The following is a 180,724-nucleotide window of genomic DNA, read 5'->3' on the forward strand; positions in this document are numbered from 1 at the left end:
TCCTCAACGCCGGTGCGCTGGACCTGATCGTCGCCACGATCGACGCCGGGGCGGACGCGGCCTCCGCCCGCAAGTGGTGGATGGGCGAGCTGGCCCGCGCCGCCAACGAGTCCGCCAAGGCGCTCGACGAGCTGGCGATCACGCCGGCGCAGGTCGCCCGGGTCGCCGAGCTGGTGAACGCCGGAGACCTCAACGACAAGCTGGCCCGCCAGGTCATCGAGGGCGTGCTCGCCGGTGAGGGCACCCCGGACGAGGTCGTCGACAAGCGCGGTCTGAAGGTCGTGTCCGACGAGGGCGCGCTCACCACGGCCGTGGAGGAGGCCATCGCCGGCAACCCGGCCATCGCGGACAAGATCCGCGGCGGCAAGGTCGCCGCGGTCGGCGCGCTGGTCGGCGCGGTCATGAAGGCCACCCGCGGCCAGGCGGACGCGGCCCGTGTGAAGGAGCTGATCCTTCAGAAGCTGGGCGTCGGCGAGGGCTGAGCCGGCACAGCGGTCAGGGGGGTGCACCGGTGTCCGGTGCACCCCCTCGGCATGCGGTCGGCGGCGACCGGTCAGACGCGCCGGCCCACCACGCGGGCGAAGCCCAGTGTCCGCCCGCGGTCCGCGCGCACCATCTCCGCCGAGGTCCGTGCCATGCCCGCCATGAAGTCGCTGGAGCTCTCCTCGGCGCACACCTCGCTCCACAGCAGCCAGTCCCGCCAGCCGTCCGGCTGCCAGTCGGCCGCCTCGACCTCCACCGCCCCGCTGCGGGACCAGTGGCGGTGCCACCAGTCGGGGGAGTGGAAGGACCAGAAGGCGGGCTCCCAGAAGGGCTTCAGATGCTCCGGCGGCTCGGTGCCCTCGAGTTCCTCGCGGGTCGCCGGGACGACGACACCGATCCGCCCACCCGGCTTGAGCAGCCGGGTCAGCGTCGGCAGGTACAGATCGTCGGTGCCGAAGTAGTGGTACGCGTCGATGGAGACGATCGCGTCGAAGCCCTCCTCCCCGAAGGGCAGGTCGTGCGCCTCGGCGAGAACCGGCAGCACCCGGTCGGCGACGCCCGCCTCGGTGATGCGGCGCGCGTTCTCGTCGGGCTTGATCCACAGGTCGGCGGCGGTGACCTGAACGTCGTACTCCCTGGCCAGGAAGACGGACGTCATGGCGCGTCCGCAGCCCAGGTCGAGCACGCGCGCACCGGGGCGCAGGGTGTCGAGGCCGAGGGCCGGGGCCAGCCACTCCAGCAGCCACAGCGCGTGCGGGCCCATCTGGTTCTCGATGGTCCAGCGGGCGTCGTAGGCGCTGCTGCGGGGGTAGCGGGGGAGGGCCAGGCGGCTAGTGAGGTCGTCGTGCGGGGTGTTCGATGTGATGTCCGACATGGGTGAACGGGCTCCTCGGGTCCGTGTGGAGGGAAAGGACTGCGTCGGAAATCGGGCGGACAGTCATCAAAGCACCTGCTTCGGCCGGCGGCGGGCTGCCGCGGAACGTCGGACCGATGGACGCTAACAGGTGGCCACCGCCCCCGCATCCGGGTTTCCGAGCCCGAGGCGATACGCTCCCGCGGCATGAGTGGACGCGCAGATTCCGACACACCCTTGAAGACCCGGGTGGAGCCGGCCGACGCGCCGCAGGACGCCGACGCCGACGAGGAGGCGAGCGCCGTCGGGACCGCCGAGGATACCGAGACCGACGGGACGGCTGAGGACGAGGACGGGACCGCCGGGGAAGAGGACGTCGGAGCCGACGAGCGGGAGGCGCGCAGGGCGCGGTGGGTCGCGGTCTGCACCGGCGTGGTGCTCGCCCTCGCGGGACTGGCCGCCGCCCTGCTCCGGCTCGCCGGCTCCGCTCCGCTCCTCGTCCCGGTGGCCTACGCCGGCGGGGCCGGCGGCTGCGCCCTCGCCGCCGTACTGGGCTCACGCGGCCGGACCCGCAGGGCGCTGTGGCTGTTGGTCGCGGGGCTGATGGTGATGGCGTTGGGGGACCAATTCGATTGATGCGGCTGATGCCGCTGATGCGCCTGGTGTGGCTGAATCGCGGGTCGGAATGGACGAGTGAGGGATGAGCTGAGTCACGTCCGGTGGTGGAGGCGGTGCGTTCGTCCGGTGAGTCGCTCCTCGGCGCTGTGAAGAAGGCCACGAATGTCACAATCGATCACTTTTGCCTGTAACAGTTGCATTGCATTGCTCATGCGTTCTTTGCGGGTTTTTCCGGTCATGTCGACTGCTCCCGATCAAAGATCCACACCGTCACTTTGGGAGCACGTTTCGTGGCAGCCCTCGCACGCTGGTGTGTCCGACGCCGTCTGATCACGGTCCTGCTGTGGCTCCTCGCCCTCGGCGGGGTCGCGGCAGGAGCCTTCGCGACCGGATCCGCGTACTCGAACGACTACGACGTGCCTGGCACCGAGTCCGGACACGCCGCCGAACTGCTGCACGAAGGGTTCCCGGCCCTCGGGGGCGACAGTGACACCCTCGTCTGGCACACCCCGACCGGCAGTGTGCGGGACACCGGCGTCGAACAGACCATGACCCGCACCCTGGACCGGATCGGGGAACTGCCCGGCGTCACCGCCGTGACCGGCCCGTACGACGCCCAGGGCCCCGGCCGGATCAGTGCGGACGGCCGCACCGCCTACGCCACCGTCACCTTCGACGACCCGGCCAAGGACATCGACCCGGCCGAGGCTGCCGCCGTGCTCGAGGTGGCCCAGGCCGCGGAGAGCGACGGACTGCGGGTCGAGGTGGGCGGCAGCGCCGCCGCACTGACCGAGGCCCCCGAGGGACACCTCGCCGAGGTCGTCGGTGTGGTCGTCGCCGCCGTCGTGCTCTTCCTCGCCTTCGGCTCGCTCGCCGCCTCGCTGCTCCCCATCGCCACCGCGCTGGTCGGGGTCGGCACCGCCTACGCCGGAATCGTGCTGCTCGGGCACGTGATGACCGTCGCCGACTTCGCGCCCATGCTCGGCATGCTGATCGGACTCGGCGTCGGCATCGACTACGCGCTGTTCATCGTGACCAGGCACCGGCGCGGACTGAAGCGCGGGCTGTCCGTCACCGAGGCCGCCACCGAGGCCGTCGCCACCACCGGGCGCGCGGTCGTGTTCGCGGGTGCCACCGTGTGCATAGCCCTGCTGGGCATGCTGATCCTCCGGCTGAACTTCCTCAACGGCGTCGCCGTCGCGGCCTCACTCACCGTCGTGCTGACCGTTGCCGCCTCCATCACCCTGCTGCCCGCCCTGCTGTCGTTCATCGGCATGCGCGCGCTCAACCGCCGCGAGCGGCGCCGACTGGCGGAACACGGCCCCCAGCCCGAGCTGCCCACCGGCTTCGCCGCCCGCTGGTCGGCGTTCGTCGAGCGCCACCCCAGGCTGCTCGGCGCACTCGCGCTGGTCGTGATGGCGGTGCTGGCACTGCCCACCTTCTCCCTGCACCTCGGCACCTCCGACCAGGGCAACGCCCCCAGGACATCCACCACCCGCCAGGCCTACGACCTCCTCGCCGACGGCTTCGGGCCCGGGGTCAACGGCCCCCTCACCCTCGTCACCGAGGTCGACGGCGCCGCCGACCGACTCGCCCTGGACCGGCTCGGCCCCACGCTGAGCGAGACCGAGGGCGTCGCGTCCGTGGGACCGGTGGTCCACAGCTCCGGCGGTGACACCGCGTACCTCACCGTGGTACCCGAGTCCTCCCCGCAGTCGAAGCAGACCAGCGATCTCGTCGACCGGCTGCGCCAGGACGTGCTGCCGCGCGCCGAGGCCGGTACCGCCCTCGATGTACAGGTCGGTGGGGTGACGGCCGGCTACGACGACTTCGCCGACGTCATCGTCGGCAAGCTGCCCCTGTTCGTGGGTGTCGTCGTCGGCCTGGGCTGTCTGCTGCTCCTGCTCGCCTTCCGGTCCATCGCCATACCGCTCAAGGCCGCAGCGATGAACGTGGCCGCCGTCGCCGGCGCCTTCGGCGTGGTCGTGGCGATCTTCCAGTGGGGCTGGGGCAGCGAACTGCTCGGCCTCGGCAGCGCGGGCCCCATCGAACCCTTCCTTCCCGTGATCATGGTGTCGGTCCTCTTCGGACTCTCCATGGACTACCAGGTCTTCCTGATCAGCCGCATGTACGAGGAATGGCTGGAGACCGGTGACAACCGGCGCGCGGTACGGGTCGGCCTCGCGGAGACCAGCAGGGTGATCAACTCCGCGGCCGTCATCATGATCTCGGTCTTCCTCGCCTTCGTCCTGACCGGCGACCGCGTGATCGCCATGTTCGGCATCGCGCTCGCCGTGGCCGTCGCCCTCGACGCCTTCGTGCTGCGGACCCTGCTGGTCCCCGCGCTCATGCATCTGCTCGGCGGGGCCAACTGGTGGCTGCCGCGCTCGCTGGACCGCATCCTGCCGCGCATCAGCATCGAGCCTCCCGAGGCCCGTGCCGCCCATGAAAAGCTGGCCATGGCTACGACCACGGACGCCGGGGTGGCGACCGTGCCCGCACAGCAGGAGGGGCGGAACCGGGATGTACGCGATACGACTGGGTGACGACGGAGCCGAACTGCGCCCCCTGGAGCCCTGGCACGCGGAGGAGTTCCTCGCCCATCTGGAGCGGGGCCGGGAGTTCATCAACCAGTACGTCCCCTTCGGCTCCCGGGCCACCGACGTGCCCACCGCGCGGGAGGCGCTCCAGCGGTACGCCGACTTCCGCGCCGCCGACACGGCCTCGCTGCACGGCCTGTGGCTGGACGGCAGGCTCGTGGGCGGGGTGCTCACCCTCCACTTCGACGCCGAGAACGGCACCTGTGAGGTGGGCTGCTGGCTCGAGCCCGCCGCCACCGGGCGCGGGCTCGTCACCCGCGCGATGCGGGTGCTGATCGACTGGGCGGTGGAGCAGCGCGGCATCCACCGCGTGGAGTGGGTCGCCGCCGCCGGCAACGAGCCCAGCCTCGACACCGCCCGCCGGCTCGGCATGACCCGGGACGGGGTGCGGCGCGAGGCCCATCTCCACCACGGCGTACGGCACGACCTGGAGGTGTGGTCGGTCCTGGCCCCCGAATGGCGGCGTGCACGCGCACGTGCGGACCGATAGCGCCCGCCCTCCGAAGCCGTCGTCCGGGGCGCACAGCGATCACGGGGCCTTAGGGCCTGTCCGGCGGATCCTGCCGCAGACGCGGGGTCCGGCACGCACTCCCCCGAGCTCTTCGAGCAGGGGGACCCCACCGCGTCGACTCCCTCCTCCGCCTTGCAGCTGCACGCTCCCCCACTCTCGGCTTCTCCCCCACTCTCGGCTTCGCTCGAGCGGGAGGGACCCCCATGAGCGGGGGGACCCCCATGAGCGGAGGGACCCCCATCGCCCCCGCTCACCGGAGCTGATGAGGGCGCCGTCGCTTTCCTGCGACGTGATCCGCCGGACAGGCCTTAGGCCGTCCACGAGCCTCGTGGACGGCCTAAGGCCCCTCACCCGTGTCCTGCCGCATGTCTAAGGCCCCGACGGTCGCCGAAGATGCGGAACTCTTCCGATGTGGCCGGCCCGCCTGGGAGACGAAGGTGGAGGCATCGCGGAAAGCGATGTCCGACACCCACTCTCCGAGGGATCACACCATGTACGAGTACGAGATCCACAAGTACCGTTCCGCCGAGCTCATCCGCGAGGCCGAGCAGGAGCACCAGGCCAGCGAGGCCGTCCGCCTCGAGCGCGCCGCCCGCCGCGGAGCCGCGGCGCGGGGCGCCGGGCCCGAGAGCCATAGCCGCGACCCACGCCGACACCGGTTCGCCCGAGCCGTATGAACACCGACGAGCGCTGCCCGGTGGCGCTCCACTCGGTGAAAACCGGTGCCGCGATGTCGGACCCTCGTGCGATGCTCGGGGCCGTGGAGACCAGGACCGTCAGTCCCGTGTTCGTCGGCCGTGCCGGTGAACTCGACGCGTTGAACACCGCGCTCGTCCGCGCCACCGCAGGCGTGGGCGAGCCGCAGGCGCTGCTCATCGGGGGAGAGGCCGGCGTCGGGAAGACCCGCCTCGTCGAGGAGTTCGCCGCCGAGGCCCGCCGCCGGGGAGCGGTCGTCGCGCTCGGCGGCTGCGTCGAGATCGGCGCCGACGGGCTGCCCTTCGCCCCCTTCTCCACCGCCCTGCGCGGGCTGCGCCGCGAACTGCCCGGCCAACTCGCCGCCGCGGCCGCCGGACAGGAGGAGGAACTGGCCCGCCTGCTGCCCGAACTCGGCGCCGTCGCCCCCGAGGCCCGGCGCGACGAACAGGGCATGGCCCGCCTCTTCGAACTCACCGCCCGCCTGCTGGAGCGCGTCGCCGCCGAGCACACCGTCGTCCTCGCCCTGGAGGACCTGCACTGGGCGGACGCCTCCACCCGGCATCTGCTCTCCTACCTCTTCCGCACCCTGCGCACCGGCCGTCTCGTCGTCCTCGCCACCTACCGCTCCGACGACATCCACCGCCGCCACCCGCTGCGCCCCCTCCTCGCCGAACTCGACCGGCTCCGCACGGTCCACCGCATCGAACTCCCCCGTTTCAACCGCGAGGAGGTCGGCCGTCAGATGGCCGGCATCCTCGCCCGGGAACCCGAACCGGACCGCGTCGACGAGATCTTCGAACGCTCCGACGGCAACGCCTTCTTCGTCGAGGAACTCGCCGTCGCCTCCCGCGAGGGCTGCCGCACCGGTCTCACCGACTCCCTGCGCGATCTGCTCCTGGTCAGGGTCGAGCGCCTGCCGGAGAGCGCCCAGCAGGTGGTCCGGTTCGTCGCCGAGGGCGGCTCCACCGTCGAGTACCGGCTGCTGGCCGCCGTCGCCCGGCTCGCCGAGGACGACCTCCTCGACGCGCTGCGCTCGACGGTGAACGCCGGCATCCTCACGCCCGCGCCCGACCGCGACGGCTACCGCTTCCGCCACTCCCTGGTCCGCGAGGCCGTCAGCGACGACCTGCTGCCCGGCGAACGCTCCCGCCTCAACCGCCGCTACGCCGAGGCCCTGGAGGCCGACCCCACGCCCGTGCCCGCCGACGAGCGGGTGACGCGCCTGGCCAGCTACTGGTACCACGCCCACGACGCGGCCAAAGCGCTGCCCGCCGTCCTCGACGCCTCCGTCGAGGCCCGCCGGCGTCACGCCTACTCCGAGCAACTGGGCCTGCTGGAAAGGGCGATGGAACTCTGGGACGCCGTCCCCGACGATCTGCGGGCCACCCTGCGCCCCGCCGACTACGCCGCGATCCACCCTCCCCCGCTGCCTGAAGGGCGTGGGGGGACCTCCAGCGGCAGTGACCCCGAGAACGCCCCCCTGCGCTACCTCGACCTGATGGCCGAGGCGGCCGTCGCCGGGCGGCTCTGCGGGGAACGCGAACGTGCCATGAAGATCACCAAGCGGGCCCTGCGCGTCCTCGAGGAGGAACCGGACCCGCTGCGCGCCGCCTGGTTCTGGGTGCAGCGCTCCCGGCTGACCACGTCCCTCTCCCGGGGCGACGGCCGGACCGAACTCGGCTTCGCCCAGGACCTGGTGCGCGGCCTGCCGCCCTCCGAGGTGCATGCCGAGGTGCTCGCCTCCGCCGCCGGCTGGTCCATGCTGCACGAACCGGGCCCCGACGCCATGGCCGCCGCCGAACGGGCCGTCGAGTACGCGCGCATGGTCGGCGCCCACGACATCGAACTCAACGCCCGGCTCACCCTGGGGGGCCTCATGGTCGACGCCGGCGCCATCGACGCCGGCCTCGCAGAGATGTACGAGGTCAAGGAGCGGGCGACCGAACTGGGTGTGGACACGGTGGTGGGCCGCAGCCACATCAACCTGCCCTCCGTCCTCGAAGGCATCGGCCGCTCGGAGGAAGCGGCCGGACTCCTGCGCGAAGGCGTGCGGGTCACCCGCAGGCTCGGGCTGCTGGACGCGGAGGGCTGGGTGTGGGGCAACCTCGCCGAGTCCCTCCACTCCCTCGGTCGCTGGGACGAGGCGGCCGAGGCCGCAGCCGGAGCCCAGCACCTGGAGCAGAGCGCCAAGCCGCGGGCCGGGGCCTGGATGCGGCTGGCCCATCTCGCCCTCGACCGGGGCGAGCTGGCCACCGCGCACCGTCATCTCGGCGCGGCCCGCGCCTCCTTCGGCACCCACGACTCCATGCCGCAGTACTCCCTGCCGATGGCCTGGGTCGCCATCGGGACAGCCGCCGCCGAGGGCCGCCTCACCGACGCCCGGACCGAACTGCTCACCGCTCTCGGCGACTTCGACTTCGGGTTCCCACCCGGCACCCAGCGCTACGGCTGGCCGCTGCTGCTCGCCGCCGCGACCGCCGAGGCCGACGCCCACGGCGACCCGGCCGCCGAACCGGACCGCCCGCGGATCCTCGGACGCCTCCGCGCGGCAGCCAAGACCCTGGCGACCGGCGTACCGCTGTGGCAGGCGTACGAGGTGTGGATGCGCGCCGAACTGCTGCGCGCCGAGGGCCGGTCGGCGCCGGGGGAGTGGGCCGCCGCCGTCGCCGCGCTGGAACCGCTGGAGCGGCCCTACGACCTCGCGCGGGTCCGCTTCCGGCTCGCCGAGGCGCTGCTCGCCTCCGGGGCGGGCGAGGACGAGCGCGCCCGCGCCACGGAGCTGCTGCGGCTGTCCGGAGCCGTCGCCGAGCACCTCGGAGCCGCCCCGCTGGCCCGGTCGGTCGCCCTGCTGGCCCGGCGCGCCCGCCTCGCACCGGCCACCGCCACCCGGGAGCCCGCCCCGGCGCCCACGGATCCGGCCGACGCCCTCGGCCTCACCGGCCGGGAACGTGACGTCCTGCGCCTGGTGGCCGCCGGCCACACCAACCGCCGCATCGCCGAGCAGCTGTTCATCTCACCGAAGACGGCCAGCGTCCACGTGTCCAACATCCTCGCCAAGCTGGGCGTCTCCGGCCGGGGCGAGGCGGCGGCACTGGCCCATCGCCTGGGCCTCTTCCCCACCGAGGCCGGAGACCGGCAGGCCGCGGGATAACGGGTGCCGTATCCACGCGGCCCCGGAAAGGGGGAGCGGTGTTCAACGCCTTCGAGGAACTGTTCGCACCCGGCCGCAAACACACCCACGACGAGCAGGAGCGGCTGGAGCTGACCCGGGAGGACGTCGGCGACGCCGACCCCGGACGCGGCCCGATAGACCTCGCGTCCGGAAAGGTCGTCGTACGCCCGTCACCGACCCACCCCGAACCGGAACCGGGCGAGGGTCCCTAGCTCACGCGTACCTCCAGGATGCGGTCGTCGCCCTCCTTCGGGGTGAGGCGGCCGTCCGTGTTGCTGGTGACCAGCCACAGCTTGTCGCCGCCGGCCGACGCCACCGTGCGCAGCCGGCCGTACTCGCCCTCGAGGAAGGCCTGCGGGTCCGCCGAAACCTCCGTGCCCTTGAGCGGGATCCGCCACAGGCGCTCGCCGCGCAGGCCCGCCATCCAGATCGACCCCTCGGCGTACGCGATGCCGCTGGGGGAGGCCTCGTCCGTCCTCCACTGGTCCACCGGATCGTGGAAGTCGCCGTCGTCGGACGAGCCCTCGGCCTCGGGCCAGCCGTAGTTGTCACCGGGCTTGATCGCGTTCAGTTCGTCCCAGGTGTTCTGGCCGAACTCCGAGGCGAACAGGCGCTGTTTGCCGTCCCAGGCCAGGCCCTGCACATTGCGGTGGCCGTACGAGTACACCGGGGAGTCGGGGAACGGGTTGCCCGGTGCCGGCTCACCCTCCGGGGTCAGCCGGAGGATCTTGCCGCCCAGGGACTCCTTGTCCTGGGAGAGCCCGGTGTCCCCGCTCTCGCCCGTGCCCACGTACAGCATCTTGTCCGGGCCGAAGGCGATCCGGCCGCCGTTGTGGACCACCCCCTTGGGGATGCCGCGGAAGACGGTGTCGGGTGCGCCCAACTGCTCGCCCGCGGGCTTCTTCTCGTCGTAGATCATGCGGACGATGCGGTTGTCCGAGGCCGAGGTGAAGTAGGCGTAGACCATGTGGTCCGAGGCGAACTCCGGGGAGAGCGCGATGCCGAGCAGGCCGCCCTCGCCGCCCGGCGCCACCCCCGGCACCTCGCCCAGCTCGGACTTCTCGCCCGTCTCCGTGTCGACCCGGGTGATCGTCGCCTCGTCCCGGGAGGACACCAGCAGATCGCCGTCGGCCAGGGGGGCGAGACCCCAGGGGGTGTTCAGGTCCTCGGTGACCGTGCGGAGCACCTTCACCGAGCCCTTCGCCGGGGGTGTCTCCTCGGCGCCGCGCTCCGCGGGCGAGGACTGCCCCGTCGCACGGCTCGACGGGGTGTCGCCTCCGCCCGGCGCCCCTCCGCCGTCGGAGGAACATCCGGCCGTCAGCAGAAGCGCAGCGGCGGCCAGCACGGCCGTAACGGCTCGATGGTGCACGATCTTGTCCCTTCGACGCGGCAGGTCCTACCTGTCATACCCCGCTCGCGCCTCACAGGTTCCCGATCACGCGAGTCCGAATCGTCGATCACCGCGCGGCCCGGGCTCAGCCCCGTCTCGGTCCTGCCTCGGTCCTGCCTCACTCCCACGACCCCTGCGCCGCGGGCAGCGCCGCGATCTCCGCCAGGTCCGTCTCCGTCAGGCGCAGCTCCGCCGCCCCGGCGTTCTCGGCGACCCACCGCTCCCGCTTGGCACCCGGCACCGGGACCACCTGCCCGCCCAGGGACGACACCCAGGCCAGGGCCACCTGCGCCGGGGTGACGTCCGGGCCGTGCCGGCGGGCGACACGGCGCAGGCCGACCACGATCGGCTGGTTCGCGGCCATCATCTCGGCCGTGAAGCGCGGGTGCCGGGCGCGCAGATCGTCCGCCTCGAACCCCTCACCCGGTGTCAGCGTGCCGGTCAGGAAGCCGTTGCCGAGCGGCATCGCGGCCAGGAAGCCCACTCCGCGTGCCCCGCACCACGGCAGCAGCGCCTCCACCGCCTCCGGCGACCACACCGACAGTTCCGCCTGCACCGCGCTCACCGGGAAGACCTGCTGCACCCGCTCCAGCTGCCGGATCGTCGTGTCGTGCAGCCGCGCCCCCGGTCGCCGCGCCGACCGCGCGCCGACCGCGCAGAGCCCCAGCGCCCGTACCTTTCCGGCCTGGACGAGTTCGGCCATCGCGCCCCAGGTCTCCTCGACCGGTACCTCCGGGTCCGCGCGGTGCAGCTGGTAGAGGTCGATGACGTCCGTCTGGAGCCGCCGCAGGGACGCGTCACAGGCTCTTCTCACGTACCCGGGGCGGCCGTTGGCCACGATGTGCTGATCGCCCACCAGCAGGCCGACCTTCGTCGACACGAAGGCCTCAGCACGCCGCTCCTTCAACACCCGCCCCAACAGCAGCTCGTTGGTGAACGGGCCGTACATGTCGGCCGTGTCCAGCAGCGTCGAACCCAGGTCGAGTGCCCGGTGCACCGCCCTGAGCGAGTCCTCGCCGCGCTGTCGCGAGGTGCTGTAGGCCCAGCTCATCGGCATGCATCCGAGTCCGACGGCCCCCACCGCGAGCGCCGTCGCGCCGATCGTCCTGCGCTCCACCTGGTCGTGACCCTCCCTCTCCCGGCCACCAACCTAACCTCTGCCGCCGTACGCCCCTGACATAGCCTCCTGGCCATGACTGCTGACGTATGGCTTCCCCTTCCGCCGGACGAGATCGAAGGCCTTCCCGAGGGGCCCGCGTACCGCTTCTGGGACGGCGCCGAGGACTTCCCCGCAGACCCGGCCGACTGCGTGTTCTACGTCGTGCCGTACATGAAGCCCAGTGAGATCGGAGTGCGCCCGCTGCCACTGATGAGCTCCGTCCGGGTCGTGCAGACCCTGTCCGCCGGCATCGACCACGTGCAGCCGGGGCTGCGGCACCTGCGCCCCGGTGTGCGGCTGTGCAACGCGCGCGGTGTGCACGAGGCGAGCACGGCGGAGCTGACGCTCGCCCTGATCCTGGCCTCACTGCGCGGCCTGCCCGATTTCGTGCGGGCGCAGGACAAGGGGGAGTGGCTCGGGGGGTTCCGGCCCGCGCTCGCCGACCGGAGCGTGCTCATCGTGGGGTACGGATCGATCGGCGCGGCGATCGAGGACCGGCTCACCCCGTTCGAGCTCGCGCGGGTGGCGCGCGTGGCGCGCTCCGAGCGCACCACGGCGCGCGGCCCGGTGCATCCGTTCACCGAACTGCCCTCGCTGCTGCCGGAGGCGGACGTCGTCGTCCTCGCCACCCCGCTGACCGAGTCCACCCGGCACCTCGTGGACGCCGGCTTCCTGGCCCGGATGAAGGACGGCGCCCTGCTCGTGAACATGGCGCGGGGACCCGTCGTCGACACCTCGGCCCTGCTCACCGAGGTGGAGAGCGGCCGTATCACCGCGGCGCTCGACGTCACCGATCCCGAGCCCCTTCCCGCGGAGCATCCCCTGTGGAGGGCGCCGGGCGTCCTCATCAGCCCGCACGCCGGCGGACCCACCTCCGCCTTCCGGCCGCGTGCCGAGCGGTTGCTGGTGGACCAGTTGAACCGTTTCCTGAACCAGGAGGAGCTCCGGAACGTGATCCTGGTGACGGGGGCGGCAAGCGCGTAGTCCGCTTCGAGCACGGTCCGCGACCGTTCGGACGCTATGAGTGCTCACGCGTCAGGTGATCGTTACGGAGAGTAGATAAGCTATGTCCCTGAGTGACGAGACTGGTGTATCGTCCCGACAGGGGCTGCGCCGCTGACCGATCGGCGCGGGGGATTGACATTGCGGACTGTGAGGGGGGCGACGGGCGATGCACGGCCTATGGACGAGCGATCCGACGCGACGGAGCCGCCGTCGGCGACCCTGGCGCACGACTGCGCGCAGCCAGGGGCACCGCGGCGAGTGGCCGCCCCGCCCCGCGCCCCGGAACCCGGGGAGTGCGGGGGTGTCGCGGTATCCGAGGGGCGTGGAGGCAGCGCGGACCGGGAGGGACCGGTGAGCGCGCCGGCCTCCACGTCCACGCTCGAGGAGGCGGTGCGGACGCAGCCCGCCCCGGGAGTGACGCCGGCCCGCCCGACGGCCGTGGCCCGCCGGGCGGGCCTGGTCCCGCAGCTTGTCCTGACCTTCGTCTGCGCGGCCTATGCCATCGGGGCCGCGCTTGGTTGGGGATCGGACCGACTCGCTCTGATCATGGGTGACTTCGGGCTGAGCGCCGCCGCGGCCGCGGCGGCCGTGTCCTGCTTCCTCTACGCGCGCGGCCGCCACATCAGCTTCCGACCCGCCTGGCTGCTGTTCGGCATCTCCTCCGCCATGGCGTCCCTGGGCAACCTGGTCTGGGGGTGGTACGAGGTCGTTCTGGGGCTGCCCGTGCCCAGCCCCAGCTACGCGGACCTGTTCTTCCTGTGCTTCGCGCCCCCCGCCATCGTCGGGCTGCTGGTGCTCGCCAAACGGCCCGTGACCAAGGCCGGCTGGGTCTGTCTGGGGCTGGACGCCTGGCTGATCGGCGGCTCCCTGCTCACCCTCGCCTGGAGCCTCGCGCTCGCCCAGGCCGCGCAGGCCGGCGGTGAGGACGTGGCGCACACCGCGCTGTCGCTGGCCTATCCGCTGCTCGACATCGCCCTGGTCAGCATGGTCCTCGCCCTGCACTTCCGGCGGTCGGCGGTGAACCGCTCCGCGGTCAACACCGCGATCGGCGCGCTCGCGCTCACCGTGATGTGCGACGCCGTGTTCACCTCCCCGCTGCTGCACGACACCTACCGCTCGGGGCAGCTGCTCGACGCGGGCTGGTTCGCCGGCTCACTGCTCCTGGCGTACGCCCCCTGGACCGGACCGAGGAGCGACCGGTCCGAGGACGAGGGGCACACGCGCGTGGTGCGCGAGTACCTGCCCGGACAGCGCGGCGGACCCGGCCACCACCATCTCCCCGGGCCCGGCGGTGAGCGCGCCCGTTATCCGGTCTCCCGGCCCATCGCCGGTTCCCTCGCCGCGCTCACCCCGTACCTCGCCGCGGCGGTGTGCACCCTGGGCATCCTCTACACCGTCCTCAACGGCCGCAGCGTCGACCGCGTGGTCCTGCTCACCGGCGGCACCGTGGTGCTCGCACTCGTCGTGCGCCAGGGCATCATGCTGCTCGACAACATCACCCTCACCCAGGAGCTGGCGCACAAGGAGAACCACTTCCGCTCCCTGGTGCAGGGCTCCAGCGACGTCATCATGATCGCCGCGCCCAGCGGCATGCTCCGCTACGTCTCCCCGGCCGCCGCCGGGGTGTACGGCCGTCCCGCGGAGGAGCTGGTGGGTACGGAACTGGCCCAGCTCATCCACCCGGAGGACCTGGGCTGCGTCGTGCACGAGGTGCGCCGCTTCCTCGCCGCCAGCCCCGTCGAGGAACCCACCACGCGCATCGAGTGCCGTTTCCGCTCCGGCGGTGGGGGAGAAGCCGAGAGCGGGGGAGGCTGGCTGAACGTGGAGTCGACCGTCAACCGGCACCACGGCGGCCTCATCTTCAACAGCCGGGACGTCACCGAGAGAGTGCGCCTGCAGGCGCAGCTCCAGCACAACGCCGAACACGACCCGCTGACCGACCTGCCCAACCGCGCCCTGTTCACCCGGCGCGTCCAGCAGGCCCTGTCCGGCCGCCGCGCCTCCGACCGGGGCGCCGCCCTCAGGGGCACGGCCGTGCTCTTCATCGACCTCGACGGCTTCAAGGCGGTCAACGACACCATCGGCCACCAGGCCGGGGACGAGCTGCTCGTCCACGCCGCCCGCAGGCTCCGGGACGCGGTCCGCAAGGGCGACACCGCCTCCCGGCTGGGCGGCGACGAGTTCGCCGCCCTGATCGTGGGCGACGGTGCCCGGGACCGGGAGGCCCGCGAGCGGCACATCCTGGAGCTCGCCGACCGTCTCAGAGTGACCCTGTCCCAGCCCTACCTCATCGACGGCAACGATGTCCGGGTCAACGCCTCCATCGGTGTCGCCTTCGCCGAACCGGCCCTCGGCGCGGGTGAACTGCTGCGCAACGCGGACCTCGCCATGTACCGGGCCAAGGCCGGCGGCAAGGGCCGGGTGGAGCTGTACCGGCCGCAGATGCAGCAGGACGTCGTCCGCAGGGCGGAGCTGGCCACCCGGCTGCGCGCCGCGCTGCACGACGGGGAGTTCGCGCTGCTGCACCAGCCGGTGGTGTCCCTGGGGGACGGCAGGATCACCTCGGTCTGCGCGCAGGCGCGCTGGCGTTCCGCGCAGGGTGTGCTGTTCACCCCCGCGGAGTTCCTGCGCGTCGCCGAGGACAGCGAGAAGACCGCCGAGCTGGACCGCTGGCTGCTGGAGGAGGCGGTCGAACAGGCCGCCGAACGGCAGGGGACGGGGGTGTCGGTGCCCGTGGCCGTCCGGCTCGGTGCCCGCAGGCTGCTGGACCGCTCGCTGCCGCTCAGCTCGATCGAGGCCCTGCTCACCCGGTACGGACTGCCCTCCGGCTCGCTGGTCGTCGAGGTGGCCGAAACCGACCCGCGGGTCTGCCTGGACGAGCTGGAGCGCCGCCTGACCGCCCTCAGGCGCGTCGGCGTCCGCATCGCCCTGGACGGCTTCGGCGACGGCTACGCGGCGATCACCGCCCTCAGGCGGCTCCCCGTCGACGTGCTCAAACTCGACCGCAGCCTGGTCGAGGGCGTGGTCGAGTCCGCGCGGCTGCACAAGATCACCAGCGGACTGCTGCGCATCGCCGGCGACCTCGGGATGCAGTCCGTGGCCGACGGGGTGGACCTGCCCGAGCAGGTCGTCGCCCTCCGCGCGATGGGATGCACGCACGGGCAGGGCATGGCCTTCTCCGGACCCCTGGACGAGTACCGGCTGCGCAGGGCACTCGGCGCCGGCCGCTGTCCGATGCCGCACGGGCCGGCCGAACCCGCGTTCGCGGGCGGCGGCTCCGGCGGGTACACGTCGGGGGTGGCCACCATGCTCAGAGGTGGCACGGCTCTGCGCTCACATGATGAGACGCCTGTCCCACCCACTTGACAGTCGGTGCACGCCGGGGGGAGGGTCAATGCCATGCGCACCCGAATTCTCGTACTTGGAAAGCGCGTCGGCTGACGCTGAGCATCGATGCTCAGCGCCCCCGCCCGGCGCGCTCCCCTCGCTTGCCTTTTGGCACGAGGGGTTTTTTGTTGCACCAGCACCTGCCGCACCGCTCGCACACACCGCACAAACCTCGCAAGAACCCTCAGCATCGAGAAGAGAAGCCGATGACCGAGCAGGCCACCGGGGCCCATCCGCAGCCGCGGCCCCGATCCGGAGGACAGCAGTCCACCCCCGAGAGCGTCACGGGCGCGCAGTCCCTCATTCGCTCTCTCGAGGAGGTCGGCGCCGACACGGTATTCGGCATCCCCGGCGGTGCGATCCTTCCCGCCTACGACCCGCTGATGGACTCCACCCGGGTGCGTCACGTCCTGGTCCGGCACGAGCAGGGCGCCGGCCACGCGGCCACGGGGTACGCGCAGGCCACCGGCAAGGTGGGCGTCTGCATGGCGACCTCGGGCCCCGGCGCCACCAACCTGGTCACCCCGATCGCCGACGCGCACATGGACTCCGTGCCGCTGGTCGCGATCACCGGCCAGGTCGCCTCCAAGGCGATCGGCACGGACGCCTTCCAGGAAGCGGACATCGTCGGCATCACCATGCCGATCACCAAGCACAACTTCCTGGTCACCAAGGCCGAGGACATCCCCCGGGTGATCGCGCAGGCCTTCCACATCGCCGCCACCGGCCGTCCCGGTCCGGTGCTGGTGGACATCGCCAAGGACGCCCTCCAGGCGAAGACCACCTTCTCCTGGCCGCCCACCATGGACCTGCCCGGCTACCGGCCCGTCACCAAGCCGCACGCCAAGCAGATCCGCGAGGCGGCCAAGCTGATCACCGCCGCGAAGCGGCCGGTCCTCTACGTCGGCGGCGGTGTCATCAAGGCCCGCGCCACGGCCGAGCTGAAGGTCCTCGCGGAACTCACCGGTGCTCCCGTCACCACCACCCTGATGGGACTCGGAGCATTCCCCGACAGCCACCCGCTGCACGTGGGAATGCCGGGCATGCACGGTTCGGTCACCGCCGTCACCGCGCTGCAGAAGGCCGACCTGATCGTCGCCCTCGGAGCCCGCTTCGACGACCGCGTCACCGGCAAGCTGGACAGCTTCGCCCCGTACGCCAGGATCATCCACGCCGACATCGACCCGGCCGAGATCGGCAAGAACCGCGCCGCCGACGTGCCGATCGTCGGTGACGCCCGCGAGGTCCTCGCCGACCTCGTCCAGGCCGTCCAGAAGGAGCACGCCGAGGGTCACTGGGGCGAGGCCGCCAGGTCGAGGTATGCGGCCTGGTGGAAGGACCTGAGCCGCTGGCGCGACACCTACCCCCTGGGCTACGACCAGCCCGAGGACGGTTCGCTCTCCCCGCAGCAGGTCATCGAGCGCATCGGACAGCTGGCGCCCGAGGACACGATCTTCGCTGCGGGCGTGGGCCAGCACCAGATGTGGGCCGCGCACTTCATCCAGTACGAGAAGCCCGCCACCTGGCTGAACTCCGGCGGCGCCGGAACCATGGGCTACGCCGTCCCGGCGGCCATGGGCGCCAAGGCCGGACAGCCCGGCCGGGCCGTCTGGGCGATCGACGGCGACGGCTGCTTCCAGATGACCAACCAGGAACTCACCACCTGCGCCCTGAACAACATCCCGATCAAGGTCGCCGTCATCAACAACGGCGCTCTCGGGATGGTCCGCCAGTGGCAGACCCTGTTCTACAACCAGCGGTACTCCAACACCGTGCTGGGCTCCGGCCCCGTCGAGACGAGCAACACCCCCACCGATCTGAACGGCGGCTCCGCCGTGGGACCGGCCACGCAGCGGAGTGCCGGCACCCGCGTGCCCGACTTCGTCAAGCTGTCGGAGGCCATGGGCTGCCACGCGATCCGCTGCGAGGACCCGGCGGACCTCGACAAGGTCATCGAGGAGGCGAACTCGATCAACGACCGCCCGGTCGTCGTCGACTTCATCGTCCACCAGGACGCCATGGTGTGGCCGATGGTCGCCGCCGGCACCTCCAACGACGAGATCATGGCCGCCCGCGACGTCCGCCCCGACTTCGGCGACAACGAAGACGACTGAGCGAGAGAGACCCAAGAGATCATGTCCAAGCACACGCTCTCCGTCCTGGTGGAGAACACCCCCGGCATCCTGGCCCGGATCGCCGCGCTGTTCTCCCGCCGCGGCTTCAACATCGACTCGCTCGCCGTCGGTGTCACCGAGCACCCCGACATCTCCCGCATCACCATCGTGGTGAGCGTCGAGGAGTTCCCGCTGGAGCAGGTGACCAAGCAGCTCAACAAGCTCGTCAACGTTCTGAAGATCGTCGAACTCGAGCCGTCGCAGGCCGTCCAGCGCGAACTCGTCCTGGTGAAGGTGCGCGCCGACAACGAGACGCGTTCCCAGATCGTCGAGATCGTCCAGCTGTTCCGCGCCAAGACCGTGGACGTCTCCCCGGAGGCCGTCACCATCGAGGCCACCGGCAGCAGCGACAAGCTGTCCGCCATGCTCAAGATGCTGGAACCGTTCGGCATCAAGGAACTGGTCCAGTCCGGGACGATCGCGATCGGACGCGGTGCCCGTTCGATCACCGACCGGTCGCTGCGCGCTCTCGACCGATCGGCGTAAGGCGGAACCGGGCGGTCGGCGACACACCGGCCGCCCGTATTCCGAGACCCCAAGACTTCCCGTCCCCTCACCGTCATACGGTGGGAAGCGACACCCGCACACAAGGAGAGAACCCAAAGTGGCCGAGCTGTTCTACGACGCCGACGCCGACCTGTCCATCATCCAGGGCCGCAAGGTCGCGGTCATCGGTTACGGCAGCCAGGGCCACGCCCACGCCCTGTCGCTCCGTGACTCGGGTGTCGACGTCCGTGTCGGTCTGCACGAGGGCTCCAAGTCCAAGGCCAAGGCCGAGGAGCAGGGCCTGCGCGTGGTGACCCCGTCCGAGGCCGCCGCCGAGGCCGACGTCATCATGATCCTCGTCCCGGACCCGATCCAGGCCCAGGTCTACGAGGAGCACATCAAGGACAACCTGAAGGACGGCGACGCCCTGTTCTTCGGTCACGGCCTGAACATCCGCTACGGCTTCATCAAGCCGCCGGCCGGCGTGGACGTCTGCATGGTCGCCCCCAAGGGCCCGGGCCACCTGGTGCGCCGCCAGTACGAGGAGGGCCGCGGCGTTCCGTGCATCGCGGCCGTCGAGCAGGACGCCACGGGCAACGCCTTCGCGCTGGCCCTGTCGTACGCCAAGGGCATCGGCGGCACCCGCGCCGGCGTCATCAAGACGACCTTCACCGAGGAGACCGAGACCGACCTGTTCGGTGAGCAGGCCGTCCTCTGCGGTGGCACCGCGGCGCTGGTCAAGGCGGGCTTCGAGACGCTGACCGAGGCGGGCTACCAGCCGGAGATCGCCTACTTCGAGTGCCTGCACGAGCTGAAGCTGATCGTCGACCTCATGTACGAGGGCGGCCTGGAGAAGATGCGCTGGTCGATCTCCGAGACCGCCGAGTGGGGCGACTACGTCACCGGCCCGCGGATCATCACCGACGCCACCAAGGCCGAGATGAAGAAGGTCCTCGCTGAGATCCAGGACGGCTCCTTCGCCCAGCAGTGGATGGACGAGTACCACGGCGGTCTGAAGAAGTACAACGAGTACAAGAAGCAGGACTCCGAGCACCTCCTGGAGACCACCGGCAAGGAGCTGCGCAAGCTGATGAGCTGGGTCAACGAAGACGCGTGAGCCGAGCGCCCCGCGACGGCGCCGTGCCCGGGCCGCCCCGGCCCGCCGGCGCCGTCGCGGAGGCTTCGCCCCCCACCCCGTATCTCCCAACGCCACAGGGGCTGGATTCTTCGTTGGCAGGCCTGCCCGGCCACTTCCGGATGATCCTTCCGCAGTGACGCAGGACGGCGCCCCGGCGCCACTACACTGCTGAGACATACGCGTCAGGCCCACAGCGTCGTGCGTCTTCCACGCGGCTAAGCGACACCGAGGAATGCAGGCCACCCCGGCGCCGCCCCCCTCCACCGCATGCGGCCGTCGGGACGGCCGTCGTCCCCCGTAGCGCCACCCGCGCGCGGGTGGTGCCCCCATGGACATGTGAGGACTCACGTGAGCTCGAAACCTGTCGTACTCATCGCCGAAGAGCTGTCGCCCGCGACCGTGGACGCGCTCGGACCGGACTTCGAGATCCGCCACTGCAACGGCGCGGACCGGGCGGAACTCCTGCCTGCCATCGCCGACGTGGACGCGATCCTGATCCGTTCCGCCACCAAGGTCGACGCCGAGGCCATCGCCGCCGCGAAGAAGCTCAAGGTCGTCGCGCGGGCCGGGGTCGGCCTGGACAACGTCGACGTCTCCGCCGCCACCAAGGCGGGCGTGATGGTGGTCAACGCCCCCACCTCGAACATCGTGACCGCCGCGGAACTCGCCTGCGGTCTGATCGTCGCCACCGCGCGCAACATTCCGCAGGCCAACGCCGCGCTGAAGAACCACGAGTGGAAGCGCAGCAAGTACACGGGCGTCGAGCTCGCCGAGAAGACCCTCGGGGTCGTGGGTCTGGGGCGGATCGGCGCCCTCGTCGCGCAGCGCATGTCCGCCTTCGGCATGAAGATCGTCGCCTACGACCCCTATGTGCAGCCCGCGCGGGCCGCGCAGATGGGCGTGAAGGTGCTGTCGCTGGACGAGCTGCTCGAGGTCTCCGACTTCATCACCGTCCACCTGCCCAAGACCCCGGAGACGCTCGGCCTGATCGGCGACGAGGCGCTGCGCAAGGTCAAGCCGAGCGTGCGCGTCATCAACGCCGCGCGCGGCGGCATCGTCGACGAGGAGGCGCTGTACTCGGCGCTCAAGGAGGGCCGCGTCGCCGGCGCGGGCCTCGACGTGTACGCCAAGGAGCCGTGCACGGACTCCCCGCTGTTCGAGTTCGACCAGGTCGTCTGCACCCCGCACCTCGGTGCCTCCACCGACGAGGCCCAGGAGAAGGCCGGCATCGCCGTCGCCCGCTCGGTGCGTCTCGCGCTCGCCGGTGAGCTGGTCCCGGACGCGGTGAACGTGCAGGGCGGGGTCATCGCCGAGGACGTCAAGCCGGGCCTGCCGCTCGCCGAGCGCCTCGGCCGGATCTTCACCGCGCTCGCCGGTGAGGTCGCGGTCCGCCTCGACGTCGAGGTGTACGGCGAGATCACCCAGCACGACGTGAAGGTGCTGGAGCTCTCCGCCCTCAAGGGCGTCTTCGAGGACGTCGTCGACGAGACGGTCTCCTATGTGAACGCGCCCCTGTTCGCCCAGGAGCGGGGCGTCGAGGTGCGGCTGACCACCAGCTCCGAGTCGGCCGACCACCGCAACGTGGTCACCGTGCGCGGCACCCTCGCCGACGGCGAGGAGATCGCGGTCTCCGGCACGCTGGCCGGGCACAAGAACGTCCAGAAGATCGTCGCGGTCGGCGACTACGACGTGGACCTCGCGCTCGCCGACCACATGGTCGTCCTGCGCTACGAGGACCGTCCGGGTGTCGTCGGCACCGTGGGCCGCATCCTGGGCGAGGCGGGCATCAACATCGCCGGCATGCAGGTCGCCCGCGCGACGGTCGGCGGCGAGGCGCTCGCCGTGCTGACGGTCGACGACACGGTGTCCACCGCGGTGCTGGGTGAGCTCTCGACGGAGATCGGGGCGACGTCGGCCCGGTCGGTGAACCTGGTCTGATCCCGTCGTCCCCGGGAGCCCCGGCCCCGGGTCCCCGTCCGGACTGAAGGGCGCCGGGCGGCCGAGAACTGTCTCGGCCGCCCGGCGCCCTTTCCGTCGGCCAGGTGATCAAGGCCGCCCCTCGGCGCCGACGCGGCTCCCGGTGATCACAGGCGGTGCGCCTTCAGCACCATGTGCAGCAGGAGCCGGTCCTCGCCGTCGTCCAGGTCGAGGCCGGTGAGCTGCTCGATGCGGGACAGGCGGTAATACAGGGTCTGACGGTGGATGCCCAGCTCGGCAGCCGTGCGGCCGGCCTGGCCCGCGCAGTCGAGATAGGTCTCGGCGGTGCGGGCGAGTTCCCGGTGCGCCGGGGCGAGCAGCGGGCCGACGACGGGGTCGTGGGCGGCCCGCGCGGGGAGCGCGGTCAGGAGCCGGTAGGAGCCGATCGAGGTCCACCGGGCCGCCGGGCCGAACCGGGGCTCGGCCAGGGCGGCGCGGGCCGCCGCCGACGCCTCGCCCCAGGCGACGTCGAGTTCGGCGAGGCCGACGCGGGGCGCGGCGATCCCGGCGGCCACGACGGGACCGGAACGGCCGCTTCGGCCGTCCCGCGCGCCGACCGCCCCGTCCCGGTGTCCGGGGCCGCTCCCGTGCGCCCGTTCCAGGAGCCGCGAGGCGGCCGTCGTCGCCGGGGTCAGCACGTCGGACGCGCGTAGCCGCAGCAGCAGCGCCAGCGACACGTCCGCGGCCCCCCACGGCAGGGTGCACAGCGCCGTCGCGCCCGGCACCGTACGGACCGACGGGGCGTCGTCGGGGTCGGCGGAGGGCCACGGGGCCACACAGACCATGATGTGCGGGCCGTCGGCGCGGCCACCGAGGGCGGTACGGAGTTCGGCGACCGCCATGTCGCGCTGCCAGTCGCGTTCCGCACTGAGGACGGCCCGCAGCTCGCGGGTCAGGTCCGCGCCGTGCTGCGCCTCGTCCGCGAGCAGCGCGCCGATCCGCGCCGTCACCCGCATGGCCGCGTCCAGCTGCCGTTCCGAGGGCCCCGGGGCGTAATCCAGCAGCCAGACGTAACCGAGGACGACACCCCGATGGCGTACCGGAAGGCAGATGCGTCCGCGGTGCACACCCGCCTCCGGGGTGCGCGGGATGCGCACCGGACCGGTCGCGCGCGTGATGCCGAAACCCTCGAACCAGGTGCGGACGGCGGCCGTCGAACGGCGGGTCAGGATCGAGCGGGTGCGCACCGGGTCCAGCGCGGACGGATCGAGGTCGCCCTCACTGTCGTACGCCCCGAACGCGATCAGCTCGAAGTCGCGGTTCTCCAGGGTCGCCGGAGCGCCCAGCAGCTCCGAGATCTCGTCCACCAGCTCCTGGTAGTGGCCCCTGTGTTCCGACGTCACCCCCGCATTGTCCCGCAGAACCGCGCGGCCTTCATACAACTGTCTGAGATCGGCGGCACGGATGCGTGACAGCTGTCGATGGCCCACGCTCGAAGGAATCCCTAGGTTTCACGGTGGTTCTCCGTGCCGTACCCGAAACGTCGGGTGACGGCCGTTTCGCAGCTTGTGGAGGTGCCCCGTGCTGGGTCCCGTGATTCTCGCCGCGTCGCGCAGCGACCGGATGCGACGCCTGGTCTCGGCGGCCCCGGTGACCAAGCAGGTCGTCGACCGCTTCATCCCCGGTGAGACCGTCGACGAGGTCCTGCCGATCATCCAGGAGCTCACCGGCAGTGGCCTGGAACTGACCATGGACGTCGTCGGCGAGGACATCACCACCCCCGAGCAGGCCGCCGCCGCACGCGACGCGTACCTGGAGCTGATCGACCGGCTGGGGCCGCTGGAGCTCGGCACCCGCGCCGAGATGTCGGTGAAGCTGTCGATGTTCGGCCAGGCGCTCCCCGGCGGCCACGAACTGGCGCTCGCCAACGTCCGCCCGGTCGTCGAGGCCGCCGCCGCGATCGGCACCACCGTCACCCTCGACGCCGAGGACCACACCACCCTCGACTCGATGTTCGCCATCCACGAGGAACTGCGGAAGGACTTCCCGCAGACCGGCTGCGTCATCCAGGCCTACCTCTTCCGCACCGAGGCCGACGCGCGCCGCCTCGCCGCCGACGGCAGTCGCGTACGGTTGGTGAAGGGCGCCTACAAGGAGCCCGCCGAGGTCGCCTACCAGCAGAAGCACGAGATCGACAAGGCGTACGTGCGCATCCTGCGGACGCTGATGGAGGGCGAGGGCTACCCGATGATCGGGTCCCACGACCCGCGCCTGATCTCCATCACCCAGGAACTGGCCCGCACCGCCGGGCGCAAGCTCGACGAGTACGAGTTCCAGATGCTCTACGGCATCCGCGGCGACGAGCACCTGCGACTGGCCGCCGAGGGTCACCGCATGCGCGTCTACACGGCCTACGGCACCGACTGGTACGGCTACTTCATGCGCCGTCTGGCGGAGAAGCCGGCGAACCTGCGCTTCTTCCTGCGCTCGATGGTCAGCAAGGGCTGAGCCCGAGCACCACCGCTCACCCACTCACCGCTCAAGTCAAGGAGTACGGAACCCATGGACGCTGTGACCCAGGTCCCCACGCCCGTCAACGAGCCGGTGCACGGCTACGCCCCCGGTACGCCCGAGCGTGCCCGGCTGGAGACCAAGCTCAAGGAGCTGGCCGACAACCCGGTCGACCTGCCCTGCACCATCGGCGGCGAGAAGCGGATGGGCGGCGGCGAGCGCTTCGACGTCGTGCAGCCGCACAACCACAAGGCACGCCTGGGCACCTACGCCAACGCCACCCGGCAGGACGCCCAGGACGCGATCGACGCCGCCCTGGCCGCCGCCCCCGCCTGGCGCGCGATGTCCTTCGACGACCGCGCGGCGATCATCCTGCGCGCCGCCGAACTGCTCTCGGGCCCCTGGCGCGAGACCATCGCCGCCTCCACCATGCTGGGCCAGTCCAAGACCGCCCAGCAGGCTGAGATCGACAGCCCCTGCGAGCTGATCGACTTCTGGCGGTTCAACGTCCACTACGCGCGCGGCATCCTGGCCGAGCAGCCCCCGGCCAACTCGCCGGGCGTGTGGAACCGCATGGACCACCGCCCGCTGGAGGGCTTCGTCTACGCGATCACGCCGTTCAACTTCAGCGCGATCGCCGCCAACCTGCCCACCGCGCCCGCGCTGATGGGCAACGTCGTGGTCTGGAAGCCGTCCCCGACCCAGACCCACGCCGCCGTGCTGCTGATGCGGCTGCTGGAGGAGGCCGGACTGCCCAAGGGCGTCATCAACCTCGTCACCGGTGACGGCATCGAGGTCTCCGAGGTCGCGCTCGAGCACCGGGACCTGGCGGGCATCCACTTCACGGGCTCGACCAAGACCTTCCAGCACCTGTGGAAGACGGTCGGCAACAACATCGAGAAGTACCGCACCTACCCGCGGCTGGTCGGTGAGACCGGTGGCAAGGACTTCGTCGTCGCCCACCCGTCGGCCGACCGCGCGATCCTCAAGACGGCGCTGACCCGCGGTGCCTTCGAGTACCAGGGCCAGAAGTGCTCGGCGACCTCCCGCGCGTACATCCCGGCCTCCATCTGGAACTCCGGGTTCAAGGAGGAGTTCGCCGCCGAGATCGACGGCATCAAGATGGGTGACGTCACCGACCTGTCCAACTTCATCGGCGCCGTCATCGACGAGCGGTCCTTCGCCAAGAACAAGGCCGCGATCGACCGTGCCAAGGAGGACCCGTCCTGCACGATCGTCGCGGGCGGCAGCTACGACGACTCCGTCGGCTACTTCGTCCGTCCGACCGTCGTCGAGTGCGACGACCCGGACAACGAGGTCTTCCGCACCGAGTACTTCGGCCCCTTCCTCGCCGTGCACGTGTACGACGACAGCGCGGCCGACGCCTACGACGAGATGCTGACCCAGATGGAGGCGGTGTCCGACTACGCGCTGACCGGCTCGGTCATCGCGAACGACCGCGCGGCCGCCGCGTACACGATGGAGAAGCTGCGCTACGCGGCCGGCAACTTCTACATCAACGACAAGTCGACCGGTGCCGTCGTCGGCCAGCAGCCCTTCGGCGGCGGTCGTGCCTCCGGCACCAACGACAAGGCCGGCGCCCCGCAGAACCTGATGCGCTGGACCCTGACCCGTGCCATCAAGGAGACGCTGGTCCCGCCGACCGACTACACGTACCCGCACATGGGCTGACGCCCCCCGGCAGCGGGACCTTCGTACCCGCTGCCGCTGCCCCGTCGGACGGGCCAGGTCGTACGGACCTGGCCCGTTTGACGTTTTCGCAGGTCACGGCGGTGTGACGCGGTCCACTGTCTCAGATAGTAGGAAGTCCGAGCAATTGTGCAGACAGATGCCCTGCGCACCCTTATTTTTGTAGGAGCCGAACGTCTCGCTCGATCAAGCGAACGGCGGTCGTGAGCCGGGCCCCATGCAGGCAATCCCTGCGGCCCCCGCTCCCCGCCCCTTCCGGTGACGCGTTTTTCCCTCTGCATTCCCGTCGCACCAGGCTTGTCGAAGGAGTCGATCCCCATGCCCGAGACCGCTGTCCGCCGCCGCGTCCGCCACGCCTCCCGTACGAGCGAGTCCGACCGCAAGAACGCCGCGGCCGCCCTCCAGCGCGCCCTCGACCGCCGGGACAACGGCGGCTCGACCGGCCACTGAGCCGCTCCGGGCGGTGCCGGTCGGTGGTCCCCCCCCATGCGGGTGTCCGCATCCCGGACGGCTCATGTCAGAGCATGGGACGAGGAGTAGGGTGCCCGCATGTCTCGCAGCATCAATCTCGCAGTGATCCCCGGTGACGGCATCGGCCAGGAAGTCGTGACCGAAGGTCTCAAGGTCCTCTCCGCCGTCCTTCCGCAGGATGTGAAGCTGGAGACCAAGGAGTTCGACTTCGGCGCGCGGCGCTACCACGCCACCGGTGAGACCCTCACCGAGGCCGACCTCGACGCGCTGAAGCAGTACGACGCCATCCTGCTCGGTGCCATCGGCGATCCGAGCGTCCCCTCCGGGGTCCTGGAGCGCGGCTTCCTGCTCAAGCTCCGCTTCGCCTTCGACCACCACGTCAACCTGCGGCCGTCGAAGCTCCTGCCGGGTGTGTCCACGCCGCTCGCGGGGCAGCCGGAGATCGACTTCGTCGTGGTCCGGGAGGGCACCGAGGGCCCCTACACCGGCAACGGCGGCACCATCCGCAAGGGCACCGAGCACGAGGTCGCCACCGAGGTCTCCGTCAACACGGCCTACGGTGTCGAGCGTGTCGTGCGTGACGCCTTCGCCCGTGCCCAGGCCCGCCCGCGCAAGAAGCTCACGCTGGTCCACAAGAACAACGTGCTGACCTTCGCCGGCCATCTGTGGACGAACGTCTTCAACAAGGTGGCCGCGGAGTTCCCCGAGGTCACCACCGACTACATCCACGTCGACGCCGCGACGATCTACCTGGTCACCGACCCGGCCCGCTTCGACGTCATCGTCACCGACAACCTCTTCGGTGACATCATCACCGACCTCGCCGCGGCCGTCTCCGGCGGCATCGGCGTCGCCGCGAGCGGGAACATCAACCCGTCCGGCCGGTTCCCGTCGATGTTCGAGCCCGTGCACGGCTCGGCCCCGGACATCGCCGGCCAGGGCAAGGCGGACCCGAGCGCCACGGTTCTCTCCGTCGCCCTCCTGCTGCGCCACCTCGGCCACGACGCCGAGGCGGCCCGCATCGAGGAAGCCGTCTCCGCCGACCTCGCGGAGCGCGGCGGTCTGCCCGCGCGCAGCACCTCCGAGATCGGCGACGCGCTCGCCGTACGCGTAGCCGGCTGACCGGGCGCGCACACTCGACACCACTCGAAGCCGCCGGTCGCAACCGCCCGGCGGCTTCCCCATGTCCCCGCCGGGTGCCACCATCGACCACCGGGCCGCATTCACCCCGTGTTCCCTCCGCCGCCGCCCCCGGGCGATAATCGAACGCGGAGCCGCGGAATGAGGGAATGCTCGGACGTCCTACCACTGGCCACCGGCCGTACGGGCGTGAGCGCGGCCCGTCACTACAACCGGTGAAGGACAACCACTCATGACGACGCCCACGATCGAGCTCAAGCCCTCCGCCCACCCCCTCTCGGACGCCGAGCGGGAGGCGATCCTGGCCGCCCCGGGATTCGGCCGCCACTTCACCGACCACATGGTGACGATCAAGTGGACCGAGGGCCGGGGCTGGCACGACGGACAGCTCGTCCCCTACGCGCCGATCCCCCTCGACCCGGCGACCCACGTCCTGCACTACGCGCAGGAGATCTTCGAGGGCCTGAAGGCCTACCGCAGGCCCGACGGGTCCGTCGCCACCTTCCGCCCCGAGAAGAACGCCGAGCGTTTCCAGCGCTCCGCCCGCCGCCTCGCGATGCCCGAGCTGCCGGTCGAGACGTTCATCGAGGCGTGCGACGCGCTGGTCGGGCAGGACAAGGCGTGGGTGCCGGCGCACGGCGGTGAGGAATCCCTCTACCTGCGCCCCTTCATGATCGCCACCGAGGTCGGGCTGGGCGTCAAGCCCGCCAACGAGTACCTGTTCCTGGTGATCGCCTCCCCGGCCGGCGCCTACTTCCCCGGCGGCGTGAAGCCGGTCTCCATCTGGGTCTCCGAGGACCGCGTCCGCGCCGTCCCCGGCGGCATGGGCGACGCGAAGACGGGCGGCAACTACGCCGCCTCGCTGCTCGCCCAGGCCGAGGCCGCGGCCAAGGGCTGCGACCAGGTCTGCTACCTCGACGCCGTGGAGCACACCTGGGTCGAGGAGCTCGGCGGCATGAACCTGTACTTCGTGTACGGCAACAAGATCGTCACGCCGGCCCTCACCGGCTCCATCCTGGAGGGCGTCACCCGTGACTCCCTGCTGAGCGTCGCCCGCGACCTCGGCTACGAGGCCGTCGAGGAGCGGGTCTCGGTCGACCAGTGGCAGCGCGACTCCGAGAACGGCACCCTCACCGAGGTGTTCGCCTGCGGTACCGCGGCCGTCATCACGCCCGTCGGCACCGTCAAGCGGGCCGGCGGCGAGTGGCGGCAGAGCGACGGCGAGCCGGGCGAGGTCACCCTGCGCCTGCGGCAGGCCCTGCTCGACATCCAGCGCGGCACGGCCGAGGACAAGCAGGGCTGGATGCACCCCCTGGGCTGACTCCCGTTTGCCGTGCCAGGGCCGCCCGGACCCCACCGTCCGCGGCGGCCCGTTCGCGGGGGCGGTTCGTCCGGTCGCCGAAGGGCGGACACCCAGCGCCCGTATCCTGAGACGGACGGTGGTCGTGGAGCCGGATTGTGCCAGACTGCCGCCGTGCTCTCGTTCGCCATGATTATTGGCAGCAGGCGCGCCGGTCCGCAGTGACCGCCCGTACGACAACGTACAGGCGGACACCGTCGTCCTCGACCCGCGCGCAGACCTCTCGCACCCGCGAGAGGTTTTTCTGTTTCCTGGCCCACCAGAAGCCGGGAAGCCGGCGTGAGGGACCATGGGGGACGGTGGAACCGGTCATTCCGGTAGACCGAGATCCAACCTCAGGAGCCTTCAGACCATGACCGCAACCAGTGAGCCCGACGACTCGTTCCACGTCTTCGACACCACCCTGCGCGACGGAGCCCAGCGCGAGGGCATCAACCTCACGGTCGCCGACAAGCTGGCCATCGCACGGCACCTGGACGACTTCGGTGTGGGCTTCATCGAGGGCGGCTGGCCGGGCGCGAACCCGAGAGACACCGAGTTCTTCGCCCGTGCCCAACAGGAGATCGAGTTCCGGCACGCCCAGTTGGTCGCCTTCGGCGCCACTCGTCGCGCCGGCACCACCGCTGCCGAGGACCCGCAGGTCAGGGCGCTCCTCGCCTCCGGCGCGCAGGTGATCACGCTGGTCGCCAAGTCCCACGACCGCCATGTCGAGCTCGCCCTGCGCACCACCCTGGACGAGAACCTGGAGATGGTCCGCGACACCGTCGCCTTCCTCACGGCCGAGGGCCGCCGGGTGTTCGTCGACTGCGAGCACTTCTTCGACGGTTACCGCGCCAACCCCGAGTACGCCAAGTCGGTCGTCCGCACGGCCTCGGAGGCCGGCGCCGACGTCGTCGTCCTGTGCGACACCAACGGCGGCATGCTCCCCGCCCAGATCCAGGCCGTGGTCTCGACGGTGCTCGCCGACACCGGCGCCCGGCTCGGCATCCACGCCCAGGACGACACCGGGTGCGCGGTCGCCAACACCCTCGCCGCCGTCGACGCGGGCGCCACCCACGTCCAGTGCACGGCCAACGGCTACGGCGAGCGCGTCGGCAACTCCAACCTGTTCCCGGTGGTGGCGGCGCTGGAGCTCAAGTACGCCAAGAAGGTCCTGCCCGAGGGACGGCTCCGGGAGATGACGCGCATCTCGCACGCCATCGCCGAGGTGGTCAACCTGACCCCGTCCACCCACCAGCCCTACGTGGGTGTCTCCGCCTTCGCCCACAAGGCCGGCCTGCACGCCTCCGCCATCAAGGTCGACCCGGACCTGTACCAGCACATCGACCCCGAGCGGGTCGGCAACACCATGCGGATGCTGGTGTCCGACATGGCCGGTCGCGCCTCCATCGAGCTCAAGGGCAAGGAACTCGGCATCGACCTGGGAGACGACCGCGAACTGGTCGGCCGGGTCGTGGAGCGGGTCAAGGAACGCGAGCTCAAGGGCTACACGTACGAGGCCGCCGACGCCAGCTTCGAACTGCTGCTGCGCGCGGAGGTCGAGGGCCGGCAGCTGAAGTACTTCGAGGTCGAGTCCTGGCGCGCGATCGTCGAGGACCGCCCCGACGGCACCCACGCCAACGAGGCCACGGTGAAACTGTGGGCCAAGAGCGAGCGCATCGTCGCCACGGCGGAGGGCAACGGTCCGGTCAACGCCCTGGACCGGGCCCTGCGCGTCGCCCTGGAGCGGATCTACCCGCAGCTCGCCAAGCTGGAACTGGTCGACTACAAGGTCCGCATCCTCGAGGGCAAGCACGGCACACACTCCACCACCCGGGTCCTGATCTCCACGTCCGACGGCGCGGGGGAGTGGTCGACCCTGGGCGTCGGGGACAACGTCATCGCCGCGTCCTGGCAGGCGCTGGAGGACGCGTACACCTACGGCCTGCTGCGGGCCGGGGTCGAACCGGCGGCCTGAGGGGACCGGCCCGGCAGGGACCCCGCGCCGTCGCGGGGGCCCCTGCCGGGCCCGATGCCCGTTCCCGGCCCGGTTCGGGTAGCTTCGAACATATGAAGGACGCGCTGACGCGTACCCTCGTACGCCTGCTGATCGTGCCCGTGGCCGCCGCGCTGGCGGTCCTGACGGCCGGGGCGCCGGGTGCGCACGCGGCCACCGACCTCTCGACCGTGGCCCAGGCCCTGCGCGAGAGTCCCGTCTACGTCGATCCCGAGGCGAGGGGCATCCTGTCCGAGTCGGACGCCGAGGCCCTCGCGAACAAGATCGAGGACGCGGACAAACCCGTCCTCGTGGCGGTCCTCCCGGCCGGTTACCCCACCGAGAACCTCTTCCGGAACCTGCGCACCGAGACCGGCATCACCGGTCTGTACGGCATCCGTCTCGGCGACGAGTTCGACGCGCGCGCCGACAGCAGCGTGCTGAGCCGCCAGGGCGTGCAGAACCTGGTCACGGCCGCGCAGGACGCGGGCGACGCCAAGGCCCAGCTGAACGACTTCGTCGACGACGCGCTGCGCAACATCGGCGGTTCGGCGCCGAGTTCCTGGAGCGGCGGGGCCGACGGAGTCCCCGTCGGCGGGCTGATCACCGCCGGCACCCTGCTGGCCGCCGGCGGCGCGGGCGCGTACGCGGTGTCCCGGCGCAACCGCAGGCGCCACGAGGCGGAGCAGCGGGCCGCGCTGGAGAAGCTGCGGGTGGTGGTCGACGAGGACATCACCGCGTTCGGCGAGGAACTCGACCGGCTCGACTTCCACCCCGGTGAGCCCGGCGCCGACGACGCCATGCGCGCCGACTACGAGCGCGCGCTGGACTCCTACGAGCAGTCCAAGCGGTTGATGGACGCGGCCGGCAGGCCGGAGGACGTCCGCGCGGTCACCCAGGCCGTGGAGGACGGCCGCTTCGCGCTGGCGCGGCTCGACGCCCGCCGTGCGGGCCGGCCGCTGCCGGAGCGCAGGCCGCCCTGCTTCTTCGACCCGCGCCACGGCCCCTCGGTCGCCGACGCCGCCTGGACACCCCCCGGCGGCACCGAGCGGGAGGTCCCGGTCTGTGCGGCGGACCGGACACGCCTGGCCGACGGCCACGAGCCGGCCGTCCGCGAGGTCGACACCGACCTGGGCCGCCGCCCCTACTGGGAGGCGGGCCCGGCCTACGGCCCCTGGGCGGGCGGTTACTTCGGCGGCGGCCTGCTGCCCGGTCTGCTGGTCGGCACGATGCTCGGCGGCATGATGGCGGGTCCCTCCTACGCGGCCGACTACGGCTCCGGCTACGGAGACTTCGGTGGCTACACGGGCGGAGACGTCTCCGGCGCCGACTTCGACAGCGGGGACTTCGGCGGCGGCTTCGGCGGGGGAGACTTCGGAGGCGGCGGCTTCGGCGGTGGGGACTTCGGCGGAGGGTTCTGAACGCCGGGCACGACGAACGCCGGACACCGGGTCCGTTCCCGCGCCCGGTTCCGGGGGCCGCGTCCCGGGGCCAGGTCCGGACACACCGAGCGCCCGCCCTCCCGTACGGGGGTACCGGGGGCGGGCGCGCTCAGGGTGGCGGCGGTCAGGGCCGCGCCGTCGGCGGATCAGACGTTGCGGATCGCCGAGATGTCGAAGTTCAGCTTGATCTTGTCGGAGACCAGGACGCCGCCCGTCTCCAGCGCCGCGTTCCAGGTCAGGCCCCACTCGGAGCGCAGGATCTCGGCCTTGCCCTCGAAGCCGATGCGCTGGTTGCCGAACGGGTCGGTGGCGGAGCCGTTGAACTCCAGGTCGATGGTGAGCGGCTTGGTGGTGCCGAGGATCGTCAGGTCACCGGTGATGCGGTAGTCGTCCCCACCGAGGGCTTCGGCCTTGGTGGAGCGGAACGTCATCGTCGGGAACTCGTCGATCTTGAAGAAGTCCGAGCTCTTCAGGTGACCGTCACGGTCGGCGCTGCCCGTCTCGATGCTCTCCATCACCACGTCGAGGGTGGCGGTGGAGTTGGACGGGTCGGAGCCGTCCAGGTGCAGCGTGCCGGTGAAGTCCTGGAAGCTTCCCTTGACGTTGGTGACCATCGCGTGCCGGGCGACGAAGCCGATGGTGGTGTGCGAGGGGTCGATCGTGTAGTCGCCGGTCAGGGCGGCCAGGTCCGGGTTCACGGCGGCCGGGGCGGGCGCGGCGGCGGTCTCGTTGCTCTTGCGGCTGAAGATGCCCATGGTGTGCTCCTCCTGGGGACGGGGATCGAATGATCCCGTTGAACGTTCAATCACTTTCGACGAGACCCACTGTAGACACATTCCCTTTAAAGTTCAACATCTTTCGGGGGTCTTCTCGAAGGTGCTGAAGACGGGTCCCCTCCGGCTCCGTCTTTCATGTCCCGTGCCCGTTTGTCCTCTCGAACCGCTACCCTCTGCGGGGCGGACCGACCCGAACGGGCGAACCCCGGGAGAACATCCGGGAACGCCTTTGAGCACGGGCGAGCAGCCGCCGTGGGCCCGGTGAATCCCCGGATGCGGGGCGCCCCGGCCGGTCTCGGGCCGGATCCTCCGGGAGGCCTGTGCCGCGCGGGGGTGTGAGAGGTGCCTCGGCCCCGAATTTTATGGGAACCATACAAGTCACGGGCCCTCAGAGCAGTCGGAACGCCTGCATGTCGCCTCGGTTCTGTTCAGTGGCACCAGGAAAACGCCCCGGAGACTGTGAGGAGTCGACGGCTCGCATTCCCGGGTGAGCTTCGTAAGGTCACTACATGACCGTTTTGGATGAGGCGCCGGGTGAGCCGACCGACGCGCGCGGACGCGTGGCCGAACTGCACGAGATTCGCGCACAGGCGCTGGCCGGCCCGAGCGAGAAGGCGACCCAGGCGCAGCACGCCAAGGGCAAGCTGACCGCACGGGAGCGCATCGAACTGCTGCTCGATCCGGGCTCCTTCCGTGAGGTCGAGCAGTTGCGCCGGCACCGGGCGACCGGCTTCGGCCTGGAGACCAAGAAGCCGTACTCCGACGGCGTGATCACCGGCTGGGGCACGGTGGAGGACCGTACGGTCTTCGTCTACGCCCATGACTTCCGGATCTTCGGCGGTGCGCTGGGCGAGGCCCACGCCACCAAGATCCACAAGATCATGGACATGGCCATCGCGGCGGGTGCGCCGCTGGTCTCCCTCAACGACGGCGCGGGCGCCCGTATCCAGGAGGGCGTCTCGGCGCTCGCCGGCTACGGGGGCATCTTCCAGCGCAACACCAAGGCGTCCGGTGTCATCCCGCAGATCAGCGTGATGCTCGGCCCGTGTGCGGGCGGTGCGGCCTACAGCCCGGCCCTGACGGACTTCGTGTTCATGGTCCGCGAGACCTCACAGATGTTCATCACCGGCCCGGACGTGGTCAAGGCCGTCACCGGTGAGGAGATCACCCAGAACGGCCTGGGCGGTGCGGACGTGCACGCCGAGACCAGCGGTGTCTGCCATTTCGCCTACGACGACGAGGAGACGTGCATCGCCGAGGTGCGCTACCTCCTCTCGCTGCTCCCGCAGAACAACCGCGAGAACCCCCCGCGGGTCGAGAGCGGCGACCCCGCGGAGCGCCGCGGCGAGACCCTGCTGGACCTGGTCCCGGCCGACGGCAACCGCCCGTACGACATGGCCAAGGTCATCGAGGAGATCGTCGACGACGGCGAGTACCTCGAGGTCCACGAGCGCTGGGCGCGCAACATCATCTGCGCGCTGGCCCGGATGGACGGCCAGGTCGTCGGCATCGTCGCCAACCAGCCCCAGGCGCTGGCGGGCGTGCTCGACATCGAGGCGTCCGAGAAGGCCGCCCGTTTCGTGCAGATGTGCGACGCCTTCAACATTCCGATCCTCACCTTCCTGGACGTCCCCGGCTTCCTCCCGGGCGTCGACCAGGAGCACGGCGGCATCATCCGCCACGGCGCGAAGCTGCTGTACGCGTACTGCAACGCCACCGTGCCGCGCATCTCGCTGATCCTGCGCAAGGCGTACGGCGGCGCGTACATCGTCATGGACAGCCAGTCCATCGGCGCCGACCTCACCTACGCCTGGCCCACCAACGAGATCGCCGTGATGGGCGCGGAGGGCGCGGCCAACGTCATCTTCCGCCGCCAGATCGCCGACGCCGAGGACCCGGACGCCATGCGGGCGCGCATGGTCAAGGAGTACAAGTCCGAGCTGATGCACCCCTACTACGCGGCCGAACGCGGTCTGGTCGACGACGTCATCGACCCCGCCGAGACCCGCGAGGTGTTGATCCGGTCCCTGGCGATGCTCCAGAACAAGCACGCCGACCTGCCTTCCCGTAAGCACGGCAACCCGCCCCAGTAACCCGGCGGACCCGCCGCGGCAACCCCGCGGACCTCTCTCCCAGGGAGACTGACAGCCATGAGCACACCTGACATCCGTGTCGAGAAGGGCCACGCGGAGCCCGAGGAAGTCGCCGCCATCACGGCGATCCTCCTGGCCCGTGCGGCCACCCGCCCCACCTCCGACATCCGGGCCCACCGCGGCCGCGCCAAGGCCGGCTGGCGCCGCCTCGAACGCGAGCCGGGTTTCCGCGCCCCGCACAGCTGGCGCTGACCTCGGACGAGAAGAGGCCCCTCCTGCAGAAGGAGGGGCCTCTTCTCATGGCACCGTCGGGAGACACCCGCGCCCGGCACACAACAGCCCCCGGCGGCCCGGCGGCCGCAGGGGGCAGTGCGCAACCCGGCGTGGAGCGCTACCGCAGCCGCGCCATCAGCGCGTGCTCGACCAGGGTGATCAGCGCGCTCTTGGCGTCCGAGCGGTGCCGGGCGTCGGTGGTGATGATCGGGGCGTCGGGCCCGATCTGCAGCGCCTCCCGCACCTCGTCCGGGTTGTACGGCTGGTTGCCGTCGAAGCCGTTCAGCGCGATGACGAACGGCAGGCCGCTGTTCTCGAAGTAGTCGACCGCGGGGAAGCAGTCGGCGAGCCTCCGCGTGTCGACGAGAACGATCGCGCCGATGGCGCCGCGGACCAGGTCGTCCCACATGAACCAGAAGCGGTCCTGGCCGGGTGTACCGAAGAGGTACAGGATCAGGTCCTGGTCCAGGGTGATACGGCCGAAGTCCATGGCCACCGTGGTGGTGGTCTTGTCCCCGGTGTGGGTCAGGTCGTCGATGCCCGCCGAAGCAGACGTCATGACGGCCTCGGTGCGCAGGGGATTGATCTCCGAGACAGCGCCGACGAACGTGGTCTTGCCCACGCCGAAACCGCCCGCCACCACGATCTTCGCGGAAGTGGTGGAGCGGGAAGGACCGCCGCTAGAGCTTGCGAAGTCCACTGAGCACCCTTTCGAGCAGTGTCACGTCTGGCTGGCCGCCGGCGCTCTCGTCGCCGCCGGGCTGATGGATGGCGACCAGTCCTGCCTCCGCCAAGTCGGCGACGAGAATCCTGGCCACACCGAGAGGGATGGTCAGCAGGGCCGAGATCTCGGCCACCGACTTGATCTCCCGGCAGAGGTGGCAGATCCGCTGATGCTCGGGCAACTGGCCCTGCATCTGGTGCGGCTGCGCGGTGGTGTGCACCAGCGCCTCGATGGCGAGCTGGTACCGCGGCCTGGTGCGGCCGCCCGTCATCGCGTACGGGCGCACCAGGGGATTGTTCGACGCCCCGGCGGGCGTCGGCTCGGGGGTACGGCGCTGCGGCTGCACGGGCTGGACGCGCGGCGCGTGCGGCTGGTCGTACGGGGCAGGGCCGGGGCCCTGCGGCGCGTACGGCTGCCGGTGGTCCGGTGGGGAGGGGTAGCCGTACCGGTTCTGGGAACCGTCGTTGTGACCCTGCGCAGGGTCGTACGACCAGTTGCCCGAAGACGATCCGTCCGGTGGTGTTACCACTTTCTCCTCCTCCGACTGTGCCTGGCACCCATCATGTGGTAGCCGCGTCCCGAAACCTTACGGCCACGGGACGCCGAACCGCACCGTCCGTTCGTCAGTTGAGCAGACTCCCTTGAAGCTCCGCACGAAGGTCCGGGGTCAGGACCGTACCGGCTCGGTCGACCAGAAGGGCCATCTCGTACCCGATGAGACCGATGTCCGCATCGGGATGTGCGAGAACCGCGAGGGAAGAACCGTCGGAGATGGACATGATGAACAGGAATCCCCGTTCCATCTCCACAACCGTCTGGTTCACGCTGCCACCCTCGAAGATCCGGGAGGCGCCTGCCGTCAGCGACGTCAGCCCGGAGGCCACGGCCGCGAGCTGGTCCGCGCGGTCGCGGGGGAATCCTTCGGACATCGCCAGAAGGAGGCCGTCGGCGGAGACCACCACCGTGTGGGACACCCCCGGGGTGTTGTCCACGAAGTTGGTGATCAACCAGTTCAGGTTCTGTGCCGCCTGGCTCATCGGGCTCACACTAACGCTCCTGGTTGTAGGTGCTGTCAGGACCACTACGGTGATTCCCGGTGGCCTGGCCGTTCGTTTCACTGCCTGCGTTGCGGCCTCGTTGGACGCCGCGCCGCAGGTTGCTCAGCCTGCCCCGGACGTCTTCCGGGGCGCGGGAGACCTGGGGGCCTCCCTGAGGGGTTGTCTCGGCGGCGCCCTCGACCAGGTTGGCCTTGGGTACCCGCCGCGGCAGACCGGATGAGGTCACCCCGCCCGCCTTGGGCTTCCGCAGTGAGGACGCCTGCTGCCAGCGCTCGTCGTTCGCCGAACGCCAGTTGTCGCCGTCGCCCTGCGGAGCCGGGGCCGGTGCCGCAGCGGAAGCCGGTGCCGGGACCGTCGACTCCTGGTTCGCCCGCCGCGCTCCGCCGGTGCCGCCGGTGCCGCCGGCGGTGGACCCGCGGCGCGGGAGTCCGGCGTCAGTGAGCTCGTGGGGGGCGGAGGGGGTCGGTCCCGGACGACCGAAGCCTACGCTGTCCTGCGCGCTCGCGTCAGCGGCCGGGGCGGGCTCCGGTTCCGGGGCGATCGCGGGGTACTGCGCCGGGTAGCCGTTCTGGTAACCGTCCTGCTGCGGCCAGTCGTCCTGGGCCGGCTGGGCGTAGGAGGGGTCCGGGTAGCCGCCGTTCGACGAGAAGCCGTCGCCCTGCGGCAGCCGGTCGTTCGGCTGATAGTACGACTCGTCGTACGCCGGCTGCTGCTGTCCCTCGTACGCGGACTGCTGCCCGTCGCCGTACGCCTGCTGGTCGTATCCGGCGGGCTGCGGCTGATCCGGGTAACCGGCCGGACCGCCGTCGTACCCCTGGCCGTTGTCGTAGCCCTGCGGGGCGGCGAACTCGTCGGTGCTGGGCTGCTCCGATCCGGACAGCGCGGGCTGCGGGCTCTGCGGGTCCAGGGCCGCCCGCCGCTCCTCGCGCATCCGGGAACGGCCGATCGGGTCCAGGCCGCGGATGTCGTCCGGGACCTCGTAGCGGCTGTCGTCGAAGCCGAGTTCCGCCGCGGTGCGCATCGGCTGCTGCTGGCTGAAGTCCTCGCCCGGGTAGTTCTGCTGCGGGATGATCTGGGAGACGGTGAACTCGTCGGGTCCGGCCTGCGCCTCGCCGCCACCACCGCGGGTGATCGCGTCCGGCAGCATGACCAGCGAGGTCGTACCGGCCTGCTCGCCCGAGGGGCGCAGCTGGACGCGGATGCCGTGCCGGTCGGACAGCCGGCCGACCACGAACAGACCCATGCGCTGCGAGATCGCGGCGTCCACGGTCGGCGGGTTGGCCAGCTTGTGGTTGATGTCCGCGAAGTCCTCGGCGGTCAGGCCGATGCCCTTGTCGTGGATCTCGATCATCACGCGGCCGTCGGGGAGACGGGTCGCGGTGACACGGACCTTGGTCTGCGGGGAGGAGAACGTGGTGGCGTTCTCCAGGAGCTCGGCCAGCAGGTGCACGAGGTCGGTCACCGCACGGCCGTGGATCTCGGCCTCGGGGACGCCGGACAGCTCGACACGCTCGTACTGCTCCACCTCGGAGGAGGCGGCGCGGATCACGTCGACCAGCGGCACCGGCTGGTCCCAGCGGCGGCCGGGCTCCTCGCCGGCGAGGACGAGGAGGTTCTCGCCGTTGCGGCGCATACGGGTGGCCAGGTGGTCCAGCTTGAAGAGGTTCTCCAGCTGGTCCGGGTCGGCCTCGTTGTTCTCCAGGCCGGTGAGCAGGGACAGCTGACCCTCGATCAGCGACTGGTTGCGGCGCGAGAGGTTGGTGAAGATCGCGTTGATGTTGCCCCGCAGCAGTGCCTGCTCGGAGGCGAGCCGTACGGCCTCACGGTGGACCTGGTCGAAGGCGCGGGCGACCTCACCGATCTCGTCCGTGGAGGTGATCGGGATCGGGGCGACCCTGGTGTCGACCCGGCCGGGGTCGGTACGGGAGAGCTGGTCGACCAGCGTCGGCAGCCGCTGCTCGGCGATACCGAAGGCGGCGTGGCGCAGCTTGCGCATGGAGCGGCTCATCTGGCGGGCCACCATGCCGGCCAGGATGAACGCGGCGAGCAGGGCGACCACGACGATGCTGCCGGTGACGAAGGTGTCGCGCTGCGCGTCGCCGGCGATGGTGGCCGCCTCGTCCACCGCGGCGTCGGCGAGGTCCGACTCGATCTGGCGGTACCCGTCGAACTTGAGGGTGTTGACCGCCCACCAGTTCTCGGCGGTGATGCCGCGGCCGGCTATCTCGGCGCGGGCGGCCGGGTCGGTGGAGTCGAGGCGTGCGACCTCGGAGACCATCGTGCGCGGGTCGGAGGGCGGCGGGACGTAGTCCGGATCCTGGGCCGCCGCCTCCTTGGCCTGCTCCGCCCCGTCGGCCTTGATCTCCTGCTCGAGCTGGTCCAGCTTGGCCGCGTCGGCCGCGGTGCCACCGCCGATGTACTCCCGGACGGCGATGCCCTCGAGGTAGGCGTAGGAGGAGAGCGCGACGCGCTGGCTGGCGAGCTGGCTGTCGGTGGGACCGGGCTTCACCAGCAGGTGCGTACCGATGGACCGCTGCAGCGACACCGCCGACTTGGTCAGGGAGATCGCGTAGACCGTACGGCCGTAGCTGGTGATGTTGCCGGTGCCCAGGCCGAGTTCGTTGACGAACTGCGTCAGGGGGTGGGCGACCTCGAGATAGCCCTCCTCGGTCTCCACGCCCTTGAGCTTGGAGGTGTACGCGGCCTCGCGCAGCGGCGTCAGCTTGGGCTCGACCTCGCGCAGCAGCTCCAGCCGACGCTGCAGGCCCGGTTTGTCCGGCATGGACTGGGCCGCCACGTCGAAGTCGTCGGCCGCCTCGTCCGTGGCGGCACGGGCCTTGACGACGACCGGGTCGTCCTCGCCCTTGCCCTGCAGCAGCGGGGCCGCGGTGAGATCCCGCTCCAGAAAGAGGGCGTTGGCGTAGGTGAGGGAGGCCTGCACCAGACGCGCGGTGTTCTCCGCGTCCTCGGCCTCCTGCCAGGTGTCGATCGAGCCCTTCACCTGAAAGCCGCCCATGACCAGACCGACCAGCACCGGCACGAGCAGGATCGCGTTCAGCCTGGTCGCCACCCGCCAGTTGCGCGGGGAGAAGCGACCGCTGCTCGGAGCGGGCGGGGCCGTCGGTTCCGCGTCGTGCACGGGGGTGGGCGCCGCTGCGCGCGGCGGCGGGGTGAAGTTGCCCCGGGCCGATGGCTCGGGACTGCTCGTGCTTCGCCTCACTCGACCAACAACCTCTCGGCGGTCGGCACCAACGTTGTGCCGCAGTGTCTCAGAGCCCGGCATGCCAACGACTACTGAGTACGTCTTTGACCAATGGGCAGTTCAGGCATTCCAGCATGCCGACCAGTGCTCTTCCAAACAGCGGACGGAGAGGTTCCGGGGTGATGTGAACCGCAGATAAAACGGTCAAACGGAGCGAGCCCCGCCAAAAGGCGGGGCCTTCGTGCGCATAGGGGAACTGTCCGAACGCGTCGAGTGTCGGCATGGCTCGATTCCTCTGCCGAAACGTTATGAACGCCGGCGCCGGCTGTGTCCTTGGACACGGCCGGCGCCGGCACGTCTACAGCAACTGCCGTATGCAGCTATGGCATTGGCTATCGGAGACGCGCCATCAGCGCGTGCTCGACCAGGGTGATCAGCGCGCTCTTGGCGTCCGAGCGGTGCCGGGCGTCGGTGGTGATGATCGGAGTGTCGGGCCCGATCTGCAGCGCTTCGCGGACTTCCTCCGGCTGGTACGGCTGCTGTCCGTCGAAGCCGTTGAGGGCGACCACGAACGGCAGACCGCTGTTCTCGAAGTAGTCGACCGCGGGGAAGCAGTCGGCCAGTCGACGGGTGTCCACCAGCACGACCGCGCCGATGGCGCCGCGGACCAGGTCGTCCCACATGAACCAGAAGCGGTCCTGGCCGGGTGTACCGAAGAGGTACAGGATCAGGTCCTGGTCCAGGGTGATACGGCCGAAGTCCATGGCCACCGTGGTGGTGGTCTTGCCCCCGGTGTGGGTCAGGTCGTCGATGCCCGCCGAAGCGGACGTCATGACGGCCTCTGTACGCAGGGGGTTGATCTCCGAGACGGCGCCGACGAACGTGGTCTTGCCCACGCCGAAACCGCCCGCCACGACGATCTTGGCGGAAGTGGTGGCACGGCTTTCGGCGACCGCCTCGCCGCTAGAGGTTGCGAAGTCCACTGAGCACCCTTTCGAGCAGTGTCACGTCCGGTGCGCCGGTGTTCTCGTCGCCGCCCGGCTGGTGAACGGCGACGAGACCCGCCTCCGCGAGGTCCGCCACCAGGATCCGGGCAACGCCCAGCGGCATGTTCAGAAGCGCCGAGACCTCGGCGACCGACTTCACCTCACGGCACAGATGGCAGATGCGCTGGTGCTCCGGGAGGAGCCCCATGAGCGCTGCCGGGTCGGCCGTCGTACTGATCAGTGCCTCGATGGCCAGCTGATAGCGGGGCCTGGTCCGGCCACCGGTCATCGCATACGGACGTACCAGTGGCTGGTCGCCCTCGTCCTCGTACGGCTCCGCGTACGGATCATGAGAGGCGGTGGGCGGGGTCATGGGTCCTCCGGACGGGACAGCAAGTCGGTCAGTCAAGCCGTCTGACGAGGCCGGTGGGGGGATTGTGGCGGCCGGACGGTGATTTGGTGAGACGGGTGGTGTCGGGGCCGGTCAGTGGAGCAGACTTCCCTGTAGTTCGGCGCGCAGGTCCGGGGTGAGGACCGCCCCCGCACGGTCGACCAGGAGCGCCATCTCGTAGCCGACGAGGCCGATGTCGCACTCGGGGTGCGCGAGGACGGCCAGTGACGAGCCGTCCGAGACGGACATGAGGAAGAGGAAACCCCGCTCCATCTCGACGACCGTCTGTGCGACGCTGCCACCTTCGAAGATGCGGGAGGCGCCGGCCGTCAGGGAGGTCAGTCCCGAGGCCACGGCCGCGAGCTGGTCCGCGCGATCGCGCGGGAAGCCCTCGGAGAGCGCCAGGAGGAGGCCGTCGGCGGACACGACGACGGTGTGGGACACCCCGGGGGTGTTGTCCACGAAGTTGGTGATCAACCAGTTGAGGTTCTGTGCCGCCTGGCTCATCGGGCTCAACTAACGCTCCTGCTGGTGAGTGGGTCGAGAGAAGCTACCGGTCTGGGTGGACCCGGCCTGACGACCCTGTGCGATACCCCGACGGAGGTTGGTCAGCCGTCCACGCACGTCGTCGGGCGCGCGTGAGACCTGCGGACCACTCTGGTGGGTCTGCTCCTGAGCCGTGCCCGGGACGAGGTTCGCCTTGGGCACCCGGCGCGGAAGGCCGGAGGTGGTGACGCCGCCCGCGGCCGGCTGCCGGACGCGTTCGGCCTGCCGGACCAGCTCGTCGTTGGGCGAGCTGCGCCAGGTGGAGGTGACGGCCCGCTGCGGGCCGGTGGGCCCCTGCGGCTGCTGCTGCGACGGCTGCTGCTGTTGCGGCTGCTGGGCCGGAGCCGGGGGATTGCCCTGCTCCTGTTCCCGGGCACCGTGGAACCAGTTGGTCTCCAGGGTGTCGTAGAGGGGGGTGCGCCCGTCACCGGGGCCGGACGCCGGCGGCAGTGCCCAGGCGTCGCTCGGCGCGCGGCCGTCGCCGGGCCGCTGGGGCGCGGGCTGCTGCGGAGCCGCGGGACGCCGGTCGCCGAAGTCGGCGCCCGTCCTTCCCCGCGGTCCGTTCGGCTGGGGACGCTCGAACTGGCCGGTGGAGGCCGGGTCCGCGAGGTTCGGGCGCTCCGGGAGGGCGTGCCGCGCGGGAGCGCCGCCGTTCCGCTCCGGAGCCGGGTACCGGTCGGCGGAGCCGTTGCCGTAGCCCTGCGGAGCGGCGAACTGGCCGGTGTCGGACGGGTTCTGTCCGCCGTACTGGTCCGAGGGCGTGCCGTAGACGTCGCCGCGGGTGAACTGGGCGTTGTTCGCGTCGGGCCGGGCGTACTGGCCGGTGTTCTGCGGAGCGTCGGCACCGGGGGCGCCGTAGGAGGCGGGCGAGCCGTGGTTCTGCCGGTCGTCGAAGCGGGGCATCTCGGCCGTCGCGCCGGGACCCTGGCGGTCGTCGAACCGCGGCATGGGGCTCGTGCGGGAGACGTCCGGCTCCTCGTGGCCGCGCGGGGCGTCCAGCGGGGCCCGGGGCACCGGCGGCTGGGCGTTCTCGTCGCTCCAGCTGGGCACCCGCGGCTGCTGCTGGTCGCCGCCGGGCAGCTCGGCGCGCGGCCCACCGCGCGGCGGCAGCTGCGGACGACGGCCGCGCTCGGCGTTGACGTTGCTCCGCTGCGGCGGCACGGAACCCCGGCCGCCGAACAAGTCCTGGCCCTGCGCTCCGCCCTGACCCTGTGCTCCGCCCTGACCCGGGGACTGCAGCCCCTGCGGGGCGCCCGGAGCCTGACCGCCGTAGCCGCCACCCGCGCCCGCGGGAGCCGGACGGCCCTGGCCCTGGCCCTGGGCGGAGGGAGGACCACCCTGCTCGAACAGCGACGGCGCCGAAGACCTGCCCGGCTGACCCTGCGGGCCACGTGCCCCGCCCGGGGCACCCGGCCGGCCCTGACCGTCCCGTCCGGGCAGCGCGGCCCGCGGACCCTGGCCGGCGGCGAGCCTGCCACCACCGGGCGCACCGCCACCGAGGGAGCCTGCGCCGGACTGACCGCCACCGGCGGACCGCCGTGCCGCCGCGGCACCGGCCGCGGCCTGGGCGGCGGCGGGGCCGCCGACACCCGGCTGACCGGGATTGCCCTGGGGCTTCTTGCCGCCCTGGGCGACATCGACGGGCAGCATGACCAGCGCGGTCGTACCACCGGAGTCGGACGGGCGGAGCTGGATGCGGATGCCGTGCCGCTGCGACAGCCGACCGACCACGAACAGACCCATGCGGCGGGAGACGGAGACGTCCACGGTGGGCGGCGAGGCGAGCCGCTCGTTGATCGCCGCCAGGTCCTCCGGGGACAGACCGATACCGGTGTCGTGGATCTCGATCAGCACCCGGCCGTCGGGCAGCGCGTGACCGGTGACCTTGACCTTGGTCTGCGGGGAGGAGAACGAGGTCGCGTTCTCCAGCAGCTCGGCGAGCAGGTGCACGAGGTCGTTGACGACCCGGCCGGCCACTTCGGTGGTCGGCACGGCGGTCAGCTCGATGCGCTCGTACTGCTCCACCTCGGACGCGGCGGCACGGAGCACGTCGACCAGCGGGACCGGGCGGGTCCACCGTCGGCCGGGCTCCTCACCGGCGAGGACGAGCAGGTTCTCACCGTTACGGCGCATGCGCGTGGCCAGGTGGTCCAGCTTGAACAGCGAGGACAGCTGGTCCGGGTCGGCCTCGCGGGACTCCAGTTCGGAGATCAGCGACAGCTGGCGCTGGATCAGACCCTGGGAGCGGCGCGAGAGGTTGGTGAACATCGCGTTGACGTTGCCCCGCAGCAGGGCCTGCTCGGCGGCCAGTCGGACCGCCTCGCGGTGCACGTCGTCGAAGGCCGCGGCCACCCGGCCGATCTCGTCCCGGGAGTGCACGCCGACCGACTCCACGGACGTGTCGACGTCCTGCGGGTCGGACTCGGACAGCTGCTTGACCAGCTCGGGCAGGCGTTCCTGGGCGACCTTGGTCGCGGTGTCCTCGAGCCGGCGCAGCGAGCGGATCATGGAGCGGGCCACGACGAAGGCGCCGACCAGCGACACACCGAGCACGATCAGGATCAGCGCACCGGAGATGATCGCGTCGCGCTCGGTGGCGCTGCGCAGCTCACGGGCCTTCTGTTCCATCTCCTCGAGCAGCGTGTGCTCGACGTTCTTCATCTGCTGGATCTTGGTGGAGCTGTCGTCCAGCCAGTCCCGGTAGGACCGCTTGGCCATCGACCCCAGGCCGTCGGCCGACACCAGGGCACGGCCCGCGTACTTGTCGGTGGCCTTGATGGTGGCGTTGCCGTCCTCGATGGGCAGCAGCAGCTCGGTGGCGTTGTCCTCGCCGTAGATGCTCTTGAAGCTGCGCAGCTCGGACTTCTGGCTCTCCAGCGCCGACTCGGCGTAGAGCCGGTCGTTCTCGGAGAGGTCGCCGTAGGTGGTGTTGCCGGCGGGCAGCGCCGCCGCGAGGACCGCGCGCTGGATCGACGCGTACTCCTTGGCGGCGGAGAAGGAGGCCAGGGCGCGGGTGCGCTGGATCATGTCGGGGTTGCTGGTCGCCTCGGCCATGTCCTGGGAGAGGTCGATCAGGTTCTCGATCAGACGGTGGTACCCCTCGACGGTCTGGGTGGAGTTGCCCCCCGACACGTAGGCCGTGTTGCGGATCTTCTCGAGGTCGCCCAGGTCGCCGGCGAGCTGGACCAGGTTGTCGCGGATGCCCTTGAGGTCGCCGTCCCGGCTGGCGTTGTTGATCTCCTCGGAGCTGTCGAGGAAGTTCTTCCGGGCGCGGTCGGTCTTCTCGCGGTGGCCCTTGACCCCGAAGTCGGTGGCCTTGCCGCCGTGCGCCAGCGGACCGGCCGACTGGTCGCGCTCCTCCTGGAGCGCGTGGGCCAGTTCGGTGGCCTCCTGGGTGATGTCCGTCAGCAGCTTCATGTTGTCGAGCTGCTGGATGTCGTCCATCGACTGGCTGATACGCAGGCCGCCCAGTGAGGTGGCCGCGACCACCGGGAGCGCGAGCAGCGACACCAGACGGGTGGAGATGCGCCAGTTGCGCAGGGCCATGCGCGGCCCCGGGCCGTCGGGGCCCTCCGGGGGCTTCGGCGGAACGGGGGGCGTGCCCGCCGGTCCCGCGGGCGAGGCTCCGGGGCGGCCGGGTCGTTCGCCGCCGTCACCGTTCGCGGCCGGGCCCTGGTTCTGGGCGTGCTGGGGCGAGGAGCCGACGGCCCTGGGGCCAGTCCCGCCGTGCTGCTCCGGCTCCGCCGAAGCGCTGCCATCCCTCTTGAAACGTCCCTGCACTAGCGTCGCAACCTCTGGACCAGGCGCCCCTCCGCGCGAACGGCGGGACACGGTGTCGGCGTCATAGGGGCGCCCTGAATACGCCCCCGTGGTGGTCGTGAGTGACCGGCGTGTGTTCCCCCTTGCTCACCGCCACAATGGCGCGTTTGTGCGCCCCCTGTGCGCCGGATCGATAACTGCGGCGGTCCGGGGAATTCCAGCACAGTGCGGGATGCCCCAACAAGGCCCGCGGGTCATGCCGTGACTTGCGTGACGCCGTGTGAGGGGTGGGTGACCGGGCGTAGGAATCGATCTCACGCAAAGGGGTCGAATGGGGCTGATCCGAGGGGGTCCCGGGGGTGTCCCGAGGGTGTCCCAGTCGCGATGATCAGGAGCGGAATAATCCATTCAGGGGGTCAATGTCCGTTTCGGCGGGATGGCGCGCCGGTCCGGTTTGCCTCATTTGGCTGTCGATTCGTGAGCAAACTCACACGGTGATCGTGGCCCCTCGCGACGGTCCGCGGGGAATCAGATGTTTAGCCTGACGCTTTACAGGGATGGCGAAACAGACAACCCGCGTCCGACGGACGGTCCCCGGACCCCGTCGGACGCCCCGTGAACAGGACAGGTTCGAGTAAACAGTGAAGACGACGACGATGTTCCACAAGATCGCCAACCCGCGACGCACGACGCTGGCGCACCTCGACGGCGCCGCCGAACTGCAGACGCCGGTCCACCAGGAGCACGCCGTCGAACTCCCGGCCCAGACCGCCAACCCCAGGCGCACCGTCCTCATGGAGATCCCGGTCGCGGCCGCCACCGCGAACTAGCACCTTCCCCAGTCTTTCCCTGCACCAGTACCGACCAGTGCGCGCGCCGGCCCCGAAACGCTCAGGGCGCACGGGCCCGGCCGGTCCTGTGCCGGTCCCGCGCATCACAGGCGGCGCCCCCTCTTCCGGGGGGCGCCGCCTGTGATGCGCGGGGCGTGCGTGCCCTGCCGCGTTAGCCTGGAGCGTCAGACTCCAGCCAGCTCAGTCAAGGTCAAGGGGCCAAGAATCCCGTGCGCATCGCCAGATTCTCCATCGACGGGAACGTCGCCTTCGGCGCGGTCGAGGGCGACCAGCAGGACGAGCTCGTCCTGGACATCATCAAGGGCATCCCGTTCACGGACTTCGAACTCTCCGGCACCAAGGTCCCGGTGAGCAAGGTCAGGCTGCTGCCCCCGGTGCTCCCCAACAAGGTGGTGGCCTTCGGCCGCAACTACGCCGAACACGCGAGGGAGATGGGCAACGAGGTGCCCGACGCCCCGTTCGCCTTCTTCAAGCCCGCCACCTCGGTGATCGGCCCCGGCGACGACATCCAGTACCCCTCCTTCTCCCAGGAGGTGCACCACGAGGCCGAACTGGCCGTGGTGATCGGCAGGATGTGCCGTGAGGTCCCGCGCGACCGGGTCAAGGACGTGATCTTCGGCTACACCTGCGCCAACGACGTCACCGCCCGCGACGTCCAGCGGCGGGAGAAGCAGTGGGCGCGGGCCAAGGGCTTCGACACCTCCTGCCCGCTCGGCCCCTGGGTGGAGACGGACCTGGACCTCGCCGCCGCCGGCGACCTCACCGTCCAGCTCACGGTCAACGGCGAACAGCGCCAGCTCGGCCGTACCGGCGAGATGATCCACTCCATCGAGGACCTGATCGTCAACATCTCCGAGGCGATGACGCTGCTCCCCGGCGACGTGATCCTCACGGGCACCCCGGCCGGCGTCGGCCCCCTCAACGTCGGCGACGAGGTCGCCGTCACCATCGAAGGCATCGGCACTCTCACCAACAAGGTTGTCAAGCGTGGCTAGCGCACCCGGATCCCCTGTACGCGTCCGTTTCTGTCCCTCCCCGACCGGCAACCCCCACGTGGGCCTGGTCCGCACCGCCCTGTTCAACTGGGCGTTCGCCAAGCACCACCAGGGCACGCTGGTCTTCCGCATCGAGGACACCGACGCGGCCCGCGACTCCGAGGAGTCCTACGCCCAGCTCCTCGACTCGATGCGCTGGCTCGGCTTCGACTGGGACGAGGGCCCCGAGATCGGCGGCCCGCACGCCCCCTACCGCCAGTCGCAGCGCATGGACATCTACGCCGACGTCGCCGCCAAGCTCCTCGAGGCCGGCCACGCCTACCGCTGCTACTGCTCCCAGGAGGAGCTGGACACCCGCCGCGAGGCCGCCCGCGCCGCCGGCAAGCCCTCCGGCTACGACGGCCACTGCCGCGACCTCACCGATGCCCGGGTCGAGGAGTACAAGGCCCAGGGCCGCGAGCCGATCGTCCGCTTCCGCATGCCCGACGAGACGATCACCTTCACCGACCTCGTCCGCGGCGAGCTGACCTTCACCCCGGAGAACGTCCCGGACTACGGCATCGTCCGCGCCAACGGCGCCCCGCTGTACACGCTGGTCAACCCGGTCGACGACGCCCTGATGGAGATCACCCACGTCCTGCGCGGCGAGGACCTGCTCTCCTCCACCCCACGCCAGATCGCCCTGTACAAGGCGCTGACCGAACTCGGCATCGCGAAGCAGACCCCGGCCTTCGGCCACCTGCCCTACGTGATGGGCGAGGGCAACAAGAAGCTCTCCAAGCGCGACCCCCAGGCCTCGCTCAACCTCTACCGCGAGCGCGGCTTCCTCCCCGAGGGCCTGCTCAACTACCTCTCCCTGCTGGGCTGGTCGCTCTCCGCCGACCAGGACATCTTCACCATCGACGAGATGGTCGCCGCCTTCGACGTCGCCGACGTGCAGCCGAACCCGGCCCGCTTCGACCTGAAGAAGTGCGAGGCGATCAACGCCGACCACATCCGCCTGCTGGAGGTGAAGGACTTCACCGAGCGCTGCCGCCCCTGGCTGAAGGCGCCCGTCGCCCCCTGGGCCCCGGAGGCCTTCGACGAGGCCAAGTGGCAGGCCATCGCCCCGCACGCGCAGACCCGCCTGAAGGTGCTGTCGGAGATCACCGACAACGTCGACTTCCTGTTCCTGCCGGAGCCGGTCTTCGACGAGGCGAGCTGGAACAAGGCCATGAAGGAAGGCAGCGACGCCCTCCTCCGCACCGCCCGAGAGAAGCTGGACGCGGCCGACTGGACGTCCCCCGAGTCCCTGAAGGAGGCCGTCCTGGCCGCCGGCGAGGCCCACGGCCTCAAGCTCGGCAAGGCCCAGGCCCCGGTCCGCGTCGCTGTCACCGGCCGCACGGTCGGCCTGCCTCTCTTCGAGTCCCTCGAGGTCCTGGGCAAGGAGCAGACCCTGACCCGCATCGACGCGGCCCTGGCGAAGCTCGCCGGGTGATCCGGTCCGACGACAGGTGAGGGGCGGCGCCCGGAGCATCCGGGCGCCGCCCCTCACCGTTCTTGGGTACGGTCGGTCCCATGGCGATCCGAGCCGTCGTCTGGGACGTGGACGACACACTTTTCGACTACACCTCCGCCGACCGCGAGGGGATGCGGGCGCACCTGCTGGCCGAGGAGCTGCTGGCCGGGTACGCCTCCGTGGAGGAGGCGCTGGTGCGGTGGCGGGAGGTGACCGACCTCCAGTGGGCCCGGTTCGCCGCCGGCGAGGTCGACTTCGAGACGCAGCGGCGCGACCGCACCCGGATCTTCCTGGGGCGCGAGCTGACCGACGACGAGGCCGACGACTGGTTCCGGCGCTACCTGGTGCACTACGAGGCGGCCTGGTCGCTGTTCCCGGACGTCCTGCCGGTCCTCGACGCGCTCGCCGCCAGCCACCGGCACGCGGTGCTGTCCAACTCCAGCGTCTACGTCCAGGACCGCAAGCTGCGCGTGCTCGGCGTCCACGACCGCTTCGAGGCCATCCTGTGCGCCGCCGAGCTGGGCGTTTCCAAACCCGAGGCCCGCGCCTTCCTGGCGGCCTGCGAGGCCCTGGCACTGCCTCCCGACCAGGTGGCGTACGTGGGCGACCACCCGGAGATCGACGGCCGGGGCGCGGCGGAGGCCGGTTTGCTGTCGGTGTGGATCGACCGGGGCGGTGCGTACGCGACCCTGGAGCCGCCCGTCGGGCCGCGCAGGATCGCCTCCCTCGGTGAACTCCCCGCGATCCTCGGCGCGGATACCCGTTTTGGAGCCGGGTCCGGCATCGGGTAATGTTCTTCCTGCGCCGCGGGGGACCGGGCCGGAAGGCCACCAACCTCAAGCGCACTGCTAGAACAATGACCCTCCGGGGCTTGCGTTCCAGTGGCCTATGGTGTAATTGGCAGCACGACTGATTCTGGTTCAGTTAGTCTTGGTTCGAGTCCAGGTAGGCCAGCTCGCAGAGCTCATCTGCACTTGCGGATCTCATCCGCGAAGCCCCCGTTGTGTAGCGGCCTAGCACGCTGCCCTCTCAAGGCAGTAGCGCCGGTTCGAATCCGGTCGGGGGTACAGATCCATCCCGCGAGGGCGGCCGGGTAGCGCCCACTGTCCTCACGGTGAAACCATCCGGCTCCGGCCGGGTGAGGATCGCCAGGGCCCCCGTTGTGTAGCGGCCTAGCACGCCGCCCTCTCAAGGCGGTAGCGCCGGTTCGAATCCGGTCGGGGGTACTGAACTGGTCTAAACCATCATTGGTCTATGGTGTAATTGGCAGCACGACTGATTCTGGTTCAGTTAGTCTTGGTTCGAGTCCAGGTAGACCAGCTCGGACCTGCGGAAACGCAGAGTCCACGCCCCCGTTGTGTAGCGGCCTAGCACGCCGCCCTCTCAAGGCGGTAGCGCCGGTTCGAATCCGGTCGGGGGTACACAGGAAGACAGAAGGAAGGCCCTCCACCTCGGTGGGGGGCCTTTTGACGTCCGCGTACCGAGGTGCGCGGACACGAGCCCGGGGGAGGGCCCACCGCGGCGTTGAGGCGGGCCCTCCCCGAGGGGCGGGAATGGGGTCAGGAGCGGCGCAGCGCCTCGGAGAGGCGGGCCGCGGAGTCGATGACGGCCTGGGCGTGCATACGGCCCGGGTGACGGGTCAGGCGCTCGATGGGCCCCGACACCGAGACGGCGGCCACCACGCGGTTCGACGGGCCGCGCACCGGCGCGGAGACGGAGGCGACGCCGGGCTCGCGCTCCCCGATCGACTGCGCCCAGCCGCGGCGCCTGACACCCGACAGGGCCGTCGCCGTGAAACGGGCGCCCTGCAGACCGCGGTGCAGTCGCTCCGGCTCCTCCCAGGCCATCAGGATCTGCGCGGAGGAGCCGGCCTTCATCGTGAGCGTGGAACCCACCGGGACCGTGTCCCGCAGGCCCGACAAACGCTCCGCCGCGGCGACGCAGATGCGCATGTCGCCCTGCCGGCGATAGAGCTGGGCGCTCTCGCCGGTCACGTCGCGGAGATGGGTGAGCACCGGGCCCGCCGTGGCGAGCAGACGGTCCTCGCCCGCCGCCGCGGCCAGTTCGGCCATGCGCGGGCCGAGGATGAACCGGCCCTGCATGTCTCGCGCCACCAGACGGTGGTGTTCCAGTGCCACGGCCAGGCGGTGGGCCGTGGGTCGTGCCAGTCCGGTCGCACCGACCAACCCCGCGAGGGTGGCCGGGCCGGACTCCAGAGCGCTCAGGACGAGGGCCGCCTTGTCCAGAACGCCGACGCCGCTACTGTTGTCCATGCAACGATACTCGCGTCTCACTCTGTGAAACGCAAGTTCAATTTTCGGTGGAACGCGCCACCCTGGGTGGGACGCGGCCCGTAATCCACGGGGCCGGCACAGATGCCCGAGAACAGCGGTGAGCGAGCCGGAGGGACGCCCCGGAGGCGAGCGAACCAAAAAAGGGGAAAGCGATGGGTAGGACACTCGCGGAGAAGGTCTGGGACGACCATGTCGTCCGGCGCGCCGAGGGCGAGCCCGACCTCCTCTTCATCGATCTGCACCTGCTGCACGAGGTGACCAGCCCGCAGGCCTTCGACGGTCTGCGCAAGAGCGGCCGCGGGGTGCGGCGGCTCGATCTGACCATCGCGACCGAGGACCACAACACCCCGACCCTGGACATCGACAAGCCCATCGCCGACCCGGTCTCCCGCGTCCAGCTGGAGACGCTGCGGGCGAACTGCGCGGAGTTCGGTGTCCGGCTGCACTCGCTGGGCGACGTGGAGCAGGGCGTCGTGCACGTGGTGGGGCCGCAGCTGGGGCTGACCCAGCCCGGCATGACCGTGGTCTGCGGGGACTCGCACACCTCCACGCACGGCGCGTTCGGCGGCCTGGCCTTCGGCATCGGCACCTCCCAGGTCGAGCACGTGCTGGCCACCCAGACCCTGCCGATGACCCGCCCCAAGACCATGGCGATCACCGTCGAGGGCGAACTGCCCGACGGCGTCACGGCCAAGGACCTGATCCTGGCGGTCATCGCGAAGATCGGCACCGGCGGCGGCCAGGGCTACGTCCTGGAGTACCGCGGCGAGGCCATCGAGAAGCTCTCGATGGAAGCCCGGATGACCATCTGCAACATGTCGATCGAGGCCGGCGCCCGCGCGGGCATGATCGCCCCCGACGAGACCACGTTCGCCTACCTTGAGGGCCGCCCGCACGCTCCCCAGGGCGAGGACTGGGACGCGGCCGTGGCCTACTGGAAGACGCTGCGCACCGACCAGGACGCCGAGTTCGACGCCGAGGTCGTCATCGACGCCGCCGAACTGTCGCCGTTCGTCACCTGGGGCACCAACCCCGGCCAGGGCGCTCCGCTGTCGGCCGCCGTGCCCGACCCCGCCTCGTACGAAGACGCCTCGGAGCGCCTGGCCGCCGAAAAGGCCCTGGAATACATGGGGTTGACAGCCGGCCAGCCGCTGCGCTCCATCGGCGTGGACACCGTCTTCGTAGGCTCCTGCACCAACGGCCGGATCGAGGACCTGCGCGCCGCCGCCGACATCGTCAAGGGCCGCAAAGTCGCCGACGGCGTACGGATGCTGGTCGTCCCCGGCTCCGCCCGGGTGGGCCTGCAGGCCGTCTCCGAGGGCCTGGACGTGGTCTTCAAGGAGGCGGGTGCCGAGTGGCGGCACGCGGGCTGCTCGATGTGCCTGGGCATGAACCCCGACCAGCTCGCCCCCGGCGAGCGCTCCGCCTCCACCTCCAACCGCAACTTCGAGGGCCGGCAGGGCAAGGGCGGCCGCACCCACCTGGTCTCCCCCCAGGTCGCCGCCGCCACCGCGGTCCTCGGCCACCTGGCCTCCCCCGCCGACCTCGCCGCCGAAACCCCCGCGCCCGCTGGAGTCTGATCAGTCATGGAAGCCTTCACCACCCACACCGGCCGGGCCGTCCCGCTGCGCCGCAGCAACGTCGACACCGACCAGATCATCCCCGCCCACTGGCTCAAGAAGGTGACCCGGGACGGGTTCGAGGACGGGCTGTTCGAGGCCTGGCGCAAGGACCCCGAGTTCGTCCTCAACCGCCCCGAGCGCCAGGGCGCCACCGTGCTGGTCGCCGGCCCCGACTTCGGCACCGGCTCCTCCCGTGAGCACGCCGTCTGGGCCCTGCAGAACTACGGCTTCAAAACCGTGATCTCCTCCCGCTTCGCCGACATCTTCCGCGGCAACTCGCTGAAGAACGGCCTGCTCACCGTGGTCCTCGACCAGCAGACCGTGGACGCGCTGTGGGAGCTGACGGAAGCCGACCCCACCACCGAGATCACCGTCGACCTCCAGGCCCGCGAGGTGCGCGCCGAGGGCATCACCGCCGCCTTCGAGCTCGACGAGAACTCCCGCTGGCGGCTGCTGAACGGGCTCGACGACATCTCCATCACGCTGCAGAACGAGGCGGACATCGCCGCGTACGAGGCGAAGCGCCCGTCGTACAAGCCGCAGACGATCACGACCCCGGCCGCCTGACGCGAAGTCCTCGCGGCAGGTCGACTTTCGGCCACCCCGACCCCCCTCCGTACCCCCGATCGGGCCGATCGGGGGTACGGCCGTGTCTGCACCCGTTCGGCCCCGCGCGTCCTCTTGAGGCCTTGCAACTTCCCACGTTATGAAGGTGGTTGCCGGGGTACACGTGTCACGTGCGCGTGATCTCCGAGTGTGCTCGGACCGCCGTCTGAGGCGGCAGTTGCCCCCTGCGCAGGCGACAACTTGCCCCAGATGGCACAATCTGTGCATGGAACGCGACGGCCAACTCGAGCTCTACACGCTGGTCGCGGCCCGGCTCAAAGAAGCGCATGCAGAAGTGCGCGCACTGCAAGTACCGGAGGGCGTACGGATGGCGCTGACCCGGAAGCTGCTGGTCATTACGGCCGCGGCCAAGCACGATCTCGCCAACGCGGCAAGGCGGCTGGAACTGTTCATCGCGGACCTCGACGAGGGTCGATTCCCCGACGAGGAACGCTGAATCAGTCAAGGCAGCCGAGCTCATTGCGGCACAAGGGTGATAAGCCCGTTTCGTGTTTGATTTGCGGTATATATCTGCCTAACGTGCGAAAATGCTTGAACGGATTCGTTCGGGCGATGTCTCCGAAGGGGAAGACGTGAACAAGGCGCAGCTCGTAGAAGCGATTGCCGACAAGATGGGCGGCCGACAGCAGGCCGCCGACGCCGTCGACGCGGTCCTCGACGCCATCGTCCGCGCCGTGGTCGCGGGGGACCGGGTCTCCGTCACCGGTTTCGGTTCGTTCGAGAAGGTCGACCGTCCGGCCCGCTACGCCCGCAACCCCCAGACCGGCGAGCGGGTCCGGGTCAAGAAGACGTCGGTGCCGCGCTTCCGTGCGGGACAGGGGTTCAAGGACCTGGTGAGCGGCTCGAAGAAGCTGCCGCGCGGTGGTGAGGTCGCCGTCAAGAAGGCGCCCAAGGGCAGCCTGTCCGGCGGGGTTTCGGCGACGGTGAAGAAGGCCGCCGCCAAGAAGACCGCGAAGGCGGCCGTCGGGAAGAAGGTCGCCGCCAAGAAGACGACGGCGAAGAAGGCGGCCGCCAAGAAGGCCCCGGCGAAGAAGACCACCACCAAACAGGCCGCGCCGGCCGCCAAGACCGCCGCGGCGAAGAAGGCGGCCGCCAAGAAGGCCCCGGCGAAGAAGGTCACGGCCACCAAGGCGCCCGCCAAGAAGACCACCGCACGCAAGACCACCGCCAAGAAGACCACCGCCCGCAAGAAGTAACGGCGGCCGAGAGGTACTCACGCGCCGGGCCGGACTCCGTCACGGAGCCCGGCCCGCGGTGTGTCCGGCGCCCCGCCGTGCTCCGCGGCGGGTCAGAACGTGTGGAGCGTCACCAGCGTGATCCGCCGGGCCTCGCCCTCGCCCTGGGTCTCGACGCGCACCCGCTGCCCGGGGCGCAGCAGCCTGAGGCCCCCGGCGTCGAAAGCCCGCGCGTCGAAGGGCACCGGTGTGCCGTCGTCCAGCAGCACCTGGCCGCTGCGGCTTTCGGGGTCGTAGGTGTACGCGGTCGCCTGCATGCCGGCAGCCTACTGCCCTGCGATCAGCAACCGCGCGGTGGCGGCCGCCGTGCGGGGCCCCACGCCCAGCGCCAGCGCCGCCCGCAGATCGTCGCCCGTGTCCACGTCCTGCCGTACGGAATCCACCGCGTCGAGGCAGAGTTCGACGGCTCCGAACGCCCGGTGCCGGGCCCGGGAGCCGGGGCCGAAGGAAGGGCGCAATTCCTCGTTCGGTGCCGCGGAGAGCAACGTGGTGCCGACGGCCGCGGCGTCGGAGAGGAATGCGCGCGGGAATACGGCGGCCCCGTCGAGGACGCGGGCCAATTCGGCCGGGCGCAGCGCCGGGAGATCGGCGTTGAGGGCCGCCACGGGGCCCGCGCCCCGGAAGGCCCGCACGGCGCCGGCCGCGTGCGCGAGTGCCGCGTTCAGGCCGCCGCCCGGTTCGTCGGAGACGATGCGGGCGCCGAGCGCGGCCAGCTCGCGGCCGGCCAGGGCGTCGCCCGTGACGACCACCACGTCGCGCACGGCGCGGCAGGCCAGCGCGGCCGCGACCGTGTCCTGCGCGAAGGCCAGGGCCAGCCCCGGACGCACCGTGTCGTCCGCGGCGTCCGCGAGCCTGCTCTTGGCCTCGGCCAGTGGTTTCAGGGGTACCACCAGGGTCCACTGCACGCGTGTTACGTCCCTCTCTTGTCGTCGCCATTGTCCCCCGTGGCACCCGGTGGCCAGGGGGGCGGGGCGTACGGTGTTCTCGACAGACCGGCGGCCCGGGGCGACACTTGTGCGGCCCGCCTGGCCCCCCGGTTCCAGGACTTAGAGGAAGGTGTCCCTGTGCCGCGCCGCAGAATCGGCTTTTGGTACCGCTTCGCCGCGGTTCTCTGTAAACCACCGCTGGTGGTTCTGCTCAAGCGGGACTGGCGCGGAATGGATAACATTCCGGCCAAGGGCGGTTTTATCACCGCGGTGAACCACAATTCGCACATCGACCCCTTTGCCTATGCGCACTTCCAGTACAACACCGGGCGCGTTCCGCGATTCCTGGCGAAGAGCGGTCTTTTCAAGAAGGGATTCGTCGGGGCCGCGATGCGGGGCACCGGACAGATTCCCGTCTACCGGGAAAGCACGGACGCGCTCAGCGCCTTCCGGGCCGCGATCGACGCGGTGGAGCGCGGTGAGTGCGTCGCCTTCTACCCCGAGGGCACCCTCACCCGCGATCCGCACGGCTGGCCCATGACCGGCAAGACCGGTGCCGCGCGAGTGGCCCTGCAGACCAAGTGCCCCGTCATCCCGGTCGCGCAGTGGGGCGCCAACGAGGTGCTGCCGCCGTACGCCACCAAGCCCAGCTTCTTCCCGCGCAAGACCCACCGCGTGCTGGCCGGACCGCCCGTGGACCTGGACCGCTTCTACGACCGGGAGATGACCCCGGAACTGCTCAAGGAGGCAACCGAGGTCATCATGGCGGCGGTGACCCGTCTGCTGGAGGAGATCCGCGGGGAGAAGGCCCCCGAGGTGCCCTACGACCCGCGCCGCGAGCGCTCGGAGCAGGGCCGCAAGACCCGGGCCCAGACCCGGCCGAGGCGACGGGAGGGGTCGCCTGAGCACGGATCGCCGGAGGACCGGCGGCAGGAGGAGCACAGGCCCGGCGAACGGGCCGCCGCGCGGGAAGAGGGGCTGGGCAAGTGAGCAAACCGGTCAAGGCCGCCGTCTTCGGCACCGGATCGTGGGGCACGGCCTTCGGGATGGTGCTCGCCGACGCGGGATGCGAGGTCGTGCTGTGGGCACGGCGCCCCGAACTCGTGGAAGCGGTCAACTCCACCCGTACCAACCCCGACTACCTGCCCGGTGTGGAACTCCCGGAGAACCTGCGGGCCACCACCGACGCCGCCGAGGCCGCCCGCGACGCCGACTTCACCGTCCTCGCGGTCCCCTCGCAGACGCTGCGCGGCAACCTCGCCGGGTGGAAACCGCTGCTCGCCCCGGACACGGTCCTGGTGTCGCTGATGAAGGGCGTCGAACTCGGCTCCGCCATGCGGATGAGCGAGGTGATCGAGGACGTCGCCGGAGCCGGCGCCGACCGGATCGCCGTGGTCACCGGGCCCAACCTCGCCCGGGAGATCGCCGCCCGGATGCCGGCCGCCGCAGTCGTCGCCTGCACCGACGAGGCCGTGGCCCAGCGGCTCCAGGCCGCCTGCCACACTCCGTACTTCCGCCCGTACACCAACACCGACGTCGTCGGCTGCGAACTGGGCGGCGCGGTGAAGAACGTGATCGGGCTGGCCGTCGGCATCGCGGACGGCATGGGGCTCGGCGACAACGCCAAGGGCTCGCTCATCACCCGCGGGCTCGCCGAGACCACCCGGCTCGGCGCGGCGCTCGGCGCGGACCCGCTGACCTTCGCCGGACTCGCCGGCCTGGGCGACCTGGTGGCCACCTGCTCCTCACCGCTCTCGCGCAACCACACCTTCGGCACCAACCTCGGCAAGGGGCTGACCCTGCAGGAGACCATCGCGGTCACCAAGCAGACCGCCGAGGGCGTCAAGTCCTGCGAGTCGGTGCTGGACCTGGCCCGCCGGCACGGCGTCGACATGCCGCTCACCGAGACGGTCGTCGGCATCGTGCACGAGGGCAAGCCCCCGGTGGTCGCCGTCAAGGAGCTGATGTCGCGCAGCGCGAAACCCGAGCGACGCTGAGCGACGTCGAGCGACCACGGGCGGCGTCCTTGCGACGGAGGCGCGGGTGACCCTCCGTTTGCCGCGTCGCGGGCGCTTCATCGTGGCTGTACCACCGGGTACTCTCATCGCCATATGAGCACCGAGAACCTTCCCCAGAGCCCCGAGCAGCCGCCTCGCAAGCCGCGTGTGGCCGTTGTGTTCGGCGGGCGCAGCTCCGAGCACGGGATCTCCGTGGTCACCGCCGGCGCCGTCCTCAAGGCCATCGACCGGACCAAGTACGAGGTCCTGCCGATCGGCATCACCCAGGACGGCCGGTGGGCGCTCACTGCCGACGATCCGGACCGCATGGCCATCGTCGACCGTCGGCAGCCCAGTGTGGACCAGCTCGCCGACTCGACCGAGGGCGCGGTGGTGCTCCCCCTCGATCCCGGCAACCGTGAAGTCGTCTACAGCGAGCCCGGTTCGGTGCCCAAGGCGCTCGGCGAGGTCGACGTCGTCTTCCCGGTGCTGCACGGCCCCTACGGGGAGGACGGCACCCTGCAGGGCCTCCTGGAGCTCTCCGGCGTCCCCTACGTGGGCTCCGGCGTACTGGCCTCGGCCGTCGGCCAGGACAAGGAGTACATGAAGCGGGTGTTCACCTCCTTCGGGCTGAAGGTCGGCCCGTACGTGGTGATCCGGCCGCGCGAATGGGAGCGCGACGAGTCCGCCGCCCGCAAGAGGATCATCGATTTCGCCGGTGAGCACGGCTGGCCGCTGTTCGTGAAGCCCGCACGGGCGGGCTCCTCGATCGGCATCACCAAGGTCGACGACCTCTCCGGCCTGGACGAGGCGATCGCCGAGGCCCAGCGGCACGACCCGAAGATCCTGGTGGAGGCGGCCCTGCGCGGCCGTGAGATCGAGTGCGGTGTGCTGGAGTTCGAGGACGGTCCGCGTGCCTCGGTCCCCGCCGAGATCCCGCCCCCCGACGCGCACGCCTACTACGACTTCGAGGCCAAGTACATCGACTCCACGCCCGGCCTGGTGCCCGCACCGCTGACCGACGAGGAGACGGCCGAGGTGCGCAGGCTGGCGGTGGAGGCGTTCGAGGCGGGCGGCTGTGAGGGGCTGGTGCGCGCGGACTTCTTCCTCACCGAGGACGGCGAGTTCGTGATCAACGAGATCAACACGATGCCCGGCTTCACGCCCATCTCGATGTACCCGAAGATGTGGCAGGCCGCCGGCGTCGAGTACTCGGAGCTGGTGGACCTGCTGGTGCGGGCGGCGCTCCGCCGCCCGACCGGACTGCGCTGAGCCCCAGCCGGCCCCGGACCGGTGACGGCAGACCCTAGAAGGCGATCCCCTCGGGGATCGCCTTCTTGACGGCCGGGGCGAGATCGATCAGTACGCCCGTGCTGTCCCGTCCGTCGGTCACCCGCACCTCGACATAGGCTTCACGGCCGGCGGTCGTGAAGCGGTACGTCTCGTCGTCCTGCTGTTCCATCAGCCAGTTGACGCCGTTCACGCCCCCCGCCATCGCGTCCGGGTCGTTGCCGTTCGCCACCTTGGGATCGATCATCTTCGGCGGCTGCCCCACACCGCACCGCAGTATGATCGCCACGCCGCCCCAGCCCGCGGTCAGTTCGGACGCGGGTTCGGGATCGTCGCGATTCTCACCGTCCACCGTCGCCGGCAGGTCCTTGTCCAGGTTCCGGCACAGCTCGGTGACCTTCGCGCCCGGGCTGGGAACCGCAGTCGACGCGCTGTCGTCTGCTGAGGAACAGCCCACGACGGTGATCAGCACGGCGGCGGAGAGTGCGGGCAGGACTGCGTGACGGTGACGGAAGGAGCTCACCGGCACAGGGTAGACGGGGGCTACAGATGGACGACCGGGCAGGTCAGGGTGCGGGTGATGCCGTCCACCTGCTGGACTTTCGCGACCACCATGCGCCCCAGGTCGTCGACGGTGTCGGCTTGGGCGCGCACGATGACGTCATAGGGTCCGGTCACGTCCTCGGCCTGGATGACTCCGGGGATCTTGCCGATCAGATCGGCGACGGTCGACGCCTTGCCGACCTCCGTCTGGATCAGGATGTACGCCTGTACCACGAAACCTCCAGAGCGGCCACGAGGATCATGTGGGGAAAAGGAACGCCACGGTATCGCGTCGCCGCTCTTCGCGGGGAGACCCGCGGGACCCGGACCCCGCGCGCCGGGGCCCGGACCGGACAGAAACTGGACAGAAGGTGACGGTCACTTCGACCGTAGCGAGGACACAGACGACTCGCGACCGGGCACGGAACCGGGAACGGACAGGGAAAGAAGGGGAGCTGGGGAAATGAAGGGCACTGTTGGTGAGCTCGGGGAGTTCGGGCTCATCAGGGAGCTCACCTCCCGTCTCACCACCACGCCGGCGGTCCGGGTCGGCCCGGGCGACGACGCCGCGGTGGTCGCCGCACCCGACCGCAGGGTCGTGGCCAGCACCGACATCCTGTTGGAGGGCCGTCACTTCCGCCGCGACTGGTCCACGGCCTACGACGTCGGCCGCAAGGCCGCCGCCCAGAACCTCGCCGACATCGCCGCCATGGGCGCCGTACCGACCGCGCTGCTGCTCGGCCTGGTCGTCCCCGCGGAACTGCCGGTGACCTGGCCCTCGGAACTGATGGACGGCCTGCGCGACGAGTGCCAGGTCGCGGGTGCCGCGGTGGTCGGCGGGGACGTCGTCCGCGGTGACACGATCATGGTCTCGATCACCGCGCTCGGCGACCTGCGCAACCAGGAGGCGGTGACCCGGGGCGGCGCACAGCCCGGCGACCTCGTCGCGGTGACCGGCTGGCTCGGCTGGTCCGCGGCCGGACACGCGGTGCTCTCACGCGGCTTCCGCTCGCCGCGCGCCTTCGTCGAGGCGCACCGCCGCCCCGAACCGCCGTACCACGCGGGCCCGGCGGCCGCGGGGCTGGGCGCGACGGCGATGTGCGACGTGAGCGACGGACTGATCGCCGACCTCGGGCACATCGCCGAGGCCAGCAAGGTGCGCATCGACATCCGTTCCGGGGCGATCGACATCCCCTCCCAGATGAACGACATCGGGCAGGCCGTCGGTGTCGACCCGATGCAGTGGGTGCTGACCGGGGGAGAGGACCACGCGATCGTGGCCACCTTCCCGCCGGACGTGAAACTGCCCGCCCGCTGGAAGGTGATAGGCGAGGTGCTCAACCCCTCGGCGCTGCCCCAGGTGACGGTCGACGGGGCCCCCTGGACCGCTCAGGCCGGCTGGGACCACTTCGGGGGCATCGAGTCATGAGCTCCGGGACGGCTCCACCGAGGGTGCTGACCGTGGCCGGCTCGGACTCCGGCGGGGGCGCGGGAATCCAGGCCGACCTGAAGACGATGCTCGCGCTGGGCACGCACGGCATGAGCGTGATCACCGCGGTGACCGCGCAGAACTCCCTGGGTGTGCAGGGCGCCTGGCCGCTGCCGGTGGAGGCGGTACGGGCCCAGTACCGCAGCGTCGTCGACGACATCGGCGTCCAGGCGGTCAAGACCGGCATGCTGGCCTCCGCCGAACTCGTCGAGACGGTGGCCGATCTGATCTCCGGGACCCGGGCGCCGGTGGTCGTCGACCCGGTCGGAGTCTCCAAGCACGGGGACGCGCTGCTGGCGTCCTCCGCGCTGGACTCCGTACGGACGAAGCTGCTGCCGGTCGCGACCGTGGCCACGCCGAACCTGGACGAAGTGGCGCAACTCACCGGTGTGCGGGTGGAGTCGGAGCAGGACTTCCGCCGGGCCGCGGAGGCGCTGCTGGCGTTCGGGCCGCGGTGGGTCGTGATCAAGGGCGGTCACCTCGCCGGGGACACGGGCGAGGCCGTCGACCTGCTGACGGACGGTTCGCAGGAGCACTGGCTGCGCGCCCCGAGGTACGACAACCGGCACACCCACGGCACGGGCTGCACCCTCGCCTCGGCGATCGCCGCACACCTGGCGAAGGGCAGGCCGGTTCCGGCGGCGGTGACGGCCGCCAAGGAGTACGTCACGGGGGCGATCGCGGCCGGGTTCGCGCTGGGCGGCGGAATCGGGCCGGTGGATCACGGATGGGTGCTGACGCGGTCCGACACGGGCTGAGGGCGTCCGCCCGGCAGACGTACGTGCGGGAGGCGTCCGCCCGGGCACGGCAAAAAGCCGGTCCACTTCGGGTGGACCGGCTCAGTGCGGTGGACCAGCTGTGGCCGCGCGCTCAGTGAGAGCGTCAGCGCGAGACCTTGCCGGCCTTGATGCACGAGGTGCAAGCGTTCACGCGCTTCGGCGTCCCGCCCACCACGGTACGCACGCGCTGGATGTTCGGGTTCCAGCGACGGGGCGTACGGCGGTGCGAGTGCGAGATGTTGTTGCCGAAGCCCGGCCCCTTGCCGCAGACGTCGCAGTTGGCAGCCACGGGTCACTCCAAAGACTTCAGATGCACTTACGGTTGATCCCGGCACGGCCGGAATCAGGATGCCGGAGCTCCAGGAGCCCTTGGGAATCTGAGTGGCTTTGCCAGGGAGAGGCCCGATTCGGATCGGGCAACCGGAGCAGCATACAACGGCTGCACCAGCAGAACGAAACTACCATGGCAGCTCAGGGGCCCGTCCCGGCCCGCTTCCGCCTCCCGGCACCCCAAGGTCTACGCTGCGAGCCACGGCCGGCAGCTCAGGGAGGCGCAGGTGGCGCAGGTGCCGCAGACATTCTTCGATGCTCTCGCGGTGCGTGCCTGGTGCGGACTCGCGCTCGACGCCCTCGGCCGGGCGCGTGAGGAGATCGACGCGATCAACGTCTACCCCGTGGCGGACGGCGACACCGGTACGAATCTCTACCTGACGGTCGAGTCCGCCGCCACGGCGGTCGAGGCGGTGTTCGCAGGGCACGAGGCCGAGCGGATCGACAGGGCTCATGACCCCGACGGGACCGACGGCCCCGTCGGTCCCGGGGGACCCACGCTGGCCGACGCGGCGCGGGCGATGGCGCACGGTGCGCTGATCGGTGCCCGCGGTAACTCCGGGACGATCCTGGCGCAGTTGCTGCGGGGGATGGCACAAGTGCTGGCCGGGTACGAGACGGAGGCCCACGCCGACGGCCAAGGACTGCGGCAGGCCCTGCGCAACGCGGCCGACTCCGCGCGTCAGGCCGTGGCCCACCCCGTCGAGGGCACCGTGCTCACCGTCGCCTCGGCCGCCGCCGACGCGGCCGACGGCGCGGCGGGCGACTGCGGGGCGGTCGCGCGGGCGGCCTACGAGGGAGCCGGCGCGGCCCTCGCCGCGACACCGGGCCAGCTGGCCGTGCTCCGGCGGGCGGGAGTGGTGGACGCGGGCGGCCGGGGACTGGTGGCGGTGCTCGGGGCGCTGGTGGAGACGTTCACGGGGGAGACGCCGAGAAGCCCGGAGCCCGGTTCCGTGCGCCACGCGCGCGGGGAGCACGGCGCGTCCGCCGGGTCCGCGGAGTGCGCCGAGGGGGAGGGGGCGACGGGGCTCACCGGGCCCGCCTTCGAGGTGATCTACCTCCTGGAGGCCTCGGACGAGGCCGTGGAACGGTTGCGGCAGCGGCTCGACGGTCTCGGGGACTCGCTCGTCGTGGTCGGCGGCGACGGACTGTGGAACGTCCACGTCCACGTCCACGACGCCGGCGCCGCCGTGGAGGCGGGGGTCGAGGCGGGGCGCCCGCACCGTATCCGGATCACGCACTTCGGCGCCGGTGACGCGCACACCTCCGGTGCCGGGCGTCCGCTCCAGGAACGTGCCCAGCGGGCTGTGGTGGCCGTGGTGCCCGGAGAGGGGCTGGCCGGTCTGTACACCGAGGCCGGTGCGACCACGGTGCTCGCCCGGCCCGGTGAGCCGCCGGCGAGCGGTGAACTCGTCGAGGCCGTGCGGCGGGCGCACGCGCGTGAGGTGGTGCTGCTGCCCAACGACGAGGATCTGCGTCACACCGCCGCCGCGGCGGCCGAACAGGCCCGCGCCGAAGGGCTCCGGGTGGCGCTCATCCCGACCCGTTCCGCGGTCCAGGGCATCGCGGCGCTCGCGGTGCACGAACCGGAGCGCCGTTTCGACGAGGACGTGGTGGCGATGACCTCGGCGGCCGGCGCGACCCGGTACGCCGAGGTCACCGTCGCCGAACGGCAGTCCTGGACCATGGCCGGCATCTGCCAGGCCGGCGACGTCCTCGGCCTCATCGACGGTGATGTGGCCGTGATCGGCGACGATGTCACGGCCACCGCCGCGGCCGTCCTGGACCGGATGCTCGCCGCGGGCGGAGAGATGGTCACCCTGGTCCTCGGCGACGAGACCCCCCGCACCCTCGCCGCCCACCTGGAGGCCCGGGTCCGTGAGGGTTACCTGGCCGTCGACACGGTGCTCTACCACGGCGGCAGACAGGGCGCCCTGCTCCTCATCGGCGTGGAGTGAACGCCGGGTCCCTTCCGCCGTGAGCGCGGCCGCTCTGGACCGGCGCGTACGCCCGGCCCGTACGCCCGGTACGTGCCGGGGCGCGTCGTCCTGAAGCCCCGACGACTCGCCTGACCAGGGATTTCCCGAGACGTCCAGGAGCTTTTCGGCTCCCGCGTTCCCGCTTTGTCAGCGCCTTGGTGTGCAATGGATCTCGTGCCCGCACTGCGAGAACCACTGGAACAGCCGCTGAAGTCGGTGCTCGGCCCTCCCACCGCGAAGGTGATGGCCGAGCACCTCGGCCTGCACACGGTCGGCGACCTCCTCCATCACTATCCCCGCAGGTACGAGGAGCGCGGCCAGCTCACGCACCTCGCCGACCTCCCCATGGACGAGCACGTCACCGTGGTCGCCCAGGTCGCCGACGCCCGCCTGCACACCTTCGCCTCCTCCAGGGCCCCGCGCGGCAAGGGCCAGCGCCTGGAGGTCACCATCACGGACGGCAGCGGCCGGCTCCAACTGGTTTTCTTCGGCAACGGCGTCCACAAACCGCACAAGGAACTCCTGCCGGGCACCCGCGCGATGTTCGCCGGCAAGGTCTCCGTCTTCAACCGCCGTCTCCAACTCGCCCACCCCGCTTATGAGTTGCTGCGCGGCGATTCGGAGGAGAGCGTGGAGACCTGGGCCGGCGCGCTGATCCCGATCTACCCCGCCACGGCCAAGCTGGAGTCCTGGAAGATCGGCAAGGCGCTCCAGACCGTCCTGCCCGGCGCCCGGGACGCCGTGGACCCCCTCCCCGGCGCACTGCGCGAGGGACGCGGCATGGTCCCGCTGCCCGAGGCCCTGCTGAAGATCCACCGCCCGCAGACCAGGGCCGACATCGAGGACGCCCGCGCCCGCCTCAAATGGGACGAGGCCTTCGTCCTCCAGGTCGCCCTCGCCCGCCGCCGCCATGCCGACGCCCTGCTTCCCGCCGTCGCCCGCAGACCGAGGCCGGACGGCCTGCTCACGGCCTTCGACGACCGCCTCCCCTTCACGCTCACCGAGGGCCAGCAGAAGGTCTCGAAGGAGATCTTCGACGACCTGGCGACGGAGCACCCGATGCATCGGCTGCTCCAGGGCGAGGTGGGCAGCGGAAAGACCCTGGTCGCCCTGCGCGCCATGCTCGCCGTCGTCGACGCCGGGGGGCAGGCGGCCATGCTCGCGCCCACCGAGGTGCTCGCCCAGCAGCACCACCGGTCGGTCACCGAGATGATGGGCGAGCTGGCCGAGGGAGGAATGCTGGGCGGGGCGGAGAACGCCACCAAGGTGGTGCTGCTCACCGGCTCCATGGGCGTGGCGGCCCGCCGCCAGGCCCTGCTCGACCTGGCCACCGGCGAGGCCGGCGTCGTGATCGGCACCCACGCGCTGATCGAGGACAAGGTCCAGTTCCACGACCTGGGCCTGGTCGTCGTCGACGAGCAGCACCGGTTCGGTGTGGAACAGCGCGACGCCCTGCGCGGCAAGGGCAAGCAGCCCCCGCACCTGCTCGTCATGACCGCCACCCCCATTCCGCGCACGGTCGCGATGACCGTCTTCGGTGATCTGGAGACCTCCGTCCTCGACCAGCTCCCGGCCGGCCGCTCGCCCATCGCCAGCCATGTCGTCCCCGCCGCCGACAAGCCCCACTTCCTGTCCCGCGCCTGGGAGAGGGTGCGCGAGGAGGTCGAGGGCGGCCATCAGGCGTACGTGGTCTGCCCGCGCATCGGTGACGAGGAGGACGATCCGAAGGCCGGGAAGAAGAAGCCCCCGGCGGCCGCGGGGGAGGCCGACGCCGAGAAGCGTCCGCCGCTCGCCGTCCTCGACGTCGCCGACCACCTGGCGAAGGGCCCGCTGCAGGGCCTCCGCGTGGAGGTCCTGCACGGCAGGATGCAGCCCGACGACAAGGACGCCGTCATGCGCCGCTTCGCCGCGGGCGAGACCGACGTCCTGGTCGCCACCACGGTCATCGAGGTCGGGGTCAACGTCCCCAACGCGACCGCGATGGTGATCATGGACGCGGACCGCTTCGGCGTCTCCCAGCTCCACCAGCTGCGCGGCCGGGTCGGACGCGGCTCGGCCCCCGGCCTGTGCCTGCTGGTCACCGAGATGCCCGAGGCGAGCCCGGCCCGGCAGCGGCTGGGCGCGGTCGCCGCCACCCTCGACGGCTTCGAGCTCTCCCGCATCGATCTCGAACAGCGCCGCGAGGGCGACGTCCTGGGCCAGGCCCAGTCCGGCACCCGCTCCAGCCTGCGCATGCTCACCGTCATCGACGACGAGGAGATCATCGCCGAGGCCCGCGAGGAGGCGGCCGCGGTCGTCGCCGCCGACCCCGAGCTGGAGCGCCTGCCCGGGCTGCGCACGGCCCTGGCCGCCCTGCTGGACGACGAGCGGGAGCAGTACCTGGAGAAGGGCTGACAGACTGGAGCCACCCTTCGGGTACGCGGCACCCGGCCGCGTACGGGAACGCCTGCCGGAACGCCCCGACACACATCCCGAGCGCACCGACAAGGCCGACAAGGCCAACAAGACTGACAAGGCCGACAAGGCCGACAAGGACAAGGACACAGGACATGACCCGCGTGATCGCCGGCCGGGCCGGCGGGCGCCGCCTGGGCGTACCGCCGGGCAGCGGCACCCGACCCACCTCCGACCGTGCGCGCGAAGGCCTGTTCTCCACCTGGCAGGCCCTCCTCGGTGGCCCGCTGGACGGCGAGCGCGTCCTCGACCTGTACGCCGGTTCCGGCGCCGTGGGCCTGGAGGCCCTGTCCCGGGGAGCGGGGCACACCCTCCTCGTCGAGGCCGACGCCAGGGCCGTCCGCACGGTCCGGGACAACATCAGGGCGCTGGGACTGCCCGGCGCCGACGTCAGACCGGGCAAAGCGGAGCAGATCGTCCGCACACCCCCGCCGGCGGCCGGGCCGTACGACATCGTCTTCCTGGACCCCCCGTACAGCGTCTCCGACGACGATCTTCGCGAGATCCTGCTCACACTCCGCTCCGGGGGGTGGCTCGCCGAGGAAGCCGTCGTCACCGTGGAGCGCAGCACCAGAGGCGGAGAGTTCGGGTGGCCGCCCGGTTTCGACGCGATCCGGGCCCGTCGCTACGGCGAGGGAACGTTTTGGTACGGTCGCGCCGCCTCTACGTGCGAAGACGCACGATGACCGGACCGGAGAGCGAGGGATCACAAGTGCGCCGCGCCGTATGCCCCGGGTCGTTCGACCCGATCACCAATGGACATCTCGACATCATCGGCCGCGCCTCCAGCCTCTACGACGAGGTCTACGTCGCGGTGATGATCAACCAGTCGAAGAAGGGCCTGTTCGAGGTCGAGGAACGGATCGACCTGATCGGCCGGGTCACCGCCGAGTACGGAAACGTACGGGTCGAAGCCTTCCACGGCCTCCTCGTCGACTTCTGCAAGCAGCGCGACATCCCCGCGATCGTCAAGGGCCTGCGCGCGGTCAGCGACTTCGACTACGAGCTGCAGATGGCCCAGATGAACAACGGCCTCTCGGGTGTGGAGACCCTCTTCATCCCCACCAATCCCACCTACAGCTTCCTGTCGTCCTCCCTGGTCAAAGAGGTCGCCACCTGGGGCGGCGACGTCTCGCACCTGGTGCCTCCGGAAGTCCTCTCCGCTCTCTCCGAGCGGCTGCGCAGGGACTGAGCGCCGCCCCGGGGCGGCGGGGGCCCCGGCAGTCCGACGGCCGGTGTTCCCCGCCCGGCCCGGGGCCGTACAGTCGTTGCGTCCGTCTCCAACACAGCTGTAGAGAGTGGCGAGCACACGGTGGACGTGCAGAAGAAGCTGGACGAGATCGTCGCCGCGGTCTCCGGTGCCCGGTCGATGCCCATGTCGGCCTCGTGCGTGGTCAACCGCGCAGAGCTGCTCTCGATGCTCGAAGAGGTACGCGCGGCGCTGCCCGACTCCCTGGCCCAGGCCCAGGAACTCATCGGCGACCGAGAGCAGATGGTCGAGCAGGCCCGCCAGGAGGCCGAGCGGATCATCGAGGGCGCGCACGCCGAGCGCGGCTCTCTGATCTCCGGCACGGAGGTCGCCCGCCGCTCCCAGTCCGAGGCCGACCGGATCCTCGCCGAGGCCCGCAAGGAGGCCGAGGAGGTCCGCGCGGAGGCCGACGACTACGTCGACTCCAAGCTCGCCAACTTCGAGGTCGTCCTCACCAAGACACTCGGCTCCGTCGGCCGCGGCCGCGAGAAGCTGCTCGGCACCGGACCCGGCCTCGACGAGCAGGGCTACGAGGATGACGACGCCCCCGAGCGCAGCCACGATCCGGAGACCCTGCGCCGCAGCGCCGACGAGTACGTCGACGTCAAGCTCGGTGCCTTCGAGGCGGTTCTCGCCAAGACCCTGGAGGCGGTGGGCCGGGGCCGTCAGACCCTGCACGGCCGGATCGCCAGCGACGACCTCGGTGCCCTCGCCGAGGATCCCACCACGATCCAGCACTCCAGCGACGCCGACTACCTCGCCGACCTCGCGGCCATGTCGGACACCCCGGCCCCCCAGCGGATCCCGCAGCAGCCCCAGCAGCAGCAGGACCCGTACGGTTACCAGCAGCAGGCCGCCCAGCAGCAGGACCCGTACGGCGGCTACCAGCAGCAGGACTACGCCCAGCAGCAGGACCCGTACGGCTACCAGCAGCAGGCCGCCCAGCAGGACCCGTACGCCGCCTACCAGGGCTACGAGACCCCGCAGCAGCCGGCGTACGACCCCGGCCAGGCCCAGCAGGGCTACGTCCCGCAGCAGCAACAGCCCCCGGCCGTCCTCGACGAGACCAGCCTCTTCGACACCAGCATGATCAGTGCCGAACAGCTGCGGGCCTACGAACAGGGCCGCGGCAACGGCTGACCGGCCCGTCGCCGGTCACCACGGGACCGGATTGGGCGGAGAGCCGAAGGTCCAGTATCCTGGCTCCTCGGTCGTGTGCACATCCGCGATCCACGCTGCCCGGGAACTCCACGGGTCGGCGTCCCCCAAGCTCGAAGATCGAAAGCAGGAATGGCTCTGAACGCCCGCCTAGACCACCGCAATCCCCTCGTGTTCGACACGCACGAGCTGGGACGGAGGCCGGGCGCGCTGCAGCGGCTGACCCGCTCGGTCGAGGCGCCCAGGGACTTCGGTATCCAGGGAGTCGTCGGAGTGCCGGAAGGCGCCCCGGTGGAGCTTGAACTCCGACTCGAGTCGGTCATGGAAGGGGTGCTCGTCACGGGCACCGCCCGTGCGACGGCCGAGGGGGAGTGCGTAAGGTGTCTGGAGCCGCTCGAGCTGGAGCTCGTGGCGGATTTCCAGGAGATGTTCTCGTACCCTGACGCCGACGACCGGGGCCGTGTGATCGCGGAGCCGGGCGACGACGCCGAGGACGACGAGGACAGGCTCTTCCTCGAGGACGGCATGCTCGACCTCGAGACCGTGCTGCGTGACGCGGTGGTGCTCGCACTGCCGATGCAGCCGGTGTGCCAGGACGACTGCCCCGGCCTGTGTTCCGAATGCGGAGCCCGGCTCGCGGACGACCCGGACCACCACCACGACGCCGTCGACATCCGTTGGGCGGCACTGCAGGGACTCGCCGGTTCACTCGAAGATGGCGAGAAGGACGAGATGAGCGGCGACGGGCCAGGACCTGCGAACGCCGCCGAGAAGCAGGAGAAGTAGCCGTGGCTGTTCCGAAGCGGAAGATGTCGCGCAGCAACACGCGCCACCGCCGGTCGCAGTGGAAGGCTGCGGTCCCCACCCTGGTTGCGTGCGAGCGCTGCCACGAGCCCAAGCAGCAGCACATCGCGTGCCCGTCTTGCGGCACCTACAACAAGCGCCAGGTCCTCGAGGTCTGAGCGGCCGGTGAGAGGCACTGTGTCCACGCCCAAGAAGCAGTCGTCCCGCGTGAGCGGGAGCGGATCGGCGGACAGCAACCAGGCCTCGTCCCACACGCTTCTGGAAGGGCGGCTCGGCTACCAGGTCGAGTCCGCCCTTCTGGTGCGTGCGCTGACCCACCGTTCCTACGCGTACGAGAACGGCGGCCTGCCGACGAACGAGCGGCTGGAGTTCCTCGGGGACTCCGTGCTCGGCCTCGTCGTCACGGACACGCTGTACCGCACCCACCCCGACCTGCCCGAGGGCCAGCTGGCCAAGTTGCGGGCCGCGGTGGTCAACTCGCGTGCGCTGGCGGAGGTGGGCCGCGGGCTCGATCTCGGTTCCTTCATCCGGCTCGGCCGCGGTGAAGAGGGCACAGGTGGCCGGGACAAGGCGTCCATCCTCGCCGACACCCTCGAAGCGGTGATCGGCGCGGTCTATCTCGACCAGGGCCTCGAGGCGGCCTCCGAACTGGTGCACCGCCTGTTCGACCCGCTGATCGAGAAGTCCTCGAACCTCGGTGCCGGCCTGGACTGGAAGACCAGCCTCCAGGAACTCACCGCGACCGAAGGACTCGGCGTGCCCGAGTACCTGGTCACGGAGACCGGCCCCGACCATGAGAAGACCTTCACTGCTGCCGCCCGCGTCGGAGGCGTCTCGTACGGCACCGGCACCGGCCGCAGCAAGAAGGAAGCGGAGCAGCAGGCCGCCGAGTCGGCCTGGCGGTCCATCCGGACCGCGGCCGACGAACGTGCCGCGGCGGCGGCCGAGGCCGAGACGGACGAGCCGGCCGCCGACGTCGACACGGATGCCGAACCGGCCGTCGACGCACCGTCGGCCTCCGCCTGACGCCACACACGCCGAGTGCGACCCGAGCGCCCGCCCCTGGCGGGCGCTCGGGTCGCACTCGTGGACCGATCCTCGGAGGGGGAACGATGCCCGAGTTGCCCGAGGTCGAAGTCGTACGGCGGGGACTGGAGCGGTGGGTCGCCCACCGGACCGTCGCCGAGGCCGAGGTGCTGCACCCGCGTGCGGTACGCCGCCACATCGCCGGCGCCGAGGATTTCACGCACCGTCTGAAGGGGCGTCGTGTCGGTGTCCCCAGCCGCCGCGGCAAGTACCTGTGGCTGCCCCTGGAGGGCACGGGCCAGTCCGTCCTGGCCCACCTCGGCATGAGCGGCCAGCTGCTGGTCCAGCCGCACACGGCGGTGGACGAGAAGCATCTGCGGGTCCGGGTCCGCTTCACGGACGCCCTGGACACCGAGCTCCGCTTCGTCGACCAACGCACCTTCGGCGGGCTGTCGTTGCACGAGAGCACTTCCGAGGGCCTGCCCGACGTCATCGCGCACATCGCCCGCGACCCGCTCGACCCGCTCTTCGACGACGACGCCTTCCACCGGGCCCTGCGCCGCAAACGCACCACCATCAAGCGGGCCCTGCTGGACCAGTCGCTGATCAGCGGCGTCGGCAACATCTACGCGGACGAGGCGCTGTGGCGGGCCCGCATCCACTACGAGCGCCCGACGGAGACCTTCACCCGCCCGCGCTCCCAGCTCCTCCTGGACCATGTGCGGGACGTGATGAACGCGGCCCTCGCGGTGGGCGGCACCAGCTTCGACAGTCTCTACGTCGACGTCAACGGCGAGTCGGGCTACTTCGACCGGTCCCTCGACGCCTACGGGCGGGAGGACCTGCCCTGCCGTCGCTGCGGCACGCCGATACGCCGGCGGCCCTGGATGAACCGGTCCAGCTACTTCTGCCCGAGGTGTCAGCGGGCTCCGCGCCCGTCGTAGCTCTCCCGCGCCAGGAGCACGTCGTCCATGCTGTCCTCCAGGAAGTGGATGAGGGACAGCACGCGCCGCGCGGCCTCGTGGCCCAGCGGGGTGAGTTCGTAGTCCACCCGGGGTGGGTTGGTCGGCTGTGCCTCGCGGTGCACCAGGCCGTCGCGTTCCAGTGCGTGCAGCGTCTGGGACAGCATCTTCTCGCTCACCCCGTCGACGCGGCGGCGCAGCTCGTTGAAGCGCAGCGAGCCCTCGGACAGCGCCCCGAGCGTCAGCGCGCCCCAGCGCCCCGTCACATGCTCCAGCGTGCCGCGTGAGGGGCACTCCTTGGCGAACGCGTTGTAGGGAAGCCCCGGATCCCCCGGGTACCGCCGCGTGGTCGTCATGCGATCAGCGTACTTCAGCGCAGCGCTTACCAGCAGAATGCGCTAACTGAAAGTCAGTGCCGAGACGTGCCGAGAAGCACCGGGAAACACGGACGGCGGCCCGGGAAGCCCCGAACCGCCGTCCACGTACCGCGCGTACCGCTGACGTCCGGCTAGTAGCCGAAGAAGTGAAGGGTCGGGTCCCTGACCTGCGTCCGCGTAATCGATCAACGCTGCGACCTGCGGCTTAGCTGTCGATGGTTGTCAGCGTTGGTCATCGCTGAGCGCCCTTTGGCGGCCCCGAGACGGCCCGAATGGGGCGCTACTTCGCTGCTCGTTCCTCGGTAGGTGCGATGAGATATCTGTCGACCCTTCCCAGATCACATGATTTGCCCCACGATGGTGTGCACGCTGGCGAGAGAAGGGAGGAAAGCGCCTCCTCTGGACCGCTCCAGCGGCTGGAGTCAGCCGCTGCCCCTCCGGGAAGACACACATGCTTGGTTCCTTTTTTAAGAACTTTTTTGCTGCGGTAGGCACTGTGGCCACCGTGATCGGTTGTGTACAGCAGTTCCATTCCAATGAGTCCCCGACCCGGACACATAGCGCCATGATCGGTGCGGTTGTGCGGACGGGCTCCGGGGCTCCGCTTCAAGTGCGTGACACTCCGAAACCGGGCGATTTGAAACAGGCTGCCATCGGAAGTCTCGCTGACGGATCCTCGATTTCGCTGAGTTGTCATGTGCGAGGTCAAAAGGTCGAGGGCACGTCATGGTGGGCTTACATCGGCGCGGATGACGCTGGGCGGCCCCGCTTCATACATGAGGGCTCGATCAAGATCGATGGTGATATCTCTGCTATACCGCTCTGTTAGGAAGTCAGTGAATCTGCAGGCTCAGCCTTCCCAGGTTCGAATCCTGGCGCCGCCACGCTAGTGGGAATCGACCCCTGACCAGTAAGTTTGGTCAGGGGCCGATCTCGTTTGAGCGGACTGCTTGTCGCCGTGGTTCCCCGTGCTTCTCCGCTCGGTCTGGTACGCATGTGGCACTATGTAGTGACCTTGATCACCTTGCTGGTATCGGTCACAGCTGAGCCTGGTCTATGGGGAGCATGATCGATGGGTCCCTCGGTTGGCCGTGGGGCCCATTGATGGTTGGGGTGGGAGACGGCATGGCTGAACAGTCAGTGGCGCTCATCAGCGCGGCCAGTGCGTTGGCTGGTGTGACTTTGACAGGGGCGTTCACCCTGCTCAAGGGGCGACAGGAGCGCCTAGACAAGCAATTAGACCGTGATGAACAACGGCACATCATGCACCGCGAGGCACGGCGTGAAGCGTACGTCGCCTTCCTCACCGCGTATCACGAGGTTGAGCGGAAGTTCGAGGAGGCGGGAAGGGTCATTCCTCCACCGCACGACGATGATCCGATTGCCTCTGAGCTCCCAGCCACTGAAGCCTCGATCATGGTCCTGAAGGAGGCGGGCGCCACTGTCGCCCTCGAAGGCCCTCCTGAGATGAGGACCGCTGCTGATCAAGTCATCTCAGCTTGTTGGGCACTGCTCCGAGAACTCGTCCAAGTAAGCGGGGACAACGTAGGACAGTCACAGAGGCTATGGATCTACGACGCTCCTGATCGAGATGAGGCCCAGGCGGAGGTTGACCGGGCTGTCCTGAACTTCCAGGAAGCCGCCAGAGGCGTACTTGGGGGCAATGCCCCTGGGCTGAGGTAGCGCACGCGGTCGGCGTAGCGACTTTGGCCGGGAGCTGCTTTGGCGCGAGTGATCATGGCCCCGTAAGCTTCCGGCGCGTCGGGCAGTCTGTGGACCTGCCCGCTAAAGCACGACGTTGGGGCCATGATCTGCGAGGCTCGCGCCAAAGTGGCTGGCTAAAGTCGCGGAGCCGACTGCCCCAGCCACGACGTGTTCTGACCTCATGCACGGTGTGCCTACCTCTTGGGCGGGCGCGGGCGGCCGGCGGTGCCGAGCGGGGCGGAGACAAGAGCGCGGGCGCCGCCGGCCGCCCGCGCCCGCCCGGAGGAGCGAAGCGACGACGGGTGCTTGATGAGGTAGAGAAACCCGTAACAGGCTGGGTGTCAGTTGATGGCCATGCGCTCTGCGAGCTGCGCCAACGGCTTGGGAATCCGGTTCCCGGAGAGCTGGACGAGATCACGGACCACCGTACGGGCGGAGTGATGGCTGTGGATCTGCTCTGGTGCCAGCTTCTCGGCGTCCAGGAGTGCGGCTACGGCCTCGCCGACGTGTCGCCGCTGCGCGTGGGCCCGCGCCACATCAAGCAGGAAACGGGACTGTCGCTCCGGGGAAAGTCCGCTCGGGTCAACACTGCTGGCGACGTCCAGGGCGAGACCGGCGTCTCCGAGGTCGACGGCCGTTGCGACCGCGTGAAGCTCGACATTGGTAGGGCCGAACTCGGTGTCGAAGTCGTTCCGGTCCTCACCGAGGCGGGCGGCAATCTCCCGGGCCTGACCAATGTGCTGGTGGGTCTCGGCACGCTGTCCCTCCCTCGCGTTGATCACTGCCAGCACGAGGTTCATGGCGCCTAGCAGGGACAGTTCCTCGGGCGGGCAGCTCTGCAACTCGGCACGGGGGGCCAGCACTGCCACTGCGGATGAAGCGGCGCGCTCGGCCTGCTCGGTTCGCTGCTGACGGATGAAGGCGTGTGCCATCCGAAAGAGGCTGGCGACGACCTCCAGCGGCTTACCCGCCAGCTCGGCTGCCTGTAGGGCCCGGTCTGCTGCGATCCATGCCGCGTCTGCCTCGTCCTGCCGGACGAATGCGGCTGCAGCGACCTGGTAGGCGCGTGCCCTGAGAGCGTGGAGCTCTAGGCGGTCGCTGGCGGGCGCGTGGCGAACGGCTGCTTCGATGCTCGGGAGCAAGGCGGAAAGCTGCTCACTGAGCGCCGCGTGCTTCGACGCGTGAGCGAGATCCCACACTTCATCGACCTGCACCCGCAGTTCGTCTGTGGATGCCGTCGCTTCGGTGCTTGGCTCGTCAAAGAGGCTGCTGAGGGCGGGATGTCCAGTCAGCGCCACACGTAGGGCGTCAAGGTCGTTGCTCGCCGGAGGCTGCACTTCTTTGGGCCCCTCGGCGGGTGCGCCTGCGTCCGGGCGCACGTCGCGGACCGACACTCCGAGGGCATCAGCCAGTGCCTGGAGAACAGAGAGCCGCTCCACCGGCTGCACACCGCGCTCCACCTGAGAGACCCAGCTCTCCGAGCGCTCCATGGCGATGGCCAGGTCGCTTTGGGACATGCCGGCGGCTCGGCGGAGTTCCTTGATCCGCTGTCCGGTTGCGCGGGCGTCGGTGTCAGTCACTGTCGACCTCGGTGGGGTACTTCCCGGTGTACGGGGCCATGCGGTCGACCTCGGTCTTCACGACGTACTTGTCGCGCTCGGACAGGAAGTGCCGGGTGTGCTCCTGGCGCTCATGTTCCTCGAACGCTGCGTGATCTGCGTACAGCTCGAAGAAGATCCGCTGGTTCGGCTCGCCCTCGACCGTGTGGCAGGCATAGACGAGTGTGCCCGGCTCCTTGGCCTTGATCCCAGCAGTGGTCTCACGCACCAGCGCATCGAAGCTTTCGGCGGCACCGTCCCTGAGCGTGAAGCGGACAAACAGTCCGAAGTTGCTCATCGTTCCTCCCTTGAGTCGCCTCCCAGCATCGCAGGATCGAAGATTTCCTGCTAGTCGCAGAGATTCTGTTGACTCGCAGTTTTACTGCGGGTAGCTTCGAATTGCTGCTCCACTACACACGAGCGCCCCGAGCCGTGTGCTCTCTGCCAAGATCACGACACCGCCCGGGGCGTCCCTCTAGGGGAGGTCTCATCATGCCTGTGACGCGCCGTGCTCCGCACTCTGCGCCGTTAACTGCCCCTCTCTCTCGCCGTGACCGCGCCGTGGTCGTCCCCTCGCCGTGCTGGGCATGCGGGGTCGCCGGTGGTGCGGACTGGATCAAGGTGGACGGTGTCGGTGTTCTGGTCCACAACGCCCGTGGTCGGGAGCGCTGCCCGGTGGCGGTGCCCTTCGACTGGGAGACCGGTAAGCCGCTGGCCTTCCTCGCCGGGGTGGTGGCCGCATGACCGCCTCAGTCGTCGTCCCTCTGACAGACGCTCCTGCCCCTCCGGTGCAGCCGCTTCGTTCGCCTCTGCGGGCGCCGAACACCCCGCTCGGTCAGGCCCGGCTGGCGCGCGGCTGGTCCCAGCACAAGGTGGTGCGCGCGCTGCTGCTCCTGGCCGACCACTGGGGTTGGGACATCGCCTCGGAGGCTTCGCTCAAGGTCCTCGTGTCCCGCTGGGAGAACCGCACCCACCAACCGGGCCCGACCTATCAGGTCCTTCTCTGCGCGGTCTTCCGCTCGACCCCGGATCAGCTTGGCCTGACCCGCCCGACGGGCACGGCCACGCTGGCCGACCGTGTGGGCGACCTTGAATGCCTGGTCGACCGGCTGCTGACCCGGCTCGGCGAGGTGGCCGCGTGACCCACCTGCCCGTCCCCCCGGCCGCCGTCGCTGATGTGGCGGCGGCCGTGGGCACCGACCCGCTGACCCTGGCCGACCTGCTCCGGGTCGCCAACACCCCCGGCTTCGACCGCTGGCGCGAGCAGATCCGCCGCACCGGCGGCTGCTCCAACCCCATCCACCTGCAAGGCTCGACGGTCACCCGCGACGCGAAATCCGGCGACGTCCTGTACGCGTACTCGACCGAGCAGGAGCCGGACGGACGGCTCCGGGTGGCTTGCGGCAACCGGCGGGCCTCGCGCTGCCCGGCCTGCGCCTGGACCTACGCGGGCGACACCTATCACCTGATCCGCGCCGGGATCACCGGCGACGAACGCAAGGACGTGCCCGCGACCGTGCGGGATCACCCCCGGGTGTTCGCCACCCTCACCGCGCCCTCGTTCGGCCCGGTCCACAACCGCCCTCAGTCGGGCCGCTGCCGCTGCGGGAGCTCCCACGCCGAGGATGATCCGGCCCTCGGTACGGCGCTCGATCCGGTCTCGTACGACTACGCCGGGTCGGTGCTGTTCAACAACCACGCGGGCGACCTGTGGCGCCGCTTCACCATCTACCTGCGCCGGGAGATCGCCGCCCGCGCGGGCATCACCCAGACCGCCCTGCGCGAGGAATGCCGGGTCTCCTTCGGCAAGGTCGCCGAGTTCCAGAAACGCGGCGCCGTCCACTTCCACGCCGTGGTGCGCCTCGATGGCCCGGACGGGCCGGACACCCCGCCCCCGGCCTGGGCCACGGTCGCCCTCCTGGACGGTGCTATCAGGGCCGCCGCCGCCCGGGTCGCCGTACCGGTGCCCGCGTCCGGGGACTTCCCCGCCCGCGTGCTGCGCTGGGGCACGCAGGTCGACGTCCAGGCCATCGGCGCCCTGGGACAAGAGGAGTTGACCGAACAGGCGGTGGCCTCCTACGTGGCCAAGTACGCCACCAAGGCGGCCGAGACCACCGGCACCGTGGACCGCCGGATCGGGGAGCTCTCCGAGCTGGACAAGCTTCCCTTGCCCGCCCACACCCGGCGGCTCATCGAAGCCTGCCGAGACCTCGACGACGCCTACCCGGACCGGCTGTTGTGGCGCTGGGCGCACATGCTCGGCTTCCGCGGGCACTTCTCCACCAAGTCCCGCCGGTACTCCACCACCCTCGGCGCGCTGCGCCAGGTCCGGGCCGACTACCGCGCACGCCAGGAACGCCGCGAACGCGGGCTCTCCGAAGACCTCGACGCCACGGAGGGCTCCACGCTCGTGCTCGCCCACTGGACCTACGCCGGACAGGGCCACAGCCCTGGCGAATCCTGGCTCGCCGCCACCATCGCGAAGGACATCCGACTGAACCGAGAGACAGCACGCGAAGCACTCGCCGACCTGCACGACATGGACGACATGGAGGTGTGGGCATGAGGCGCTCGCTGCCCGACCGCTACCTGACCCCGGTCGACCTGGCCGACCTCCTCGGCGTCCCGGTCGAGACCGTCTACCAGTGGCGCCGCAAGCAGACCGGACCGCGCGGCTTCCGCGTCGGCCGGCATCTCCGCTTCGACCCCGAGGACGTCCGTGTCTGGGTCGAGTCCCAGATGGAAGGGGCCGCCTGATGGCCGGGCACATCCAGGACCGCTGGTACAAGGTCGAGACCGGCCCCGACGGCAAGCCCGTCAAGGTCAAGACCGACCGCTTCGGCGTCGGCCTGCGCTACCGGGCCCGGTACGTCGGCCCTGACGGCTCCGAGAAGTCCAAGAGCTTCCCGGACAAGCAGAAGCGCAAGGCGGAACAGTGGCTCGCCAACATCGAGGCGGACATGTCGCGCGGCGACTACGTCAGCCCGGACGCTGGCAAGGTCACGTTCGAGCAGTACGCCACGGAGTGGATGACCACGCAGATCACGGACCCCCTGACACGGGAGTCCGTCGAGAGCCGGTTGCGGCTCCACGCAATCCCTCACCTGGGTACGCGGCCGATGGGCTCCTTCACCCCGTCCCATCTCCGGCTGTGGCTGCGCACCTTGGAGGACCGAGGGCTGTCGGCCGGATACCGGCGCGGGATCTTCGCGCACGTTTCCACGGTCTTCACGGCTGCCGTAGAGGACCGGATCATTCGCGTGAACCCGTGCAGCGCTCGGTCGGTGCGAGCTCCTCGTCTCGAGCCTCGCAAGGTCAAGCCCTGGCCTGTCGAACGGGTCATGGCGGTTCGAGCGGCCTTGCCGGAGAGCTACCAGGCTCTCGTGAACGTCGCTGCCGGATGCGGCCTGCGACAGGGGGAGGTCTTCGGCCTGGCCGTGGAGGACGTGAACTTCCTCGGTGGGGTGATGCACGTGGTCCGGCAGGTCAAGCTGCTGCAACGTCATCGGGCGGTGTTCGCCCCGCCCAAGGGAGGCAAGGAACGTGACGTGCCCCTGCCCGAGTCGGTGGCCTTCGCGCTGGCTGCGCACCTGAAGCGTCACCCGGCCGTAGAGGTCACCCTGCCGTGGAAGACGCTCGACGGCCCTCCGGTCACGGCGTCGCTGATCTTCACCGGCTCCATGGGCCTGGCCCTCGATCGGAACCGCTTCAACGATCGCGTGTGGCGGCCTGCTCTTCGCACTGCGGGCGTGGAGATCGGGCGGGACAACGGCATGCACGCGCTGAGGCACTTCTACGCCTCGGTGCTCCTGGACGCGGGGGAGAGCATCAAGGCTCTCAGTGAGTACCTGGGCCACCATGACCCCGGCTTCACGCTGCGCACGTACACGCACCTGATGCCGACCAGCGAGACCCGGACCCGGGCCGCCGTGGACCGCGTGTTCCAGGACGACGAACCTACGGAAGACGGCCCCGAGACGGCCCAGGAGCGGGACTAGGTCTCTGACCTGCGGTTATCTCAGTAGCCGAAGTTCTGGGTCCACCACGGGCCGCCCGGCCCGAAGTGCACGCCCACGCCCAGCGTCTTGAAGTCGCAGTTCAGTATGTTCGCCTTGTGGCCGGGGCTGTCCATCCAGGCTTCCATCACGGCCGCGGCGGTCGCCTGGCCGCGGGCTATGTTCTCCCCGCCGAGGTCGGCTATCCCGGCAGCCTTCGCCCTGTCCCACGGGGTGTCGCCGTCGGGGTCGGTGTGGTCGAAGAAGCCGCGCTCGGCCATGTCCTGGCTGAACGCCGCGGCCAGGCCCGTCAGCGCGCTGTTCGCGGCGACCGGGCTGCAGCCCACCTTCGCCCGCTCCTGGTTGACCAGCTGGAGCACCTGGGCTCCGGCGGCGGCCTCCTCGGAGACGGTCACCGGGCTGCTCGGCGCCTGCTTCTCCGGCTTCGGAGCGGCCTTGCGGGGCGGCGTCGTCTCGAGCTTCTCGCTCGGCGTCACCGCCGGCTTCCGCTGCTCCGGCACCTTCTCCGGTGCCTTCGCCTCCGGAGTCTTCGACTGCTCGGCCGAGGGGGCCGACGGCGAGGGCTTCGGCGAGGTGGAGCGCTCGGAGTCACGGCTGGCGGGGGTGCCGGCCTCACGGCCCGGACTCTCGAGGCTGCCCGAGGTGCCGCCCTGCTCGCCGGGTGTGTTGGTCGGGGTGCCCGCGGCCTCCACCGTCTCGCCGGGGGAGCTGTCGCCGCCGAGCTTGTAGTTCTCGAGGCCCGGTACCGCGCCCGTGGCCACCGCGACCGTGCCGAGGGCCACCGCGGCGGAGACCCCGAGCAGTCCGGTGCGCACGGGCGTCGCGGCCTTCTTCTTCCGGCGCCGCCCGCCCGAGCCGCCCGAGTGCCGGTCGCCGTCGCCGGGCGTGAAGCCGTCGTCGGGGAAACCACCCCGCGGGACGTCCCTGGGCGGGAGGCCGTCGCTCGCGAAGACAGCCGTCTCGGCGGCGGCCGCGGAGCGGTCGGGGCCGGCCGGGAAGGCGCCGGGGTGGACGTTCCCCCGGTTTCCCTGGAAGGCGGTTCCGGAGTGGTCGCCGTACGCGAAGCCGTCCTGCGCGAAGCCGTCCTGAGTGAGGTCGCCGACGGCGTGACCGTCGCCGGGGCCGTCCTCCGTCGCGAAGAGGTAGGCCTCGCTCCTCGCGGACGTCTCGGCGTACGCCTCCGGATTCAGGTAGGGGGCGATGCCCATCGTCGGGGCGTCCGCCGCGTGTGCGCTCAGCGGGTCGGGGCTCCCGTGGTACCGGCCGTCGTGCTGAGTGACCTCCGTGGCGGCGCGGCCCGTGGCGGCGCGGCCGGCGTCGGAGCGTCGGTGGCGTCCCATGTCCTGGCCTTCCTGGTCCTTGCGGTCGACTCGTCCTCGCGATCAACACGAAACTCACACGATCGAGTGAGTTTCATATGAGATTCGTTCGATCGGGACGGTACCGCATGGCGCAAGGGGAGGGAGTGCCCCGAGTGACATTGTCCGGTTAGGTTGCAGTCATGAGCGAGGATGTGCGACTGGTCGCCTGGGTGCGAGGGCGGGTCCAAGGTGTGGGTTTCCGCTGGTTCACCCGGGCCAAGGCGCTGGAGATCGGCGGCCTGAGTGGCTTTGCTCTCAATTTGGGTGACGGACGGGTCCAAGTGGTCGCGGAGGGCTCCCGGGAACGCTGTGAGGACCTGCTCGACTGGCTCCAGGACGGCGACACGCCCGGACATGTGGACGGGGTCACCGAGATATGGGACACACCCCGCGGTGGCTACGAGGGCTTCGCCATCCGCTGATCCCGCCGCCCTACCGGAGCCCCCGGGGTCCGGGAAGGGCGCCCCGGCCGGTCCGAAAGCGCGGAAAGCTCCTGGTGATTGCCAAGAACGCCCCCGTCGTGGGAGGCTTCCCCGCGCATCCGGTCCACCACGCCCCGAGGGTCGGCACGAGCGGCGCCGTCACCGCCCGACGGCCGTACACGCTCGGCCATCCGCCGATACGGGGCGTGATCGTGTTGACCGTCAAACTTTTTGGTGAGACGCTGAAAGCCCCGCGCACCTTAGCTGTTTGGCATGGCTGAACGGCAGTACAACTCCAGGTCTGCCAAGCACCGCGGGTGCTCATCCCTCACGACCCACACCGCACAGGTCGGTCACGCATTGTGGAGGACCATCCATCATGGCAAAGGCGCTTCTCGGTTACGTCGGCGGCTCCGACCCTCGACTCCTCGCCGAGATGCGACGGCTCCAGCGGCGCGTCCAGGATCTGGAATCCGAACTCGTACGGATCCAGGCGGAGAACGACGAGCTCGCGGCTGCCGCTTCTCACGACAGGATCATGGAGAGCGTTGACGCACACCAGGCGGAGCCTGCGCTGACCTGATCGCTGCACCGCTCCACCCCGGCACGGCAGCGGTCGGTTCGCCCGTCACCACCGCCACGTCGTCAGAAGTGCAAGGGACGCCCCGGCGTCCCTTCTTTCTTGCCTCCGTACCCCCGGCACCCCCTGCGCCGCCCGGTTTCCCCAGTTCCCGGTTTCTTGACTCGCGCATCCTTTCACCGTCTTTAACGTTTGGTGTGCCCTGCGCGTTCACCCGTGAAACCGCAGGTTCATGGAGTGGGACATCCCGGGCAGGTAAAGTCCGGCCACGTGCACCTCAAGGCCCTGACCCTCCGAGGCTTCAAGTCGTTCGCCTCGGCGACCACGCTCCGGTTCGAACCGGGCATCACGTGCGTCGTCGGTCCGAACGGCTCGGGCAAGTCCAATGTCGTGGACGCGCTCAGCTGGGTCATGGGAGAGCAGGGCGCCAAGTCGCTGCGCGGCGGCAAGATGGAGGACGTCATCTTCGCCGGCACCACCGGCCGACCGCCGCTCGGCCGCGCCGAGGTGTCGCTGACCATCGACAACGCCGACGGGGCCCTGCCCATCGAGTACGCCGAGGTCACCATCACGCGGATCATGTTCCGCAACGGCGGCAGCGAGTACCAGATCAACGGCGACACCTGCCGTCTCCTCGACATCCAGGAACTGCTCTCCGACTCCGGCATCGGCCGTGAGATGCACGTCATCGTCGGCCAAGGCCAACTGGACTCCGTGCTGCACGCCGACCCGATGGGCCGCCGCGCCTTCATCGAGGAGGCGGCCGGGGTCCTCAAACACCGCAAGCGCAAGGAGAAGGCGCTGCGCAAGCTGGACGCGATGCAGGCCAATCTCGCGCGCGTACAGGACCTCACCGACGAACTGCGCCGCCAGCTCAAACCCCTCGGCCGCCAGGCCGCGGTCGCCAGAAGGGCCGCCGTCATCCAGGCAGATCTGCGCGACGTCCGCCTGCGCCTGCTCGCCGACGACCTCGTGCGGCTGCGCGACGCGGTCGCGGCGGAGATCGCCGACGAGGCCGCCCTCAAGGAGCGCAAGGACGCCGCCGAGCAGGAACTGCGCAAGGCGCTCCAGAGGGAGGCGGCCCTCGAGGACGAGGTGCGCCGGCTCACTCCGCGCCTGCACAGCGCCCAGCAGACCTGGTACGAGCTCTCCCAGCTCGCCGAGCGGGTGCGCGGTACCGTCTCGCTGGCCGAAGCGCGCGTGAAGAGCGCCACCTCCGCACCCCCCGAGGAGCGCCACGGACGCGACCCCGGGGAAATGGAGCGCGAGGCCGCCCGCGTCCGCGAGCAGGAGGCCGAGCTGGAGGCCGCCCTCGAGGCCGCCGAACACGCCCTGGAGAACACGGTCGCCCACCGCACGGAGCTGGAACGCGACCTCGCCCTGGAGGAACGGCGGCTGAAGGACGCCGCGCGCGCCCTCGCCGACCGGCGCGAGGGGCTCGCCCGGCTCACGGGCCAGGTGGGCGCGGCCCGTTCGCGTGCCGCGGCGGCCCAGGCCGAGATCGAGCGCCTGGCCGCGGCCCGCGACGAGGCCCAGGAACGGGCCGTCGCCGCCCAGGAGGAGTACGAGGCCCTGCAGGCCGAGGTCGACGGCCTCGACGCCGGTGACGCGGAACTCACCGGACGGCACACGGAGGCCGAACAGCGGCTCGCCGAGGCCGAGACCGCCCTCACCGCCGCCCGCGAGGCGGTCACCACCGTCGAACGCGAGCGCGCCGCGACCCGGGCCCGCCACGAGGCCCTCGCTCTCGGCCTGCGCCGCAAGGACGGCACCGGCGCGCTGCTCGCGGCGCAGGACCGGCTCGCCGGGCTGCTCGGCCCCGCCGCCGAACTGCTCACCGTCACCCCGGGCCACGAGGCCGCCCTCGCCGCCGCCTTCGGGGCCGCCGCCGACGCCCTCGCCGTCACCGGCCCCGCCACCGCCGCCGACGCGATCCGCCTGCTGCGCAAACAGGAAGCGGGTCGCGCCACCCTGCTGCTCACCGGCACCTTTGACGACGGGCCGCGAAAAGCGCCCGCCGACGCACCGCACGAGCCGCGCGCGGATACTCCCGACAGTCCCCCGTACGCCGCCGACCTGGTGCGCGGACCCACCGAACTCCTGCCCGCCGTACGCCGGTTGCTGCGCGACATCGTGGTCGTCGGCACTCTGGAGGACGCCGAGGAGCTGGTGTACGCGCGGCCCGAGCTGATCGCCGTGACCGCCGAGGGCGACCTGCTGGGCGCGCACTTCGCGCACGGCGGCTCGGCGGGAGCCCCGAGCCTGCTCGAGGTGCGGGCGTCCGTGGACGAGGCCGCGGCCGAACTGGAAGAGCTCGATGTGCGGTGCGAGGAACTGACCCTGGCACAGCACACGGCGGCCGAGGAGCGCGGCCGGTGCGCGGCCCTCGTCGAGGAACTGGGGAAACGGCGCCGGGCCGCCGACCGGGAGAAGTCCTCCGTCGCCCAGCAACTGGGCCGGCTCGCCGGGCAGGCACGTGGTGCGGCCGGGGAGGCCGAGCGCTCCGCCGCCGCGGCCGCCAGGGCGCAGGAGGCCCTCGACAAGGCGCTCACCGATGTGGAGGAACTCGCCGAACGGCTCGCCGTCGCCGAGGAGAGTGCCCCTTTCGGGGAGGGAGAGGAGCCCGACCCCTCCGTGCGTGACCGGCTCGCCGCCGACGGGGCCAACGCCCGCCAGACCGAGATGGAGGCCCGGCTCCAGGTGCGTACGCACGAGGAGCGGGTCAAGGGGCTCGCCGGGCGGGCCGACTCCCTCGACCGGGCCGCCCGCGCGGAACGCGAGGCACGCGCGCGTGCCGAGCAGCGGCGGGCCCGCCTGCGGCACGAGGCGGCCGTCGCCGAGGCCGTCGCGGGCGGTGCCCGTCAGTTGCTCGCGCACGTCGAGGTGTCCCTCGCGCGCGCCGAGGAGGAGCGCACCGCCGCCGAGGCCGCGAAGGCCCGCAGCGAGCAGGAACTCGCCCGGGCGCGCACCGAGGGGCGCGACCTCAAGGCGGAGCTCGACAAGTTGACGGATTCAGTTCACCGGGGAGAGGTGCTCGGCGCCGAGAAGCGGCTGCGGATGGAGCAGTTGGAGACCAAGGCGCTGGAGGAACTGGGTGTCGAACCGGCCGGGCTGGTGGCGGAGTACGGACCGCACCGACCGGTGCCGCCCTCGCTCCCCGCCGACGGGGAGGACCTCCCGGACGACCCCGAGCACCCGCGCAACACGCCTCGCCCCTTCGTGCGGGCGGAGCAGGAGAAGCGGATGAAGGCCGCCGAGCGGGCCTACCAGCAGCTCGGCAAGGTGAACCCGCTCGCGCTGGAGGAGTTCGCGGCGCTGGAGGAACGCCACCAGTTCCTCGGCGAGCAACTGGAGGACCTGAAGAAGACCCGCGCGGATCTGCTCCAGGTCGTCAAGGAGGTCGACGAGCGCGTCGAGCAGGTCTTCAGCGAGGCCTACCGGGACACGGCCCGGGAGTTCGAGGGCGTCTTCTCCCGGTTGTTCCCGGGCGGTGAGGGGCGGCTGGTGCTGACCGACCCCGACAACATGCTCACCACGGGCGTGGACGTCGAGGCGCGTCCGCCGGGCAAGAAGGTCAAGCGACTGTCGCTGCTCTCGGGCGGTGAGCGGTCACTGACCGCCGTGGCGCTGCTGGTGTCGATCTTCAAGGCGCGGCCGAGCCCGTTCTACGTCATGGACGAGGTCGAGGCCGCTCTCGACGACACCAACCTCCAGCGGCTGATCGGCATCATGCAGGAGCTGCAGGAGGCCTCGCAGCTGATCGTGATCACCCACCAGAAGCGCACGATGGAGGTCGCCGACGCGCTCTACGGCGTCTCCATGCAGGGCGACGGCGTCTCCAAGGTCATCAGCCAGCGCCTCCGTTAGGCGAGCGCAGCCTGCACGCATTCATGATCGTCCGTCCTGCGTCCCCCATGCGTGACTTCGACTCTTGAACTCAATCTCGCGAGATCCGAGGGTATCCGTTCCATAATCCTCTATTGACTTCAGAACTTGAACGCATAGTGTTCGTCATGTTGCTTTTACCTTCAGGTACCTTCAGGTGAACCTCGAAGGGCTGACCCCATCCGGCGATGTTGCCGGTGGCCCGAGGAGTTACACGTGACCAGCTCAGCGCAGGCACAGACGTCAGGAGCCGGGACGGCTCAACCCGAACATCTCGGGCACGTCATCTTCATCACGGCGGCAGCCGCCATGGGCGGCTTCCTCTTCGGCTACGACAGCTCCGTGATCAACGGCGCCGTCGAGGCCATCCGGGACCGCTACGACATCGGCTCGGCCGCGCTCGCCCAGGTCATCGCCATCGCGCTGATCGGCTGCGCCGTCGGCGCAGCGACCGCCGGCCGCATAGCCGACCGCATCGGCCGCATCCGGGTCATGCAGATCGCCGCGCTCCTGTTCACCGTCAGCGCCATCGGCTCCGCCGTCCCCTTCTCCCTCTACGACCTCGCCTTCTGGCGGGTCGTCGGCGGCGTCGCCATCGGCATGGCCTCGGTGATCGGCCCGGCCTACATCGCCGAGGTCGCCCCGCCCGCCTACCGCGGCCGGCTCGGCTCCTTCCAGCAGGCCGCGATCGTCGTCGGCATCGCCGTGTCGCAGCTGGTCAACTGGGGCATCCTGAACGCCGCCGGCGGCGACCAGCGCGGCACGCTGCTGGGTCTGGAGGCATGGCAGCTGATGCTCGGCGTCATGGTCGTCCCGGCCGTGCTGTACGGACTGCTCTCCTTCGCCATCCCCGAGTCCCCCCGCTACCTGATCTCCGTCGGCAAGCACGAGCGCGCCCGGAAGATCCTCGAAGAGGTCGAGGGCAAGAACGTCGACCTGGACGCCCGCGTCAGCGAGATCGAGACGGCGATGCACAGCGAGGAGAAGTCCCGCTTCAAGGACCTGCTCGGCGGCAGCTTCTTCTTCAAGCCGATCGTCTGGGTCGGTATCGGCCTGTCGGTCTTCCAGCAGTTCGTCGGCATCAACGTCGCGTTCTACTACTCGGCGACGCTGTGGCAGTCGGTCGGCGTCGACCCGGCGGACTCGTTCTTCTACTCCTTCACCACGTCGATCATCAACATCGTGGGCACCGTCATCGCGATGATCTTCGTCGACCGCATCGGCCGCAGGCCGCTCGCGATCATCGGCTCCGTCGGCATGGTGATCGGCCTCGCCCTGGAGGCCTGGGCGTTCTCGCACCCGTTGGTCGACGGCAAGCTGCCGGCCACTCAGGGCCTGGTTGCCCTGGTCGCCGCCCACATGTTCGTCCTCTTCTTCGCCCTGTCCTGGGGTGTGGTCGTCTGGGTCATGCTCGGCGAGATGTTCCCGAACCGGATCCGCGCCGCCGCGCTGGGCGTGGCCGCCGCCGCGCAGTGGATCGCCAACTGGGCCATCACCGCGAGCTTCCCGTCGCTGGCCGACTGGAACCTGTCGACCACCTACGTGATCTACACGGTGTTCGCGGCGCTCTCCATCCCGTTCGTCCTGAAGTTCGTCAAGGAGACGAAGGGCAAGGCCCTGGAGGAAATGGGCTGACCGCGCCCGCGGGACCGACGGTCCACGGACCCGTCCCACCCGAGCCCGAGGAGAGGGGTTCAAGTCCCCGCTGCCCCTCTCCTCGTACCCCGCCGCCCCGCCCCGGACGACCGTCCGCGCCGGGGCGGCGGCGTGTTTGTGCCGTGTGCCGCACGTCCTGCCCCGTGCGTCGTCGGCCGACGGCCACCGGGTCGCCGGGCCGGGACGGCACGGACCGTTCCACGGGGGCCGACCTCGGCTCGACCGGGCTGCCCATGACTGATACTGGACCCGTTATGGACATCGTCATCCTTGCTGTAGTCATTGCCGTGGTCGTGTTCGGTGTGCTCGGCGGGCTCATCGTCGGCAGCCGCCGCAAGAAGCAGCTGCCCCCGCCGCCCACCGCGCCCGACATCACCGCCCCTCCGGCCGAGCCGCACGTCGGCGACGAGGCCGAGACGCCGCGGGAGGAACCGCGGCGCACCATCGAGGAGGTTGATCTTCCGGACGGCTCCGCCCCGGTCGTCGTCGAGGAGCCGCCCGCCGAGGCTCCCGCGATCGAGATCCCGGAGCCCACCGCCGGCCGGCTCGTCCGGCTGCGCGCCCGTCTCTCCCGTTCACAGAACGCCCTGGGCAAGGGCCTGCTCGTCCTGCTCTCCCGCGAGCACCTCGACGAGGACACCTGGGAGGAGGTCGAGGACACCCTGCTCACCGCCGATGTCGGCGTGCAGCCCACCCAGGAGCTGGTCGAGCGGCTGCGCGAGCGCGTGAAGGTGCTCGGCACCCGTACCCCCGCCGAACTGCGCGGGCTGCTCCGCGAGGAGCTGATCACCCTGGTCGATCCCACGATGAACCGCACCGTGCGCACCGAGACCGAGACCGGTGGTCCGGGCGTCGTGATGGTCGTGGGGGTCAACGGCACCGGCAAGACCACCACCACCGGCAAGCTCGCCCGGGTCCTGGTCGCCGACGGCAACACCGTCGTCCTCGGCGCCGCCGACACGTTCCGTGCCGCCGCCGCCGACCAGCTCCAGACCTGGGGCGAGCGCGTCGGCGCCCACACCGTGCGTGGCCCCGAGGGCGGCGACCCGGCCTCCGTCGCGTTCGACGCGGTCAAGGAGGGCAAGGAGATCGGCGCGGGCGTCGTGCTCATCGACACCGCCGGCCGACTGCACACCAAGACCGGCCTGATGGACGAGCTCGGCAAGGTCAAGCGGGTCGTGGAGAAGCAGGCCCCGCTGGACGAGGTGCTGCTCGTGCTCGACGCCACCACCGGTCAGAACGGCCTGGTCCAGGCCCGGGTCTTCGCCGAGGTCGTCGACATCACCGGCATCGTGCTCACCAAGCTGGACGGCACGGCCAAGGGCGGCATCGTGATCGCCGTCCAGCGCGAACTGGGCGTCCCGGTCAAGCTGATCGGTCTCGGCGAGGGCGCGGACGACCTGGCACCGTTCGAGCCCGACGCGTTCGTGGACGCGCTCATCGGGGAGTGACCCCGAGGCGACCCGCCGGACGGCACCCGCACCGACGCGAAGAAGCGCCCGCTTCCGGAAACCCGGAAACGGGCGCTTCGCCGTGTCGCCCCACGTACGGCTTCGGGGCCTACGCCTACGCCTGCGGCTGCGACTTCCGGCGCCTGTGCCTACGCCTGCGACCGATGCACGACGTACGCCAGCGTGCCCAGGACCAGACGGGCCTCGGGCGGGCGGGGAACCGAGTCGAGGGCGGGGGAGCGCAGCCAGCGCACCGGGCCGAGGCCGCCCCGGTCCGACGCCGGCGCCGTGATGTGCGTACCGGGACCGAGGCCGCGCAGGTCGAGGGTGGCCGGGTCGTCCCAGCCCATGCGGTAGAGCAGCTCGGGGAGCGCGGCGGCGGCGCCGGGGGCGACGAAGAACTGGGCCCGGCCGTCCGGGGTGGCGACGACCGGGCCGACGGGCAGGCCCATGCGCTCCAGCCGGGCCAGGGCGCGGCACCCGGCGGGTTCGGCCACCTCGATCACGTCGAACGCCCGCCCGACCGGCAGCATCATCGCGGCGCCCGGGTACCCGGCCCAGATCTCCGTCACGTCGTCCAGCGGAGCCCCGGCGGGGATCTCCGGGGCGAGGTCCAGCGGATGCGCCCCCGGCGCCCGGCATCCCGCCCGGCCGCAGGAGCAGGCACCGGCCGCGGCGCGGGCACCCGGCACCACGTCCCAGCCCCACAGCCCGGTGTACTCCGCCACTCCGGTGCCGTCCGACACACGGCCCCGACGGCGTGAGCCGGACCGGATGTCGCGGATGCCCCGGCTGATGCCGATCGTGAAGCCCATGCCCCCTCCAACGGGTCCGACGCACCGGTGGTTACGCAGCGAGTGCGGTGCATGACTCTCTGTTTTCGACTTCCCCGTACCGCGCGGCTCAGTCGGCGCCCGGAAGCGTCCGGGGTGGCGTGCAGGGTGGCTCGCGCCCCGGAGTGCCTCGCCGCATCCACTGTGGCCGCCCTGTGTCAAGTGAATCGTGAGTCGGCCACCGTGAGTTCATTCGATGGGGTGGCGAATGGTGGCGATTACCGGTTCGCCATGGCTGGACGGGTGATCGTAGCGCTACGTTGTGTGCACGGCTTCTTGGGGCACATGCACACACGGGTATGCCGGAGGCAACTCGGCTTTCCGTTCGGTGGGTGGCATCCGCCGGACGGCGGCCCCGGCAACCGGCATTCTGATAGGGCTTGGCGCACTCAGCGGCGAGTGGTTTCAGGGATGGGGGCGTTCCAGTGAGCGGCAACGGCGGTGGCGGGACGAGCGCTGCGGGTACGGAGAAGCGTCCGAACGAGCTGCTCGCCTCGTGGTTCATCCGCAGCGGCTGGTCCAAGGGCGAACTCGCCCGCCAGGTCAACCGCAGAGCCCGCCAACTGGGCGCCAACCACATCTCCACCGACACCTCGCGCGTGCGCCGCTGGCTGGACGGCGAGAACCCGCGCGAGCCCATCCCGCGCATCCTGTCCGAGCTGTTCTCCGAGCGCTTCGGCGTCGTCGTGTCCGTCGAGGACCTGGGGCTGCGCACCACCCGGCCCTCGCCCTCCGTGACCGGCGTCGACCTGCCCTGGACGGGCCCGCAGACCGTGGCCCTGCTCAGCGAGTTCTCGCGCAGCGACCTCATGCTCGCCCGGCGCGGCTTCCTCGGGAGCTCGCTGGCCCTCTCCGCGGGCCCGTCCCTCATCGAGCCCATGCAGCGCTGGCTCGTCCCCACGCCGTCCGCCGCCCCGTCCCGCCCGGAGTCCGAGTCCGCCGCCCTGGGGCACAGCCGCGGCCGGCTGTCCCAGCCGGAGCTGGACCTGCTGGAGACCACCACCGTGATGTTCCGGCAGTGGGACGCCCAGTGCGGCGGCGGCCTGCGCCGCAAGGCCGTCGTCGGGCAGCTGCACGAGGTGACGGACCTGCTCCAGGAACCCCAGCCCGACCCGATCCGGCGGCGGCTGTTCAAGGTCGCCGCCGAGCTCGCCGAACTGGCCGGCTGGATGTCGTACGACGTCGGGCTCCAGCCCACCGCGCAGAAGTACCTCGTGCTCGCCCTGCACGCGGCCAAGGAGGCGGGGGACCGGCCGCTGGGCTCGTACATCCTGTCGAACCTGAGCCGGCAGATGATCCACCTCGGCCGGCCCGAGGACGCCCTGGAACTCATCCATCTCGCCCAGTACGGCAGCCGTGACTGCGCGAGCCCGCGCACCCAGTCGATGCTGTACGCGATGGAGGCCCGCGCCTACGCCAACATGGGCCAGCCCGGCCGGTGCAAGCGCGCGGTCAGGATGGCCGAGGACACCTTCGCCGAGGTCGGCGAGTGGGACGAACCGGACCCCGACTGGATCCGCTTCTTCTCCGAGGCCGAGTTGTACGGCGAGAACTCCCACTCCTTCCGCGACCTCGCCTACGTCGCCGGCCGCAGTCCCACGTACGCCTCCCTCGCCGAGCCGCTGATGGAGCGGGCCGTGGAGCTGTTCGCCCAGGAGCGCGCCGACTACCAGCGGTCGTACGCGCTCAACCTGATCGGCATGGCCACCGTGCATCTCCTCCAGCGTGAGCCCGAGCGGGGCGCGGTCCTCGCCACCGAGGCCATCAGGGCGGCCAAGAAGGTCCGTTCCGAGCGGGTCACCACCCGTATCCGAAAGACGGTCGACACGGCCGTCCGTGACTTCGGCGACCTCGCCGAGGTCGTCGACCTCACCGAGCGGCTCGCCATCGAGTTGCCGGAGACCGCCGAAGCGGTCTGACTCCCGAAGCGGTCCGATCCCGAAACTCGACAGGAACCCCCCGAGGGACCACAGGAACCTCCGGGAAAAATCCAGACCCCGGCCGCGGCCGGCCCTCCCGAACTGCCCGACTCGGCTCCCCCATGCCAGGTCATCGGGAGGCCCGCCGCGGTCGGTTTTTTGTGCCCGGCCGTCGTCGCTCTCGCGGACCCGGTGCTCGCCGTCGTGGCTGCTCCATCGATGGCTGCGGTGCCACGGGGCGGGGAGCGCGCGGATCCGGCAGTTCATCGACGCGTAACACACCAGGTGCCTTCGTCACGGCGGCGAAACAGCGAGGGGCGCCCACCGAAACGGCGCTGCGCGAATCTCTTGGCGCAGAACCGGCCCACCCCTCACGACCCGCTCGGGTTCCGCCCGCACGGGGCCGTACCGACGACGAGGAGACGCTGATGGCAGCAGCCGTCACCCTTGCCGCGGAGACGCCCACGCTCTCTGCCGCCAACACAGGGTTCATGCTCATCTGTTCCGCCCTGGTGATGCTCATGACCCCGGGCCTGGCCTTCTTCTACGGAGGCATGGTCCGCGTCAAGAGCACCCTGAACATGCTGATGATGAGCTTCATCAGCCTGGGAATCGTCACCGTCCTGTGGGTGCTGTACGGCTTCTCCATGGCGTTCGGCACCGACTTCGGCGGCCTGGCCGGATGGAACTCCCACTGGGTCGGCCTCGGCGACATCGGCCTGACCGAGCTGTGGGACGGCTACACCATCCCCGTCTTCGTCTTCCTGGTCTTCCAGCTGATGTTCGCTGTCCTCACCCCCGCCCTGATCAGCGGCGCGCTCGCGGACCGCGTGAAGTTCACCGCGTGGGCGCTGTTCATCGCCCTGTGGGCCACCGTCGTCTACTTCCCGGTCGCCCACTGGGTCTGGGGCGCCGGCGGCTGGGCCTTCGAACTGGGCGTCATCGACTTCGCCGGCGGGACAGCCGTCCACATCAACGCCGGCGCCGCCGCGCTCGGTGTGATCCTGGTGATCGGCAAGCGGGTCGGCTTCAAGAAGGACCCGATGCGCCCGCACAGCCTGCCGCTGGTCATGCTCGGCGCCGCGCTGCTGTGGTTCGGCTGGTTCGGCTTCAACGCCGGCTCCTGGCTCGGCAACGACGACGGCGTCGGCGCGCTGATGTTCGTCAACACCCAGGTCGCCACCGCCGCCGCCGTACTCGGCTGGCTCGCCTACGAGAAGTTCCGCCACGGCGCGTTCACCACGCTGGGCGCCGCCTCCGGCGCGGTCTCGGGCCTGGTCGCCATCACGCCGTCCGGCGGCGCGGTCTCCCCGCTCGGCGCGATCGCCGTCGGCGCCGTCGCCGGTGTGCTGTGCGCCATGGCCGTCGGCCTGAAGTACCGGTTCGGTTACGACGACTCCCTGGACGTCGTCGGCGTCCACCTGGTCGGCGGCATCGTCGGCTCCCTGCTCGTCGGCTTCCTCGCCAGCGGCAAGGGCCAGTCGGACGTCCGGGGACTCTTCTACGGCGGCGGCCTCGACCAGTTCTGGAAGCAGTGCGCCGGAGTCTTCGGCGTCCTCGCCTACTCCCTGGTCGTCTCCGCGGTCCTCGCCTTCCTCCTGGACCGGACGATCGGCATGCGTGTCTCCGAGGACGAGGAGGTGGCCGGCATCGACCGGGCCGAACACGCCGAGACCGCATACGACTTCAGCGGCGCCGGCGGCGGTGCCGCCCGCAACGCCGCCCAGGCGCCCCTCGCCCCGGCCGAGAGCAAGAAGGTGGACGCATGAAGCTCATCACCGCCGTCGTCAAGCCGCATCGGCTCGACGAGATCAAGGAGGCCCTGCAGACCTTCGGGGTGCACGGCCTGACCGTCACCGAGGCCAGCGGCTACGGCCGCCAGCGCGGCCACACCGAGGTCTACCGCGGTGCCGAGTACACCGTCGACCTGGTGCCCAAGATCCGCATCGAGGTGCTGGTGGAGGACGAGGACGCCGAACAGCTCATCGACGTGATCGTCAAGGCGGCCCGCACCGGCAAGATCGGCGACGGCAAGGTCTGGTCGGTCCCGGTCGGGACCGCCGTACGGGTCCGCACCGGTGAGCGCGGCCCGGACGCGCTCTGAACAGGGCGAACGGAACAGAAGCCACCGATGACGGGGACGGGCGTGCACGACGGGACGAAGGGGTCGGGACCCGGCGGCTACGCGGCGGCCCGGCTGCACCTCCTCACCGAGGAGACGCGGTCCGGACCGCCGCGCCGCGCCGCCCTCGCGAACCTCACGGACGACTGGCTCGCCGGGCTCTTCGCGGCGGGTGCCGCGGGGGTGCGCGGGGTGTCCCTGGTCGCCGTGGGCGGCTACGGGCGCGCGGAACTGTCCCCGCGCAGCGATCTCGACCTGCTCCTGCTGCACGACGGCGGCGACCCAGAGGCGGTCGCCGCCCTCGCCGACCGCCTCTGGTACCCCGTCTGGGACCTGGGCCTCACCCTCGACCACTCCGTCCGCACCTCGGCCGAGGCGCGCAGGACCGCGGGCGAGGACCTGAAGGTCCAGCTCGGCCTGCTGGACGCCCGGCACATCGCCGGTGACCTCGGCCTCACCGCCGCACTGCGCACGGCGGTGCTCGCCGACTGGCGCAACCAGGCACCGAAGCGGCTCCCCGCCCTCCAGGAGCTGTGCGCCGAACGCGCCGAACGCATGGGCGAGTTGCAGTACCTCCTGGAACCCGACCTCAAGGAGGCCCACGGCGGGCTCCGCGACGCCACCGCCCTGCGCGCCGTCGCCGCCTCCTGGCTCGCCGACGCCCCGCGCGGGGGCCTGGCCGACGCCCGCCGCCGACTCCTCGACGTACGGGACGCCCTGCACCTGGCCACCGGGCGCGCCACCGACCGGCTCGCGCTGCAGGAGCAGGACCAGGTCGCAGCCGAACTGGGCATGCTCGACGCGGACGTGCTGCTGCGGCAGGTCTACGAGGCCGCACGCGTCATCGCGTACGCCGGTGACGTCACCTGGCGCGAAGTGGCGCGTGTGCTGCGCTCCCGCGCGGTGCGGCCCGGACTGCGCGCCGTCCTGGGTGGCGGGAAAGCGGCGCCCGAGCGCTCCCCGCTGGCCGAGGGGGTCGTGGAACAGGACGGCGAAGTGGTGCTCGCCCGCGCCGCGCGCCCCGAACGCGACCCCGTGCTCCCGCTGCGTGCCGCGGCCGCCGCCGCCCAGGCCGGGCTGCCGCTCTCCCCGCACGCCGTACGGCGCATGGCGGTCACCGCGCGCCCCCTGCCCACGCCGTGGCCCGCCGAGGCGCGGGAACAGCTGGTGACCCTGCTGGGCTCCGGCCGGCCCACGATCCAGGTCTGGGAGGCGCTGGAGGCGGAGGGCCTGGTCAACAGCCTGCTCCCGGACTGGGAACGGGTCCGCTGCCGCCCCCAGCGCAACGCCGTGCACCTGTGGACCGTGGACCGGCACCTCATCGAGACCGCCGTCCGCGCCTCCGAGTTCACCCGGTGCGTGCACCGGCCCGACCTGCTGCTGGTCGCCGCGCTGCTGCACGACATCGGCAAGGGCCGGCCCGGAGACCACTCGGTGGCCGGCGAGGCCATCGCCAGGGACGTGGCCGCCCGCATCGGCTTCGACCGGCACGACGTCACGGTGATCGCCACCCTCGTACGCCACCATCTGCTGCTCGTCGAGACCGCCACCCGGCGCGACCTGGACGACCCGGCCACCGTGCGTGTGGTCGCCGAGGCCGTCGGCGACCGGGGCACCCTCGAACTTCTGCACGCCCTCACCAAGGCGGACGCCCTCGCCACCGGACCGGCCGCCTGGTCGTCCTGGCGCGCTTCGCTCGTCGCCGACCTCGTCGAACGGGTCTTCGCCGTGCTGTCCGGGGACGTACCGGCCGGGCCCGAGGAGACCGCGCCCACCGCGGAACAGGACCGCCTCGCCATCGAGGCGGTCGCCACGGGCGCGCCGGTGCTGTCCCTGCGGGCCCGGACCGAACCGCCCACCGAGCCCTCCGGCGATCCCGAGCCGCTCGGTGTGGAACTGCGCATCGCCGTACCCGACCAGGAGGGTGTGCTGCCCGCGGTGGCCGGGGTGCTCGCCGTGCACCGGCTGACCGTACGCACCGCGGAGCTGCGGGCGCTGGACCTCCCGGCCGGCGCCGACGGCTCCGTGCTGCTGCTGGACTGGCGGGTCGCCGCCGAGTACGGCTCCCTGCCCCAGGCCGCCCGGCTCCGCACCGACCTGGTCAGGGCTCTGGAGGGCACCCTCGACGTCGCCGGCCGGCTCGCCGAACGGGACGCCGCCCACCCCCGTCGCCGGGGCGTGGTCGCACCGCCCCCACGCGTGACGGTCGCCCCGGACGCCTCCCGGCACGCCACGGTGATCGAGGTCCGGGCGCAGGACGCCCCCGGGCTGCTGTTCCGGATCGGGCGGGCGCTGGAGGACGCGGGGGTGCGGGTGCGGAGCGCGCATGTGAGCACGCTGGGGGCGAACGCGGTGGACGCCTTCTACGTGACCTGCCTGGAGGGCACGCCCCTTCCCGGCGAGGAGGCGGGGGCGATGGCCCGGAAACTGGAGGAGACATTGCGGGTATGACCTTGTGGTCGTTCCGTGTGTTGATCGGGTGTACTCCCCGCCGACGCGGGGGTCCGCCCCCGTCCACTGACTGCAGCGGGCGGGGACGATTTGCTTGCCGGGCCGGATACCCTGGAGGGCAGCCCAGTTCCGCCCCCGACCCCGAGGACCGACGCCGCCGTGTTCGATACTCTCTCCGACCGCCTCAGCGCGACCTTCAAAAACCTCCGCGGAAAAGGCCGGCTGAGCGAAGCGGACATCGACGCCACGGCGCGTGAGATCCGCATCGCCCTGCTGGAAGCGGACGTGGCCCTGCCGGTCGTCCGCACGTTCATCAAGAACGTCAAGGAGCGCGCGCTCGGCGCCGAGGTCTCCAAGGCGCTCAACCCGGCGCAGCAGATCATCAAGATCGTCAATGACGAACTGATCACCATCCTCGGCGGCGAGACCCGCCGGCTGCGCTTCGCCAAGCAGCCGCCGACCGTGATCATGCTGGCCGGTCTGCAGGGTGCCGGCAAGACCACGCTCGCGGGCAAGCTCGGCAAGTGGCTCAAGGACCAGGGGCACTCCCCGGTGCTGGTCGCCGCCGACCTCCAGCGCCCGAACGCGGTCAACCAGCTGAGCGTCGTCGCCGAGCGCGCGGGTGTGGCGGTCTACGCGCCCGAGCCGGGCAACGGCGTGGGCGACCCGGTGAAGGTCTCCAAGGACTCCATCGAGTTCGCGAAGACCAAGGTCCACGACATCGTGATCGTGGACACCGCCGGCCGCCTGGGCATCGACCAGGAGATGATGCAGCAGGCCGCGGACATCCGCGACGCCGTCCGGCCCGACGAGATCCTTTTCGTCGTCGACGCCATGATCGGTCAGGACGCGGTCAACACCGCCGAGGCCTTCCGCGACGGCGTCGGCTTCGACGGCGTGGTGCTCTCCAAGCTCGACGGTGACGCCCGCGGTGGTGCGGCGCTGTCGATCCGTCAGGTCACCGGCAAGCCGATCATGTTCGCGTCGAACGGTGAGAAGCTCGACGACTTCGACGCCTTCCACCCGGACCGGATGGCCTCCCGCATCCTCGACATGGGTGACCTGCTCACCCTGATCGAGCAGGCGGAGAAGACCTTCAGCCAGGAAGAGGCCGCCCAGATGGCCTCCAAGCTGGCGTCGAAGAAGGGCCAGGACTTCACCCTGGACGACTTCCTGGCCCAGATGGAGCAGGTCAGGAAAATGGGCAGCATCTCCAAGCTGCTCGGCATGCTGCCCGGCATGGGGCAGATCAAGGACCAGATCAACAACCTGGACGAGCGGGACGTCGACCGCACCGCCGCGATCATCAAGTCGATGACCCCGGCCGAGCGCCAGGACGCGACCATCATCAACGGCTCCCGCCGCGCCCGTATCGCCAAGGGCGCCGGTGTCGAGGTCAGCGCCGTGAAGTCCCTTGTGGAGCGGTTCTTCGAGGCCCGCAAGATGATGTCCCGCATGGCCCAGGGCGGCGGCATGCCGGGGATGCCCGGGATGCCGGGCATGGGCGGCGGCCCCGGCCGGCAGAGGAAGAAGCAGAAGCAGGCCAAGGGCAAGCAGCGCTCCGGCAACCCGATGAAGCGCAAGCAGCAGGAGCAGGAGGAGGCCGCGCGCCGCGCGGCGGCCGCGGAGGGCGGCAACGCCTTCGGGCTGCCGCAGCAGGGCGGCCAGGACTTCGAGCTGCCCGACGAGTTCAAGAAGTTCATGGGCTGAGAAGCCCGGGGCCGGCGGCCCCGGGCCGACGTCAGGGTGTCCGTGCGATCAGGTACCGGAACACGTTCGGCATCCACACGGTGCCGTCCTGCCGCTGGTACGGGTGCAGTGCCTCGGCCAGTTCCTTGTTCACCTGCACCTGGTCCGTCGTGGCGATCGCCGGGTCGAACAGTCCCGTCGAGAGCAGTCCCCGTACGGCGCTGTCCACGTCGGCGTATCCGAAGGGGCAGGCCACCCTTCCCGAACCGTCCGGCCGAAGGCCCGCGCGCCGGGCGACCTGCTCCAGGTCGTCGCGGTGCGCGGGGCGCCAGTTGCCCGTGCCGCGCACCGGCTCCGCCAGCCTGGTGGCCACCCGGAGCACGGACGCCGTGGCGCAGCGTTCCGCCGGGCCCCAGCCGGTGAGGACCACGGCCGCTCCGCGTCCGGCGAGCGGCGTCGCCTCGGCGAGCAGTCCTCCCAGGTCTTCCGCGTCGCCCGCGAGGCATCCGATCGGTTCGAAAGCGGTCACCACGGTGTACCCGGCGGGGTCCGCTCGGACCGCCCCGGGGGAGCCGTCCACGATCCGGGCGTCCGCGTGCCCGCGCACGCGTGGGTTCCGCCCGGCGGGCAGCAGCCGTTCGCGCGCGTGGGCCAGCCGGTCGGACGAGGTGTCGACACCGGTGACCGCGGCGCCCCGGGAGGCCGCCATCAGCAAGGCGAGCCCCGCACCGCAGCCGAGGCCGAGCAGCCGTGTCGCGGGCCCCACGTCCAGCCGCTCGTAGACGGCCTCGTAGAGCGGTACGAGCATCCTCTCCTGTATCTCGGACCAGTCACGCGCGCGTGACCGCCGGTCCACGCGAGGACCGTGCTCCGTAGGACCGTGTCCCGTACGAGGAAGGTGCTGCCCCACGGGCGTAGGTGTCATAGGTAAGCGCCCCAATCAGCCGAGAGTTGCCGCCGTGCCCGATTACGTGCCCCCCGTGCAGTGCGCTCGCACTCCCCCGTATGCCAGGAAACTCCGCCCCCGACCCGGCGTCCAGTGGAACGGGACGGCGGCTTGGGAGTCGCTCGTGCCAGGGGCAAGAATTCACATTCCGGCAATCGCGGGGCGATGAGCCGGTTCCGGCCAAGGTCCGCAAACCCCTGATCGAGGTCGTGTCCGGTCGTGTCCGGTCGCGTCCCCCATAAGGGCCGGGCCGGTGCCGGGCGCCGTCGGCGGACCCGGTAACGTCGCGGTCGTGACGCTCGTCCACCGGGCGTCATGGCAGTCGTCCACCGGACCGGGGTGCTCCGCCGCGAGAGAGCGGCCGAAACGCCCCTTGCGTACCCGTGGATCGCAGACGCACCGGCGCGCGGGCCCCGCGTACGCGCCGGGACGGGGGACGGCGTACGTCGGCCTACGCACCACCTTGAGGTGAGCTGCGAGGCTTCTCCGCAGATCAGCGCACCCGCCCATCGTCGGGACGCATGAGCGGGTACTGACGGGTAAGGGCAAATTATTTGGGATGCCCCGGAATCGGAACACAGAGGCACCCCGGCTCGTTGTCATTACGTGAGCACGACACAGACACCACCTGTACTCGCCGCAGAACTGGCGCAGGCGTGGGCCGATATCCAGCGGTACCACCCCGAGCTGCCCGATCTTGCCGCGCCCGAGTCCCTGATCGGGGAGTCGTCGTCCGCGTGCGGTCACGAACTCTCCTTCGAGCGACTGCTGCATGAGGCAGTCCACGGCGTCGCCGCCGCGCGCGGCGTACGCGACACCTCCCGCGCCGGCCGCTACCACAACCGCCGTTTCCTCGCGATCGCCGAGGAGCTGGGCCTGGACCATCCCGACGAGCCGCATCCCAGCAGCGGCTTCTCGCTGGTCGCACTCACCCCGGAGGCGAAGCGCCGCTACCGCCCGACGACGGAGCGTCTCCAGCGCGCCCTGAAGGCACATTCCGCCGCGACCGCGGGTGACACCGCCCGCAGCTTCCGGGGTCCGGCGGCACGGCACGGTTCGTCCGGCGGTGGTGTGCGCGTCAAGGCCGTCTGCGACTGCGGTCGCAATGTGCGCGTCGTCCCGTCGGTGCTGGCCCAGGCCCCCATCGTCTGCGGCGGCTGCGGCAAGCCGTTCAGGATCCCTGAGACGGTGGCCTCGGCGGCGAGCTGACAGCGACCCGGCATCTCGTGGGTGCCGGACGCATGGGGACGGGCTCCGAAGGAGTGCGGTGCCGTTCCGCACACCGCCTCGGGGCCGGTCGTGCCGCAGGGCGGCCCCGCCCGGCACGACGGCGCCACCGCGTCGTGCCGGGCGGGGCCGAGGGCTGCCCGCGTGCGGGCCCGCGGTCCCGGGTGCCCCGCGACGTGTGGCACAATGACTAGCTGTACTCGACAGTCGCACAGGAACCCTCTCGCCTCCGGCTGACGCGTCCATCGGGCAATCGGGTACCGCAACCCCACGCGGCCGTCCCGCCGTGCCCAACCACGTCAAAACCAGGAGAACTCACTCCCGTGGCAGTCAAGATCAAGCTGAAGCGTCTGGGCAAGATCCGTTCGCCTCACTACCGCATCATCGTCGCCGACTCCCGTACCCGCCGTGACGGCCGGGCCATCGAGGAGATCGGCAAGTACCACCCGACGTACAACCCGTCGGTGATCGAGGTCGACGGTGAGCGCGTGGCGTACTGGCTCGGCGTCGGCGCTCAGCCGACCGAGCCCGTGCTCGCCATCCTCAAGAAGACCGGCGACTGGCAGAAGTTCAAGGGCGAGCCCGCCCCGGCCCCGCTGCTGCAGCAGGCCGAGAAGGCCGGGCGCCCGTCGTTCGACGCGCTCGGCGGCGAGGACGAGGGCAAGGGTGAGGCGATCACCCAGAAGAAGAAGGCCGAGAAGAAGGACGAGGCCGCCGCTGAGTCCTCCTCGTCTGCGTCGACCGAGGCCTGAGCATGCTCGAGGAGGCTCTCGAGCACCTCGTGAAGGGCATCGTCGACCATCCTGACGATGTGCGGGTCGCCTCACGCGACCTGCGCCGCGGGCGGGTGCTCGAGGTCCGGGTCCACCCGGACGACCTCGGCAAGGTGATCGGCCGCAACGGCCGCACCGCACGCTCCCTGCGGACCGTCGTGGGCGCCATCGGCGGCCGCGGTGTCCGTGTCGACCTCGTCGACGTGGACCACGTCCGCTGACGCTCAGCGCAACCGGCTCGGGCCGGGGAGGGCCTCAGGGCCGTCCCCGGCCCGTCGTCGTACGACAGGAGATCAAGCACAGTGCAGCTGGTAGTCGCTCGCATCGGCCGCGCCCACGGGATCAAGGGCGAGGTGACCGTGGAGGTCCGCACCGATGAGCCGGAGCTGAGGCTCGGGCCCGGTGCCGTCCTGGCCACCGATCCCGCCACCGCCGGTCCGCTCACCATCGAGACCGGCCGGGTGCACAGCGGTCGCCTCCTGCTGCGTTTCGAGGGTGTCCGCGACCGCACCGGCGCCGAGGCGCTGCGCAACACCCTGCTCATCGCCGAGGTCGACCCGAACGAGCGGCCCGAGGACGAGGACGAGTACTACGACCACCAGCTGATCGACCTGGACGTCGTCACCGAGGACGGGCAGCACGTCGGCCGGATCACTGAGATCTCCCACCTGCCGACGCAGGACCTGTTCGTGGTGGAACGCCCCGACGGCAGCGAGGTGTTCGTGCCGTTCGTGGAGCAGATCGTCACCGGGATCGACCTCGAGGAGCAGCGCGCGGTCATCGACCCGCCGCCGGGCCTGATCGACGACCGGACCGCCCGCGACGAAGTCGCTGACGGACACGGTGCTTCCTCGCGGGACGAGGCGTGATGCGGCTCGACGTCGTCACCATCTTCCCCGAGTACCTCGAACCGCTGAACGTCTCCCTCGTGGGCAAGGCGCGCGCGCGGGGACAGCTGAACGTCCAGGTGCACGACCTCCGCTCGTGGGCCCACGACCGACACAACACCGTCGACGACACCCCGTACGGCGGCGGCCCCGGCATGGTCATGAAGACCGAACCGTGGGGCGAGGCGCTCGACGAGGTCCTGGCGGACGGCTACGAGGCCGGCTCGCACGCGCCCGTCCTGGTCGTCCCCACCCCCAGCGGCCTCCCCTTCACCCAGGAACTCGCCGTCCAGCTCTCCGAGTGCCCCTGGCTGATCTTCACCCCGGCCCGTTACGAGGGCATCGACCGGCGCGTCGTCGACGAGTACGCGACCCGTATGCCCGTCCACGAGGTGTCCATCGGCGACTACGTCCTGGCCGGCGGAGAGGCGGCCGTCCTCGTGGTCACCGAGGCCGTGGCCCGGCTGCTGCCCGGCGTCCTGGGCAACGCCGAGTCCCACCGGGACGACTCCTTCGCCCCGGGCGCGATGGCGAGCCTCCTGGAAGGGCCCGTCCACACCAAGCCGCCCGTCTGGCGGGGCCGGGGGATTCCCGAGGTGCTGCTCAGCGGGCACCACGGGAAGATCGCCCGCTGGCGGCGCGACGAGGCGCTCAGGCGCACCACCGAGCACCGGCCCGACCTCATCGAACGCTGCGATCCGAAGGCCTTCGACAAGAAGGACCGCGAAATGCTCTCCATCCTGGGCTGGGAACCGGACCCGGAGGGGGAGGCCCACGGCCGATTTTGGCGCAGGACCGGCGGCGTGGAAGAATAGGCCGCTGTTGTGCGCCGTCCGGCGTGCGCCCCTGCCGCAGGGGGACACGACGCCCGCCCCGCACCGCACACCCGAGATCCGAACCCCTAGTTGCCGTTGATGACCTGCGGCATCAGCGAAGAAAGCAGACGAAATGTCTCACCTGCTCGACTCCGTCGACTCCGCGTCGCTGCGCAGCGACGTCCCGGCCTTCCGTCCCGGTGACACCGTCAACGTCCACGTGCGCGTCATCGAGGGCAACCGCACTCGTGTGCAGCAGTTCAAGGGCGTGGTGATCCGCCGCCAGGGTGCCGGCGTGCGCGAGACCTTCACGGTCCGCAAGGTCTCCTTCTCCGTCGGCGTCGAGCGCACCTTCCCGGTGCACACCCCGATCGTGGAGAAGATCGAGCTCGTCACCAAGGGTGACGTCCGTCGCGCGAAGCTGTACTACCTGCGTGACCTGCGCGGCAAGGCGGCGAAGATCAAGGAGAAGCGCGAGAACTGAGCGCTTTTCCGAGGTGAGCCCGAGGCCGGATAACATCTGGCCTCGATGGACACCGAAGCACAGCCGACGGAGCGCGACCGCTCCTCCCGCCCGGCCGGATCCGAGGAGACCTCGGAGGCCCCGGGTCGGGAGGAACGGTCGCGCTCCTCGTTGGTGCCGCGTCTCGTGGACGGGCTCCCCGGAGGGTGGATCACCGCGACCCTGCTGTCGGTGCTGCTGCTCCTGCTGGCGCTCAGCACGTTCGTGGCACGGCCGTTCCAGATCCCCAGCGGATCGATGGAGCCCTCGTTGAGGGCCGGGGACCGCGTTCTCGTACTGAAGGCGGCATACCGTTTCGGAGCCGGGCCGCAACGCGGCGACGTGGTTGTGTTCGACGGCACCGGGTATTTCGGGGACACCGACTACATCAAGCGCGTTGTCGGTGTGGGCGGGGACCACGTGGTCTGCTGCGACAGGGAGGGGAGGATCCGGGTGAACGGCCGGTCGGTCGACGAGTCGGGCTTCCTGTTCCCCGGCGAGAGCGCGTCCACCGTACCCTTCGACGTCGTCGTGCCCGAGGGGCGCCTGTTCGTCCTCGGCGATCACCGCGGCGACTCCAGCGACTCCCGCGACCGCCTCGGATCGCCCGGCGGCGGCATGATCCCGGTGAGCGCGGTGATCGGCCGCGCCGACTGGATCGTCTCGCCCTTCGACCGCACCACCCGGCTGCACCGCCCCGACGCCTACGCGCGCGTGCCGGCACCGGGGACGAACGCGGCGCACCCGGGGGAGGGGGCCCATGGGTAACCGCGGCAAACCCCGCGGCGGCCCGGTGAGCGCCGCGGAGAACCTGCTGCCCACCGGTGTGCGCCGCACGGTCAGCGCGGCCGACGGGCGGAGCCGGGCCGACCGGCGCAAGCTCCAACGGAAGGTCAAGCGGCGGCGTAGGCAGAGCGCGGTCAAGGAGATACCGCTCCTGATCGGGGTCGCCGTCGTGATCGCGCTGGTGCTGAAGACGTTCCTCGTCCAGGCTTTCGTCATCCCGTCCGGCTCCATGGAGCAGACGATCCAGGTCGGCGACCGCGTCCTGGTCGACAAGCTCACCCCGTGGTTCGGCTCCAAGCCGCAGCGCGGGGACGTCGTCGTGTTCAAGGACCCCGGCGGCTGGCTGGAGGACGAGCAGACCACTCCCACGAGGGACGACCCGGTCGGCGTCAAGCAGGTCAAGGACGGGCTCACCTTCATCGGGTTGCTGCCGTCGGAGAACGAGAAGGACCTCATCAAGCGGGTCGTCGGAGTCGGCGGCGACCAGGTCAAGTGCTGTGACACACAGGGCCGGGTCACCGTCAACGGCGTACCCCTGGAGGAGGGCGACTACCTCTACCCGGGCAACGCCCCGTCCACGACGCCGTTCGAGGTCACCGTGCCCGAGGGGCGCCTGTGGGTGATGGGCGACCACCGGTCCAACTCCGCCGACTCCCGTTCCCACCAGGACACCGACTACGGCGGCACCGTCTCCGAGGAGGAGGTGGTGGGCCGGGCCATGGTCATCGCCTGGCCGTTCGCTCACTGGAACACTCTGGACGAGCCCGAAACCTATGCGTCCGTGGCGGACCCGACACGCGGGTCGACCGCTGCCGCCCCGCTGTCGCATAGGGTTGCCCAGGACCATTCGAACGGAATGGTTCAGCTCCCGAGCCCTGCGGAACTCCCGCTCGTTATGGGAGTGGTGGGCCTGCGCCGCGCATGGGGCAGGCGGCGGCACAGAGTGAGGAGCTGGCGTGGGGGATGTGGCGGTTGGCGCACGATCCGGAGCCGACGGCGAGGAGCACCGCGATCGGTCCGCGGGCCCGGACGTCCCGGCCGAGGACAGCGCCGCGACCTTCGGGAATGACTCCCCGGCGGTCGAGGAGGGAAGCGTGAGGGACGACCGGACGAGGACCGGGGACCAGGGGTCGGGCGAGCCGCCCCGTCAGGAGAAGAAGCCACGCTCCTTCTGGAAGGAACTGCCCATCCTGGTCGGCATCGCGCTGGTGCTGGCGCTGCTGATCAAGACGTTCCTGCTGCAGGCGTTCTCGATTCCGTCGGACTCGATGCAGAACACCCTCCAGCAGGGTGACCGCGTCCTGGTCGACAAGCTCACCCCCTGGTTCGGTTCCGAGCCCGAGCGCGGCGAGGTCGTGGTCTTCCACGACCCCGACAACTGGCTGGCGGGTGAGCCGACACCGGAGGCCAACGCGCTGCAGAAGGTCCTCAGCTGGATCGGTCTGATGCCGTCCTCGGAGGAGAAGGACCTGATCAAGCGGGTCGTCGGGGTCGGCGGGGACGTCGTCGAGTGCAAGGGCACCGGGCCGCTGACGGTCAACGGCGTCGCCCTGAACGAGGCGTCGTACGTCTACCCGGGCAACACACCGTGCAGCCAGGACGACCAGGGCGGCCAGTTCAGGGTCGAGGTGCCCGAGGGCCACATCTGGGTCATGGGCGACCACCGGCAGAACTCCCGGGACTCCCGGTACAACCAGGCCGACAAGAACCACGGCATGGTCCCGGTGCAGGAGGTCGTCGGCCGTGCCGTCGTCATCGGCTGGCCGGTCAACCGCTGGGACTACCTCGAGGTCCCGGACACCTTCGACCAGCCCGCGCTGAACAACGAGGCGTCGGCCGGGGCGGCCCTGTCGGTGGAGCCCCAGGGGCTCGCGCTGGTGGGCGCCGTGCCGCTGGTGCTCTGGCGGCGCAGGCTCGGGGGCGGCGGCGAGCGCTGAGCGCCGCCGAGGAGGGGCTGACCCGGTTCGGTACCGCCGGGTAGGGTGCCGTCCATGACTGGTCGGAGCACGACGCGTACGGCTTCGCGGGGCGGCGGTGCGGGCCGGGGTCCGGCGGGCGGCCGGACCGGGCAGCGACTGTCCTCACTGGCCGTGGCACTGGGCATGGTGCTCTTCCTCGGCGGGTTCGCCTGGGGAGCGGTCGTGTACCGGCCGTACACCGTGCCCACCACCTCGATGGCGCCGGCGATCGGCGCCGGTGACCGGGTGCTGGCCCAGCGCATCGGCAGCGGTGACGTCCGCCGCGGTGACGTGGTGGTCTTCGAGGACACGAACTGGGCGAACGTACCGGTCCTCAAGCGGGTGGTCGCCGTCGGCGGGGACACCGTCTCCTGCTGCGAGGACGGTCGGCTGAAGGTCAACGGTACGAAGATCGACGAACCGTATCTCTCCGAGGACGAGGTGGCCGGGTTCAGCGGCTTCCCGGAGGTGACCGTGCCGGAGGGCCGGCTGTTCCTGCTCGGTGACGAGCGCGCCGGTTCCGTGGACTCCACCGCCCATCTCGCCGACGCCGCGAACGGCACCGTCTCCCGCAAAGCCGTCCAGGCCCGCGTCGACGCCGTGGTCTGGCCGATGGAGGGCATGCTGAAGGCCCCCACCGGCTTCGAGGAGCTCGGCGCCCTCTCTTCGCCGGGGCCGCTGCGGACGATCGTCGCCCTGGTGATCGCCGGCGCGGTACTCATCTTCGGCGGCGCCGCGTACGGCCCCCTCGCCGAGCGGGCCGGAGCCCCTCGGGCGCGGAAGGCGGGCGTGGGGGCGTCCGGTGGCCGCTGAGCCGGCCCGCCCGGCCGAGGACTCCTACGACTGCGGGCTGCGCAGGGTCGCCCGCGTGGTGCTGCTCGACCCGCGGGACCGCATCCTGCTGCTGCACGGCCATGAACCGGACGACCCGGCCGACGACTGGTGGTTCACACCCGGCGGCGGCGTGGAGGGCGACGAGACCCGGGAGCAGGCCGCGCTGCGGGAGCTCGCGGAGGAGACGGGCATCACCGAGGTGGAGCTGGGGCCCGTGCTGTGGCGGAGACGGTGCTCCTTCCCGTTCGCGGGCCGCCGCTGGGACCAGGACGAGTGGTACTACCTCGCCCGTACCACCCGGACGGTCACCAAAGCCACGGCGCTGACCGAACTGGAGCGGCGCAGTGTCGCCGGAGCGCGCTGGTGGACGTGCCCGGAACTGGCGCGGGCGCATGAGACGGTGTACCCGACCAGACTCGCCGAACTGCTGCGCACGCTGCTCGAGGAGGGCCCTCCGGCCGGACCCGTGACCCTCGACACCGAGATCGTCTAGCGAAAGGTCCCGGGAGCTGTCCGGCAGGGCGGACCGGCTTCAGGGAACGGAGGCCCCCGGGACTGGCGCACAATGGTGGGATCGCACGGGTGAAGGGGAACATGCCATGAGCGCCGAGGACCTCGAGAAGTACGAGACCGAGATGGAGCTCAAGCTCTACCGGGAGTACCGCGACGTCGTCGGTCTGTTCAAATACGTGATCGAGACCGAGCGCCGCTTCTATCTGACCAACGACTACGAGATGCAGGTGCACTCGGTCCAGGGCGAGGTGTTCTTCGAGGTGTCCATGGCGGATGCCTGGGTCTGGGACATGTACCGGCCGGCCAGGTTCGTGAAACAGGTGCGCGTCCTCACGTTCAAGGACGTGAACATTGAGGAGCTCAACAAGAGTGATCTGGAGCTCCCCGGCGGGTGACAGGAGCTCTGGGTAGGTGACAGAAGCTCCCGGCGAGTGACGGAGTTGTCCACAATCGCCGGGTTGTCCACCAAGATCCACTTCGGGCGGCCGACTGCGTGACGGTTGGCGCCGGAGGTGGTGCCGACATGTACACCCAGCAGGCACGCAGCGCACTCGGCAGGTACGGCGAGGCGCTGGCCGCGCGGCGGCTGGCGCAGGCCGGAATGACGGTCCTGGAGCGCAACTGGCGCTGTGGTAGAACCGGCGAGATCGACATCGTGGCCAGGGACGGAGACGTCCTCGTCGTCTGCGAGGTGAAGACCCGCAGGGCCGCGTCCTTCCAGCACCCCATGGCGGCCGTCGACCCCGCCAAGGCGAGCCGCCTGCGGGACCTGGCGCAGCGCTGGCTCCAGGCACACGGGGGAGCGCCGCCCGGCGGTGTCCGCATCGACCTGATCGGCGTCCTGCTGCCGGAGCGGGGCGCGCCCCGGGTCGAGCACGTCCGGGGGGTGGCCTGAGATGGGGTTCGCCCGTACCTGCTCGGTGGCGCTGGTGGGCGTCGAGGGCGTGGTCGTGGAGGTCCAGGCCGACCTGGAACCGGGAGTGGCGGCGTTCACCCTGGTGGGGCTGCCGGACAAGAGCCTGACGGAGAGCCGGGACCGGGTCAGGGCCGCCGTGGTCAACTCCGGTGCGGAGTGGCCGCAGAAGAAGCTCACCGTGGGACTCAGCCCGGCATCGGTGCCGAAGGCCGGCAGCGGCTTCGACCTGGCCGTCGCCAGTGCCGTCCTGGGTGCCGCCGAGCGGATCGATCCGCGGGTGCTCGCCGACCTCGTGATGATCGGTGAGCTGGGACTGGACGGCAGAGTGCGACCGGTCCGGGGCACGCTGCCCGCGGTCATCGCGGCGGCCGACGCGGGGTACGAGCAGGTGGTGGTGCCCGAGTGCGCCGCCGCCGAGGCCTCGCTGGTGCCGGGTGTGTCGGTACTGGGCGTCCGCAGCCTGCGCCAGCTGATCGCCCTCCTCACCGACGAACCCGTGCCCGAGGAGGAACCAGGCGGCCAGGGGCGGCCCGATCCGCTCCTGGCCGGGCTGCGGGTCCCCGGCACCGGCGCGGCCACCGGCATGCACAGCGCCGGCGCGGCCCACTACGACCCCGGCTGCGACCTTGCCGATCTCGCCGACGTCGTCGGCCAGCTTCCGGCGCGGACCGGGGTGGAGGTGGCGGCGGCCGGCGGGCACCACCTGTTCCTCGAAGGACCGCCCGGCGCGGGCAAGACGATGCTCGCGGAGCGGCTGCCCTCGCTCCTGCCCCCGCTCGACCGGCAGGAGTCGCTGGAGGTCACGGCGGTGCACTCGGTGGCCGGTCTGCTGCCCCCGGGCAAGCCCCTGATCGACACCGCCCCCTACTGCGCTCCGCACCATTCGGCCACGATGCAGGCGCTCGTCGGCGGCGGCCCCGGAGTCGCCCGGCCCGGAGCGGTGTCCCTCGCGCACCGGGGTGTGCTCTTCCTGGACGAGACCCCCGAGTTCGGCGGACGTGCCCTGGACGCCCTGCGTCAGCCGCTGGAGGCCGGGCACGTGGTCATCGCGCGCAGTTCCGGCGTGGTGTGCTTCCCGGCGAGGTTCCTGATGGTACTCGCCGCCAACCCCTGTCCCTGCGGCCGCTTCTCGCCGAAGGACGCCCTGTGCGAGTGCCCGCCCTCGTTGATCCGCCGCTACCAGGCCCGGCTGTCCGGCCCGCTGCTCGACCGGGTCGACCTGCGGGTCGAGGCCGAGCGCGTCACACGCGTCGAACTGACCGCCGACGGAGCCCGCGGTGAATCCACCGCCACGGTCGCCGACCGGGTGCGCGCGGCTCGTGAACGTGCTGCCGCGCGGCTCACCGGCACTCCGTGGCGCACCAACGGCGACATCCCCGGACGGGAGCTGCGCCGCCGCTGGCACGCGGCGCCCGGTGCGATGGAGGACGCCGAGCGGAGTCTGGAGCGCGGTGTGCTCAGCGCCCGCGGACTCGACCGGGTGCTGCGGGTCGCCTGGACCGTCGCCGACCTGGTCGGTCACGACCGGCCCGACGCCACGGACGTCGCCCTCGCGCTGCAACTGCGCACCGGCGTACCCCGTGGCGTGCCCATGGCCATCGGAGCGCTGGCATGAACCGCGCCGACGAGCCCGCGGGCGGGCGGTCCGGCCGTGAACCGGCCGACGGCCGCGGTGACGAGTTCCTCGCCCGGATCTTCCTCACCCGTGTCCTCGAACCCGGCGACGAGACCGGTGGGCGGTGGGTGCGGGAACTGGGCGCGCGGGAGGTGGTGTCACGGCTGCGGGACGGAGCCGAGCCGCTGCCGGGGGTGAGCGGCCGACGGTGGGCCGGACTGCTGGCACGGGCCGAGCGGGTCGAACCGGGCCGGGATCTCACCGTCGCGCGGGACGCCGGGGCGCGGTTCGTGTGTCCCGGGACGGCCGAGTGGCCCCGGCAGCTCGACGACCTGGGGGACGGCCGGCCCCTCGGGCTGTGGGTGCGCGGCCCCGCCGACCTGCGGATGTGGGCGCTGCGCTCGGTCGCCGTCGTCGGTGCCCGCGCCTGCACCGAGTACGGCGCCCACATGGCCGCCACCCTCTCCGCCGAACTCGCCGAACGCGGCTGGGTCGTGGTCTCCGGCGGCGCCTACGGTGTCGACGGCGCCGCTCACCGGGGTGCGCTCGGCTCGGGCGGCGCCACCGTCGCCGTACTCGCCTGCGGAGTCGACCGGCCCTACCCGCGCGGACACACCGGACTGATCACCAGGATCGCGGAACAGGGGCTGGTGGTCGGCGAGCTGCCGCCCGGTGATCACCCGACGCCGAGCAGGTTCATCCTCCGCAACCGGGTCATCGCCGCGCTCACCCGGGGCACCGTGGTCGTCGAGGCCGCCCACCGCAGCGGCTCCCTGGTGACCGCCAGGGCGGCCCGGCGCCTGGGACGCCACACGATGGGGGTGCCCACACCTCTTTCCGGGGGTGCCGCTCTGGCTCCGATCCGGTTCCGGCTGGCCGTTGCGGCGTAGCGTCACCCGGTCACAGAGCACGAGGCCACGGGCGGTATCTCCCGTGGCCTCTCGTGTGCCCGCCGGGCTCCGGCGCCCGGGGGTGGGGTCTCGTGCGCTCCGAGACCCCACGGAAGCCCGCGACGACCTATGCGGACGGGTGGGACTGCGATCCCTCCCGCTGGGCTGCCTCCCTCCGGGCGCGCTTCAGTTCCTGCCACGCCTCCCAGGCACGCCGGATCGACGCGAACAATTCGGGGAGCTGATCAATGAAGCCCTTGAGGGCGTAGAGCAAGATCGACAGAACGCCGAAGACGGCGAGGATGGCGAGCGTCATGGCCCCGTCCAACGTCTCGGTACCTTCCTAGGTCAGGTGACCGAGCGGGGGCTCATGCGCAGGGCACTCGTCAGCTCGGCCACAAAAAGCGTGGCTCGAACTGAGAAGCCCTGCGTCCGACGTATCGCCGAGATCTCAGTAGCCGAGCAGGGTCGCCCGGCCGTTGATCAATACAGTTCCGTGCAAGGACAAGAATCACGCAGTCGCGGTAGCCCGACGTCGGATGAGCTGGTGTTTAGAACCCGTGCAAAAAATCACACGTAGCCAGCCCTGACGGACCACTCACCCTCTGGAACTCCCTGCAAGCAGGGATGACCGTCACAGAGGTGACATAAATGATCTTGCCTAATGCCCGAAGAGAGTTCGCAGCTCCACTCAGGGCACGCTCACGAGGATAGCGCAATACCCGCGAACTATGCCCCGTCACAAGGAATTTGGGCGTTGGCCTGCTGAAATGCGGCAGCCCCACCTCGGTGAGGTGGGGCTGCGGGGCAACCTACGTGGCGGCAGGCGGCTCCTGGTCCTGCTGCGCCGGGGGCACAGCGGGGGGCTTTTTGAAGCTGTCCCACGCGTCACGTGCCTTGCTGGCGGACTCGATCACGTCCGGGACCTGGTCCAGCAGCCCCTTGAGTGCGAAGAGCAGCACTGAGGCCACGCCAGCGATGGCGAGAATGATGATGATGGCGGTGCCGTCCACCGATCCTTACCCTCCCTGTCATGGGTCGGATCGGGTGCGCAGGCGGCCTCGATCCGAACCCTACGGTTCGGACCGAGACACCTGCGCGGACGCACAAAGCGCGAAGGTGCTCTCGGGGTGGGCTAGAAGCCCAAGTGTCTCTAGTCAGCAGGTTGAAACGTCGGCCCCTGTCTTCACGGCTGGCATGCGTCCAACCCCTAAGGGGCTGCAAGCTCCAACAGGCGCGTTTCCCGGGCCCGACGTTGCGTCGAATGCCTGGTATGAGTCAGGAGCCATTGCGTCCCCTGAACACTCCCATTTTAGCGCATCCCGGCCCGGTAAGCACCGTGTACAAGAACAACTAAGCCCCACCCCGATCGAGTTGGGGTGGGGCTGATGCTGGGTCAGTAGGAGGTCAGCGCCGGTCGGGGGTGCCATTGCCTCGGCAGCGGTAGCACCGGCAGAGCGGCCACCGCGTGTCGAGCAGCGGTCGGTTCGGCAGAGCATCGACCGACCACTCCCGCGCGCTGACCTCGCGCATCTCCTTGGTGGCGGCGTCGTACTTGTACACCCGAATGCTTAGTCCGGTCATGGTGGCCCCCTCGTCGTCCTGACCAGCAGGTATCGCGGTATCGCATCTTACCGTGAGATCGCGATGTCGCATAAGACTGCGGTAGCGCGGGTTACCGCGTGGTCATACGTTCGCTACGTGAGTGACCTTGATCGTTCCCGCCCGGTGTGGCGGCAGGTGGCCGAGATCATCAGTAAGCGGATCGTCGACGGGACCTATCCGCCGGGCAGCCGCGTGCCGGGCATCGTCGAGCTGAGTGCCGAGTTCGAGATCGCGGCCAGCACCGCTCAGAAGGCCCTCGCGCACCTGCGCGACACCGGCCAAGTGCGCACCGAGCTGGGTCTCGGCACCTTCGTCGCCGACTCGGAGTAGAGGCGTTCCGAGAACTCCTGCCGAGTGCGACTTCCGTGTGCCCGGTGTTGTCGGTTCCCGGCGCTACTCTGAAAGTGTTGACGGAGTGCCACTTGGTGTGAACGGGGCGGGGATCGATGACAGGGACAACGGATGAGGGCGGGGAGCCCGAGAAGAAGGCCCCACGGCCTTCGAGTTACCTCCCTCGGGTGACACCGAATCTCCCTAACCTCGGGGCAATCGTTGGGGCGCAACTAGCCCGTACGGTTGGCGAGGCGATGATGGCCGGCCTCAACCATGCCGCTGAACGTCCTCGTGTTGAGCAGAGGGTTGAACGGGTCGACCAGATCCAGAACGTCTTCATTGATCAAAGTCATGGTGTCCAGATCGGGGACACCCACACCCAGAGCAGCCCTCTTGCCGAGCAGCGCCAGAAGTTCCACTTCGACTTCCTGAACCACACGCTCAAGCAGGCCGAGTGGACCTTCCGGCTGAGTGTGTGGTTCATGACCGGCGGAGCGCTGGTGATCCTTGCCGGTGCCGTGCTGGCGCTGGTGCACGCCGGAAATCCTGACATCAGTTATCTGCCGTACGTGACTGCTCTCACCGGTGCGCTGATCACGGTCGGCGGTGGTGCCTTGGCCGTGCACTCGAAGCGCACGATGGCCAACCTCACCAAGGCCGCCGAGGACAACGAGAAGAAGATCGACATCGACCACAAGCTTGAGGTCGCCACGTCCTTCATCGACCGCGTTGAAGATCCGGAGGCGAAGGACCGTCTCAACTCGGCCGCCGCGATGAAGGCACTGGGCATGGAGGCCAAGCCCGAGATGATGGTCGACCGGCTGCTTCCCGGGGATCGGGCGAGGGAGATCGAGCCGGGCGGTTCGACCGGCTGACGCCCGGCGGTGTTTCCCATACGCCCGCACCGGGGGAGCCTGTACGCCATGCAGCCCTTACACATTGAGGCGTGGGTCGGGGACGAGTGGCAGCGGGTCGTGCGGCTCGACGGCAACAAGGAGTTCTGGCCGTCCAGTCACGGCGACACGGACACCAATCAGTCGCAGGCCCTTGAGGACTTCCTGAAGGCCAACCCCGGCATGTTTTGGGTCGAGACCACCGTCGCCCCGCACGGCGTGCTGTTCGGTCCGGGGGTGCCTCGCCTGTTCCGGCTGTCTCCTTAGCGCATCGGAGCCCCGGAGAGCCGACCTCCGGGGCCCCTGCGCGTTCACAGCACGCCGAGCGACGTCAGTACCCCCAGGCACAGCGGCAGAGTGGCACCGAAGGCGCAACCGCCGTACAGGAACGCCGGTCCCTTGGGGGTGTTCGGCTTGTGCATGATGAGGCCCGCCACGATGGCGACTATGACGGAGAACAGGAAGCAGCTCAGGAAGATCAGCATCTTGACGCCGAACGAGAGATTCACGGTCCGATTACCTTTCCGGTGGATCGGACCTTCGGCACGTAGCGCTCAGTCCGACCACCACGTGACATACGTGTGATCTTGACTGAGGCCGTACCGACGTTCGGGCTCTCGGTGCCTTGCCAGGGCGCTGTGGCTGTTCTCCGATTTAGGACGCGCTCGTCGCAACCTCTGGAATGCCTCCAGAGGAGCCTGTCACCTTCCTACGCGATTCAGCCCTAGCCCAACCCCGTGGGCCCCGTGCTCTCGTCGGCTTGACCGGGGACGTCGGAACCCGGTTCGCGCTTAGGCGCCCAACTCTACCTGAAACGACAGAAGTTGATGGTTGAACAGCCGTAGGCCCGGGACGGTATCTCCGAGGGCTTCGTGCTGGCGGGGACGGCCGGACGCCCCGGGCGGGTACGAGAGGCCGCCGGAGACCCCACGGGAGGCCGGGACGGCGCATGCCCGTGCCCGCAGGCCACGCTGCCGGACGACCGGGCATCATGTTGAGACCCCAGGTGCTCGCCGGCCATAACCTCCCGTGCTTGGCGATCACGTCTCGTGACAGCCGCGGAGAGGGTCAGCGAGCCCCCGGCGACTTGCGTCAACCGCAAATTGCGAGAGGCCCGACCTGCGTGCTCCACTGGGTACCAGCCGGGCGGCACAGCCCCCGGTCAGGGCCCCGCTTCGGCGGTGCGGCCCCAAGTTCCCCGCCGTGTTCGGCATCCACGCAACGCCGACGACGGGAACCCTCATGGCTTTCGAGTTCGACCCTGACGCGCTGCGCCGGATCAGGCGTGAGCGCGGTGTGACACAGCAGAAGCTCGCCGACATGGTCGGCCGGGACGTGACCACGGTCAGCCAGTACGAGCGTGGCCGATACGGCCTCTCGGTCGGCACGCTGGCCGCGATTGCGCGTGCCCTCAACGCCCCGATGGACGCCTTCATCAAGGCCGCCGACGACCGCGAGTTGGTGTCGGCGTGATGGACATCAAGGACGCGCGCCCCATGACGGAGTCCGAGCGCAAGCGGCTCCTCCGTCTCCTCTTCGGCAAGCAGCAGCCGAAGTAACCCCACCCCAAACAGCACTGAGCCCCCGGTAGCGGCGACCAAACCAACCGGGGGCTTCAGAGAGGAACTGCAATGACCAACACCACGATCGAAACACGGGATTTGGTACCGGGGCAAGTGGGAGCCGACACGGCCACCAACCCGTATCAGGCGTACGGGCTGTACCGCTCGGCCGGATGGCTGGGCACATTGCCGATCCCGTACAAGAGGAAGACCTATCCGCCGTCCGGCTTCACGGGCGAACAGGGCAAGTTCCCGACCGACGCGCAGTGCGCGGCGTGGCTCGGCGAGTACAAGGCGGCGAACATTGCGCTCCGCGTGCCCGACGGCCTGATCGGCATCGACATCGACCAGTACGAGAAGGACGGCAAGGAGAAGCGCGGTGCCGACAACCTCCGTGCGATGGCGGAACGCGAGGGCCTGAGCCCCCTTCCGGCCACCTGGTCGAGCACCCGCCGCGACCCGGACGGACCGGCGCGTATCCGGTGGTTCCGGGTGCCCAAGGGCATCAAGTTCGACGGCCAGCCGGTGGAGGACGTTGAGATCGTCCAACACGGTCACCGGTACGCGATGGTGTGGCCCTCGGTCGCGCCCGGCGACGAGTCCGGCGAGTGGACGCAGTACGCCTGGTACGACCCGGAGGGCGCGGAGGCGGTCCGCGTTCCGGCACCCGACGAGATGCCTTGGCTTCCGGCTGACTGGGTGGAGGCGCTTCGGGAGGCCGACCACCGACCGGCGCATGGGTCGGCGACGACCGGCGGCAAGTCCACGGCGAGCCTTGAGGAGCTGCTGGCGCTTCCGCCCGAGCACCCCGGACGCAACAACACCTGGTTGACCAAGGTTGCCGGGCATCTCGCTCGGCTGCACGAGGGCGACCGGGGCACCTACTTGGCCCGGCTCGAAGAGGCCGATCAGGTGTCGGACCGCCCGCACCACCCGACCGCGTTTCGGAAGACCGCCAACAGCGTCTGGCGCAGGCACCAGGACAGCCGGGAGGGCCGCAAGATGACCAACGAGACCACAGGAGGACTCGACCTCGTGCCTTCTCCGTTCAAGCCGGTGAAGGTTGCCCGGCTTTGCCTCGATCAGATCTGGACCGTCCAAGGTTCCTGCACGCTGCACCGCTGGCGCGGCTCCTGGATGTCCTGGACCGGCGCGCACTGGCGCGACGTCGAAAGCCAGTGGGTCAGCAGCAAGATCCAGGACCGCCTTGAGGACGCCAAGTTCCTCGACAAGGGCGAGAACGACGACAAGCCGTTGCTGAAGGACTGGGACCCCAACAACGCCAGCGTCAACAACGTCGTAAGCGCGATCAAGAACATCACGCTTCTGGACGAAGAGACCGACTCCGGAACCTGGCTCGACGCCCGGCCGTCCGGCCGGATGGTCGCCTTTCAGAACGGGCTGTTGGACATCCGCACCCGAGAGCTGGTGGCCCCCACTCCGGCCTTCTTCAACACCACCTCGCTGCCGTACGACTACAGCGACGCCGACGCCGCGCCGGGCGAGTGGTTGAAGTTCCTGCACTCGGTCTGGCCGGACGACGCGCAGTCCGTCGAGACGCTGCAAGAGTGGTTTGGTTACGTGCTCTCGGGCCAGACCGACCTTCAGAAGGCGTTGATGATGGTCGGCCCCACCCGGTCCGGCAAGGGCACCATCGCGACCGTGCTTGAAGCGCTCGTCGGCAAGCAGAACGTTGCCGGTCCGACCCTGTCGAGTCTGGCCACGAACTTCGGTCTTCAGCCGATGCTCAACAAGACCCTGGCCATCATCGACGACGCCCGCTCTCCCAAGCGTGACCGCGAGGTCATCCTTGAGCGTCTGCTGTCCGTGATCGGTGAGGGCATCCTGACCGTGGACCGCAAGAACCGTGACCAGTGGATCGGGCGTATCCCGGCTCGGCTGGTCCTCCAGTCCAACGAGCTTCCGGCGTTCGCCGACAGCTCCGGGGCCATCGCTGGCCGGTTCGTCATCCTCACCATGACCAAGTCGTTCCTGGGTCAGGAGGACACCGGCCTGAAGGGTCGGCTGTTGCAGGAGATCCCGGCCATCCTGCGTTGGGCTCTCGATGGGCTCGACCGGCTGACGAAGCGCGGGTACTTCCTTGAGCCCGAGGCCTCCGGCGACGCTCGCGCGCTGCTCCAGGAGTCCACCTCACCGATCAAGGCGTTCATGGAGGACTGGTGCCGTCTCGGCAGTGACCTGGAGGTGCCCAAGAGCCACCTCTTCGAGGTCTGGAAGTCGTGGTGCGAGGCACGCGGATTCATGCCGGGCAGCATCTCCACCTTCGGCAAGCAACTGGTTGCCGCCGAGAACTCCATCAGCAGCCGCCGTGAGCGGCCCCGGAACAAGCCGACGGTTCACTACTTCACCGGGATCTCGCTGATCGAGTAGCCGTCATCTGGCACGCCACATATGGCACGCGGCCACCCCTGCGCCGACCTCGCAGCCGCGTGCCATATGTGTGACCCGGGCGTGCCATATGACGTGCCATATGACGAGAGCTTGCGCGAGAGGAAAGCGCCGCAGGCCAGAGGGGGTGCAGGGCCCTGCGTGCCATATGTGCCATATCTCGTGCAACGTACTCGGTTCTTACGAGGGGGCGCGCTCTCCGGGGCGACGAGACCACGGTGCGCACGCCATATGGCACGTATGGCACACCTGGCACGGCGGGTGGCCGCTGCGGACCGGAGCAGCCGAGTGGCCCGGTGTTTGGCGGGTCAGGAGGGCCGAGGCCCAGGACGGTATCCGGGAGGGCGCGAGAGGGCGGGGCCGGTACTCGGTGCCCGCCGGGCCCCCAGAGGCCGTCCGGAGTACCGCCGGACGCCAGGACGACACCAGGGGCGCGGCGGCGGGTGGCCCCGGAGAGCCCCAGCGTCCGGTGAAGGCCGGCGAGCACCTTGCCGCCAACACACGTGAGCCCCAGCCGACCAATGCGTCGGCTGGGGCTCACGTTCCCTCGGGCGGTCCACCGAGAGCGGCGGGAAGTGGTGGACCCAAGACTTCCCGCGCCCGCCATGGCGAACACCACCGCCAGAAAAGCAGCGGCGCGGGTGGCCTGTCCATCGGGTAATTGCCGGTCGCGCAATCTTGCATTGAAAGCAATTGGTCTACCGTGCGGTGGGCCGCACGTGCTGGACTTTTTCTATGGACGGAGCGAGCATCCGGGAGCTTCGGCGTGCCCGGGGAATGACGCAAGAGGAATTCGCCGGAGCGGTAGGGACGTCGCGCTTCATGGTGAATCGCTGGGAAGCCGGGGTTCACCGGCCGAATCTCGACAGCCTCAAGAAGATCGCGGAGGCGACCGGAAAGCCGCTCATCGAACTCGTGGGGGAGGTGTCAAAATGAAGCAGCCGAAATTCCAATTCGCGGATGACGGGTGGGTCGCGATAACACGCGACGCGAGCGGACAGCTCCGGACCCAGGGCGTGCGGATCTTCGAGCTGGGCGACGAGGGCGTAACGGCGCTCCTGAAGAACGCCGACGGCACGCACGTGGCGGACCCGAACGTGATCGACGTGATCAAGGGCGACCCGCTGGAGGTGGCCAAGCTCGTGGCGCTGCTTCAGCTCAAGGAGCTGAACGACCAGGCGACCACGTCGGCGCAGCTCGACGCCGTGGCAGCGGTGGCCAACTGGGTTACGGACTGGGAGCCCCAGCGTGGCTAAGTTCGAGGAACCGGAAGGGATCGGCAACGAGGTGGCCACTCCCGCCGAGGGTCAAGGCCAGGACGGCGGCGGAGTACCGGTACAACCTCGCGCGGAAATGGTCGTCGTGCTGGCGCAGCAGGGTTTGGCACGTAACGAGATTGCCCGACGTACCGGTATCTCGACCGCCACCGTTTCGCGCATCGCCAAGGCGAACGGCATCACCTTTGACCGGGCCCGGATGGAACGTCCCCTGAAGGCCCGAATTCATGACCTGAAGGTGGCGCAGGCCGGAATTGCCGAGGGTCTGCAAGAGGACGTGGCCGTGGCTCGAATGCTGCTGCGCACCGCCCGGACGCACCGTGATTACGCGTTTGCCAGCAAGGCCATTTCGGATCTCACCCAGGCCGTTCAGCGCATGACTCCCGAGGTCACCCAGGAAGACGCCTTGGAGGAGACCAAGGACTTCCTGTTGGGCCTTCGCGAGGACATGCAGGCGGCGCGTCAGGCTTTCGAGACCGAACACGGAATTCCCCTCGGCAGTCCCGAAGCGACAAGGCTTCACCGAAAAGCACTTGGATTGGATGGCAACAATGAGCAACCGTAATTTCGGCGAGGTCGTGCAGGGTCCGATGACGCCGGACGGCCCGAGCGTGGAGGACCTGCGGGCGGAGATGCACGGCGGACAGGTGGCCGGGCGGTTCCGTTACCGGGACGAGCGCGGACCCCAGGACGCCGCCGTGATCCGGGGCGAGTCCGTGGCCGGGGACGGCGCCGTGACCGAGGCCCAGATGGCCGAGATCCGGAAGGCCGCCGGGATCGGGGCCGACCACCGCCACGCCGCCCACGCGGCCAAGTCCTTCAGCGACCGGCGCGACCCGGTGACCGGCGGCGTGATCCGGACCTGGGAAGACGGCCGCACCGAGCTGGTGGACGAGACCCGCCCGGCCAGCCGGGGCTGAGCCCACGACGGCACGGGACGGGGGTCCGGACGGCCTCCCGTCCCGCCCGGGGCCCACGGGCCCGGCCAGCCCACGAGAGATCCGGGGAGAGCCGCCGGAGGCCGGAGCCAGAACGACACCTGGAACAGGCGTCAGCCCGCCCATTCCACGCACCACTCCAGACACACGAGATGAGGACCCCATGAACAGCACCGACGACCTGATGACCCGGGCCCGGCAGGCCCTCGCCGACGAGGAGTCCGCCCGGCTCCAGGCCAAGGCCGACGAGCTGGCGACCGCCGACGAGCGCGCCCGGCTCCAGGCCGAGCGGCAGGCCCAGCGGGAGAAGGCCAAGGCGGACGCCGAGGTCGCCCTGTCGGCCGAGGGCGTCACGCTGCCCGACCTGGCCGACAAGCTCGACGACGCCGTGGCCGCCCTGGTCGATCTGGCTGAGGCCGCCTGCAACCGCAACGAGGTGATCCGGCAGCACGCGGCTGGCCTCCAGGCTGCCCAGCTTCCCGACGCGCAGCGGACCAGCGCAGGGCTGATGCTGGCCCGGGCGGCCATCCTGGCCGCTGCCAAGATCCAGCGCCGGGACGACGCCGATCTCAGGCGGCTGCTCACCGATCTGACCAGCATCACCGGCCCCCTGAGCCGATCCACGGTCGTGGAGCGTGCCCGGAGGTCGTAGACCCCCGATCAGATCGGCTCGACCTTGCCGACCGCACAAGCCGAGTCCGGACCTGGTCGGGCCCGATCTGAATTCCGGGTCTGGAGATCCGGGCCGACCATGACGACCCAGCAAGCCAGATCCGGCCCGACCGCCGGACCCGAACACAGGTGAGCCCCGGATCTCACCGCCAAGCGAATTCCGGGGCTCACCTTCACGACCGAATGACCTCCACCGACTGAGGCCACCGGCGCTGCCCTTCCAGAAAAGCACGGGCGGCGGGTGGCCGGAAGGGACCACCAATGGCCACCGCCAAGGCGTTCCGAACGGAATTCAAGACGCGCGACGGAAAACGCGTCAGCTTCGGCGCCAATCACACCCACGACACCAAGGCAAAGCGCAGGGCCGGACTCACCAAGGCTGGCCGACCGCGCGCGGCCACTGTGGGCGCTGGCACGGTCGTCCGGCGTCCTCGGCGGTGGGTGCCCTGGGCCGTCCTGGGCGTGAACTCGGTGGCCGTCGGCGGGGCGTACGCCGTCCACGAGCTGGGGCCCGTGCCCGGTGGCCTGGTCGTCGGCGCAGGTCTCTGGGCGGGCTACCGGGCGGTGCGCTGGACGGCGGGGGAGTGGGCTTACTTCGCCAGCAAGGCCCGGCAGGCCAGGGGTGGCCAGCGCGCCGACGAGGCCAGCGCGTGGGGGCTGGAGCCGGGCGAGCGCGTCCCTGCCGACACGGTCAGTCGACCCTGAGCCGGCCATCACCTCTCGTAATTGGAACTGGAACTGTAACTGTGATTGTGACTGTGGCAGAGACCCCCTCCCGCCGGGGGCGTGCCCGGGCACGGGGGGTGTGCCGGGGGTGTTCCAGTTCCAGTCACAATCACAGTCACAGTTACGGGTGGTGACAAAAGGCGGTCATCACTTGCCGTGAATGGCGGTGCGCGAATGGGTGTGGTCACGCCTATTTCGCGCACCTTTTTAGTTTCGGCCAAATTTCAGGAATTGTGCGCTGCGCAAATCCCCTGATTTAATCGAATTCTCGGCAATTCCGCCGGGAATTCGGGAATTCGGAATCAGGGAGACTGGAAATGGCCGCCAAGAACACCGCCGCGAAGAACACCGCCGCCGACGAGCCCACGCGCTGCACCTGCTCGCAGTTCGCGACCGAGGACGGCCGGACCACCGGCTGCACGGCGGAGACCAAGCGGCTGTTCGCTCCCGGGCACGACGCCAAGCTGAAGAGCTTCCTGATCAAGGCGGGTGCCGAGGGCGCCGAGGTCACCCGGACCGTGGACGGCATCGCCAGCAGCGCCGACGCCGCCACGCACGCCGCGAAGTTCGCGTTCGGCCACATGGTCACCGCCGGGATCAAGCGCGCCGAGACCAAGGCCGCCGAGAAGGCCGAGCGCGCCGCAGCCCGCGCCGCGAAGAAGACCGCCCCCAAGCAGGTCACCGCCAAGGTCGGCCGCTGGGAGCGCACCGGGACCGTCGAGGGCGACACCTTCACCTACACCGACGCCAAGGGCGCGACCAAGACCACCACCAAGTTCCAGGCCGTCTGACCGACCCGCCCACGCCGGGCGGTCGGCTCAGGCCGCCCGGCTCCGAGAGGAGCCCCGATGTACAAGCTCACCTGGCGCACGCCCAAGGGCCGCACGGCGCTGGCCAAGACCTCCGACCCGACCACCGTCCGCAAGCTCGCGGCTGACGCGGTCGACGCCAACCCCGACGGCAACGCGCTGCGGGTCAGCCAGCTCGTGACCTGCCCGATCGTCGGCGACCGGATCTGGACCGAGGTCACCCACGAATTCGTCTGACACGACCGGGCCCGGCCGGGGTGGCACCCCCGGCCGGGCCGAAGCGCTGAGCGAAAGAGAGAAACCCAGCGTGAACCAGCAAAACACGGCGGTCATGCGCGCCGCCATCTTGGAGCGCGTCAGCACCGAGGAGCAGACGCACGGCTATGGCCTCGACGTCCAGGACGACGCCTGCCGGGCCTACGTCGAGCGCAAAGGCTGGCGGCTGCACGACGTATATAAGGACGAGGGCGTCAGCGGTTCGCTGACCAAGCGTCCCGGCTTCGATCGGCTGATGGCCGACGTGAAGGCCGGACTCATTGACGTGGTCGTGGTCCACAAGTTCGACAGGGTGGGCCGGACGGGTCGCGCCTTCTGGCGGTGGATCTGGCAGCTCGAAGACCTGGAAACCGCGATCGTGTCGGTCACCCAGGAGATCGACACGACGACCACCACCGGCAAGTTCATGTTGCAGCAGTTCGCGGCCCTCGCGGAGATGGAGTACAACCTGATCCGCGAGCGCACCCAGGGCGGCCTCCAGAAGAAGGCCGAGGCGGGCGGGTGGCCCGGCGGTGCACCGCCGTACGGCTACCGCATCGAGGGCAAGGGCAAGCGTGGGTCGTTCCTCGTCATCGACGAGAACGAGGCCGCCACCCTGAAGGCCGCCCGGAAGATGGCCGTAGAGGAGGGCCTGAACACGCGCGAGATGGCGCAGCGTCTCAACGCGCTCGGGATGTTCACCCGATCGGGCAAGCCCTGGTCGCACTCCAACCTTCGGGCCAAGCTCATTAGCGAATCGACCCTGCGCGCGGTGGTGACCTTCCGTAACCCGAAGCGGGCGCACGCCGGGCATGGCGCGACCCTCAACAAGGACGGCACGGCCAAGCACGGCAAGACCGTGACCATCAAGCTGGACCCGGTCTTCACGCCGGACGAGGTGGCCGACCTCAGCGCAGCCATGGGGCGGCTGGGTAACGGCAAGCCCAAGCCGAAGCCGCACGGCTACCCGCTGTCGAAGCGACTGTTCAACGAGCACACCGGTTGCAACTCGCACCACGTCGGCATGGCCCGCGCCAGCCGCTTGGGTCGCTGGTACCGCTGCAAGGGCCTCGCTGCGAAGTACCCGGGCGACCCGACCTGTACCTGCAAGGTGGTCGACGCCGACGCGATGGAGGCCGCCGTCTGGGGCGAGGTGGTCAATCTGCTGGGCGACCCGGACCGCCTGAAGGCGATGGCGGCTGAGTGGGTCGGCATGACGGCTGGCGAGCAGACCAACCACGCCGACCGCATCGCCGACCTGGACCGCCAGATCGGCGAGCGTGAATCCGCTCTGGTCAGGACCGTGACCGACTACGCCAAGCTGAATCTGCCGCCGGTTGCACTGGAAGCGGCCACCCGCGCGCTGACTGAGGAACTGGAGCAGCTTCAGGCGATGCGCGACGAGGCCGCCGCGTGGCTGGAGGAGACCGAGGCCACCGCCCAGCGTGCGCGCGACCTCGAAGCGCTGGCCACCACGGCGCGCACCCGACTGGCCGACATGGAACCCGCCGAGCAGGCCGAAGTGCTGGCGCTGCTCGACGTGCGGGTCACCATCACGGGTGAGATCCCGAAGCCGCGTCTTGGCATGGCGTGCTCGGTGCGCGATTGGTTCACCGCCAATGACCGCCTGGTGCCGGACGAGCTGACCGACGAGGTCTATGCCCTGGTCGAGCCGGTCATCAAGGCATGGGAGCCGGAGCACCCGAACCGTCGGCTCATCCCCAGCCGCCTGATGCTCGATGCGATGTTCTACAAGGCGCGCACCGGGTGCCGCTGGGAGGACCTGCCCGAGCGGTTCGGTCTGTGGAAGAGCATCCACAGCCGTTACAAGCGGTGGCGCGCTGACGGCACCTGGCACGAGATCATGGCCGCCCTGCCGAACACGGGCCAGCCGCTGCGGACGCCGTCCCTGGTGCCGCCGTTCCGGGTGGAGGGCCGTGTCGACCCGCGTGTCCTGACCGACGCCGATGCGGGAGCTGGAGCGCCACCCGGAGAAACAGGCGTCCCCGGGCCGGCCACCAGTGGGCGCTCCGCCGGGGTGCACGAACTGCTGCGGCAGGAGGCGGTGCTGGTCACCGACGCCGCGGAGGTCATCGAACTGGTCGGAGACATGGGCGAACTGGCCCCGGACCGGCGCGGCCCGGTACTGCCCCGCGACCTGCTGGATCCGGCCGCACACCAGGTCCTCGACGCGCTGCCGGCGCGGGTGGCGGCCGACGTGGACGGGATCGCGCGTGGTGCGCGCACCACCCGCGACGACGCGGTCGCGAGACTGTACGAACTGCGAGCACTTGGGTACGTCGAACGACACGGCGACGACTGGAAGTTGACACGCCAGGCGGTGATCCCGGTCGGGGACGGCTCCGATGATCACTGACGGAGTGTGTTCGGCCGTCCGGGGGAACGTCCACGCCCCTTGGAAAATACGTCAGTTGGGACACCCGGGTGAACACGCAGAGCGACGAGTGCGACCCGGCGGGGCCGAGGTCGGGGCACCTCCACGCGCGCCCCGACCTCACTTCTTCGCGCACCGCGACCCCGCAGTCACGCTACGCTCACAAGCGTCCCGATACGGAAGGACAGCACGGAAGGGCACCACGGCAGGCGATCCGGGCAGGCGCAGACGGGCGGCTCGGTATCGGACAGACAGCTCACGCAGGCGGCGACGTCCGCCGCAGAACGGCACAAGGCGACGAATGCCCCAGCACACCTCCGGGTCCGACCGGGCGGCGATCCCCCCAGCCGCCCGTGACGGTGGCAGCGTGCGGCCGCCCGCTCCCTCGACGCTCGACGAGCTGTGGCGGTCGTACAAGGCGACGGGGGACGAGCGACTGCGGGAGCAGCTGATCCTGCACTACTCGCCGTTGGTGAAGTACGTCGCGGGCCGGGTCAGCGTGGGGCTCCCGCCCAATGTGGATCAGGCGGACTTCGTCTCCTCCGGGGTGTTCGGGCTGATCGACGCGATCGAGAAGTTCGACGTCGACCGGGAGATCAAGTTCGAGACCTACGCGATCACCCGCATCAGGGGCGCGATGATCGACGAGCTGCGGGCCCTGGACTGGATTCCGCGCTCGGTGCGGCAGAAGGCGCGCAACGTCGAGCGGGCGTACGCGACGCTGGAGGCCCGGCTCAGGCGCACGCCGACGGAGAGCGAGGTCGCCGGCGAGATGGGTATCGCCGTGGAGGAGCTGCACGCGGTTTTCAGCCAGCTGTCCCTGGCGAACGTCGTCGCCCTGGAGGAGTTGCTGCACGCCGGAGGCGACAGCGGCGACCGGCTCAGCCTGATGGACACCCTGGAGGACACCGCCGCCGACAACCCGGTGGAGGTGGCCGAGGGCCGGGAGCTGCGACGGTTCCTCGCGCGGGCGATCAACACGCTCCCGGAGCGGGAGAAGACCGTGGTCACGCTGTACTACTACGAAGGGCTCACCCTGGCGGAGATCGGCCATGTGCTGGGGGTCACGGAGAGCAGGGTCAGCCAGATCCACACCAAGTCCGTACTCCAGCTGAGGGCGAAACTGGCGAGCTTCGGCGGCTGAGCCGGCGGCTCGGCAGGCCCCGGTGCACCCGCTCCACCTGCGGTTTCGGTCCGAGGACTCCCCCCTCGCGCGGGGCGTCCGTAAAGTGGTGGGCGTGCCAAGGATTCGAGCGGCCTCCGTGGCCGAGCACCGGTCGATGCAGCGAGCCGCCCTGCTGGACGCGGCACGCTCCCTGCTGTCCGAGGGCGGTACGGAAGCGCTGACCTTCCCCGCCCTCGCCGAGCGCACCGGCCTGGCGCGCTCGTCCGTGTACGAGTACTTCCGCTCCCGCGCGGCCGTCGTCGAGGAACTGTGCGAGGTCGACTTCCCGGTCTGGGCGGCCGAGGTCGAGTTCGCGATGGCCGCGGCCGACGGCGCCGAGGCCAAGGTCGAGGCGTACGTCCGCAAACAGCTGGAACTGGTCGGGGACCGGCGTCACCGTGCCGTGGTGGCCATCTCCGCGAGCGAACTCGACGCGGGTGCCCGGGAGAAGATCCGCGCGGCGCACGGCGGACTCGTCGCGATGATCGTCGAGGCGCTGGGCGAACTGGGCCACGAGCAGCCCCGGCTCGCGGCGATGCTGCTCCAGGGCGTGGTCGACGCCGCCGTGCGCCGGATCGAACTGGGCGCCGCGGAGAGTCCGGAGACGATCACAGAGGCGGCGGTCGCCATGACCCTCCGGGGCGTCCGGCCCTGATCCGTCCGGCCCTGGCCCCCGTTCCTCCGGTGTCCCGATCACTCCGGCAGTGGTACGCCGAGGACCGGGAGGAGTCTTGAGGGGCCGCCGAGCAGGTGGGGCGGGAGCAGAGCGAGCGGGTTGAGGTAGACGTCCGCCCTCAGCAGGCCCCAGTGCAGGCAGGGGGCCGTGCAGTGGGAGCCCGTGGCCGCCACCGTGCCGATCACCTCGCCCGGCGCCACCTCGGCCCCTTTCTCCACCGACGGCAGGACCGGCTCGTAGGTCGTACGCAGAGGCGGGGCGCCCGTGCCGGACAGCTCCACCGAGACGACGCCTCGGCCGGCCACCCGGCCGGCGTAGGAGACCCGGCCCGCCGCCACCGCCCGTACCGGCGTCCCCGGCGCCGCCGCCAGGTCCACACCGCGGTGTCCGCGCCCGTACCTGGTCTCCGGCGGTTCCCAGCCGCGCAGCACCCGCGGTCGTATCCCCACGGGCCAGGCCCGCCCGACGGACGGCACCCCGGACCCGGGGGCCGCCGCCCCGGCACCGGCGGCATCAGCGGCATCGGCGTCGGCATCCGGCGGAGCCGTGTCACCCGTCCGAGCCACGAGCAACGGCAGCGGAGGCGACGGTGGTGACAGCAGCACCGTCGGCGTCAGGACCAGCAGGACGGCCATGCGCGCACACGTCCTCAGAAATCGGCTCACTCGCATGCGGGGAGCCTCCCCGAGATCCGTGATCACTGCCCGGACCTGTGGACCACCGGTCGGTTGTGGACAACGACGTCACCCGGCGCCCCGTGGGTCCCGTACACTTCTGGGTGGCGATCCGGGTCACCGGGTCGACTTCGCACGCCCCGACATCGGGTCCGGTCATGACCGCACGGTCGCGACCGCTCCCGCTGTCAGCGCCCCTCGGTCCTCTGTGGCAACGGCGCGTCGTGGGCGTCAGGCGCGGGAACCGCCGGCTCCCGCGGCACAACCGAGAAAACCAAGGAGATACGGCCATGGCCGTCGTCACGATGCGGGAGCTGCTGGAAAGCGGCGTCCACTTCGGTCACCAGACCCGCCGTTGGAACCCGAAGATGAAGCGCTTCATCTTCACCGAGCGCAACGGCATCTACATCATCGACCTGCTCCAGTCGCTGTCGTACATCGACCGCGCCTACGAGTTCGTCAAGGAGACCGTCGCCCACGGCGGCACGGTCATGTTCGTCGGTACGAAGAAGCAGGCGCAGGAGGCCATCGCGGAGCAGGCCACCCGCGTCGGCATGCCCTACGTCAACCAGCGCTGGCTGGGCGGCATGCTCACCAACTTCTCGACCGTCTACAAGCGTCTGCAGCGCCTCAAGGAGCTCGAGCAGATCGACTTCGAGGACGTGGCCGCTTCCGGCCTCACCAAGAAGGAGCTGCTGGTCCTCTCCCGCGAGAAGGCCAAGCTGGAGAAGACCCTCGGCGGTATCCGCGAGATGCAGAAGGTGCCCAGCGCCGTCTGGATCGTGGACACCAAGAAGGAGCACATCGCGGTCGGCGAGGCCCGGAAGCTCAACATCCCGGTCGTCGCCATCCTCGACACCAACTGCGACCCCGACGAGGTCGACTACAAGATCCCGGGCAACGACGACGCGATCCGCTCGGTCACCCTGCTCACCCGCGTGATCGCCGACGCGGTCGCCGAGGGCCTCATCGCCCGTTCCGGTGTCGCCACCCAGGGCAAGGGCGAGAAGGCCGCCGGCGAGCCCCTCGCCGAGTGGGAGCGCGACCTGCTCGAGGGCGAGAAGAAGGCTGACTCCGAGGGCGCCGCCCCGGCCGCCGCCGAAGCCGAGAAGCCGGCCGAGGCTGCTGAGGCCCCCGCTGCTGAGGCCCCCGCTGCTGAGGCCCCCGCTGCTGAGGCCCCCGCCGCTGAGGCCCCCGCGGCCGACGCCGCCCCGGCCGCCGAGGCCGACCAGGCCTGACCGGCCCGTCCGTGCGGATACGGCGGGAGCGGGCCACATGAAGTCTGCTCCCGCCGTTCACCCGTAGGTCAGCGGTGAGTCCGCGATCTGCGTCTACACGTAGATCGCGGACCCGCAGATCTCCGAACCTCCAGACTTCGAGAAAGACTCACAGACTCATGGCGAACTACACCGCCGCCGACGTCAAGAAGCTCCGGGAGCTCACCGGCGCCGGCATGATGGACTGCAAGAAGGCGCTGGACGAGGCCGAGGGCAACGTCGAGAAGGCCGTCGAGGCGCTCCGTATCAAGGGCCAGAAGGGCGTCGCCAAGCGCGAGGGCCGCTCCGCCGAGAACGGCGCCGTGGTCTCGATCATCGCCGACGACAACGCCTCCGGCGTCCTTGTCGAGCTGAAGTGCGAGACGGACTTCGTCGCCAAGGGTGAGAAGTTCCAGGGCGTGGCCACCGCCATCGCCGAGCACGTCGCCAAGACCTCCCCGGCCGACATCGAGGCCCTGCTCGCCTCCGAGATCGCGGCCGGCAAGACCGTCCAGGCGTTCGTCGACGAGGCCAACGCCAACCTGGGCGAGAAGATCGTCCTGGACCGCTTCGCCCAGTTCACCGACGGCTACGTGGCGGCGTACATGCACCGCACGATGCCCGACCTGCCCCCGCAGATCGGTGTTCTCGTCGAGCTCGACAAGCCGAGTGCCGAGGTCGCCAAGGGCGTCGCCCAGCACATCGCCGCGTTCGCGCCGAAGTACCTCGCCAAGGAGGACGTGCCGGCCGAGGTCATCGAGACCGAGCGCCGCGTCGCCGAGGAGACCACTCGCGCCGAGGGCAAGCCCGAGGCCGCCCTGCCGAAGATCGTCGAGGGTCGCCTCAACGGCTTCTTCAAGGACGCCACGCTGCTCGGCCAGCCCTACGCGCTGGACAACAAGAAGTCCGTCCAGCAGGTCCTGGACGAGGCCGGTGTCACCCTGAAGCGCTTCACGCGCATCAAGGTCGGCATCTGAGTCCTTACCGCGACGGGCGCGCGACCCCGATAGGGTCGTCAGCAGTCGTTCGGACACGCCGTCACGCACGTGCGCGTGCCGGGTGACAGCAGATCTGACGAGGAGGCCATTGCCGCATGGGATGCGAAGCACACCCCACCGGCAGTGGCCTCCTTCGTATGTGCAACACGTGAAAGAGGCGGGATCCCCATGACCACCAAGGCCGAGAAGAGCGACGACGGCAAAGTGCGCGGCCGGTTTCTGCTGAAGCTGTCCGGAGAGGCATTCTCCGGTGGCGGCGGCCTGGGCGTCGATCCCGACGTGGTGCACGCCGTGGCACGCGAGATCGCGGCGGTCGTCCGTGACGGCGCGCAGATCGCCGCCGTCATCGGCGGCGGCAACTTCTTCCGCGGCGCGGAACTGCAGCAGCGCGGCATGGACCGGGCCCGCTCCGACTACATGGGCATGCTGGGTACCGTGATGAACTGCCTGGCGCTCCAGGACTTCCTGGAGAAGGAGGGCGTGGACTGCAGGGTGCAGACCGCCATCACCATGGGCCAGGTCGCGGAGCCCTACATCCCCCTGCGGGCCGTACGGCACCTGGAGAAGGGCCGCGTGGTCATCTTCGGCGCCGGTATGGGCATGCCGTACTTCTCCACCGACACCACCGCCGCCCAGCGCGCCCTGGAGATCGACGCCGAGGCGCTGCTGATGGGCAAGAACGGAGTGGACGGGGTCTACGACTCCGACCCGAAGACCAACCCCGACGCGGTGAAGTTCGACCACCTCGGGTACGGGGAGGTCATCACGCGTGACCTGAAGGTCGCCGACGCCACGGCCATCACCCTGTGCCGCGACAACAAGCTCCCGATCGTCGTCTTCGAGCTGCTGACGGAGGGCAATATCGCGCGCGCCGTCAAGGGTGAGAAGATCGGCACACTTGTGGGTGACCAGACGGACCGGAACTGACCGGACCAGAACCACCCGTCCGAGTCAGGACACTCCTGGAGACGGACGGGCCGGGCCGGGGGATGGACAATGTCCCGCCGGTCGGGAACCGTGCAGGAAGAAGACGCGACGCAGCCGGCCGCCACCCCGCCAGGGAACCGCGACCGGGCCTACTCAAGACACGCAGGAGCAAGTGGTGATCGAAGAGACCCTCCTCGAGGCCGAGGAGAAAATGGAGAAGGCCGTCGTGGTCGCCAAGGAGGACTTCGCCGCGATCCGCACCGGCCGTGCGCACCCGGCGATGTTCAACAAGATCGTGGCCGACTACTACGGCGCGCTGACGCCGATCAACCAGCTGGCCTCGTTCTCCGTGCCCGAGCCGCGCATGGCCGTGGTGACGCCGTTCGACAAGAGCGCCCTGCGCAACATCGAACAGGCCATCCGCGACTCCGACCTGGGTGTCAACCCGAGCAACGACGGCAATATCATCCGAGTGGTGTTCCCCGAGCTCACCGAGGAGCGCCGCCGCGAGTTCATCAAGGTCGCCAAGGCCAAGGGAGAGGACGCCAAGGTCTCCATCCGTGCCGTGCGCCGCAAGGCCAAGGACGGCATCGACAAGATGATCAAGGACGGCGAGGTCGGCGAGGACGAGGGCCGCCGTGCGGAGAAGGAGCTCGACGACACCACCGCGAAGTACGTCGCGCAGGTGGACGAGCTCCTGAAGCACAAGGAAGCGGAACTGCTCGAGGTCTGATGAACGACTCTTCCTGGGGGGCGCCGCCGCAGGCCGGGTACTGGGGGCCGCCCGAGCAGGGGCCCGTCCAGGGAGCTGTCCCGGCGGGTCCCACGTACGATGCGCACTACGCGCAGCAGACTCGCCCCATGCCCATCGTGCCCGGCCTGCCCGAACACGGCGCCGATCAGGACATGGGCCGGGAGACCGCTCGGCTGGGCGGTCCTCTGTTCCCAGACGAGACGACGCGGGCGCGCCCCCATCCGGGGGAGATGCCGCAGAATCCGGAGCCCATGCCCGACGCCCCGCAGCCGGCGCCCCCGCCGCAGAAGAAGAGCGCGGGACGCGACCTGGGCGCCGCGATAGGGGTCGGTGTCGGGCTCGGCGCGGTGATCGCCGTGTCGCTGTTCGTCGTCAAGGCGGTCTTCGTCGGCGTCGTCGCGGCCGCCGTCGTGGTGGGCTTGTGGGAGCTGACCAAGAGGCTGGAGGAGCGCAAGGGGATCCGGGCGCCGCTCGTGCCGCTCGCGCTCGGCGGCGCCGCCATGGTCGTCGCCGGGTACGTCCGGGGCACCGAGGGCGCGTGGGTCGCCATGGCGTTCACCGCGCTGGCGGTACTGGTCTGGCGGATGACCCAACCGCCCGAGAACTACCTCAAGGACGTCACGGCGGGGGTCTTCGCCGCGTTCTACGTGCCGTTCCTGGCGACCTTCGTCACGATGATGCTGGCCGCGGACGACGGGCACTGGCGGGTCCTGGTGTTCCTGCTGCTCACGGTCATCAGTGACACCGGCGCGTATGCCGTCGGCTGGCGCTTCGGCACGCACAAGCTCGCCCCGCGCATCAGCCCCGGCAAGACCCGCGAGGGCCTGCTGGGCGCGGTCGGGTTCGCGATGGCGGCGGGCGCGCTGTGCATGCAGTTCCTGATCGACGACGGCACCTGGTGGCAGGGGCTGCTGCTCGGCCTCGCGGTCGCCGTCAGCGCCACCCTCGGCGACCTGGGCGAGTCCATGATCAAGCGGGACCTGGGCATCAAGGACATGGGCACCCTGCTCCCCGGCCACGGCGGCATCATGGACCGCCTGGACTCCCTGCTGCCCACGGCTCCGGTGGTGTGGCTGCTGCTGGTGATCTTCGTCGGCAGCTGACCCCGCCGGTCCCGGACCTCTTCGAGCCCCCGCGTCCCGCCGGACGCGGGGGCTCGGCCCGTCGCGGGAAGGGCCCGGCCGCCCCGAGCACGTCCGCCGCCGTTCCCTCGCCCTGTCCGGCGCGTGCACGCATGGGTAGGGTTCTGCCATGGCGCAGGCACGGCTGGGGGACGACGGCAGGTACCGGGGTGAACTGCCGTGCCGATGGTGCGACACCTTGATCGACCAGGGCGGGCGGCGCAAACCGCGTCTGTACTGCCGGATGTCCCACCGTTGGAAGAGCTATGGCTCCTGGGCCGTGGCTCTGGTCGGGGGACTGTTCTGAGCGTTCCCGGGCGCCCTCGGCAGGCCCGCGCGGTCACCCGATGGGATCTGCGACCCTGGTACCGCCGTGCCCAAGCCCGGAGACCTGGCAGTGACCGGGCAGCGAAAAGCCCCCTACCAGCACGTTCGGCGCGGATAGGGGCCTGGCTCGGGTCACTGGGCCGTCTCCGGGCCGTGCGGGGGTGCTCGACGACGACCAACGCTGACAACCACCGACAGCCAAGTCGCAGGTCGCAGCGTTGATCGAGTGCACGGCTGCAGGTCAGAGACTCGGCCCTTCACTTCTTCGGCTACTGGTGGCACTCGACGGCGTTGACTCGCCCATTAAGACTCCACCGACCTACGCGATACAGTGCCCGCCGTTCCGCACCAGCGACCAGGAGAGCCCGTGTCGATGTTGTCAGGCAACGATCTCGGCCCTCTGCCGCCACTGGGCGGATCCGTCGACTCCCGCCCGCGTCCGGGTTTCCCAGGCGGCCTCATGCGACGCTGTGCCGCTGTCGCCATCGACCTTCCCCTTGCCGCGGTCGTGGTCCTGGGCCCTCTTCTGGCGCTGGACCGGATACTCCAGGTCTTCGCCGTCCCGGACGACCGGGCGGGAACCCTCTGGCTCACTGCAGCCGTCGTCTGGACCCTTGTCTTCGTCCTGGGATACTCGCCGGTATGCGTCTCACGCTGGGGCGGCACCTTGGGCAAGCGCACGATGGGTGTGGAGGTGGTTCGCGCGAGTGACGGCGCACGGCTCGGCTATGGACCCGCAGTTCTACGGCACATCATCAACCTGGTGGTGACGACTGTGCCGATATTCCTTGTCGCCCACGTGTCCGCGATCAACCTCAGTGCGAGCCGCCGGGGCATGCACGACAAGGCTGTCGGCAGTGCGGTGATCCATCGCAGGTGAGGGCGGTTCCGATCGGCGGCTGTTCCAACCCAGCGGCGTGCCCGCTGTGTGCCCGATCCGGCGGAAAGCAGCGGGGACTCACGGGGAACGGCGGGCATCACAGCGCTCCGCACCAGGTCAGAGGCTTCCCAGGTCAGGCCGCATCCGCATCCGCGATCTTCCAAACTAGTCTCCGATGCTTCCCGAAGCTCTTGGTTTCGGGCGCAAGCTCCGCATGAAGAGCGGCACCGACAACAGGAGCAGGGCTCCTTCGACGGCCAGGCTGACCAGCCCAAGCGGCTCTGTCCAATTGCCGATGTCATCGCTGTAGTCGGGCAGTCCTGGCCCTCTGGAGAGGATGTAGCCCACCAGGGGGCCGAGGGCGACCCCGACCGCCAGCAGCCATCCCAGTCGTACGAGGCCGAGGAGAAGCAGTACCGCCGCGACCACAGCCGCGATCTCCAGGACGTGGTAGGCGATGCCTATGTAGGAGGGGTCCCTCGTTGCCGTGATGCCGCCTTGGTCCACAACGTGGATACCGGCCACCACAAGGCACAGCAGAGATCCCGCCCACCGGGCCACCCAGGTGGCTTCCGGCACCATGGCAGTGCGGTGTGACATGCGAAGGCACCTTCTCCTTCATTCAGGGCCGGGGAACCTGTCGCGCCACAGTCACCTCTGGCTGGCTCTTGAACAGGCAACGGGACGGCCCCATGCCACTCCCAGCCTCAGCGGGCAATCGTTCGCTGTCGATCCCCGCAGTGCAGACGAGTGATGCAGGCTGCCGTCGATCAACCGGCCGGTCCCTCGTGATCAGCTCTGGGCCGTCTCTGGGCCGTCCGAGGCCGCTCAGTGGCGACCGGTGACGACTGCTGACGACAGTCGTCGTGAGTGACAGTCCCAGGTCACCCGGTTGGATCTGCGACACTGGTACCGCCATGCCTAAGCCCGGAGAACTCACTTTTGTCGCGCCGCGCGGAGCCAAGAAGCCGCCGCGGCACCTTGCCGACCTCACGCCGGCCGAGCGCAAGGAGGCGGTCGCAGCGGCCGGTGAGAAGCCGTTTCGCGCCAAGCAGCTCTCGCAGCACTACTTCGCGCGGTACGCGCACGACCCGGAGCAGTGGACCGACATTCCCGCCGGTTCCCGCGCCAAGCTCCAGGAAGCGCTGCTTCCCGAGCTGATGACGGTCGTCCGGCACCTGTCGACCGACCAGGGCACCACCCGCAAGACGCTGTGGAAGCTGTTCGACGGAACGCTCGTCGAGTCGGTGCTCATGCGGTACCCGGACCGGGTGACGATGTGCATCAGCTCGCAGGCGGGCTGCGGCATGAACTGCCCCTTCTGCGCGACCGGTCAGGCCGGGCTCGACCGGAACCTGTCCACCGCGGAGATCGTGCACCAGATCGTGGACGGCATGCGGGCGCTGCGGGACGGAGAGGTCCCCGGAGGTCCGGCCCGGCTGAGCAACATCGTCTTCATGGGGATGGGCGAGCCGCTCGCCAACTACAACCGGGTGGTGGGTTCGATCCGTCGTCTGACCGACCCGGAGCCCGACGGGCTCGGGCTGTCGCAGCGCGGGATCACCGTCTCGACCGTCGGGCTGGTGCCGGCGATCAACCGGTTCTCCGACGAGGGCTTCAAGTGCCGCCTCGCCATCTCCCTGCACGCGCCCGACGACGAACTGCGCGACACCCTCGTCCCCGTGAACACGCGGTGGAAGGTGCGCGAGGTCCTCGACGCCGGTTTCGAGTACGCGGCCAAGTCGGGGCGGCGGCTGTCCATCGAGTACGCGCTGATCCGGGACATCAACGACCAGGCGTGGCGTGGCGACCGGCTCGGGCGGCTGCTGAAGGGCAGGCCCGTGCACGTCAACCTCATCCCGCTCAACCCGACGCCCGGCTCCCAGTGGACCGCCTCACGGCCCGAGGACGAGAAGGCGTTCGTGGACGCGATCGCCGCACACGGTGTGCCGGTGACGATCCGGGACACCCGTGGACAGGAGATCGACGGGGCCTGTGGCCAGCTCGCCGCGAGCGAGAGGTAGCCTGGCCGGCGTAGAAGACGTTGTAAGGACAACAACTTCATATCGGGTAAACATACGTTCATATTCCGACAGGGGAGCGCCACAGCGCTGAGAGTGCGGCATCCGGCCGCAGACCCTCCGAACCTCGCCCAGGTCATTCTGGGTAGGGAGATCGGTCATCACTCGAGCTGTTGTGCCCTGTCCGGGGCACCCGTGAGGGGTCCCGGACAGGGCCGCGTCTCTTCCTGGTCACCCCCAGGAGGAATCCGGTGAATCCGGTGAGCATCACCAAGAAGGTCACGATCCTGGCCGTCGGGCTGGGCCTGGTCACCCTGTCCGCCTGCGGCTCGTCCGGCGGCGACGACCAGGAGTCCGGGTCCGGCGGGTCCGGGACCGTGACCCTCGTCAGCCACAACTCGTGGGCCGCGTCGAAGGACGTCATCGCCGCCTTCGAGAAGCAGTCCGGCTACAAGGTCAAGGTCCTGGAGGACGGCGACGCCGGATCGGCCGTGAACAAGGCGATCCTGACCAAGGACAACCCCCAGGGCGACGTCTTCTTCGGCGTCGACAACACCCTGCTGTCCCGCGCTCTCGACAACGGGCTGTTCCAGTCGTACGAGGCCGAGGGTTCCGACCTGATCCTTCCCGAGTACCGCGTCGACGAGGGCAAGCACCGGGTCACGCCGATCGACACCGGCGACGTCTGCGTCAACTACGACAAGGAGTGGTTCAGCGAGCGCGATCTGACCCCGCCGAAGACCTTCGACGACCTGATCAAGCCCGAGTACGAGAACCTCCTGGTCGTCGAGAACGCCTCCACCTCCTCGCCCGGCCTCGGCTTCCTCCTCGGCACCGCCGCGAAGTACGGGGACGAAGGCTGGACGGACTACTGGAAGAAGCTCAAGGCCAACGGCGTGAAGGTGGTCGACGGCTGGGAGCAGGCCTACAACGAGGAGTTCTCCGGCTCGGCCGGCGGCAAGCAGGCCAAGGGGGACCGGCCGCTGGTGGTGTCCTACGCCTCCTCCCCGCCCGCCGAGGTGATCTACGCCGACCCGAAGCCGACGACCGCTCCCACCGGTGTCGCCGACGGCACCTGCTTCCGTCAGATCGAGTACGCGGGGCTGCTCAGCAACGCGAAGAACCCCGAGGGCGGCAAGGCACTGCTCGACTTCCTGCTCACCAAGGAGTTCCAGGCCGACATGCCGCTCAACATGTTCGTCTACCCGGTGCGGGAGGGCGCCCAGGTGCCCGAGGAGTTCACGAAGTACGGGCCGCAGGCGAAGGACCCGGAGACGATGGACCCGGCGAGGATCGCCGAGAACCGTGACCAGTGGGTCAAGTCGTGGACCTCGCTCGTACTGAAGTGAGCCGGACCGCCGCCGTGCGAGGGCACGGGCGGAGGCGGTGGCGCGGGAGTGCGGCGCGGCTCGGCCTGATGGCCGTGCCCGTCGCGTTCTTCGCCGTCTTCTTCGCCTACCCCGTCACCGCGATCGTCGCGCGCGGTCTGAAGGCCGACGGGGTCTGGCAGCTCGGGCGGATCGGGGACGTACTGGCGCAGTCCGACGTCCGGCAGGTGCTGTGGTTCACCACCTGGCAGGCGCTGGTCTCCACCGCCCTCACCCTGGTGATCGCCCTGCCCGGCGCGTATGTCCTCGCCCGCTTCGACTTCCCCGGCAGACAACTGCTGCGGGCGGTGGTCACCGTCCCCTTCGTGCTGCCGACGGTCGTCGTCGGTACGGCGTTCATGGCGCTCGTCGGGCGCGGCGGCCTCCTCGACGAGTTGTGGGGCGTCCGGCTGGACACCACCGTGTGGGCGATCCTGCTCGCGCACGTGTTCTTCAACTACGCCGTCGTCGTGCGGACCGTGGGCGGACTCTGGGGGCAGCTCGACCCGCGCCAGGAGGAGGCCGCGCGGATGCTCGGCGCCTCGCGGTTCACGGCCTGGCGGACCGTCACCCTGCCCGCGCTCGCGCCCGCCGTGGCCGCCGCGGCGCTGATGGTCTTCCTGTTCACCTTCACCTCCTTCGGCGTGGTGCAGATCCTCGGCGGGCCCACCTTCGCCACCCTCGAAGTGGAGATCTACCGGCAGACCTCGGAGATCTTCGACCTGTCCACCGCCGCCGTCCTGACGATGATCCAGTTCGTCGCGGTGGGCGCGATCCTCGCCCTGCACGCCTGGACCGTACGGCGGCGGGAGACCGCGCTGCGCCTGGTGGACGCCTCCATGACCGCACGCCGGCCGCGCGGCGGTGGGCAGTGGGCGCTGCTCGCCGGGGTCGTCGCCACCGTCGCCGTCCTGCTGCTCCTGCCCCTCGCGGTGCTGGTGGAACGGTCCTTCGGCGACGCCGGGGCCGGCTACTACCGGGCGCTGACCCGGGACGACGGGGGAGTGTTCCTGGTCGCGCCGATCGAGGCGGTCGGCAACTCCCTGCAGTACGCGGCCCTGGCCACCGTCATCGCCGTGCTGATCGGCTCCCTGGCGTCCGTCGCGCTCACCCGGCGGGACGCGGGGCGGCTGGTGCGCGGCTTCGACGCCCTGCTGATGCTGCCGCTCGGGGTGTCCGCCGTGACCGTCGGCTTCGGGTTCCTGATCGCTCTCGACGAGCCGCCACTGGACCTGAGATCCTCCTGGATCCTGGTGCCGCTCGCACAGGCGCTGGTCGGCGTCCCGTTCGTCGTGCGGACCATGCTGCCCGTGCTGCGGGCCGTGGACGTACGGCTGCGGGAGGCGGCGGCGGTGCTCGGGGCGTCGCCGTGGCGGGCCTGGCGTGAGGTGGACCTGCCGATGGTGCGGCGGGCGATGCTCATCGCGGCCGGGTTCGCCTTCGCGGTGTCGCTGGGCGAGTTCGGCGCGACGGTGTTCATCGCGCGGCCGGACCACCCGACCCTGCCGGTGGCCGTGGCGCGGCTGCTCGGCCGGCCGGGGGACCTCAACTACGGCCAGGCGATGGCCCTGTCGACGATTCTGATGATCGTGTGCGCGGTGGCGCTGCTGGCGCTGGAGCGGCTGCGGACCGACCGATCCGGGGAGTTCTAGATGCTGTTGAGCCTCGAGGCCGCCACCGTCCGGTTCGGCGGACGGGCGGTGCTGGACGCCGTCGACCTGGGGGTCGCCGAGCACGAGATCGTGTGCGTGCTCGGACCCAGTGGCAGCGGCAAGTCCACGCTGCTGCGGGCGGTGGCCGGGCTGCAGCCCCTCGACGCGGGGCGGATCTCGCTCGCCGGGCGCGACCAGGCGGACGTGCCCGCGCACCGGCGCGGGGTCGGGCTGATGTTCCAGGACCACCAGCTGTTCCCGCAGCGGGACGTGGGCGGCAACGTGGCCTTCGGACTGCGGATGCGTGGCACGTCACGGACCGAACAGGACGGCCGTGTGGAGGAGTTGCTGAACCTCGTCGGACTCCCCGGGGCGGCCGGGCGGGCGGTGGCGGCGCTGTCCGGCGGCGAGCAGCAACGTGTCGCCCTGGCCCGCGCCCTGGCGCCCAGCCCGAGGCTGCTGATGCTCGACGAACCGCTCGGCCAGCTCGACCGGACGCTCAGAGAGCGGCTGGTCGTCGAACTGCGTGAGCTGTTCGGCCGGTTGGGCACCACCGTGCTCGCCGTGACGCACGACCAGGGTGAGGCGTTCGCGCTGGCCGACCGGGTCGTGGTGATGCGGGACGGACGAATCGCCCAGTCCGGTACGCCCCTTGAGGTGTGGCAGCGTCCGGCCGACGCGTTCGTGGCCCGCTTCCTGGGTTTCGAGAACGTGGTCGAGGCGACGGTCGGCGCGGACGTCGCGGTGACGCCGTGGGGCAAGGTCCCGGTGCCGGCGGCCACCCCGCAGGGCACGCGGACACTGCTCGTCCGGCCCGCCGGGGTCCGGCTGGTCCCGGCCGAGACGGGCCTGCGCTGCACGGTGACCGCGCGCACCTTCCGGGGCACCCATGTCGCGGTCCGCCTCCAGCCCGAGGCGGCGCCCCGGCTGGAGGCCGCCTGCGCGCTCCGAGCGGCACCGGAGGTCGGGGACGAGATCGGGGTGGAGTTCGACGCGGCCGAGGTCGTCGTACTGGACTGACCCGCGGCAGAAGCGCGACGGCCCGCCCCCGGCGGGGACGGACCGTCCGGCCGGCGTGAGGCGTCAGCTGTCGCTGCTCGTCCCGCGACGGCGCATGCCGAGGAAGACCGCACCGCCACCGACGGCGACCAGGGCCACCGCGATACCGGCGATCAGACCGGTGTTGGAGTCCGCGCCGGTCTCGGCGAGGTTCGAGTCACCGACGGCGGGCGACGGAGCGTTGTCCGAGGTGCCCGCCGGGGCGGGGCTCTCGGGCTCCGACTCCGACGGATTCGGCGTGCCGGGCTCCTCCGAGTCCTCGGCCGGGGTCGAGGCGGAGGCCGACGGCTCCGGAGCGGGGGTCTTCGGAGCCGAGGTCCCGGGAGCCGGGGTCTCCTCCTCTCCCTTGCAGGCCGTGGCCGGGGTGGTCAGGTTCGGCTTGATGTCCTCGTCCACGTAGGGCGCGGCCTTGACGTGGATGCGGTACTCGGCGCTGGGCTTCCAGTCCTCCTCGAAGGTGATGGTGACGCCCTTGCGGGAGCCCTTGACCACCTGCTCGCCGACCTTCTTCTCGTCGGCGCCGTTGTTCTCCAGGAACACGGTGACGGTGGCGGGGACGCCGGCCGGGTCCACGTCGGTGACGGTGATGACACCGTTGTCACCGACGCACTTGGCTTCGGCCGAGAAGTCGATGATGTCGCAGGCGGCCGCGCTGCCTGCGAGACCGACGGTGAGCGCGGCCGACGCGGAGACGGCACCGAGGGCGCGCACGGTACGTGCGACGGTACGGCGCGAGGCCGTACGGCGTGATACGGGCAGAAATGCCACGTTTGTCCTTTGCGGGATACGTAAGTGCGGGGAGTTGGCGGAGAGTTGACGGAGCATCAGCACTCCCGCGAGGCTCCCAGGTCTATAAGCGGCGCATAAGTGGTGTCAACGCATATGCCGACAGCAGGACATGGCTTTGCCTTTTCATTGCCCGCCCGGGCGTTTCAACGCCTCCGAAGCCGCCTCGACCCGCTCCGGAGGCGTCGGGAAGGAGGGCGGCACGAGCGGGGAGCGTCTCCCCCTCCCGCTCGTGCCGTGCCGCACGTGCCTCGCCTCAGCCCTCCACGACGGACGGGTCCATCCACACGATCTCCCAGGTGTGGCCGTCCGGGTCGTCGAAGGCGCGGCCGTACATGAAGCCCTGGTCCTGGGTCTCGCCGCTGACCGAGCCGCCCGCCGCGACGGCCTTCTCGACCAGTTCGTCGACCTTCTCGCGGCTCTCGGAGCTCAGGGCCAGCAGCACCTCACTGGTCTTCGCGGAGTCGGCGATCTCCTTCTTCGTGAACTCCGCGTAGCGCTGCCTGGTGTGCAGCATCGCCACGATGGTGTCGCTGATCACGACGGAGGCGGTGTTCTCGTCGCTGAACTGCGCGTTGATCGAGTAACCGAGCTCCGTGAAGAACCTCTTCGAGGCGTCGAGGTCGTCGACAGCCAGGTTCACGAAGATCATCTGCTGGTACATGTCGGGTCTCTCCTGGGAGTGCCGGGTTCCGCGGTGTTCGACGGGTAGACCGGGGGCCGCCCCGGAACTCATCGCCCGGCGGGAGAGGTCCCCTTCGCGTTCTCCCGCCCCTCAGACGGACAGGGGCAGCGCCGACAACCCGGCCGCGGTCACGGTCAGCGGCCCGAACAGGGCGAGGAGCGCGCCGGCCCTCAGAATCGCGGCCCGGCGTGGGGTCGAGGCGGGAGCGCCCAGACGCAGCAGCGCGGCCGTGGTACCGGCGTGCGCCTGCTTGGCCTCGACGGCGGCCGTCAGCAGGGTCGCCACGGTGCAGCCCGTCACCACCAGCACCCCGAGCAGGGTGAGCGGCCCTGCTGACAGGCCGTCGGCGTGGTAGTGCCGGCCCATGGCGTACGCGGCCGACAGCACGGCGCAGACCACACCCAGCGGACGGCCGATCCGGGTGGCCTCCGTCATGAGGATCCGACCGGCCAGCAGCCGCAGGACACCCGGGCGGACCGACTGCAGCAGACGGCCGCACAGATGGGTGAGACCGGGGCCGATCAAGGTGAGGCCGACGACGGTCAGCGCCAGTCCGGCCAGGGCCCCGGGCCGGTCCCCGGGGGAGACGGCGGCACCGCCACGGCTCGCGTAGGTCTCCACGGCCAGTCCTGCGGCCAGTCCCGCGGCCAGCGCGGCGATGCCCCAGGGCAGGCCGGGCGGTGCCGAGCGGGCGCCGGGCGGGACGGCGGTCGGCTCCCCGGCGGCCGGCGCGGGGCCGTCGCTCGCACCGTCCGGCCCGTGCACCGGCACCCGCGTCTCCTCCGGGGCGGCCTCCGGTTCCTGTCGCCGTCGGCCGTGGGGCGCCGCCGCCAGGTGCCTGCCGAAGCGTCCGTACGCCCCGAACGTCTCCCGCTCCGCGGTACTCCGGTACGCGCCGAAGCGTCCGTACGTCCGCCCCGCAGGGGACGCGCCCGTGGTCCGCCCCGCAGGGGACGCGCCCGGGGCCCGCTCCGCACGGGGCGCGTCCGTGGCCTGCTCGCGTGGACGCAGGGCCCAGGCCACCGCCGCCGACGCGTTCACCGGCAGCAGCGCCAGCAGCATCAGGGCCGCCGGGAGCGGCAGGGGCCTGCCCGTGGCCAGGAACTCGGTGGCGGCTCCGTCGACGGGCATCCTGGTGAGGTCGCCGCGCAGTTGGAGGAAGACGAGGAGGGCGACCACCGACCCCAGGGTGCAGGCCAGGGCCGTGGTCGTCGCGGAGACGGCCATCAGCCGGACGGGGCCGAGGCCGAGCGCCGAGAGCCCGGGCCGGGGTCCGGTCGCCGGGTCGGTCCGGGCCACCGCGACGGCGAGGTACACCGTGGCCGCCAGCGGGGCCGCGCACCAGGCCAGCCGGAGCAGTGAGGCGGACGGCGTGTCCGGGTGGCCGATCGCGTGGCCGAGAGTGCACAGGAGCAGAAAGCCCGTGCCCGCGGAGGCGACTGCGACCAGAAGGCGGCGCAGCTGGACGGCGAGACGGGCGCCTCGGGTCAGACGGAGAGCGAGCACGTGGCCCGGCCCTTCGTCTCGACGGTCCCGGAGACCGGAGGCAGGTGTACGGTGCGCACCCGGCGCCCGTCGAGCAGCGAGACGGTGCGGTCGGCGAGGGCCGCGACGTCCGTGTCGGAGGTCGCGAGGAGCACCGTGATGCCGTGCGAACGGGCCGCCGTGGTGAGCGCGCGCAGGACGTGCCGGCGGTCGGTGCGGTGCAGCGGCGCGGTCGGCTCGTCGGCGAACAGCACCGAGGGGGCCGGGGCGAGGGCACGGGCGATGCAGACCCGCTGGCGCTCCGCGTGCACCAGGTCCGCGGGGCGCTTGCGGGCCTGGTCGTCGATGTCGAGGCGCTTCAGCCACTCCATGGCCGTCGACTTGGCTTGGCGCCGGGCGGCGCCGCGCAGCATCAGGGGGAGGGCGGTGTTCTCCCAGACGTTCAGCTCGGGGACGAGTACCGGTGCAGGATCGATCCAGCCGAAGCGTTCCCGGCGCAGCCGCTCGCGGGCGGCGGGGGTCATCGTGTGCACGGGCACGCTGTTGAACCAGACCTCGCCGCTGCGCACGGGCACCAGTCCGGAGAGACACCGCAGCAGGGTCGTTTTTCCACTGCCGCGAGGGCCCCCGACGGCGAGGATCTCGCCTTCCCCGACACCGAGCGAGACCCCGCTCAGACCGGGAGAACCGTCCTTGTGCCGGAAGTTCAGGGCGCGTGCCCAGAGCACGTCGTTGTCCGGTGGGGCCACCATGGCGTACACCTCGGTTCGGATCAGAAATGCCGTGCGAGATCTGTGAAATCCCCCATGCGGGGGAACGAAGGCAAGGCCGATCGGTCACTGGGCACGCTAGGCAGGACGCGGCGGGAGGCCGGACAGCACGCGGCCCCGGACCGCCGTTTCTCACTCGAACGGGCGGCACCGGGGCCGTGATTGATCATTCCAGCCGAAGATCACAGCGACGGATCACCGTGGCGGATCACGGCGGCGGATCGCAGCGGTGGGTCACAGCTTCGTCCATGCCTCCGACAGCGTGGCGCGCAGGATCTGCTCGATCTCGTCGAAGGTCTCCTGGTCGGAGATCAGCGGCGGGGCGAGCTGGACGACCGGGTCGCCGCGGTCGTCGGCACGGCAGTACAGGCCGTTCTCGTACAGCTTCTTGGACAGGAAGCCGTACAGGACGCGCTCGGTCTCCTCGTCGTCGAAGGTCTCCTTGGTGTGCTTGTCCTTGACCAGTTCGATGCCGTAGAAGAAGCCGTTGCCGCGGACGTCGCCGACGATCGGCAGGTCGTACAGCTTCTCCAGCGTCGAGCGGAAGGCGCCCTCGTTGTCCAGGACGTGCTGGTTGAGGCCCTCGCGCGCGAACAGGTCGAGGTTGGCCACGGCCACCGCGGCCGAGACGGGGTGGCCGCCGAAGGTGTAGCCGTGCAGGAAGACGTTGTCGCCCCGGTAGAACGGCTCGGCGAGGCGGTCCGAGACGATGCACGCGCCGATGGGCGAGTAGCCCGAGGTCATGCCCTTGGCGCAGGTGATCATGTCCGGGACGTAGCCGAACTTGTCGCAGGCGAACGTCGTGCCCAGGCGGCCGAAGGCGCAGATGACCTCGTCGGAGACGAGGAGCACGTCGTACTGGTCGCAGATCTCCCGGACCCGCTGGAAGTATCCGGGCGGCGGCGGGAAGCAGCCGCCCGCGTTCTGCACCGGCTCCAGGAAGACCGCGGCGACCGTGTCCGGGCCCTCGAAGAGGATCTGCTGCTCGATCTGGTCGGCGGCCCAGCGGCCGAACGCCTCCGGGTCGTCGCCGTGGAGCGGAGCCCGGTAGATGTTGGTGTTCGGCACCTTGTGCGCGCCCGGCACCAGCGGCTCGAACGGGGCCTTGAGTGCCGGCAGGCCGGTGATCGACAGGGCCCCCTGCGGGGTGCCGTGGTAGGCCACCGCGCGGGAGATGACCTTGTACTTGGTCGGCTTGCCGGTCAGCTTGAAGTACTGCTTGGCGAGCTTCCAGGCGGTCTCCACCGCCTCACCGCCGCCCGTGGTGAAGAAGACCTTGTTCAGGTCGCCCGGGGCCTCGTCGGCGAGCCGCTCGGCCAGCTCCACGGCCTTGGGGTGGGCGTAGGACCAGACGGGGAAGAAGGACAGTTCCTGCGCCTGCTTGAAGGCGGTCTCGGCGAGTTCGACGCGGCCGTGTCCTGCCTGGACCACGAACAGGCCGGCGAGACCGTCGAGGTACCGCTTGCCCTTGTCGTCGTAGATGTGGGTGCCCTCGCCGCGGACGATGGTGGGGACGGGGGAGTTCTCGTACGAGGACATGCGGGTGAAGTGCATCCACAGGTGGTCGTACGCGGACCTGCTGAGGTCGCTGGGATCCTTGGGGCTGTCGGTGCTCACGATCATCGGGTTCCCCACATGTAGGTCTGCTTCTTGAGCTTGAGGTAGACGAAACTCTCGGTGGAGCGCACACCGGGCACGGCCCTGATGCGTCGGTTGATGACCTCCAGAAGGTGGTCGTCGTCCTCGCAGACGATCTCGACCATGAGGTCGAAGGAGCCCGCGGTCATCACCACGTACTCGCACTCGTCCATGGCGCTCAGCGCGTCGGCGACGGACTCCACGTCCCCCTCGACGTTGACACCGACCATCGCCTGCCGGCGGAAGCCCACGGTGAGCGGGTCCGTGACGGCGACGATCTGCATCACGCCGTGGTCGAGCAGTTTCTGGACGCGCTGGCGCACGGCCGCCTCCGACAGACCGACGGCCTTGCCGATCGCGGCGTACGGCCGTCGGCCGTCCTCCTGGAGCTGCTCGATGATGGCGAGGGAGACGGCGTCCAGGTGTGGGCCGCCGCCGTTCTTGGACTCGCGGGAGTCCCTCGGTTCTGCGCTTCGACTGGCCACATGGTCACTGTGCACGACGTCTCGGCCGTTTCGCAAGGCGCATTCGATGAAATCCGTTGTCTTAAGGGTTTCAGTTTGCGGATTTCGCAGGTGCGGAGCGGGTGGGGGTGTTGAAAACGTCAGCGGTCCGTCTAGGGTGGGTGTCTCAGAGGTTGGACACCTCGGACACCCACGAGGAGCACCAGGAGGGCCTGCAGTGAGTACCGAGCTGCGTCGTCTGCGCAACTACATCGGCGGTGAGTTCCGCGACGCCGCCGACGGACGGACCACCGAGGTGGTCAACCCCGTGACGGGTGAGGCGTACGCGACCGCGCCGCTGTCCGGGCAGGCGGATGTGGACGCCGCGATGGCGGCCGCCGCCGAGGCCTTCCCCGGCTGGCGCGACACCACGCCGGCCGAGCGGCAGAAGGCCCTGCTGAAGGTCGCGGACGCCTTCGAGGAGCGCGCCGAGGAACTGATCGCGGCCGAGGTGGAGAACACGGGCAAGCCCATCGGGCTGACCCGCACCGAGGAGATCCCGCCGATGGTCGACCAGATCCGCTTCTTCGCGGGCGCGGCGCGGATGCTCGAGGGCAGGGGCGCCGGCGAGTACATGGAGGGGCTGACCTCCTTCGTGCGCCGCGAACCGGTCGGCGTCTGCGCCCAGGTCGCCCCCTGGAACTACCCGATGATGATGGCCGTGTGGAAGTTCGCCCCGGCGATCGCGGCGGGCAACACGGTCGTTCTGAAGCCGTCCGACACCACGCCGGCCTCCACCGTCCTGCTCGCCGAGATCCTCGGCTCGGTCCTGCCCAAGGGCGTCTTCAACGTCATCTGCGGCGACCGCGACACCGGCCGCATGATGGTCGAGCACGAGACCCCGGCGATGGCGTCCATCACCGGTTCGGTGCGCGCCGGCATGCAGGTCGCCGAGGCCGCGTCCAAGGACCTCAAGCGCGTCCACCTGGAACTGGGCGGCAAGGCTCCGGTGGTGGTCTTCGAGGACACCGACATCGCCAAGGCCGTCGAGGACATCTCCGTCGCGGGCTTCTTCAACGCCGGCCAGGACTGCACGGCCGCCACCCGCGTCCTCGTCCACGAGTCGATCCACGACGAGTTCGTCTCCGCGCTCGCCAAGGCGGCGGCCGACACCAAGACCGGCATGCCCGACGACGAGGACGTTCTCTTCGGTCCGCTCAACAACCCCCACCAGCTCGAGCAGGTGGAGGGCTTCATCGAGCGGCTGCCCGCGCACGCGCGCGTGGAGGCCGGCGGCAAGCGCGTCGGGGAGCGGGGCTTCTTCTACGCGCCGACCGTCGTCTCGGGCCTGAAGCAGGACGACGAGATCATCCAGAAGGAGGTCTTCGGCCCGGTCATCACCGTCCAGACCTTCGCCGACGAGGACCAGGCCGTCGAGTACGCCAACGGCGTCGAGTACGCGCTGGCCTCCTCGGTGTGGACCAAGGACCACTCCCGCGCGATGCGCATGTCCAAGAAGCTCGACTTCGGCTGCGTGTGGATCAACACCCACATCCCGCTGGTCGCGGAGATGCCGCACGGCGGCTTCAAGAAGTCGGGCTACGGAAAGGACCTGTCGGGGTACGGCTTCGAGGACTACACGCGCATCAAGCACGTGATGACGTCGCTGGACGCGTAGCGCTCCGCTGGGGAGAGCCGGACGAACCACCTCCTGGGCGCCGTTCGGCTTCCGTCGGTCGGAGGCCGCGGGTTGTAGGTGGCTGGTCGCGCCCACGTGGCGGTAGCCGCACGTGTCACTGCCCCGCGCCCCTTCGGGTCGGGGGGCAGTGACACGGCTGGGCGTTCATGACCGTGGGTGGCCTGTCCCGCCGTCGCGCAGGGCGCACAGGAGGTCGACGCGGTTGGTCGTGATCGAGTCGGCGCCCATCGCCAGCAGGCGGCGCATGGAGCGGCGGGTGTCCGGGGTCCACACGGACAGCAGGTAGCCGTCGCGGTGGACGCGGTCGGCCAGGGCCCGGTCGACCAGGCTGAAGCGGTAGTTCAGCCAGCGCGGGCGGATCGCCTCCAGGAGGCCGGCGCGCGGTGGGGCCAGCGTCGTGCGGGTGAGGGCGATCTCGGCGGACGGGTCCACCGCGCGCACGGCGAGCATGGTGGCGGCGCCCGCGCAGTAGTACACGCGGTCCCGGGCCCCGTGCTCCCGTACGACGTCCATGATCCGGCGCACCGCCCGCGGGTGTGGGGCGCCCGGCAGGTCCAGCAGGGCCCTGCTGCCCTCGGTCGCCGACAGCGCGTCCGACAGGGTCGGCACGCCGCCGTCGGTCAGGCCGCGCACCTCCTCCCAGGACAGTGACCGCAGCGGGCGGTCGTGCTCCCAGATCCGCTTCAGCGTCTCGTCGTGCAGCAGCACCGGCACGCCGTCCCGGGTGAGGCGTACGTCGAACTCGACCGCGTCCGCGCCCCGGTGGAGCGCGGAACGCAGCGAGGCGAGCGTGTTCTCGCGGACGTGGTAGGGGTCGCCGCGGTGGGCCACGGCGGTCACGTTGTGCATGGCGGCCCTTCGCAAGGTCGGTTCGTCACGGGGTGGCCGGTTCGCCGGGGCGGTCAGCGGGCGAGCCAGGACGTGGTGTAGGAGTCGATCTCGGCGGCCAGCCTCGCCTTGGCGGGTCGGTCCAGGAAGGACGCCTCCACCGCGTTCTTCGCCAGTTCGGCCAGGCCCCGTTCGTCGAGGTCCAGCAGCCGCGCGGCGATCAGGTACTCGTGGTTGAGGTCGGTGCCGAACATCGGCGGGTCGTCGGAGTTGACGGTCACCAGGACACCGGCCCGGACGAACTCCTTGACGGGGTGTTCGTCGAGGGTGCGGACCGCGCGGGTGGCGATGTTGGAGGTGGGGCACACCTCCAACGCGATGCGCCGCTCGGCGAGATGCGCGAGCAGTTCGGGGTCCCGGGCGGCGCTGGTGCCGTGCCCGATCCGCTCGGCGCGCAGATCGCGCAGGGCGTCCCACACCGTTTCCGGGCCGGTGGTCTCACCGGCGTGCGGCACCGAGTGCAGGCCCGCGGCGATGGCACGGTCGAAGTACGGCTTGAACTGCGGCCGGGGCACCCCGATCTCGGGCCCGCCCAGGCCGAAGGAGACCAGGCCCTCCGGGCGCAGCCGGTCGTCGGTGGCGAGCCGCGTCGTCTCCTCGGCGGACTCCAGACCCGCCTCGCCGGGGATGTCGAAGCACCAGCGCAGCACCGTCCCGAACTCGGCCTCGGCCGCCTTGCGGGCGTCCTCGATCGCGTCCATGAAGGCACGCGCGTCGATCCCGCGGCGGGTCGACGAGAACGGGGTGATGGTCAGCTCGGCGTACCGCACCTGCTGCCGGGCCAGTTCACGTCCCACCTCGTAGGTGAGGAGCCGGACGTCCTCGGGCGTGCGGATCAGGTCGACGACGGACAGGTACACGTCGATGAAGTGGGCGAAGTCCGTGAAGGTGAAGTAGTCGGCGAGCGCCTCGGGGTCGGTGGGGACCCTGGAGTCGGGGTGGCGGGCGGCCAGCTCCGAGACGATGCGGGGGGAGGCGGACCCGACGTGGTGCACGTGCAGTTCGGCCTTGGGCAGTCCGGCGATGAAGGCACGCGGGGCATGGCCCGGTGTTGCGGTGGCCGTGACGAGGTGGTCGGTCATTGTTCCTCCCCCAAGCGGCGTCCTCGGCCGGTGTGCGGCGGGACGCGGGTGATCGGCTGATCGGTGGATCGGGGATCATCGTAGGACGGGTGCGCCCGGCGGGGCGCGGGGGTCGTAACATGGCGGGACGTTCGACGGAGGGGGTCCAGCGCATGTCCGACGACGCGCAGGTGCCGGAGGCGCGGGGGAGCACGACGGGCGGCACACCGCCCCGCAGCCCGCATGACCATGACGACGTGTGGGCGGCGCCGGCCGACAGCGGGGCCGCTCGGGCGCAGCCGCCCCAGGCCCCGCCGCGGGACGTGGCGCCCCCGGTGACGCAGATCGATCTGGGCGGGCAGGTCGCACCCGGACCGCCGGACTCCACCGGAGCCGTCGACCCGTGGGCGCTCCCGGAGTTCGACCCGCCGGCCTCCGGCGCGGGTACGACCGGTGCGTCGGCCCCCGGCGCGTCCTCCGTGCACGAGCAGCAGACGATGACGTCCTTCCCCGCGATGGACGACCCCGCCCCGCCGCCCGCCCAGCCCTGGGTCGGCCCCGCCACCCCGCAGGCACCGATACCGCCCGTCGGCCCCGGCGCGGCAGCCCCCAACCCCTTCGCGCCCCCGGTCGCCGACCCGCTCCCGCCGCCGCCCGTCGCCCCCGACGGCCCCGGCCGGGTTCCGTACGGCTACCCGGGCGGCCCGCAGAGCGGTTACGGCTATCCGGCCCCGCAGCCGCCCGGTTACGGCGGCGCGCCCGCCCCGGGCTACCACGGCTGGACCGGCATGACGCCCATGCCGAGCAACGGCATGGGTGTCACCGGACTCGTGCTCGGCATCATCTCGGCCGTGATCTTCTGCCTCTGGCCGCTGGCCATCGTGCTCGGCGTCATGGCCGTGATCTTCAGCGCGCTGGGCCGGGGCAAGGCGGCCCGCGGCGAGGCCACGAACCCGGGATACGCCCTGGCCGGCCTCATCTGCGGCGCGGTCGGCATCGTCCTGGGCGTCGGCTTCGGCGCGCTCGTCCTGTTCACGTCCTCCTCCTGACCCCGGACACCACTTCAGAGCCCCGGCCCGCCCTGGTTCTTCCGGAGGCGGGCGCGGGCCCGCATCAGGGCGAAGCCCAGGAGGTTCGGGCCGCGCCACTGGCCGGGGTCCGCCGCCCTCTCGTCGGTGGCCGCGAGTCCGATGCCCCACACCCGGTCCACCGGGCTCGCCTCGACCAGCACACGGTCGCCCGTGTTCAACAGGAAGGCGCGCAGGTCGGGGTGGGCCGTGAACTTGTGCACGCTGCCCTCGACGACGACGCGGAACCGCTCCCGCCGCCATGTCTCCTCGTCGAAGCCCCGCACCAGCCGTCCCGCCTCCTTCGCCTGAGAGGGATGGTCCGCGGCCAGCACCCGCCGCTCCCCCTCCGGGTCCGCGAACAGCCGGGCCTTGGCCGCCATCATCCAGTGCTCGGCGGTCGCGTAGGTCACGCCGTCCACCGTGAACGGCGACGGCCACCACTGGCTCAGACAGCTCGCCCCGATCCGGCCGTCGGGCAGCGGCCGGTGCCCCCAGAAGTACAGGTACTTGACCCGCCGGCCGGCCCGCAGCGCCTCGACCAGAGTCTCCCTGGAACCGACGGTCCCCACCGTTTCGCTCATCGCCACCCCCGTGAACCCTTCCCTGCCCGCGCGAGTCTGGCACGCACCACCGACACCCCGTCCCGCCTTTTCCGCCGCCCCTCGACGCCCGGTCGACAGATTCCGTCGCGTAACCAAAAGGCAACAACGGAATCACTTGTTGGAGTCCCGTTGCTCTGTCAGGATCGGCACTCAAATCGAGCTGGAGCCACGCCGCCCCCTCGGGGAGACGGAGGAGAGCGACATGCACAACCCGGGCAACGCCACCCCGGAACGATTCCCGGCCCAGGACCGGTTCGCGGACGAGGCGCAGTTCATCGCGGGACGTCCGGCGAAGGGCACCTCGGGCCGTACGCACACGGTCGTCGACCCCGCCACCGGGCAGGAGGTCCACACCTACGCGCTCGCCGGCACCGACGACGTGGACGCGGCCGTCGCCGCGGCACGCGAGGCGTTCCCGGCGTGGGCCGGTGCCACCCCCGGTGAGCGCTCCGACGCCCTGCACCGGTTCGCGGCCGTCGTCGCCGAGCGCGCCGAGGACTTCGCCCGCGCCGAGTCCCTGCAGTGCGGCAAGCCACTCAAGCTGAGCCGTGAGTTCGACGTCCCGGGGACGATCGACAACATCGCCTTCTTCGCCGGCGCCGCCCGCCAGCTGCAGGGCCAGTCCGCCGGCGAGTACTCCGGTGACCACACCTCCTACGTCCGCCGCGAGCCCATCGGCGTCGTCGGCTCGATCGCACCCTGGAACTACCCCCTCCAGATGGCCGCGTGGAAGATCCTCCCGGCGATCGCGGCGGGCAACACCGTCGTCCTCAAGCCCGCCGAGCTCACCCCGCTGACCTCCCTCCTGTTCGCGCGGGCCGCCACCGACGCGGGCATCCCGGACGGCGTGATCAACATCGTCACCGGCACCGGCAAGGAGGCGGGTGAACACCTCGTCGGCCATCCCGACGTCGCCATGACCTCCTTCACCGGCTCGACCGCCGTGGGCAAGCGGGTCGCCGAGATCGCCACCGCCACCGTCAAGCGCATCCACCTGGAACTCGGCGGCAAGGCCCCCTTCGTCGTCTTCGACGACGCCGACCTCGACGCCGCCGTCAACGGAGCGGTCGCGGGCGCGCTCATCAACACCGGCCAGGACTGCACGGCCGCCACCCGCGCGTACGTGCAGCGGCCCCTCTACGAGGCGTTCGTCGAGCGCACGGCGGCCCTGATGGAGACCGTGCGGCTCGGCGACCCCTTCGCTCCGGGCACCGACCTCGGCCCGCTGATCTCGCACGCCCAGCGCGACCGCGTGGCCGGATTCGTCGACCGGGCACGTGCCTGTGCGCGGGTGGTGACCGGCGGCGAGGCTCCGGAGGGGGACCTGAAGCACGGCGCGTACTACCGCCCCACCCTCATCGCCGACGCGCCGCAGGACAGCGAGGTCGTGCAGTCCGAGATCTTCGGACCGGTGCTCGTCGTCCTGCCCTTCGACACCGACGACGAGGGCATCGCCCTGGCCAACGACACGCCGTACGGGCTCGCCGCCTCCGCGTGGAGCCGCGACGTGTACCGGACGGGCCGTGCCACCCGCGAGATCAAGGCGGGCTGCGTGTGGATCAACGACCACATCCCGATCATCAGCGAGATGCCGCACGGCGGCTCCAAGGCGTCCGGCTTCGGCAAGGACATGTCCGCGTACTCGTTCGAGGAGTACACCCAGATCAAGCACGTCATGTTCGACAACACGGCGGTGGTCCGCAAGGACTGGCACCGCACGATCTTCGGGGACCGACCGCAGCCAGGCCGCCCGACCCACGGCCACTGACCCGAAAGGGCACCACGCGCATGGAGCAGTACGAGCCCGACCGCCTCTCCCCGGCCCAGACGGCCGCCATGCGGCGCAGCTTCCGCAACGGCAGGGCAGCCCTGACCCGTCGTTCCCTGCTGCGCGCCTCCACCGGGGGCGCGCTCGCGGTCGGCGGTCTCGGAGCGCTGAGCGGGTGCGGCATCCCCCCGGCCGGCAACACCCAGGGCGGCGTCTCCGCGCAGGACCACTCGGAGAAGGAGAGGACCGTCGCCTTCTCCAACTGGACCGAGTACATGGACGTCGACGACAGCGGGCGCAGGCACCCCACGCTGGACGCGTTCACCCGGCGCACCGGCATCAAGGTCACGTACACCGAGGACATCAACGACAACACCGAGTTCTTCGGCAAGATCAAGCCGCAGATGGCCGCCGGCCAGGACACCGGCCGCGACATCATCGTCCTCACCGACTGGCTGGCCGCCCGCCTGATCCGCCTCGGCTGGGTGCAGAAGCTGGATCCGGCCCGTCTCCCGAACGCCTTCACCAACCTGTCCGCCCAGTTCCGCAACCCCGACTGGGATCCGGGCCGCGCCTACTCCTATCCCTGGCAGGGCATTTCGACCGTCATCGCCTACAACAAGAAGGCACTCGACGGCATCGAGGTGAAGGCCCTCTCCGACCTGCTCGACAACCCGAAGCTCAAGGGGCGGGTCGGTCTGCTCACCGAGATGCGCGACACCATGGGCATGACCCTGCTCGACATGGACAAGGACCCGGCGAAGTTCACCGCCGACGACTACGACGCGGCCGTCGCCCGCATCCAGAAGGCCGTCGACAAGAGCCAGATACGCCGCTTCACCGGCAACGACTACACCTCCGACCTCACCAAGGGCGACCTCGCCGCCTGCCTGGCCTGGGCCGGGGACATCGTCCAGCTCAGGGCGGACAACCCGGACATCGAGTTCCTGATCCCCGACAGCGGCTACATGACGTCCAGCGACAACATGCTGATTCCCCACAAGGCCCGGCACAAGGCCAACGCCGAGCGGCTCATCGACTACTACTTCGAGCCGAAGCCGGCCGCCGAGCTCGCCGCCTACATCAACTTCGTCTGTCCGGTCGACGGGGTGAAGGACGAGCTCGCGAAGATCGACGAGGACGCGGCGAACAACCCGCTGATCCTCCCCGACCAGGCCATGCAGGCCAAATCCCGTGCCTTCCGTTCGCTGAACTCCAAGGAAGAGACGGCATTCGAAGCCAGCTTCGCGAAGCTCACGGGGGCATGACGAGATGAAGACCACGAACGACACGGCCGCCCGCGGCGGGGACGTCCGCCTCACCGGCATCAGCAAGACCTACGGCGCGTTCACCGCCGTGCACCCCCTCGACCTGACCGTGCCCCAGGGCTCCTTCTTCGCCCTGCTCGGCGCGTCCGGCTGCGGCAAGACCACCACCCTGCGGATGATCGCCGGCCTGGAGGAACCCACCGCCGGCACCGTCCACCTCGGCGACCAGGACGTCACCGCGCTCCCGCCGTACAAGCGGCCGGTGAACACCGTCTTCCAGTCCTACGCGCTCTTCCCGCACCTCGACATCTTCGAGAACATCGCCTTCGGCCTGCGCCGGCGCGGCATCAAGTCGGTGAAGAAGCCGGTCGAGGAGATGCTGGAGCTCGTCCAGCTCGGCGAGCAGGCCCGCAGGAAGCCGCACCAGCTCTCCGGCGGCCAGCAGCAGCGCGTCGCGGTGGCCCGCGCCCTGATCAACCATCCCGAGGTGCTGCTGCTCGACGAGCCGCTCGGCGCCCTCGACCTCAAACTGCGCCGTCAGATGCAACTGGAGCTCAAGCGCATCCAGACCGAGGTCGGCATCACCTTCGTGCACGTCACGCACGACCAGGAGGAGGCCATGACCATGGCCGACACGGTCGCCGTGATGAACGTCGGCCGCGTCGAGCAACTCGGTCCGCCCACCGACCTGTACGAGAACCCGCGCACCACCTTCGTCGCCAACTTCCTGGGCACGTCCAACTTCATCGAGGCCGAGGTCGACTCCAGGTCCGGCGACGACCTCGTGCTGAAGGCGGGCGGCGGCAAGCTCGTCCTGCCCTCGGCGCGCAACAGCGGTCCCACCACGACCGGCGGCAAGGTGCTGCTGGGGGTGCGCCCGGAGAAGATCTCCCTCACCCACGCGGACGAGGCCGGACGGATCCCCGAGGGCCGCAACCGGATCACCGGCCGGATCGTCGACTCCAGCTTCATCGGTGTCTCCACGCAGTTCGTCGTCGACAGCCCGGTCTGCACCGCGTTCGAGGTCTACGTCCAGAACATCGACCGCGACGACCGCCTGGTGCCCGGCGCCGAGGTCGTCCTGCACTGGAACCCGGCGCACACCTTCGGCCTGGACGCCGCGCAGGATGCGGACGCGGGCGTCGAGACGGTCGAGCCCGTCGAGGGTGAGGTCGCCTGATGGCCACGGCCACCGAGGCGCCGCCCCTGGCGCCCGCCCCGGAGACGAAGGAGAAGAGACCGCCGCGCAGGCGGGGCCGCTGGACGCCGTACCTGCTCCTGCTGCCCGGCCTGCTATGGCTGGTCGTCTTCTTCGCGCTGCCGGTGATCTACCAGGCCTCCACCTCCGTCCAGACGGGGTCCCTGGAGGAGGGCTACCGGGTCACCTGGAACTTCGCCGTCTACTGGGACGCACTGTCCACGTACTGGCCGCAGTTCGTCCGCTCGGTGCTCTACGCGGCCTCCGCGACCGTGCTGTGCCTGCTGCTCGGCTATCCGCTGGCGTACCTGATCGCCTTCCGCGCGGGACGCTGGCGGAACCTGATCATGATCCTGGTGATCGCGCCGTTCTTCACCAGTTTCCTGATCCGCACCCTCGCCTGGAAGACGATCCTCGCCGACGGCGGCCCGGTGGTCGACGCCCTGAACACCCTGCACGTCCTGGACGTCACCGCCTGGCTCGGCTGGACGGCGGGCGACCGGGTGCTGGCCACACCGCTCGCCGTCGTCTGCGGTCTGACGTACAACTTCCTGCCGTTCATGATCCTGCCGCTCTACACCTCGCTGGAGCGCATCGACCCGCGGCTGCACGAGGCGGCGAACGACCTGTACGCCAGGCCTTCGACCACCTTCCGCAGGGTCACCTTCCCGCTGTCGATGCCGGGTGTCGTCTCCGGCACGCTGCTGACCTTCATCCCGGCCACCGGCGACTACATCAACGCGGACCTGCTCGGCTCCACCGACACCCGCATGGTCGGCAACGTGATCCAGTCGCAGTTCCTGCGCGTCCTCGACTACCCGACGGCCGCCGCGCTCTCGTTCATCCTGATGGCCGCGATCCTCGTCATGGTCACGTTCTACATCCGTAGGTCCGGCACGGAGGATCTGGTGTAAATGACCATCGTCAACTGGCTCAAGAGCCGTCTCGTCGTCATCGCGGGACTGCTGACGCTCGCGTACCTCCTGCTGCCGAACGTCGTCGTCACCGTGTTCTCCTTCAACAACCCGAAGGGCCGCTTCAACTACCAGTGGCAGAAGTTCTCCACGGACGCCTGGCGGGACCCGTGCGGGGTCTCCGGCATGTGCGAATCCCTGGCGCTCAGTCTCCAGATCGCCCTGTGGGCGACCCTCGGCGCCACCCTGCTCGGCACGCTGATCGCGTTCGCGCTGGTCCGCTACCGGTTCCGCGCCCGCGGCGCCGTGAACTCGCTGATCTTCCTGCCGATGGCGATGCCCGAAGTGGTGATGGCGGCGTCCCTGCTGACCCTGTTCCTCAACATGGGTGCCCAGCTGGGCTTCTGGACGATCCTGATCGCCCACGTCATGTTCTGCCTCAGCTTCGTCGTGGTCGCCGTCAAGGCCCGGGTGATGTCCATGGACCCGCGCCTCGAGCAGGCCGCCCAGGACCTGTACGCCGGCCCGTTCCAGACGTTCTGGCGGGTCACCCTGCCGATCGCCGCGCCCGGCATCGCGGCGGGCGCGCTGCTCGCCTTCGCGCTCTCCTTCGACGACTTCATCATCACCAACTTCAACGCGGGCTCCACCGTCACGTTCCCGATGTTCGTCTGGGGCTCCGCCCAGCGCGGAACGCCCGTGCAGATCAATGTCATCGGTACGGCCATGTTCGTCGTCGCCGTGCTGCTGGTACTGGTCTCCATGGCCTTCACCAGGCACAGCAAGCGCCGCGACCGGCAGAAGGCGTAGGTCACCATGAGCCGTTGGACGGCATCCCTCGCAGAGGCCCGGCCCCTCGCGTACTGGCTGGACGACCCCGGCAGGCCGCGGCCCGAGCCCGCCCTCACCGGCGCCGAGACCTGCGACCTGCTGGTCGTGGGCGGCGGCTACAGCGGACTGTGGACGGCACTGATCGCCAAGGAGCGGGACCCGGACCGGGACGTCGTCCTGGTCGAGGGGCGGGAGGTGGGCTGGGCCGCCTCGGGCCGCAACGGCGGATTCTGCGCCGCCTCGCTCACCCACGGCCTGGCCAACGGCCTGGCCCGCTGGCCCGACGAGATCCACCGGCTGGAGCGCCTGGGCGCCCGCAACCTCGACGCCATCGAGGAGACGGTCGCCCGCCACGCCATCGACTGCGACTTCGAACGCACCGGTGAGATCGACGTCGCCACCGAGCCCCACCAGGAACGGGAACTGCGGGACTGGTACCAGGAGATGGACCGCCGGGGGCTCCGTGACGGCGTGGAGTTCCTGGACGCCGACGCGGTCCGCGCCCAGGTCGACTCGCCCACCTTCCGGGCCGGCCTGTGGGACCGCCGGGGCGTGGCCATGCTCCATCCGGCGAAACTCGCCTGGGGGCTGAAACGGGCCTGCCTCGGCCTCGGCGTCCGGGTGTACGAGCACACCCCCGCCCTCGGCCTGCGCACGGACGGCGCCGGCCTTGCCGTACGCACCCCCCACGGGCAGATCCGCGCCCGGACCGCGGCGCTCGGCACCAACGTCTTCCCCAGCCTGGTCCGACGGGCCCGCGCCTACACCGTCCCGGTCTACGACTACGCCCTGATGACCGAGCCGCTCACCGCCGACCGGCTGGCGTCCGTCGGCTGGCGGAACCGGCAGGGGCTCGCGGACACCGCCAACCGGTTCCACTACTTCCGGCTGACCGCCGACAACCGCATCCTGTGGGGCGGCTACGACGCGGTCTACCCGTACGGCGGCCGGGTGCGCGCCGAGTACGACGACCGACCTCGGACCCACGCGAAGCTCGCGGACCACTTCTTCACCTGCTTCCCGCAACTGGAGGGCGTCCGCTTCACCCACGCCTGGGGCGGCGCCATCGACACCTGCACCCGCTTCTCGGCGTTCCACGGCACCGCCCACCGGGGCAGGGTCGCCTACACGGCGGGCTACACGGGGCTCGGCGTCGGCGCCACCCGCTTCGGCGCCGAGGTGATGCTGGACCTGCTGGCGGGGGAGCGCACGGAACGGACCGAACTGGAGATGGTCCGCAAGAAACCCCTGCCCTTCCCGCCCGAGCCGTTCGCCTGGACCGGCATCGCCCTCACCCAGTGGTCCCTGGCCCGAGCCGACACGCACGGCGGGCGCCGGAACCTGTGGCTGCGCACACTGGACCGGCTGGGGCTGGGCTTCGACAGCTGAGGTCCGGGGGAAGACCTCCTGGGAGACTTCCCCTCTCGCGACGCGCCCCGCGCGTGCGCGATGAGGGGAGGGACAGCGTTCCCGGTGGCCGGGCACGCGAAGAACGTCTTCCCGCCCCTGCGCCCCGATGAGGTGGCGATCGGCATGTCGGCACCCGCGAACGCGGGTAACGGATACATCTCCCCGTCCGAGGTCACCAAGACCCCGGACTGCCCGACCAAGAAGGCGAACTGCGGCTCGTACACCACCCACGGCGCCTGGTCGGCCCTGTGCGGTCTGGTGACGTGGTCGGTCAACCGGTGCCGGTTCTTCGGGGGCCGGGAGGTCCGGAAAGGCTTCGGCGCCTGCTTCGGCCGGGGCCGCTGAGCAGCAGCCACAGTGCGGTGAGCAGGACGGAGGCGAGGCACCAGCTGGCCACGACATCCAGGGGCCAGTGGTAGCCGCGCCGCACGAGCCCGTACGACACACCGAGCACGAGGGCGGCGCAGACGGTGACGAGGACGCGGCGGGCCGTGGCCGTGCGCAGCCAGGGCAGCAGCACGAGCGCCGCGGCACCGTAGGCGACGGCGGCGGTGGCCGTGTGCCCGGAGGGGAAGTAGCCGGTCCCGGGCGGCACGGCCGCCGTGCCGTGCCGGGCCGTCCACGCCTTGAGCGGCACGACGAACACCGGCACCAGCACCATCAACCCCGCCGCCCCGAGGGGCGCAGGCCACCACCGGTCCCTGCCCGCGGCCCGCCCCCGCCAGGCCGCGTACCCGAGCACCGCCACGAGCACCGGAACCGCGACCTGCACGTTCCCGAGGTCCGCGAGCAGCTCGGAGCCCCGGTCCGGATGCAGCAGAGCATCACTGACGTCCCGGTCCAGGCCCAGCAGCGGACCGTGGCTGACGACCTGCCAGGTGATCAGCGAGAGGAGCAGAGCCGGAAGACCGACGAGCCAGACGAGAAGGAGGGAAACCCGGGAGGACGACACGTGCACAGCTTCGCAGGTACGGCGATGCCGAAGGGCCGACGCAAGGGGGGGAGCTGCGTCGGCCCTTCGGGGAACGGTCGGTCTGTGGCCGTCCGCTCGGATCGGAACGTCGCGCGCCCCGGGGGGTGTGGGGCGGGCGACCGTCCGATCGGTGAGGAGACCCGGAACCCGGAGGATCCGGTGGTGTGCGCGAGGGCACGACCAGGTCGAAGCTGGGGAGGCCTCGGCCCGAACCGTTCACAGTTCCCTGTGAGCGGGTGTGTCTCTCATCTCGGTAGAACCTACGGCAGGGGGTGGGCCCGCGACAGGGCCGACGGGCACCTGTCATCCACCCCGCACACGTTCTTCACACGCTCTGCCGCCGGCCGCCCCGATGGGGGGGAATCCGGGGCGGCCCACCCGCTCCTGCGACGGACCGGATGTGCGCGAACGCCTGATCAGACGCGTGCGAACGCCTGCTCGATGATGTCCAGGCCCTCGTTCAGCAGGTCCTCGCCGATGACCAGCGGCGGCAGGAAGCGCAGCACGTTGCCGTAGGTGCCACAGGTCAGGACCAGCAGGCCCTCGGCGTGGCAGGCCTTGGCGAGCGCGGCGGTCGCCTCCGGGTTCGGCTCCTTGGTCGTACGGTCCTTGACCAGCTCGATGGCGATCATCGCGCCGCGGCCGCGGACGTCGCCGATGATGTCGAACTTCTCGGCCATGGCGTTGAGGCGGGCCTTCATGATCGCCTCGATGTTCTTCGCCCTGGCGTTGAGGTCCAGCTCCTTCATCGTCTCGATGGAGCCGAGCGCGCCCGCGCAGGCCACCGGGTTGCCGCCGTAGGTGCCGCCGAGGCCACCCGAGTGCGCGGCGTCCATGATCTCGGCGCGGCCGGTGACGGCGGCCAGCGGGAGGCCGCCGGCGATGCCCTTCGCCGTGGTGATCAGGTCCGGGACGATGCCCTCGTCCTCGCACGCGAACCACTGGCCGGTGCGGCAGAAGCCGGACTGGATCTCGTCGGCGACGAAGACGATGCCGTTGTCGGTGGCGAACTTGCTGATCGCGGGCAGGAAGCCCTTGGCCGGCTCGATGAAGCCGCCCTCGCCGAGCACCGGCTCGATGATGATCGCGGCCACGTTCTCCGCGCCGACCTGCTTGGAGATCTGGTCGATCGCCTGCGCGGCGGCCTCCGGGCCCGCGTTCTCGGCGCCGGTCGGCCAGCGGTAGCCGTAGGCCACCGGGACGCGGTACACCTCGGGCGCGAACGGGCCGAAGCCGTGCTTGTACGGCATGTTCTTCGAGGTCAGCGCCATGGTGAGGTTGGTGCGGCCGTGGTAGCCGTGGTCGAACACGACGATCGCCTGCCGCTTGGTGTAGGCCCGCGCGATCTTGACGGCGTTCTCGACGGCCTCGGCACCGCTGTTGAACAGCGCCGACTTCTTGGCGTGGTCGCCGGGCGTCAGCTCGGCGAGTGCCTCGGCCACGGCCACGTACCCCTCGTACGGCGTGACCATGAAACAGGTGTGCGTGAAGTCGGCGAGCTGGGCGGAGGCACGGCGTACGACGGCCTCGGCGGAGGCGCCGACGGAGGTCACCGCGATGCCCGAGCCGAAGTCGATCAGCCGGTTGCCGTCGACGTCCTCGATGATCCCGCCGTCCGCCCGCGCGGCGAACACGGGCAGCACCGAGCCCACGCCCTGCGCGACCGCGGCGGTACGACGGGCCTGCAGCTCCTGCGACTTCGGGCCGGGGATGGCGGTGACGACGCGGCGCTCCTGCGGAAGTGCGGTCATGCGGGGCTCCTGGGGGGTGGAACGGACACTTGCCTTCTTTTCTCGCAGGCTAGGGCGGGGAGGGAGAGCTGGGCATGCTCCATGTGGGCGTTGTTCCGGGGGGCGGATTGTCCGTGGTGGACATAGCGGCGGCACGGGACACGTCGGGGGCTCGGCGCGGACCGGCCTTCCGTCGTGGCGAGACCCGGCCGGGTGAACAGTGAACTCGCCCTGCCGGGGCGTTAGATTGACTCGCTGACGGTGAACGGCGCGGCTGGTCAGGGGGCAAGGGCGATGGACAGCGACGGGACGCAGGACGCTCGGGGCACGCATGCGAACCCCGTGCCGCGCCCTGCGGGGCCGCCGGAGGTGCCCTCGGTGCCCCCGAGGCCGGCCAGGGCGCCGGGCACGCCGCCACTGCCGGACGGGTCGGCGTTCCTGACCTGGCTGCGCACGCCGCGGCCGGAGGCACTGCCCGGAGTGTGGCGGTTCGGACACCGGCCGCGCCCGGAGGAGGAGCCGGAGCGGATCCCGGGGCGGCAGCTGCTGAGCGGGGCCCTGATCGCGTTCCTCGTGGGCTGGCTGATCTGGTCGCTGCTGTGGAACGGGTACCTCGGCGGCTGGTGGCTGCTGCCGCTCTACGCGATGGTGCCCGACTCCTGGGCCGAACCCCACAGCTTCGGCGCCGTCGTGGTCGTCTACGCCTACTACCTGCTGATCGCGGGCGCCCTCATGATCGGCGTGGGGCGGCTCGGCCGCTGGGGCGAGGTCTGGCGCCGCTACGGGCCGCCCGCATGGCGCCGTACGCCCCAGGAGAGCGGGCGCCCACCCGTTCCCGAGGCCGACCCCGCCACCTGGCCCGCCCTGCGCGCCGCGGGCGCGGCGGACGCCGCGGAGCGGCTGGCCGCCGACGCGCGCGCGGGACTGATGCGGGACGTCGACCACGCCCGCATCGCCCGCGCCTGGCAGGGCGTACGCACCGGCCGGCACCCCCTCGCCACCTTCACCGGCGCGGTGCTCAGCCACGGCGCCGCCGCCTGCCCGCACCCGTCCGGCGCGCGCGACCTGCCCGCCCGGCAGGCCCGGCACGACCTGGTCACCGGGCAGGTACGGCTCGGCACCGCAGCCGACGACGTCCGCAACCCGTACGCTTACCGGGGCGCAGGCCTCGCGCTCGGCCCCGAACTGCTCGGCACCTCCCTGCTCGCGGTCGGACCGGCGGGCTCCGGCAAGACCGGCGGTGTCGTCCGGCCGCTCGCCGAATCGCTGTGCCTGCACGCGCTCGCCGGACGGGCCGCCGTGGTCGTCGTCGGCGCCGCGGGGGCGGGCATCGGCCCGGCCGACGCGTACGACGTCGTGGTGCGGATCGGCAACCCCGACTCCGAGTACGACCTCGACCTGTACGGCGGGACCACCGACCCCGACGAGGCCGCCGCGGTGCTCGCCGAGGCGCTGGTCGGCGACCTGGCCGACCCGCACCCCGGCAGCGACAGTCGGCGCGCCACCACCGTCCTCGCCCAGCTCCTCGGCCCCTTCCACGCGGTGCACGGCCGCTTCCCCTCCGTTCCGGAACTGCGCGGACTGCTCGACGGCTCGCCCGGTCCGCTGGCCGCGCTGCGCCAGGGCCTGACGGAGACGGGGCAGGAGTCGCTGCTGCGCGAACTCGACGCCCGGGAACGGCAGATGGCACACCCGGGCGATGTGGGCGGAGTCCTCGCCGACCGGGTGGCACTGCTGGACCGGCCGGCCTTCGCCACGTTTTTCAAGAGCGCGGCCGCCGACAGCGCGGCCGCCAAGAGCGCAGCCACCGCCGCGCAGTCCCGGCCGTTCAGCCTCAAGGCGCTGGACCACCCGGTGCGGGTCCGGGTCGACCTGCCCGAGCGGGGCCACGCCGACGCCTCGCGGGTGCTGGCGCGGCTGGTGCTGGCGCAGTTCACGGCGAGCGTGACGGTACGGGAGGACAGGTCCCTGTTCGCCTGCCTGGTGCTGGACGACGCGACCGGCGTGGTCACCCCCGAGGCCGTGCGCGGCATCCAGCGGCTGCGGTCGGCCAACGCCGGTGCGGTGCTCACCCTGCGCACCCTGGACGACGTGGCGAGGCCGCTGCGCGGACCGCTGCTCGGGACCGTCGGGTGCCGGATGGCGCTGGCCGGGCTCACCCCGTGGGACGGACAGGACTTCGCCGAGGTGTGGGGCAAGGAGTGGACCGAGGCCCGGGACGTCACCGACCGGCAGATCATCGCGGACAGCCCCGCGGGCAAGGCCTGGCACGCGGTGCGGCGGGCCATCACCGGCAAGGCGCCGACCGCGCGGGCCGTCACCGTGCGGCAGGTCGAGCGGGAGCGGTGGTCCGCGTCCGAACTGGCGCACGCGGTGCCGGCGGGGCACGCGGTGCTCTCCCTGACCGACGTCAAGGGCGAGCACGCGCCACCGCTGCTGGTGAACCTGCGGGGCTGAGCCGAGGCTGCCCGGCAGCCCGGCTCTGCGGGCCAGGAGTGAGCGGGCCGGTGAGTGAACCGTCCCGGCATGCGGTGACGCCGTGACCGTACGGTGGGGCAGAATCGACATGGGCCGTTCATACGTGGCGGCCAAAAATCCACAACGCTCACCAGATGCCCTGATGCCCGTGTTATCTGCGTTATCTGCTTCATATGCGTCAACCGTCTCGTCAGCTCTCCCGGCCCCGACCACGCGCATGCCCGATCACCGAATATCGGCTCCTCCGATCGCCGGATCCGCCGATCTCCGCCGACCTGAAGGCCCCATGCCCCCGACGCTCGCTTCGCTCGTCCACCACTCCACGCTCAAGCTGACCGTGCGTGCGGGCGAGGACGGCCTCGACGTGCCGGTCCGCTGGGCGCACGCCAGTGAGCTGGCCGACCCCGTGCCCTACATGGAGGGCGGGGAACTTCTGCTGATCACCGCCCTGAAGCTGGACGCGGAGGATCCGGCGGCGATGCGCCGCTATGTGAAACGCCTGGTGGAGGCGGGTGTCGTCGGGCTCGGCTTCGCCGTCGGCGTCCACTACGAGGACATCCCCGAGGCGCTCGTGGACGCGGCGAGGAAGGAGGGGCTGCCGCTGCTGGAGGTGCCGCGCCGCACCCCCTTCCTCGCGATCAGCAAGGCCGTCTCCGCCGCCATCGCCGCCGACCAGTACCGCGCGGTGACCGCGGGGTTCGCGGCCCAGCGGGAGCTGACCAGGCAGGGGCTGTCCGGCGGCCCCGAGGGACTGCTGACCGCGCTCGCCTCCCAGGTCGAGGGCTGGACCGCGCTGTACGACGCCTCGGGCGCCGTGGTCGCCGCGGCACCGGAGTGGGCGGGCAGGCGCGCGGCACGGCTCACGGAAGACGTGCGCCGGCTGCGGGAGCGGCCCGCGCCCGCCTCGTCGGTGGTGGCCGGGCCGGAGAACCCGGAGATCGACGACCGGGTCGAACTGCACTCCCTCGGCACCGGCCGGCGCCCCCGGGCCGCGCTCGCCGTGGGCACGGCGGCCGCGCTCGGCACCGCCCAGCGGTACGCCGTCCACTCCGCCGTCGCGCTGCTCACCCTGACCACGGAACGCTCCGGCTCCCTGCGCGCGGCCGAACAGCGGATCGGCGCCGCCGTGCTGCGCATGCTGCTCGCCGGGGAGCCCGACCACGCCCGCGCGGTGGCCGGAGACCTGTACGGGGGCCTCCTGGACGCCCCTTTCCGGATCCTCGTGGCCGAGACGGGAGCGGCGCCCGCCGCCCGGGCCCAGGGCGACCCGAACGGCGACGCCCTCGGCGCCCTGGCGGAGGCCGTGGAATCGGCTGCCGCCCGCTCCGGCGAGGCGGTCCTGGTGGTGCCGGAGCGGGAGCGGCTGGTGGTGCTGGCCGCCGACGGCGGCGCGGCGGTGGCCGCGTGCTGCGATCACGCGGCCGGCCTGGAAGCGGTACGGAGCGGCGGGGGAGCCCACGAGCCCCTGGTCGGCGCCGACGAGGACGAACTGGTCGTGGGCCTGTCCGCACCGGCCGGCCCCATCGCCGCGTCCGCCGCCTACAAGCAGGCCGGACAGGCGCTGTCGGTGGCGCGGCGGCGGGGGCGGGTGCTGGTGGAGCACGAGCAGATGGCCGCCGGATCCGTGGTGCCGCTGCTCGCCGACGACGCGGTCCGGGCGTTCGCCGACGGGCTGCTGCGGCCCCTCTACGAACACGACGCGACCGGACGCGGCGACCTCGTCGCCTCGGTGCGTGCCTGGCTCTCCCGGCACGGGCAGTGGGACGCCGCGGCGGCCGACCTCGGCGTGCACCGCCACACCCTGCGCTACCGCATGCGCCGCGTCGAGGAGATCCTCGGCCGCTCCCTGGACGACCCGGACGTCCGCATGGAACTGTGGCTGGCCCTGAAGGCGACCTCGGCCGACTGACGACTGACGACGGGCGACGGGCGACTGACGACTGGCGACTGGCGGCGGGCCGAGAGGCAGGGCCGGTGCCGGGCGCGGCGGGCACGCCGAGGGCCGATCTGCCGAAGCGGCGCGCGGCGGCGGCCGACTGCTACGACTCGGACAAACGACCCGCTGTCACCCCGGCCCTACCGTGGATCCAGCAAGCCAAGCAACCACCCCCAACGCGGAAGGGCCGGGACTCGCCATGCCAAAGGAAGAATCGGCAGCCACCCACGCCTTCTGGCTCGCCGGCCGTCAGGCCACCGGCGAGGCTGCCTTCGACGTCACCTCTCCGTGGGACGGCCGGGTCGTCGGCACCGTGAGCGTGCCGTCCGACGCCCAGGTCGAGGAGGCCGTGGCCGCCGCGTACGCCGTACGGGACGAGTTCGCCGCCACCCCCGCCCACGTCCGCGCCGCCGCCCTCGACCACGTCAGTCGGCGGCTCGTGGAGCGCACCGAGGAGATCGCCCGGCTGATCTCCGCCGAGAACGGCAAGCCGATCAAGTGGGCGCGCGGCGAGGTCGGCCGGGCCGTGTCGGTGTTCCGGTTCGCGGCCGAGGAGGCACGCCGGTTCAACGGCGGCGAGGCCCAGCGGCTCGACACCGACGCCGGCGGCCAGGGACGGCTCGCCTTCACTCGGCGGTTCCCCAAGGGCGTCGTGCTGGGCATCGCGCCGTTCAACTTCCCGCTGAACCTGTGCGCCCACAAGATCGCCCCGGCCGTCGCCGCCGGTGTGCCGATCGTCCTCAAGCCCGCCCCGGCGACCCCGCTGTCCGGGCTGATCCTCGGTGAGCTGCTCGCCGAGACCGAGCTGCCGGCCGGTTCCTGGAGCATCCTCCCGGTCCCCAACGACCGCATGCCCGCCCTCGTGCAGGACGAGCGGCTGCCGGTGATCTCCTTCACCGGCTCCGAGCAGGTCGGCTACGCGATCATGGACTCGGTGCCGCGCAAGCACTGCACCCTGGAGCTCGGCGGCAACGGCGCGGCCGTCGTCCTCGCCGACTGGGCGAGCGACGAGGACCTGGACCGGGCGGCGAGCCGCATCGCCACCTTCGCCAACTACCAGGGCGGCCAGTCCTGCATCTCCGTGCAGCGGGTCATCGTGGACGCCTCCGTCCACGACCGGCTGCTGCCGCGCATCGTCGCCGCCGTGGAGGCCCAGGTCACCGGCGACCCGGCGGACGACGCCACCGACGTCGGCCCGCTGGTCAGCCAGGCCGCCGCCGAGCGCGTCGAGGCGTGGGTGCAGGAGGCCGTCGACGCCGGCGCCACCCTGCTCACCGGGGGCAAGCGCGACGGCGCCTCCTACGCGCCGACCGTGCTCACCGACGTCCCGGCCGACGTGACGATCTCCTGCGAGGAGGTCTTCGGACCCGTCCTGACCGTGCAGAAGGTGGACGGCGAGGCCACGGCCTTCGCCGCCGTCAACGACTCCAAGTACGGTCTCCAGGCAGGGGTGTTCACCCACGACCTGCAGGCCGCCTTCCGGGCCCACCGCGCCCTGGAGGTCGGCGGCGTGGTCGTCGGCGACGTGCCCTCCTACCGTGCCGACCAGATGCCGTACGGCGGCGCCAAGCAGTCCGGTGTGGGCCGCGAGGGCGTGAGGTTCGCGATGGACGACTACACCTACGAGCGGGTGATGGTGCTGACCGGCCTCGCCCTGTGAGGCGGACCGGCCCCCGGTTCCCGACGACCGCTCCCGGCTGACTCCGCGGGGACGCGAGCCCGTCGTCCAAGGGGCCCGGCACCGATGTCCTCCGGTGCCGGGCCCCTCTTCGCGTCGGCCGTCCCCGGACCCTCAACCGGAGAGGAAGCCGACCCGCGCGAGCCGCAGCGGGCAGCGCAGTCCCAGGCGCAGGTCCTGTACGCCGTGCACGCCGTCGGCGGCGACGGACGCGCCGAGCGTGACGTAGTCGTACGGGCCGGACGTCGGGGTCCGCGGGGACAACGTGGCGAGTACCGGGCCGTCGTCGAGGGACAGTTCGACGGTGCCCCCGCCGGACACCTCGACGGTCACCTCCGTCGCTCCGCTCCCGAAGTCGCAGCGGCGGAAGAGCAGCTCGCCCGACTTCCCGGCCACCGGTGTCACCGCGTCGTCCGACTCCCTGGTCCGGTCGACGATCTCGGTGCCGCTCTGCTCGTCGAAGTCCGCCGCCTCCAGGCCGCGTTCGAGGACCGCGCGGGGGACGCCGGGTTCGCCGTCGAGGGTGAGGACGGTCCGCAGCCGGACGTCCTCGCTGGAGGCGCCGGCCAGCAGCTCGTACCGGCCCGGTTCCACCCGCCACCGGCCCACCGCGACGTCCCAGAACGCAAAGGCGGACAGGGGGAGTTCGAAGGCCGCCTCGGCCGTCTCGCCGGGCGCGAGGGTCAGCCGCCGGTGGGCCACCAGCTCGCGGCGCGGACGCGGCACCGACGGGTCCACGGCCCGCGTGTAGAGCTGGGCCACTTCGTCGGCCGGGACGGCACCGGCGTTGGTGACCGTGAAGGAGACGCACACCGCCTCCGGCCCGACGCGGGCCGTCAACTCGCCGTAGGCGAAGGCCGCGTAGGAGAGGCCGTGACCGAAGGGGAACAACGGCGTGCCCTCGAAGTACAGATAGGTCTGGCGGGAGCCGATCACGTCGTAGTCGAGGAGGCCGGGCAGATCGGCGTCGTCGGCGTACCAGGTCTGCGGCAGCCGGCCGGCGGGGGAGACGTCACCGGCCAGCACGCGGGCCAGCGCGGTGCCCGCGGCCTGACCGCCGTGCGCGGTCCAGAGCACCGCCGGCAGGTCCGTCGGATCGACCGCGTAGGGGTTGAAGTTGCTGGGGATTGACTGAGTACGAGTGTGTTTTGGTGTGTGAGTGAGTACCGGTGGTCGAGGCTGGGCTTTGTGCATTGCCTGGCCGGGGGTGGTATGCGAGTTCGGCTGTCGAATGTGTGACCTTTGCGAGTGATGGTCGTTGGGAAGGGTGAGCGGGTAGTCGGTGAGGCTGGGCTGATGCTGATAGGGGGTGTCGGGTGGGCGGTCTGCGGAAGCTTGCGGCGCCGTTCGTTGCTCCCGGCCCGTCGGGGGTGGCGGTCCACACCCGGTTGAAGCATCTCACGCCGACCGATGAGGAAGTGTTGACACTGGTCGGGGCGCATCTGGGCGCACTGGCCTCCCGTGACCTGAAGGCGCGCTGCCGGGACGGTCTGGGACATGACGCCGGGTCGTGGGCAGTGCGGAAGCGGGAGATGACACCTGAGTCGTCGGCCCGCTGGGCGGGTGCGATCACGAAGGCCACGCATGATCAGTGGGCGCTGGCCCGGCACTGCGCTCTCGCCCACATCCAGAGCCTGGAGGCCGGGGTGCGGACGCTCCGGCACCGGCTGTCCCTGCCGGTGGGTGAGAAGGGGATGCGGAAGGCTCCGGGTGGTTACCGCAGCAGGCGGGAGTGGCATGCCAAGGCCCGCCGCCTGCACGTGCTGGAGGACCGGCTGGCGCGGGAGCGCGCCGACTGGGAGGCGGGGACCGTGCATGTCGTGCGGGGCGGAAAACGCCTGGCCCGTGCCCGGCATCATCTGTCCGCCGCGCGGCTGACCGAGGGCGAGTGGCGCCAGCGGTGGGAGGCGGCGCGGTGGTTCCTTCAGGCGGACGGGGAGTCGGGGAAGCGGTTCGGGAACGAGACGATTCGTATAGGACCGGATGGTGAGGTGAGCATTCGGCTGCCCGTCCCGCTCGCCGGGCTGGCCAATGCTCCGCACGGCCGGTACGTTCTCACCGGCCGGGTGCGGTTTGCGCACCGCGGGCCGGAGTGGGCCGACCGTGTCGCGGCGAACCGGGCGGTCGCCTACCGCATCCACCACGACGTACAGCGCGGGCGCTGGTATGTGACCGCCTCCTGGACCATCCTCGCAGCCCCGGAGCTCCCCCTGGCGGCCGCGCTGGCCGAGGGGGTGATCGGGGTGGACACCAACGCCGACCACCTCGCCGCCTGGCGCCTCGATGTCCACGGCAACCCGATCGGCAACCCGCGTCGCTTCTTCTACGACCTGACCGGCACCGCCGGCCACCGCGACGCCCAGGTCCGCCACGCCCTGACCCGTCTCCTGCACTGGGCAAAGGCCTGCGGCGTCAAGGCCATCGCGGTGGAGGACCTCGATTTCACCGCGGAGAAGACCCGGGAGAAACACGGCCGCAACAAGCGGTTCCGAAAGCTGGTCTCCGGCCTGCCCACCGGTCGGCTCCGCACCCGTCTGGTCTCGATGGCCGACCAGACGGGGATCGCGGTCATCGCCGTCGACCCCGCCTACACCTCCAAGTGGGGCGCCCAGCACTGGCAGAAACCGCTGACCAGCACCACGCGTAACACCAGCCGCCACGACGCAGCAGCCGTGGCCATCGGACGACGCGCCCAAGGGCATCCGATCAGGCGTCGGATGGCACCGCCCCGCACCCACCAGAGCGATGGATGCGGGCATCGGACCGTCCAGGCCCGACCGGAGGCCCCTGGGCATGAGGAAACCCGCCCCCGCTTTCCCGGACCACGGACACGATCCGTGCCACCGGACCGCCGGGTGAACGCGGGCCACCAGAACGCCCAACACCGTTCGGGGCGTTCGGCTGAGCACGAGTCCCGGCAACAGGACTCACTCCCGCTCGGCCTCCAGGAACGGTAGGCGGAGATCAGCGCCAGCACCGGGTTCTCGTTGGCGGCGCGGGCCGCGTGCAGCAGCACCTTTTGCTGGGCGGGCAGCCGGAGCGTCGTACAGGCCTCGGTCTCACGGCCGTTGATGTGCGGGTCGTTGCCGCCACGACCATGTCGGCCCGTGCTACGGCCCGCGCCACGGCCTCCTCGCCGTGCTCGGTGACGATCCAGATGCAACGTCACCGTCCCGTTCGCGGGTGCCTACAACACGTCGTACGACATCTGGGACACGGACTACGACTACGAGATCATGCTCTGGGTCAACCAGTACGGTCCCGTCGGCCCGCTCGGCAGTCCGCAGGGCACGGTCAGCCTCGGCGGTCACACCTGGAACGTCTACAAGGGCGACAACGGCGCCAACCAGGTCTTCTCGTTCCTGCGCACGTCCAACTCCACCTCCGGGACCGTCGACATCCTGCCGATCCTCGACTGGATCAAGGACACCAAGGGCTGGATGGGCAACGAGACCATCGGTGACGTGCAATTCGGCTACGAGATCACCTCGTCGCCCGGTGGCCTGGACTTCCGCACCGACAACCTGACGGTCAGCAGCAGTTGACCACCGCCTCCGCCCTGTGGGCAGTCGGCTGCCCACAGGGCGGAGGAACGGGAACGAGGCGGGGCGGGCTACGCGCGGGCGGGCGCCGGGCCCGAACTCGCCCGTACCGTCAGCTCGGGCGCGATCAGGACGACCTCGTCGTCACCCCGCCCGCCGAGCTTGGCGACCAGGTGCTCCACGGCGTACCGGCCCACCTCCTGCGCGGGGATGGCGACCGAGGTCAGCCGCACCGAGGCCTGGACGGCGACCTGTTCGGGGCAGATCGCGACCACCGAGACGTCCTCCGGCACGGCCCGCCCCTGCTGCCGCAGCAGGGCGAGCAGCGGTTCGACCGCCGACTCGTTCTGCACGACGAACGCCGTGGTGCCCGGACGTTCGTCGAGGATCCGGGCGAGGGTCACGGCCATCGCGGCGTACCCGCCCTCGCACGGCCGGTGCAGCAGCCGCACCCCCGACTCCCGTGCCTGCGAGCGCAGCCCGTCAAGGGTGCGCTCGGCGAAGCCGGTGTGCCGTTCGTAGACCGCGGGGGCCTCGCCGATGACGGCGATGTCGCGGTGCCCCAGCGTCGCCAGATGTTCCACACAGAGCGCGCCGGTGGCCCGGAAGTCGAGGTCCACGCAGGTCAGGCCGGTGGTGTCGGCGGGCAGCCCGATCAGCACTGACGGCTGGCCGCCCCCCACTCTCGGCTTTGCTCGAGCGGGGGCGCCCCCATCCCGCAGCAACGGCAGTCGCTCGTCCTCCAGCTCGACGTCCATCAGGATCATCCCGTCGGCGAGTCCGCTGCCGGCGACGCGGCGCACCGCGTCGGGGCCCTCCTCGCCGGTGAGCAGCAACACGTCGTACCCGTGGGTGCGGGCCGTGGTGGCCACCGCGACGGCGATCTCCATCATCACCGGCACGTACATGTCCGTACGCAGCGGGATCATCAGCGCGATGACGTTGGACCTGCTGCTGGCCAGGGCGCGGGCCCCGGCGTTCGGGTGGTACCCGAGCCGGCGGATGCTCTCCTCGACCCGCCTGCGGGTGTCCGCGGAGATGGACCGCTTGCCGCTGAGGACATAACTCACCGTGCTCGCCGAGACTCCGGCGTGCTGGGCGACCTCGGCGAGGGTGACCATCCAGCTCTCCAATTGTTGTGAAGCGCTTCGACAGTGCGCCGTACGTACAGGGGTAGGTGAGGGCGGTTCGACAGTAGTCCCAGCAAAGGTGGGTGTCCATACGCTGTCGAAGCGCTTCGACAGGCTTTCTCTTCCACCACCCCGAGGGTGGGGTGCGAGCCGTCCCCGACCCAGCCAGGTTCCCACGAGCCCCCGGCTACGGCGCCGAGGGGGCCCGGCCCGCTCTCAGTGGCGGATGATGCCCAGCGCGAGAGCGGCGGCGACCGCGGCCGTACGGGAGTCCACGTCGAGTTTCGCGTAGACGTGGGCCAGGTGCGACTTCACGGTGGCCTGGGTGAGGTTCAGCCGCGCGCCGATGGCCTGGTTGGACAGGCCCTCGGCGACCAGGGAGAGCACTTCCGTCTCGCGCCGGGTCAGTGCGGCGTGCGGTGTGCGCAGCCGGTTCATCAGCCGGTCGGCGACCGCCGGCGCGAGAGTGGTGCGTCCGGCGGCGGCGGTACGGACGGCAGCGGCCAGTTCCTCGGGCGGGGCGTCCTTGAGCAGGTATCCGGTGGCGCCGGCCTCGATGGCCGGGAGGGTGTCGGCGTCGGTGTCGTAGGTGGTGACGATCAGCACGCGGGGCGCTCCGGGGCGGGCCGTGATGGCTGCGGTGGCCTGCGTTCCGGTCATTCCGGCGCCGAACTGCAGGTCCATCAGGACGACGTCGGCCCCGCCGGCCGCCGCGAGGGTCACGGCCTCCTCGGCGGTGGCGGCGGCCCCGACGATGCTGAAGCCGGGTTCGGTCTCCAGGACGGCGCGCAGGCCCGCGCGGACCACCGGGTGGTCGTCGGCGATCAGGATGCGGATGGGGTCAGAGGTGGGGATGTCGTTCACCGGTCACACCACGCTTCCGCCCCGGGCCGGGTGCTCGTGCCCGGCCTCGGTGGCCCGGAGGGGAAAGCGGGCGGACAGCGCGGTGCCCCGGCCCGGTGACGACTCGATGGCGAGGGCACCGTCGAGGGCGCGGGTGCGGGCCCGCATCCCGGCGATGCCGAAACCGCCCGTGGCCGGGTCCGGGGCTTCCAGGCGCTCGGGATCGAACCCGGTGCCGTCGTCGGCCACGTCGAGCGCCACGGCGTCGTCCAGGTAGGAGAGCGTGACCGTGCCGCTCCGGGCCCCGGAGTGCCGGACGGTGTTGGACAGCGCGGACTGCGCGATGCGCAGCAGGGCCACCTCCACGGCGGTGGGCAGCGTCAGCGGCGTACCGGTACGGCGGAAGCGGACCGTGACGGGGTGCTGGGCGCTGGTGGTGGCGCACAGCCGCTCCAGGGCGCCCGCCACAGTGGTGCCCTCCAGTGCGGGTGGACTGAGGGCGGCCACGAAACGGCGGGCCTCGGCGAGGTTGTCGACGGCCGCCTGTCGGGCCTGCACGACATGCGCGCCGGCCGCTTCGGGCCGCTTCGGCAGCGCGCGTTCGGCGGCGCGCAGCAGGAGCTGGATGCTGGACAGGCCCTGGGCCAGGGTGTCGTGGATCTCCCGGGCCAGCCGCTCACGCTCGGCCAGGACACCGGCGGTGTGCTGGGCGGTGGCCAGATCGGCGCGGGTGACGGTGAGCTCCTCGATCAGCCGGCGGCGCTGTTCGCTCTCCCGGAACAGCGCCTGGTACCCCCACACCACGGCGACCGCGACGGCCGCCCCCAGCGCGGGCCCGACCGCCCCGGCGGGGGAGAAGGCCTGCTCATGAACGGCGAACGCGGTGATCGCGGCGACGGCGGTGACGGCGACCGCGACCAGCCCGCCGCGCCGGGACAGCAGGTGCAGCTGGAGGAAGTACAGCGGGAACGCCAGCCACACCGCGTCCGGGGTCAGCGCCAGCAACAGCAGCCAGACCGCGCCCAGCCCCGCGAGCCACCACCCGGCGGCCCGGCGGGAGACGGACATGAGCGGCGTCAGCGGGCCGACCGCGTAGGCCCCCGCCACGGCGGCGCACACCGCCACGACGGCCCCCGCCCGCGGATCGTGCGTGACGAGCGCCCGCGCGGCCGTCAGGACGAGGAGCCCGGCCACGAGCAGATGCAGGCACCGGGCGAGAGGCCGAGTGGTGGGAGTGAGGACGTTCATCACCCACCACCCTACGGAAAACTCCCCTCACCGGGCATCGATCAAAAGGTGGAGTCGCGCCCCGACCCTTCGATTCGCAAAGTCCGGCCCTGCGTGCGATGCCCGGCCCCGGGCCGTGCCGCAAGGGTGGGACGTGCCGCTTCCACCGATCGAAAGGGCAGGCCGGGGCATGTTCGTCGCCTGGAGGGATCTCGCGTTCGCCAAGGGGCGATTCGCACTGATGGGAACCGTGGTCGTGCTGATCACCCTGCTGGTCGGGCTGCTCTCCGGCCTGACCGAGGGGCTCGCACGGCAGAACGTCTCGGCCGTGACCGGCCTGCCGGCCGACCGGATCGCCTTCGCCGCCCCCGCCGACGGCCAGGACCTCTCGGACCTCTCGTATGCCGACTCCACCGTCACCGAGGAACAGTGGCGGGCCTGGGCGGCGGCGCCCGGCGTGACCCGTGCCCAGCCTCTGGGCATCACCACCACCCGGGCGAGCGCCGGGGAACGGACCACCGGGGTCTCGGTGCTCGGAGTGCCGGCGGGCTCTCCGCTCGCCCCCGAGAGCGACCGGATCGACGACCGTGCGGTGGTGCTGTCCAGCACCGCCGCCACCGAACTGGGGGCCGGACCGGGCGACACCGTCACCCTCGCCGACCGGCGGCTGACCGTCGCCGCGGTGAGCGGGGACGCCTTCTTCAGCCACACCCCCGTGGTGTGGGCCACGCTCGGCACCTGGAACGGCATCACCCCGTCCACCGGTACCGCCGGGGACACCGGCGCCGCCGACGGCCGTACCGCGACCGTCATCGCCCTGAGCACCGGCCCGGACGCGGACATCGCCTCCATCGACCGGGCCGCCGGCACCCTGACCGTCGAGAAGGACGACTCCCTGTCCGCGATCGGCTCCTACACCTCCGAGAACGGCTCCCTGCAGCTGATGCGCGGCTTCCTGTTCGCGATCTCCGCACTGGTGATCGGCGCCTTCTTCACCGTGTGGACCATCCAGCGCAGCGGTGACGTCGCCGTCCTCAAGGCGCTGGGCGCCCCCACACGCAACCTGCTGGCGGACGCTCTCGGCCAGGCCCTGGTCCTGCTGACCGGCGGAACCCTCCTCGGTACCGTTCTCGCCGCCGCGACCGGCGCCGCCCTCTCCGGCTCCGCCGTCCCCTTCGAGTCGGCCCCCGGGACCGTCCTCGGCCCCGCCGCCGTGATGATCGTCCTCGGCGCTCTCGGGGCCGCCCTCTCCATCCGCCGCATCACCTCCGTCGACCCGCTGACCGCCCTGGGGAGCGCCCGATGAGCCTCGAACTGACCGACATCACCCTCACCTACCCCGACGGCGACTCCCGGCTGACCGCTCTCGACCGCGTCGGCCTCGACGTGCCCAGGGGCAGCCTCACCGCAGTGGTCGGCCCGTCCGGTTCGGGCAAGTCCAGTCTGCTCGCCGTCGCCGCCACCCTCGTCGCACCCGACTCCGGGACCGTCACCGTCGACGGCACCCCCACCACCGGGATGAGCCGGGGCGACCTCACCGACCTGCGCCGCCGCAGCATCGGCATCGTCTTCCAGCAGCCGAACCTGCTGCCCTCCCTCACCGCCGCCGAACAACTCCAGGTCATGGCCCACATCGACGGCCGAAGGGCGCGCGGCGCACGTGACCGGGCCATGGAACTGCTCGACGCCGTCGGGCTCGCCGACCAGGCCGGGCGCCGCCCGCACCAGCTCTCCGGCGGCCAGTGCCAGCGGGTGAACATCGCCCGCGCCCTGATGAACGACCCCACCGTGCTCCTGGTCGACGAACCCACCAGCGCCCTCGACCACGAACGCGGCGCAGCCGTCATGGAACTCATCACCCGGCTCACCCACCAACGGGCCACCGCCACCGTCCTGGTCACCCACGACCGCTCCCTGCTCGCCGCCGCCGACCGGATCGCCGAGGTCCACGACGGACGCCTCGCGTCGGCATATCAGCCGAATGGACGCACAAAGGGTGGTGGGGCGGCTGCGCATCAGGTACATACGTACGAGTAGCACCAGTCAGTAACGTAAACCGCCCCACAGGACCTCAAGATCACGCACATCGGTCCCACGGGCCGGCGTCCACGCATCCCGATCCGCGGCGAGGTGAGCCTCATGTCCGCAACACCCGAGTCACCCCAGGCACCCCAGGCACCCCAGTCCGGGCAGCGACCCACCGTCACCGAACGTGAGGCCCGCCAGGTCGCGGAGGCCGCCCGGGAACAGGACTGGCGCAAGCCCAGCTTCGCCAAGGAACTGTTCCTGGGCCGCTTCCGGCTCGACCTCATCCACCCCCACCCCCTTCCGGCCACCGAAAACGCCGAGCGGGGCGAGGAGTTCCTCGCCAAACTCCGCGACTTCTGCGAGACGAAGATCGACGGCGCCCTGATCGAACGCGAGGCGCGGATCCCCGACGAGGTGGTCACCGGGCTCAAGGAGCTCGGCGCCTTCGGTATGAAGATCGACACCAAGTACGGCGGCCTCGGCCTGACGCAGGTCTACTACAACAAGGCGCTCGCCCTGGTCGGCTCAGCCAGCCCCGCGATCGGCGCGCTGCTCTCCGCCCACCAGTCGATCGGCGTCCCGCAGCCGCTGAAGATCTTCGGCACCCAGGAGCAGAAGGACACGTTCCTGCCGCGCTGCGCCCGCACCGACATCTCGGCCTTCCTGCTCACCGAGCCCGACGTCGGCTCGGACCCGGCACGACTCGCCACCACCGCCGTCCCGGACGGCGAGGGCGGCTACGTCCTCGACGGCGTGAAGCTGTGGACGACCAACGGCGTGGTCGCCGACCTCCTCGTCGTCATGGCCCGCGTGCCCAAGGGCGAGGGCCACCGGGGCGGCATCACCGCCTTCGTGGTGGAGGCGGCATCCGAGGGCATCACGGTCGAGAACCGCAACGCCTTCATGGGCCTGCGCGGCCTGGAGAACGGCGTCACCCGCTTCCACCGGGTCCGCGTCCCGGCCGGCCACCGCATCGGTGAGGAGGGCCAGGGCCTGAAGATCGCGCTCACCACGCTCAACACCGGACGGCTGTCCCTGCCCGCGATGTGTGTCGGCGCCGGAAAATGGTGCCTGAAGATCGCCCGTGAGTGGTCGGCGGCCCGGGAGCAGTGGGGCAAGCCGGTGGCGCTGCACGAGGCGGTCGGCTCGAAGATCGCGTTCATCGCGGCGACCACCTTCGCCCTGGAGGCCGTGGTCGACCTGTCCTCCCAGATGGCCGACGAGAACCGCAACGACATCCGCATCGAGGCGGCGCTCGCCAAGCTGTACGGCTCGGAGATGGCCTGTCTGATGGCCGACGAGCTGGTCCAGATCCGCGGCGGACGCGGCTACGAGACCGCCGACTCCCTCCGGGCGCGCGGCGAGCGGGCGGTGCCCGCCGAGCAGATGCTGCGCGACCTGCGCATCAACCGCATCTTCGAGGGCTCCACCGAGATCATGCACCTGCTGATCGCGCGGGAGGCCGTCGACGCCCATCTGTCGGTCGCCGGCGATCTCATCGACCCCGAGAAAACCCTGGGCGACAAGGCGAGGGCGGGCGCGAACGCGGGCGTCTTCTACGCGAAGTGGCTGCCCAGACTGGTCACGGGCCCAGGACAGCTCCCCGGAACCTACGGAGAGTTCAAGCACGGCGTCGACCTCTCCCCGCACCTGAGGTACGTCGAGCGCGCGGCCCGCAGGCTCGCCCGGTCCACCTTCTACGCCATGTCCCGCTGGCAGGGCCGGATGGAGACCAAGCAGGGCTTCCTGGGCCGGATCGTCGACATCGGGGCCGAACTGTTCGCGATGAGCGCCGCCTGCGTCCGTGCCGAACTGCTGCGCCGCCGCGGCGACCACGGCCGTGAGGCCTACCAGCTCGCCGACGCCTTCTGCCGCCAGTCCCGCGTCCGCGTCGACGAACTCTTCGACCGGCTGTGGACCAACACTGACGACATCGACCGCAAGGTCGTCAAGGGTGTGCTCTCCGGCACCTACGAGTGGCTGGAGCAGGGTGTCCTCGACCCTTCGGGCGACGGCCCCTGGATCGCGGACACCACGCCCGGCCCCAGCACACGGAGCAACGCGCACCGGCCGATCCGCTGAGGCGGGCCGGGGCGGGGGCGTCGGACACACAGGACACACGAGCTGCCGGGGCGGGGCCCCGGCAGCGCCCGCGACCGGACACAATGGGGTCCATGACCGACGCTCCAGCTCCGCTCGCCGACCCGCACCTGGTGTACGACCCCGTGGCGGGGGACGGCCCCAAGGACGTGGTGATCCTCGGCTCCACCGGGTCGATCGGCACCCAGGCCGTCGACCTCGTGCTGCGCAACCCCGACCGCTTCCGGGTCACCGGCCTGTCCGCCAACGGCGGCCGCGTCTCCCTCCTCGCCGAGCAGGCCCGCCGGCTGCGGGTGCGCACGGTCGCCGTCGCGCGCGAGGACGTCGTGGGCGCGCTGCGCGAAGCGCTGTCGGCGCGGTACGGACCGGGGGAGCCGCTGCCCGAGATCCTCGCCGGAGCGGACGCGGCCACGCAGCTCGCCGCCTCCGACTGCCACACCGTCCTCAACGGCATCACCGGTTCCATCGGGCTGGCCCCCACACTCGCCGCCCTCGAGGCCGGCCGCACCCTCGCGCTCGCCAACAAGGAGTCGCTGATCGTCGGCGGCCCGCTGGTCAAGGGGCTGGCCGAGCCGGGGCAGATCATCCCGGTCGACTCCGAGCACGCCGCGCTGTTCCAGGCACTGGCCGCCGGAACCCGCGCGGACGTGCGCAAGCTCGTCGTCACCGCCTCCGGCGGCCCCTTCCGCGGCCGTACCAGGGACGAACTGGCGAACGTCACCGTCGAGGACGCCCTCGCCCACCCCACCTGGGCCATGGGCCCGGTGATCACGATCAACTCCGCCACCCTCGTCAACAAGGGCCTCGAAGTCATCGAGGCGCACCTGCTGTACGACATTCCCTTCGATCACATTGAGGTCGTCGTGCACCCGCAGTCGTATGTCCACTCGATGGTTGAGTTCACGGACGGATCGACACTGGCCCAGGCGACGCCCCCCGACATGCGCGGGCCCATCGCCATCGGCCTCGGCTGGCCCGAAAGGGTCCCCGACGCCGCACCGGTCTTCGACTGGAGCAAGGCGTCCACCTGGGAGTTCTTCCCCCTCGACAACGAGGCGTTCCCCTCGGTGGACCTGGCCCGGCACGTGGGCGGGCTCGCGGGCACCGCCCCGGCGGTGTTCAATGCGGCGAACGAGGAGTGCGTGGAGGCGTTCCGCGCCGGCGCCCTGCCGTTCAACGGGATCATCGACACCGTCACCCGGGTGGTCGAGGAGCACGGCACCCCGCGGACGGGAACCTCTTTGACCGTGCCCGACGTCCTCGAAGCGGAGACCTGGGCGCGAGCGAGGACCCGGGAACTGACGTCCCTCACTGCGAGCGCGGAGGCGCGTGCATGACGACCTTGATGTTCATCCTCGGCATAGTCGTCTTCGCGGTCGGCCTGCTGCTCTCGATCGCCTGGCACGAGCTGGGCCACCTGTCCACGGCCAAGCTCTTCGGCATCCGGGTCCCCCAGTACATGGTCGGTTTCGGACCGACCATCTGGTCCCGGCACAAAGGCGAGACCGAGTACGGCGTCAAGGCGATCCCGTTCGGCGGCTACATCCGCATGATCGGCATGTTCCCGCCCGGCGCCGACGGACGGCTGGAGGCCCGCTCCACCTCGCCGTGGCGCGGCATGATCGAGGACGCCCGCTCCGCCGCCTTCGAGGAGCTGCAGCCCGGCGACGAGAAACGCCTGTTCTACACACGTAAACCGTGGAAACGGGTCATCGTGATGTTCGCGGGCCCGTTCATGAACCTGATCCTCGCGGCGGTGCTGTTCCTCACCGTGCTGATGGGCTTCGGCATCCAGCAGCAGACCACCACCGTCAGCTCGGTCTCCCCGTGCGTCATCTCGCAGAGCGAGAACCGCGACGAGTGCGTGAAGTCCGACCCCCGGTCCCCTGCCGAGGCCGCCGGCATGAAGGCCGGCGACAAGATCGTCGCGTTCGACGGCGTCAGGACCGACGACTGGGGCACGCTCTCCGACCTCATCCGCGACAGCGCCGGCCAGACCGTGCCGATCGTCGTCGACCGCGACGGCCGGGAGGTCACCCTCCAGGCGGAGATCGCCACCAACCAGGTCGCGAAGAAGGACTCCAACGGGGCCTACGTCGAGGGTGAGTACGTCAAGGCCGGCTTCCTCGGCTTCAGCGCGGCCACCGGCGTCGTCAAACAGGACTTCGGGGACTCCGTGGTCTGGATGACCGACCGGGTCGGCGACGCCGTCGACTCCCTCGCCGCCCTGCCGTCCAAGGTCCCCGCCCTGTGGGACGCGGCCTTCGGCGACGGTCCGCGCGAGCCGGACTCCCCGATGGGCGTCGTCGGAGCGGCCCGGGTCGGCGGCGAGATCGCCACCCTCGAGATCCCCGCCTCACAGCAGATGGCCATGTTCGTGATGCTGCTCGGAGGCTTCAACCTCTCCCTGTTCCTGTTCAACATGCTCCCGCTGCTCCCGCTCGACGGCGGGCACATCGCGGGCGCCCTGTGGGAGTCGCTGCGCCGCAACCTCGCCAGGGTGCTGCGCCGCCCCGACCCGGGCCCGTTCGACGTGGCGAAACTGATGCCGGTGGCCTACGTGGTGGCCGGGATCTTCGTCTGCTTCACGCTCCTCGTCCTCGTCGCGGACGTGGTGAACCCGGTACGGATCTCCTAGACGGACCGGAGGCACCGGTACGGACCCGCCCCCGCCACCGGGTGCGAATCCGCCGGACATCCGCCGTTCACGATGGCCTGGAACCCTTTTGTTCCGGGCCATCGCCCTTTGGGTGGGTTTGCGGGCGGGATGTGCTCGGGCCGATGCCCGTGCCGTAATCTCGGACCGCGGAGCCCGCTGCTCACCGGGAGCCGGACCTTGATCCACGACTTGGGGTTGCACAGCAGATGACTGCGATTTCTCTCGGCATGCCGTCCGTTCCGATCACCCTGGCCCCGCGCCGCACGAGCCGGAAGATCCAGGTCGGGTCGGTG

161 protein-coding genes, 5 tRNA genes, 8 pseudogenes and 1 riboswitch (1 of these 175 running past the window's edge) are annotated in these 180,724 nt (G+C 70.7%); of the genes and pseudogenes, 127 read left to right on the forward strand and 47 right to left on the reverse strand.

Going from position 1 to position 180,724, the window contains the following annotated elements; all coding sequences use genetic code 11:
* Nucleotides 1–482, forward strand: the end of a protein-coding gene (gatB, locus tag JL475_RS05830; RefSeq protein WP_202276068.1) for an Asp-tRNA(Asn)/Glu-tRNA(Gln) amidotransferase subunit GatB. The gene continues 1,033 nt to the left of window position 1, outside the view; the window shows 482 of its 1,515 coding nt (coding positions 1,034–1,515); the start codon falls outside the window, past its left edge; its stop codon occupies nucleotides 480–482.
* 71 nt (nucleotides 483–553) lie between these two features.
* Here gatB and JL475_RS05835 read toward each other — a convergent pair whose 3' ends face one another.
* The gene (locus JL475_RS05835) at nucleotides 554–1,357 is read right to left on the reverse strand and encodes a cyclopropane-fatty-acyl-phospholipid synthase family protein (RefSeq protein WP_202276070.1); all 804 of its coding nucleotides are present in this window, start codon (nucleotides 1,355–1,357) and stop codon (nucleotides 554–556) included.
* A 186-nt stretch (nucleotides 1,358–1,543) separates the two neighbouring features.
* Between JL475_RS05835 and JL475_RS05840 the strand changes: the two genes are divergently transcribed.
* From JL475_RS05840 to JL475_RS05865, 6 genes are all read left to right on the forward strand, one after another.
* Nucleotides 1,544–1,972: a hypothetical protein gene (locus JL475_RS05840; protein ID WP_202276071.1), complete on the forward strand. Its 429-nt coding sequence runs from the start codon at nucleotides 1,544–1,546 to the stop codon at nucleotides 1,970–1,972.
* A 272-nt stretch (nucleotides 1,973–2,244) separates the two neighbouring features.
* Entirely contained in the window at nucleotides 2,245–4,500 is a 2,256-nt protein-coding gene (locus JL475_RS05845) for an MMPL family transporter (protein ID WP_202276072.1), read from the forward strand.
* Nucleotides 4,478–5,044, forward strand: a complete 567-nt coding sequence (locus tag JL475_RS05850) for a GNAT family N-acetyltransferase (RefSeq protein ID WP_202276076.1) — start codon at nucleotides 4,478–4,480, stop codon at nucleotides 5,042–5,044. The genes JL475_RS05845 and JL475_RS05850 overlap by 23 nt, the downstream gene beginning before the upstream one ends.
* A gap of 512 nt (nucleotides 5,045–5,556) precedes the next feature.
* On the forward strand, nucleotides 5,557–5,742 hold the full coding sequence (locus tag JL475_RS05855; protein ID WP_202276078.1) for a hypothetical protein: 186 nt from the start codon (nucleotides 5,557–5,559) through the stop codon (nucleotides 5,740–5,742).
* Nucleotides 5,743–5,813: 71 nt separating this feature from the next.
* Nucleotides 5,814–8,912, forward strand: coding sequence for a helix-turn-helix transcriptional regulator (locus JL475_RS05860; RefSeq protein ID WP_202276362.1), 3,099 nt, complete (start codon nucleotides 5,814–5,816; stop codon nucleotides 8,910–8,912).
* Nucleotides 8,913–8,950: 38 nt separating this feature from the next.
* Nucleotides 8,951–9,145, forward strand: a complete 195-nt coding sequence (locus JL475_RS05865; RefSeq protein WP_202276080.1) for a DUF6191 domain-containing protein — start codon at nucleotides 8,951–8,953, stop codon at nucleotides 9,143–9,145.
* Here JL475_RS05865 and JL475_RS05870 read toward each other — a convergent pair.
* Both JL475_RS05870 and JL475_RS05875 read right to left on the reverse strand, forming a co-directional pair.
* Nucleotides 9,142–10,302: a sorbosone dehydrogenase family protein gene (locus JL475_RS05870; RefSeq protein ID WP_202276082.1), complete on the reverse strand. Its 1,161-nt coding sequence runs from the start codon at nucleotides 10,300–10,302 to the stop codon at nucleotides 9,142–9,144. The genes JL475_RS05865 and JL475_RS05870 overlap by 4 nt on opposite strands.
* 139 nt (nucleotides 10,303–10,441) lie before the next feature.
* A complete protein-coding gene (locus JL475_RS05875; RefSeq protein WP_202276084.1) occupies nucleotides 10,442–11,440 on the reverse strand; it encodes an aldo/keto reductase in 999 nt (332 codons plus the stop codon).
* A gap of 75 nt (nucleotides 11,441–11,515) precedes the next feature.
* On the opposite strand from JL475_RS05875, the gene JL475_RS05880 reads away from it, so the two are divergent.
* From JL475_RS05880 to serA, 6 genes are all read left to right on the forward strand, one after another.
* A complete protein-coding gene (locus JL475_RS05880) occupies nucleotides 11,516–12,466 on the forward strand; it encodes a 2-hydroxyacid dehydrogenase (RefSeq protein ID WP_202276086.1) in 951 nt (316 codons plus the stop codon).
* 372 nt (nucleotides 12,467–12,838) lie between these two features.
* Nucleotides 12,839–15,853, forward strand: a complete 3,015-nt coding sequence (locus JL475_RS05885) for a bifunctional diguanylate cyclase/phosphodiesterase (protein ID WP_202276088.1) — start codon at nucleotides 12,839–12,841, stop codon at nucleotides 15,851–15,853.
* 227 nt (nucleotides 15,854–16,080) lie between these two features.
* Nucleotides 16,081–17,988: an acetolactate synthase large subunit gene (locus JL475_RS05890; protein WP_202276091.1), complete on the forward strand. Its 1,908-nt coding sequence runs from the start codon at nucleotides 16,081–16,083 to the stop codon at nucleotides 17,986–17,988.
* A 21-nt stretch (nucleotides 17,989–18,009) separates the two neighbouring features.
* A complete protein-coding gene (ilvN, locus tag JL475_RS05895) occupies nucleotides 18,010–18,534 on the forward strand; it encodes an acetolactate synthase small subunit (protein ID WP_202276102.1) in 525 nt (174 codons plus the stop codon).
* Between the two features lie 118 nt (nucleotides 18,535–18,652).
* Nucleotides 18,653–19,651, forward strand: a complete 999-nt coding sequence (gene ilvC, locus JL475_RS05900; protein ID WP_202276104.1) for a ketol-acid reductoisomerase — start codon at nucleotides 18,653–18,655, stop codon at nucleotides 19,649–19,651.
* Between the two features lie 369 nt (nucleotides 19,652–20,020).
* Complete coding sequence (serA, locus tag JL475_RS05905) at nucleotides 20,021–21,610, forward strand: phosphoglycerate dehydrogenase (protein WP_202276116.1); 1,590 nt, start codon at nucleotides 20,021–20,023, stop codon at nucleotides 21,608–21,610.
* Between the two features lie 146 nt (nucleotides 21,611–21,756).
* On the opposite strand, the gene JL475_RS05910 is transcribed toward serA, so the two are convergent.
* Nucleotides 21,757–22,992, reverse strand: coding sequence for a CdaR family transcriptional regulator (locus tag JL475_RS05910; protein WP_202276118.1), 1,236 nt, complete (start codon nucleotides 22,990–22,992; stop codon nucleotides 21,757–21,759).
* A 178-nt stretch (nucleotides 22,993–23,170) separates the two neighbouring features.
* Between JL475_RS05910 and JL475_RS05915 the strand changes: the two genes are divergently transcribed.
* From JL475_RS05915 to JL475_RS05940, 7 genes are all read left to right on the forward strand, one after another.
* Nucleotides 23,171–24,097, forward strand: a complete 927-nt coding sequence (locus tag JL475_RS05915) for a proline dehydrogenase family protein (RefSeq protein WP_202276119.1) — start codon at nucleotides 23,171–23,173, stop codon at nucleotides 24,095–24,097.
* Nucleotides 24,098–24,151: 54 nt separating this feature from the next.
* Nucleotides 24,152–25,792: an L-glutamate gamma-semialdehyde dehydrogenase gene (gene pruA, locus JL475_RS05920; RefSeq protein ID WP_202276120.1), complete on the forward strand. Its 1,641-nt coding sequence runs from the start codon at nucleotides 24,152–24,154 to the stop codon at nucleotides 25,790–25,792.
* A gap of 336 nt (nucleotides 25,793–26,128) precedes the next feature.
* Nucleotides 26,129–26,260 carry a hypothetical protein gene (locus tag JL475_RS41160; RefSeq protein ID WP_272932900.1) on the forward strand — a complete coding sequence of 44 codons (132 nt, stop codon included), beginning with the start codon at nucleotides 26,129–26,131 and terminating at the stop codon, nucleotides 26,258–26,260.
* Nucleotides 26,261–26,359: 99 nt separating this feature from the next.
* Entirely contained in the window at nucleotides 26,360–27,403 is a 1,044-nt protein-coding gene (locus tag JL475_RS05925) for a 3-isopropylmalate dehydrogenase (protein WP_202276121.1), read from the forward strand.
* A 250-nt stretch (nucleotides 27,404–27,653) separates the two neighbouring features.
* Nucleotides 27,654–28,742: a branched-chain amino acid aminotransferase gene (locus JL475_RS05930; protein ID WP_202276122.1), complete on the forward strand. Its 1,089-nt coding sequence runs from the start codon at nucleotides 27,654–27,656 to the stop codon at nucleotides 28,740–28,742.
* A 391-nt stretch (nucleotides 28,743–29,133) separates the two neighbouring features.
* A complete protein-coding gene (gene cimA, locus JL475_RS05935; protein WP_202276123.1) occupies nucleotides 29,134–30,738 on the forward strand; it encodes a citramalate synthase in 1,605 nt (534 codons plus the stop codon).
* A gap of 92 nt (nucleotides 30,739–30,830) precedes the next feature.
* The gene (locus JL475_RS05940) at nucleotides 30,831–32,177 is read left to right on the forward strand and encodes a hypothetical protein (protein ID WP_202276124.1); all 1,347 of its coding nucleotides are present in this window, start codon (nucleotides 30,831–30,833) and stop codon (nucleotides 32,175–32,177) included.
* Nucleotides 32,178–32,344: 167 nt separating this feature from the next.
* Here the strand turns inward: JL475_RS05940 and JL475_RS05945 are convergent, their stop codons facing one another.
* Nucleotides 32,345–32,953, reverse strand: a complete 609-nt coding sequence (locus tag JL475_RS05945; protein WP_202276125.1) for a YceI family protein — start codon at nucleotides 32,951–32,953, stop codon at nucleotides 32,345–32,347.
* A 530-nt stretch (nucleotides 32,954–33,483) separates the two neighbouring features.
* On the opposite strand from JL475_RS05945, the gene JL475_RS05950 reads away from it, so the two are divergent.
* Complete coding sequence (locus tag JL475_RS05950; RefSeq protein WP_202276126.1) at nucleotides 33,484–35,067, forward strand: acyl-CoA carboxylase subunit beta; 1,584 nt, start codon at nucleotides 33,484–33,486, stop codon at nucleotides 35,065–35,067.
* A gap of 57 nt (nucleotides 35,068–35,124) precedes the next feature.
* Nucleotides 35,125–35,319, forward strand: a complete 195-nt coding sequence (locus JL475_RS05955; RefSeq protein WP_202276127.1) for an acyl-CoA carboxylase subunit epsilon — start codon at nucleotides 35,125–35,127, stop codon at nucleotides 35,317–35,319.
* A gap of 139 nt (nucleotides 35,320–35,458) precedes the next feature.
* Here JL475_RS05955 and JL475_RS05960 read toward each other — a convergent pair whose 3' ends face one another.
* From JL475_RS05960 to JL475_RS05995, 8 genes are all read right to left on the reverse strand, one after another.
* Nucleotides 35,459–36,040 (reverse strand): ATP/GTP-binding protein, encoded by a 582-nt coding sequence (locus JL475_RS05960; RefSeq protein ID WP_109381174.1) that lies wholly within the window; start codon nucleotides 36,038–36,040, stop codon nucleotides 35,459–35,461.
* Nucleotides 36,021–36,593 (reverse strand): DUF742 domain-containing protein, encoded by a 573-nt coding sequence (locus JL475_RS05965; RefSeq protein WP_202276129.1) that lies wholly within the window; start codon nucleotides 36,591–36,593, stop codon nucleotides 36,021–36,023. The genes JL475_RS05960 and JL475_RS05965 overlap by 20 nt, the downstream gene beginning before the upstream one ends.
* A 94-nt stretch (nucleotides 36,594–36,687) precedes the next feature.
* Nucleotides 36,688–37,101: a roadblock/LC7 domain-containing protein gene (locus JL475_RS05970; protein WP_055493648.1), complete on the reverse strand. Its 414-nt coding sequence runs from the start codon at nucleotides 37,099–37,101 to the stop codon at nucleotides 36,688–36,690.
* A gap of 10 nt (nucleotides 37,102–37,111) precedes the next feature.
* Nucleotides 37,112–40,342 (reverse strand): nitrate- and nitrite sensing domain-containing protein, encoded by a 3,231-nt coding sequence (locus tag JL475_RS05975; RefSeq protein ID WP_202276131.1) that lies wholly within the window; start codon nucleotides 40,340–40,342, stop codon nucleotides 37,112–37,114.
* 374 nt (nucleotides 40,343–40,716) lie between these two features.
* Nucleotides 40,717–41,307, reverse strand: a complete 591-nt coding sequence (locus JL475_RS05980) for an ATP/GTP-binding protein (protein ID WP_202276134.1) — start codon at nucleotides 41,305–41,307, stop codon at nucleotides 40,717–40,719.
* A complete protein-coding gene (locus JL475_RS05985) occupies nucleotides 41,288–41,683 on the reverse strand; it encodes a DUF742 domain-containing protein (RefSeq protein WP_109381170.1) in 396 nt (131 codons plus the stop codon). The genes JL475_RS05980 and JL475_RS05985 overlap by 20 nt, the downstream gene beginning before the upstream one ends.
* A 111-nt stretch (nucleotides 41,684–41,794) precedes the next feature.
* A complete protein-coding gene (locus JL475_RS05990; protein WP_030216565.1) occupies nucleotides 41,795–42,208 on the reverse strand; it encodes a roadblock/LC7 domain-containing protein in 414 nt (137 codons plus the stop codon).
* 9 nt (nucleotides 42,209–42,217) lie between these two features.
* Complete coding sequence (locus JL475_RS05995) at nucleotides 42,218–46,027, reverse strand: nitrate- and nitrite sensing domain-containing protein (RefSeq protein ID WP_202276136.1); 3,810 nt, start codon at nucleotides 46,025–46,027, stop codon at nucleotides 42,218–42,220.
* 620 nt (nucleotides 46,028–46,647) lie between these two features.
* On the opposite strand from JL475_RS05995, the gene JL475_RS06000 reads away from it, so the two are divergent.
* The 9 genes from JL475_RS06000 to JL475_RS06040 all read left to right on the forward strand — a co-directional run bounded on the left by JL475_RS06000 (nucleotide 46,648) and on the right by JL475_RS06040 (nucleotide 50,771).
* On the forward strand, nucleotides 46,648–46,836 hold the full coding sequence (locus tag JL475_RS06000) for a hypothetical protein (RefSeq protein WP_202276376.1): 189 nt from the start codon (nucleotides 46,648–46,650) through the stop codon (nucleotides 46,834–46,836).
* Nucleotides 46,837–47,066: 230 nt separating this feature from the next.
* On the forward strand, nucleotides 47,067–47,852 hold the full coding sequence (locus JL475_RS06005; protein WP_202276138.1) for a fumarylacetoacetate hydrolase family protein: 786 nt from the start codon (nucleotides 47,067–47,069) through the stop codon (nucleotides 47,850–47,852).
* A complete protein-coding gene (gene gltX, locus JL475_RS06010) occupies nucleotides 47,845–49,329 on the forward strand; it encodes a glutamate--tRNA ligase (RefSeq protein WP_202276151.1) in 1,485 nt (494 codons plus the stop codon). Before JL475_RS06005 ends, gltX begins: the two co-directional genes overlap by 8 nt.
* Before the next feature lie 80 nt (nucleotides 49,330–49,409).
* Nucleotides 49,410–50,141 (forward strand): HAD family hydrolase, encoded by a 732-nt coding sequence (locus JL475_RS06015; protein ID WP_202276153.1) that lies wholly within the window; start codon nucleotides 49,410–49,412, stop codon nucleotides 50,139–50,141.
* A 91-nt stretch (nucleotides 50,142–50,232) separates the two neighbouring features.
* Nucleotides 50,233–50,304 (forward strand) — tRNA-Gln (locus JL475_RS06020).
* 40 nt (nucleotides 50,305–50,344) lie between these two features.
* A tRNA-Glu gene (locus JL475_RS06025) sits at nucleotides 50,345–50,417 on the forward strand.
* Between the two features lie 86 nt (nucleotides 50,418–50,503).
* A tRNA-Glu gene (locus JL475_RS06030) sits at nucleotides 50,504–50,576 on the forward strand.
* Nucleotides 50,577–50,598: 22 nt separating this feature from the next.
* Nucleotides 50,599–50,670 (forward strand) — tRNA-Gln (locus JL475_RS06035).
* Between the two features lie 28 nt (nucleotides 50,671–50,698).
* Nucleotides 50,699–50,771, forward strand: a tRNA-Glu gene (locus JL475_RS06040).
* Between the two features lie 138 nt (nucleotides 50,772–50,909).
* On the opposite strand, the gene ndgR is transcribed toward JL475_RS06040, so the two are convergent.
* Nucleotides 50,910–51,623, reverse strand: coding sequence for an IclR family transcriptional regulator NdgR (gene ndgR, locus JL475_RS06045; RefSeq protein ID WP_109381164.1), 714 nt, complete (start codon nucleotides 51,621–51,623; stop codon nucleotides 50,910–50,912).
* 173 nt (nucleotides 51,624–51,796) lie between these two features.
* Here ndgR and leuC point away from each other — a divergent pair, with 173 nt between their 5' ends.
* From leuC to JL475_RS06065, 4 genes are all read left to right on the forward strand, one after another.
* Complete coding sequence (gene leuC, locus JL475_RS06050; RefSeq protein WP_202276155.1) at nucleotides 51,797–53,224, forward strand: 3-isopropylmalate dehydratase large subunit; 1,428 nt, start codon at nucleotides 51,797–51,799, stop codon at nucleotides 53,222–53,224.
* 6 nt (nucleotides 53,225–53,230) lie between these two features.
* Nucleotides 53,231–53,833 carry a 3-isopropylmalate dehydratase small subunit gene (leuD, locus tag JL475_RS06055; protein WP_202276157.1) on the forward strand — a complete coding sequence of 201 codons (603 nt, stop codon included), beginning with the start codon at nucleotides 53,231–53,233 and terminating at the stop codon, nucleotides 53,831–53,833.
* A 265-nt stretch (nucleotides 53,834–54,098) separates the two neighbouring features.
* Entirely contained in the window at nucleotides 54,099–54,329 is a 231-nt protein-coding gene (locus JL475_RS06060) for a hypothetical protein (protein WP_202276159.1), read from the forward strand.
* A 136-nt stretch (nucleotides 54,330–54,465) separates the two neighbouring features.
* Nucleotides 54,466–55,089, forward strand: a complete 624-nt coding sequence (locus JL475_RS06065) for an HU family DNA-binding protein (RefSeq protein ID WP_202276161.1) — start codon at nucleotides 54,466–54,468, stop codon at nucleotides 55,087–55,089.
* 92 nt (nucleotides 55,090–55,181) lie between these two features.
* Here JL475_RS06065 and JL475_RS06070 read toward each other — a convergent pair whose 3' ends face one another.
* Both JL475_RS06070 and cofC read right to left on the reverse strand, forming a co-directional pair.
* Nucleotides 55,182–55,385 (reverse strand): hypothetical protein, encoded by a 204-nt coding sequence (locus JL475_RS06070; protein WP_202276163.1) that lies wholly within the window; start codon nucleotides 55,383–55,385, stop codon nucleotides 55,182–55,184.
* Between the two features lie 9 nt (nucleotides 55,386–55,394).
* Nucleotides 55,395–56,033 (reverse strand): 2-phospho-L-lactate guanylyltransferase, encoded by a 639-nt coding sequence (cofC, locus tag JL475_RS06075; protein ID WP_202276166.1) that lies wholly within the window; start codon nucleotides 56,031–56,033, stop codon nucleotides 55,395–55,397.
* Nucleotides 56,034–56,192: 159 nt separating this feature from the next.
* Here cofC and JL475_RS06080 point away from each other — a divergent pair, with 159 nt between their 5' ends.
* From JL475_RS06080 to JL475_RS06090, 3 genes are all read left to right on the forward strand, one after another.
* A complete protein-coding gene (locus JL475_RS06080) occupies nucleotides 56,193–57,044 on the forward strand; it encodes a 1-acyl-sn-glycerol-3-phosphate acyltransferase (protein WP_202276168.1) in 852 nt (283 codons plus the stop codon).
* Nucleotides 57,041–58,051 (forward strand): NAD(P)H-dependent glycerol-3-phosphate dehydrogenase, encoded by a 1,011-nt coding sequence (locus tag JL475_RS06085; protein ID WP_202276170.1) that lies wholly within the window; start codon nucleotides 57,041–57,043, stop codon nucleotides 58,049–58,051. Before JL475_RS06080 ends, JL475_RS06085 begins: the two co-directional genes overlap by 4 nt.
* 114 nt (nucleotides 58,052–58,165) lie before the next feature.
* Nucleotides 58,166–59,323, forward strand: coding sequence for a D-alanine--D-alanine ligase family protein (locus JL475_RS06090; RefSeq protein WP_202276172.1), 1,158 nt, complete (start codon nucleotides 58,166–58,168; stop codon nucleotides 59,321–59,323).
* 34 nt (nucleotides 59,324–59,357) lie between these two features.
* Here JL475_RS06090 and JL475_RS06095 read toward each other — a convergent pair whose 3' ends face one another.
* Entirely contained in the window at nucleotides 59,358–59,864 is a 507-nt protein-coding gene (locus JL475_RS06095; RefSeq protein WP_202276174.1) for a DUF3515 domain-containing protein, read from the reverse strand.
* Nucleotides 59,865–59,884: 20 nt separating this feature from the next.
* On the reverse strand, nucleotides 59,885–60,118 hold the full coding sequence (locus JL475_RS06100; RefSeq protein ID WP_052579718.1) for an Lrp/AsnC family transcriptional regulator: 234 nt from the start codon (nucleotides 60,116–60,118) through the stop codon (nucleotides 59,885–59,887).
* A 229-nt stretch (nucleotides 60,119–60,347) separates the two neighbouring features.
* On the opposite strand from JL475_RS06100, the gene JL475_RS06105 reads away from it, so the two are divergent.
* Both JL475_RS06105 and thiD read left to right on the forward strand, forming a co-directional pair.
* Nucleotides 60,348–61,313: a thiamine-phosphate kinase gene (locus tag JL475_RS06105; protein ID WP_202276176.1), complete on the forward strand. Its 966-nt coding sequence runs from the start codon at nucleotides 60,348–60,350 to the stop codon at nucleotides 61,311–61,313.
* Nucleotides 61,310–62,131: a bifunctional hydroxymethylpyrimidine kinase/phosphomethylpyrimidine kinase gene (gene thiD, locus JL475_RS06110; RefSeq protein ID WP_202276178.1), complete on the forward strand. Its 822-nt coding sequence runs from the start codon at nucleotides 61,310–61,312 to the stop codon at nucleotides 62,129–62,131. The genes JL475_RS06105 and thiD overlap by 4 nt, the downstream gene beginning before the upstream one ends.
* Before the next feature lie 124 nt (nucleotides 62,132–62,255).
* Here the strand turns inward: thiD and rpmB are convergent, their stop codons facing one another.
* Nucleotides 62,256–62,441: a 50S ribosomal protein L28 gene (gene rpmB / locus JL475_RS06115; RefSeq protein ID WP_004924906.1), complete on the reverse strand. Its 186-nt coding sequence runs from the start codon at nucleotides 62,439–62,441 to the stop codon at nucleotides 62,256–62,258.
* A 268-nt stretch (nucleotides 62,442–62,709) separates the two neighbouring features.
* On the opposite strand from rpmB, the gene JL475_RS06120 reads away from it, so the two are divergent.
* The 9 genes from JL475_RS06120 to mutM all read left to right on the forward strand — a co-directional run bounded on the left by JL475_RS06120 (nucleotide 62,710) and on the right by mutM (nucleotide 72,096).
* Nucleotides 62,710–64,440 carry a DAK2 domain-containing protein gene (locus JL475_RS06120; RefSeq protein ID WP_202276180.1) on the forward strand — a complete coding sequence of 577 codons (1,731 nt, stop codon included), beginning with the start codon at nucleotides 62,710–62,712 and terminating at the stop codon, nucleotides 64,438–64,440.
* Nucleotides 64,441–64,626: 186 nt separating this feature from the next.
* Entirely contained in the window at nucleotides 64,627–66,855 is a 2,229-nt protein-coding gene (gene recG / locus JL475_RS06125) for an ATP-dependent DNA helicase RecG (RefSeq protein ID WP_202276182.1), read from the forward strand.
* A gap of 155 nt (nucleotides 66,856–67,010) precedes the next feature.
* The gene (gene rsmD / locus JL475_RS06130) at nucleotides 67,011–67,601 is read left to right on the forward strand and encodes a 16S rRNA (guanine(966)-N(2))-methyltransferase RsmD (protein ID WP_202276184.1); all 591 of its coding nucleotides are present in this window, start codon (nucleotides 67,011–67,013) and stop codon (nucleotides 67,599–67,601) included.
* A 26-nt stretch (nucleotides 67,602–67,627) separates the two neighbouring features.
* Complete coding sequence (coaD, locus tag JL475_RS06135) at nucleotides 67,628–68,107, forward strand: pantetheine-phosphate adenylyltransferase (protein WP_202276186.1); 480 nt, start codon at nucleotides 67,628–67,630, stop codon at nucleotides 68,105–68,107.
* A gap of 120 nt (nucleotides 68,108–68,227) precedes the next feature.
* On the forward strand, nucleotides 68,228–69,304 hold the full coding sequence (locus JL475_RS06140) for a cell division initiation protein (RefSeq protein ID WP_202276188.1): 1,077 nt from the start codon (nucleotides 68,228–68,230) through the stop codon (nucleotides 69,302–69,304).
* 150 nt (nucleotides 69,305–69,454) lie between these two features.
* Nucleotides 69,455–70,108 (forward strand): DUF177 domain-containing protein, encoded by a 654-nt coding sequence (locus JL475_RS06145; protein WP_202276190.1) that lies wholly within the window; start codon nucleotides 69,455–69,457, stop codon nucleotides 70,106–70,108.
* A 2-nt stretch (nucleotides 70,109–70,110) separates the two neighbouring features.
* Nucleotides 70,111–70,284: a 50S ribosomal protein L32 gene (gene rpmF / locus JL475_RS06150; RefSeq protein ID WP_003951102.1), complete on the forward strand. Its 174-nt coding sequence runs from the start codon at nucleotides 70,111–70,113 to the stop codon at nucleotides 70,282–70,284.
* Nucleotides 70,285–70,333: 49 nt separating this feature from the next.
* Complete coding sequence (rnc, locus tag JL475_RS06155; RefSeq protein ID WP_307824980.1) at nucleotides 70,334–71,152, forward strand: ribonuclease III; 819 nt, start codon at nucleotides 70,334–70,336, stop codon at nucleotides 71,150–71,152.
* An 86-nt stretch (nucleotides 71,153–71,238) separates the two neighbouring features.
* Complete coding sequence (gene mutM / locus JL475_RS06160) at nucleotides 71,239–72,096, forward strand: bifunctional DNA-formamidopyrimidine glycosylase/DNA-(apurinic or apyrimidinic site) lyase (RefSeq protein WP_202276192.1); 858 nt, start codon at nucleotides 71,239–71,241, stop codon at nucleotides 72,094–72,096.
* On the opposite strand, the gene JL475_RS06165 is transcribed toward mutM, so the two are convergent.
* On the reverse strand, nucleotides 72,072–72,470 hold the full coding sequence (locus JL475_RS06165; protein ID WP_202276194.1) for a helix-turn-helix domain-containing protein: 399 nt from the start codon (nucleotides 72,468–72,470) through the stop codon (nucleotides 72,072–72,074). The two genes, mutM and JL475_RS06165, sit on opposite strands and share 25 nt — an antisense overlap.
* A gap of 1,146 nt (nucleotides 72,471–73,616) precedes the next feature.
* On the opposite strand from JL475_RS06165, the gene JL475_RS06170 reads away from it, so the two are divergent.
* The gene (locus tag JL475_RS06170; RefSeq protein WP_202276196.1) at nucleotides 73,617–74,174 is read left to right on the forward strand and encodes a hypothetical protein; all 558 of its coding nucleotides are present in this window, start codon (nucleotides 73,617–73,619) and stop codon (nucleotides 74,172–74,174) included.
* Nucleotides 74,175–74,536: 362 nt separating this feature from the next.
* Here JL475_RS06170 and JL475_RS06175 read toward each other — a convergent pair whose 3' ends face one another.
* Both JL475_RS06175 and JL475_RS06180 read right to left on the reverse strand, forming a co-directional pair.
* A complete protein-coding gene (locus JL475_RS06175) occupies nucleotides 74,537–75,775 on the reverse strand; it encodes a helix-turn-helix domain-containing protein (RefSeq protein WP_307824981.1) in 1,239 nt (412 codons plus the stop codon).
* A complete protein-coding gene (locus JL475_RS06180) occupies nucleotides 75,768–76,091 on the reverse strand; it encodes a putative quinol monooxygenase (protein ID WP_202276198.1) in 324 nt (107 codons plus the stop codon). The genes JL475_RS06175 and JL475_RS06180 overlap by 8 nt, the downstream gene beginning before the upstream one ends.
* A 263-nt stretch (nucleotides 76,092–76,354) precedes the next feature.
* Here JL475_RS06180 and JL475_RS06185 point away from each other — a divergent pair, with 263 nt between their 5' ends.
* The 5 genes from JL475_RS06185 to JL475_RS06205 are packed head-to-tail and all read left to right on the forward strand — an operon-like array spanning nucleotide 76,355 to nucleotide 79,791.
* Entirely contained in the window at nucleotides 76,355–76,537 is a 183-nt protein-coding gene (locus JL475_RS06185) for a hypothetical protein (protein ID WP_202276200.1), read from the forward strand.
* Entirely contained in the window at nucleotides 76,534–76,935 is a 402-nt protein-coding gene (locus JL475_RS06190; protein ID WP_202276202.1) for an XRE family transcriptional regulator, read from the forward strand. Before JL475_RS06185 ends, JL475_RS06190 begins: the two co-directional genes overlap by 4 nt.
* A complete protein-coding gene (repSA, locus tag JL475_RS06195; RefSeq protein WP_307824982.1) occupies nucleotides 76,932–78,359 on the forward strand; it encodes a replication initiator protein RepSA in 1,428 nt (475 codons plus the stop codon). Before JL475_RS06190 ends, repSA begins: the two co-directional genes overlap by 4 nt.
* Nucleotides 78,356–78,550, forward strand: coding sequence for a helix-turn-helix domain-containing protein (locus JL475_RS06200; RefSeq protein ID WP_202276204.1), 195 nt, complete (start codon nucleotides 78,356–78,358; stop codon nucleotides 78,548–78,550). Before repSA ends, JL475_RS06200 begins: the two co-directional genes overlap by 4 nt.
* On the forward strand, nucleotides 78,550–79,791 hold the full coding sequence (locus JL475_RS06205; protein ID WP_202276206.1) for a site-specific integrase: 1,242 nt from the start codon (nucleotides 78,550–78,552) through the stop codon (nucleotides 79,789–79,791). Before JL475_RS06200 ends, JL475_RS06205 begins: the two co-directional genes overlap by 1 nt.
* Nucleotides 79,792–79,811: 20 nt before the next feature.
* On the opposite strand, the gene JL475_RS06210 is transcribed toward JL475_RS06205, so the two are convergent.
* Complete coding sequence (locus tag JL475_RS06210; RefSeq protein ID WP_202276208.1) at nucleotides 79,812–81,149, reverse strand: CAP domain-containing protein; 1,338 nt, start codon at nucleotides 81,147–81,149, stop codon at nucleotides 79,812–79,814.
* 161 nt (nucleotides 81,150–81,310) lie between these two features.
* Between JL475_RS06210 and JL475_RS06215 the strand changes: the two genes are divergently transcribed.
* From JL475_RS06215 to ftsY, 5 genes are all read left to right on the forward strand, one after another.
* Nucleotides 81,311–81,592, forward strand: coding sequence for an acylphosphatase (locus tag JL475_RS06215; protein WP_109381744.1), 282 nt, complete (start codon nucleotides 81,311–81,313; stop codon nucleotides 81,590–81,592).
* Nucleotides 81,593–81,971: 379 nt separating this feature from the next.
* Nucleotides 81,972–82,175 (forward strand): hypothetical protein, encoded by a 204-nt coding sequence (locus tag JL475_RS06220; protein ID WP_109381746.1) that lies wholly within the window; start codon nucleotides 81,972–81,974, stop codon nucleotides 82,173–82,175.
* A 267-nt stretch (nucleotides 82,176–82,442) separates the two neighbouring features.
* Nucleotides 82,443–86,039: a chromosome segregation protein SMC gene (smc, locus tag JL475_RS06225; RefSeq protein ID WP_202276210.1), complete on the forward strand. Its 3,597-nt coding sequence runs from the start codon at nucleotides 82,443–82,445 to the stop codon at nucleotides 86,037–86,039.
* Between the two features lie 234 nt (nucleotides 86,040–86,273).
* The gene (locus JL475_RS06230; protein ID WP_202276212.1) at nucleotides 86,274–87,692 is read left to right on the forward strand and encodes a sugar porter family MFS transporter; all 1,419 of its coding nucleotides are present in this window, start codon (nucleotides 86,274–86,276) and stop codon (nucleotides 87,690–87,692) included.
* Between the two features lie 275 nt (nucleotides 87,693–87,967).
* Nucleotides 87,968–89,164: a signal recognition particle-docking protein FtsY gene (gene ftsY, locus JL475_RS06235; RefSeq protein ID WP_202276214.1), complete on the forward strand. Its 1,197-nt coding sequence runs from the start codon at nucleotides 87,968–87,970 to the stop codon at nucleotides 89,162–89,164.
* Between the two features lie 149 nt (nucleotides 89,165–89,313).
* On the opposite strand, the gene JL475_RS06240 is transcribed toward ftsY, so the two are convergent.
* A complete protein-coding gene (locus tag JL475_RS06240; protein WP_202276216.1) occupies nucleotides 89,314–89,979 on the reverse strand; it encodes a bifunctional DNA primase/polymerase in 666 nt (221 codons plus the stop codon).
* Between the two features lie 443 nt (nucleotides 89,980–90,422).
* Here JL475_RS06240 and JL475_RS06245 point away from each other — a divergent pair, with 443 nt between their 5' ends.
* The 5 genes from JL475_RS06245 (at nucleotide 90,423) to ffh (ending at nucleotide 98,199) form a co-directional block, all read left to right on the forward strand.
* Nucleotides 90,423–91,916: a hypothetical protein gene (locus JL475_RS06245; protein WP_202276218.1), complete on the forward strand. Its 1,494-nt coding sequence runs from the start codon at nucleotides 90,423–90,425 to the stop codon at nucleotides 91,914–91,916.
* A 428-nt stretch (nucleotides 91,917–92,344) separates the two neighbouring features.
* Nucleotides 92,345–93,685, forward strand: coding sequence for an ammonium transporter (locus JL475_RS06250; protein WP_202276220.1), 1,341 nt, complete (start codon nucleotides 92,345–92,347; stop codon nucleotides 93,683–93,685).
* Nucleotides 93,682–94,020, forward strand: coding sequence for a P-II family nitrogen regulator (locus tag JL475_RS06255; RefSeq protein WP_202276222.1), 339 nt, complete (start codon nucleotides 93,682–93,684; stop codon nucleotides 94,018–94,020). The genes JL475_RS06250 and JL475_RS06255 overlap by 4 nt, the downstream gene beginning before the upstream one ends.
* A gap of 27 nt (nucleotides 94,021–94,047) precedes the next feature.
* On the forward strand, nucleotides 94,048–96,489 hold the full coding sequence (locus tag JL475_RS06260; protein ID WP_202276224.1) for a [protein-PII] uridylyltransferase: 2,442 nt from the start codon (nucleotides 94,048–94,050) through the stop codon (nucleotides 96,487–96,489).
* A gap of 159 nt (nucleotides 96,490–96,648) precedes the next feature.
* Complete coding sequence (ffh, locus tag JL475_RS06265; RefSeq protein WP_202276226.1) at nucleotides 96,649–98,199, forward strand: signal recognition particle protein; 1,551 nt, start codon at nucleotides 96,649–96,651, stop codon at nucleotides 98,197–98,199.
* Nucleotides 98,200–98,230: 31 nt separating this feature from the next.
* Here the strand turns inward: ffh and JL475_RS06270 are convergent, their stop codons facing one another.
* A complete protein-coding gene (locus JL475_RS06270) occupies nucleotides 98,231–99,103 on the reverse strand; it encodes a class I SAM-dependent methyltransferase (protein WP_202276228.1) in 873 nt (290 codons plus the stop codon).
* A 627-nt stretch (nucleotides 99,104–99,730) separates the two neighbouring features.
* Between JL475_RS06270 and JL475_RS06275 the strand changes: the two genes are divergently transcribed.
* The 15 genes and pseudogenes from JL475_RS06275 to dprA all read left to right on the forward strand — a co-directional run.
* Nucleotides 99,731–100,333: a hypothetical protein gene (locus tag JL475_RS06275; protein ID WP_109381756.1), complete on the forward strand. Its 603-nt coding sequence runs from the start codon at nucleotides 99,731–99,733 to the stop codon at nucleotides 100,331–100,333.
* Nucleotides 100,334–100,674: 341 nt separating this feature from the next.
* Nucleotides 100,675–101,103 (forward strand): 30S ribosomal protein S16, encoded by a 429-nt coding sequence (gene rpsP / locus JL475_RS06280; protein ID WP_202276230.1) that lies wholly within the window; start codon nucleotides 100,675–100,677, stop codon nucleotides 101,101–101,103.
* Nucleotides 101,104–101,105: 2 nt separating this feature from the next.
* Nucleotides 101,106–101,345, forward strand: coding sequence for an RNA-binding protein (locus JL475_RS06285; protein ID WP_202276232.1), 240 nt, complete (start codon nucleotides 101,106–101,108; stop codon nucleotides 101,343–101,345).
* An 81-nt stretch (nucleotides 101,346–101,426) separates the two neighbouring features.
* On the forward strand, nucleotides 101,427–101,993 hold the full coding sequence (gene rimM, locus JL475_RS06290; RefSeq protein ID WP_202276234.1) for a ribosome maturation factor RimM: 567 nt from the start codon (nucleotides 101,427–101,429) through the stop codon (nucleotides 101,991–101,993).
* Nucleotides 101,993–102,826 carry a tRNA (guanosine(37)-N1)-methyltransferase TrmD gene (gene trmD / locus JL475_RS06295; protein WP_202276236.1) on the forward strand — a complete coding sequence of 278 codons (834 nt, stop codon included), beginning with the start codon at nucleotides 101,993–101,995 and terminating at the stop codon, nucleotides 102,824–102,826. The genes rimM and trmD overlap by 1 nt, the downstream gene beginning before the upstream one ends.
* A 133-nt stretch (nucleotides 102,827–102,959) precedes the next feature.
* Complete coding sequence (gene rplS, locus JL475_RS06300) at nucleotides 102,960–103,310, forward strand: 50S ribosomal protein L19 (protein ID WP_109381761.1); 351 nt, start codon at nucleotides 102,960–102,962, stop codon at nucleotides 103,308–103,310.
* Nucleotides 103,311–103,355: 45 nt separating this feature from the next.
* Nucleotides 103,356–104,096 carry a signal peptidase I gene (lepB, locus tag JL475_RS06305; protein WP_202276237.1) on the forward strand — a complete coding sequence of 247 codons (741 nt, stop codon included), beginning with the start codon at nucleotides 103,356–103,358 and terminating at the stop codon, nucleotides 104,094–104,096.
* The gene (lepB, locus tag JL475_RS06310; RefSeq protein WP_202276238.1) at nucleotides 104,089–105,183 is read left to right on the forward strand and encodes a signal peptidase I; all 1,095 of its coding nucleotides are present in this window, start codon (nucleotides 104,089–104,091) and stop codon (nucleotides 105,181–105,183) included. Before lepB (JL475_RS06305) ends, lepB (JL475_RS06310) begins: the two co-directional genes overlap by 8 nt.
* Nucleotides 105,071–106,051 carry a signal peptidase I gene (gene lepB, locus JL475_RS06315; RefSeq protein WP_202276239.1) on the forward strand — a complete coding sequence of 327 codons (981 nt, stop codon included), beginning with the start codon at nucleotides 105,071–105,073 and terminating at the stop codon, nucleotides 106,049–106,051. Before lepB (JL475_RS06310) ends, lepB (JL475_RS06315) begins: the two co-directional genes overlap by 113 nt.
* Before the next feature lie 54 nt (nucleotides 106,052–106,105).
* A complete protein-coding gene (gene lepB / locus JL475_RS06320) occupies nucleotides 106,106–106,885 on the forward strand; it encodes a signal peptidase I (RefSeq protein ID WP_202276240.1) in 780 nt (259 codons plus the stop codon).
* On the forward strand, nucleotides 106,875–107,399 hold the full coding sequence (locus tag JL475_RS06325) for an NUDIX hydrolase (RefSeq protein WP_202276241.1): 525 nt from the start codon (nucleotides 106,875–106,877) through the stop codon (nucleotides 107,397–107,399). The genes lepB (JL475_RS06320) and JL475_RS06325 overlap by 11 nt, the downstream gene beginning before the upstream one ends.
* 106 nt (nucleotides 107,400–107,505) lie before the next feature.
* Nucleotides 107,506–107,814 (forward strand): DUF2469 domain-containing protein, encoded by a 309-nt coding sequence (locus JL475_RS06330; protein WP_003965949.1) that lies wholly within the window; start codon nucleotides 107,506–107,508, stop codon nucleotides 107,812–107,814.
* Between the two features lie 98 nt (nucleotides 107,815–107,912).
* Complete coding sequence (locus tag JL475_RS06335) at nucleotides 107,913–108,314, forward strand: YraN family protein (RefSeq protein ID WP_202276242.1); 402 nt, start codon at nucleotides 107,913–107,915, stop codon at nucleotides 108,312–108,314.
* A 1-nt stretch (nucleotide 108,315) separates the two neighbouring features.
* On the forward strand, nucleotides 108,316–109,950 hold the full coding sequence (locus JL475_RS06340; RefSeq protein WP_202276243.1) for a YifB family Mg chelatase-like AAA ATPase: 1,635 nt from the start codon (nucleotides 108,316–108,318) through the stop codon (nucleotides 109,948–109,950).
* Nucleotides 109,947–110,777 (forward strand): annotated as a pseudogene (dprA, locus tag JL475_RS06345) (DNA-processing protein DprA); the annotation flags it as partial. The gene JL475_RS06340 and the pseudogene dprA, both read left to right, overlap by 4 nt.
* 190 nt (nucleotides 110,778–110,967) lie before the next feature.
* Here the strand turns inward: dprA and JL475_RS06350 are convergent.
* The 3 genes from JL475_RS06350 to JL475_RS06360 all read right to left on the reverse strand — a co-directional run bounded on the left by JL475_RS06350 (nucleotide 110,968) and on the right by JL475_RS06360 (nucleotide 112,424).
* Nucleotides 110,968–111,156 (reverse strand): hypothetical protein, encoded by a 189-nt coding sequence (locus tag JL475_RS06350; RefSeq protein WP_202276254.1) that lies wholly within the window; start codon nucleotides 111,154–111,156, stop codon nucleotides 110,968–110,970.
* Between the two features lie 496 nt (nucleotides 111,157–111,652).
* On the reverse strand, nucleotides 111,653–111,853 hold the full coding sequence (locus JL475_RS06355) for a hypothetical protein (RefSeq protein ID WP_202276256.1): 201 nt from the start codon (nucleotides 111,851–111,853) through the stop codon (nucleotides 111,653–111,655).
* A gap of 394 nt (nucleotides 111,854–112,247) precedes the next feature.
* The gene (locus tag JL475_RS06360) at nucleotides 112,248–112,424 is read right to left on the reverse strand and encodes a hypothetical protein (protein ID WP_202276258.1); all 177 of its coding nucleotides are present in this window, start codon (nucleotides 112,422–112,424) and stop codon (nucleotides 112,248–112,250) included.
* A 117-nt stretch (nucleotides 112,425–112,541) separates the two neighbouring features.
* Here JL475_RS06360 and JL475_RS06365 point away from each other — a divergent pair, with 117 nt between their 5' ends.
* The 3 genes from JL475_RS06365 (at nucleotide 112,542) to JL475_RS06375 (ending at nucleotide 113,938) form a co-directional block, all read left to right on the forward strand.
* Nucleotides 112,542–112,775 carry a winged helix-turn-helix domain-containing protein gene (locus tag JL475_RS06365; protein ID WP_307824983.1) on the forward strand — a complete coding sequence of 78 codons (234 nt, stop codon included), beginning with the start codon at nucleotides 112,542–112,544 and terminating at the stop codon, nucleotides 112,773–112,775.
* A gap of 257 nt (nucleotides 112,776–113,032) precedes the next feature.
* Nucleotides 113,033–113,653, forward strand: a complete 621-nt coding sequence (locus tag JL475_RS06370; protein ID WP_237406371.1) for a hypothetical protein — start codon at nucleotides 113,033–113,035, stop codon at nucleotides 113,651–113,653.
* A 48-nt stretch (nucleotides 113,654–113,701) separates the two neighbouring features.
* A complete protein-coding gene (locus JL475_RS06375) occupies nucleotides 113,702–113,938 on the forward strand; it encodes a hypothetical protein (RefSeq protein WP_202276262.1) in 237 nt (78 codons plus the stop codon).
* 44 nt (nucleotides 113,939–113,982) lie between these two features.
* Here the strand turns inward: JL475_RS06375 and JL475_RS06380 are convergent, their stop codons facing one another.
* On the reverse strand, nucleotides 113,983–114,180 hold the full coding sequence (locus tag JL475_RS06380; RefSeq protein ID WP_202276264.1) for a hypothetical protein: 198 nt from the start codon (nucleotides 114,178–114,180) through the stop codon (nucleotides 113,983–113,985).
* Nucleotides 114,181–114,913: 733 nt separating this feature from the next.
* Here JL475_RS06380 and JL475_RS06385 point away from each other — a divergent pair.
* The 14 genes and pseudogenes from JL475_RS06385 to JL475_RS06445 all read left to right on the forward strand — a co-directional run bounded on the left by JL475_RS06385 (nucleotide 114,914) and on the right by JL475_RS06445 (nucleotide 126,534).
* Nucleotides 114,914–115,144, forward strand: a complete 231-nt coding sequence (locus JL475_RS06385; protein WP_202276266.1) for a helix-turn-helix domain-containing protein — start codon at nucleotides 114,914–114,916, stop codon at nucleotides 115,142–115,144.
* A gap of 158 nt (nucleotides 115,145–115,302) precedes the next feature.
* Complete coding sequence (locus JL475_RS06390) at nucleotides 115,303–117,624, forward strand: phage/plasmid primase, P4 family (protein WP_202276268.1); 2,322 nt, start codon at nucleotides 115,303–115,305, stop codon at nucleotides 117,622–117,624.
* A gap of 753 nt (nucleotides 117,625–118,377) precedes the next feature.
* Complete coding sequence (locus JL475_RS06395) at nucleotides 118,378–118,578, forward strand: helix-turn-helix transcriptional regulator (protein WP_202276270.1); 201 nt, start codon at nucleotides 118,378–118,380, stop codon at nucleotides 118,576–118,578.
* Entirely contained in the window at nucleotides 118,575–118,898 is a 324-nt protein-coding gene (locus tag JL475_RS06400; protein ID WP_202276271.1) for a hypothetical protein, read from the forward strand. Before JL475_RS06395 ends, JL475_RS06400 begins: the two co-directional genes overlap by 4 nt.
* Nucleotides 118,891–119,484 carry a hypothetical protein gene (locus JL475_RS06405; protein WP_202276273.1) on the forward strand — a complete coding sequence of 198 codons (594 nt, stop codon included), beginning with the start codon at nucleotides 118,891–118,893 and terminating at the stop codon, nucleotides 119,482–119,484. The genes JL475_RS06400 and JL475_RS06405 overlap by 8 nt, the downstream gene beginning before the upstream one ends.
* Nucleotides 119,471–119,839, forward strand: a complete 369-nt coding sequence (locus JL475_RS06410) for a hypothetical protein (RefSeq protein ID WP_202276275.1) — start codon at nucleotides 119,471–119,473, stop codon at nucleotides 119,837–119,839. Before JL475_RS06405 ends, JL475_RS06410 begins: the two co-directional genes overlap by 14 nt.
* A gap of 181 nt (nucleotides 119,840–120,020) precedes the next feature.
* Nucleotides 120,021–120,509, forward strand: a complete 489-nt coding sequence (locus tag JL475_RS06415; protein WP_202276277.1) for a hypothetical protein — start codon at nucleotides 120,021–120,023, stop codon at nucleotides 120,507–120,509.
* Nucleotides 120,510–120,790: 281 nt separating this feature from the next.
* Entirely contained in the window at nucleotides 120,791–121,234 is a 444-nt protein-coding gene (locus JL475_RS06420) for a hypothetical protein (RefSeq protein WP_202276279.1), read from the forward strand.
* Nucleotides 121,235–121,572: 338 nt separating this feature from the next.
* Entirely contained in the window at nucleotides 121,573–122,046 is a 474-nt protein-coding gene (locus tag JL475_RS06425; RefSeq protein WP_202276281.1) for a hypothetical protein, read from the forward strand.
* A 57-nt stretch (nucleotides 122,047–122,103) separates the two neighbouring features.
* Nucleotides 122,104–122,301 carry a hypothetical protein gene (locus JL475_RS06430; protein ID WP_202276283.1) on the forward strand — a complete coding sequence of 66 codons (198 nt, stop codon included), beginning with the start codon at nucleotides 122,104–122,106 and terminating at the stop codon, nucleotides 122,299–122,301.
* Between the two features lie 94 nt (nucleotides 122,302–122,395).
* Nucleotides 122,396–124,174, forward strand: a pseudogene (locus JL475_RS06435) (recombinase family protein); the annotation flags it as partial.
* Between the two features lie 144 nt (nucleotides 124,175–124,318).
* Nucleotides 124,319–124,696: pseudogene (locus JL475_RS39805) on the forward strand (DNA-protecting protein DprA); the annotation flags it as partial.
* A gap of 319 nt (nucleotides 124,697–125,015) precedes the next feature.
* Complete coding sequence (whiG, locus tag JL475_RS06440; RefSeq protein ID WP_109381784.1) at nucleotides 125,016–125,858, forward strand: RNA polymerase sigma factor WhiG; 843 nt, start codon at nucleotides 125,016–125,018, stop codon at nucleotides 125,856–125,858.
* Nucleotides 125,859–125,976: 118 nt separating this feature from the next.
* Nucleotides 125,977–126,534 carry a TetR/AcrR family transcriptional regulator gene (locus JL475_RS06445; RefSeq protein WP_202276370.1) on the forward strand — a complete coding sequence of 186 codons (558 nt, stop codon included), beginning with the start codon at nucleotides 125,977–125,979 and terminating at the stop codon, nucleotides 126,532–126,534.
* Nucleotides 126,535–126,572: 38 nt separating this feature from the next.
* Here JL475_RS06445 and JL475_RS06450 read toward each other — a convergent pair whose 3' ends face one another.
* Nucleotides 126,573–127,190 (reverse strand): murein hydrolase activator EnvC, encoded by a 618-nt coding sequence (locus JL475_RS06450; protein WP_202276287.1) that lies wholly within the window; start codon nucleotides 127,188–127,190, stop codon nucleotides 126,573–126,575.
* Between the two features lie 329 nt (nucleotides 127,191–127,519).
* Between JL475_RS06450 and rpsB the strand changes: the two genes are divergently transcribed.
* The 7 genes from rpsB (at nucleotide 127,520) to JL475_RS06485 (ending at nucleotide 133,492) form a co-directional block, all read left to right on the forward strand.
* Nucleotides 127,520–128,467, forward strand: a complete 948-nt coding sequence (gene rpsB / locus JL475_RS06455) for a 30S ribosomal protein S2 (protein ID WP_202276289.1) — start codon at nucleotides 127,520–127,522, stop codon at nucleotides 128,465–128,467.
* Nucleotides 128,468–128,625: 158 nt separating this feature from the next.
* The gene (gene tsf / locus JL475_RS06460; RefSeq protein ID WP_202276291.1) at nucleotides 128,626–129,462 is read left to right on the forward strand and encodes a translation elongation factor Ts; all 837 of its coding nucleotides are present in this window, start codon (nucleotides 128,626–128,628) and stop codon (nucleotides 129,460–129,462) included.
* Between the two features lie 189 nt (nucleotides 129,463–129,651).
* Nucleotides 129,652–130,410: a UMP kinase gene (pyrH, locus tag JL475_RS06465; protein ID WP_202276293.1), complete on the forward strand. Its 759-nt coding sequence runs from the start codon at nucleotides 129,652–129,654 to the stop codon at nucleotides 130,408–130,410.
* A 175-nt stretch (nucleotides 130,411–130,585) separates the two neighbouring features.
* A complete protein-coding gene (gene frr, locus JL475_RS06470; RefSeq protein ID WP_109381790.1) occupies nucleotides 130,586–131,143 on the forward strand; it encodes a ribosome recycling factor in 558 nt (185 codons plus the stop codon).
* On the forward strand, nucleotides 131,143–132,267 hold the full coding sequence (locus JL475_RS06475; RefSeq protein ID WP_202276295.1) for a phosphatidate cytidylyltransferase: 1,125 nt from the start codon (nucleotides 131,143–131,145) through the stop codon (nucleotides 132,265–132,267). The genes frr and JL475_RS06475 overlap by 1 nt, the downstream gene beginning before the upstream one ends.
* A 148-nt stretch (nucleotides 132,268–132,415) precedes the next feature.
* Nucleotides 132,416–132,592, forward strand: a complete 177-nt coding sequence (locus JL475_RS06480; protein ID WP_181383766.1) for a hypothetical protein — start codon at nucleotides 132,416–132,418, stop codon at nucleotides 132,590–132,592.
* Between the two features lie 480 nt (nucleotides 132,593–133,072).
* Nucleotides 133,073–133,492, forward strand: a complete 420-nt coding sequence (locus JL475_RS06485; protein ID WP_202276297.1) for an RDD family protein — start codon at nucleotides 133,073–133,075, stop codon at nucleotides 133,490–133,492.
* Nucleotides 133,493–133,657: 165 nt separating this feature from the next.
* Here the strand turns inward: JL475_RS06485 and JL475_RS06490 are convergent, their stop codons facing one another.
* Nucleotides 133,658–134,092 carry a hypothetical protein gene (locus JL475_RS06490; protein ID WP_202276299.1) on the reverse strand — a complete coding sequence of 145 codons (435 nt, stop codon included), beginning with the start codon at nucleotides 134,090–134,092 and terminating at the stop codon, nucleotides 133,658–133,660.
* Between the two features lie 317 nt (nucleotides 134,093–134,409).
* Here JL475_RS06490 and rlmN point away from each other — a divergent pair, with 317 nt between their 5' ends.
* The 4 genes from rlmN (at nucleotide 134,410) to JL475_RS06510 (ending at nucleotide 139,552) form a co-directional block, all read left to right on the forward strand.
* A complete protein-coding gene (gene rlmN / locus JL475_RS06495) occupies nucleotides 134,410–135,516 on the forward strand; it encodes a 23S rRNA (adenine(2503)-C(2))-methyltransferase RlmN (protein WP_202276301.1) in 1,107 nt (368 codons plus the stop codon).
* Between the two features lie 60 nt (nucleotides 135,517–135,576).
* Nucleotides 135,577–135,683: riboswitch (TPP riboswitch) on the forward strand.
* A gap of 90 nt (nucleotides 135,684–135,773) precedes the next feature.
* Nucleotides 135,774–136,862 carry a thiamine ABC transporter substrate binding subunit gene (locus JL475_RS06500; RefSeq protein WP_202276303.1) on the forward strand — a complete coding sequence of 363 codons (1,089 nt, stop codon included), beginning with the start codon at nucleotides 135,774–135,776 and terminating at the stop codon, nucleotides 136,860–136,862.
* A 68-nt stretch (nucleotides 136,863–136,930) separates the two neighbouring features.
* Entirely contained in the window at nucleotides 136,931–138,532 is a 1,602-nt protein-coding gene (locus JL475_RS06505; protein ID WP_237406373.1) for an iron ABC transporter permease, read from the forward strand.
* Nucleotides 138,533–139,552 carry an ABC transporter ATP-binding protein gene (locus JL475_RS06510; protein ID WP_202276309.1) on the forward strand — a complete coding sequence of 340 codons (1,020 nt, stop codon included), beginning with the start codon at nucleotides 138,533–138,535 and terminating at the stop codon, nucleotides 139,550–139,552.
* A gap of 63 nt (nucleotides 139,553–139,615) precedes the next feature.
* On the opposite strand, the gene JL475_RS06515 is transcribed toward JL475_RS06510, so the two are convergent.
* The 6 genes from JL475_RS06515 to JL475_RS06540 all read right to left on the reverse strand — a co-directional run bounded on the left by JL475_RS06515 (nucleotide 139,616) and on the right by JL475_RS06540 (nucleotide 145,455).
* Complete coding sequence (locus tag JL475_RS06515; protein ID WP_307824984.1) at nucleotides 139,616–140,302, reverse strand: LAETG motif-containing sortase-dependent surface protein; 687 nt, start codon at nucleotides 140,300–140,302, stop codon at nucleotides 139,616–139,618.
* Between the two features lie 331 nt (nucleotides 140,303–140,633).
* A complete protein-coding gene (locus JL475_RS06520; RefSeq protein ID WP_202276313.1) occupies nucleotides 140,634–141,041 on the reverse strand; it encodes a VOC family protein in 408 nt (135 codons plus the stop codon).
* Nucleotides 141,042–141,152: 111 nt separating this feature from the next.
* Complete coding sequence (locus JL475_RS06525; RefSeq protein WP_202276315.1) at nucleotides 141,153–142,568, reverse strand: hypothetical protein; 1,416 nt, start codon at nucleotides 142,566–142,568, stop codon at nucleotides 141,153–141,155.
* A complete protein-coding gene (locus JL475_RS06530; RefSeq protein ID WP_202276317.1) occupies nucleotides 142,550–143,299 on the reverse strand; it encodes an ABC transporter ATP-binding protein in 750 nt (249 codons plus the stop codon). Before JL475_RS06530 ends, JL475_RS06525 begins: the two co-directional genes overlap by 19 nt.
* A gap of 252 nt (nucleotides 143,300–143,551) precedes the next feature.
* Complete coding sequence (locus JL475_RS06535) at nucleotides 143,552–144,940, reverse strand: aspartate aminotransferase family protein (protein ID WP_202276319.1); 1,389 nt, start codon at nucleotides 144,938–144,940, stop codon at nucleotides 143,552–143,554.
* Entirely contained in the window at nucleotides 144,937–145,455 is a 519-nt protein-coding gene (locus JL475_RS06540) for an Lrp/AsnC family transcriptional regulator (RefSeq protein ID WP_181383412.1), read from the reverse strand. The genes JL475_RS06535 and JL475_RS06540 overlap by 4 nt, the downstream gene beginning before the upstream one ends.
* Before the next feature lie 181 nt (nucleotides 145,456–145,636).
* On the opposite strand from JL475_RS06540, the gene JL475_RS06545 reads away from it, so the two are divergent.
* Nucleotides 145,637–147,076, forward strand: coding sequence for a gamma-aminobutyraldehyde dehydrogenase (locus JL475_RS06545; RefSeq protein ID WP_202276321.1), 1,440 nt, complete (start codon nucleotides 145,637–145,639; stop codon nucleotides 147,074–147,076).
* Between the two features lie 165 nt (nucleotides 147,077–147,241).
* On the opposite strand, the gene JL475_RS06550 is transcribed toward JL475_RS06545, so the two are convergent.
* Complete coding sequence (locus JL475_RS06550) at nucleotides 147,242–147,946, reverse strand: glycerophosphodiester phosphodiesterase (protein ID WP_202276323.1); 705 nt, start codon at nucleotides 147,944–147,946, stop codon at nucleotides 147,242–147,244.
* Between the two features lie 53 nt (nucleotides 147,947–147,999).
* Nucleotides 148,000–149,216: pseudogene (locus JL475_RS06555) on the reverse strand (adenosine deaminase).
* Nucleotides 149,217–149,219: 3 nt separating this feature from the next.
* Here JL475_RS06555 and JL475_RS39810 point away from each other — a divergent pair.
* Nucleotides 149,220–150,095: a DUF4190 domain-containing protein gene (locus tag JL475_RS39810; protein WP_237406380.1), complete on the forward strand. Its 876-nt coding sequence runs from the start codon at nucleotides 149,220–149,222 to the stop codon at nucleotides 150,093–150,095.
* A gap of 14 nt (nucleotides 150,096–150,109) precedes the next feature.
* On the opposite strand, the gene JL475_RS06565 is transcribed toward JL475_RS39810, so the two are convergent.
* On the reverse strand, nucleotides 150,110–150,697 hold the full coding sequence (locus JL475_RS06565; RefSeq protein WP_202276327.1) for an NADAR family protein: 588 nt from the start codon (nucleotides 150,695–150,697) through the stop codon (nucleotides 150,110–150,112).
* Between the two features lie 223 nt (nucleotides 150,698–150,920).
* Here JL475_RS06565 and JL475_RS06570 point away from each other — a divergent pair, with 223 nt between their 5' ends.
* The 7 genes and pseudogenes from JL475_RS06570 to JL475_RS06600 all read left to right on the forward strand — a co-directional run.
* Nucleotides 150,921–152,486, forward strand: a complete 1,566-nt coding sequence (locus tag JL475_RS06570; protein WP_202276329.1) for a gamma-aminobutyraldehyde dehydrogenase — start codon at nucleotides 150,921–150,923, stop codon at nucleotides 152,484–152,486.
* Between the two features lie 20 nt (nucleotides 152,487–152,506).
* Complete coding sequence (locus JL475_RS06575; RefSeq protein WP_202276331.1) at nucleotides 152,507–153,754, forward strand: spermidine/putrescine ABC transporter substrate-binding protein; 1,248 nt, start codon at nucleotides 152,507–152,509, stop codon at nucleotides 153,752–153,754.
* 4 nt (nucleotides 153,755–153,758) lie between these two features.
* Nucleotides 153,759–154,934, forward strand: coding sequence for an ABC transporter ATP-binding protein (locus JL475_RS06580; protein ID WP_202276333.1), 1,176 nt, complete (start codon nucleotides 153,759–153,761; stop codon nucleotides 154,932–154,934).
* A complete protein-coding gene (locus JL475_RS06585) occupies nucleotides 154,934–155,866 on the forward strand; it encodes an ABC transporter permease (RefSeq protein ID WP_202276335.1) in 933 nt (310 codons plus the stop codon). Before JL475_RS06580 ends, JL475_RS06585 begins: the two co-directional genes overlap by 1 nt.
* Nucleotides 155,867–156,676, forward strand: coding sequence for an ABC transporter permease (locus JL475_RS06590; protein ID WP_202276337.1), 810 nt, complete (start codon nucleotides 155,867–155,869; stop codon nucleotides 156,674–156,676). It begins immediately after the preceding gene.
* 6 nt (nucleotides 156,677–156,682) lie between these two features.
* The gene (locus tag JL475_RS06595) at nucleotides 156,683–158,086 is read left to right on the forward strand and encodes an FAD-binding oxidoreductase (RefSeq protein ID WP_202276339.1); all 1,404 of its coding nucleotides are present in this window, start codon (nucleotides 156,683–156,685) and stop codon (nucleotides 158,084–158,086) included.
* Between the two features lie 72 nt (nucleotides 158,087–158,158).
* A pseudogene (locus tag JL475_RS06600) lies at nucleotides 158,159–158,452 on the forward strand (chitinase); the annotation flags it as partial.
* On the opposite strand, the gene JL475_RS06605 reads toward JL475_RS06600, so the two are convergent.
* Both JL475_RS06605 and gabT read right to left on the reverse strand, forming a co-directional pair.
* The gene (locus tag JL475_RS06605; RefSeq protein WP_202276341.1) at nucleotides 158,379–159,059 is read right to left on the reverse strand and encodes a phosphatase PAP2 family protein; all 681 of its coding nucleotides are present in this window, start codon (nucleotides 159,057–159,059) and stop codon (nucleotides 158,379–158,381) included. The pseudogene JL475_RS06600 and the gene JL475_RS06605 overlap by 74 nt on opposite strands.
* A 437-nt stretch (nucleotides 159,060–159,496) precedes the next feature.
* On the reverse strand, nucleotides 159,497–160,831 hold the full coding sequence (gene gabT, locus JL475_RS06610; RefSeq protein ID WP_202276343.1) for a 4-aminobutyrate--2-oxoglutarate transaminase: 1,335 nt from the start codon (nucleotides 160,829–160,831) through the stop codon (nucleotides 159,497–159,499).
* 273 nt (nucleotides 160,832–161,104) lie between these two features.
* On the opposite strand from gabT, the gene JL475_RS06615 reads away from it, so the two are divergent.
* From JL475_RS06615 to JL475_RS06625, 3 genes are all read left to right on the forward strand, one after another.
* Nucleotides 161,105–163,267 carry an ATP-binding protein gene (locus JL475_RS06615; RefSeq protein ID WP_202276344.1) on the forward strand — a complete coding sequence of 721 codons (2,163 nt, stop codon included), beginning with the start codon at nucleotides 161,105–161,107 and terminating at the stop codon, nucleotides 163,265–163,267.
* A gap of 307 nt (nucleotides 163,268–163,574) precedes the next feature.
* A complete protein-coding gene (locus JL475_RS06620) occupies nucleotides 163,575–165,197 on the forward strand; it encodes a PucR family transcriptional regulator (protein ID WP_202276345.1) in 1,623 nt (540 codons plus the stop codon).
* A gap of 226 nt (nucleotides 165,198–165,423) precedes the next feature.
* Nucleotides 165,424–166,884 carry an aldehyde dehydrogenase family protein gene (locus tag JL475_RS06625; protein ID WP_202276346.1) on the forward strand — a complete coding sequence of 487 codons (1,461 nt, stop codon included), beginning with the start codon at nucleotides 165,424–165,426 and terminating at the stop codon, nucleotides 166,882–166,884.
* Nucleotides 166,885–167,016: 132 nt separating this feature from the next.
* Here JL475_RS06625 and JL475_RS06630 read toward each other — a convergent pair.
* Nucleotides 167,017–168,012, reverse strand: a pseudogene (locus JL475_RS06630) (fibronectin type III-like domain-contianing protein); the annotation flags it as partial.
* A gap of 206 nt (nucleotides 168,013–168,218) precedes the next feature.
* Between JL475_RS06630 and JL475_RS06635 the strand changes: the two are divergent.
* Complete coding sequence (locus tag JL475_RS06635) at nucleotides 168,219–169,859, forward strand: transposase (RefSeq protein WP_202276347.1); 1,641 nt, start codon at nucleotides 168,219–168,221, stop codon at nucleotides 169,857–169,859.
* Here JL475_RS06635 and JL475_RS39815 read toward each other — a convergent pair.
* A pseudogene (locus JL475_RS39815) lies at nucleotides 169,856–170,055 on the reverse strand (hypothetical protein); the annotation flags it as partial. The gene JL475_RS06635 and the pseudogene JL475_RS39815 sit on opposite strands and share 4 nt — an antisense overlap.
* A gap of 8 nt (nucleotides 170,056–170,063) precedes the next feature.
* Between JL475_RS39815 and JL475_RS06640 the strand changes: the two are divergent.
* Nucleotides 170,064–170,447, forward strand: a pseudogene (locus JL475_RS06640) (hypothetical protein); the annotation flags it as partial.
* A gap of 68 nt (nucleotides 170,448–170,515) precedes the next feature.
* Here the strand turns inward: JL475_RS06640 and JL475_RS06645 are convergent.
* From JL475_RS06645 to JL475_RS06655, 3 genes are all read right to left on the reverse strand, one after another.
* Nucleotides 170,516–171,565, reverse strand: a complete 1,050-nt coding sequence (locus JL475_RS06645) for a LacI family DNA-binding transcriptional regulator (protein WP_202276348.1) — start codon at nucleotides 171,563–171,565, stop codon at nucleotides 170,516–170,518.
* 225 nt (nucleotides 171,566–171,790) lie between these two features.
* On the reverse strand, nucleotides 171,791–172,429 hold the full coding sequence (locus JL475_RS06650) for a response regulator transcription factor (RefSeq protein WP_202276372.1): 639 nt from the start codon (nucleotides 172,427–172,429) through the stop codon (nucleotides 171,791–171,793).
* Between the two features lie 12 nt (nucleotides 172,430–172,441).
* A complete protein-coding gene (locus JL475_RS06655; RefSeq protein ID WP_202276349.1) occupies nucleotides 172,442–173,665 on the reverse strand; it encodes a sensor histidine kinase in 1,224 nt (407 codons plus the stop codon).
* A gap of 169 nt (nucleotides 173,666–173,834) precedes the next feature.
* Between JL475_RS06655 and JL475_RS06660 the strand changes: the two genes are divergently transcribed.
* The 5 genes from JL475_RS06660 to JL475_RS06680 all read left to right on the forward strand — a co-directional run bounded on the left by JL475_RS06660 (nucleotide 173,835) and on the right by JL475_RS06680 (nucleotide 180,410).
* Nucleotides 173,835–174,950 (forward strand): ABC transporter permease, encoded by a 1,116-nt coding sequence (locus tag JL475_RS06660; RefSeq protein WP_202276350.1) that lies wholly within the window; start codon nucleotides 173,835–173,837, stop codon nucleotides 174,948–174,950.
* Nucleotides 174,947–175,681 (forward strand): ABC transporter ATP-binding protein, encoded by a 735-nt coding sequence (locus JL475_RS06665; RefSeq protein ID WP_202276351.1) that lies wholly within the window; start codon nucleotides 174,947–174,949, stop codon nucleotides 175,679–175,681. Before JL475_RS06660 ends, JL475_RS06665 begins: the two co-directional genes overlap by 4 nt.
* 102 nt (nucleotides 175,682–175,783) lie before the next feature.
* Nucleotides 175,784–177,754 (forward strand): acyl-CoA dehydrogenase family protein, encoded by a 1,971-nt coding sequence (locus tag JL475_RS06670; RefSeq protein WP_202276352.1) that lies wholly within the window; start codon nucleotides 175,784–175,786, stop codon nucleotides 177,752–177,754.
* A 92-nt stretch (nucleotides 177,755–177,846) separates the two neighbouring features.
* Nucleotides 177,847–179,109 (forward strand): 1-deoxy-D-xylulose-5-phosphate reductoisomerase, encoded by a 1,263-nt coding sequence (gene dxr, locus JL475_RS06675; RefSeq protein ID WP_202276354.1) that lies wholly within the window; start codon nucleotides 177,847–177,849, stop codon nucleotides 179,107–179,109.
* 8 nt (nucleotides 179,110–179,117) lie between these two features.
* Nucleotides 179,118–180,410 (forward strand): RIP metalloprotease, encoded by a 1,293-nt coding sequence (locus JL475_RS06680; RefSeq protein WP_202276374.1) that lies wholly within the window; start codon nucleotides 179,118–179,120, stop codon nucleotides 180,408–180,410.
* Nucleotides 180,411–180,724 lie beyond the last annotated feature (314 nt).

This window comes from Streptomyces sp. M2CJ-2 (assembly GCF_016757295.1).
GTDB lineage: Bacteria > Actinomycetota > Actinomycetes > Streptomycetales > Streptomycetaceae > Streptomyces.

Coding starts and splice junctions, on each gene's coding strand:
- JL475_RS05835 (WP_202276070.1), bottom strand. CDS start 1,357: ATGTCGGACATCACATCGAACACCCCGCACGACGACCTCACTAGCCGC.
- JL475_RS05840 (WP_202276071.1), top strand. CDS start 1,544: ATGAGTGGACGCGCAGATTCCGACACACCCTTGAAGACCCGGGTGGAG.
- JL475_RS05850 (WP_202276076.1), top strand. CDS start 4,478: ATGTACGCGATACGACTGGGTGACGACGGAGCCGAACTGCGCCCCCTG.
- JL475_RS05855 (WP_202276078.1), top strand. CDS start 5,557: ATGTACGAGTACGAGATCCACAAGTACCGTTCCGCCGAGCTCATCCGC.
- JL475_RS05860 (WP_202276362.1), top strand. CDS start 5,814: ATGCTCGGGGCCGTGGAGACCAGGACCGTCAGTCCCGTGTTCGTCGGC.
- JL475_RS05880 (WP_202276086.1), top strand. CDS start 11,516: ATGACTGCTGACGTATGGCTTCCCCTTCCGCCGGACGAGATCGAAGGC.
- JL475_RS05890 (WP_202276091.1), top strand. CDS start 16,081: ATGACCGAGCAGGCCACCGGGGCCCATCCGCAGCCGCGGCCCCGATCC.
- ilvN (WP_202276102.1), top strand. CDS start 18,010: ATGTCCAAGCACACGCTCTCCGTCCTGGTGGAGAACACCCCCGGCATC.
- pruA (WP_202276120.1), top strand. CDS start 24,152: ATGGACGCTGTGACCCAGGTCCCCACGCCCGTCAACGAGCCGGTGCAC.
- JL475_RS41160 (WP_272932900.1), top strand. CDS start 26,129: ATGCCCGAGACCGCTGTCCGCCGCCGCGTCCGCCACGCCTCCCGTACG.
- JL475_RS05925 (WP_202276121.1), top strand. CDS start 26,360: ATGTCTCGCAGCATCAATCTCGCAGTGATCCCCGGTGACGGCATCGGC.
- JL475_RS05930 (WP_202276122.1), top strand. CDS start 27,654: ATGACGACGCCCACGATCGAGCTCAAGCCCTCCGCCCACCCCCTCTCG.
- cimA (WP_202276123.1), top strand. CDS start 29,134: ATGACCGCAACCAGTGAGCCCGACGACTCGTTCCACGTCTTCGACACC.
- JL475_RS05940 (WP_202276124.1), top strand. CDS start 30,831: ATGAAGGACGCGCTGACGCGTACCCTCGTACGCCTGCTGATCGTGCCC.
- JL475_RS05945 (WP_202276125.1), bottom strand. CDS start 32,953: ATGGGCATCTTCAGCCGCAAGAGCAACGAGACCGCCGCCGCGCCCGCC.
- JL475_RS05950 (WP_202276126.1), top strand. CDS start 33,484: ATGACCGTTTTGGATGAGGCGCCGGGTGAGCCGACCGACGCGCGCGGA.
- JL475_RS05955 (WP_202276127.1), top strand. CDS start 35,125: ATGAGCACACCTGACATCCGTGTCGAGAAGGGCCACGCGGAGCCCGAG.
- JL475_RS05970 (WP_055493648.1), bottom strand. CDS start 37,101: ATGAGCCAGGCGGCACAGAACCTGAACTGGTTGATCACCAACTTCGTG.
- JL475_RS05985 (WP_109381170.1), bottom strand. CDS start 41,683: ATGACCCCGCCCACCGCCTCTCATGATCCGTACGCGGAGCCGTACGAG.
- JL475_RS05990 (WP_030216565.1), bottom strand. CDS start 42,208: ATGAGCCAGGCGGCACAGAACCTCAACTGGTTGATCACCAACTTCGTG.
- JL475_RS06015 (WP_202276153.1), top strand. CDS start 49,410: ATGGCGATCCGAGCCGTCGTCTGGGACGTGGACGACACACTTTTCGAC.
- ndgR (WP_109381164.1), bottom strand. CDS start 51,623: ATGGACAACAGTAGCGGCGTCGGCGTTCTGGACAAGGCGGCCCTCGTC.
- leuC (WP_202276155.1), top strand. CDS start 51,797: ATGGGTAGGACACTCGCGGAGAAGGTCTGGGACGACCATGTCGTCCGG.
- leuD (WP_202276157.1), top strand. CDS start 53,231: ATGGAAGCCTTCACCACCCACACCGGCCGGGCCGTCCCGCTGCGCCGC.
- JL475_RS06060 (WP_202276159.1), top strand. CDS start 54,099: ATGGAACGCGACGGCCAACTCGAGCTCTACACGCTGGTCGCGGCCCGG.
- JL475_RS06070 (WP_202276163.1), bottom strand. CDS start 55,385: ATGCAGGCGACCGCGTACACCTACGACCCCGAAAGCCGCAGCGGCCAG.
- JL475_RS06090 (WP_202276172.1), top strand. CDS start 58,166: ATGAGCACCGAGAACCTTCCCCAGAGCCCCGAGCAGCCGCCTCGCAAG.
- JL475_RS06105 (WP_202276176.1), top strand. CDS start 60,348: ATGAAGGGCACTGTTGGTGAGCTCGGGGAGTTCGGGCTCATCAGGGAG.
- thiD (WP_202276178.1), top strand. CDS start 61,310: ATGAGCTCCGGGACGGCTCCACCGAGGGTGCTGACCGTGGCCGGCTCG.
- recG (WP_202276182.1), top strand. CDS start 64,627: ATGGATCTCGTGCCCGCACTGCGAGAACCACTGGAACAGCCGCTGAAG.
- rsmD (WP_202276184.1), top strand. CDS start 67,011: ATGACCCGCGTGATCGCCGGCCGGGCCGGCGGGCGCCGCCTGGGCGTA.
- JL475_RS06145 (WP_202276190.1), top strand. CDS start 69,455: ATGGCTCTGAACGCCCGCCTAGACCACCGCAATCCCCTCGTGTTCGAC.
- mutM (WP_202276192.1), top strand. CDS start 71,239: ATGCCCGAGTTGCCCGAGGTCGAAGTCGTACGGCGGGGACTGGAGCGG.
- JL475_RS06165 (WP_202276194.1), bottom strand. CDS start 72,470: ATGACGACCACGCGGCGGTACCCGGGGGATCCGGGGCTTCCCTACAAC.
- JL475_RS06170 (WP_202276196.1), top strand. CDS start 73,617: ATGGCTGAACAGTCAGTGGCGCTCATCAGCGCGGCCAGTGCGTTGGCT.
- JL475_RS06180 (WP_202276198.1), bottom strand. CDS start 76,091: ATGAGCAACTTCGGACTGTTTGTCCGCTTCACGCTCAGGGACGGTGCC.
- JL475_RS06190 (WP_202276202.1), top strand. CDS start 76,534: ATGACCGCCTCAGTCGTCGTCCCTCTGACAGACGCTCCTGCCCCTCCG.
- JL475_RS06200 (WP_202276204.1), top strand. CDS start 78,356: ATGAGGCGCTCGCTGCCCGACCGCTACCTGACCCCGGTCGACCTGGCC.
- JL475_RS06205 (WP_202276206.1), top strand. CDS start 78,550: ATGGCCGGGCACATCCAGGACCGCTGGTACAAGGTCGAGACCGGCCCC.
- JL475_RS06210 (WP_202276208.1), bottom strand. CDS start 81,149: ATGGGACGCCACCGACGCTCCGACGCCGGCCGCGCCGCCACGGGCCGC.
- JL475_RS06215 (WP_109381744.1), top strand. CDS start 81,311: ATGAGCGAGGATGTGCGACTGGTCGCCTGGGTGCGAGGGCGGGTCCAA.
- JL475_RS06220 (WP_109381746.1), top strand. CDS start 81,972: ATGGCAAAGGCGCTTCTCGGTTACGTCGGCGGCTCCGACCCTCGACTC.
- ftsY (WP_202276214.1), top strand. CDS start 87,968: ATGGACATCGTCATCCTTGCTGTAGTCATTGCCGTGGTCGTGTTCGGT.
- JL475_RS06240 (WP_202276216.1), bottom strand. CDS start 89,979: ATGGGCTTCACGATCGGCATCAGCCGGGGCATCCGCGACATCCGGTCC.
- JL475_RS06250 (WP_202276220.1), top strand. CDS start 92,345: ATGGCAGCAGCCGTCACCCTTGCCGCGGAGACGCCCACGCTCTCTGCC.
- JL475_RS06255 (WP_202276222.1), top strand. CDS start 93,682: ATGAAGCTCATCACCGCCGTCGTCAAGCCGCATCGGCTCGACGAGATC.
- JL475_RS06260 (WP_202276224.1), top strand. CDS start 94,048: ATGACGGGGACGGGCGTGCACGACGGGACGAAGGGGTCGGGACCCGGC.
- JL475_RS06270 (WP_202276228.1), bottom strand. CDS start 99,103: ATGACACCTACGCCCGTGGGGCAGCACCTTCCTCGTACGGGACACGGT.
- JL475_RS06285 (WP_202276232.1), top strand. CDS start 101,106: ATGCTCGAGGAGGCTCTCGAGCACCTCGTGAAGGGCATCGTCGACCAT.
- trmD (WP_202276236.1), top strand. CDS start 101,993: ATGCGGCTCGACGTCGTCACCATCTTCCCCGAGTACCTCGAACCGCTG.
- rplS (WP_109381761.1), top strand. CDS start 102,960: ATGTCTCACCTGCTCGACTCCGTCGACTCCGCGTCGCTGCGCAGCGAC.
- lepB (WP_202276237.1), top strand. CDS start 103,356: ATGGACACCGAAGCACAGCCGACGGAGCGCGACCGCTCCTCCCGCCCG.
- lepB (WP_202276238.1), top strand. CDS start 104,089: ATGGGTAACCGCGGCAAACCCCGCGGCGGCCCGGTGAGCGCCGCGGAG.
- lepB (WP_202276240.1), top strand. CDS start 106,106: ATGACTGGTCGGAGCACGACGCGTACGGCTTCGCGGGGCGGCGGTGCG.
- JL475_RS06330 (WP_003965949.1), top strand. CDS start 107,506: ATGAGCGCCGAGGACCTCGAGAAGTACGAGACCGAGATGGAGCTCAAG.
- JL475_RS06340 (WP_202276243.1), top strand. CDS start 108,316: ATGGGGTTCGCCCGTACCTGCTCGGTGGCGCTGGTGGGCGTCGAGGGC.
- JL475_RS06350 (WP_202276254.1), bottom strand. CDS start 111,156: ATGACGCTCGCCATCCTCGCCGTCTTCGGCGTTCTGTCGATCTTGCTC.
- JL475_RS06360 (WP_202276258.1), bottom strand. CDS start 112,424: ATGACCGGACTAAGCATTCGGGTGTACAAGTACGACGCCGCCACCAAG.
- JL475_RS06370 (WP_237406371.1), top strand. CDS start 113,033: ATGATGGCCGGCCTCAACCATGCCGCTGAACGTCCTCGTGTTGAGCAG.
- JL475_RS06375 (WP_202276262.1), top strand. CDS start 113,702: ATGCAGCCCTTACACATTGAGGCGTGGGTCGGGGACGAGTGGCAGCGG.
- JL475_RS06385 (WP_202276266.1), top strand. CDS start 114,914: ATGGCTTTCGAGTTCGACCCTGACGCGCTGCGCCGGATCAGGCGTGAG.
- JL475_RS06390 (WP_202276268.1), top strand. CDS start 115,303: ATGACCAACACCACGATCGAAACACGGGATTTGGTACCGGGGCAAGTG.
- JL475_RS06395 (WP_202276270.1), top strand. CDS start 118,378: ATGGACGGAGCGAGCATCCGGGAGCTTCGGCGTGCCCGGGGAATGACG.
- JL475_RS06400 (WP_202276271.1), top strand. CDS start 118,575: ATGAAGCAGCCGAAATTCCAATTCGCGGATGACGGGTGGGTCGCGATA.
- JL475_RS06410 (WP_202276275.1), top strand. CDS start 119,471: ATGAGCAACCGTAATTTCGGCGAGGTCGTGCAGGGTCCGATGACGCCG.
- JL475_RS06415 (WP_202276277.1), top strand. CDS start 120,021: ATGAACAGCACCGACGACCTGATGACCCGGGCCCGGCAGGCCCTCGCC.
- JL475_RS06420 (WP_202276279.1), top strand. CDS start 120,791: ATGGCCACCGCCAAGGCGTTCCGAACGGAATTCAAGACGCGCGACGGA.
- JL475_RS06425 (WP_202276281.1), top strand. CDS start 121,573: ATGGCCGCCAAGAACACCGCCGCGAAGAACACCGCCGCCGACGAGCCC.
- JL475_RS06430 (WP_202276283.1), top strand. CDS start 122,104: ATGTACAAGCTCACCTGGCGCACGCCCAAGGGCCGCACGGCGCTGGCC.
- whiG (WP_109381784.1), top strand. CDS start 125,016: ATGCCCCAGCACACCTCCGGGTCCGACCGGGCGGCGATCCCCCCAGCC.
- JL475_RS06450 (WP_202276287.1), bottom strand. CDS start 127,190: ATGGCCGTCCTGCTGGTCCTGACGCCGACGGTGCTGCTGTCACCACCG.
- rpsB (WP_202276289.1), top strand. CDS start 127,520: ATGGCCGTCGTCACGATGCGGGAGCTGCTGGAAAGCGGCGTCCACTTC.
- tsf (WP_202276291.1), top strand. CDS start 128,626: ATGGCGAACTACACCGCCGCCGACGTCAAGAAGCTCCGGGAGCTCACC.
- pyrH (WP_202276293.1), top strand. CDS start 129,652: ATGACCACCAAGGCCGAGAAGAGCGACGACGGCAAAGTGCGCGGCCGG.
- JL475_RS06475 (WP_202276295.1), top strand. CDS start 131,143: ATGAACGACTCTTCCTGGGGGGCGCCGCCGCAGGCCGGGTACTGGGGG.
- JL475_RS06480 (WP_181383766.1), top strand. CDS start 132,416: ATGGCGCAGGCACGGCTGGGGGACGACGGCAGGTACCGGGGTGAACTG.
- JL475_RS06485 (WP_202276297.1), top strand. CDS start 133,073: ATGCGACGCTGTGCCGCTGTCGCCATCGACCTTCCCCTTGCCGCGGTC.
- JL475_RS06490 (WP_202276299.1), bottom strand. CDS start 134,092: ATGTCACACCGCACTGCCATGGTGCCGGAAGCCACCTGGGTGGCCCGG.
- rlmN (WP_202276301.1), top strand. CDS start 134,410: ATGCCTAAGCCCGGAGAACTCACTTTTGTCGCGCCGCGCGGAGCCAAG.
- JL475_RS06505 (WP_237406373.1), top strand. CDS start 136,931: ATGGCCGTGCCCGTCGCGTTCTTCGCCGTCTTCTTCGCCTACCCCGTC.
- JL475_RS06510 (WP_202276309.1), top strand. CDS start 138,533: ATGCTGTTGAGCCTCGAGGCCGCCACCGTCCGGTTCGGCGGACGGGCG.
- JL475_RS06520 (WP_202276313.1), bottom strand. CDS start 141,041: ATGTACCAGCAGATGATCTTCGTGAACCTGGCTGTCGACGACCTCGAC.
- JL475_RS06530 (WP_202276317.1), bottom strand. CDS start 143,299: ATGGTGGCCCCACCGGACAACGACGTGCTCTGGGCACGCGCCCTGAAC.
- JL475_RS06535 (WP_202276319.1), bottom strand. CDS start 144,940: ATGATCGTGAGCACCGACAGCCCCAAGGATCCCAGCGACCTCAGCAGG.
- JL475_RS06550 (WP_202276323.1), bottom strand. CDS start 147,946: ATGCACAACGTGACCGCCGTGGCCCACCGCGGCGACCCCTACCACGTC.
- JL475_RS39810 (WP_237406380.1), top strand. CDS start 149,220: ATGTCCGACGACGCGCAGGTGCCGGAGGCGCGGGGGAGCACGACGGGC.
- JL475_RS06565 (WP_202276327.1), bottom strand. CDS start 150,697: ATGAGCGAAACGGTGGGGACCGTCGGTTCCAGGGAGACTCTGGTCGAG.
- JL475_RS06570 (WP_202276329.1), top strand. CDS start 150,921: ATGCACAACCCGGGCAACGCCACCCCGGAACGATTCCCGGCCCAGGAC.
- JL475_RS06575 (WP_202276331.1), top strand. CDS start 152,507: ATGGAGCAGTACGAGCCCGACCGCCTCTCCCCGGCCCAGACGGCCGCC.
- JL475_RS06580 (WP_202276333.1), top strand. CDS start 153,759: ATGAAGACCACGAACGACACGGCCGCCCGCGGCGGGGACGTCCGCCTC.
- JL475_RS06585 (WP_202276335.1), top strand. CDS start 154,934: ATGGCCACGGCCACCGAGGCGCCGCCCCTGGCGCCCGCCCCGGAGACG.
- JL475_RS06590 (WP_202276337.1), top strand. CDS start 155,867: ATGACCATCGTCAACTGGCTCAAGAGCCGTCTCGTCGTCATCGCGGGA.
- JL475_RS06595 (WP_202276339.1), top strand. CDS start 156,683: ATGAGCCGTTGGACGGCATCCCTCGCAGAGGCCCGGCCCCTCGCGTAC.
- gabT (WP_202276343.1), bottom strand. CDS start 160,831: ATGACCGCACTTCCGCAGGAGCGCCGCGTCGTCACCGCCATCCCCGGC.
- JL475_RS06615 (WP_202276344.1), top strand. CDS start 161,105: ATGGACAGCGACGGGACGCAGGACGCTCGGGGCACGCATGCGAACCCC.
- JL475_RS06620 (WP_202276345.1), top strand. CDS start 163,575: ATGCCCCCGACGCTCGCTTCGCTCGTCCACCACTCCACGCTCAAGCTG.
- JL475_RS06625 (WP_202276346.1), top strand. CDS start 165,424: ATGCCAAAGGAAGAATCGGCAGCCACCCACGCCTTCTGGCTCGCCGGC.
- JL475_RS06645 (WP_202276348.1), bottom strand. CDS start 171,565: ATGGTCACCCTCGCCGAGGTCGCCCAGCACGCCGGAGTCTCGGCGAGC.
- JL475_RS06655 (WP_202276349.1), bottom strand. CDS start 173,665: ATGAACGTCCTCACTCCCACCACTCGGCCTCTCGCCCGGTGCCTGCAT.
- JL475_RS06660 (WP_202276350.1), top strand. CDS start 173,835: ATGTTCGTCGCCTGGAGGGATCTCGCGTTCGCCAAGGGGCGATTCGCA.
- JL475_RS06665 (WP_202276351.1), top strand. CDS start 174,947: ATGAGCCTCGAACTGACCGACATCACCCTCACCTACCCCGACGGCGAC.
- JL475_RS06670 (WP_202276352.1), top strand. CDS start 175,784: ATGTCCGCAACACCCGAGTCACCCCAGGCACCCCAGGCACCCCAGTCC.
- dxr (WP_202276354.1), top strand. CDS start 177,847: ATGACCGACGCTCCAGCTCCGCTCGCCGACCCGCACCTGGTGTACGAC.
- JL475_RS06680 (WP_202276374.1), top strand. CDS start 179,118: ATGTTCATCCTCGGCATAGTCGTCTTCGCGGTCGGCCTGCTGCTCTCG.